Origin of the sequence: Cryobacterium sp. M15, assembly GCF_002929675.1 — a bacterium.
Taxonomy (GTDB): domain Bacteria; phylum Actinomycetota; class Actinomycetes; order Actinomycetales; family Microbacteriaceae; genus Cryobacterium; species Cryobacterium lyxosi.
Genome location: NZ_PJJW01000037.1, coordinates 57,672 through 240,627 on the forward strand (window position 1 = coordinate 57,672; position 182,956 = coordinate 240,627).

General features: G+C 63.5%; 181 protein-coding genes, 1 tRNA gene and 2 pseudogenes. 65 read left to right on the forward strand and 119 right to left on the reverse strand.

Annotated elements, in window-relative coordinates; translation table 11 throughout:
* The first annotated feature begins 132 nt into the window (after positions 1–132).
* Positions 133–564, forward strand: coding sequence for an OsmC family peroxiredoxin (locus CXY83_RS08810; RefSeq protein ID WP_104196995.1), 432 nt, complete (start codon positions 133–135; stop codon positions 562–564).
* 9 nt (positions 565–573) lie between these two features.
* Positions 574–1,464 carry a TIGR01777 family oxidoreductase gene (locus tag CXY83_RS08815; RefSeq protein WP_104196996.1) on the forward strand — a complete coding sequence of 297 codons (891 nt, stop codon included), beginning with the start codon at positions 574–576 and terminating at the stop codon, positions 1,462–1,464.
* A 7-nt stretch (positions 1,465–1,471) separates the two neighbouring features.
* Here CXY83_RS08815 and CXY83_RS08820 read toward each other — a convergent pair whose 3' ends face one another.
* The gene (locus tag CXY83_RS08820; protein ID WP_104196997.1) at positions 1,472–1,915 is read right to left on the reverse strand and encodes a hypothetical protein; all 444 of its coding nucleotides are present in this window, start codon (positions 1,913–1,915) and stop codon (positions 1,472–1,474) included.
* Positions 1,912–2,676: a 4-hydroxy-tetrahydrodipicolinate reductase gene (gene dapB / locus CXY83_RS08825; RefSeq protein ID WP_104196998.1), complete on the reverse strand. Its 765-nt coding sequence runs from the start codon at positions 2,674–2,676 to the stop codon at positions 1,912–1,914. The genes CXY83_RS08820 and dapB overlap by 4 nt, the downstream gene beginning before the upstream one ends.
* A gap of 56 nt (positions 2,677–2,732) precedes the next feature.
* Between dapB and CXY83_RS08830 the strand changes: the two genes are divergently transcribed.
* Positions 2,733–3,236 carry a GNAT family N-acetyltransferase gene (locus CXY83_RS08830; RefSeq protein ID WP_104196999.1) on the forward strand — a complete coding sequence of 168 codons (504 nt, stop codon included), beginning with the start codon at positions 2,733–2,735 and terminating at the stop codon, positions 3,234–3,236.
* Between the two features lie 68 nt (positions 3,237–3,304).
* Here CXY83_RS08830 and CXY83_RS08835 read toward each other — a convergent pair whose 3' ends face one another.
* The gene (locus tag CXY83_RS08835; RefSeq protein WP_104197151.1) at positions 3,305–3,907 is read right to left on the reverse strand and encodes a histidine phosphatase family protein; all 603 of its coding nucleotides are present in this window, start codon (positions 3,905–3,907) and stop codon (positions 3,305–3,307) included.
* Between the two features lie 67 nt (positions 3,908–3,974).
* Positions 3,975–5,318, reverse strand: a complete 1,344-nt coding sequence (locus CXY83_RS08840) for a pitrilysin family protein (protein ID WP_104197000.1) — start codon at positions 5,316–5,318, stop codon at positions 3,975–3,977.
* 210 nt (positions 5,319–5,528) lie between these two features.
* On the opposite strand from CXY83_RS08840, the gene CXY83_RS08845 reads away from it, so the two are divergent.
* Positions 5,529–6,119: a TetR/AcrR family transcriptional regulator gene (locus CXY83_RS08845; protein ID WP_104197001.1), complete on the forward strand. Its 591-nt coding sequence runs from the start codon at positions 5,529–5,531 to the stop codon at positions 6,117–6,119.
* Positions 6,120–6,126: 7 nt separating this feature from the next.
* Here the strand turns inward: CXY83_RS08845 and CXY83_RS08850 are convergent, their stop codons facing one another.
* Positions 6,127–7,146 carry an aldo/keto reductase gene (locus CXY83_RS08850; protein WP_233200724.1) on the reverse strand — a complete coding sequence of 340 codons (1,020 nt, stop codon included), beginning with the start codon at positions 7,144–7,146 and terminating at the stop codon, positions 6,127–6,129.
* Positions 7,147–7,474: 328 nt separating this feature from the next.
* Between CXY83_RS08850 and CXY83_RS08855 the strand changes: the two genes are divergently transcribed.
* Complete coding sequence (locus CXY83_RS08855; RefSeq protein ID WP_104197003.1) at positions 7,475–9,088, forward strand: peptide chain release factor 3; 1,614 nt, start codon at positions 7,475–7,477, stop codon at positions 9,086–9,088.
* Between the two features lie 69 nt (positions 9,089–9,157).
* Here the strand turns inward: CXY83_RS08855 and CXY83_RS08860 are convergent, their stop codons facing one another.
* Both CXY83_RS08860 and CXY83_RS08865 read right to left on the reverse strand, forming a co-directional pair.
* Positions 9,158–10,843, reverse strand: a complete 1,686-nt coding sequence (locus CXY83_RS08860; RefSeq protein ID WP_104197152.1) for a ribonuclease J — start codon at positions 10,841–10,843, stop codon at positions 9,158–9,160.
* Between the two features lie 278 nt (positions 10,844–11,121).
* Entirely contained in the window at positions 11,122–11,340 is a 219-nt protein-coding gene (locus CXY83_RS08865; RefSeq protein ID WP_104197004.1) for a hypothetical protein, read from the reverse strand.
* A 300-nt stretch (positions 11,341–11,640) separates the two neighbouring features.
* Here CXY83_RS08865 and CXY83_RS08870 point away from each other — a divergent pair, with 300 nt between their 5' ends.
* Positions 11,641–12,144 carry a glutathione peroxidase gene (locus CXY83_RS08870; RefSeq protein WP_104197005.1) on the forward strand — a complete coding sequence of 168 codons (504 nt, stop codon included), beginning with the start codon at positions 11,641–11,643 and terminating at the stop codon, positions 12,142–12,144.
* Between the two features lie 28 nt (positions 12,145–12,172).
* Here CXY83_RS08870 and CXY83_RS08875 read toward each other — a convergent pair whose 3' ends face one another.
* The 7 genes from CXY83_RS08875 to CXY83_RS08900 form a co-directional block, all read right to left on the reverse strand.
* Positions 12,173–12,502 (reverse strand): SIS domain-containing protein, encoded by a 330-nt coding sequence (locus CXY83_RS08875; RefSeq protein WP_233200726.1) that lies wholly within the window; start codon positions 12,500–12,502, stop codon positions 12,173–12,175.
* Positions 12,499–12,657 carry a hypothetical protein gene (locus tag CXY83_RS18100; protein ID WP_233200728.1) on the reverse strand — a complete coding sequence of 53 codons (159 nt, stop codon included), beginning with the start codon at positions 12,655–12,657 and terminating at the stop codon, positions 12,499–12,501. The genes CXY83_RS08875 and CXY83_RS18100 overlap by 4 nt, the downstream gene beginning before the upstream one ends.
* Positions 12,658–12,746: 89 nt before the next feature.
* Positions 12,747–13,670 (reverse strand): CoA ester lyase, encoded by a 924-nt coding sequence (locus tag CXY83_RS08880; RefSeq protein ID WP_104197006.1) that lies wholly within the window; start codon positions 13,668–13,670, stop codon positions 12,747–12,749.
* Positions 13,667–14,164, reverse strand: coding sequence for a MaoC family dehydratase (locus CXY83_RS08885; protein WP_104197007.1), 498 nt, complete (start codon positions 14,162–14,164; stop codon positions 13,667–13,669). The genes CXY83_RS08880 and CXY83_RS08885 overlap by 4 nt, the downstream gene beginning before the upstream one ends.
* A gap of 20 nt (positions 14,165–14,184) precedes the next feature.
* The gene (locus CXY83_RS08890; protein ID WP_104197008.1) at positions 14,185–15,351 is read right to left on the reverse strand and encodes an acyl-CoA dehydrogenase family protein; all 1,167 of its coding nucleotides are present in this window, start codon (positions 15,349–15,351) and stop codon (positions 14,185–14,187) included.
* A complete protein-coding gene (locus CXY83_RS08895) occupies positions 15,348–17,393 on the reverse strand; it encodes a biotin carboxylase N-terminal domain-containing protein (protein ID WP_104197009.1) in 2,046 nt (681 codons plus the stop codon). Before CXY83_RS08895 ends, CXY83_RS08890 begins: the two co-directional genes overlap by 4 nt.
* A 14-nt stretch (positions 17,394–17,407) precedes the next feature.
* Positions 17,408–19,015 carry a carboxyl transferase domain-containing protein gene (locus CXY83_RS08900; RefSeq protein ID WP_104197010.1) on the reverse strand — a complete coding sequence of 536 codons (1,608 nt, stop codon included), beginning with the start codon at positions 19,013–19,015 and terminating at the stop codon, positions 17,408–17,410.
* Between the two features lie 112 nt (positions 19,016–19,127).
* Between CXY83_RS08900 and CXY83_RS08905 the strand changes: the two genes are divergently transcribed.
* Complete coding sequence (locus CXY83_RS08905) at positions 19,128–19,727, forward strand: TetR/AcrR family transcriptional regulator (protein ID WP_104197011.1); 600 nt, start codon at positions 19,128–19,130, stop codon at positions 19,725–19,727.
* Positions 19,728–19,744: 17 nt separating this feature from the next.
* Here the strand turns inward: CXY83_RS08905 and CXY83_RS08910 are convergent, their stop codons facing one another.
* The 4 genes from CXY83_RS08910 to pdhA form a co-directional block, all read right to left on the reverse strand.
* Positions 19,745–20,407, reverse strand: a complete 663-nt coding sequence (locus tag CXY83_RS08910) for a VOC family protein (RefSeq protein WP_104197012.1) — start codon at positions 20,405–20,407, stop codon at positions 19,745–19,747.
* 209 nt (positions 20,408–20,616) lie between these two features.
* Positions 20,617–22,095: a dihydrolipoamide acetyltransferase family protein gene (locus CXY83_RS08915; RefSeq protein ID WP_104197013.1), complete on the reverse strand. Its 1,479-nt coding sequence runs from the start codon at positions 22,093–22,095 to the stop codon at positions 20,617–20,619.
* A complete protein-coding gene (locus tag CXY83_RS08920; protein WP_233200753.1) occupies positions 22,092–23,051 on the reverse strand; it encodes an alpha-ketoacid dehydrogenase subunit beta in 960 nt (319 codons plus the stop codon). The genes CXY83_RS08915 and CXY83_RS08920 overlap by 4 nt, the downstream gene beginning before the upstream one ends.
* Before the next feature lie 98 nt (positions 23,052–23,149).
* Positions 23,150–24,262: a pyruvate dehydrogenase (acetyl-transferring) E1 component subunit alpha gene (pdhA, locus tag CXY83_RS08925; RefSeq protein ID WP_104197014.1), complete on the reverse strand. Its 1,113-nt coding sequence runs from the start codon at positions 24,260–24,262 to the stop codon at positions 23,150–23,152.
* A 131-nt stretch (positions 24,263–24,393) separates the two neighbouring features.
* Here pdhA and CXY83_RS08930 point away from each other — a divergent pair, with 131 nt between their 5' ends.
* From CXY83_RS08930 to CXY83_RS08960, 7 genes are all read left to right on the forward strand, one after another.
* Positions 24,394–24,858 carry an Lrp/AsnC family transcriptional regulator gene (locus CXY83_RS08930; protein WP_104197015.1) on the forward strand — a complete coding sequence of 155 codons (465 nt, stop codon included), beginning with the start codon at positions 24,394–24,396 and terminating at the stop codon, positions 24,856–24,858.
* Positions 24,859–25,055: 197 nt separating this feature from the next.
* Positions 25,056–25,541, forward strand: a complete 486-nt coding sequence (locus CXY83_RS08935) for an NADH-quinone oxidoreductase subunit B family protein (RefSeq protein ID WP_104197016.1) — start codon at positions 25,056–25,058, stop codon at positions 25,539–25,541.
* Complete coding sequence (locus CXY83_RS08940) at positions 25,538–27,550, forward strand: proton-conducting transporter membrane subunit (protein WP_104197017.1); 2,013 nt, start codon at positions 25,538–25,540, stop codon at positions 27,548–27,550. Before CXY83_RS08935 ends, CXY83_RS08940 begins: the two co-directional genes overlap by 4 nt.
* Positions 27,547–28,488, forward strand: a complete 942-nt coding sequence (locus CXY83_RS08945) for a respiratory chain complex I subunit 1 family protein (protein ID WP_104197018.1) — start codon at positions 27,547–27,549, stop codon at positions 28,486–28,488. Before CXY83_RS08940 ends, CXY83_RS08945 begins: the two co-directional genes overlap by 4 nt.
* A gap of 9 nt (positions 28,489–28,497) precedes the next feature.
* A complete protein-coding gene (locus CXY83_RS08950; RefSeq protein WP_104197019.1) occupies positions 28,498–29,157 on the forward strand; it encodes a hypothetical protein in 660 nt (219 codons plus the stop codon).
* On the forward strand, positions 29,157–30,605 hold the full coding sequence (locus CXY83_RS08955) for a proton-conducting transporter membrane subunit (protein WP_104197020.1): 1,449 nt from the start codon (positions 29,157–29,159) through the stop codon (positions 30,603–30,605). Before CXY83_RS08950 ends, CXY83_RS08955 begins: the two co-directional genes overlap by 1 nt.
* A complete protein-coding gene (locus CXY83_RS08960; RefSeq protein ID WP_104197021.1) occupies positions 30,605–32,134 on the forward strand; it encodes an NADH-quinone oxidoreductase subunit C in 1,530 nt (509 codons plus the stop codon). The genes CXY83_RS08955 and CXY83_RS08960 overlap by 1 nt, the downstream gene beginning before the upstream one ends.
* Before the next feature lie 53 nt (positions 32,135–32,187).
* Here CXY83_RS08960 and CXY83_RS08965 read toward each other — a convergent pair whose 3' ends face one another.
* Both CXY83_RS08965 and CXY83_RS08970 read right to left on the reverse strand, forming a co-directional pair.
* Complete coding sequence (locus tag CXY83_RS08965; RefSeq protein ID WP_233193289.1) at positions 32,188–32,523, reverse strand: metalloregulator ArsR/SmtB family transcription factor; 336 nt, start codon at positions 32,521–32,523, stop codon at positions 32,188–32,190.
* 513 nt (positions 32,524–33,036) lie between these two features.
* Positions 33,037–35,325 (reverse strand): polyribonucleotide nucleotidyltransferase, encoded by a 2,289-nt coding sequence (locus CXY83_RS08970; protein WP_104197022.1) that lies wholly within the window; start codon positions 35,323–35,325, stop codon positions 33,037–33,039.
* Positions 35,326–35,507: 182 nt separating this feature from the next.
* On the opposite strand from CXY83_RS08970, the gene CXY83_RS08975 reads away from it, so the two are divergent.
* Positions 35,508–37,241, forward strand: a complete 1,734-nt coding sequence (locus CXY83_RS08975) for a glycoside hydrolase family 88 protein (protein ID WP_104197023.1) — start codon at positions 35,508–35,510, stop codon at positions 37,239–37,241.
* A gap of 228 nt (positions 37,242–37,469) precedes the next feature.
* Here the strand turns inward: CXY83_RS08975 and CXY83_RS08980 are convergent, their stop codons facing one another.
* Together CXY83_RS08980 and rpsO are read right to left on the reverse strand one after the other, a co-directional pair.
* Entirely contained in the window at positions 37,470–38,996 is a 1,527-nt protein-coding gene (locus CXY83_RS08980; protein ID WP_104197024.1) for an amino acid permease, read from the reverse strand.
* Between the two features lie 171 nt (positions 38,997–39,167).
* A complete protein-coding gene (gene rpsO, locus CXY83_RS08985) occupies positions 39,168–39,437 on the reverse strand; it encodes a 30S ribosomal protein S15 (RefSeq protein ID WP_092112143.1) in 270 nt (89 codons plus the stop codon).
* 205 nt (positions 39,438–39,642) lie between these two features.
* Between rpsO and CXY83_RS08990 the strand changes: the two genes are divergently transcribed.
* Positions 39,643–39,975, forward strand: a complete 333-nt coding sequence (locus CXY83_RS08990) for an ATP-dependent DNA ligase (protein WP_233200729.1) — start codon at positions 39,643–39,645, stop codon at positions 39,973–39,975.
* A gap of 1 nt (position 39,976) precedes the next feature.
* Here the strand turns inward: CXY83_RS08990 and CXY83_RS17390 are convergent, their stop codons facing one another.
* The 4 genes from CXY83_RS17390 to CXY83_RS09005 all read right to left on the reverse strand — a co-directional run bounded on the left by CXY83_RS17390 (position 39,977) and on the right by CXY83_RS09005 (position 42,539).
* Entirely contained in the window at positions 39,977–40,150 is a 174-nt protein-coding gene (locus CXY83_RS17390; protein WP_158251867.1) for a hypothetical protein, read from the reverse strand.
* Positions 40,119–40,796 carry a hypothetical protein gene (locus CXY83_RS08995; protein ID WP_104197025.1) on the reverse strand — a complete coding sequence of 226 codons (678 nt, stop codon included), beginning with the start codon at positions 40,794–40,796 and terminating at the stop codon, positions 40,119–40,121. Before CXY83_RS08995 ends, CXY83_RS17390 begins: the two co-directional genes overlap by 32 nt.
* Before the next feature lie 70 nt (positions 40,797–40,866).
* Positions 40,867–41,988, reverse strand: coding sequence for an AI-2E family transporter (locus CXY83_RS09000; protein WP_104197026.1), 1,122 nt, complete (start codon positions 41,986–41,988; stop codon positions 40,867–40,869).
* A gap of 59 nt (positions 41,989–42,047) precedes the next feature.
* The gene (locus CXY83_RS09005) at positions 42,048–42,539 is read right to left on the reverse strand and encodes an LLM class flavin-dependent oxidoreductase (RefSeq protein ID WP_104197027.1); all 492 of its coding nucleotides are present in this window, start codon (positions 42,537–42,539) and stop codon (positions 42,048–42,050) included.
* Positions 42,540–42,608: 69 nt separating this feature from the next.
* On the opposite strand from CXY83_RS09005, the gene CXY83_RS09010 reads away from it, so the two are divergent.
* Both CXY83_RS09010 and CXY83_RS09015 read left to right on the forward strand, forming a co-directional pair.
* Positions 42,609–43,763 carry a M4 family metallopeptidase gene (locus CXY83_RS09010; protein WP_104197028.1) on the forward strand — a complete coding sequence of 385 codons (1,155 nt, stop codon included), beginning with the start codon at positions 42,609–42,611 and terminating at the stop codon, positions 43,761–43,763.
* Positions 43,764–43,772: 9 nt separating this feature from the next.
* On the forward strand, positions 43,773–44,039 hold the full coding sequence (locus CXY83_RS09015; protein ID WP_104127290.1) for a protealysin inhibitor emfourin: 267 nt from the start codon (positions 43,773–43,775) through the stop codon (positions 44,037–44,039).
* A gap of 22 nt (positions 44,040–44,061) precedes the next feature.
* On the opposite strand, the gene CXY83_RS09020 is transcribed toward CXY83_RS09015, so the two are convergent.
* Positions 44,062–45,813 carry a BCCT family transporter gene (locus CXY83_RS09020; RefSeq protein WP_104197029.1) on the reverse strand — a complete coding sequence of 584 codons (1,752 nt, stop codon included), beginning with the start codon at positions 45,811–45,813 and terminating at the stop codon, positions 44,062–44,064.
* Between the two features lie 220 nt (positions 45,814–46,033).
* On the opposite strand from CXY83_RS09020, the gene CXY83_RS09025 reads away from it, so the two are divergent.
* A complete protein-coding gene (locus tag CXY83_RS09025; RefSeq protein WP_104197030.1) occupies positions 46,034–46,477 on the forward strand; it encodes a pyridoxamine 5'-phosphate oxidase family protein in 444 nt (147 codons plus the stop codon).
* A gap of 87 nt (positions 46,478–46,564) precedes the next feature.
* On the opposite strand, the gene CXY83_RS09030 is transcribed toward CXY83_RS09025, so the two are convergent.
* The 3 genes from CXY83_RS09030 to CXY83_RS09040 form a co-directional block, all read right to left on the reverse strand.
* Positions 46,565–46,936: an FKBP-type peptidyl-prolyl cis-trans isomerase gene (locus tag CXY83_RS09030; RefSeq protein WP_104197031.1), complete on the reverse strand. Its 372-nt coding sequence runs from the start codon at positions 46,934–46,936 to the stop codon at positions 46,565–46,567.
* A gap of 182 nt (positions 46,937–47,118) precedes the next feature.
* The gene (locus CXY83_RS09035; protein WP_104197032.1) at positions 47,119–48,366 is read right to left on the reverse strand and encodes a PrsW family intramembrane metalloprotease; all 1,248 of its coding nucleotides are present in this window, start codon (positions 48,364–48,366) and stop codon (positions 47,119–47,121) included.
* Positions 48,367–48,397: 31 nt separating this feature from the next.
* Entirely contained in the window at positions 48,398–49,783 is a 1,386-nt protein-coding gene (locus CXY83_RS09040) for an FAD-binding oxidoreductase (protein ID WP_104197033.1), read from the reverse strand.
* Between the two features lie 316 nt (positions 49,784–50,099).
* Here CXY83_RS09040 and CXY83_RS09045 point away from each other — a divergent pair, with 316 nt between their 5' ends.
* Positions 50,100–50,975, forward strand: a complete 876-nt coding sequence (locus CXY83_RS09045; RefSeq protein ID WP_104197034.1) for a fumarylacetoacetate hydrolase family protein — start codon at positions 50,100–50,102, stop codon at positions 50,973–50,975.
* Positions 50,976–51,089: 114 nt separating this feature from the next.
* Here CXY83_RS09045 and CXY83_RS09050 read toward each other — a convergent pair whose 3' ends face one another.
* Both CXY83_RS09050 and CXY83_RS09055 read right to left on the reverse strand, forming a co-directional pair.
* Positions 51,090–52,559 carry an NCS2 family permease gene (locus CXY83_RS09050; protein ID WP_104197035.1) on the reverse strand — a complete coding sequence of 490 codons (1,470 nt, stop codon included), beginning with the start codon at positions 52,557–52,559 and terminating at the stop codon, positions 51,090–51,092.
* Positions 52,560–52,625: 66 nt separating this feature from the next.
* Entirely contained in the window at positions 52,626–54,191 is a 1,566-nt protein-coding gene (locus CXY83_RS09055) for a carboxylesterase/lipase family protein (RefSeq protein ID WP_104197036.1), read from the reverse strand.
* Positions 54,192–54,272: 81 nt separating this feature from the next.
* On the opposite strand from CXY83_RS09055, the gene CXY83_RS09060 reads away from it, so the two are divergent.
* Positions 54,273–55,550: a uracil-xanthine permease family protein gene (locus CXY83_RS09060; protein ID WP_104197037.1), complete on the forward strand. Its 1,278-nt coding sequence runs from the start codon at positions 54,273–54,275 to the stop codon at positions 55,548–55,550.
* A 172-nt stretch (positions 55,551–55,722) separates the two neighbouring features.
* On the opposite strand, the gene CXY83_RS09065 is transcribed toward CXY83_RS09060, so the two are convergent.
* Entirely contained in the window at positions 55,723–56,196 is a 474-nt protein-coding gene (locus CXY83_RS09065) for an 8-oxo-dGTP diphosphatase (RefSeq protein ID WP_104197038.1), read from the reverse strand.
* A 73-nt stretch (positions 56,197–56,269) separates the two neighbouring features.
* Here CXY83_RS09065 and CXY83_RS09070 point away from each other — a divergent pair, with 73 nt between their 5' ends.
* Entirely contained in the window at positions 56,270–56,524 is a 255-nt protein-coding gene (locus tag CXY83_RS09070; protein ID WP_104197039.1) for a mycoredoxin, read from the forward strand.
* 108 nt (positions 56,525–56,632) lie between these two features.
* Here CXY83_RS09070 and CXY83_RS09075 read toward each other — a convergent pair whose 3' ends face one another.
* The 9 genes from CXY83_RS09075 to CXY83_RS09115 all read right to left on the reverse strand — a co-directional run bounded on the left by CXY83_RS09075 (position 56,633) and on the right by CXY83_RS09115 (position 67,343).
* Complete coding sequence (locus CXY83_RS09075; RefSeq protein WP_104197040.1) at positions 56,633–57,661, reverse strand: 6-phosphofructokinase; 1,029 nt, start codon at positions 57,659–57,661, stop codon at positions 56,633–56,635.
* Between the two features lie 5 nt (positions 57,662–57,666).
* The gene (locus CXY83_RS09080; protein WP_104197041.1) at positions 57,667–59,853 is read right to left on the reverse strand and encodes a DEAD/DEAH box helicase; all 2,187 of its coding nucleotides are present in this window, start codon (positions 59,851–59,853) and stop codon (positions 57,667–57,669) included.
* A gap of 319 nt (positions 59,854–60,172) precedes the next feature.
* A complete protein-coding gene (locus CXY83_RS09085) occupies positions 60,173–60,673 on the reverse strand; it encodes a DUF6804 family protein (protein ID WP_233200732.1) in 501 nt (166 codons plus the stop codon).
* 59 nt (positions 60,674–60,732) lie between these two features.
* Positions 60,733–61,293: a GDSL-type esterase/lipase family protein gene (locus tag CXY83_RS09090; protein WP_104197042.1), complete on the reverse strand. Its 561-nt coding sequence runs from the start codon at positions 61,291–61,293 to the stop codon at positions 60,733–60,735.
* 86 nt (positions 61,294–61,379) lie between these two features.
* Entirely contained in the window at positions 61,380–62,900 is a 1,521-nt protein-coding gene (locus CXY83_RS09095) for an SDR family oxidoreductase (protein WP_104197043.1), read from the reverse strand.
* Positions 62,901–62,959: 59 nt separating this feature from the next.
* Positions 62,960–63,823 (reverse strand): aldehyde dehydrogenase, encoded by an 864-nt coding sequence (locus tag CXY83_RS09100; RefSeq protein WP_104197044.1) that lies wholly within the window; start codon positions 63,821–63,823, stop codon positions 62,960–62,962.
* Positions 63,820–65,367 (reverse strand): aldehyde dehydrogenase family protein, encoded by a 1,548-nt coding sequence (locus CXY83_RS09105; RefSeq protein WP_104197045.1) that lies wholly within the window; start codon positions 65,365–65,367, stop codon positions 63,820–63,822. The genes CXY83_RS09100 and CXY83_RS09105 overlap by 4 nt, the downstream gene beginning before the upstream one ends.
* A gap of 9 nt (positions 65,368–65,376) precedes the next feature.
* Positions 65,377–66,390 carry a deoxyribose-phosphate aldolase gene (gene deoC / locus CXY83_RS09110; RefSeq protein ID WP_104197046.1) on the reverse strand — a complete coding sequence of 338 codons (1,014 nt, stop codon included), beginning with the start codon at positions 66,388–66,390 and terminating at the stop codon, positions 65,377–65,379.
* Positions 66,387–67,343: a sugar-binding transcriptional regulator gene (locus CXY83_RS09115; protein WP_104197157.1), complete on the reverse strand. Its 957-nt coding sequence runs from the start codon at positions 67,341–67,343 to the stop codon at positions 66,387–66,389. The genes deoC and CXY83_RS09115 overlap by 4 nt, the downstream gene beginning before the upstream one ends.
* 126 nt (positions 67,344–67,469) lie before the next feature.
* Here CXY83_RS09115 and CXY83_RS09120 point away from each other — a divergent pair, with 126 nt between their 5' ends.
* Positions 67,470–68,414 (forward strand): ROK family protein, encoded by a 945-nt coding sequence (locus tag CXY83_RS09120; RefSeq protein WP_104197047.1) that lies wholly within the window; start codon positions 67,470–67,472, stop codon positions 68,412–68,414.
* A gap of 6 nt (positions 68,415–68,420) precedes the next feature.
* Here CXY83_RS09120 and CXY83_RS09125 read toward each other — a convergent pair whose 3' ends face one another.
* From CXY83_RS09125 to truB, 6 genes are all read right to left on the reverse strand, one after another.
* Positions 68,421–69,641 (reverse strand): MFS transporter, encoded by a 1,221-nt coding sequence (locus CXY83_RS09125; RefSeq protein ID WP_104197048.1) that lies wholly within the window; start codon positions 69,639–69,641, stop codon positions 68,421–68,423.
* A 9-nt stretch (positions 69,642–69,650) separates the two neighbouring features.
* The gene (locus CXY83_RS09130) at positions 69,651–70,304 is read right to left on the reverse strand and encodes a ScbR family autoregulator-binding transcription factor (RefSeq protein ID WP_104197049.1); all 654 of its coding nucleotides are present in this window, start codon (positions 70,302–70,304) and stop codon (positions 69,651–69,653) included.
* A gap of 94 nt (positions 70,305–70,398) precedes the next feature.
* Complete coding sequence (locus CXY83_RS09135; RefSeq protein ID WP_104197050.1) at positions 70,399–71,346, reverse strand: bifunctional riboflavin kinase/FAD synthetase; 948 nt, start codon at positions 71,344–71,346, stop codon at positions 70,399–70,401.
* Positions 71,343–71,798 (reverse strand): hypothetical protein, encoded by a 456-nt coding sequence (locus CXY83_RS09140; protein ID WP_104197051.1) that lies wholly within the window; start codon positions 71,796–71,798, stop codon positions 71,343–71,345. The genes CXY83_RS09135 and CXY83_RS09140 overlap by 4 nt, the downstream gene beginning before the upstream one ends.
* A 60-nt stretch (positions 71,799–71,858) precedes the next feature.
* Positions 71,859–72,227: a hypothetical protein gene (locus CXY83_RS09145; RefSeq protein WP_104197052.1), complete on the reverse strand. Its 369-nt coding sequence runs from the start codon at positions 72,225–72,227 to the stop codon at positions 71,859–71,861.
* Positions 72,224–73,153 (reverse strand): tRNA pseudouridine(55) synthase TruB, encoded by a 930-nt coding sequence (gene truB / locus CXY83_RS09150; protein WP_104197053.1) that lies wholly within the window; start codon positions 73,151–73,153, stop codon positions 72,224–72,226. Before truB ends, CXY83_RS09145 begins: the two co-directional genes overlap by 4 nt.
* Before the next feature lie 75 nt (positions 73,154–73,228).
* Here truB and CXY83_RS09155 point away from each other — a divergent pair, with 75 nt between their 5' ends.
* Positions 73,229–74,221, forward strand: coding sequence for a ketopantoate reductase family protein (locus CXY83_RS09155; protein ID WP_104197054.1), 993 nt, complete (start codon positions 73,229–73,231; stop codon positions 74,219–74,221).
* 18 nt (positions 74,222–74,239) lie between these two features.
* On the opposite strand, the gene CXY83_RS09160 is transcribed toward CXY83_RS09155, so the two are convergent.
* Complete coding sequence (locus CXY83_RS09160; RefSeq protein WP_104197055.1) at positions 74,240–74,842, reverse strand: hypothetical protein; 603 nt, start codon at positions 74,840–74,842, stop codon at positions 74,240–74,242.
* A 23-nt stretch (positions 74,843–74,865) separates the two neighbouring features.
* Here CXY83_RS09160 and CXY83_RS09165 point away from each other — a divergent pair, with 23 nt between their 5' ends.
* From CXY83_RS09165 to CXY83_RS09175, 3 genes are read left to right on the forward strand one after another with little or no spacing between them, the layout of a single operon-like run.
* Positions 74,866–75,762 carry an A/G-specific adenine glycosylase gene (locus CXY83_RS09165; RefSeq protein WP_104197056.1) on the forward strand — a complete coding sequence of 299 codons (897 nt, stop codon included), beginning with the start codon at positions 74,866–74,868 and terminating at the stop codon, positions 75,760–75,762.
* A 31-nt stretch (positions 75,763–75,793) separates the two neighbouring features.
* Complete coding sequence (locus CXY83_RS09170) at positions 75,794–76,615, forward strand: thymidylate synthase (protein WP_104197057.1); 822 nt, start codon at positions 75,794–75,796, stop codon at positions 76,613–76,615.
* Complete coding sequence (locus CXY83_RS09175) at positions 76,612–77,115, forward strand: dihydrofolate reductase (RefSeq protein WP_104197058.1); 504 nt, start codon at positions 76,612–76,614, stop codon at positions 77,113–77,115. Before CXY83_RS09170 ends, CXY83_RS09175 begins: the two co-directional genes overlap by 4 nt.
* Before the next feature lie 133 nt (positions 77,116–77,248).
* On the opposite strand, the gene rbfA is transcribed toward CXY83_RS09175, so the two are convergent.
* From rbfA to ispG, 6 genes are all read right to left on the reverse strand, one after another.
* On the reverse strand, positions 77,249–77,725 hold the full coding sequence (rbfA, locus tag CXY83_RS09180; RefSeq protein ID WP_104197059.1) for a 30S ribosome-binding factor RbfA: 477 nt from the start codon (positions 77,723–77,725) through the stop codon (positions 77,249–77,251).
* A 224-nt stretch (positions 77,726–77,949) separates the two neighbouring features.
* Positions 77,950–80,814 carry a translation initiation factor IF-2 gene (gene infB, locus CXY83_RS09185; RefSeq protein ID WP_104197060.1) on the reverse strand — a complete coding sequence of 955 codons (2,865 nt, stop codon included), beginning with the start codon at positions 80,812–80,814 and terminating at the stop codon, positions 77,950–77,952.
* A gap of 76 nt (positions 80,815–80,890) precedes the next feature.
* Positions 80,891–81,148, reverse strand: coding sequence for a YlxR family protein (locus CXY83_RS09190; protein WP_104127324.1), 258 nt, complete (start codon positions 81,146–81,148; stop codon positions 80,891–80,893).
* Between the two features lie 8 nt (positions 81,149–81,156).
* Positions 81,157–82,194, reverse strand: coding sequence for a transcription termination factor NusA (nusA, locus tag CXY83_RS09195; RefSeq protein ID WP_104197061.1), 1,038 nt, complete (start codon positions 82,192–82,194; stop codon positions 81,157–81,159).
* 183 nt (positions 82,195–82,377) lie between these two features.
* On the reverse strand, positions 82,378–84,153 hold the full coding sequence (locus CXY83_RS09200; protein ID WP_104197062.1) for a proline--tRNA ligase: 1,776 nt from the start codon (positions 84,151–84,153) through the stop codon (positions 82,378–82,380).
* A gap of 120 nt (positions 84,154–84,273) precedes the next feature.
* Entirely contained in the window at positions 84,274–85,428 is a 1,155-nt protein-coding gene (gene ispG / locus CXY83_RS09205) for a flavodoxin-dependent (E)-4-hydroxy-3-methylbut-2-enyl-diphosphate synthase (protein ID WP_174775246.1), read from the reverse strand.
* Between the two features lie 306 nt (positions 85,429–85,734).
* On the opposite strand from ispG, the gene CXY83_RS09210 reads away from it, so the two are divergent.
* Positions 85,735–86,919 (forward strand): acetyl-CoA C-acetyltransferase, encoded by a 1,185-nt coding sequence (locus CXY83_RS09210; RefSeq protein ID WP_104197064.1) that lies wholly within the window; start codon positions 85,735–85,737, stop codon positions 86,917–86,919.
* 150 nt (positions 86,920–87,069) lie between these two features.
* Here the strand turns inward: CXY83_RS09210 and CXY83_RS09215 are convergent, their stop codons facing one another.
* Positions 87,070–88,449: an RIP metalloprotease gene (locus tag CXY83_RS09215; protein WP_104197065.1), complete on the reverse strand. Its 1,380-nt coding sequence runs from the start codon at positions 88,447–88,449 to the stop codon at positions 87,070–87,072.
* A 108-nt stretch (positions 88,450–88,557) separates the two neighbouring features.
* Here CXY83_RS09215 and CXY83_RS09220 point away from each other — a divergent pair, with 108 nt between their 5' ends.
* Both CXY83_RS09220 and CXY83_RS09225 read left to right on the forward strand, forming a co-directional pair.
* Positions 88,558–89,853, forward strand: coding sequence for a serine/threonine-protein kinase (locus tag CXY83_RS09220; RefSeq protein WP_233200733.1), 1,296 nt, complete (start codon positions 88,558–88,560; stop codon positions 89,851–89,853).
* Positions 89,850–90,371 (forward strand): mucin-associated surface protein, encoded by a 522-nt coding sequence (locus CXY83_RS09225; protein ID WP_104197066.1) that lies wholly within the window; start codon positions 89,850–89,852, stop codon positions 90,369–90,371. The genes CXY83_RS09220 and CXY83_RS09225 overlap by 4 nt, the downstream gene beginning before the upstream one ends.
* A 12-nt stretch (positions 90,372–90,383) precedes the next feature.
* Here CXY83_RS09225 and dxr read toward each other — a convergent pair whose 3' ends face one another.
* Positions 90,384–91,466: a 1-deoxy-D-xylulose-5-phosphate reductoisomerase gene (dxr, locus tag CXY83_RS09230; protein ID WP_104197067.1), complete on the reverse strand. Its 1,083-nt coding sequence runs from the start codon at positions 91,464–91,466 to the stop codon at positions 90,384–90,386.
* Between the two features lie 44 nt (positions 91,467–91,510).
* Between dxr and CXY83_RS09235 the strand changes: the two genes are divergently transcribed.
* Both CXY83_RS09235 and CXY83_RS09240 read left to right on the forward strand, forming a co-directional pair.
* Entirely contained in the window at positions 91,511–92,350 is an 840-nt protein-coding gene (locus tag CXY83_RS09235) for a lysophospholipid acyltransferase family protein (protein ID WP_369831142.1), read from the forward strand.
* 52 nt (positions 92,351–92,402) lie between these two features.
* Complete coding sequence (locus tag CXY83_RS09240) at positions 92,403–93,749, forward strand: aminotransferase class III-fold pyridoxal phosphate-dependent enzyme (protein ID WP_104197068.1); 1,347 nt, start codon at positions 92,403–92,405, stop codon at positions 93,747–93,749.
* Between the two features lie 125 nt (positions 93,750–93,874).
* Here the strand turns inward: CXY83_RS09240 and CXY83_RS09245 are convergent, their stop codons facing one another.
* Positions 93,875–95,029 carry a hypothetical protein gene (locus CXY83_RS09245; RefSeq protein WP_104197069.1) on the reverse strand — a complete coding sequence of 385 codons (1,155 nt, stop codon included), beginning with the start codon at positions 95,027–95,029 and terminating at the stop codon, positions 93,875–93,877.
* Positions 95,026–95,385, reverse strand: a complete 360-nt coding sequence (locus tag CXY83_RS09250) for a PadR family transcriptional regulator (RefSeq protein ID WP_104197070.1) — start codon at positions 95,383–95,385, stop codon at positions 95,026–95,028. The genes CXY83_RS09245 and CXY83_RS09250 overlap by 4 nt, the downstream gene beginning before the upstream one ends.
* A 512-nt stretch (positions 95,386–95,897) precedes the next feature.
* Between CXY83_RS09250 and CXY83_RS09260 the strand changes: the two genes are divergently transcribed.
* Positions 95,898–96,398, forward strand: a complete 501-nt coding sequence (locus tag CXY83_RS09260; protein ID WP_104197072.1) for a hypothetical protein — start codon at positions 95,898–95,900, stop codon at positions 96,396–96,398.
* A gap of 81 nt (positions 96,399–96,479) precedes the next feature.
* Here the strand turns inward: CXY83_RS09260 and CXY83_RS09265 are convergent, their stop codons facing one another.
* Positions 96,480–96,962, reverse strand: coding sequence for an OsmC family protein (locus tag CXY83_RS09265; protein WP_104197073.1), 483 nt, complete (start codon positions 96,960–96,962; stop codon positions 96,480–96,482).
* Positions 96,963–97,039: 77 nt separating this feature from the next.
* Here CXY83_RS09265 and gabT point away from each other — a divergent pair, with 77 nt between their 5' ends.
* Entirely contained in the window at positions 97,040–98,440 is a 1,401-nt protein-coding gene (gene gabT / locus CXY83_RS09270; protein ID WP_104197074.1) for a 4-aminobutyrate--2-oxoglutarate transaminase, read from the forward strand.
* Positions 98,441–98,444: 4 nt separating this feature from the next.
* A complete protein-coding gene (locus CXY83_RS09275) occupies positions 98,445–99,437 on the forward strand; it encodes an asparaginase (protein ID WP_104197075.1) in 993 nt (330 codons plus the stop codon).
* 185 nt (positions 99,438–99,622) lie between these two features.
* Here the strand turns inward: CXY83_RS09275 and CXY83_RS09280 are convergent, their stop codons facing one another.
* The 7 genes from CXY83_RS09280 to CXY83_RS09305 form a co-directional block, all read right to left on the reverse strand.
* A complete protein-coding gene (locus tag CXY83_RS09280; RefSeq protein WP_104197076.1) occupies positions 99,623–102,571 on the reverse strand; it encodes an FtsK/SpoIIIE domain-containing protein in 2,949 nt (982 codons plus the stop codon).
* Between the two features lie 91 nt (positions 102,572–102,662).
* Positions 102,663–103,187, reverse strand: a complete 525-nt coding sequence (locus tag CXY83_RS09285; RefSeq protein ID WP_233200734.1) for an FHA domain-containing protein — start codon at positions 103,185–103,187, stop codon at positions 102,663–102,665.
* Positions 103,188–103,280: 93 nt separating this feature from the next.
* A complete protein-coding gene (locus CXY83_RS09290) occupies positions 103,281–103,625 on the reverse strand; it encodes a zinc ribbon domain-containing protein YjdM (protein ID WP_104197078.1) in 345 nt (114 codons plus the stop codon).
* A gap of 36 nt (positions 103,626–103,661) precedes the next feature.
* Entirely contained in the window at positions 103,662–104,195 is a 534-nt protein-coding gene (locus tag CXY83_RS09295; RefSeq protein ID WP_104197079.1) for a hypothetical protein, read from the reverse strand.
* Between the two features lie 162 nt (positions 104,196–104,357).
* Positions 104,358–105,161: a protein phosphatase 2C domain-containing protein gene (locus CXY83_RS09300; RefSeq protein WP_338144902.1), complete on the reverse strand. Its 804-nt coding sequence runs from the start codon at positions 105,159–105,161 to the stop codon at positions 104,358–104,360.
* A 143-nt stretch (positions 105,162–105,304) separates the two neighbouring features.
* The gene (locus tag CXY83_RS18580; RefSeq protein ID WP_369831143.1) at positions 105,305–105,469 is read right to left on the reverse strand and encodes an aldehyde dehydrogenase family protein; all 165 of its coding nucleotides are present in this window, start codon (positions 105,467–105,469) and stop codon (positions 105,305–105,307) included.
* Entirely contained in the window at positions 105,420–106,013 is a 594-nt protein-coding gene (locus CXY83_RS09305; protein WP_369831144.1) for an aldehyde dehydrogenase family protein, read from the reverse strand. The genes CXY83_RS18580 and CXY83_RS09305 overlap by 50 nt, the downstream gene beginning before the upstream one ends.
* Before the next feature lie 185 nt (positions 106,014–106,198).
* Between CXY83_RS09305 and CXY83_RS09310 the strand changes: the two genes are divergently transcribed.
* Complete coding sequence (locus tag CXY83_RS09310; RefSeq protein WP_104197080.1) at positions 106,199–106,681, forward strand: Lrp/AsnC family transcriptional regulator; 483 nt, start codon at positions 106,199–106,201, stop codon at positions 106,679–106,681.
* A gap of 64 nt (positions 106,682–106,745) precedes the next feature.
* Positions 106,746–107,113 (forward strand): annotated as a pseudogene (locus CXY83_RS09315) (aminotransferase class III-fold pyridoxal phosphate-dependent enzyme); the annotation flags it as partial.
* A gap of 42 nt (positions 107,114–107,155) precedes the next feature.
* Here CXY83_RS09315 and CXY83_RS09320 read toward each other — a convergent pair.
* The 4 genes from CXY83_RS09320 to CXY83_RS09335 form a co-directional block, all read right to left on the reverse strand.
* On the reverse strand, positions 107,156–108,448 hold the full coding sequence (locus CXY83_RS09320) for a DUF4192 domain-containing protein (RefSeq protein ID WP_104197081.1): 1,293 nt from the start codon (positions 108,446–108,448) through the stop codon (positions 107,156–107,158).
* A gap of 95 nt (positions 108,449–108,543) precedes the next feature.
* Positions 108,544–110,508 carry an ABC transporter ATP-binding protein gene (locus CXY83_RS09325; RefSeq protein WP_104197082.1) on the reverse strand — a complete coding sequence of 655 codons (1,965 nt, stop codon included), beginning with the start codon at positions 110,506–110,508 and terminating at the stop codon, positions 108,544–108,546.
* Positions 110,505–112,238: an ABC transporter ATP-binding protein gene (locus CXY83_RS09330; RefSeq protein WP_104197083.1), complete on the reverse strand. Its 1,734-nt coding sequence runs from the start codon at positions 112,236–112,238 to the stop codon at positions 110,505–110,507. Before CXY83_RS09330 ends, CXY83_RS09325 begins: the two co-directional genes overlap by 4 nt.
* A gap of 20 nt (positions 112,239–112,258) precedes the next feature.
* Entirely contained in the window at positions 112,259–113,221 is a 963-nt protein-coding gene (locus tag CXY83_RS09335) for an aldo/keto reductase (RefSeq protein ID WP_104197161.1), read from the reverse strand.
* A 113-nt stretch (positions 113,222–113,334) separates the two neighbouring features.
* Between CXY83_RS09335 and CXY83_RS09340 the strand changes: the two genes are divergently transcribed.
* Positions 113,335–113,862, forward strand: coding sequence for a methylated-DNA--[protein]-cysteine S-methyltransferase (locus CXY83_RS09340; RefSeq protein ID WP_104197084.1), 528 nt, complete (start codon positions 113,335–113,337; stop codon positions 113,860–113,862).
* Between the two features lie 22 nt (positions 113,863–113,884).
* Here CXY83_RS09340 and CXY83_RS09345 read toward each other — a convergent pair whose 3' ends face one another.
* The 14 genes from CXY83_RS09345 to prmC form a co-directional block, all read right to left on the reverse strand.
* A complete protein-coding gene (locus CXY83_RS09345; RefSeq protein WP_104197162.1) occupies positions 113,885–114,883 on the reverse strand; it encodes a malate dehydrogenase in 999 nt (332 codons plus the stop codon).
* 41 nt (positions 114,884–114,924) lie between these two features.
* Positions 114,925–115,752, reverse strand: coding sequence for a YaaA family protein (locus tag CXY83_RS09350; protein ID WP_104197085.1), 828 nt, complete (start codon positions 115,750–115,752; stop codon positions 114,925–114,927).
* A 16-nt stretch (positions 115,753–115,768) separates the two neighbouring features.
* Entirely contained in the window at positions 115,769–116,041 is a 273-nt protein-coding gene (locus CXY83_RS09355; RefSeq protein WP_104126471.1) for a F0F1 ATP synthase subunit epsilon, read from the reverse strand.
* 2 nt (positions 116,042–116,043) lie between these two features.
* Entirely contained in the window at positions 116,044–117,507 is a 1,464-nt protein-coding gene (atpD, locus tag CXY83_RS09360) for a F0F1 ATP synthase subunit beta (protein WP_104197086.1), read from the reverse strand.
* Positions 117,508–117,540: 33 nt separating this feature from the next.
* Positions 117,541–118,443, reverse strand: coding sequence for a F0F1 ATP synthase subunit gamma (locus tag CXY83_RS09365; protein WP_104197087.1), 903 nt, complete (start codon positions 118,441–118,443; stop codon positions 117,541–117,543).
* 82 nt (positions 118,444–118,525) lie between these two features.
* Entirely contained in the window at positions 118,526–120,163 is a 1,638-nt protein-coding gene (atpA, locus tag CXY83_RS09370; RefSeq protein ID WP_104197163.1) for a F0F1 ATP synthase subunit alpha, read from the reverse strand.
* A gap of 102 nt (positions 120,164–120,265) precedes the next feature.
* Positions 120,266–121,081: a F0F1 ATP synthase subunit delta gene (locus CXY83_RS09375; protein WP_104197088.1), complete on the reverse strand. Its 816-nt coding sequence runs from the start codon at positions 121,079–121,081 to the stop codon at positions 120,266–120,268.
* Between the two features lie 3 nt (positions 121,082–121,084).
* Complete coding sequence (locus CXY83_RS09380) at positions 121,085–121,663, reverse strand: F0F1 ATP synthase subunit B (RefSeq protein ID WP_104197164.1); 579 nt, start codon at positions 121,661–121,663, stop codon at positions 121,085–121,087.
* A gap of 29 nt (positions 121,664–121,692) precedes the next feature.
* Positions 121,693–121,932 (reverse strand): ATP synthase F0 subunit C, encoded by a 240-nt coding sequence (atpE, locus tag CXY83_RS09385; protein ID WP_104197089.1) that lies wholly within the window; start codon positions 121,930–121,932, stop codon positions 121,693–121,695.
* A 53-nt stretch (positions 121,933–121,985) separates the two neighbouring features.
* A complete protein-coding gene (atpB, locus tag CXY83_RS09390) occupies positions 121,986–122,774 on the reverse strand; it encodes a F0F1 ATP synthase subunit A (RefSeq protein ID WP_233200757.1) in 789 nt (262 codons plus the stop codon).
* A gap of 195 nt (positions 122,775–122,969) precedes the next feature.
* Positions 122,970–123,446 (reverse strand): hypothetical protein, encoded by a 477-nt coding sequence (locus CXY83_RS09395; RefSeq protein WP_104197091.1) that lies wholly within the window; start codon positions 123,444–123,446, stop codon positions 122,970–122,972.
* Entirely contained in the window at positions 123,443–124,717 is a 1,275-nt protein-coding gene (locus CXY83_RS09400) for an MraY family glycosyltransferase (RefSeq protein WP_104197092.1), read from the reverse strand. The genes CXY83_RS09395 and CXY83_RS09400 overlap by 4 nt, the downstream gene beginning before the upstream one ends.
* A 3-nt stretch (positions 124,718–124,720) precedes the next feature.
* Entirely contained in the window at positions 124,721–125,557 is an 837-nt protein-coding gene (locus tag CXY83_RS09405; RefSeq protein WP_104197093.1) for an L-threonylcarbamoyladenylate synthase, read from the reverse strand.
* An 80-nt stretch (positions 125,558–125,637) separates the two neighbouring features.
* Positions 125,638–126,522, reverse strand: a complete 885-nt coding sequence (gene prmC, locus CXY83_RS09410) for a peptide chain release factor N(5)-glutamine methyltransferase (protein ID WP_104197094.1) — start codon at positions 126,520–126,522, stop codon at positions 125,638–125,640.
* A gap of 105 nt (positions 126,523–126,627) precedes the next feature.
* Between prmC and cysK the strand changes: the two genes are divergently transcribed.
* Positions 126,628–127,563: a cysteine synthase A gene (cysK, locus tag CXY83_RS09415; protein ID WP_104197165.1), complete on the forward strand. Its 936-nt coding sequence runs from the start codon at positions 126,628–126,630 to the stop codon at positions 127,561–127,563.
* 21 nt (positions 127,564–127,584) lie between these two features.
* Entirely contained in the window at positions 127,585–128,172 is a 588-nt protein-coding gene (gene epsC, locus CXY83_RS09420; RefSeq protein ID WP_104197095.1) for a serine O-acetyltransferase EpsC, read from the forward strand.
* 105 nt (positions 128,173–128,277) lie between these two features.
* Here epsC and prfA read toward each other — a convergent pair whose 3' ends face one another.
* The 8 genes from prfA to argS all read right to left on the reverse strand — a co-directional run bounded on the left by prfA (position 128,278) and on the right by argS (position 139,892).
* The gene (prfA, locus tag CXY83_RS09425; RefSeq protein ID WP_104197096.1) at positions 128,278–129,357 is read right to left on the reverse strand and encodes a peptide chain release factor 1; all 1,080 of its coding nucleotides are present in this window, start codon (positions 129,355–129,357) and stop codon (positions 128,278–128,280) included.
* Positions 129,357–132,212, reverse strand: a complete 2,856-nt coding sequence (rho, locus tag CXY83_RS09430) for a transcription termination factor Rho (RefSeq protein ID WP_255408752.1) — start codon at positions 132,210–132,212, stop codon at positions 129,357–129,359. The genes prfA and rho overlap by 1 nt, the downstream gene beginning before the upstream one ends.
* 284 nt (positions 132,213–132,496) lie before the next feature.
* The gene (thrB, locus tag CXY83_RS09435; protein WP_104197098.1) at positions 132,497–133,444 is read right to left on the reverse strand and encodes a homoserine kinase; all 948 of its coding nucleotides are present in this window, start codon (positions 133,442–133,444) and stop codon (positions 132,497–132,499) included.
* Positions 133,441–134,568 carry a threonine synthase gene (gene thrC, locus CXY83_RS09440; protein ID WP_104197099.1) on the reverse strand — a complete coding sequence of 376 codons (1,128 nt, stop codon included), beginning with the start codon at positions 134,566–134,568 and terminating at the stop codon, positions 133,441–133,443. Before thrC ends, thrB begins: the two co-directional genes overlap by 4 nt.
* Positions 134,568–135,905, reverse strand: coding sequence for a homoserine dehydrogenase (locus tag CXY83_RS09445; RefSeq protein WP_233200736.1), 1,338 nt, complete (start codon positions 135,903–135,905; stop codon positions 134,568–134,570). The genes thrC and CXY83_RS09445 overlap by 1 nt, the downstream gene beginning before the upstream one ends.
* On the reverse strand, positions 135,902–137,314 hold the full coding sequence (lysA, locus tag CXY83_RS09450; protein ID WP_104197100.1) for a diaminopimelate decarboxylase: 1,413 nt from the start codon (positions 137,312–137,314) through the stop codon (positions 135,902–135,904). Before lysA ends, CXY83_RS09445 begins: the two co-directional genes overlap by 4 nt.
* Positions 137,315–137,451: 137 nt before the next feature.
* Positions 137,452–138,213: a DUF2993 domain-containing protein gene (locus CXY83_RS09455; RefSeq protein WP_104197101.1), complete on the reverse strand. Its 762-nt coding sequence runs from the start codon at positions 138,211–138,213 to the stop codon at positions 137,452–137,454.
* Between the two features lie 2 nt (positions 138,214–138,215).
* Positions 138,216–139,892 (reverse strand): arginine--tRNA ligase, encoded by a 1,677-nt coding sequence (gene argS, locus CXY83_RS09460; protein WP_104197102.1) that lies wholly within the window; start codon positions 139,890–139,892, stop codon positions 138,216–138,218.
* 41 nt (positions 139,893–139,933) lie between these two features.
* Between argS and CXY83_RS09465 the strand changes: the two genes are divergently transcribed.
* Positions 139,934–140,608 (forward strand): iron ABC transporter ATP-binding protein, encoded by a 675-nt coding sequence (locus CXY83_RS09465; protein ID WP_134573330.1) that lies wholly within the window; start codon positions 139,934–139,936, stop codon positions 140,606–140,608.
* Between the two features lie 69 nt (positions 140,609–140,677).
* Positions 140,678–140,749 (forward strand) — tRNA-Arg (locus CXY83_RS09470).
* Positions 140,750–141,392: 643 nt separating this feature from the next.
* Here CXY83_RS09470 and CXY83_RS18110 read toward each other — a convergent pair.
* Together CXY83_RS18110 and CXY83_RS18115 are read right to left on the reverse strand one after the other, a co-directional pair.
* A complete protein-coding gene (locus CXY83_RS18110) occupies positions 141,393–142,058 on the reverse strand; it encodes an RNA polymerase sigma factor (RefSeq protein WP_233200738.1) in 666 nt (221 codons plus the stop codon).
* Entirely contained in the window at positions 142,055–142,696 is a 642-nt protein-coding gene (locus tag CXY83_RS18115; protein ID WP_233200739.1) for a hypothetical protein, read from the reverse strand. Before CXY83_RS18115 ends, CXY83_RS18110 begins: the two co-directional genes overlap by 4 nt.
* A gap of 254 nt (positions 142,697–142,950) precedes the next feature.
* On the opposite strand from CXY83_RS18115, the gene lepB reads away from it, so the two are divergent.
* Positions 142,951–143,682: a signal peptidase I gene (lepB, locus tag CXY83_RS09485; RefSeq protein ID WP_104197106.1), complete on the forward strand. Its 732-nt coding sequence runs from the start codon at positions 142,951–142,953 to the stop codon at positions 143,680–143,682.
* A 231-nt stretch (positions 143,683–143,913) separates the two neighbouring features.
* Here the strand turns inward: lepB and CXY83_RS09490 are convergent, their stop codons facing one another.
* Genes CXY83_RS09490 through CXY83_RS09500 form a run of 3 tightly spaced genes read right to left on the reverse strand, consistent with a single transcriptional unit; the run spans position 143,914 to position 146,902 of the window.
* The gene (locus CXY83_RS09490; RefSeq protein WP_104197167.1) at positions 143,914–144,588 is read right to left on the reverse strand and encodes an ATP-binding cassette domain-containing protein; all 675 of its coding nucleotides are present in this window, start codon (positions 144,586–144,588) and stop codon (positions 143,914–143,916) included.
* A gap of 11 nt (positions 144,589–144,599) precedes the next feature.
* A complete protein-coding gene (locus tag CXY83_RS09495) occupies positions 144,600–146,066 on the reverse strand; it encodes a hypothetical protein (RefSeq protein WP_104197107.1) in 1,467 nt (488 codons plus the stop codon).
* The gene (locus tag CXY83_RS09500; RefSeq protein ID WP_104197108.1) at positions 146,063–146,902 is read right to left on the reverse strand and encodes a hypothetical protein; all 840 of its coding nucleotides are present in this window, start codon (positions 146,900–146,902) and stop codon (positions 146,063–146,065) included. Before CXY83_RS09500 ends, CXY83_RS09495 begins: the two co-directional genes overlap by 4 nt.
* 352 nt (positions 146,903–147,254) lie before the next feature.
* On the opposite strand from CXY83_RS09500, the gene CXY83_RS09505 reads away from it, so the two are divergent.
* Positions 147,255–147,902: a ScbR family autoregulator-binding transcription factor gene (locus tag CXY83_RS09505; RefSeq protein ID WP_104197109.1), complete on the forward strand. Its 648-nt coding sequence runs from the start codon at positions 147,255–147,257 to the stop codon at positions 147,900–147,902.
* 141 nt (positions 147,903–148,043) lie between these two features.
* Here the strand turns inward: CXY83_RS09505 and CXY83_RS09510 are convergent, their stop codons facing one another.
* The gene (locus CXY83_RS09510) at positions 148,044–148,517 is read right to left on the reverse strand and encodes an RES family NAD+ phosphorylase (RefSeq protein ID WP_104197110.1); all 474 of its coding nucleotides are present in this window, start codon (positions 148,515–148,517) and stop codon (positions 148,044–148,046) included.
* A gap of 317 nt (positions 148,518–148,834) precedes the next feature.
* Here CXY83_RS09510 and CXY83_RS09515 point away from each other — a divergent pair, with 317 nt between their 5' ends.
* Positions 148,835–149,431: a hypothetical protein gene (locus tag CXY83_RS09515; protein ID WP_233200741.1), complete on the forward strand. Its 597-nt coding sequence runs from the start codon at positions 148,835–148,837 to the stop codon at positions 149,429–149,431.
* A 616-nt stretch (positions 149,432–150,047) separates the two neighbouring features.
* Positions 150,048–150,443 (forward strand): hypothetical protein, encoded by a 396-nt coding sequence (locus CXY83_RS09520; RefSeq protein WP_146069891.1) that lies wholly within the window; start codon positions 150,048–150,050, stop codon positions 150,441–150,443.
* Between the two features lie 370 nt (positions 150,444–150,813).
* On the opposite strand, the gene CXY83_RS09525 is transcribed toward CXY83_RS09520, so the two are convergent.
* From CXY83_RS09525 to CXY83_RS09540, 4 genes are all read right to left on the reverse strand, one after another.
* On the reverse strand, positions 150,814–151,281 hold the full coding sequence (locus tag CXY83_RS09525; RefSeq protein WP_146069892.1) for a hypothetical protein: 468 nt from the start codon (positions 151,279–151,281) through the stop codon (positions 150,814–150,816).
* Positions 151,281–153,788 carry a PxKF domain-containing protein gene (locus CXY83_RS09530; protein WP_146069893.1) on the reverse strand — a complete coding sequence of 836 codons (2,508 nt, stop codon included), beginning with the start codon at positions 153,786–153,788 and terminating at the stop codon, positions 151,281–151,283. The genes CXY83_RS09525 and CXY83_RS09530 overlap by 1 nt, the downstream gene beginning before the upstream one ends.
* Before the next feature lie 712 nt (positions 153,789–154,500).
* On the reverse strand, positions 154,501–155,640 hold the full coding sequence (locus tag CXY83_RS09535; protein ID WP_104197115.1) for a CU044_5270 family protein: 1,140 nt from the start codon (positions 155,638–155,640) through the stop codon (positions 154,501–154,503).
* Positions 155,606–156,202, reverse strand: coding sequence for an RNA polymerase sigma factor (locus tag CXY83_RS09540; RefSeq protein ID WP_104197116.1), 597 nt, complete (start codon positions 156,200–156,202; stop codon positions 155,606–155,608). Before CXY83_RS09540 ends, CXY83_RS09535 begins: the two co-directional genes overlap by 35 nt.
* 199 nt (positions 156,203–156,401) lie before the next feature.
* Between CXY83_RS09540 and CXY83_RS09545 the strand changes: the two genes are divergently transcribed.
* Positions 156,402–156,809 (forward strand): RidA family protein, encoded by a 408-nt coding sequence (locus tag CXY83_RS09545; protein WP_104197117.1) that lies wholly within the window; start codon positions 156,402–156,404, stop codon positions 156,807–156,809.
* Positions 156,810–156,932: 123 nt separating this feature from the next.
* Here the strand turns inward: CXY83_RS09545 and CXY83_RS09550 are convergent, their stop codons facing one another.
* From CXY83_RS09550 to CXY83_RS09570, 5 genes are all read right to left on the reverse strand, one after another.
* Entirely contained in the window at positions 156,933–157,853 is a 921-nt protein-coding gene (locus tag CXY83_RS09550; RefSeq protein WP_104197118.1) for an NAD-dependent epimerase/dehydratase family protein, read from the reverse strand.
* Positions 157,854–158,171: 318 nt separating this feature from the next.
* A complete protein-coding gene (locus CXY83_RS09555) occupies positions 158,172–158,633 on the reverse strand; it encodes a hypothetical protein (protein ID WP_104197119.1) in 462 nt (153 codons plus the stop codon).
* Positions 158,630–159,019, reverse strand: a complete 390-nt coding sequence (locus tag CXY83_RS09560) for a hypothetical protein (protein ID WP_146069894.1) — start codon at positions 159,017–159,019, stop codon at positions 158,630–158,632. The genes CXY83_RS09555 and CXY83_RS09560 overlap by 4 nt, the downstream gene beginning before the upstream one ends.
* 86 nt (positions 159,020–159,105) lie before the next feature.
* On the reverse strand, positions 159,106–159,621 hold the full coding sequence (locus CXY83_RS09565) for an RNA polymerase sigma factor (RefSeq protein WP_369831145.1): 516 nt from the start codon (positions 159,619–159,621) through the stop codon (positions 159,106–159,108).
* A complete protein-coding gene (locus CXY83_RS09570; protein ID WP_104197121.1) occupies positions 159,600–160,211 on the reverse strand; it encodes a hypothetical protein in 612 nt (203 codons plus the stop codon). Before CXY83_RS09570 ends, CXY83_RS09565 begins: the two co-directional genes overlap by 22 nt.
* 331 nt (positions 160,212–160,542) lie before the next feature.
* Between CXY83_RS09570 and CXY83_RS09575 the strand changes: the two genes are divergently transcribed.
* The gene (locus CXY83_RS09575) at positions 160,543–161,097 is read left to right on the forward strand and encodes a GNAT family N-acetyltransferase (RefSeq protein ID WP_104197122.1); all 555 of its coding nucleotides are present in this window, start codon (positions 160,543–160,545) and stop codon (positions 161,095–161,097) included.
* Between the two features lie 114 nt (positions 161,098–161,211).
* Complete coding sequence (locus CXY83_RS09580; protein ID WP_104197123.1) at positions 161,212–161,952, forward strand: class I SAM-dependent methyltransferase; 741 nt, start codon at positions 161,212–161,214, stop codon at positions 161,950–161,952.
* A 145-nt stretch (positions 161,953–162,097) separates the two neighbouring features.
* On the opposite strand, the gene CXY83_RS09585 is transcribed toward CXY83_RS09580, so the two are convergent.
* Positions 162,098–162,691, reverse strand: coding sequence for a GNAT family N-acetyltransferase (locus CXY83_RS09585; protein ID WP_104197124.1), 594 nt, complete (start codon positions 162,689–162,691; stop codon positions 162,098–162,100).
* Positions 162,692–162,884: 193 nt separating this feature from the next.
* Between CXY83_RS09585 and CXY83_RS18120 the strand changes: the two genes are divergently transcribed.
* Positions 162,885–163,661 (forward strand): GNAT family N-acetyltransferase, encoded by a 777-nt coding sequence (locus tag CXY83_RS18120; RefSeq protein WP_233200746.1) that lies wholly within the window; start codon positions 162,885–162,887, stop codon positions 163,659–163,661.
* Positions 163,662–163,864: 203 nt separating this feature from the next.
* On the opposite strand, the gene CXY83_RS09595 is transcribed toward CXY83_RS18120, so the two are convergent.
* Positions 163,865–164,482, reverse strand: a complete 618-nt coding sequence (locus CXY83_RS09595) for an AbiV family abortive infection protein (protein WP_104197125.1) — start codon at positions 164,480–164,482, stop codon at positions 163,865–163,867.
* A gap of 260 nt (positions 164,483–164,742) precedes the next feature.
* Here CXY83_RS09595 and CXY83_RS09600 point away from each other — a divergent pair, with 260 nt between their 5' ends.
* The 3 genes from CXY83_RS09600 (at position 164,743) to CXY83_RS09610 (ending at position 166,648) form a co-directional block, all read left to right on the forward strand.
* Positions 164,743–165,222 carry a hypothetical protein gene (locus CXY83_RS09600; protein WP_104197126.1) on the forward strand — a complete coding sequence of 160 codons (480 nt, stop codon included), beginning with the start codon at positions 164,743–164,745 and terminating at the stop codon, positions 165,220–165,222.
* Between the two features lie 228 nt (positions 165,223–165,450).
* Complete coding sequence (locus CXY83_RS09605) at positions 165,451–166,221, forward strand: alpha/beta hydrolase (protein ID WP_199184936.1); 771 nt, start codon at positions 165,451–165,453, stop codon at positions 166,219–166,221.
* A gap of 196 nt (positions 166,222–166,417) precedes the next feature.
* Entirely contained in the window at positions 166,418–166,648 is a 231-nt protein-coding gene (locus CXY83_RS09610; protein WP_233200749.1) for a hypothetical protein, read from the forward strand.
* Between the two features lie 280 nt (positions 166,649–166,928).
* On the opposite strand, the gene CXY83_RS09615 is transcribed toward CXY83_RS09610, so the two are convergent.
* On the reverse strand, positions 166,929–167,393 hold the full coding sequence (locus CXY83_RS09615; RefSeq protein WP_104197128.1) for a GNAT family N-acetyltransferase: 465 nt from the start codon (positions 167,391–167,393) through the stop codon (positions 166,929–166,931).
* Positions 167,394–167,715: 322 nt separating this feature from the next.
* Positions 167,716–167,922 carry a hypothetical protein gene (locus CXY83_RS09620; protein ID WP_104197129.1) on the reverse strand — a complete coding sequence of 69 codons (207 nt, stop codon included), beginning with the start codon at positions 167,920–167,922 and terminating at the stop codon, positions 167,716–167,718.
* Between the two features lie 43 nt (positions 167,923–167,965).
* Between CXY83_RS09620 and CXY83_RS09625 the strand changes: the two genes are divergently transcribed.
* Complete coding sequence (locus CXY83_RS09625) at positions 167,966–168,202, forward strand: hypothetical protein (RefSeq protein WP_104197130.1); 237 nt, start codon at positions 167,966–167,968, stop codon at positions 168,200–168,202.
* A 142-nt stretch (positions 168,203–168,344) separates the two neighbouring features.
* Here CXY83_RS09625 and CXY83_RS09630 read toward each other — a convergent pair whose 3' ends face one another.
* Together CXY83_RS09630 and CXY83_RS09635 are read right to left on the reverse strand one after the other, a co-directional pair.
* Entirely contained in the window at positions 168,345–168,959 is a 615-nt protein-coding gene (locus tag CXY83_RS09630) for a hypothetical protein (protein ID WP_104197131.1), read from the reverse strand.
* Positions 168,956–169,294 carry a PadR family transcriptional regulator gene (locus CXY83_RS09635; RefSeq protein ID WP_104197132.1) on the reverse strand — a complete coding sequence of 113 codons (339 nt, stop codon included), beginning with the start codon at positions 169,292–169,294 and terminating at the stop codon, positions 168,956–168,958. Before CXY83_RS09635 ends, CXY83_RS09630 begins: the two co-directional genes overlap by 4 nt.
* Before the next feature lie 345 nt (positions 169,295–169,639).
* On the opposite strand from CXY83_RS09635, the gene CXY83_RS09640 reads away from it, so the two are divergent.
* The 3 genes from CXY83_RS09640 (at position 169,640) to CXY83_RS09650 (ending at position 172,539) form a co-directional block, all read left to right on the forward strand.
* Positions 169,640–170,248, forward strand: coding sequence for a phosphotransferase (locus CXY83_RS09640; protein ID WP_233200751.1), 609 nt, complete (start codon positions 169,640–169,642; stop codon positions 170,246–170,248).
* Positions 170,249–170,336: 88 nt separating this feature from the next.
* Positions 170,337–170,942: a hypothetical protein gene (locus tag CXY83_RS09645; protein WP_146069896.1), complete on the forward strand. Its 606-nt coding sequence runs from the start codon at positions 170,337–170,339 to the stop codon at positions 170,940–170,942.
* A 199-nt stretch (positions 170,943–171,141) separates the two neighbouring features.
* A complete protein-coding gene (locus tag CXY83_RS09650) occupies positions 171,142–172,539 on the forward strand; it encodes a S8 family peptidase (RefSeq protein ID WP_199184937.1) in 1,398 nt (465 codons plus the stop codon).
* A gap of 93 nt (positions 172,540–172,632) precedes the next feature.
* Here the strand turns inward: CXY83_RS09650 and CXY83_RS09655 are convergent, their stop codons facing one another.
* A complete protein-coding gene (locus CXY83_RS09655) occupies positions 172,633–172,965 on the reverse strand; it encodes a GNAT family N-acetyltransferase (protein ID WP_104197134.1) in 333 nt (110 codons plus the stop codon).
* A 245-nt stretch (positions 172,966–173,210) separates the two neighbouring features.
* Between CXY83_RS09655 and CXY83_RS09660 the strand changes: the two genes are divergently transcribed.
* From CXY83_RS09660 to CXY83_RS09670, 3 genes are all read left to right on the forward strand, one after another.
* Positions 173,211–173,936 (forward strand): carbon-nitrogen hydrolase family protein, encoded by a 726-nt coding sequence (locus CXY83_RS09660; RefSeq protein ID WP_166786171.1) that lies wholly within the window; start codon positions 173,211–173,213, stop codon positions 173,934–173,936.
* Between the two features lie 166 nt (positions 173,937–174,102).
* Positions 174,103–174,627 carry a GNAT family N-acetyltransferase gene (locus CXY83_RS09665; protein WP_104197171.1) on the forward strand — a complete coding sequence of 175 codons (525 nt, stop codon included), beginning with the start codon at positions 174,103–174,105 and terminating at the stop codon, positions 174,625–174,627.
* Between the two features lie 171 nt (positions 174,628–174,798).
* Positions 174,799–175,773, forward strand: a complete 975-nt coding sequence (locus CXY83_RS09670) for an NAD-dependent epimerase/dehydratase family protein (protein ID WP_104197136.1) — start codon at positions 174,799–174,801, stop codon at positions 175,771–175,773.
* Between the two features lie 116 nt (positions 175,774–175,889).
* Here CXY83_RS09670 and CXY83_RS09675 read toward each other — a convergent pair whose 3' ends face one another.
* Together CXY83_RS09675 and CXY83_RS09680 are read right to left on the reverse strand one after the other, a co-directional pair.
* A complete protein-coding gene (locus CXY83_RS09675) occupies positions 175,890–176,291 on the reverse strand; it encodes a hypothetical protein (RefSeq protein ID WP_104197137.1) in 402 nt (133 codons plus the stop codon).
* Positions 176,288–176,902, reverse strand: coding sequence for a nucleotidyltransferase domain-containing protein (locus CXY83_RS09680; RefSeq protein ID WP_104197138.1), 615 nt, complete (start codon positions 176,900–176,902; stop codon positions 176,288–176,290). Before CXY83_RS09680 ends, CXY83_RS09675 begins: the two co-directional genes overlap by 4 nt.
* Before the next feature lie 253 nt (positions 176,903–177,155).
* Here CXY83_RS09680 and CXY83_RS09685 point away from each other — a divergent pair, with 253 nt between their 5' ends.
* The 4 genes and pseudogenes from CXY83_RS09685 (at position 177,156) to CXY83_RS17395 (ending at position 179,899) form a co-directional block, all read left to right on the forward strand.
* Entirely contained in the window at positions 177,156–177,635 is a 480-nt protein-coding gene (locus CXY83_RS09685) for a hypothetical protein (protein WP_146069897.1), read from the forward strand.
* Positions 177,636–177,862: 227 nt separating this feature from the next.
* Complete coding sequence (locus CXY83_RS18585) at positions 177,863–178,213, forward strand: alpha/beta hydrolase fold domain-containing protein (protein ID WP_199184938.1); 351 nt, start codon at positions 177,863–177,865, stop codon at positions 178,211–178,213.
* A gap of 477 nt (positions 178,214–178,690) precedes the next feature.
* Positions 178,691–179,020, forward strand: a pseudogene (locus CXY83_RS09695) (recombinase family protein); the annotation flags it as partial.
* A 252-nt stretch (positions 179,021–179,272) separates the two neighbouring features.
* Positions 179,273–179,899, forward strand: coding sequence for a trypsin-like peptidase domain-containing protein (locus tag CXY83_RS17395; RefSeq protein WP_146069898.1), 627 nt, complete (start codon positions 179,273–179,275; stop codon positions 179,897–179,899).
* Here CXY83_RS17395 and CXY83_RS09700 read toward each other — a convergent pair.
* Positions 179,880–180,146, reverse strand: coding sequence for a hypothetical protein (locus CXY83_RS09700; RefSeq protein WP_134572501.1), 267 nt, complete (start codon positions 180,144–180,146; stop codon positions 179,880–179,882). The genes CXY83_RS17395 and CXY83_RS09700 overlap by 20 nt on opposite strands.
* 21 nt (positions 180,147–180,167) lie before the next feature.
* On the reverse strand, positions 180,168–180,683 hold the full coding sequence (locus tag CXY83_RS09705) for a hypothetical protein (RefSeq protein WP_104197142.1): 516 nt from the start codon (positions 180,681–180,683) through the stop codon (positions 180,168–180,170).
* Positions 180,684–181,650: 967 nt separating this feature from the next.
* Between CXY83_RS09705 and CXY83_RS09715 the strand changes: the two genes are divergently transcribed.
* Entirely contained in the window at positions 181,651–182,457 is an 807-nt protein-coding gene (locus CXY83_RS09715) for an alpha/beta fold hydrolase (RefSeq protein ID WP_104197144.1), read from the forward strand.
* Positions 182,458–182,956: the final 499 nt, after the last annotated feature.

A 182,956-nucleotide genomic window follows, 5' to 3' on the forward strand; every position in this document is an offset into this window, starting at 1 on the left:
GGACACACCCGGTAGATCGGATCTCAGGCTGCCCTAACGTGTCGGCTGGCTCTCAGGTAATTCCCAGACGGCAGGCGTTCGCGGTGCAGGTCGGACGGTTAGGGTGGTATTCAATCACCTGGAGGTAACAACATGCCCACGACGCTCACGAGTGAAGCAACCTCAGTCTGGACCGGCGATCTTCCCACCGGGACCGGCACCGTCACCCTCGACTCCTCGCACGCCGCCGTGTTCTCGGTGAATTGGAAGGCCCGCGCTGAGGGTGTGTCGAACACGACCAACCCGGAGGAACTGCTTGGCGCCGCCCACGCCGCCTGCTTCTCGATGGCCCTCGCCAACGCTCTCGGTTCGGCCGGCCACACTCCGGAGAGCATCCAGGCCACCGCCGCCGTGACTTTTGCGGCCGGCACCGGCGTTATCGGAAGCCACCTGCTGGTCAGTGCCAAGATTCCCGGTCTGACCGAAGCCGAGTTCGAGGCGTTCGCCCAGGATGCCAAGGAGAACTGCCCGGTTTCTAAAGCGCTCGCGGGCATCCCGATCACCATCGAAGCAGAGCTCGCTTAGGGGACCGGCGTGCGCGTTCTGATCGCCGGCGCGTCCGGCCTCATCGGCCGGGAACTCAGCCGGCAGTTGGTCGGGGCCGGGCACACTCCCGTGCGCCTGGTCCGGCGTGAAGCCCTCGGCAAGAACGAGATTCGGTGGGACCCGTCCGCCCATGCCCTGGACGCTCACGTTCTGGACGACATCGACGCTGTCGTCAACCTCTCGGGCGCGTCACTGGCGCGGCTGCCGTGGACGCCTGGTTATCGCAAGGAAATCCTGAATTCGCGTTTGTCCGCCACCCGCACGATCACCGACGCGCTCGGACACGCCACCACTCCCCCTACGGTTCTGCTCAACGGTTCCGCAGTGGGCGTGTACGGCAATCGGCCCGGGGAAATCCTGAGCGAGACATCCACGGTCGGAACCGATTTTCTGGCCGATGTCGTCACTCAATGGGAGGCAGCGGCCCAGCTCGCTCCGGAACCGACCCGGGTTGTCACGTTACGCACCGGCCTCGTACTCGCCAAGGGCGGCGCGCTGAAACCGCTCCTGCCCCTGGCCAAACTGGGTCTCGCCGGACCACTCGGCGGCGGGAATCAGCACTGGGCCTGGGTGAGTTTGCACGACGAGGCTGCGGCCATCCTGCATCTGCTCACCTCGACGCTCTCCGGCCCGGTAAATCTCGTCGGGCCATCCGCAGCTACAGCGAACGACATCATCAAAGCGCTCGCCACTGCGCTGCACCGACCGTTTTTCCTACCGGTGCCCCAGCAGGTCTTGACGCTGCTGTTGCAGGACGCCGCCCGCCAACTACTGCTCGCAGACCAGCAGGTCAGCGCCCAGAAACTTTTGGACGACGGGTTCGAGTTTGCTCAGCGAACACCAGCGACAGCGGTCGCCTGGATGCTCCGGCAGCCGTAGCCTGCGGCTACTTCGGGGTGCGTTCGAGGCTGATCGCGGTGCGGATCGCCCCGCGAGCGCGCTTGCGATCGCCGGCGGCGTCGTAGGCGAGGCCGAGGCGCAGCCAAGCGTGCCAGTTCTCCGGCTCGGCTTCGACCCCCGCCTGCGCGGCCGGAAACTGCTCGTCGGCAGCATCCCGGTAGGGACGTCCGCTCGGTCGAACCGCCAAATCGGCGGCAGGAAGGCCGCCCAACCTTTCGAGCTCGCGCATCAGGCGCTCCGAGCGCACACCGAACACCACTTCGCGCGCCAAAGCCCAGAAACCAATCAGCGGCAGGATGAGAAGGGCAAGGCCGATGGCGATGCCCACCGGCTCCCCGCTCTGGATGAACAGCACCGCGCGTACGCCGACCGACACCAGGTAGAAGACGAGCAGAACCGCCATGACGACGACAGCGATCTTGCCCTTCACTTCGAGGCTCCTTCGCTGGCGGCCGTAGTGAATCCCAGGTCGACGATCTGGTCGAGGCCGACCGATACACCTCGAGCGGTTCGCGCGGCGTCGAGGGCGAGCAGGATGCCACTTTCATAAGCGCTCGGTGACAGGGTGTTGTGGCTGATCGTGAGGGTTTCGCCGGTGCCGCCGAGAAGGACGTCTTGCCGGGCCAGGAGTCCGGACAGGCGCAGGCTGTGTACGGGCACGCTCGCGACCTGCTGGCCGCGGGCACGCTGATCGGTGTGCGGCGCCGAAACCGGGCCGAGTTCAGCGCGCGCCCGGCCGATCAGTTCGGCGGTTCGCACCGCCGTGCCCGACGGCGAATCAACCTTCGACGGCTGGTGAGCCTCGACAATTTCGATGGAGTCGTAGAACCGGGCGGCCAGGGCCGCGAAGGCCGTTGCGAGCACCGATCCGATCGAGAAGTTCGGAATAATGATGACGCCGGTATCTTCCCGGCCGGCGAGACGCCGGGCGAGAGAATCGATACCTTCCTGGGTCCAGCCCGAAGTGCCTACGAGAACCTGCAGACCGTGCTCGGTCGCAAAATCGACGACGTTACGGCTTACGTCGGGCCGGGTCAGGTCAACGGCGATCTGAGCGCGGAGCATCTCGCTCAGCTCGCTGTGGGAATCGAGGCGGGCGACGACCTCGAAGCCCTCGGTTCGGGCGATCAGGTCGGAAACCAAGCGGCCCATCTTGCCTGTCGCTCCAATGATGGCCACCGTTGTTGTCATGACACCAATCTACCAATTGATCACGTCACGACCGGCCCGCGCAATAGCCTGAGCAGATGCCCCAGTTTCTCGCTGTGTCGGTCGCGGACGCCGCAGCCCTCGCCCTGCTCAACGAATACTTTCGCAGCCCCGAACTGTCGTTTCGACAATCCCACGGCAGCTACCACCCGACCTATCCGGTCGCGGAGCAGTTCGTGCCACCTCAGGGCCTGTTCCTCGTGGTGCTCGATGGCCAGGCAGCGAACGACGCTGGCGGCGCGTATGTCGGGTGCGGAGGCATCCGCCGGCTGCAAACCACCACGAATGAACCGGTCTGCTTCGAGGTTAAACATTTGTGGATGCAGCCACGTGCCCGCGGGCGCGGCTGGGGGCGGATGCTGCTGGCTGCACTCGAGAGCCGGGCGAGCGACCTGGGCGCCGCCGAAATGGTGCTCGACACGAATGTGAGCCTGTCCACCGCGGGGGCGCTCTATCACAGCACCGGGTATGAGAGCATCCCTGCATACAACGACAACCCCAATGCAACACACTGGTATCGCAAACGGCTCAGCGCAAGCTAACGTCCGCGCGAACTAACGTCAGCGCAAGCTGATTTCAGCGCAAATCAGCTTCAGCCACTGGTTCGCCCCTAGAACATCAGCGGTTCCGGCAGCCCGGTACGCAGCTCGACCGGCAAATGGCCCAGATCATTGTGCGTGACGAGCGTCCAGGGTCGGCCCGGTTTTTGCTGCAGCACGGTGAGCCCACAATTGGCTTGGTTGATTCCAACCCAGCGCCAGTCGGGAGCCCCGAGCACCTCCCGAACAAACCATGCGATCACGAAATTATGGGTAATCAGCAGGTCGTGCCGCTGGCTGCGGCGCGGTTGCAGAAATTCGGCGACGGCGTCTTCCATCTGTGCGCGTCCCGCCGCGATCTCGTCTTCGGTTACCGCGCCGAAAAACGGGTCGTAGGCCGATGGTGTCTCGGCCGCCCGGCCAGAGGGAATGCAGTCGAACAGCAGTGCCGACGGCTCGCTCTGCAGGGCTGGAAGCCGTTCCGCCATGATGGTGGCGGTTTCGGCGGCCCGTTGCAGCGGCGAGTGCCAGGCGCCTGTGAACGGAACCCCACTCAGACGATCGGCGATGAGCAGCGCCTGGCGTTTGCCGCGGGGCGATAACGGACCGTCGTGCAGGCCATGTTCGGCATCCTGTTGCTCGCCGTGGCGTACCAGGTAAATGTACTGGGGCATCATTGTCCATTTCAGAGTGCGGAAACCCGGCCGGGCCGGAAGGTACCAGAGACTAAGTCGCGGCCGGTCAGCTGGGAATGATGGCCGCGAACGCGTCGTCATCGAGGGCACCGACGGCGGAGATTGATACGGCGCCACTGACGAGTTCGGCAGCGAGCCCCTGCACGTCGGCCGCCGTGACCAGCGCAAGGCGGCGCAGCACTTCGTCGAGATCTGCGAACTCGCCGAGGGTTATCTCAGAGCGACCCAGCCGAGACATTCGGGTGTCTGAGTCTTCCAATGCGAGGGCCGACGCTCCACTCAACTGGCCAGACGCCCGCCTCATCTCGTCGTTGGTGACACCGCCATCGGCGAGGCGATGTAGCTCGCTGAGCATGAGTTCGGCGACCTGGCCGGCCTTGGCCGGCGTGCATCCGGCATACATACCGAACAGGCCAGCATCCGAGTAACCGGGCGCGAATGAGTAGACCGAATAGGCCAGGCCGCGCTTCTCCCGCACTTCTTGAAAAAGCCGGCTCGACATTCCCCCGCCGAATATCGAAGTGAGCACGCTCATCGTGACGCGTCGGTCGTCGGTCGCCAGCAGGCCGGACATTCCGAGCAGCAGGTTCGCCTGTTCCAGCGGACGTTTGATGATGGTCAGAGCCTGGCCCTGGTGAATCTCGGCGGGCACGCCGTCTCGACGGCTGACCGGGGCCTGGGCAATACTGAGGTCCCAGCCGGATCGTTCGAGGGCGCGGGTGACGGCGGCGACCAGCTGGTCGTGGTCGACGGCGCCGGCGACCGTGACGACGAGGTCTTGCGGGCGATAGTTGGCCTGGTAGTGCTCCCACACCGCCGTGCGGGTGACACCACGAATGTCGTCGGCACTGCCGCCGATAGGACGGCCGAGCGGATGCTTCCCCAGCACCGCTTCGAAGAATCGCTCATTGGCGACGTCGGCTGGGTCGTCGTCAGCCATGGCGAGTTCCTCGAGAATAACGCCGCGCTCGGTTTCAAATTCGCCGGCATCCAGTTGTGAGGAGGTCAGCATGTCGGTGAGAACATCAATGGCCATACCGAGGTCGCGGTCTTGCACCTTGGCGTAGTAGCAGGTGTATTCCTTTGCGGTCATGGCGTTGTGTTCGCCGCCAACCGCATCAAAAGAGATGGCAATGTCGAGAGCGGACCGCGTTGGCGTGCCTTTGAACAACAGGTGCTCGAGAAAGTGAGTGGAGCCGAAGTGACCCGGTTGTTCGTCACGGGAACCGACGGCGATCCAGTAACCGACGGTGACACTTCGGGCACCCGGCACCTGCTCACTCAGGATGCGCACGCCACTTGGCAGAACGGTCCGACGCACCAGGGCATCACCGGCGGCCCGAAACGAGAGTTCGGCCTGGTCTAGAGGAAAATCGACTGCACCGTTCATATCATCCCCACCTTACAAGACGCGATCGGCGCTGCTGGCGCCCGTGCGCGAACTCGCGAGGCTACCCCCAGTTTGACCGCAACGGTCCGGACGGTCGATTACGACAGACTGGTCTGTCTATGGTGTGTTACAGTCTGGGAGCCAACCGGGAAAACACCGGATTTGCGCTCATGCGGGCTCGCTCGCTTGCCCTCAATCAAGGAGTGACGCATGACCACGCTCACAGCTGACACCGTTCGGCCCCCGACTCACGCCAAGCTGCGTATCCTCGCCACTGCCGACCGCTTGTTCTACACCGAGGGCGTACACACCGTAGGTGTGGACCGCATCATCGGTGAGTCGAAGGTCACCAAAGCGACCTTCTACAAGTACTACCGCTCGAAGGACGCCCTCATCGTCGTGTACCTCGAGGGCCGGGACCGTCTGGCGCGCGATTTTCTGGCTAGCCTCGACACGAATTGTGACACCCCGGAACAGCGGCTGCGTGGCGTCGTCAATGAGATCTCGGCTCAGGTCATTCGCGGAGGTTTCCACGGCTGCCCGTTTATCAACGCGGCCGCACAGTTCACCGACCCGGCCCACCCCGTGCGCCAGGCCGTTTCTGCACATCGTGACTGGTACGGTCGGTCGATCGAGGACATGTTCCGCGGGATGGGCCATGCCCGGCCCGGAGATGCCGCCGACGATTTTTTCCTCGCCCGCGATGGCGCCTTTGCCGGTGCCAACCTTGGCGACCCGATCGGTGCCCACACCGCCCTACTGCGCGCTATCCAGCGTGTGCTCGACGAATCCGTCGCCTGACTTTCTCCTAGTCGGCCGACACCCGGTCGAGATCGAGCAGGTCACTGCGGCCGAGACGGATGCCCGCCGCGGCGACCAGGGACTGCACCTGATCGACCTCCCCGGCTCCGGCGACCGGCGCCACTACGTCAGGTCGGGCGAGCAACCAGGCCAGGGCAATCGACGCCGGTGCCACACCCTGAGCTGCGGCGATACGGTCAACCACGGCCAGTACGCGCAGCGAGCGACGATTGAGGTACACCTTGGCGAGTTGTCCGCGGGCGGTACCGGCGACATCCGCTTTGGTGCGAAAAGCGCCGGCCAGAAAACCGTGAGCCAGGGCAAAGCCGGGCATCAGCGCAAGATGCTGGGCGCGAGCGACGACCGCGACGTCTTTTTCGAGTTCGGTGCGATGCACGAGGTTGTACGGCGTTTCGGCGGCGACGAACTTGGGCAAGCCGAGGGCGGACAACACCCGGGCTTCCATGAGTCGTTCCGCCGAGAAGTTGCTCGCACCGAGGTAGCGCACCTTGCCGGCGCGCATGAGGACGTCCACGGCAACGAGGCTCTCTTCGAGGGCGACGGTTTTGTCGTCGAAGTGAAAGTAGAGCAGGTCGAGGTAGTCGGTGCCGAGCCGCACGAGGCTGGCTTCGACGGCGGCGACGATGCTGCGCTGAGTCAGTCCGGGATTGTCGAGATTTCGACCGATTTTGGTGGCCAGAACGGTTTCGGCCCGAGCACCCCGAGAGCGCAGCCACGAACCGATAATCACTTCGCTTCGCCCAGCAGCGAAGCTGTCGGCGGTGTCAAGAAAGTTACCGCCGAAGTCGCGGTGCGCGTCGAGGATGGCCTTGGATGCTTCACCCGTCGCCGTCCAGCCGAAAGCGTTGCAGCCGAGGGCGAGTGGATGCACGCGCAGATCGGTTCCCGCAATCTGCCGGCGAACCGGGCCAGCACCGACCGTGGTCTGTGCCTGCCCGGTGTCGGCCGACCGCGAATGGCCAACGGACAGGGCGTCGAGCGAAGACGAGACCACCTGTCGGGGCATTGCGTTCTCCTCCAGGGGTGCACGCCCGACCATTCGTTTTCGCCGGGTTTTCTCTTTGTGAATTACTCTTGGCCCGACTTTAGGCGAGGCCACCGACATTTTTCGACGGCACGCTAAACCGTTACCAGATTGTACGTCGGTGGCGGCCGAATAGGGGGCACCAGCTGTCGGTTGCCAGTTGACACGTTCACGATTTGTTAGACTGGCAGTTGCGCGAAAAATGGGCTGCCTGTGCAGGTGTACATCAGCCCTGGGCCGCCTGCCATCGAAAAGATCAATCGGTTGGTCGGCGAGGTACCTTGCCCGAATCAGCCGCAGGAAAGCAGCCATGACCACCGTCGCCGACGTACCCAACCCCCAGGTTCCCCGTGAGGCTCTGCGTCGCCGCACCTTCGCCGTGATCTCCCACCCCGACGCCGGCAAGTCCACCCTGACCGAAGCCCTCCTGCTGCACGCCCGCGCGATCACCTCGGCCGGCGCCACGCACGGCAAGGCCGGTCGCAGCGGCACTGTCTCGGACTGGATGGAGATGGAGAAGGCCCGTGGCATTTCAGTGACGAGCGCCGCGATCCAGTTCGAATACCACGATGCTGTGATCAACCTGGTTGACACCCCCGGCCACGCCGACTTCTCCGAGGACACGTTTCGGGTACTGTCTGCAGTGGATGCCGCGGTCATGCTCGTCGACGCCGCCAAGGGTCTCGAGCCCCAGACCATGAAGCTGTTCGCCGTCTGCAAACAACGTGGGCTTCCGGTGATTACCGTCATCAACAAGTGGGACCGCCCGGGTGACACTCCCCTGGCTCTGATGGACGAGATCCAGACGCGCACCGGCCTGTTGCCGACCCCGCTGAACTGGCCGGTTGGCGAGGCCGGCGACCTGCGCGGCGTACTCGATCGCCGGTCCGGTGATTTTCTGCGCTACACCCGCACCGCTGGCGGCGCGACCGTAGCCGAGTCGGTGCGTCTGGATGCGGTCGACGCGGCGATCGAGGAAGGCAGCGCCTGGACATCCGCTGTCGAAGAATCGGAACTGCTCGACGCAGAATCCCAAAATCACGACTCCGAACTGTTCCTCGACGGGCAGACGACCCCGGTGCTGTTCTGCGCGGCAGTGGCGAACTTCGGGGTGCAGCAGCTGCTCGACACCCTGGTCGAATTTGCGCCACCCGCCGAAGCCCGCATCGATATCGACGGCAATCCGCGTAAGGTCACGTCGCCGTTCTCCGGGTTCGTGTTCAAGGTACAATCCGGCATGAACTCGGCGCACCGCGACCACGTGGCTTTCGTGCGCGTGTGTTCTGGCGAATTTCGACGTGGAATGGTCGTCACCCACGCGGCAACCGGTCGCCCCTTTGCGACCAAGTACGCGCAGCAGCTGTTCGGCAAAGAACGCACCGTCACCGATCAGGCCTGGCCGGGCGACATCGTCGGGCTCGTCAACGCGTCGGCGCTGCGGGTGGGCGACTCGATCTTCGAAGACGAACGGGTAGAATTTCCGCCGCTGCCGTTGTTCTCTCCCGAACATTTTCGGGCGATACGCCCGGTCGATAGCAGCAAGCACAAGCAGTTTCGTCGCGGTATCGACCAACTCGACCACGAGGGCATCATCCAGGTGATGCGCTCCGAGGTGCGCGGCGAGCAGGCCCCCGTGCTCGGTGCGGTCGGACCAATGCAGTTCGAGGTCGTTGAAGACCGCATGGTGCACGATTTTCATGCCGACATTCGCATGGAAGCACTGCCGTACCAGGTGGCCCGCAAAACCGACAAGGAGAGCGCGCTCGTACTCGCCGGCACCCGCCAGGTTGAAGTCTTCACCCGCTCCGACGGCACGCTGCTCGCCCTGTTCAGTACCCCGTGGCGTCTACAGGCGATTATCAAGGAGAACCCGAAGCTGGTTCTGATCGACATCGCGAACGCCACGGCCGACGACTTCATGTAACTGGCTTGATGACAAAGAAAGGCCGCATCCTCGTAGAGGATGCGGCCTTTCTCGTTCTGTCTCTGCCGGTTACGCGTCGACGACCACGGAGGTGATCACGGGGCTGCGACGGTACTTGCGGTTCATCCAGCGGCTCACCGACTGCGTGAACAGGTCCTCAAGCTCGGCGCCGTCGACGATCTTGATGCGGTTCGCGGCCTTCATGGCCTCATCGATGACCTTGGTCGCGCCCTTGACCCACTCGTCGTCGTGCACGAATCCGCGGGCCAGGAACTCCACGGGCTCCGAGAGCGTGCCGGTCTTGGCGTTGAGAATGCCGAGGATCGTGATGGTGCCGTCTTCGGCCAGCTTGCGACGGTCTTCCATCGCGGCAGTGGATGCCCCGCCCACGGTCATACCGTCGACGAAGATGTAGTCGGCGACGACCCGGCCGGTGACCTTGGCGTGGCCGTCGATGAGGTCCACCACGACGCCGTCTTCGACGACGATGACGTTTTCTTCGGGGACACCGGTCGCGATGGCGAGGTCGGCGTTGGCCGTGAGGTGACGCCATTCACCGTGGATCGGCATGACGTTGACGGGCTTGACGATGTTGTAGCAGTAGACGAGCTCGCCGGCACTCGCGTGGCCGGAGACGTGCACCTTGGCGTTGCCTTTGTGCACGACGTTGGCGCCCCAACGGATCAGGCCGTTGATGACGCGATAGATGGAGTTCTCATTGCCGGGGATCAGCGAGCTCGCCAGCAGCACGGTGTCGCCCTCGCCGATCTTGATGACGTGCTCACGGTTGGCCATACGCGAGAGCGCGGCCATCGGCTCGCCCTGCGAACCGGTGCAGATGAGAACGACCTTGTCGTCCTTCATGCGCTCGAGCGCCTTCATGTCCACGAGGAGGCCCTTGGGAATGTTGAGGTAGCCGAGCTCACTCGCGATTCCCATGTTGCGCACCATCGAACGGCCGACGAAGGCCACCTTGCGGTTGTGCTTGACGGCAGCATCGATGACCTGCTGGATGCGGTGCACGTGGCTCGCGAAACTCGACACGATGATGCGGCGCGGGGAAGTGCGGAACACGGTGTCGATCGCCGGTCCAATGTCCTTCTCGGCGGTGGTGAAGCCGGGAACCTCGGCATTGGTCGAGTCCGTCATGAACAGGTCGACGCCCTCTTCGGCCAGGCGTGCGAAGGCGCCGAGGTCGGTGAGGCGCTTGTCGAGCGGGAACTGGTCCATCTTGAAGTCACCGGTAGCAAGCACGAGGCCGGCTTCGGTACGGATCGCGATGGCCAGGCCGTCGGGGATGGAGTGGTTGACGGCGATGAATTCGAGGTCGAACTGGCCGACGGTGCGGCGCTCGCCCTCTTTCACTTCGATGAAGTTCTGGCTGAGGCGGTGTTCCTGCAGCTTGGCGGCGAGGAAGGCCAGGGTGAGCTTGGAGCCGATGACGGGAATGTCGCCGCGTTCCTTGAGCAGGTAGGGGACGGCGCCAATATGGTCTTCGTGGCCGTGCGTGAGCACGATGGCCTCGATGTCCTGGAGGCGGTCGCGGATGGCCGTGAAGTCGGGCAGGATCACGTTGATGCCGGGCTGGTTGTCTTCGGGGAAGAGAACGCCGCAGTCGATGATGAGCAGCTTTCCCTTGTGCTCGAAGACGGTCATGTTGCGGCCGATCTCGCCGAGGCCTCCGAGCGGGATGATACGCATGCCGCGAGCCGGTAGCGCCGGCGGAGTGCTCAAATCGAGGTAGTGGTTATTCATGAATCCCATTTCGTTGTCTGCGGTACTGCATGTCGAGGTGTGTGGGGACCGAGCTCGGGCATGCGGAAAGCCGGAATTGAGGGGCTCTTGCGCATACGCATACCTCGTGTCGTGCCCAGCGGGCGAGTAAAATACCGGCCAGGCACGTCTGTAGTCTACCGGCGCGTCGACGATCGGCATTTCGATGCCACCACTGCGGTTGTCGAATACGACAAAAGAGGGACTCCGCATTGCGGAGTCCCTCTTGTCGATTTCAGCGGCAACTGAACCGCAGCGCGTTACGCCGCTGTGGCCAGGTGCTTGCTGTCAGCCATCTGCGGCTGTACGGCGCGGACCGGTGAGGTGACCGTGGGGTGCGAGATGTACTCGCCGGCGTCACGGTGCTGCGCGGTTCCGCTGACGTACCCGCTCCCCAAGACCACTCGACTCATGGTCTGAGAAATGTACCCGTTGGGACGGATGGTGCTTTCGCTGGTGTGCGATACGTAAGAATTCATGATGCTCCTGGTGCGATCTCTTGATGACGGGTGCCGACTGGGATCCAGAGCAATGACTAATCACAGATATCCTTCGAATTTGTTCTGAAGGAACTGGTTCGAGTGAAGCTGGGGTGTTGGCCCGTTCGGCGGGAAGAATGCGCTACGCCGCGCGAGCTGAGAAGTCCGGGTCCGATAGTGGACCGCCATGGCTTCTCAGGTGTTCCTAGAATACGTGACGGTGTCCTTCTTTGGGGGAAACGCACGATCTACACAGGGACTGTGCAGGCAGCTATGATTCGGCCTCGCTATCATTTTTTAATGACTTCTTCTGCGTTGTACGACATACCCCTCACGCTCATCGATGGAACGCCCACCACCTTCGGCGCGTTCAGAGGTAAAACGGTTCTCGTCGTCAACGTCGCGTCAAAGTGCGGCTTCACCCCGCAGTACGCCGGTTTGGAAGCCCTATACCAGCGTTACGCGGACGATGGGCTGGTCGTGCTGGGATTACCGAGCAATCAGTTCATGGGCCAGGAACCCGGCACTGAAACAGACATCGCCCAGTTCTGCGGCATGACCTACGGGGTAACTTTTCCGATGACGGCCAAGGTCGATGTGCGGGGCAAGCAGCAGCATCCGCTCTATGCTGAGCTGACCAAATTCAAGCGGGGCCTGCTGCCCGGCCTGATCAAGTGGAACTTCGAGAAGTTTCTGGTGACACCCACCGGCAAGATCGTGGATCGCTTTGCGTCGGCGGTGGAGCCGGAGTCGACCGAAATCGTGCAGGCGATCGAAAAGGTTCTGGCTGAAAAAGCCGCCTAGCCCCGATTCCCTGGGCCTGGCAGTACAGCTATTCGTCGCTGAGGTTGTCACTCAGGATGCCGAGCACGGTTGATCGCGCTGACCGCGAGGCCTCCCCCAATCGCCCGGACACGATTTCAACGAGCGACTCGATCAAGATTGCTTGTGGAACCCGGGACGTGTATTCCAGTTCGTGACGGAAGGATCCGTGTGCCGGCGCGACTACGAGCGCGATGTCGGCCAGCGAAACCAACGGGGAACTCGCAAACGACGTCACCACGACCAGCACGGCATTCGCAGCGCGCGCCGACCGGGCAGCCTTGATGCTCGACTCATTGGCACCGCTGCCGCTGATGACGACGCAGGCATCTGCAGTCACAACTGGCGTGCTGAAATCTGCTGGCCGATCGGATCGGAGACGAATTCCGTGGGGCGTCCGATGGCGGTCAATCGCATCGCCAGGTCAGACGCCAAGGGCGCCGACAGCCCGTTGGCGAGCGCCAGCACCCGGTTTGCCGACGTGATGCGCTGCACGGACTCTTCGACCGCGCTTTCAATAAAAAGGATGGCCGCTGTTCTGGGTTTGAACCCGCCCTACTTTCTTCCTGGACGGTAGGCGCCGCTCAGCGGGCGGCCCGGCGCAGTACGGCCTCCGCGTGGCGCAGCACGGGGCCGTCGATCATGCGGCCCCCGTGCTGAAAAACACCGCGCGCACTCGCGGCGGCTTCGAGCAGCCCGAGGGCATAGTCCACCTCGGCGGCGGTCGGCTGATAGGCGGCCCGAATGACCTCCACTTGGCTGGGGTGGATGCAGGCCGTCGCGGTGAAGCCGCTCGCGACGGCATCCGCTGCCTCGTTTTCGAGGCCGGCCGTGTCGGTGATGTCGAGATGTACGGCGTCGATCGCGGCCTTGTCGTGGGCCCGAGCGGCCAGTAATACCTGGGAGCGTGCATAGCGGGCGACGTCGCGGTAGCTACCGTTGGCGAACCGGCTCGAGGTACCACCGAGCGAGGCGAGGAGATCTTCGGCACCCCACATGAGCGCGACGACGTTACGTGCTGCGGCAATCTCCGTCGCTGAGATGACGCCGGCGGCGGTTTCGCACAGGGCGATCACGCGGTACTCGGCCAGGCCTTCGACCTGGCCGGCGCTGACAGTTTTGGCGAGCATGACGTCGCGGTATTCTGTGCGCTCGAGCGCGGCCAGGTCGAGCGCAAAATCGGTCGTGTCGGCCGGATTGATGCGCACGATCGTGCGGGCAGGCTCGAGCGGATGCTCGATCAGCGCGCGCCGCGCAGCGGCCCGGTCCTCGGGCGCGACGGCGTCCTCCAGGTCGAGAATGACGGCGTCGGCACGCTCGGCCGCCTTCGCATAGCGCTCGGGCCGGTCGGCCGGGCAGAACAGCAGAGCCGGGCCCAGCGTGAACGGTGCCGGGGTGAAGGGGCTGAGCCCGGCAGGACTGTCATCGAAGGGATCGGGGCCGGCCGGGTCGAAGTCCGGATCGTACTCTTCCCCACCGAACAGGTCGCCGTCGAACGCGCCGCTCATTGCGCGGCGTCCTCGCACCAGACCAACACGGTGCGCACGGCCGTGCCCACTACAACGTTGTCCTGGTTGCGCCCAGTGTGTTCGAGCGTGACAATGCCCTGTCCCTGGCGGCTCGCGGAGAGGCGTTTGTCGGTGACGATGCTCTCCGAGTAAAGGGTGTCGCCGTGATGCAGCGGATGGGGAAACGTCACAGCCGAAAATCCCAGGTTCGCCACGATCGTACCCTGGGTCAATTGCGCCACCGAGCTCCCGACCATGGTCGAGAGGGTGAACATGGAATTGACCAGACGTTCGCCGAACGGCTGGGTGGCCGACCAGGCGGCATCGAGATGCAACGCCTGCGTGTTCATGGTCATCGTCGTGAACAGCACGTTGTCGGCCTCGGTCACGGTGCGGCCGGGGCGATGCTGATACAGCGCATCGAGGTCGAACTCCTCGAAGTAGAGACCGCGCTGGCGCACCGGGTGGCGCTCGGGCGTATCGGGGTCGGACATCTGCTTCTCCTTAATCTGGGTCAGCTGGCGAATCCCAGGGCCCGCGAGATGACCATGAGCTGCACCTCGGTCGTGCCCTCGCCCAACTCGAGCACCTTGGAATCACGATAGTGCCGCGCGACCGGATTCTCATTCAGAAAGCCGTATCCGCCAAAGATCTGCGTAGCATCGCGGGCGTTGTCCATAGCCGCCTCACTGCCGACCATCTTGGCGATCGAAGCCTCCATCTTGAAGGATTTGCCGTTGATCATTTTCAGCGCAGCGTCGTAGTAGGCGAGGCGCGCGGTGTGAACGCGCGCCTGCATCCGTGCAATCTTGAACGCGATGTGCTGATTGGAGCCGATCGAGCGGCCGAAAACATTACGGCTGTTCGCATAGCGGATCGACTCTTCGAGGCAGCCCTGCGCCGCGCCGGTGCACAGCGCGGCGAAGGCGACGCGGCCCTCGTCGAGGGTCTGCACGAAGTTGGCGAAGCCGCGGCCACGCTCGCCGAGCAGGTTGGCCTCCGGCACGCGCACGTTGTCGAACACAAGCGGGTGGGTGTCTGAAGTGTGCCAGCCGACCTTGTCGTAGGGCGGGAGCGCCGTGAAACCGGGGGTCGGTGTCGGCACCAGGATGGCGGTCAGTTCTTTCTTGGTGGAACCGTCGGCGCGAGTGGCTTCCCCCGTGACCGCGGTCACCGTCACCAAGCGGGTGATGTCCGACCCGGAGTTGGTGATGAACTGCTTCGTGCCGTTGATCACCCATTCGCCGCCTCTGAGCTCGGCGGTGGTCTTGGTTCCCGCGGCGTCTGAGCCGGCATCCGCTTCGGTGAGACCGAACGCGGCGAGCGCTGAGCCACTCGCGAGGCGCGGAACCCACTCGTGCTTCTGCGCCTCAGTGCCACTGCGGAACACCGGCATGATGCCCAGGCCCACTCCGGCCTCGAGGGTGACGGCGATGCTCTGGTCGACGCGGGCGAGCTGCTCCACGGCGAGGCAGAGCGCGAAGTAGTCATTGCCCTGGCCGCCGTACTCCACGGGGAACGGCAGTCCGAACAAGCCCATCTGCCCCATTTCGGCGATGATGCCGTAGGGCAGGCGGCGCAGGGTGTCGTACTCGTAGGCGGCCGGCGCGACAACGGTATCGGCGAAGTCTCGAACCGTGTCGCTCAGGGCTTGGTATTCGGGGGTGAGTTCGTAGGTCATTCTGCGTCTTCCTTGTCTGCGATGGTTTCGGGGGTGCTGATCGTCGCGACGATCTGGTCCAGTGTCACCAGGTCACCCGTCTTGAGGTTCACCGTGACCTGGCCGAACGTGGCGGCCACGAGTTTGTGCTCCATCTTCATCGCCTCGACCACGAGGATGGTTTGGCCCACCTGCACGGTGTCACCAGTGGCGGCGTGCACGGCTATGACGGTGCCGGGCATCGGCGAGCGCACGTCTGGACTTTCCTCCCCTGGCACGCGGTCGCGGCCCGCGAGATGTTCCGCGAGCTGCTCGGCCCGTGATCGGTGTCGCAGGTCAACCGAGAATCCGTCGGCACCGATCCACAGCCGCGCTCCGGACTGCTCGATGGCGAATACGCGGGTCTCGCCGTCGTAATCGATGCGAAATCTGCCCGGGCGACCTTCGATCAGCGTGAGTCCGGCTTCCACGGCCGGTCCGTCACCGATCGAAACGGATGCCGCCCCCGGCGCCCCGACAACCCGCACCTCCACGGCGTCGGTCGCGCTAACTCCCAGCGAGTACCGCACCGGACGCGGCGAGCCCACCCGCCACCCGCTCGGCCGCGTCCACACAGCGTTCGCGCCGGTCAGATCGGACACAGCCGACGCCCGCCCGTGCAGGAACAGCGCCGCGGCGGCGAGGACGTGCCCGTCGGCTGTGCGAAAGGTGAGATCGGGAAGCTTGCGTTCGATCAAACCGGTGTCGAGGCGGCCGGCGCGCACGTCGGCATCCGCTAGCAGCAGCCGAAGGTATTCAGTGTTGGTGTGCACGCCGAGCACGACGGTATCGGCAAGCGCCCGGTCGAGACGGTTCAACGCCTCAAGCCGGGTGGGAGCCCAGGCGATCACCTTGGCGAGCATCGGGTCGTAGTGCGAGGCGATCGACAGGCCCGGAGTCAGCGAGCTGTCAACGCGCACGCCCTCGCCCCTGGCCTCGTGCAGCTGCAGCACGGTGCCGGTGGTCGGCAAGAAGCCGCGCTCGGGGTTCTCCGCATAGACCCGCGCCTCGATCGCATGCCCCGTGAGGCATATATCGGACTGGGTGACCGTGAGTGGCTCTCCTGCTGCAATGCGCAACTGCCAGTCCACCAGGTCGAGGCCGGTGACCAGCTCGGTGACCGGGTGTTCAACCTGCAGGCGGGTGTTCATCTCCATGAAGAAGAATTCGTTGGGAGCTGCCGCCGACACCAAGAATTCCACGGTTCCCGCGCCGCTGTAGCCGACGCTGCGGGCAGCGGTACAGGCGGCCTCGCCGATGCGCGCTCGTATCGCCTCGTCGAGCAGGGGGGAGGGCGCCTCCTCGATGACTTTCTGGTGCCGGCGCTGCAGTGAGCATTCGCGCTCGCCCAGGTGAATGACGGCGCCGTGGTTGTCCGCGAGCACCTGCACCTCAATGTGCCGCGGGGTGGCAACGAGCCGTTCGAGCAGCAGGGTGTCGTCGCCAAAGGCGCTCTGCGCCACGCGCCGTGCGGTCTCGAGGGTGGAGGGCAGGTCTTCAGCCCGTTCCACCACGTGCATGCCCTTGCCGCCGCCACCGGCGGAGGGCTTGATCAGCATCGGATACCCCACGTCGACGGCCGCCGCGATGAGCTGCTCGTTGCTGAGGCCCGGCTGAGCCACCCCGGGAATGATCGGCACCCCGTAACCGGCCACGTGGTTCTTCGAGCGGATCTTGTCGCCCATCGTATTGAGCGCGTGCACGCTGGGCCCGATGAACACGATTCCGGCGTCGGCGCAGGCCTGTGCGAACACCTGGTTCTCGCTGAGAAATCCGTAGCCGGGGTGAATCGCCTGGGCCCTGGTTCGGGCAGCAGCGGCCAGAACGGCCACTATGTTCAGGTAGCTGTCAGCCGGCGCTGCGCCACCGAGGCGCACCGCGGTATCCGCTAGCGACACGTGCCGAGCGTCACGGTCTGCGTCGCTGTACACGGCGACAGAGCGGATGCCCCGCTCGCGCAGCGTGCGGATGATCCGGCAGGCGATTTCGCCGCGATTGGCGACCAGAACGGTGTCAAATGTCATGGAAATCGTCTCCCTCACATTCGGAACAGGCCGAAGGCGGACTCGCCAAGCGGCGCGGCGGCACACACAGCGAGGGCGAGGCCGAGCACCGTGCGGGTGTCGGCCGGGTCGATGACGCCGTCGTCCCACAGCCGGGCGGTCGAATAGTAGGGGCTGCCCTGCTGCTCGTACTTTTCGAGGATCGGGTCGGTGAAGGCGGTCTCGGCCTCGGCTGACCAGGTATCTCCGCCGCGCTCGATCTGCTCGCGCTTGACGGTGGCGAGCACGGAGGACGCCTGCGCGCCGCCCATCACCGAGATCCGGCTTCCCGGCCACATCCACAGGAAGCGGGGCGAGTAGGCGCGGCCGCACATGGAGTAGTTGCCGGCGCCGAAGGAGCCGCCGATCACCACCGTGAGTTTGGGCACGCGGGCGGTCGCGACGGCGGTGACCATTTTGGCACCGTGCTTGGCGATGCCGCCGGCCTCAGCCGCCTGGCCCACCATGAAACCGGAGATGTTCTGCAGAAAGACGAGCGGGATTCCGCGCTGGTCACAGAGTTCGATGAAGTGGGCGCCTTTCTGAGCAGATTCGGCGAACAGGATGCCGTTGTTGGCGACGATTCCCACCGGGTGGCCGTGGATGTGCGCGAACCCGGTCACGAGGGTGGTCGCGTATTCGCGCTTGAATTCGTGGAATTCACTGCCGTCGACGATGCGCGCGATCACTTCGTGCACGTCGTACTGGTCCAGCACATCGACGGGGACGGCTCCGTAGAGTTCGCTTTCGTCGGCGACCGGGTCGACAGTAGCGATCACACTCCACGCCGGAGCCTTGGCCCGAGGAAGGGTCGAGACGATGTCGCGCACGATCTGCAGGGCGTGCTCATCGTTTTCGGCGAGGTGGTCGGTGACGCCGGAGACGCGGGCGTGCAGGTCACCGCCGCCGAGCTCTTCGGCGGTGACGATTTCGCCGATCGCGGCCTTCACCAGGGGCGGTCCGCCGAGGAAGATGGTGCCCTGGCCCCGCACGATCACGGTCTCGTCGCTCATGGCGGGAACGTAGGCACCGCCGGCGGTGCACGATCCCATCACCGCTGCGATCTGTGGGATCTTGGCCGCGGACATCCGGGCCTGGTTGTAAAAGATGCGGCCGAAGTGGTCACGGTCGGGAAAAACCTCGTCCTGTAGGGGCAGGAAGGCGCCCCCGGAATCAACGAGGTACACGCAGGGCAGGCGGTTCTCGAAGGCGATCTCCTGGGCCCGCAAATGCTTTTTCACCGTCATCGGGTAATAGGTGCCGCCCTTGACGGTGGCGTCGTTGGAGATCACGAGCACATAGCGCCCGTGCACGAGGCCGATCCCGGCGATGACGCCGGCTCCCGGGCTGTCGTCATTGTAGAGACCGGTCGCGGCCAACGCCGCGATCTCGAGGAACGGACTGCCGTCGTCGAGTAATTGGTCGATGCGCTCGCGGGGCAGCAGCTTGCCGCGGGCGAGGTGGCGCTGCCGGGACTTCTCCGGCCCGCCGAGGGCGGCCGTGGCGAGGCGTTGCTTCAGGTCGGCGACGAGCTGTCGCTGGGCAGCGTCATTGCTGCGAAACGTCTCGGCAGAAGAGTTGAGCTGACTCGCGAGCGTCTCCATCGACATCTTCCCTGTGGCGATGCCGGGCGACCCGGTATCAAGTACAGTTAATGTTCACTAACTGAAGTTCAGGTTAGTCATGATTAACTGAAATGTCCAGTGGGAGGCTTGCATGAACGCACCGATCGAAACCACGTCGCGGAGCCGGGCCAAGGCTGACCGACGCTCGGCCCTGCTCAGCGCCGCAGCCACGCTCTTCGCCCAGTCCGGATTCAACGGGGTCTCGATCGAAGACCTCGGCGCGGCGGTCGGGGTGAGCGGGCCGGCCGTCTACCGACATTTCAGCGGAAAGCAGGCCGTACTGGCCGCGCTGCTCATCGATGTGAGCGAGGATCTCGTGGCCGGTGGTCGAACCGTTGTGACCGAGACAACGGATGCTGCTGCCGCCCTGGGTGACCTCGTGCGCTTTCACGTTGACTTCGCGTTGTCGAACCCCGAGGTGATCCGGGTGCAAGACCGCGACCTCGACAGCCTCGTGGAGGCGGACCGGCATCGGGTGCGGCTGCTGCAGCGCGAGTACGTGGAACTGTGGGTTGAGGTTTTGCACCGGGTGCACCCTGCGGTCGACGAGGCGCTGCTGCGCATTCGGGCCCACGCGACATTCGGGCTGCTCAACTCAACACCGCACAGCGCCCGCGTATCCTCACGGGCCGCCGAGCATGCCCTGCTCGCGGAGATGGCCCTCGCCGCCCTCGGCCTGCCGGGCGCGTAACAGACCAGACGAACCGGTCAGAACGCAGCGGTACAGACGCAGAGCTCGTTGCCCTCGACGTCGACGAGCACCCACCAGTCGGGGGCGTGCTCGTCGCTGAGTAGCGCGCCGCCCACTTCGAGCACGGCCGCGACTCGGTCTTCGGCGTCATCGCTCGGCACGTAGACGTCCACGTGAATGCGGTTGCGCTCGGTGCGGGCGATTTCCATGTGCTGGAACCACACCTTGGGGGCGAGGCCGCGCGGATCGACCAGTTCTACACCATCGTCACCGGTGACCTCGGTGTAGCCGAGGCCGACCCGCCAGAATGGACGCACGGCATCCGCGTCGGTGCAGTCGATCGCAATGTCGTAGCGCGTCGGGTGCGCCGGACGCGCCTCGGCCCCGAGAGCGTCGGCGATCTGCTGCACCCGGGCCGCGAGCTCGACATCGCGCGCGGTGACTCCCCCGGCATCGTGCGAGGTCAGCACAAGCGACACCGCCCCATAGCCGAGACGCACGTCGGGGTGGTGATTCAGCGCCTCGGCGGCCTCGCCGATGCGATTGACCAGTTCGAGGGCGGATGCGAAGTCCTTGGTGCTAAACGTGGCGTGCAGGCATCCGTCGAGATGCACGAAAGCGGTGCCCACGAGTTGTTTCTTCGTCACAAAGGGGGCGAGGAGTGCAGCTTCTGCGTTCATACCTCCACTCTGCTACGCCCCCGCACCCCGGTCAACCGCCCCTCTGGTGCACAACTCCTGCAATCTGCAGCGTCGAAACCTGGCTGCTCCGTCATTCCGCGGAACTTTTTTGTCGGTCGTACAGATTGCAGGAGTTATGCGCCAGCGAGGGGCTGAAGCGACTGGTGCTGGCCTGGTGGCGGGCCGTAATGGTGAGGAGAGTGGAAGGGTTAGACCATGGTCAGTACCCGGGCCGGGTCGGCGAGGATGGCGCCGATGTCGGCCAGAAAACGCGAACCCTGCTCGCCGTCGACCAGTCGGTGGTCGAACGACACGCTGAGGGTGAGCACCTGGCGCAGGGCGACCTGGCCGCGATGCTCCCACGGCCGCGAGCGGATGGCGCCTATCGCGAGGATCGCCGCCTCCCCCGGGTTGAGGATCGGGGTGCCGGCGTCGATACCGAACACTCCGATATTGGTGATGGTGATCGTGCCGCCGGCAAGCGCTGCCGGGGTGGTGGTGCCGGCCCGGGCTGACATCGTGAGCTCGGCGAGCGCCGCAGCGAGGCCGCGCAGGTCGAGCCGTTCAGCGTCGACGATGTTCGGCACGAGGAGTCCGCGCGGGGTTGCGGCAGCGACGCCGAGGTTCACGTGGTGGAACTGCACGATCTCGCCGGCAGGCTCATCCCACCGGGTGTTCACCGACGGCGTGCGGCCCACGGCCAGGCAGAGCGCCTTGGCCACCACGGCGAGAATACCGATGCCCGCATCGGCGAACTGCCGGTCGGCACGCAGCGAAGCCAGCAGTTCGACAGTCGGGGTGACGTCGATGGTGAGAAACTCGGTTACGTGTGGCGCGGTGAACGCGCTCTGCACCGTAGCGGCGGCCGTGAGTTTGCGCAGGCTTCTGATCGGCGAACGGGTCTCGCCCAGGTGGTCACCGCTCGTGGCCGGCCGGGCAGCCGCAGCACCGGGTGACACGGACCCGTGCAGGTCGGGGATCGGCGCTGACTCGGTGATACGGGCGCGAACGTCATCACGCGTGATCAGGCCGTCTTTTCCGGTGCCGGTGACCATAGTGAGGTCAATACCGAGGTCACGAGCCAGGGCGCGCACCGGCGGCGTCGAGCGCGGTCTTTCCTCAGCGGACGACGCGGCGGACGGTTCGACGGGTGCCGCGGTGGGTGCTGCGCTAGCTACTGCGGTCGCTGCTGCCGTGGGTGCCGCGGTGGGCGGTTCGGCGAGTGCTGCGGGTGCTGCGGGTACCGACGCACCGGCTCCCGTGCGGGCGCGACGCTGGGGGTGTCCGCCGCGCTCGATGGCGGGGCCGTAGCCGACCAGATTGGCCTCGCGTTGCTCGGCCGGAGATGCAGACGCAGCCGCAGCCGCAGACGGATCCGCAACCGCAGACGCAGACGGATCCGCAACCGCAGCATCCGTTGTTGGCGACGAATCTGTGGGCTCATCGGCGGCACCGATCTGGAAGGAGACGATCGGTTCGCCGACGTGTACGACTACCCCGGCCGGTTGGTGCAGCTCGCGCACGACTCCGGCGAACGGGCTGGGCAGTTCGACCACGGCTTTGGCCGTTTCAACGTCGGCGATGTGCTGGTTGAGCGCAACCTCATCGCCCGGCGCCACGAGCCAGGCAACGATCTCTGATTCGGTGAGACCTTCACCGAGGTCGGGCAGCTTGAAGACCTTGATCATCGTCGCCCCATGACCCGGTCGACACCGTCGAGAATGCGGTCGAGATCGGGCAGATGGTGGCTTTCCAGCTTGGCCGGCGGGTATGGCACGTCGAAGCCGGTGACCCGCACCGGCGCGGATTCCAAATAGCTGAAGCAGCGTTCGGTGATGGTCGCAATGATCTCGCCGCCGAGTCCGCCCGATCGGGCCGCCTCGTGCGTCACGACGAGCCGCCCGGTTTTACGAACGGATGCCTCCACCACCGCATAATCCACGGGTGACAGTGAGCGCAGGTCGATGACCTCGATCGACACGCCCTCGTCGGCGGCGGCGAGCGCCGCGTCCCGTGCGGTCGCCACGAGCGCCCCGTAGGTGAGGAGTGTGACATCCGTTCCGGGGCGCACGATGACGGCCCGCTCCATCGGAAGCCCGAGCTCTGGCACGACCTCGCCCTTCACGTGGTAGCGACGCTTGGGCTCGAAGTAGAGCACCGGGTCGTCGCTCGCGATGGCCTGCCGAATAAGACTGTAGGCATCCTGAGCGTTGGAAACGGCAATCACTCGCAGGCCAGAGGTGTGGGTGAAGTACGCCTCCGGCGATTCGGAGTGGTGTTCGGCCGCTCCGATTCCGCCGCCGAACGGCACCCGGATTGTGATCGGCATGCGCACGGCGCCCTGGGTGCGGTAGTGGAATTTGGCCACCTGGCTGACGATCTGGTCGAAGCCGGGAAAGATGAAGCCGTCGAACTGAATCTCACAGACGGGCCGGTAGCCGCGATAGGCCAGGCCAACGGCGGTGCCGATGATCGCGGATTCGGCGAGTGGGGTGTCGATGACCCGGCGAGCCCCGAACTGGGCGAGCAGGTCGCTGGTCACCCGAAAGACTCCGCCGAGGGCTCCGATATCCTCGCCGAGCAGCACTACCTTGGGGTCATCGAGCATGGCTTGGCGCAGGCCCTCGTTGATGGCCTTGCCCATGGTGAGGGTCTTGGTCTCGCTGAGCGGGGTGGGTTGCGGCGCATTGAGGCCGGGAACCGTTGACACGATTGCCGGGGTCATCAGGGTGGTCATGGTCGTCAGGCCTTTCGGTTCTGTTCGGCACTATCGTGTTCCGTTGCAAAGCTTCTGAGGTAGCCGGCGTAGTCGGTGCGCTGGCGCTCGAGGGTGGCATTGGAGGTGGCGTAGACGTGATCGAACACGCTCAGCGGTTCGGGGTCGGGCATGCCGATGCAGCCCGCACGAAGTTCGGCGGCTGCGGCATCGGCCAGCGCCGCAGTGGCCGCCTCAACCTCGGGCGTGATTTGACCGAGGCTGTTCAGCAGCCGGTGCAGACGCAGAATGGGGTCGCGCGTCTTCCACTCGGCCAATTCCGCCGGGTCTCGGTAGCGGGTGGGGTCATCCGCTGTGGTGTGTGGTCCCATGCGGTAGGTGACCGCTTCGATGAAGGTGGGGCCGCCGCCGGTGCGGGCCCGGTCGAGGGCCATGCGGGTTGCTGCCATGACTGCGATCACGTCGTTTCCATCGATACGCAGGCTGGGGATGCCGAAACCCGGCGCACGATCGGCGATATTGCGGTGCGCCTGCACCCCGACCGGCTCGGAAATAGCCCACTGGTTGTTCTGGCAGAAGAAGACCACCGGGGCCTGGAAGCTCGCCGCGAAGACCATGGCCTCGTTCACGTCGCCCTGGCTCGTGGCACCATCGCCGAAGTAGGTGATGGCGACGGAATCGACGTCGTCGCGCTGGGCACCGAGCGCCCAGCCGGTGGCGTGTAAGGTCTGCGCGCCGATAATGATGGCTGGTGTAGCCATGTTGACCGCGTACGGGTCCCAGCCGGACTGGGCGTTGCCGCGCCAGACCTTGACGATGTCGGTGAGGTTCACGCCACGGCAGTAGGCGACAGCGTTCTCTCGGTAGCTGGGAAAGATGAAGTCGTCGCTGCGCAGGGCGCGGGCCGAGCCCACCTGGGCGGCTTCCTGGCCGAGCAGCGGAGGCCACAGGCCGAGTTCGCCCTGGCGTTGAAGGGCGGTTGCCTCGGTGTCGATGCGGCGCACCACGACCATGTCCCGGTACAGCGCCAGAAGGGCCGTTCCATCGAGGTCTGCGACCCACGGGTCGAAGTCACCGCGGGGTTTTCGCTCGCCGTCAATCGCGAGAAGCTGCACGAGCTGGGGTGAGGAATCAATCATGGGGCGCTCCGAGCGTCATTGCTAAAGTTGACGTGAGCCTATGTCGACCCGACAGAGAGCACAACCACTGTCAAAAATAGTGTGCAGAGTGCCCTATTCAGGCTCGCCAGACCGTGTTAATGTTTTGCACTATGTACAGCCTTGACAAGACCGACACCAAGCTCCTCCAAGCACTCTCCGCCGACCCGCGCAGTACCTTCGTTGCGCTCGCCGACACGCTCGGGCTCTCCCGCAATACCGTGCAGGCACGCATGAAGCGCTTGGAAGACTCTGGCGCCTTTCTCGGCTTCGATCGCCGCATCAATCCTGCCGCCCTCGGCTACCCGCTGACCGCGTTCATCGAGGTGCACGTGCAGCAGAAACGGCTTGCGCAGATCGTGACCGACCTTGCGCTGATCCCTGAAATCGTGCAGGCTCACGGCATGAGCGGACCGGCCGACCTCCTCGTGCGGGTGGTCTGCACGGATGCCGCCGACCTATTTCGTATCGACGGAACGATCCTCGCCTGCGACGGCGTGGAGCGCACGGAGACATCGCTCGCGATGGGGGAGGTTATCTCGTATCGCCTGACACCGTTACTCGACCGCCGGGGGTAGCCAGTGCTCACCCGCCGCAATCTATTTGCTAAATTCTCCATATAGTTATATAAAGAAGTAATGAAGTCAACTGCGTTGGTAGTCTTGCACACAACCAGACGCACCGTAGAATCCGTCGCCTGCCCTTCACCCTTCGACTTCGCGTTCCCCAGAGAAGGCACCAGTTTCGTGAACATGCATGCACATCGGAGACTCGGATGAGTTTCCTGCGATTGGCCACTCTCATTCGGCACGGCGCACGCATTGCCGAACCGGCACCGCCTACCCCGCCGCTGTTTGCCGGGGCTGAAGCCTTTGGTGGCAGCGTGCAGGTGCGTTTCATCAATGCCGGTGGCTGCAACGATTGTGCGCTCGAGGTGGCCGCCGCGTTCGGCCCCGTCTACGACGTGGAACGCTACGGCGTGCGCCTGGTTCCCTCACCGCGGCACGCCGACGTGCTGCTCATCGTCGGCAGCGTGACTCGAAATATGGCCCAGCCCCTGCTGCGCACCATCGAGGCCACCCCCACGCCCCGGTTCGTGATCGCAGTCGGTGACTGTGCCCTGCACGGCGGCGCCTTCCGCGACGGATACGGCATCATCGGGCCCGTTTCCGATTTCGTGCATGTGGATATCGAGGTGCCGGGTAGCCCGCCGGAGCCGACCGATATTGTGCGAGCCTTGCGACGAATGACCGGCCGATGAGCGGCATCGGTGCAGGATTGCTCCTGCAACTCGGCTTGGGCGCGCTGGCCGTGCTGACCGCCCTGACGGCAGCACCGTCTCTGCGGTCGCGGGCGGTCGGCGTGCTCTGCACCCTCATCGCGGTGACCGGCTTCCTGACCGGCCTCGGGGCCATGCTCGGCGCCACCGGCGGCCTGCGCATTACGATTGCCCTGCCCATAGACCCGCTGTTACTAGCCCCCGATCGTCTCGGCGGCCTGTTCATGCTCATCGTCTCGGGTGTGGGCATCCTCGTATCGCTCTACGCGATGAGTTCCACCCATGGACCCGACGCGAGCCGCACAGCGTGGGTCGCCATGCCGATGTTCCTCGTGGGCATGCAGCTGGTGCCCGCCGCGACGGATTCGGTCTCGTTTCTGCTGGCCTTGGAGATCATGACCCTCGGCTCCACAGTGCTATTGCTGGCCGACCATGCCAGCCGGGCAACGGTCGCTTCGGCCGGTATCTGGTATTCGGCGATGTCGCAGCTGAGCTTCTTCTTCATCCTCGCCGGCTTCGCCGTGCTCGCCGCCGCGTCGGGCGGAACGAGCTTCACCAATCTGCAGGCGATCGAACCCGTGCCCGCGAACGTAGCCTTCGTGCTGCTTCTGCTCGGCTTCGGCGGCAAGGCCGAACTGGTGCCGCTGCACGTGTGGGTACCCCGGGTGCTCCCCGAAGCGCCCAGTCACGTTTCGGCCGCGATGAGCGGTGCCATGGTCAAGATCGGCGTTTACGGCGGTCTGCTGGTCTCTGTGAGACTCCTGCCCGATGGCCCCGCCTGGTGGGGCATCGCGATCATGGTGGTCGGCGGCGCATCCGCTCTTTACGGCATTTTGCAGGCCTCCGTGTCAAGCGATCTCAAAGTACTGCTGGCCTACTCGACAACGGAAAACATGGGTCTGGTCTTTCTCGCACTCGGCGCGAGCATGCTGCTGCGCGGTTACGACGCGCAAGCGGCAGCGGATGCCGCGCTTGTGGCCGCCCTGCTCCTCGCCGTCAGCCACGCCGCGTTCAAATCGACGTTGTTCCTCGGCGCCGGCGCCATCATCCATGCCACCGGCGAACGCAACCTCGACCGGCTCGGCGGGCTTGGCGCCCGCATGCCCGTCACTGCCGCCGCGTTCGGCATCGCCAGCCTCGGCGCTGCCGCGATCCCAATCACGAGCGGCTTCGTCGCCGAGTGGATGCTGCTGCAGTCGCTCATTCACGGCGGTCGCCTTGACGGAGCGGTCGTCTCGGTCGCGGCATCCGTTGCCATGCCCCTCGCTGTCGCTGTGATTGCCCTCACCGCCGGCCTCGCCCTGCTCACCTTCGTCAAGGCCTACGGCATCGCCTTCCTCGCCCGACCGCGCAGCGCTGAAGCAGCGGATGCCCGCGAGGTGCCGCCGCTCATGCAACTCTCCCTCGTCCTTGGCGCCCTCTTCGTGCTTGCCCTGGGGCTTCTCCCCGGCCCGATTGCCGCGCTCGTAGCGCACACCGTCAGTGCGAACCCGAGCGCCGCCGTGCAGTCCGTCGGTCTCGGCGGCGTCTCGCTGCCGGGCATCGGGGCGGTGCTCGACCCGATCATGCTCGTCGTGCTCTCGGTCCTGGTGGCCATTCCGGTGATCATCTCGATCATCGTGTCGGCCCGTCGGTATCCACATCGCACGGTCGAGCTGCCCTGGGGCGGCGGCGGCTCCCGGGCGAGGCCGCGCATGCAGTACACCGCGACCTCCTACGCCGAGCCGCTCGTGCGAGTCTTCGACGACGTGCTCAAACCGTCGCGCGACGTGCAGGTCACGCACGTGGCCGAGTCTCGATATTTGGTGGAACGGGTACGGGTGGAACAACGAGTATCGGATGTCTTTGAAACCCGGCTGTATCGACCGGTACTCAACCTGTTTCAGCGCTACGGAATCGTCGTGCGCCACATCGCCAACGGCAGCATCCACCGCTACCTGTCCTATTCTTTCGTTGCTCTTCTGATCGTGCTGATCGTGGTCTCGCTATGAACGCCATCATCATCGCCTTCGTGCAGGTCGTCCTGTTCATCTTCCTCGCCCCGGTACTGATCGGGGTGATCCGCCAGGTGCGGGCCACGATCGAAGGCCGAGCCGGCGCCGGAATCTGGCAGCCGTGGCGCGACGTGCGCAAGCTGCTGGCAAAGAACCCGGTACGAGCCACCGACAGCAGCTGGATGCTGAGGGCAGGCCCGGTCGCCCTGGTCGTGTCCAGCCTGCTGCTCTGCGTACTGCTGCCGCTGGTGGGCACCATTCCCTTCGCTCTGGTTCCCAGCGATCTGTTCGTCATCGTTTCCGTCATGCTGATCGGCGTCGTGGCCCTCGCGCTCGTCGGCCTGGACGGTGGAACAGCCTTCGGCGGCATGGGCTCCAGCCGGCATATGACAGTCGCGGCGCTCGTTGAGCCAACTTTGCTGCTCTCCATCTACGCATTTTCGATCCCGGCCGGAACCAGTACCCTGTCGGTCATCGTTGAAACCCGGCTGCTCTCCCCCGAGGTGATCATCTCGCCGGTCAGCGTGCTGGCCCTCGTCGCCCTGTCGATCGCCATCATGGCCGAGACCGCCCGACTTCCCATTGACAATCCGGGCACCCACCTCGAGGTGACCATGCTGCACGAGGCGATGATCCTGGAAGCGAGCGGGCGCGACCTGGCCTGGCTCGAAGTCGGCTCCTGGCTGAAGCTGGCCGCCCTGCTCGGCCTGGTCAGCAACCTGGCCGTGCCGTGGGGCGTCCTGACCGATTTCAGCGCTCTCGGCTTGGCTGTCGGTGTCGTGAGCATCACCGTGAAGGTACTCGTACTCGGTGTAGTGCTGAGTGTCGGCGAGATCTTCCTGGCCAAGGTGCGTCTGTTCCAGGTGCCGGAGCTGCTCGCCGGCTCGTTCGCCCTCGCTTTCCTCGCCGTCACCGCCTCCTACCTGGTCGCCTGAGGAGCATCCGTGTTTGAGAACATCTACCCCCAACTGATCGGCCTGTGCGCCGGGGCACTGCTGCTGACGAGCGCGCTCATGGTCTGGCGACACTCCTTGCTCGCATCGATTCGACTACTCGCCCTGCAAGGCATCGCTCTCGCCGCTCTCGTGGCGGTCATCGGGATCGCCGAGGGCGAGCCTGAGCTGGTGCTCGTGTCGCTCCTCATCCTCTCGGTCAAGGGCATCGGCCTTCCCTGGGTGCTCGCCTACCAATCCAAGGCATCAATAAAGCAAATTCAGGAATCGCCCCGGCTCAACCCGACCGCTGCCCTCTTGACGGTCACCCTGTTGACCATCCTCAGCTATGTCGTCGTCAGTCGTGTCTTCGGTCTCGGCAGCAGCAGCACCGGTCATGCCGCCCCGATCGGCCTCGCCATGGTGCTCATCGGATTTCTGCTGCTGATCAGCCGGCGACGTGCCCGATCGCAGCTCATCGGTTTTCTGCTGCTCGACAACGGCATCGCCACGATTACGTTTCTCACCAGCGGCGGGGTGCCGATTCTGCTCGAATTCGCGTTCTCGCTCGATGTTTTGCTGGTGGTGCTTATTTTGCATGTATTCGCGGGCCGCATGCGCACCAAGTTCGGCGGCACGGCCGTCGATCAGCTCAGGGAGTTGCACGATTGATGTCCTTAATACTGTGGATTCCCCTGGTCGGCCCGCTCGCCCTTGCCGGGCTCAGCCTGCTGCCGGGCACCTCCGCGCTCCGCCGTTTCGTCGGCGTCGCCGCGTCGAGCGCTGTCCTGATCGCCGGCCTGGTGCTGGTTAGCGCCGTGCTGAACGGTGCCGTGCCCGAAACCGGCGGCGGCATGCTGCGCGCCGACGCTCTCTCGGCCTACATGATCAGCGTCGTCGGAGCCGTTGGCCTCATTGCAACCTGGGGCGGGCTCAGCAGCGCCGCATCGAGCCGCACGAAAGTTGCTGCCAGCTACGAGGCCCTCATCGCCCTGTTCCTGGCGGCTATGTCCCTCGCCGTTCTCGCCGACAGCATCGGCCTGATGTGGGCCGCCGTCGAGGCGACCACCATCGCCACCGCCTTCCTCGTGGGTCACCACCGAACCGGTCGCTCCCTCGAGGCGGCCTGGAAGTACGTCATCCTCGGTTCGGTCGGCGTGGCCATCGCGCTGTTGGGCATCGGCTTCATCTACGCCGCGTCCGTCGGCACCGACACCCCCACGCTGTCCTGGCTGCTGCTCAGCCAGTCAAACCTCGGCCTCGACCCGGCGCTCATCACCGCCGGCGGCGCTCTCGCGGTGCTGGGTTTCGCGACCAAGGCCGGCCTCGCTCCGATGCACAGTTGGCTGCCGGATGCCCACAGCCAGGCGCCGGCGCCGGTCTCCGGCCTCATGTCCGGCGTGCTGCTCTCGGTCGCTCTCTACGCCATCCTGCGCATCCAGTCCATCACCAATCTCGTGATCGGCCCGGAGTTTCTGCGCATCATGCTCAGCATCGGCGGCCTGCTCTCTCTCCTCGTAGCCGCGTCGCTGCTCATCCGTCAACGCGATTATAAGCGGATGCTCGCCTATTCCAGCATCGAACACATGGGCCTCATGGCCATCGGGGTCGCTATCGGTCCAGCCGCGCTCCCCTCGGTGCTGTTGTACGTTCTGGGCCACGGCCTGATCAAGGCGACTCTGTTCGTGATCTCCGGGCGCATCCTCAAAGTCGAGGGCACCCCGGTGATCGCAGACGTGCGCGCCCTGTTGGTGCGACGGCCCGGCCTCGCCGTGCCGTGGCTTATCGCCATGGCAGCCATCGTCGGTTTTCCGCCGTTCAGCATCTTCTTCTCCGAGGTCGGCATCATCATGGCTGGCTGGTCGGTAGGCCTCGGCGGCGTCATCGGAGCGGCCCTGGTGCTGCTACTCGTGATCTTCGCCGCGTTTACCCGTTTGACCGTTCAGATGACTCTTGGCCCTCCCGCGGAGGGCGTTGGATTCACCCCCGACTACTCGGCCCACGGTCCACGCCTGCCGATCATTTTGGCCCTGGCGACGACGGCGACGGTCGCGTTCGTCGCCGAACCGGTCGGCACTCTTCTGCTGCAGGCCACAGCCGTTCTGGGAGGTAGCAACTGATGCGTGATGAGCGAACGCCGCAAGACCTGGCCGCCGATAACCTGGCTGCTGGTGGAACTGAACTGCGATACCTGAGCCGTTCCCAACTGCCGAGCGCTGCCAGCGCGCTGCTGGATGCTGGTAGCCGGCTGGCCCTCGTCGCCTGCCACGAGGACGACGACGACTTTCGCATCGTGTATTCCTTCGTCGGAATCACGCCGTCGCTGCGCGCAGACCTCTCGGTCAGTGTGCCGAAAAACGACGCCTGGATTCCCAGCCTCGCCGAAATATCCCTCTCAGCAGGCAACTTCGAACGCGAAATACGCGACCTGTACGGTATCGTTCCCCGCAACCACCCGCAGCCACACCGTCTGGTGCGCCATGGCCACTGGCCGCGCGGCTGGTACCCGATGCTGCGCGCCAATGCCGTCGTGCCGGAGTTCGAGCCCGACGTTGAGTCGTTTCCATTCGTGCCGGTGGAAGGCCCCGGCGTCTACGAAATCGCGGTCGGCCCGATCCACGCCGGCATCATCGAGCCCGGTCACTTTCGGTTCTCCGTCGTGGGTGAGACCATCGTGCGCATGGAAGCCCGCCAGTGGTACCTGCATCGCGGTGTCGAGAAAGTGTTCGAGGGCAAGACCGCGGCCGAGGGCGTGCTTTTGGCCGAACAGATCAGCGGTGACACTGCCATCGGCCACTCCCTCGCTTTTGTCATGGCCGTCGAGCAGGCAGGCGGTATCGAGGTCTCCGAGCCGGACCGGCTCCTGCGTGCCCTGCTACTGGAGCTCGAACGCCTCTACAACCATGTGACCGACCTCGGCTCGCTCGCCAACGACGTGGGCTTCGGCATCATCGACGCGCACGCGCAGGGCCTGCGTGAGCAACTGATGCGCATCAACAAGTCGGTCACGGGGCATCGCCTGCTGCGCGGTGCTCTCAGCGTCGGCGGTACGCGCGTGACCGCTCTCCCCGCTGCCGCCGAGCTCGCCCGAGTGAGCGCGGCCGTGGCCGAACTGGTCGGCATCACTCTTGGCCATGCCATCGTGCGTGGTCGCTTCACCGGAACAGCCCGGTTGTCCCGGGCACAGGCCCTCACGATTGGAACGCTCGGCTACGTCGCTCGCGCGTCGGGCATCGCTTCGGATGCGCGCTTGGAGCATCCGTTCGTCAACCTCGGCGAAGTCTTTCACGTCGTCACCGAAGAAGGCGGCGACGTACTGGCCCGGTACACCGTGCGCGCGCGCGAACTCGAGGTCTCGACCGCCGTCGTGCTCGACCTGCTGCTGCGTCTGCGGGGTCACACCGGTACCGCGTTCAGCGTGAACCCCACCTCGACCGGCACGGGCCTGGCCCTCGTCGAAGCCTGGCGGGGTACGACGACGCACCGAGTCGAACTCGCCGCCGACGGCACACTCAGCCGGGTGAAGATCGTCGACCCGTCGTTTCTGAACTGGCCCGCCGTGCCGCAGGCCCTGTCGGAGACGATCGTTCCCGATTTTCCGCTCGCGAACAAGAGTTTCAACCTCTCTTACGCCGGAAACGACCTGTAGACACGCTGACGGCACCCGACCAGCCGTGGTCGAGCACTATTCTGTTTCGAGGACTATTCCGTTTCGAGGTGGCGGAGCAGGGCGTGCGAGTCCGCCAGGTTGGCCAGCACCATGCGCTTGGCCGCGGCCAGCAACTCAATCGCACTCGCATCTTTCAGGGCATAGAAGATGGAGTTTCCCTCGCGGCGTGTTGCGACCACGCCGGCACGACGCAGCACGCCAAGCTGCTGCGACAGGTTGGATAGCTCGCAACCGAGCGTCTCGGCTAGGCTACCCACCGAGCGTTCACCGGCAACGAGCTGTTCCAGAACCTGCACGCGCAACGGATGTCCCAACGACTTGAACAAGTCGGACTTTAATTGGGCGACGGTTAGACCAGAACTCAGCACGATCTGAGTATATCGCTACCTTATGATTCTTTCAACTAGATGCCCGGCGGGTCCTGCGACGCATCAACAAAGCGGAGACGCGGGGTGTCCATCGCCTCGACGGAGCTCTTGATAACGCGGTTGAGCGCGTCCTGGCGACATTTTGCACATTGCACAGCGTGGACAATTCCGGTTTGAACTGCCGCGGATCGCTCAACGCCGCGATCTTCGCCGGCGGCTCTGCCGCCGCCACAAGCCCGCACGTTCTCACCATCCTGGAAATCAGAACGCGCAGCTGAGTCAGGCCAGTGGTAAGTGCGCCGGAACAGGCGTTGTTCGACACAGAACTACAGGAGCTGAAATAACCGTCTATGTGTCAGGCCGCGAACGTAGTCCGGAGATCAGGCACGACAAGTCAAGCACACGCTGCCACTCGGGCAACGGACGCGAAAAGGCCCGCACTGCAAGCAGTGCGGGCCTTCCGTCAACCCGACCGACCTGGCGAGAGGTGATCGGGAGATCTATTGGGGCAGCTTAGACCTCGGTCGACGCGTCTGCGCTGTCGGAAGCCGCAGCGCGACCTTCGGTGTCAGCAGCCTCGTCGAGCACCGGGGCGAGCGACAGCTTGCCACGGTCATCGATCTTCGTGATTTCCACGAGAACCTTCTGGCCGACGCCGAGCACGTCTTCGACGTTCTCGACACGCTTGCCACCTGCAAGCTTACGCACCTCAGAGATGTGCAGCAGACCATCCTTGCCCGGAAGCAGCGAGACGAAGGCACCGAACGCGGCGATCTTGACGACGGTTCCCAGGAACTGCTCGCCAACCTCGGGGTTGGTCGGGTTCGCGATGGCGTTGACCTGGGCCCGAGCGGCCTCCGCCGACGGCCCGTCGACGGCGCCGATGTACACGGTGCCGTCTTCCTCGATCGAGATGTCGGCACCGGTGGTGTCCTGGATCGAGTTGATGGTCTTGCCCTTCGGGCCGATCAGCTCGCCGATCTTGTCGACGGGGATCTGCACGCTGATGACGCGGGGCGCGGTGGGCGCCATCTCGTCGGGAGCGTCGATCGCCGCGTTGAGCACGGAGAGGATCGTGGTGCGGGCGTCTTTCGCCTGGGTCAGCGCGCCAGCCAGGACCGAGGCGGGGATACCGTCGAGCTTGGTGTCGAGCTGGATCGCGGTGATGAATTCGCTCGTGCCGGCCACCTTGAAGTCCATGTCACCGAGGGCGTCTTCGGCGCCGAGGATGTCGGTGAGAGCCGCGTAGCGAGTCTGGCCGTCGACGGTGTCGCTGATCAGGCCCATCGCGATGCCGGCAACCGGGGCGCGCAGCGGCACGCCGGCGTTCAGCAGCGACAGGGTGGAGGCGCAAACGGAACCCATCGAGGTGGATCCATTGGAGCTGAGCGCCTCGGAGACCTGACGAATGGCGTACGGGAACTCCTCACGCGTTGGCAACACGGGAACCAGGGCGCGCTCAGCAAGCGCTCCGTGGCCGATTTCGCGGCGCTTCGGCGTTCCGACGCGACCGGTTTCACCGGTCGAGTAGGGCGGGAAGTTGTAATTGTGCATGTAGCGCTTTTTGGTGACCGGGTTCAGCGAGTCGATCGACTGCTCGAGCTTGAGCATGTTCAGGGTGGTGACGCCCAGAATCTGGGTTTCACCGCGCTGGAAGATGGCCGAGCCGTGCACGCGCGGGATGACCGCAACCTCGGCGTCGAGCGGACGGATGTCGGCCAGTCCACGACCGTCGATACGGATGCCCTCGTTGAGCACGCGGGAGCGCACGACGAGCTTGGTGACCGACTTGTATGCCGCGTTGACCTGGTTGTTGGCACTCGCGTCGAGCTCGCCGGCTTCGACCTTGGCCGCGATGGCGGTCTTGACGGATGCCTTGAGCGCGTCGTCCGCGTTCTGACGTTCGACCTTGTCGGCGATCGTGTAGACCGTCTTGAGCTGGTCGTAGGACAGGGCGGCGACAGCATCGTACGTGGCCGGCTGGTACGGCGGGAAGAGCGCGAAGTCGGCAGTCGGCTTGGCCGCAGCGTCGGCTACCTGCTGCTGCGCGAAAACGAGCTGCTTGATGAAGGGCTTCGAGGCCTCGATGCCCTGGGCAACGACGGCTTCGTTGGGCGCGATGGCGCCACCCTTGATCAGGTTCCAGGCGGCATCGGTGGCTTCGGCCTCGATCATCATGATCGCGACGTCCTGCGTGCCGGCGGCATCCGTGACAACGCGGCCGGCGACGACCATGCTGAACACGGCGTCATCCAGCTGCGAGTGCTTCGGGAAGGCAACCCACTGGCCGCCACCGTTCTCGTCAGGAATGAGGGCGACGCGAACGCCACCGATCGGTCCGGAGAACGGAAGCCCGGCAAGCTGGGTCGACATCGAGGCCGCGTTGATGGCGAGCACGTCGTAGAGTTCGTCGGGCTCGATGGCGAGGACGGTGATGACGACCTGGATCTCGTTGCGGAGACCGTCGACGAACGACGGGCGCAGCGGCCGGTCGATCAGGCGGCAGGTGAGGATCGCGTCGGTCGACGGGCGGCCTTCGCGACGGAAGAAGCTGCCGGGAATGCGGCCGGCAGCGTACATGCGCTCTTCGACGTCAATGGTCAGCGGGAAGAAGTCGAAGTTGTCCTTCGGCTGCTTGCTGACGCTCGTGGCGGAGAGCAGCATCGTCTCTTCGTCGATGTACGCGGCGGCGGAGCCCTGCGCCTGCTGGGCGAGACGCCCGGTTTCAAAACGGATGGTGCGCTTGCCGTACTTGCCGTTATCGATAACGGTTTCGGCGAACGTGATTTCTGGACCCTCCATGTGGGGGTTTTCTCCTTTAAGTTTGCTTCTCGCCATTCTGGCGACGAAGGCTCGCGTGCCCGTATGACAGGCGAGTTGGACGAGTCGATTCCATAGAATCGGCCCCGTTCAGCGTAACAGACCCACTCGAAGCCACCGGCGTCAGCATTGCCAGAACGACGGCCCGCGAGTATTTTGACACCATGAAAACCGTCCTTGCCTTGCTCATGACTGTTATCGTCGTTGTTCTGCCGACCGCGCAGACCTCGCAGGCCGCGCAGGCCGCTACCGCGGCACTGCCATCCCGTTCATCGATCGTGCAGGCCGCGCGGTCCGCAACCGACTATTTCTATGCGCACAATGGCGGAGCGAGCTCCGACGCCGGCTGGAAATGGGCCCCCTATTTCATGGGGGTAGAGGCCCTCGTTCAGGAAACCAACGATCCGACCTACCGGCAGTGGCTGCAATCCTGGGGCACACGAAACAACTGGAACGCCGACGCACCGTCAAGCCCCACGTCGAACCCCGACAGCCGTGCGGCCATCCAGGTCTGGCAGGACTCCGCCAATGTCGGGGTGAATGCAAACCTTGCGCCATCCGACGGGTTCATGGCCGAGGACCTCAGCCTCGCACCCAATCGCTATTGGTGGATCGACTCGATGTTCATGGGCCTACCCCTGTGGCCGCGCTGGGCTACCCGAACCGGCAAGTCCACTTATCAAGCGAAGCATTCGCAGTTCTACAATTTTCTCAAGAACGACGGCACGACGCCGGTGCGGCCCGGCTGCACCGCCGACGGGCTGTTCGATGTTAGCGAACAGCTGTGGTGGCGGGATTGCAAGTACGTCGGACAGCGAGATTCGCTCGGCCACAAGGTCATGTGGGCGCGCGGTAACGGCTGGGTGATCGGGGCGATGGCGCGCACGCTGATGGTATTGCCGCCGGCAGACCCGCAGTACACCGAGTACAAAACCATGCTCCAGACGATGGCCGCCCGGCTGGCCCAGCTCCAGGGATCTGACGGGATGTGGCGCAGCAGCCTGCTCAGCCCGTCACTCTTTCCAGCGCCCGAAACCAGCGCTACGGCGCTCTTCGTCTACGCGATGGCGTACGGCATCCGCACCGGACTGCTCGACTCGGCGACCTACCTTCCGGTCATCACGCGCGCTTGGGCCGGACTCAGCACGATTTCGCTGAAAAGTTCGGGCTTCCTGTCAAACTGCCAAGGCGTTGGGGAGGCCCCGGCCAAACCCAGCACGACAACGTCCATTGCCTACTGCGTTGGTGCGTTCACGTTGGCCGCGTCCGAGGTCGCCCGACTTAGCGGCGTCCTGGCCTCCGACACCTTCGGTCGCACCGTCACCGGCGCCCTGGGATCAGCCGAGCTGGGAGGTTCGTGGACCGCAGCCACGGGCTTCTCCGTGGCACGCGGAGTCGCGCAGCTGACCACGACGCCGGGAAGCACCCGGGGTACTTACCTGAATGGAGTGTCCAGTCAGGACACCGAGGTGCGCACGAGCCTCAACCTCGTGCGACCGACTACCGGGTCTGCCTACATCGCGGTCATCGGTCGGCGTATCGGCAGCGCGTCCTACGGAGCCAGGATCGTCGTGGCGCCGAGCGGCAGCGTCAAGCTGCAGATTCGGCGCACGAATACGACCGTGGTGGATCTGATCGTTCCAGGGCTCACCTACACACCCGGAAATCGACTGCAACTTCGATTGCAGGTCACTGGGGTCTCGCCCACGGCGATTCGAGCCAAGGTATGGAAAGTTGGCACGGCCGAACCCAGCACCTGGCAGGTCAGCAAGAGCGACTCGACGGCCGGCCTGCAATCGGTGGGTTCCATCGGTCTGGTGCTGTACTCCGGCAGCAACGCCGTTCCCTCGCCCCTCGTCGTGTCGGTCGAGGAGCTCTGGGCCGGCTCCACCCGATAACCGAGGTTCCAGTGATCGCCCGGATCGCTCCGGCACCGTTGCCCCGATCTGCTCGGTCAATACCGATCTGCTCGGTCAATACCGCTTTGCTCGGTCACTACCGCTCTGCCGGGTCAATGCCGCTCTGCCGGGTCAATGCCGCTCTGCCGGGTCAATGCCGCTCTGCCGGGTCAATGCCCCTCTGCTCGCCAGCTCGCGCTCGAGCGGAGAACTTGCACACAATGATCGTCAGTCGACGCGTGTCGCCTCGCCCGCAGTGACCCTGGCTGCTTCGGCGGCAGCGGCACGCTGCTTGATGCCCAGTACGGAGTGTCGGCGTCCATAGGCAAAGTAGACGATGAAGCCCACGACCAGCCAGACCGCGAAGCGCACCCAGGTGAGGGTCGTGAGGTTCAGCATCAGCCAGATGCAGAGCACAGCCGAGAGAATCGGCAGTACCGGGGAGAACGGCACCTTGAAAGCGCGCGGCAGGTCGGGGCGTTTCTTACGCAGCACGACCACGGCGATGCTGACGAGTACGAACGCCGACAGGGTGCCGATGTTGATCATTTCTTCGAGCACCCCGACGTCGGTGAGGCCGGCAAGCAATGCGACGGCGGCACCGGAGATGATCTGGATCCGGGCCGGAGTGCGGCGCTTCTCGGTCGTGACGCTCAGCCAGCGCGGCAGCAGGCCGTCGCGACTCATCGCGAACAGTACGCGGGAGAGGCCGAGCAGCAGCACCATAATGACCGTCGTGAGACCGACCAGGATTCCGATTGAAATGATCTGGGCAGCCCAGCCGGCTCCGACAGCGACGAAAGCGGTGGCGAGTGACGCATTCGGATCGTCGGCAAGCACCGTATACGGCACCATCCCGGTCAATACCAGGCTCACTCCGAGGTAGAGCACCGTGACGATGGCCAGTCCGGCGAAGATGCCTCTCGGCAGGGTCTTCTGCGGATTCTTGACCTCTTCGGCGCTCGTAGCGACGACATCGAAACCAATGAACGCGAAGAACACCAGGGATGCGCCGGCGAGCAGACCGAACAGGCCGTACTGTGCGGGGGCCGCACCGGTCATGAAGGAGAACAGCGACTGCATCCAGACGTCACCGTCGCCGCCCTCTGTGGGCACCTCGGCGGGGATGAACGGGGTGTAGTTCTTCGGGGTGATGAAGAAGGCTCCGACGATGATGACGAAGACGACGATGGCGACCTTGATGATCGTGAAGACGCTGGCCACGCGGGCGGAGAGCTGAGTGCCGAGCACGAGCAGGGCAGTGAAGATGGCGACGATGACGAAGGCACCCCAGCTCACGTCCAGGCCAAGCACCTTGATGGTGGCGGGAACGTTCCAGCCGGCCAGGTCGAAGACTGTGCTGAGGTAGATGCCCCAGTATTTGGCGATCACGGCGGCAGCGGTCAGCATCTCGAGGATGAGGTCCCAGCCGATGATCCAGGCCAACAGCTCGCCGAGGGTGGCGTAGGTGAAGGTGTAGGCGGAGCCGGCGACCGGCACAGCGGAGGCGAACTCGGCATAACACATGATGGCGAGGGCGCAGGTGACGGCAGCCAGCAGAAAAGCAAGCGTGACCGACGGTCCGGCATAACTGCCGGCGGCCTTGGCCCCTACCGAGAAGATCCCCGCACCCACAGCCACAGCGACACCCATGATCATGAGGTCCCAGGTACCGAGGGTGCGTTTAAGGCTGTGGCCCTTCTCCAGCGAGTCTGCTATCGAATCTTCAATACTCTTGGTGCGCCAGAGACTCATGCGTAGTGGTTTCCGTTCGTTATTGCCAACCCCTTATGCTAGCAACCCCGTTCTCACCTCTTCGGTACCCGTCTCGAGATGACGCGGTACGCACAACGGGCCGCCACCAAAGAGGTGACGGCCCGTTGTGAAGAAGTTCGCGTTATCAACGCTGCCTTCGCTACGAATAAATTAGCGACGCAGGCCGAGGCTGCCGATCAGTGTGCGGTATCGAGTGATGTCGATGTCCGACAGGTAACCGAGCAGACGGCGACGCTGACCAACCATGAGAAGCAGGCCACGACGTGAGTGGTGGTCATGCTTGTGCTCTTTCAGGTGCTCCGTGAGGTCAAGGATGCGCTGCGTGAGCATTGCAATCTGAACTTCCGGGGACCCGGTGTCGCCTGGGTGGGTAGCGTACTTTTCGATGATCGCCTTCTTAGCATCTGGTTCGAGTGCCATAAAGTGGGATCCCCTTTCTCTCACTGCGCGGTGCCCTTGGCCAAATGCCTGAGCTCTCTTTATCCGCGGCCGTTGAACGGCAACCTTCATACTTTAGCAGAGTGGACGACGAACGCGCTCACCCGGCGGGAATTGGCGGCAATGAACCGGTCTGTCCTCACCCCGGCTACCGCTACAGTGGTGGAACAATCGAGGAGGTGCACGTTTGGGTACATTGCTTTACGGCAATCCGGGCAACGTGATCACCTTCGATGATCGCGCCCTGATGCACTTGCAGATCGTGATCAGCACCAAGCTGCGTCGACGCGAAAGTTTCGTCTTCACCTGGACCGATTCTGTCGGTGAGGGCAGCGGCCGCAGTGCCATCTGGCTCGACCCGACGAGCACGCTCTACTACCGGTATTTCGGCAACCGAACCCCGTCTATCAATCGTGACTGGATCGAGGCGCTCATGCTTTCGGCCAATAGCGCCGGCGGCCTGGTCTTCATCGCCGAACCCGAGCCGAGCGCGCTCCCCTCCACGAAGACGCGTCGCTAACTCACTCGGTGAGCTCGCCGAGCACCTCGTCGAGAGCGTTCAGAAAATGGTCGGCGCTGGTGGGGTTGTCGGCGACCGAGGAGGAGTCGGCATCCGCTCCGATCGACCAGCCGTGGCAGGCCTCCCGCACGGACAGGATGGTCTCATGGCCGGTGTAGCTGAACGCACGGCGCACGGCGAGGCATTCGGTGAACCGCACGAGCTCTTCGTCGTGAAAACAAGAATTGGTGTACCGCAGCGACTATTGGGTGCGTGCGGCCTCGGCAATGCGCGGATGTCCGTGTTCGACGGTGGTGACGTTGTTGACCATATCGACGTAGCTCTGCCCGTAGGTATCGATCCAGTGGTGTTTCCAGTCGGCTGATCTGTACGGTCAGACGTGCAGTGGCCAAACCAAGGATGGTTCCGGCCCGCATGAAGCGGCCGTCGACGGCAGCCAGGTGAACCCCGGTCAGCCACAGGTCGAAGTGGTCCCCCTCGAGCCGCACCGCATCGGCATTGATCACCATGACGGCTCCATCCATCGGCGCCGAGAGCACGGTTCCGGTGGGCAGGTACAGCTCCATGCCAAGGGCAAGGGTGAGCGATTCCTCGGCCGTATCGATTTCGGTCTGCGACAGACGGCACTCGCCGTCACGGGTGACGGCATGGTCGAGGAGGGCTGCTGGGTCGGGCGGGCCGGCCAGAGGGTGCTCGGTGGAGACGATGGGCGTCTTCTCACCGGTTGCGGCGAAGCGGATCAGTGCTTCGAATTCGGCACCGTCCTGGCCTGCCGCCGTGTCGAAGGTGAGCCATTCGCGGTCGAGTTGCCACGGCCACATTTCCGAGCACTCGAATCTGTTCGACCGACAGGCGCGCGGCGCCGGCCAGCGGTGGCACGAGCAGAACGGTTCAGCGTTTGCGAACGCGACGCTTCGACGGGCTCCCTGCGGCAGTCGGACGCGGCGCATCCGGTGTGTTCCAGGCTTTGGCGATGGCCCAGGCGACGGCCGCGATCGGTACCGAGAGTACGGCACCGACGATACCGCCAAGGATGGTTCCGGCGGTCAGCCCGACCAGGATGACGAGCGGATGCAGCTTCAGCGACTGCGCCATGACGACGGGCTGCAGAAAGTTGCCCTCGAGTTGGTTGACCGCGATCACGATGATGATGACGATGAGGGCGACGCCCGGCCCACTCGCGACGAGGGCGACCAAGGCTGCGAGCACGCCGGCCGCGGTCGCGCCGATCAACGGAATGAACGCACCGAGGAAAACGATGACCGAGAGTGGGAGAGCGAGCGGCACCTGCAAGATTGCAAGGCCTATGCCGATCGCAGTGGCGTCGACAGCGGCGACGATCGCCGTGCCGCGCACGTAACCGCCGAGTACCCGCAGTGAGGTGTGGCCGATGCGGCGTCCGCGGGCGAGGCGCTCGCCTTTGAACGGCGTCAGGAAGAAGTTCCAGATCTGGCCGCCGTCTTTGAGAAAGAAGAACAATATGACTATGAGCAGCACGGCTCCGGTGATCAGTTCGAAGACAGCGGATGCCCCGGCAAGTGCTCCGGTGCCGAACTGGCTGCTGGTGAGAAAATCGACGATTGCCGTGCGGGCGTCGGCGATCTGCTTTTCGTCGACCTGGATCGGCCCGTCGATGAGGAACTGCTGAAGGCGGTCGATACCCTCGGAGGCCGAGGAGAACAGCTCGTTCCACTGGTCGCGCACGGCGAGGACGATGAGCGTGATGATGCCGCCGAACACGACGATGCCGCCGAGCAGGGTGATCCAGGTGGCCAGGATGGCGGCGACGCCCCGCTTCCGCAGGCCGTTGATCACCGGGCTCAACGCTGAGGCGAGGATGATCGCTATCAGCACCGGGATGACGACGAGCTTGAGTTGCACCAGGCCGAAGATGATCACGGAGGCCAGCAGGATGACGAGCAAAATCTGGCCGCTGCGCAATCCGAGCCAGCCGAGCCGATCGGTCAGCGGGGTGCGAGGAACCAGGGGGGTGAGGTCGTCGTGTGCGCGCATGCACCCAGCCTAGACATCCGCCGGTCAGAAACCCCGATCAACCGGTCTCTCTGGCTGATTCACGTGAAAACGGCCGCGACCGTGCCGAGTATCGACTCATCGCCCGAGTAGATTCCATTCTCGCGCGGCCAATGACTGATCACGTCGGTGAAGCCGAGCTCGGCGGCCCGGCCGACGGCATCCTCAAACGCATCCATGCTCTGCAGGGAATATGTTCCACCGCTGTCGAGCGAGAGATAACGGTCGATCGTAACGGGGTCGCGACCGTCGCCGCTGACAACGTCGTCGACCGTCGCGACATCTTTGGCGAACGGCACCGGATGCCGAAAGTTCGGTGACGAGACACAGGTGCCCAGAATGATGCGCTCGGTCACGGCCGCAGCAGCGGTCAAGGTGGGGATGGTCGCGTTCCACGGTTCATCGGCGAGCGAGCGCCAGGACAGGTGGTCGTAGGTGAAGGCGTGGTCGAAGCCGTACTGCTCTGCTTCGAGCCATTTTCTGCGGGCAACCGACCACGGGTCCTGTGGAAGGATGACGATTCCAAAGCGCATGCGACGAGTTTATTCAGTCGCGCGAAAACGCGTAGTTGCAATGTCGGCGGCCAGTGCCAGACTCTGCTCATGGACAATTCCGCGCTCCACACCGTGTGCACGATCGTTCCGCCCTATCTGTTGGTCAGGCTGGCGAAACTTGACGAACCCCGATTCGCGCAGGCCGCAGCGGCCGCACGGGCGTCATTGCTGCGGGACTCGCAGATTCGGCAATTGCGCGACGGGGTGCATCCGTTTGCTTATTCCGGAGCTCGCACCCTGCCGGCGCGTACCCCGGGCGAGTCAGACCGCACTATTTCAGATGCCGGCGGCCAGGAACGACTGCCCGGTCGGCAAGTGCGCGCCGAGGGGCAGCCTGGCGGCGGCGACCCGGCCGTGAATGAGGCCTACGACGGTCTCGGCGTCACGCAGATGCTGTATTGGACGCAGTTCGGGCGGGACAGCATCGACGGTAACGGACTTCCCATGGACGCGACCGTGCACTACGGCAAACAATACGACAACGCCTTTTGGGACGGCGAGCGCATGGTGTTCGGCGACGGTGACGGGCAGATCTTCAACCGCTTCACTATCTCGCCCAGTGTGATCGGCCACGAGCTCACGCACGGGGTCACCCAATTCACGGCCAATCTTGAGTACCGTGGCCAGTCGGGGGCCCTCAACGAGTCCATCTCCGACGTGTTCGGCGCCCTGGTCGAGCAGCACGCCACAAATCAATCGACGGCAGACGCGAGTTGGCTGATCGGCGAAGGCCTGTTCACGGACCAGGTCGAGGGCGTTGCCCTGCGCTCGATGAAAGCGCCCGGCACCGCGTACAACGATGATGTGCTGGGTAAAGATCCGCAGCCCGGCGATATGACCGGGTACATCGAAACCGACGATGACAACGGCGGAGTGCATCTCAATTCCGGTATTCCCAACCGCGCGTTCTACCTGGTTGCCGACACTCTCGGCGGGAACGCCTGGGAGACCCCGGGCCACATTTGGTATGACACGCTGACCGGCACCGCGCTGAACCGTCAGAGCGACTTTGCTGCTTTCGCTGCGGCGACGGCCGACACCGCGGCGCGACTGTACGGCAGCGGTGGTGCCGCCCATAACGCGGTGCTACAGGCATGGGCCACGGTGGGCGTTGTGGCGGCGATTCCCGCTCCTCTTCCCCCCGCCCGGCCGACACCACCCCCATCATCGACCGCGCCCACTGCACCGCTGCCACCGGAGTAACATCTCGATATGAAAGTCATCGTCTCCCGCAGCGGCGGGATGGCGGGAATCCGCCTGACCTGGGAAGTTCGGGTCGAAGAACAGCCCGACCCGAGCACGTGGACAGAGTTCTTGAATTCTCTGCCCTGGGATGACGTCACCGACAGCGAGGCCACCCCTGACCGATTCGCCTACCGGATTCGGTGCGCTCCGCACGAGGTAGTGCTCGCCGAACCCCAGGTGAACGGGCCGTGGCGCGATCTGGTCAACCGGGTCAGAGCCGCCAACGGCATGTAGCGACCCTGGCCCGGTTCAGGTGTTATGCCTTCGGACGACGGCCCCAGCGCGGGCGCCGCGTCGGATCATCGGTCAATGCCGCCTCGATGTGTCCGTCGACCTGATCACCGAAGTGGTCGTCGAAGTTCTCTTCGAGGTGCGCGGTGACGGACTTGCCGATGCGGCGGGCCATCTCCTCACGACGCTGGCGGCGTTCGGCAGCCACCAAGACCTCGTGTTCGATGCGGAACGCCTTGTAGATGGCAATGCACATGCCGATCATCACGATGCTCACCGGAATGGCGGTCAAGATCGCGCCGGTCTGCAGAGCCGCTAATCCGCCAGCCAGCAGCAGCGCGATGGCGACGAGCCCGCCGAGGCCGGCCCACATGATGCGGCTCCACTTGGGCGGATTGGTGTCACCGCCGGAAGCGAGCATGTCAATTACGAGCGAACCCGAATCGGCTGAGGTGATGAAGAAGATCGCAATGATGATGACCGCGAGCACCGAGAGGATCACACCGAACGGAAGGGTGCCGAGAAAATTGAACAGCACATTCTCGGGGATGATGCCGACGTTCGGGTCGAAGAGCCCGCCGCCATCACCCTCCCAGGCCTGACGGATGGCACTGCCGCCCATGACAGCGAACCAGACGAACGTGACCAGGGTCGGAACGAGCAACACGCCGGCAATGAACTGTCGAACCGTACGTCCGCGTGAAATGCGCGCGATGAACACGCCAACGAACGGGGCCCACGAGATCCACCAGCCCCAGTAGAAGATCGTCCAGGCACCCTGAAAGTCCAGGCCGGCCTCGCCAGTGAACGCTCCGGTGTCAAAGGTGAGTCCGACCACGTTTTCGAAGTAGCCGCCGACCGACTGCACGAGCATACGCAGCAGATACATCGTCGGGCCGAGAAGCAGCACGGCCACGAGCAGGAGGCCGGCCATGCCGAGGTTGATGTTGGAGAGCCATTTGATGCCCTTGCCGACGCCGCTGACGACCGAAGCCGTCGCGATGATGGTGATAACGATGATCAAAATGATGAGGAGGGTATTCGTGACCTCGCCGACCACTCCGAGGTAGCTCAGTCCGGCGGCAATCTGCTTGACACCGAGTCCGAGGGAGGTCGCGACACCGAATAGGGTACCGACGATGGCGATCACGTCGATCGCGTCACCGAGGCGGCCCTTGACCCGGCGGGTGCCGAGGAGCGGTTCGAGGGCCCAGCGGATGGAGACCGGCCGACCCTTCCGGTGGATCGAGTAGGCGAGGGCCAGGCCGACAACGGCGTAGATGGCCCAGGCGTGGAACCCCCAGTGCAGGAAGGTCTGCGTCATCGCTGCGGCGGCGAGATCCGCGGAATCACCGGTCACGCCCGGCTTTGGAGTCGTGAAGAAGGTAAGGGGTTCAGAGGCCCCCCAGAAGACCAGGCCGATGCCCATGCCGGCAGCGAAGAGCATCGAGAACCAGCTCATCAGACCGAATTCGGGTTCGTCGTCGTCTTTACCCAGCTTGATGTCGCCGAAACGACTCAGACCCATCCAAATGGCGAACACGACGAAAGCCGCGACGATAACCACGTAGTACGGGCCAAGGCCGGCTACCACCCAGCCCTGCAACAAGGCGAGAACGCTGCCCGTGCGCACGGGAAAGGCGATGGCGACGATGACGACGGCCAGAATGATGCCGAGTGCCGGGTAGAACACTCGAGGCGCTGCAACGACAAAGAGACGGGTTTTGGAAGGACTTCTGTGTGGCGTTTTCGCCGGTACTTCGGGTAGTGCACTCACTGTGGAACCCTCTCAGGAATAGATTGCGACGCGCGATAAAACCCCTCAGGATTAAATCGCTTGTGCACCGCCAGGTGCCTGCCCCGCTGGGCAAAGTTCCAGCTTACAGGCATAACACCCTACATAGGGGATAAAACGTTCTCGGCGCCAGTTTGCCTGCTGCGGTACGAAACACGCTGGCCCGGCTCGCCCTGTGGCTCGGGGCGTGTGACGATGGAGTATGACTTTCAACGACGTGAACGCGGCCGCATCGGGCGTGCAGAATCTCAGCGAAGAGGAATGCTGGAACGCCTTGCTCTCGGCCAGCCTCGGCCGCCTGGCCGTGGCCGTCGGCGGGCTCCCCGATATTTTTCCGGTCAATTTTGTCGCCGCCGACCGGCGTCTGCTGTTTCGTACTTCTCCGGGCACCAAACTGATCGAGCTCACGGTCAACAACCACGTCGCGTTCGAAACGGATGGCGTGGGCCGCGAAGAAGCATGGAGTGTCGTCGTGCATGGAACGGCCCGCGCGCTCGACACCCAACGGGACATCGACGACGCCGCAGCGTTGCCGTTGCACCCGCTGATTCCCACGGTCAAGCCGGTTTTTGTCGAGATCGTACCGGATTCGATCACCGGGCGGCGGTTTGGGCTCGGCCCGGAGCCGACGGCGGCGCTGACCTGATCGTTGCTGATCAGGTCAGCGCGCAGACAAAACGGGATACAGCTACAGCAGCCGTATCCCGTTCCGTGTGGTTCTTGGCGCCGTGGGTTAGCTCACGCCGAGCAGGTCGATCACAAAAATCAGGGTCTGGCCGGAGAGACGGTGGCCAGAGCCGGCCGGCCCGTAAGCGAGGTGCGGCGGCACAACGAGCTTGCGGCGTCCGCCGACCTTCATGCCGGGGATGCCTTCCTGCCAGCCGGCGATGAGTGAGCGCAGCGGAAAGTTGATCGACTGGCCGCGGTTCCACGACGAGTCGAATTCGTCGCCGGACGCGAACTCGACGCCCAGGTAGTGCACGTCGACGGTGGCTCCGGCCGTAGCTTCAGCGCCATCACCGACGACGACATCGGTGATCTCGAGTTGTTCGGGCGCAGCGCCCTCTGGGAAATCAATTTCGGGCTTGGAATTCAAATCAGTCATACCCCTATCCAAGCGGATTCCGCCCCGGATTGCATACCAGGGGTGTTGCGAAAATAATGCTTGCGCCTGGCGGGTTCCGGGTGCACTCTTAATACACACCAACTCGTCGCATCGGGAGAGTCGTCGGCACCGCCACACCACCGAAGCGGCGAGTTTCTGTTGTCCCGCGTGACTCCACCTGATCACGGTGCCGCTGGCGCCGAACCCGGCCGGATCTGACCGAGCACGTCGGCCCGATGATTCACCAGCAGTCCGAGCAGGTGCGCCTCATGGGCGTGCAGGGCCGCGGTGTTCTGGCCGCGAACAAGACGGTCGCGCACACAGGCAAGCCGCGTCGCATCCGCTATGAAACGGCGCATCGCGACTTTCTTCGGTCGTTGTTGGCGTCTGCCCCAGGCGAGCGCCTGCCGTCGACCGGAACCGGTGCCCAGCATCGAGACTTCGGCTGCGGTGAACCATCCGGCCTGCGAATATTCGTGTAGACGGCGCAGGGTGGTGCGAGCCTCTTGCCGGCGCAAAAAGGCAACTACGAGAATGGCGGCGATGAACAGAGGCACTTGCACGACCGCGTAATAGGCGAGCACGGAGGCGTCGCCGTCGAATACAAAGGTGCTGCCATTCCATAGTGCGTGCAGAATGATCGCGGGTAGCAGCCCGATCAGAAAATAACCGACCGCCCCGCCCCGGCTGGCGCTGCGCCTCGCGGCCAGGCCGAGGGCAAGCCCGGTGCAGATCGTGAAAGTGACATGCGCGAACGGCGAAAAGACCCCGCGCAGCAAAAACGTCATGCCGAGTCTTTGCGCGTCGCCCTCGGTCAAAGCCAGACCGAAGTACTGAATATTCTCCGAGAAGGCAAAGCCGGCCGCAATCGTCGCGGCGTAGACGACACCGTCGACTGGCCCGTCAAAGTGCCTTCGCACCGCCCAGAACAGCGCAAGCACACCGAAACCCTTGGCGACTTCTTCCACAATTGGGGCCTGGACGACAGCGGATGCGAAATCACTCCCGGTCAGGGCCCCTGCGCTGGCCGCAATCGTGACCTGCACGCCAAGATCGAAGACCAAGGCGGTGACGACGGAGATTCCCGCGCCCCACAGCAGGGCGAAGATGAGGGCGGGTCGCGGCTCCGGATCCCAGCGGTCGATCCAGCGCACCGCCAGCAGCACCACCGTAAGCGGCAGTAGCGCCAGGATCAGCCCGACAAGCAGGGCGTCGGCGCCGAGGAATGTGGTCAGGTACCAAAACACGGCAAGCAGGGCCATCCCCGCGAACACGATGCCGATCACGGCCAGTACGATCGGGCCGGCGCGAGACGGGAGCACCGGCTGGTTCCAGACCGGTTGCACCGAAGCCTGACTCGCCTGCACGGGCAGGTGTTGGCTCGACCGCTGTTCGGTGGGATGCTGGCCTGGCGGCTGATCGAGGCTCATTACTCGACAATACCGGCTGCGAATCAGCAGTTCAGGCGTCGAACATAGTGCCGGGGTTCAGCAGGCCCAGCGGGTCGAAGACCGCTTTGAGCTGGCGTTGCAAAACGAGGCTCGTGTCACCGATCTCATCACGCAGCCAGCGACGCTTCAGCACGCCGACACCGTGTTCGCCGGTGAGCGTGCCGCCCAAGGCCAGCGCAGCCTGGAACATCTCGTCGGCGGCGGCCCAGATCTCATCGGGCACCACCGCATCGTCTGCACCGCCGCGCGGAATGACGAAGTTCGGGTGCAGGTTACCGTCGCCGGCGTGGGCGACGGTGGGAATGGGGATACCGGTTCGTGCGCTGATCTCGGCGATGACGGCGAACATCTCGGCCATGCGCGAACGCGGCACCGACACGTCTTCGATGAGTACCCGACCAAATTGTTCGAGGGCCGGGTGCATGGCGCGACGAATGGCCAGCAGACGGTCGCCGGAAACAGCATCCGTTGACAAACTGGCTTGGCCACCAGCTCTCCGCAGCACCACCACGGCCGCCTCGGCTTCGGCGAGTGCCGCCGGTCCGTCGGTCTGCACGAGCAGAAATGCACCCTGGCCGAGTGGCAGGCCGGCCGAGCCGTCGGGCCCGAGGTACGCGGCCACCATGCCGAGCGCTACCGGGTCGATCAGTTCCATCACTGCGGGACGAATCCGTGCGGCAGTGATCAAAGCGCTGGCTGCGGCCGCCGCAATCACCGTGTCAAAAACCGCACCGATGGTCGCGACGGTGCCAGCGGTCAGCGCGCGCACCCGCACCGTCGCGTCGACGATGACGCCGAGGGTACCCTCGGATCCGGTGAGCAGCGCCGTGAGATCGTAACCGGTGACGCCCTTGACCGTGCGATGCCCGGTGCGCAGCAGACTGCCGTCGGCGAGCACGACGGTCAGACCGAGCACAGCTTCCCGGGTGACCCCATACTTCGCGCAAAGCAGCCCGCCGGCATTCGTGGCGATGTTACCGCCGACGGTAGAGATGCCCTTGCTGGCCGGGTCCGGGGCAAACCAGAGATCCTGTTTCGCCAGGACGTCGTTGAAGTGCTGATTGATCACGCCGGCCTCGACGACAGCAAGTTCGTCGTCGGGGTTGATTTCGATGATGCGGGTCAGTCCGGCCACGCTCAGCACGATGGATCCGTCGGTACCGCAGGCTCCGCCCGACAGGCCGGTTCCGGCGCCACGTGTGACTACCGGTACCCGAAATTCGGTTGCAATGCGCAGCGCCGCTTGAACGTGATCGACCGTCGTAGCGCGCACGATGGCAAGCGGCGTACCGTCGGCCACCCAGCCGGATTTGTCGGCGCGGTTGGCTGCAAGGTCGAGGGGATCGACGCTGACGATTGCGCCGAGCTCGGACTGGAGCCGCAGCAGTGCGTTCATCGCCACAGTCTATCGAGCCGCTCCGTGTTTGAGTCTGCGCTACCGCCTTCCGGCCAGGCGTGACAGGCTCATTGGTAGCCCCGACACACCGTTGGCGAGCGACCTGACCCTGGGAGGGAGCTGGCCGCCTCGGGCTCATCGTTGCCCCGAATGCACTCGTCGCCCGCGGGGCCCACCGGGCCTGGTGGCGCACTTACGCCGAAGTGCACCTGCGCCGGGGCCACAGCAGCCCTTCGCCCCTTTCCTCCAAGCAGACAAGCCGAGGGTTGGAGCCCCCCACAAGCCAACCCGGGTTCGCGCCCGTTAGCCTAAGAGAGTGAAATTTGCGCATTTGAGAGTTGACGGCTCCTCCATTCCCCGATTGGCCGTGATCTTTGACGATGCGGCACTGTTCCTGGACGACGTCATTGACGACGCTCCGCGTGACCTGCAAGACCTGCTCGAACAGGGCGACGCCGAGTACGAACGCATCCGCGCGATCAGCCTCGACGCCGCCTCCAACGGCGCTGCACTCACCCCGGTCGATGAACTGCGACACTCTTCCGCGGTGCTCAGACCGCCGCAGATCATCGCAATCGGCGCCAATTACGCCGCTCACTCGTCCGAGCTGAGCCTGCGCCTCGAAACGGCGGCGACCGTGTTCTCGCTCTGGCCCAACTCGCTCACCGGGCACGGCTCGACCATCACCTGGCCGCGCGACCTCACCACCCAGGTCGACTACGAAGCCGAATTGGGTGTCATCATCGGCCGCCCAGCCCGCAACGTGTCAGTCGCCGACGCCCTGGACTATGTCTTTGGGTACACGGTCGTGAACGACATAACCGCTCGCGACCTGCAGTTCTCAGAGGCACAGTGGTCTCGCTGCAAATCCTTTGATGGTTTCACCCCGACCGGTCCGCTCGTCGTCACCGCCGATGAGATTGGTGACCCGCAGAACCTGTGGCTGACCACCCACGTTGACGGCCGTATTCTGCAGGACGCTTCGAGCGGTGACATGGTGCGCACCGTCGCGGAGATCATCTCCTACTTGTCCACAACCTCCACTCTTCTGCCGGGAACCCTGATCTCCACCGGCAGTCCAGGCGGCGCCGGCTACAGCCGTAAACCTTCGATTTTTTTACGCGACGGGTCGACCGTGACCATTTCGATCGACAAGATCGGCATGCTCACGACGCACTGTCGCGAGATCTAGTCGCGAGATCTAGTCGCGCTGCGACGCGGTATCCGTTCGCGGCTGCTGTGGGTCGATCGACGGCCAATCGTCGTCGTGCACCTGCGTTCCCGCCCCGACGATGCCTTCGATCACTCAGCCGATCAGAGCCTCGACCGGACCACGTACGAAGAAGAGTATGAAACCGACGGCGACGACCCACAACAGCGGACTGATCTCACGTGCCTTGCCGGAGAGGCTGCGCACGAGCACCCAGCTGATGAACCCGGCACCGATACCGTTGGCGATTGAGTAGGTCAGCGGCATCACGATGATCGTCAGAAAGATCGGCAGTGTGCTGGAGAATTCGGTGAAGTCGAGGTGGCGAATCTGCGACACCATGAGTGCTCCGACGATGACGAGCGCCGCGGCAGCCACTTCCAGCGGCACGATCTGGGTGAGCGGGGTGAAGAACATGGCGGCCAGAAAAAGGATGCCGGTGACTACGTTGGCAACGCCCGTGCGGGCTCCCTCTCCGATGCCGGCGCCCGATTCGATGAACACGGTGTTCGACGAGGCACTCGTCGCCCCACCGGCGACAGCTCCGATCCCCTCGACGATGAGCGCGGATTTCAGCCGCGGGAACTTTCCGTCCTTGTCAGCCAGTCCGGCCTCACTGGCCAGGCCGGTCATGGTTCCCATGGCGTCGAAGAAGTTCGTGAAGACGAGGGTGAAGACGAGCATCACGGCGGCGAGCATGCCGATGCGCTCGAACGCGCCGAAGGACACCTGGCCGATCAGTGCAAAGTCGGGCAGGGCGACCACACTCGTCGGCAGCACGGGCGCGTTCAGGTTCCAACCGGCCGGGTTGGTACCGAACGAGGGTCCCACCCTGAAGATTGCCTCGAGGATGACGGCAATGATGGTCGTGACGACGATGCCGATCAGCAGGGCAGCCTTCACCCTACGAGCCACAAGGACCCCCATGATGATGAGCCCGATCACGAAAATCGCCGTCGGCAACGTTGCGATCGAGCCAGCGTCGCCGAGCTGCACCGGCGGCGAGTTCGCACCACTGGCCCGCACGAAACCGGAGTCGACCAGGCCGATGAACGCGATAAACAGGCCGATTCCGACCGTGATGGCGATTTTCAGAGGCCGGGGAATGGCGTTGAAGATCAGTTCGCGCAGGCCGGTCGAGGCGAGCAGCACGATGATGAGCCCATTGATGACCACAAGGCCCATCGCTTCGGCCCAGGTGACCTGGCCGACGACGCTCACGGCGAGGAACGAGTTGATGCCGAGCCCGGCTGCGAAACCGTAGGGCAGTCGGGCGATGACGCCGAACAGGATAGTCATGACTCCGGCAGTCAGCGCCGTGACGGCGGCTACCTGCTCGTTGGGAAGCCAGCCACCCTCGACGTCGACGGCGGCCTGGTCGGCGCTGAACCCGCCTAGAATGAGCGGGTTCAAGATAACGATGTAGGCCATCGTCACGAAGGTGACGACTCCGCCACGGAATTCTCTTGACCAGGTGGAGCCACGGCTGGAGATCTCGAAGTACGCGTCGACGCGGGCTTTCAGGCCACGCGAAGCCGCAGTAGTGGGTGTTTCAGTGCTCGAAATGGTGTACTCCCGGTGCCGTGGCTCTTAATGCAAGGTCTTAGTCTATGACCAGGCCAGGCACACTCCTTAAACGTGTGGCACGAACCGTCCCCAGGCCAGGCGCCGTTCCCGGTGCGGGTCCGACTCGACCTGGTCGTCCCGATCAATGATGAGCGTCGCGCGCGTGGTTTCGTCGTAGAGCGGCCACTCGGCCGATGGCACCCCGCCGTGCACGAAGCACAGCCACCAGCCCTGCATCCGTGTTGCGATGTCCTGAAAGGTGCGACGCCCGCCGAGCGCCGTCATACCGCGGCCGAACCAGCCGTCGAGTCGATCGAACAACGGAAAGAGTTCGAGACCGTGCGTGGCATCAAGGCCCATCAGCCGCAGCAGCCGTGGGGCGGCATCGAAACGGTAGAAGTACACCGGTGCGTACCGGGAGTGTCGTTCCCCGACCTTCACGCTCGGATACCAGAATGAGTAATCGCCGCCGAAATCCAGCGCGGCCCGCAGCGCCGGAATGCCTGGATACTGCGCTTTGAGTGCCTTCTTAGCCTTCTTCTTGGTCTTTTTGAAGATTGCGCGGATGCGCGCGGGCGTTGTGGCGAGAATATCGATGCGGCCGCTGAACAGCGAGCCCTCACGCGCGTTCGTGCCGATGATGAGCGGGATGCGCGCTGCACGGCCATCCCGAAAAGCGTCGAGCGGCCGCTCCGGTAGAAAATCACCGTCGATGACCGGGCAGAGCGGAATCGTACCCGGGTCCTGATCGGGGGTACGCAGGGTCAGCGCGGTCGTGGCGGCGGCGAGCAGTGCCGGGTCGGCGGCCAGCAACAGGCGGGCCGCGTCGGCGGTGCTGTAGGGGCCCGGGGCTTCGCTGAGGCTGTCCACGAACTCGCCAGCCCAGCGCGAAGTGATGTCACTCGGGTAGACCGCGTTCGGCGGCGCACTCTGCGCGATCGCCCGCTGGAACAGGCCCGACGCGCTCGGCACGGTCATCAGTGTGGTGACCGCGTTGCCGCCGGCCGACTCGCCGAACAGGGTGACCGCATTCGGATCACCGCCGAAGGCGTGAATGTTGTTTCGCACCCACTGCAGGGCCGCGACCTGGTCTCGCAGGCCGAGGTTGCTCTCAAACGGATGCTCTGGCGAACCAAATCGAGAAAAGTCCAGGTACCCGAGGGCGCCCAGCCGGTAGTTCAGGCTGACGTAGACGATATCGCCGCGCCGCACGAGCCCCTCCCCCTGCCGCGGAACCTCGCGGCTGGAACCGACACTGTAGGCGCCACCGTGGATGAACACCATCACCGGCCGGAGGGCGTCTTCTATCTGCGCACCGGGGCGAACCCGTTCGTCGGGTGCGATCACGTTGAGGTTGAGGCAGTCCTCCCCCTGCGGGATGCGTGGGTGGGCGCCGCGAAACTGGCCCTTGTGGCTCTGCGGGGCAATCAAGCCCCACACGCTCGCGTCACGCACACCGTGCCAGGTCGCGGCTGGCTGCGGGGCACGAAACCGCAGATCGCCCACCGGAGCGGCCGCGTAGGGGATGCCGCGCCAGGCCACCACGCCGCGTTCACGAACTCCGCGGAGCAAACCGCCCGATACCCGCACTTCGAGACCCTGCTGGGTGGTCGGATCAGCGAGCTGGCTCATGGAATCGAGTCTATTCCGCGGTGCTGACCGGCTGCGACTACGCTCGACACAGATACCGCACCAGACGAAACGAGAACACAAATGGCACTGCCCTGGACACTGCACGGTGACGGAAAAACCGTCGAGGCGCAGTCGGTCGTCGGCCCTGGCGAACGACTGAGCTGGCCATTGACCATCGGTATCGGCTCGCAGCATGTCGTCGCCATGTTCGGCGCTACCTTTCTGGTGCCCCTGCTCACCGGATTCCCGCCGAGCACGACCCTGCTGTTCTCCGGCATAGGTACCCTGTTGTTTCTCCTGATCACCGGCAATAAACTGCCCAGCTACCTCGGGTCGTCGTTTGCGTTCATCGCGCCGATCACCGCGGCAACGGCGTCGGCCGGCATGGGGAGCGCCCTGTTCGGCATCATGGCCGTCGGGGTACTGCTCGCCCTGGTCGGCGTCATCGTGCAGCTCACCGGCACCGGCTGGATCGACCGGCTGATGCCGCCGATTGTGTCGGGCGCGATCGTGGCCCTCATCGGCTTCAATCTGGCCCCGGTGGCCAAGGCCAATTTCGACAAGGCACCGCTCACCGCGCTCATCACGCTCGTCGCGGTGATTCTGTGCACCGTGCTGTTTCGCGGCATCCTCGGCAGGCTCTCAATCTTTCTCGGCGTGCTCGTGGGCTACGTCGCTGCGATCTTCCTCGGTGAGGTGGACTTCAGCCGCGTGGCGGACGCGACCTGGATCGGCCTGCCTCCGTTCACCGCGCCGGCCAACCCCTTCGAGAACCCGGCGGCCGTGTTCGGGGTGCTGCCCGCTTTTCTTCCCGTCGTGCTCGTGCTCATCGCCGAGAACGTCGGCCACATCAAAGGTGTGGCCCAGATGACGGATGCCAAGGTGAACCGACTCACCGGACGGGCCCTGCTCGCTGACGGTCTGGCCACCATGCTCGCCGGTGTTGGCGGCGGCAGCGGAACCACCACTTACGGCGAAAACATCGGTGTCATGGCGGCGACCCGCATTTACTCCACGGCGGCCTACTGGGTCGCCGGAATCGTCGCTATTCTGCTCGGCCTCTCCCCCAAGGTCGGTGCGATCATCTTCACGATCCCCGATGGCGTGCTCGGCGGTGTCACCACCGCGCTCTACGGGCTGATCGGCGTCATCGGCGTCAAGATCTGGTTCGACAATAAGGTCGACTTCTCCAAGCCGGTGAACCAGTTCACCGCCGCGACCGCGCTCATTATCGGTATCGCCGACTTCACACTCAACGCCGGAACACTCAGCTTCAACGGCATCGCGCTCGGAACGGTAGCGGCCATCGTTATCTACCACCTGATGACCTGGCTCGGCCGAGTGCGCAAAACCGCCTGACCCGCCCCGCGCGACGAGCGGATGAACGTGCCGGTCTGGCCTGTGGGCGCGGACGCCGATGATCGTGGCGCCAATCAGTCCACCGAACAGCGCATGGCTCGGGCTCGACGGCAGGCCCATCAATCAGGTGATCAGGTGATCAGGTGATCAGGTGATCTGGTTCCAGCTGAATTCAGGCACGAGACACGACGGTTTCCAGGTCACGGCCGAAGGTGAACGTGGCACGCACCGGGATTCCGGCGAGGACTCCCGGCAGCCAATGCCGGGCATCATCCCACATCTCATCGACGGGCAGGCTCGCAATGTCGAACCATACCGGGTTCAGCTCGTTCGATTCCCGCGGAGTTCCCGACCACTCGTCGCAGACGAACACGGTCGACTCCTGGCTCCACTCTTCGCGGTGCGGGAACAGATACGTGAGAAACCCGAGTTCGGTCAGAGCGGATGCCGCCACCACGAGTCCGGATTCCTCCTCGATTTCGCGAACGGCCGCATCCACTGCGCTCTCACCGATTTCGAGTTTGCCGCCGACGCCGACTATGTTGCCCACGCCGAGGCCTTTCTTCTTGCGCCCCAGCAGTACCTGCCGATCACCTTCGGGAGATAATCGAGTGAGGTAGCACACGCACACCTGGGGCAAAGTCATTGATTTATCTTAATGCTCGTTCAAAGCCGTGCGCACGGAGTGGACTCTAAGGCAGTGCGGATAGGCTGCGTATATGAACTTTGTACCCGCTACCGGAACCATCACCATGTTCACGACCGATTGGTGCGGTTACTGCAAACGATTGAAGAAGCAACTCGACAGCGCCGGGATCGGCTACACCGAGGTCAACATTGAGCGGGTTGACGGTACGCCGGAGCTGGTGATGAGCCTCAACAACGGCAACCAGACGGTACCGACCATTCTCTACCCCGACGGATCGGCTGCGACCAATCCCTCGCTGGCCCAGGTGCAGGCCAAACTGGCCTGACCTGACCGCCCCGCTCGACCCGGCCCTGCCGAACAGTACGCCGGCCTAGCCGAACAGTACGCCGGCCCAGCCGAACAGTACGCCGGCCCAGCCGAACAGTACGCCGGCCTAGCCGAACAGTACAGACGCCTCGTCGTAGCGGGCCGGTGGGACCCGCTTGAGGCCGATGGTGGCCGAGGCGATGCTCACGACATCGATCTCGGTGCCGCGCAGGGACACCATGGAACCACACTGCTCGTTGTGGATCGCGTCGACCGCTGCCATTCCGAGCCGCGTGGCGAGCACTCGGTCGTAGGCCGACGGTGCCCCGCCACGCTGGGTGTGGCCCAGCACCGTTGCCCGGCTTTCGATGCCGGTATGTTCCTCGATGAGCGGGGCGATAATCTCGCTGATTCCGCCGAGACGGGGACGGTGAAAAGCGTCGAGCCCCTTGGTCGAGTGCGCCTCCTCCATGCCGGCGAGCAAAAAGCCCTCCGAAACAACGATGACCGGGGCGCGGCCACGGTCACGCACACGCTCCACCCACTCGCAGATCTGTGCGATCGACTTGGGCTGCTCGGGAATGAGAATGGCGTGGGCGCCACCGGCCATCCCGGAGTGCAGCGCGATCCAGCCGACGTGGCGTCCCATGACTTCAACAACCATGCAGCGGCCGTGGGACTCGGCGGTGGTGCGCAAACGGTCGATCGCCTCGGTGGCGATTTCGACAGCGGTGTTGAAACCGAAAGAATAATCGGTGGCCTCGAGGTCGTTGTCGATGGTTTTCGGAACCCCGACAATGTTGAGGCCGGCCTCGGTGAGGCGGTGCGCGGCGGTCAGCGTCCCCTCCCCGCCGATGGCGATCACAGCATCGATACCCTTTGCGTCGAGAGTGCGCTGGATATTCTCCGGACCGCCATTCTCACCCTCAAACGGGTTGGTGCGGGAACTGCCGAGGATGGTTCCACCCTGACGGGACAGGCCGCGCACACTGTGGCGGTCGAGGGGCATGAACTCGTTCTGCACGAGTCCGCGCCAACCATTGCGAATTCCGACGAACTCAAAGTCGTGCGTGCGCACACCCTTGAGCACTGCGCCGCGAATAACCGCGTTGAGTCCGGGGCAATCGCCGCCGCTGGTGAGAATACCGATCTTCATGCGATCTACAGCTTTCCGTCGAGGGCTTGGGTGAGCAGGTAGATAAGAGCACTCGCCTGAACCGATTCGGTGGTCGAGTACTCCGCTTGGGAACCATCGAGGGCGCGAGCTGCAAGACCCTCTTTACTGCCGATCAGGTCGGCAATGCGTGCGTCGATGGTGTGCGCTGCGATGATGCGCCAGGCGGTGACCGGTTCATCCTGACCGATGCGGTGCACCCGGTCGATAGCCTGGGTCTGCTCGGCGGCGGTCCAGCTCAGTTCGGCCAGCACCACGTGCGATGCGGCCTGCAGGTTGACGCCGACCCCGGCCGCGGTCAGCGAGCACACCGCGATGGCGACATCGGGATCGTTGTTGAAGGAGTCGATCGCAGCCTGGCGGGCCACTGCACTCTGATCCCCGCGCAACGACACCGTTTTCAGGTCGCGCTTGGCGAAGATCTCCTCTGCCGTGTCCATGACATCGATGTGCTTGGCGAAGAACACCACCTTGCCCACCGAGCGCGCCAGTTGCGCGGCGTAATCCGCCGCCAACCCGGCCTTGGCCTGGCCGATCTTGCGCACCATCGTGAACACGTTTTCCCCGGTGGTCTGGCCTTTGGAATCTTCGAGTTCGGCGTGGGCGATGGCGCGAACGTACGCATCCCGCTGGTCTTCGTCGGGAACGGCCGGGCCGCCCGAGCCGGCATGCCTGGCAGCCACGAGCGCGTGGTACCGGGTGACCAATCGGGCACCCAGTTCGCGTTCGGCCTGGCGGATCGATCGACCGAGGTCGTCATCGAGTTCCACCGGCAGGTCGGCGATGCGCTTGGCCGGCAGATCGGCGGCTACGTCGACCTTACGGCGACGCACGATGCCCATGTCGATGACGGCAGCACGGGCTTCCTTGTAGAAGCCCATGTCGGCCGGGGTCAGGCCGGTCTCTTCCAGGCGTTTCAGCAGCGCAGGGGCCGGTTTGTCGCCGTCGATCCAACCGAGGAACTGCCAGATGGCACGAAAATCATCGACGTCGTTGATGAGTGGGGTTCCGGTGAGTGCCATCAGCAGCGGGTTACCGCCCGGGGTTCGGCGGCGAATCTGGTCCGCGAGCGAGAGCACGTGCTTGGACCGCTGGGACGACAGATTCTTGATGAAGTGCGCCTCGTCGACAACCATTCCCTTGAACCCGAGCGTACCGAGCCAGGCCAGGTGCCGGTCGAGAACGTCGTAGTTCACCACCACCACATCGGCGAAAGCGTCGAGGCTGTCGCCGTCGCCGTGAATGACCGTTGCCCGCCGGTTCGGCGTCCACAGCTCCACTTCACGCGCCCAGTTCATCTTCACCACGTTGGGCACAATGGCCAGAAGCGGGTAGGCGTTGGCAACGGATGCCGCCAGCAGGCTCTGCGCGGTCTTGCCGAGGCCCGGCTCGTCGGCGAGCAGGTAACTGCGGTGCCCGAGCCGTGCGCTCTCGATGAAGCGGGCTTGATGCCGCATGAGTTCCATGCCGCCCGGCGAGAGCCGGTCACGGCCAGGTGCCTCCGGCATGTCCATGCTGGCCGCCTGGCCGCCTGAACCGTACTCGAATGATTTGAACAGCGGGCCGAGCAGCTCCCAGTTGGCGAGCCGACGCGGGTGCACGATCGGCTGTGCTGCGGCGCTGAAGTCGGGGGCGAGGAACGGGTTGGCGAGCTGCCTGGCTTTCACCGACTGGGGGATGACCTGGTTCTGCAGCACGACCGGTGCCGCCTCGGGCTCGCGGGTGATGATGAGTTCGTCGGGGCTGAGCTCGGCACCGGATTCGAGCAGCCAATCACGCCGAAACCGCTGGGCGACGGTGGAGACGCCGGCATCGGGTTCGAGCAGCGTGATCAGGCTTGTGTCCCTGGCGGCAGTCTTGGCCAGAATTTGCGCGATCCCGTCGAGGCGTTTGAGCAACTCTGCTCGGTTCGCGTCGGAGAGTTCCTTGTCGCCTTTGACCCTGGCCCGTTCTTCACGCATCAACAGGGCGATGACCTGGTATTTCGTGCGATTGGTCGGGCCGAGCTTGGTACCGGACTGCGCCTTGGCCTCGACCTCGCGCACCTTGCGAGCGAGAATCGGAATAATCGGGGCGTCATCGTCGCGGGAGCGCGGATGAGCCCGATTGCGGGTGAGTCCGTTACGACCGGGATTGTTCCGGCTGCCCGAGGCATCGGTGCGGGTATAAGCCATTGTTCTCCACTTCGCAGCAGCACGGTACGGGTACCGGCTGTATCTGTCCGAGCGTGCCGGTCACGGTCATTCTGGTATTACCGGAACGCTGCATGTGCGCAAAATCGTTTTATCGTGTTCGGAAACATGCGATTCACGAAACGCGGTACGGGTCGCGATCTGACGCCAGACCCAAGGCCAGGCGAATGCTATCGCAACGCCGGTGCCGTCAAATCAACGATGTCAAAACATTGAGTGTACGGAAACTTCCACCGGCTACCAGTGCACAGCAGAGACCAGACCGGGTTCTCTCAACGCGGTAGTAGTCTACGCCCGACGTTCAGTCCTTCTGTACCGGAACTTTGGTGCGCAAACCGACCGCGATGAAAATGATCGCGCCGATGAATTGCGCCGAAACCCACCCCTGACCGCTGAGGTCAAAAAGCACGACCGGGTTCCATAGGACGGCCATCGGAACGAGACCGACCAGCCAGTACCAGGAACGCGCCTGAATCACGAAGACGCAGAGAATGAGGGCGAGAATACTGACCGCGTAACGGATGATGATGAAACTCTCACTGTCCAAAAGCGCGAGTCCCGCGAGCAGAACGATGGCTCCCAAAAGACCCGGCGCGAGAGCCGAGCGGGTGAATGTCGGTGCGGCTGGAGTGCCCATCAGACGCTGGCGCAGCCGCGAGAGAAACCGTGGACGGAACTCGAGGAGGTCGTCACGCGTGATGCGGTCGTGGTCGTGGCCGTGGCCGTGGCCGTGGCCGTGGCCGTGGCCGTGGAGGATGCACCAGGACCGAGAGTCAGGATACGTGCGGGGTGGATGGAGCAAGGCATGACTGTATTCTACCGAGCGAAAAGGCTACTCCCCAGCCCCGGCACGCTTCGCCCTCAGGCGTGCTGGATGGGAATCGACGTCGTTGACGGCGGGCGCTCGAACAACATCTCCAAGCCCGGCTTCAACTCGGCCAGCCAGGCCGCGTAACCGGCTGGGTTCAGGTGCAGGCGGTCGATGCCCAGAGCGGGATCGAGTTCGCCGTCAGGCAGCGCGAGGGCTGGCCAGAGGTCGAGGTATTGCACGTGCTGGGTGGGCGCGTACTGCCAGATATGCCGATTGATGGAGCGGATTGTCGCGGCAAATGCTTGTTCACGGGGTAAAACCGACTGCACCATGATGCGGGTTTCCGGCAGCGCGCGCCGCAGCGTGTACAGGATGGTTTCCAGGTTGCGTACTACATATTCGTCGGACCTGCGCCAGCCCAGATCATTGGTCCCGACCCCGATCACGATGGCGTCGGGTCGCATTTCAATTACCTGGGCAAGTTGCAAGATCACCTCGTCGGTAGAGTTGCCACTCACGGCCAGATTGTGCACGTCGTTCCCGGGTAACCATTCATCCCACTGACCGCCCGCTACGAGGCCGTCACCCAGGAAGGCGAGAGAAACTGACATAGTGACCTCCTACTTGTAATCCATCATGCCCCGAACCGGGTCGAGTGGCCAGAATTCTCAGAGTATACGCACGTTCTACCCCCGAATCAGAAGTTGTCAGAGCGCGACACCGCCCCGAGCGAATGTTCCCCCTCGACTTGGCGTTCCGCCGCAGCCGTCGCCGTGATGCGGGTGGCCATTCCCTCGAAGATGATCCCGTGGAACGGCAGGATCGCCGTCCAATACAGCCGGCCGCCGAGGCCGCGGGGAAAGAACACCGCGCGCTGCCGGTAGACAGAGCCACCGGCATCCGTCGGGGTGACGCTCATTTCAAGCCAGGCCCGCCCGGGAACCCGCATCTCGGCGCGCAACCGCAGGAAGCTACCGTGGTCGATCTGCTCGACTCGCCAGAAATCGAGTACCTCACCCGTGTGCAGGTGGTCGGGGTTGCGGCGACCTCGGCGCAGTCCTACACCACCCACCGCCTTGTCCATCAGGCCGCGCACTGCCCAGGCGAGCGGAAAGGAGTACCAGCCGTTTTCGCCGCCAATGCTCTCAATGACCCGCCAGAGCGCGGCCGGAGCAGCGGGTGTGGACTTCTCACGCAGGTCGGTGTAGAAAGCGTGGCCGGACCAGTCCGGGTCACTTGGCAGCGGGTTGCTCGACGCGCCCTCGATCGAGGAGTTACGCCAGCTGGTCTCGACGTCACCGTTACGCATACGGCCAAGCGCGAGGCGCACCGCACGTCGATAGCCGGTGAGCCCGACGTCCGGCTTGGGGATGTACTCGTCGATGTCGCTCTCGTGCACGACGCAGTCGTATTGCAGCGAGGCGATAATGGGAATGGCGAGATTGCGCGGAATCGGCGTGACCAGGTTCACCCACTGCGAGGCCAGCCACGGGGTCAGCACGGGCAGCGCGGCGATCGCCCGTTGTTTGAGGCCAGCCTCGAGGGCGTAGCCGTTCATCATCTGGCCGTAGCGCAGCACGTCGGGGCCGCCGATGTCGAAGGTGCGGTTCACGTCGGGCGCCAGGTCGGCCGCGGCCTGCAGGTAGTAGAGCACGTCGCGCACGGCGATCGGCTGGATCTTGTTGCGTACCCACTTGGGCGCGGGCATGTACGGCAGCACATCGGTGAGGTGGCGGATCATCTCGAACGAGGTCGAGCCGGAACCGATGACGACGCCGGCCTGGAACGCGATGGTCGGTACCCCGCTATCGAGCAGGATGCGACCAACCTCCCTGCGGGAGTGCAGGTGGGCCGAGAGCGTGTCGGTGTCGGGGTGCAGACCGCCGAGGTAGACGATGCGCTGAACGTTGGCTTCGGCAGCAGCATGGGCAACGTTTTCGGCGGCCAGTTGCTCGGTTTTCTCAAAGTCACCGGCCGCGCCCATCGAGTGCACGAGGTAGTAGAGCACGTCGATGTCGGCGCAGGCGCGTTGCACCGAGTTCAGGTCACCCAGGTCACCCCGCACGACCTCCACCTGGTCGACCCAGGGCACATCCCGCAGTTTGGACGGGGTGCGTACGAGTACGCGCACCGTGAAGCCGGCTTCCAGGAGTTTTGGTACGAGACGGCCGCCGATGTAGCCCGTGGCGCCGGTGACAAGTGCTCTGCGTAGAGTCATGCGGCGGAGCTTATCCCGTTCTCTTGGCCCTCGGCTGAGTGTCCTCCCACGCTGTCGATTCAGAGAATAGCCTTGGTGTGCCAGACCGTTTTCAGTTCGGTGAAGGCGAGGATGCGATTCAGCGCCGGTGTGGCGGCATCCGCTCCCGCCTCGGGCGGGAGCACCCGCTTGAGCGTGTCGGCGGCGCTGATCTGCAGCTCCACCCAGTCCAGGTTGCCAGCACCGACGAGGTCGAGGGCGTTGACGTCGGCGTGGGTGGCCAGCCAGGGCGCGATCTCGGCCGGCGAACCGGTCACGATGTTGACGACACCGCCGGGCACGTCGCTCGTGGCGAGCACTTCGCCCAGGCTGATCGCCGACAGCGGAGCGTGCTCGTTGGCGACGACGACGACGGTGTTGCCGGCGACGAGGGCTGGCGCGATCGCGCTGACCAGGCCGAGCAGCGATTCGGTGCCCTGCGGCGCGATGATCGCGACGACACCCGTCGGTTCTGGTACGGAAATGTTGAAGAACGGGCCGGATACCGGGTTGGCGTTGCCGGCCACCTGCACGTATTTGTCGGCCCAGCCGGCGTACCAGACCCAGCGATCGATAGCCTCGTCGACCTGAGCGCTGGCGACGGCGGCGTTGACGCCCTCGCAGTTCACGATCTCGTCGATGAACTGGTTCCGGCGGCCCTCGAGCAGTTCGGCGATGCGATACAGCACCTGGCCGCGGTTGTAGGCCGTGGCGCCGGCCCACCCACCGAGGGCGCTCCTGGCGGCGACGACCGCATCACGGGCATCCTTGCGGCTGCCCTTGGCCGCATTGGCGAGAAAGTCGCCTGTGTGTGAGAGCACCTCATAGACGCGGCCGGATTCGCTGCGCGGAAACTTGCCGCCGATGTAGAGCTTGTATGTTTTAGGAATGGCGAGGCGGTTCACTTGGCGGCCTTCTCTGCGGATGCGGACTTCTTGCCGGCGGATGCGGACTTCTTGGAAACGGACGGTGTTTGCTGGTTGGAGGCGGCGATCGACCGCGAGCCGCTGCGCACGGCGGGTTTCAGATAAGCAGCGAGGCCGTGGCGGCCGCCTTCGCGGCCATAGCCGCTTTCCTTGTAGCCGCCGAAGGGGCTCGACGGGTCGAACTGGTTGAAGGTGTTCGCCCAAACCACGCCGGCACGCAGCTTGTCGGCGACGGCGAGGATGCGGCTGCCCTTGTCGCTCCAGATTCCGGCGGAAAGACCGTAGGGGGTGTTATTGGCCTTTGCGACGGCCTCGGCCGGGGTACGGAAGGTGAGCACGGAGAGCACCGGTCCGAAGATCTCGTCGCGGGCGATGCGGTGGCTGGTAGACACGTTGGTGAAGATGGTTGGCGAAAACCAGAAACCGTTCGTCGGAATTTCGCAGTCGGCGCTCCAACGTTCGGCGCCCTCCTGCTCGCCCAGATCGGACAGTTCCCGAATGCGCGCGAGCTGTTCGGCGCTGTTGATGGCGCCGATGTCGGTGTTCTTATCGAGCGGGTCACCCAACCGCAGCGTCTGCATGCGGCGCTTGAGCCGGTCGATGACGTCGTCGTGGATGCTTTCCTGCACGAGCAGGCGACTGCCGGCGCAGCAGACGTGACCCTGGTTGAAGAAGATGCCGCGCACGATTCCCTCAACGGCCTGATCGATCGGGGCGTCATCGAAAACAATGTTGGCGCCTTTGCCGCCGAGTTCGAGACTGAGCTTTTTGTCGGTTCCAGCGATCGAACGGGCAATCGCCCGACCGACCGAGGTCGAACCGGTGAACGCGACCTTGTTGACGCCTGGGTGGTTGACGAGAGTCGCTCCCGTGCTTCCGTCGCCGGTGATGATGTTCACGACACCGGCCGGCAGGTCGGCCTGCTGCAGGATCTCGGCGAACAGCAGCGCGGTGAGGGAGGTCGTTTCGGCGGGCTTGAGCACGACGGTGTTGCCAGCGGCAAGCGCCGGGGCGATCTTCCAGGCCAGCATCATGAGCGGGAAATTCCACGGGATGACCTGAGCGGCGACACCGAGAGACGCCGGGTTGGGTCCCACTCCGGCGTGGTCGAGCTTGTCTGCCCAGCCGGCGTAGTAGAAGAACCAGGCGGCGACGAGGGGAATGTCGACGTCGCGGGTTTCCTTGATCGGCTTGCCGTTGTCGAGTGTTTCCGCGACGGCCAGTTCGCGGGCGCGTTCCTGCACGAGTCGAGCGATGCGAAACAGGTACTTACCCCGGTCGCTGCCGGAGAGGCGGGACCAGACGCCGTCGTAGGCGTGGCGGGCGGCCGAAACGGCATCGTCGACATCCGTTTCGTTGGCGGTGGCGATCATCGCGATCTGCTGTTCGGTGGCCGGGTTGATTGTGTGAAACGGGGTTCCGCGACCGGCGGTGAACGCGCCGTTGATGAACAGGCCGTAGTCGCTTTTGAGGCCCAGCAGTGCCGTCGATTCGGGGGCGGGGGCGTAGTCGAGAAATTTCATGGTCGTTCCCTAATCAATCGTCACGTAGTCGGGGCCGGAGTAGTGCCCGGTCGTCATCTTCTGGCGCTGCAGCAGCACGTCGTTCAGCAGGCTGGAGGCGCCGAACCGGAACAGGCGCGGACTGAGCCACTCCTCCCCCACCGTCTCGGCGACCGTCACGAGGTATTTGATGGCGTCTTTGGAGGTGCGAATACCGCCGGCCGGCTTCACGCCGATACGCACACCGGTAAGGCGGTGCCAGTCCCGCACGACCTCGAGCATCGACAACGTCACGGGCAGAGTCGCGGCTGGGGCGACCTTGCCGGTGGAAGTCTTGATGAAGTCTCCGCCGGCCAGAATAGCCAGCCAGGAGGCTCGACGCACGTTGTCGTAGGTGTTCAGTTCGCCGGTTTCGAGAATCACCTTGAGGTGAGCCACCGACCCGTCGGCGCGGCGGCAGGCCTCTTTCACGGCAACGATCTCGTCGTAGACCTGACCGAACCGGCCGGCCAGAAACGCTCCGCGGTCAATGACCATGTCGATCTCGTCAGCGCCGGCCGCGACCGCGTCGCGCACATCGGTGAGCTTGATCGCGAGGGATGCGCGGCCGCTCGGAAACGCGGTGGCGACGGCGGCGACGTTGACACCGTCGGTTCCTCCGGCCGCATGGGCTGAGCCAAGCGCCGTGACGGCTGAACCGACCATGTCACCGTAGACGCAGACCGCTGCGACACGGGGTGTGCCCGGGTCGCCCGGGTCGGGCACGAGGGCCTTGGCCACGAGCGAGCGCACCTTGCCGGGGGTGTCGGCGCCCTCGAGGGTGGTGAGGTCGATCAGGCCGATGATGGTATCGATCGCCCAGCGTTTGGAACTGGTCTTGATTGAACGGGTGCCGAGGTCGGCGGCGCGGGCTTCGAGGCCGACGGCGTCGATTCCCGGGATACCGTGCAGGTACCGGCGCAGGTTGGCGTCGGTGGCCTCCCCGCCGATCAACGCGAGGGCACGCTGGTCAGGCTGATAGGTAGCCAGAGGGCTGTTGGTCAAAGGGTGTCCTTTTCCTGGAGCAGAGCGTTCGCGGTGTCTTCGTCGGTGACCAGCACGGTACACAACCCGTTGCGCACGACGGCGCGGGCAATGGCATGCTTATCGTTTCCGGAGATGACCGCGATGGTGAGCGGGGCACGGCGCAACTGATCGATTTGAATACCGACCGTTCGTTCATTGAGTTCAGGGTCCACGATGCGGCCGTTCGCATCGATATAGCGGCCGACGACGTCGCCGACGGCACCGCGCGAGACGAGGTCATCGATCTGTTCCACGGTCAGGAAACCGCTGTCGACGAGAGCGGAATTCGCATCTGCTTGGCCGGCGCTGAAGAGATAGGCCTGCGCGTTGCGGGCCAGGGCGAGTACCCCGGCGACGGCGCGGTCGGCTTCCATCGCCTGCTTGGTTTCAAGACGTTCGAAGACGGCGGGGCTCGGCAGCAGGGTGGCCGAGCCGTCGGCCTTGTGAGCGATGGTCACGGCAGTGGATGCCGCGGTGCCGGTGCGTTGGTGCAGGCTGACGCCACCGTTGATCTGAACCACGTTCACGCCTGGCGCCCAGCCCTGCTTCAGGTGCAGGGACACATCGTGCAGGGTGCGACCCCAGCTGATACCGAGAGTGCGCGGGATCGGGCGCAGGCTCGTGAGAAAGTCTGCGGCGGCCTGCGCGGTACGCGACTGCAGTTCGGCTTCGCTCGACACACCCGCGGAGGAAACGACGATCGCATCGGTGAGGCCGGTCGATTCGCGGAGGCGCCGCTCGATCGGCAGGCGGCGGGCGCGCGGGTGCACGATCTCGATGCGGATGAACCCGTTTGCCTTCGCGCTTGCCAGCAACCGGCCGACCTTCCAGCGGGTCAGGCGCAAAATCACACCGATCTCGTCCTGGGTCTGGTTCTCTTCGTAGTAAAGCTCGGCGGCACGAATGGAGAGGAGTTCGTCGGTATCGCTCATGTCGGTGTCGCGGTCCAATCGTTTGACTCCAGCCTACGTCGACCCAACGCGTGAATCAACGGTCGTGGGAATTGTTGCTCATATGAGCAAATACCGGGCCGGGATCGCGACCAGTACGATCAACGCATGAGCACCAGTGCAGCGCCCCAGTTTGTTCTCGCCGTCGATGTCGGGGGTACCAAGGTTGAATCCGCCCTCGTTGACGACCACGGCCGGGTGCTCACATCCAGCCGGCACCGCGCAGCGACCGGGTCGAGCGCTTCGAGCGAACAACTCGCCGTCGCTGTCACGAATGCAGTAACTCAGACCCGATTGAGCCTGCCCACCGGTGCGGCCCTGGTTGGAGTTGGCATGGGCTGTGCCGGGCCGATTCACCTGCAGCAGGGGGCGGTGTCACCGTTGAACCTGCCGGTCTGGCGCGAGTATCCCCTGAAAGATCAAGTCGCCGCCCTCGTTCCCGATCTGCCGGTGCGCCTGCGCATGGACGGGCTCTGCATCACACTTGCCGAACACTGGGTGGGAGCGGGAAAGGGCGTCGACAACCTGATGGGCATGATCGTTTCGACCGGCATCGGTGGCGGCCTGATTCTCGGTGGCGTCACCGTGTCTGGACCAACCGGGAATGCCGGCCACATCGGCCACATCGAAGTCGGCGGTTTTGACGATCCCTGCGCCTGCGGTGGAATCGGCTGCATCGAGGCGATCGCCTCGGGGCCGAAGACCGTCGCCTGGGCACGGACGCAGGGATTCAACGGCGAGTCGGGAGAAGATCTCGCGGCGGCCTACTCGACCGCCGATCCGATTGCGATCGCCGCCGTAACGCGCAGCGGCCGGGCACTCGGTCATGCCATTGCGTCCGCAGCGACGCTGCTCGATCTCGACGTGGTCACTATCGGTGGCGGCTTCGCCAACGTCACTCCCGACCTGCTCGATTTCGCACGGGAAACGATCGCGCGGCGGGTGCAGTTCGCCTACGCGACCCGCGTGCGAGTGGTACCGTCGGCGCTGTCCGGCGATGGCCCGCTGATCGGCGCCGCGGCGCTCATCCACCGTGCCCATCTCGTGCCGTGATGGCAATCAGCGAGTGAGCGTCAAGTCGTCCTCCAGCATGTGCGGACGCCCGATCACCGCGCCAGCGATGACGATGGCCAGCGCGGCCGTCAACAAGAAGATGAGCGGCCAGGTCCACCCGCCGCTGAGTTCATGCAGCAGACCGAAGACCAGCGGCCCGAGCGCTCCCAGGGTGTAGCCGATGCTCTGCACGAAGCTGCTGAGGGCCACTGCGCCGGCGTGAGTGCGGGTGCGCAGGTTGATCAGGACGAGTGCGAGGGGAAAGAATAATGGTCCGAGCCCGGCGAGACTGACCCAGAGCCAGGTCAGGGTTTCCGGTGCGAATAAGAGCCCGAGGTCACCGGCGACGAACGCGAACACACCGACGTAGACGAGCGGCCCGACGTTGGTCATGCGGGCGGTGAGGACCGGAATGATCAGTGCGCACGGAATGCCCATGCTGGCATAGAGCGCCAGAAGAGTTCCGGCCTGGGCGGGACTCACGCCGGCGGTGTCGACGAGTAGCTGCGGCAGCCAGGCGAACATGGCGTAGGCATTGAGCGACGAGACCGCGAACACGCCCGCGAGGGCCCAGGCAATCGACGACTTCCAGAGGCGCCCGAGAATGGTGGCGTCGGCCTCCTCGATGATCGCGTCCGGCGTTCGTGCACGGTGCCGCACCAGCATGGTGATCCAGGGCACCAGGGCGAGCAGGGCGAGGAGCATCCACATGCCGAGCGAGATGCGCCAGCCGGCGGTATCCGCTACCGGGACTGCAATCAGTGGCGGTACCAGGGTGCTCAGTGATACCACGGTGACATAGAGGCTCGTCATGAGCCCAACCCGGTCGGGAAAGTACTTCTTGACCAGCGGGGGCAGCAGCACGTTTCCGATGCCGAGCCCGGCGAAAGCGATGACGCTGCCGATGATGAGCATGGTGATCGAGCCGGACAGGCCGCGGGTGACATGACCGAGCAGAATCGCCACGAGGGCGAGTACGAGTGGTATTTCGAGGCCGTGGCGGCGGGTGATCATGGGGGTGAAGATGCCGAACAGGGCGAAGCACACCGGCGGGAGCATGCCGAGCACCCCGAGCGACACCGCGCCGAGGGGAATGTCGACGTTGATTTCGGCCACGATCGGCGAGAGGGCGGCGACGGCGGTGCGCAGGTTTGCCGCGACCAGGATGATGCCCAGGAGAGCGAGGCTGCGTCCGGGCCACAGTCGGCGGGACACGGCGGTTTTCACTTGGTTAGTCTACGGCCGATCCGCGGCGCGCTGCCGCTGCACGTCGGCAGCCAGATTCTTCAGGTCGTCCCAGCGCCCGGGGGCAACGAGTCCGGGCAATATCAACGCCCACATCTCGGTTAGTCGCTGGTCGATGTCCCCACGCCGGGTCAGCACGTCCGAGACAACCTGCACCCCCGTGAAACCGGCGGTGCAAAACCGTGCCGCGGCCGGTACATCGATCGTTGACGCTACATCTCCGTCGGCGATCCCCCGACGCAAAAATTCCTCGCAGGCGACCATCCAGTCCCGGTAGGGCGCGGACACCGGAGTCGAGAAGTTCACGGCCTCGATGGTCAGGCGCACACCGGCGCTGACGACCTGGTCATCGCGCAGTTGGCGAGCCAGCTCGTAGGACATGGAAACGAGCGCACGCAGGCCGGGCGTGTTGTTCTCGAGCAGCTGACGACCGGCATCGACCGATTTCTCGTGCTGAGCCGTGATTATGGCGACCGCAAGGGCTTCCTTGGAATCGAAGTGAAAGTACAGTGCTCCCTTGGTCACGCCCGCGGCAGCACTCACCTGCGCGAGCGACGTGCTCCCGTACCCGCGCTGCTCGAAGGCTTCCGCGGCGCCACGAATTATCGCCGCCCGCGTTTCTATCGCTCGTGCTTGTTGCCGCATGGAACCCCCAGGAAAATATTGGTCTGCCCAGCGTACCCGGGCAAACCGGCCTCGATGGGTTGACCCCCGAAACCGGTGCCGCCTGCGGTGGCGATTAACTCAGGCTTTCGCGGCCCAGAATTACCCGAACCCGCACAACGTCATCGCGGATCTGCGCGATCAGCGGATCGATGCCCGAGTACGCGACCATGCCGCGAATCCGCTCCACGAACGATACCTCCACGACGTGGTCATAGAGGTCTAGATCGACCTCGTCCAGCACGTACGCTTCGACCTGCTTCTGGGCCACTCCGTCGAAGGTGGGATTATTGCCGACCGAAATTGCTGCCGGGTAGCGCGATCCGGCATCCGTCAGCCACCCGGCATAGACGCCATCGGCAGGGATCAGGCCGTCGGAGTCGGCCGACAGGTTGGCGGTGGGAAAGCCCAGCTCGCGGCCGCGCGCGGCACCGTGCACGACGACTCCGCGCACGGATGGCAGGTGGCCGAGCAACCGGCCGGCTTCGGTCACCGCGCCGCTGCCGAGCAGCTCGCGGATCCAGGTCGATGACACTCGGCGTTGCCCGTCGGGCTTCACATCGTCGATCAGAGCCACCTCGTAGCCGAACTCGGTGCCGAGGTCACGGAGCATGGCGATATCGCCAGCACCGCCCGTACCGAAGCGAAAGTCACGACCGACCAGCACAACCCGGGCGTGCAGCGCGGTGACCAGAATGCGTTCGATGAATTCACGCGGGGGAAGGCGGGAGAGAGCATGGTTGAACTCGAGCAGCAACGTCGCATCGACCCCGGTCTCGGCGATCAAGTCGAGTTTCTGCTGGGCGCTGACCAGCGCGCTCGGGCAGGTGGCTGGAGAGAGCAGGGCGAGCGGATGCCGGTCAAAGGTGACCACGACAGTCGCGAGTTGTTCCCGGTCGGCGATAGCCTTGAGCTCAGCGATCACGGCCCGGTGCCCGGCGTGCACGCCGTCGAACTTTCCGATACTGACGGCCGAGGCGGGCCAGTCGTTCGGTACCGAATCGATACCGTACAGGGTTTTCATGCGCGACTCTCGGTGACTGCCGGGTCGGCGGCCACCGACACCGGGTGGCGTCTGAGCCACCACATGCCCAGAAGTGGCAGCACGAGGGGAACAAAACCGTAGCCCTGACCGAAGACCGACCACACTGTTTTATGTTGGAACAGCGCGGGGTCGACCAGGCTCAACGTTCCGACGACGAGCACGCCGAGCAGTTCGAAGCTGATGGTGATCCAGGCGATGCGATACCAGCGGCGGCTGCGCTTGATCAGTGCAACCGTTGCGGCGACGTAGACGACAGCGGCGAGGGCCGACAGCGAGTATGCGAGCGGGGCGTCTTCAAACTCGGAGGCTATCTGCACGAATGAACGCCCCGTGGCGGCGAGGGCCAACACCCCGTAGACAGCAATGAGGAGTCGCCCAATGCCGCTCACCCGGTGGGAGGGGGAGGGCTCTTCGGTGTCGGATAGTGTCATTGCTCGGCATTCATCTGGTTCGACAATTATTGCAGCATCCGCAGCGAACCTGAAACCGCGTCAGCTGCCCTGCACGTTCCAGATCTGGTTCATGCGGTAGACCATGACGGCGACCGACAGACATGTCACCCCGAGAATGACCGTGCTCCAGCGGCTACGTTCCACCAACGCCCAGAATCCGGCCACGACCGGCAGTAGCATGGCGCTGACCAGGTAGGTGTAGAACTCGAGCAGGTTGCCGGTGGCATCGTTGCCGGCCAGCGGCGCCGCGATTGCGGCCGCGAGCTGCACGATCAACAACAACTCGACGAGTGCGGTCGCGCCCATGGTGAGGTCGGTGGGTTTGCGCCCGGCGAGGCCGAGGACGACGCAGAGCAGTCCGCCGGGCACGGCGATGGCCAGTTGCAGCCACGTGAACCATTCGATCATGGGGTCGGTGTCGATTCGCTGGCGTCTGATGTGCCGGGTTTATCCGGCGCGAAGTTCAGCAGCACCTTGGCCTGGTCACCACGGTATTCGATCAGTCCGACCAGTCGGCCGTCGGGAGCGATCGCGGCGACCGGTCCGGTGCGGGTGGGGTCTCTCTCGATGGTGATGCGCTTGCCGTGGCCGAGGTCGATGGCCTCTTCTGTCGACAGGTCGAGGCGTGGGAGCAGACGGGTGGCGGCATCCGCTGGCGAAATGAGCTGCGCGACGACATCGATCCGCTCGAGGGTGGCGGCGTTTTCGATTCGGAACGGGCCGATGCGGGTGCGGCGGAGCGCGGTGAGGTGTCCGCCGACGCCGAGCGCGGTGCCCAGGTCACGTGCCAGGGCGCGAATGTAGGTGCCAGAGGCGCACACGACGCGAACCTCGAGGTCGAGAAAACCATCTCCGTGCGTGCTGGAACGCAGTTCGAACTCGCTCACGGTCACCGGCCGAGACGGTAATTGCACGTCTTCGCCCGCGCGCACTCGGGCATAGGCGCGTTTGCCGTCGACCTTGATGGCGCTGACCGCGCTCGGCTGCTGGCTGATCTCACCGGTGAGGTCCGCGATTCCGGCCGCGACGGCCGCCGCACTGATAGCGGCGACCTGCTCGTCGGTCGCGCGGGAAAGTTCGTCGCCCTCTGCATCATCCGTTGTGGTGGACTGGCCGAGGCGGATGGTCGCGAGGTATTCCTTGTCGAGGCCGACGACATAGGTGAGCAGCCGGGTCGAACTGTCGACGCCGAGTACCAGCAGCCCGGTGGCCATGGGGTCGAGAGTGCCGGCGTGGCCGACCTTGCGTGTGCCGGCGAGACGCCGGGTCCTGGCGACAGCGTCATGGCTGGTCCAGCCCTGCGCCTTGTCAATGAGTAAAAGGCCGCTGGTCACTAGTGGAGGTTATCAGCGTCGGACTGGGGGCATGGTGCGAATCACCTGCCAGCCCCGGCCCGTAGTATGTGAGCCGTGAGAATCGCGGTGATCGGTGCTGGTGCCCTGGGCAGCACATTCGCCTGTCTGCTTGCTGAGCAGGGGCACGATCTGGTGGTGACCATGCGCGGGGCCTCGCTGCCAGCGGTGCTGGCCGACGGCATCCATGTGACGGGCGGCTACGGTGATCGGTTCGCCCGACCGCTGGCCGTTGAGCGCTTGGTCGAACCGTGTGACCTGGCGCTGATCTGCACCAAGGCGCAGGATGCTGCGGCGGCGATTGCCGAGAATGCCGCAGCGCTGGACGGAACCCCGGTGCTCGTCGTACAGAACGGACTGGACGGGGTCAGCACCGCCGAAAGGCTGCTGCCGCGGTCAGAATGTTTCGGACTGATCACGATCATTGCTGCCCACTATGAAGGGCCGGGCCGGGTTCGGGTGACGACGGCGGCGCCGAGCTATCTCGGACGAGGCGACGGCCCGGTCGATGCGGCGACCCGGCGCTGGCAGGCGGTTCTTGACGCCGCTGTACCCACCCTCGCCCTCGATAACTTCGTCGGCGCCCAGTGGACCAAGCTCGTCGTTAATATGCTCAACGCCCTGCCTGCCATCACCGGGCTCAGCGTGCAGGAGGTGATCGGGCAGGCGGACCTTCGCCGGTTGATGACCCGGAGCATGCGCGAAACCGTGCGGGTAGGCCTCGCCAGCGGGGTTCGGTTTCACACGCTGCAGGGGCTGTCGCACCGGCGGCTGCGTGCCTTTGCGGTTGCGCCGCTTTGGGCCGGCCAAGTGTTGCCACTGTCGATGCGCGCACGTATGGGCAAGGTGGCAAACCAGGGTTCGACCCTGCAGAGCCTCGCGCGCGGCCGACGCACCGAGATCGATTTTCTGAACGGAGCGGTGGTGCAGGCCGCAACCGAAGCGGGCGTGGCCGCGCCGGTGAACGCGCTGCTGACCAAACTCGTGCACGAGGTCGAGCGCAGCGGTCGGTTTTTGACCCCGGCCGAGGTTCGGTCCCGGCACTGGTAAGCGCTCAGCCGCAACCGGTCAGCACCGATCCGTCAGCACGCGCCGCGGAGCCTCCGGGTCGGTCGTGTCGACCACAGCCGACACGACGTCCCGCGGATGCACTTCGGCGTGGTACTGCAGGTCAGAAGCGTTTACCGCTGCGCCTTCCAGCAGCACGCTGTACAGCCAGAGTCCGTGTAGTTCGGGCCGGTTGATGTAGTCACCGTCGATGATCAGGATGGCGTCGGCGGGAGCGGTCTGCCAGGTCGGTTGAATCCAGGTGTCCCGATCGGGGTCGAACTCTTCGGTGACGAAGCCGGTGCTGCCACCCATGCGAAAGGGCTCGACGAGTACTCGGCGAAGCGCTGAGTAGTCGTAGCCGACTCGGTAGCGATGGTCCGGTGTATCGGGCGCTAATCGCTGCTGTTCGGCACGGGAATGCTGGAAGTAGCGCAGGCTGGCCCGGAATACGTGCAGTTCATCTTCCCGGAACACCGCGGCCAGGTCATCGCCGAAGGCGGTGCGACCACCGGCATCCGGTCCGTCGATGGCAATGATGGTGCGGCCGCGGCCGTAGTTGTGCAGGATCTCGGCGGCGAGGGTGCGCAGAAATTCTGTGCGCGGTGTGGAAACCAGCTTCATGAATCGAGCCTAGGTTAGAACGGATGAACGTCACACCTTTGATTCCCGCCACAGACGGCGTCAGCACCGCGCTCAATGCGTGGTTCGTCGCGAACGCCCGCGACTTGCCATGGCGGCGCGACGGCTTCGGGGCCTGGGGCATTCTGGTGAGTGAGTTCATGTTGCAGCAGACTCCGGTGAACCGAGTCATTCCGCGGCTCGAGGAGTGGCTGGCGCGCTGGCCCACGCCGGCTGCACTGGCCGCGGTGCCGCCGAGCGAGGCGGTGCGCGCCTGGTCCAGCCTCGGCTACCCGAGGCGCGCGCTCTGGTTGCATGCCGCAGCGGTGCAGATCACCGAACTGCACGGGGGTATTGTGCCCTCCGACATTGACAAACTGCTGGCCCTGACCGGCATCGGAGATTACACCGCGCGCGCGGTGGCCGCGTTTGCATATGGCCATCGGCATCCGGTGGTCGACACGAACACACGACGGGTGATCGCCCGTGCAATCGCCGGAGCGGGCGAGCCTTCGCCGCCCAATCGTGGCCGCGACCTTGATGCGATGAGCCTGTTACTGCCGCAGAGCGTGCAGGAAGCGGCGCTGTTCAACGCCGCAATCATGGAACTCGGCGCGGTGGTCTGCACCAGCCGCAGCCCCCACTGCGACGTATGTCCAATTCGGAATGCATGTGCCTGGCGAGCCGCCGACTACCCGGAGTACACCGGTGCCCGCAAAACGGTGCAGAAGAAGTTCGCTGGCAGCGACCGGCAGGTGCGCGGCCTGATCATGGCCGAGCTGCGCTCCACTCACCGGTCGGTGACGGATGCCGAGATCAACACACTGTGGCCGGATCCGGCCCAGCTGCAACGCGCGCTGGCCAGTCTCGTGGCCGACGGTCTGGCTATACCGGTGCGCGATGGCTACACCCTGCCGGACTAGTCATCCCGGCTTCGCCGCGTACGATTGAGCGGTGACCGTACCCACTTCTTTTGCTGCCGATGCCCAGTATTCAGCGCTTCTTCGCGATACCCTCCAGAATGGCGCTCGAAAGGCCGACCGCACCGGAACCGGAACCCGCAGCGTGTTCGGCCGCCAGCTGCGCTTCGATCTGGCCGACGGTTTTCCGCTCGTGACCACCAAACGAGTGCATTTCGCGTCGATTGCCTACGAACTTCTCTGGTTTCTGCGCGGCGACTCCAACGTCACCTGGCTGCAGGAAAAGGGCGTGCGCATCTGGAACGAATGGGCCGACGAAAACGGCGAACTCGGCCCGGTCTACGGGGTGCAGTGGCGATCTTGGCCCGCCCCCGACGGAGCGACCATCGACCAGATCAGCGACGTGCTCAATACCCTGCGCACCGATCCGGACTCGCGGCGCATGATCGTCTCGAGTTGGAATGTAGCCGACCTTTCGAAAATGGCGCTCGCTCCCTGCCACGCCCTGTTCCAGTTCTACGTCGCCGACGGCAAGCTTTCCTGCCAGCTGTACCAGCGCAGCGCCGATCTTTTTCTCGGGGTACCGTTCAATATCGCCAGCTACGCCCTGCTCACCCAACTCGTTGCCGAACAGGCCGGCCTCGAGCTCGGCGAGTTCGTCTGGACCGGTGGGGACTGCCACATCTACGACAATCACGTCGACCAGGTCAACGAACAGCTTTCCCGCACGCCGTTTCCCTCCCCCCGGCTGCGCATCAAGCCGGGTCGCGCCAGCTTGTTCGACTACGAGTTCGACGACCTCGTCCTCGAGAATTACCAGCATCATCCCGCTATCAAGGGCGCGGTCGCGGTATGAAACTGGGCCTGATCTGGGCGCAGACGGTGGGTGGCGTCATCGGGGCTGACGGAGCTCTGCCCTGGCACCTTCCCGAAGACCTCGCCCATTTTCGTACCGTAACCCGGGGAGGCGCCGTCATTATGGGACGACGCACCTGGGATTCGCTCCCGGAGCGTTTTCGTCCCCTGCCGGGCCGGCAGAACGTCGTGATCACCCGGCAGCGGGGCTGGGACGCGGCGGGAGCATCCATTGCGCACAGTTTTGACGACGCCCTCGCCCACACCGAGGGGCCGGTCTGGGTGATCGGTGGCGCCGAAATCTTTCGGCTGGCCCTGCCCCAGGCCGACACCCTCGAGGTGACTGAGATCGACGCCTCGATCGCCGGTGACACTCTCGCGCCTAGCCTCGACGCCGCCTGGAGCCTGGTCAAGACAGATCCCGCGAACGGATGGCTCAGCTCCAGTACGGCGCTCCCCTACCGTTTCACCCGCTACGAGCGGTCCCCCGGCATCCGCTAGCCGGCCGCAGTGTGCAGCGGCGCCTCAGTCGGACGGGGCCCGGGCCCGGAACGCGGGCCCAGTTTATAACCTGGGCCCGGGGACGGGGCCCGGGCCCCGTCCGGAGTGAAGTGGTGAGGTGGCGTGAAGGGCGCTAGTGCTTCGCGGCGCTCTCGGCGCCAGGCTCGTCGTCGTCTTCTTCGAGGTCGTATTCGCGCGGCTTCTTGTACGGATCGGCTTCGCCGGCGTACGTAGCCGTGCCCTTGCCGTCTTCGGTCGCGGTATCGCGGTCATGCGCTTCGCGCAACAGGTCGTCGATCAAAGCCGCGTTCTCGGGAATGCCATCAGCGATGAATTCGATAGACGGCGTGAGCCTGGCGGTGATGTTCTTGCCGACTTCGCTGCGCATGAGGCCGGTTGCGGCCTTCAGGGCGGCTGCGCTGTCGGTGCGCTCCTCGATCGAACCGTACACGGTGTAGAACACCGAGGCGTGTTGGAGATCCCCGGTGACTTTCACGTCGGTGATAGTCACGAACCCGAGCCTCGGATCGCGCAGGCCACGTTCCAGCCGCTTGGCGATGATGACCTTAATGCGGTCCGCCATCTTTCTGGCGCGTTCCGGATCTGCCATGATTCACTCCTTATTAGCGGGCGCCGATGCGCCCGGTCGTCCTTAACTTTTTTCTCCGCCGCAGGATGACGGACATCCGCCTAGCAATTGAGGGTGCAAGCAAAATTTCCCACTAAATGGGAATCGGGGTACGGGTCCCGCTCTTTCCTTTGAGTAGGAAATTACGAAGACTCGACCCCAAAGGGGTCGGACTCAGATACCAAGTCCGACCCCCAAAACCAACGCTAGACGCGCGGCTTCTCCTTCATTTCGATGGTCTCGATCTCATCGCCAATTCGGATGTCGTTGAACTTGCCCAGTCCGATACCACACTCGAAGTCCGTGCGGACCTCGGTGACATCGTCCTTGAAGCGACGCAGCGACTCGATGCCCAGGTTGTCCCCCACCACGATGCCCTCGCGAATAACGCGAGCCTTGGCATTTCGGGTGATGGTACCGGAGCGCACGATGACACCGGCGACGTTTCCGAACTTCGACGAGCTGAAGACCTCGCGAATTTCGGCGATACCACTCTGGATCTCTTCGTACTCGGGCTTGAGCATTCCCTTGAGGGAATTCTCGATGTCCTCGAGGGCGGAGTAGATGACGGAGTAGAACCGTACGTCGACGCCTTCGCGAGCGGCACGCTCGCGGGCCTTCGTGTCGGGGCGAACGTTGAACCCGATGATGATGGCGTTGTCGACGGTGGCGAGGTTGACGTCGCTCTCCGTGACCGCACCGACACCACGGTGGATGATGCGCAGCTGAACCGAATCGTCGACCTCGATCTTGAGCAGCGACTCTTCCAGGGCCTCAACGGCACCGGAAACGTCACCCTTGATGATGAGGTTGAGCGACTCGACCTTGCCCTCTTCGAGGGCACGGGTGAAGTCTTCGAGGCTGATGCGCTTGCGGGCCTTGGCCAGCAGGGCGTTGCGCTCGGCGGCTTCACGCTTCTCGGCGATCTGACGGGCGGTGCGGTCTTCCTCGATGACAAGGAAGGTGTCGCCGGCGCGCGGGACGCTCGAGAGACCCTGCACCTGGACCGCGCGGGACGGCGTGGCGGCGAGAACGGCGACACCGTTTTCGTCGGCCATCGCACGAACGCGGCCGTAAGCCGTTCCGGCGACGATGGAGTCTCCCACGTGCAGCGTTCCGGACTGGATGAGCACGGTTGCCACCGCGCCGCGGCCCTTGTCGAGGCGAGCCTCGATGGCGACACCACGGGCATCCTTGTTCGGGTTGGAGCGCATGTCGAGTCCGGCATCGGCGACCAGGAGCACAGCATCAAGAATTTCCTGGATACCGGTCTTGTTCTTGGCCGACACGTCGACGAACATGACGTCTCCGCCGTACTCTTCCGCGACGAGGCCGAATTCGGTGAGCTGCTGACGCACCTTCTGCGGGTTCGCGCCGGGCTTGTCGATCTTGTTCACAGCCACCACGATCGGAACGTTGGCGGCCTGGGCGTGGTTGAGCGCCTCAATGGTCTGGGGCATGATGCCGTCATCGGCAGCGACCACGAGAATGGCGATGTCGGTGACCTGCGCGCCACGGGCACGCATGGCGGTGAACGCCTCGTGGCCTGGTGTGTCAATGAAGGTCAGCGCACGGTCGATACCCTCGTGCTCGGTGATGATCTGGTACGCACCAATGTGCTGCGTGATGCCACCGGCTTCACCCTCAGCGACCTTGGCGTTACGGATCGCGTCCAGAAGCGCGGTCTTACCGTGATCGACGTGACCCATGACGGTGACGACGGGAGGACGAATCTCGAGGTCTTCGTCGGTTTCATCTTCGAGTTCCTGGTCGATGTCGATGTCGAACGCGAGCAGCAGCTCACGGTCTTCGTCATCGGGAGAGACCATCTGAATCTTGTAACCGAGCTCGCTGCCCAGCACATCGAACGTCGCCTCGTCGAGGGACTCTGTTGCCGTGGCCATTTCACCGAGGTGGAACAGTACGGTAACGAGGTTTCCGGGGCTCGCGTCGATCTTGTCGGCGAAGTCCGTGATGGATGCTCCGCGACGAAGACGAACAACAGTTCCACCGTCGCCGCGGGGTACGGATACTCCACCCAGCGACGGGGCCTCGCGCAGTTCGAACTCTGCTCTCTTCGTGCGCTTGGACTTGCGCGCCTTGTTCTTGCCACCACCGCGGCCGAAGGCACCAGCAGTGCCACCGCCGGGGCCGCGACCGCGACCGGCTCCACCGCCACCGCCGGCAGGACGAGGCGGGCCGAAGCCGGGGGCTCCGGCAGGAGCACCGGGACGAGTGAATCCGGGGCGTGCCGCGCCGGCTCCGCCCGGGGCGCCACCAGGACGCTGGAAAGCGCCGGGCCGCTGGCCGAAGCCGGTCGGGCGAGCGGCCTGACCGGGTCCGCCGGGGCGCGGAGCGCCGGGGCGCGGTGCCGGCGGGCGCGGAATGTTGCTTGGGGTTGGTGTCGCGGGACGCTGGCCCATGCCCTGCGCACTCGCGAACGGGTTGTTACCCGGACGCGGCGGCTGGGTTGGACGCTGGCCCATGCCCTGGTTGCTGGCGAACGGGTTGTTACCCGGACGTGCTGCTCCGGGGCGAGGCATGCCGGGCTTGACCGGCGTAGCCGATCCTTCCGTAGTTTTCGCTTTGGGGGTCTCGGTGCTGGGCTTGTCGGCAGCGTCAGCGGCGGCGGCCTGGTCAGCGGCAGCAACTTTCTGGGCAGCTTCAGCTTTCTGGGCGGCCTGCGCCTGGCGCTCGGCCACGGTCAGCGGCGCGACCGGAAGGGGCGCGGCATCCGCTGCCGGGACAGACTCGACAACGACCGGGGATACCGGTTCAGCAACGGGCTTGGGGCCGGGACGAGCACCCGGCTTGGCGCCGTGGCTCGGTCGAGCAGGCGTTGCCGTAGTGGCAGCGCCAACAACGGCGCCAGCGACCTGCACGGGTGTTGCAGCCTTAGCAGCGGCGCTTTCCGACTCGAGAGCGGCGCGAAGGCGACGTGCCACCGGCGGTTCAACACTGGAAGACGGTCCCTTGACGAACTCGCCCATTTCTTTCAATTTAGCAAGGGCTACCTTGCTGTCTACTCCGAGCTCGGTAGCGATCTCGTGTACGCGTGGTTTCGCAGCCACAATTCTCCTGTTCCGGGCCTGCACCCGGAAAGGGGCAGGCCGTTAGTAACGGACGGGTCTCATTTCGAGCCGCTCATTAGTTATCCATAAGCCAATTCAGCCTGTTCTCTAGTTGTTTCGCGTCCAGTGACCTGGTCACGCGAAAGGCACGCCCGAAAGCGTGTCGCCTTACGGCATCCTGAAAGCACGAGTGGCGGGCATGCAGCCACGCACCTCTACCGGGGATTGTGGCGGTTTCATCCACCACAATTTCTGATTTCCCAGCAACGATCCGCAAAAGTGAGGATCGAGGGGCGCGCGAACGGCAGCCAATACACGTTCTAACGGGTTCCATCGTACCCCCTATTCGGCATCCTCCAGAATGCTGTCCGGCTGGATGTCGATTTTCGCACCGGTCAACTTGGCCGCGAGGCGGGCATTCTGGCCTTCCTTGCCGATCGCAAGGGACAGCTGGTAGTCGGGCACGAGGGCACGCACAGCCTTGATCGACTCGTCGATCACGTAGGCACTGGTCACCTTGGCCGGCGACAGGGCACTCGCGACGAAGGTCGCGAGGTCGGGCGAGAAGTCGACGATGTCGATCTTCTCGTTGTTGAGCTCAACGGTCACGGCGCGCACACGCTGGCCGAGCTCACCGATGCAGGCACCCTTGGCGTTGACGCCAGGCTCCGTGGCGCGCACGGCGATCTTGGTGCGATGTCCGGCTTCACGAGCAAGCGAGACGATCTCGACGACTCCGCTCGCGATCTCGGGCACCTCGAGAGCGAACAGTTTGCGCACGAGCGAGGGATGGGTGCGTGACACGGTGATCTGCGGGCCCTTGAGTCCGCGACCGACGGCCGTGACGAACACGCGAATGCGCGCGCCGTGCACGTAGCTCTCGGTAGGAACCTGCTCCTCGGGGGGCATGATCGCTTCGATCGTGCCGAGATCGACGTGAATCATGCGGGGGTTCGGTCCCTGCTGAATGATTCCGGCGATGATGTCACCCTCGCGACCCTTGAATTCACCGAGCACAGCGTCGTCCGCCAGGTCGCGCAGACGCTGGTTGATGACCTGCTTGGCGGCGAAGGCTGCGATACGCCCGAAATCGGTCGGGTTGTCGACGGCTTCGCCGACGACGTTGCCCTCGTCATCGTGCTCGGGAACGTAGATGTCGACGTGCCCGGTCTTGCGGTCGAGAACGACGCGCGCTTCGGGCACTTCCTGACCGGAGTGATTGGCATCAGCAATCTTCGAAGCTTCAAGCTTCGTCACATCTTGCTGGATGTGCTTGCCATAGGCAATCAGAATCGCCTGTTCAATGATGTGCACGAGTTCCTCAAAGGGAATCTCTTTTTCGCGCTCCAGTAGCCGCAAAACACTGAGGTCGATGTCCATGGCCGGCCTCCTCTATTCAGATCTTGCCGCCGCGAAACCGCGCAGCGGGCTGAAGACAACGGTACCCGAATCTGCGGCGTCCCGTCACCCACTCCCCCCGCGCCCGGCCGGTTGGGCGGGTTCGCTACAGAGCGGATGCTGCCGGCTCAGCCAGCCGGCAGCATCCGCTCGCGATGCGGTCGATCAGGCGAAGTGCTGGGCGAAGTGCAGTGCGACGTCGGCGACGTCGACCTGCTCGCGGTCGCCGGTACGGCGGTTCCACAGTTCGACGATGCCGTCAGCTGCGCCGCGGCCGACGATGACGATCCACGGCACGCCGATGAGTTCGGCGTCACCGAATTTGACGCCGGGTGAGACCTTACGGCGGTCGTCGTAGAGCACGTCGCGGCCGGTGGCCTCGATCGCAGCGACGACGGCCTCCGCGGTGTCGAAGACGATCTCGTCCCGGCCGGTGGCGATCACGTGTACGTCGAACGGGGTGACCGATTCGGGCCAGATCAGGCCCTTGGCGTCGTTGTTGAGTTCGGCGATGACCGCGAGGATGCGGGTGACGCCGATGCCGTATGAACCCATCGTGACCGTGACCAGCTTGCCGTTCTCGTCGAGAACCTTGAGGCCGAGTACCTCGGCGTACTTGCGGCCGAGCTGGAACACGTGCCCGATTTCCATACCGCGAATGAGTTCGACCGGGCCGGAGCCGTCGGGGGCCGGGTCGCCGGCGCGCACATCGGAGGCTTCGACCACATCGTCGATGGCGAAGTCGCGGCCGGCGACAAGACCGAACACGTGGCGGCCTGCTTCGTTGGCGCCGGTGATCCACTCGGTGCCAGAGACCACGCGCGGGTCGACCAGAAAACGGATGCCGGTGGTCGACGCCGTGCCGAGCACGACGCCCTGCGCACCCCACGGGCCGATGTAACCCTTGACCAGGCCGGGGTTCTTAGCGAAGTCGCCCTCGTTGGCGGCCTCAACCTCGGCCGGCGCGAACGCCACCTCGACGCGTTTGAGGTCGACCTCGCGGTTGCCGGGAACGCCGATCGCGATCAGTTCACGGGTGCCGTCCAGGCTGGTCAGCGCGAGCACGACGTTCTTGAGCGTGTCGGCTGCCGTCCACTCCCGACCATCAAGACGGGGATGTTCGGCGTTGGCCTTGTCGACCAGCGTCTGGATAGTCGGGGTGTTCGGGGTGTCGAAGACCTGCGCGGCGGGCAGCGCGGTGAAATCCTTGTCGGCCGGCACGAGGGTACGAAACGCCTCGATGTTGGCCGCGTAACCGCTGGCGCTGCGCACGAAGGTGTCTTCGCCGACGGGGGTGGGGTGCAGAAACTCTTCGCTCTTGGAGCCACCCATCGCGCCGGCATCCGCTTGCACGATCTCGTAATCAAGGCCGAAACGGGTGAAGATGCGCTCATAGGCATCGCGCTGCAGCTGGTAGCTGACGTCGAGTCCGGCGTCGGTGTAGTCGAACGAGTATGCGTCTTTCATGGTGAACTCGCGGCCGCGCAGCAGTCCGCCCCGCGAGCGGGCCTCATCGCGGTACTTGTCCTGAATCTGGTAAATCGCCAGCGGCAGGTCTTTATAGCTGCCATACAGGTCTTTCACCAGCAGCGCGAAGACCTCTTCGTGGGTCGGCGCGAGCAGCATGTCCGAGCCCTTGCGGTCTTTCAGGCGAAAAATCCCCTCGCCGTATTCGTCCCAGCGGCCGGTCACCTCGTACGGCTCGCGCGGCAGCAGGGCCGGAAAGTGCACCTCGTGCGCGCCAGCGGCGGTCATCTCCTCGCGGATGATGCGCTCCACTTTGGCCTTCACCCGCAGTCCGAGCGGCAGCCAGGCAAAAATACCCGGGGCCTGACGACGGATGTAGCCGGCCCGCACGAGCAGGCGGTGGCTGGTCACCTCGGCGTCGGAGGGGTCTTCGCGGAGAGTACGGAGGAAGTAGTTGGAGAGACGTGTAGGCACCCGTCTACCTTACGCGGGCGCCGCCATCCGCTCCGTCCGTTCGCTGCGTACGTTCGCTCTCCTCCGCTAGACGTCTTCGTGGCATTACCGTCGAATACGCTCGCCTCGAGATTAGACCTGCTACTTCGCGCCGACAGACACCGTGGGGCTGCCGAGCTCGGCGGCGGGCATCTCTGCAGCGAGACGGTTGGCCTCTTCGATGAGCGTGGCCACGATCTCGGACTCGGGCACGGTCTTGATGACCTCGCCGCGCACGAAGATCTGACCCTTGCCGTTGCCGCTGGCGACGCCAAGGTCGGCCTCGCGGGCCTCCCCCGGTCCATTGACGACGCAACCCATGACCGCGACACGCAGCGGCACAGTCATGCCCTCGAGCCCATCGGTGACGTCATTGGCGAGCTTGTAAACATCCACCTGCGCCCGGCCGCAGCTCGGGCAGGAGACGATCTCGAGCTTGCGTTCGCGCAGGTTGAGCGACTGCAGAATCTGCAGGCCCACCTTGATCTCCTCGACCGGAGGGGCACTCAGGGACACACGGATAGTGTCGCCAATGCCCTCGCCGAGCAGGATGCCGAATGCTGTTGCGCTCTTGATCGTGCCCTGGAAGCTCGGGCCAGCCTCGGTGACGCCGAGGTGCAAGGGCCAGTCGCCTCGTTCAGCGAGCAAACGGTAGGCCTTGACCATGATCACCGGGTCGTTGTGCTTGACCGAGATTTTGAAGTCGTGAAAGTCGTGTTCCTCGAAGAGGCTCGCCTCCCAGACGGCGCTCTCGACGAGCGCCTCAGGGGTAGCTTTGCCGTATTTTTGCATGAGGCTCGGCTCGAGCGATCCGGCGTTGACTCCGATGCGCAGGCTCACGCCCGCCGCCTTCGCGGCAGCAGCGATCTTGCCGACCTGGTCGTCGAACTTGCGGATGTTGCCGGGGTTGACCCGCACGGCAGCGCAGCCAGCGTCGATCGCGGCGAAGACATAGTTCGGCTGGAAGTGGATATCCGCGATCACCGGAATCTGGCTCTTCTTCGCGATGATCGGCAGCGCCTCGGCATCATCGCGCGTCGGAACCGCCACGCGCACGATGTCGCAGCCGGTCGCCGTGAGTTCGGCGATCTGCTGGAGCGTTGCATTGATGTTTGTCGTCGGAGTCGTCGTCATTGATTGCACGCTCACTTGAGCATTGCCACCGACCAGGACCTTTCCGACCTTGATCTGACGGGATTTACGTCTGGGAGCGAGTACCTCAGGTACTTTGGGCATCCCCAAGTTGATTGCAGCCACGGTCCTAGCTTAGTTGTCGCAGTCTGCGCCAAGCTGAATGCCGCCCCCTCATCCTCGCCCTGCTGCTGTGCACGCCACTGAACAGAGAACAGGTCTCCGCCGACACCGGGGCTGGAAGCGGCCGGTACTCGTGACTCGTCGTGTTCACACGTCGGACACAGCGCGCACTGCCGCCGTGCGGGTTGGCCGATTTCAGCAATCCAGGGTTTTGAGATGGCACAGTCCAGAGTTCTCTGAAGATATCTGGGGCGCACCCTAATATGCTGGGAAGGTGGTATGTAGCATCTCATAGACGAAGGAGTCTCCATGACCGAAACAGACGTCGTAATCCTGGCCGGATCACGCACCCCGCAGGGTCGCGTGAACGGGCAGCTCTCATCCCTCACCGCCGTTGACCTCGGCGCCGCCGCCATTGAAGGGGCCCTCGCCCGGGCCGGAGTAGCTCCGGAGCAGGTCGACTTCGTGCTCATGGGGCAGGTACTACAAGCCGGCTGCGGGCAGAATCCGGCGCGGCAGTCCAGCGTGGCTGCGGGCATCCCCTGGAACGTGCCGGCCATGACGCTCAACAAGGTGTGCCTGTCCGGCCTGGCCGCCGTGATCGACGCCGCCCGGCTGGTGCGGCTCGGCGAAGCGGATGTCGTCGTGGCCGGTGGCCAGGAATCCATGTCGCGCGCTCCCCACCTGCTGCCCGGCGCACGCCAAGGTTGGGCTTACGGAACCGTATCGGCCCTCGATCACGCCGCCCACGACGGGCTCACCGACGCGTTCGACGGACTCTCGATGGGACTCTCGACGGAGCGCGCCAACGTTGAACTCGGCCAAACCCGGCTCGAGCAGGACGAAATCGCCGCCGCCTCGCACCAGCGGGCCGCCGCGGCCGCAGCCCATGACGTCTTTCACGACGAGATCACGCCCATCAGCGTGCCGCAGCGTAAGGGCGAGCCGCTCCTGATCAGCACCGACGAAGGAGTGCGTGCCGAGAGCACGACCGAGACGCTCGGCCGATTGCGCCCGGCATTCGACCCGGCGGGAAGCATCACCGCCGGCAACGCGGCGCCACTGAGCGACGGCGCGAGCGCGATCGTCGTGACCAGCCGCGCCTGGGCGGAGAAGCACGGTCTGCCCTGGCTGGCCGTGATTGAGGCCAACGGCCAGGTCGCTGGCCCCGACAACTCCCTGCACTCCCAGCCGGCCAACGCGATCACGCATGCACTCGCCCGCCAGGGCTGGACCGTGGCGGACCTCGACGTGATCGAGATCAACGAGGCCTTCGCCTCGGTCGTGGCGCAGTCGTCGAAGGTGCTCGGGGTGAGCGCCGACGAGGTGAACATTCACGGCGGTGGCATCGCGATCGGTCACCCCATCGGGTCGAGCGGCGGGCGCATTGCCCTGCATGCCGCGCTTGAACTGGCGCGTCGCGGCACCGGCAAGGCCGCCGTGGCCCTATGCGGCGGCGGCGGCCAGGGCGAAGCGCTGCTGTTGTCGCGGTAGCTTTTTCTCGCGGAAGGTTTTTTCTGGGTCGGAACGGCGGGGCCTGGACGTGCCGCGAGCGTAACCAGATCATCGTCCCGCCGTGCGGTCAACAGGATCAGTTCAACAGTAGAGTCATACCCGCTGGTGAGAATCGGGTAGCGCAGTGCGCTACCCGAAGAAGTTGATCGGCTTGACAATGTCGGCGTAGATGAGCAACAGGCTCATCCCGCCGAGTAGAACAACGACCGCCAGCGTAAGCGGCATGAGCTTGGCCATGTCGACCGGCCCCGGATCTGGCCGTTTGAACAGTTTCGCGAAGAATCGGCGGATACCTTCCCACAGAGCCCCGGCAACGTGGCCGCCGTCGAGCGGCAGCAGCGGCACGAGGTTGAAGACGAACAGGGCGATATTCAGCGATCCGAGCAAGCCGAGCATGCTCGCGACCTTGGTCGCGACCGGGATCGTGTCCAGGCTCGCGAGTTCGCCGGCCACCCGGCCGACACCGACCACGCTGATCGGTCCGTTCAGGTCGCGCTCCCCCGGGCCGAACGCAGCATTGGCCACGGCCACGAGCCGGTCGGGCAGGTTGAGGATCACGTGCGCGACTCCGGCGATGTTGTCGCCGACTGCGGGTAGCACGGCGGTCGCTGGCTGCGGTACGAGTTCGCTGGCCGCTCCGATTCCGACGAAGCCGACCTCCTCGGTAATCGCAGCGCCGGAAGCATCCGTTTTGACTTTGTTATCGGCGGTGTAAACGTAACGTTCGGTGAGTTTGGGGGTGAGCGAGAGATCGACGTCGGCACCGGCCCGTTCCACGACGACGGCGAGGGTGCGACCGGGTGCCGAGCGGATGATCTCGGTCGACTGCTCCCAGCTCGCGATGGCGGTGCCGCCGATACTGACCAGTCGGTCTCCGGGCAGTAGACCGGCAGCGGCGCCGGGTGATGCTTCATCAGTGGCCGCGCAGGTCTGTCGGTCGTTTGATGCGGCCAGCACACACTCGCTCACGCTGCCAACGCTGGTGCTGATCTGCGCGCTGCCGAATCCCATGAGCAAAATTGCGAACATCACGATCGCGATGAGCAGGTTCATGGTCGGCCCGCCGAGCATGATGATCACGCGTTTGTAGACCGGCAGTTGGTAGAACGCGCGGTGATCTTCACCCTCGCCGATGGTCTCCGCGCTGGCCTGGCGGGCATCGTCGACCAGGGTGGACAGGGCACTGGTTTTCTTCTCCGGTGCGCCCTCCTGCACCATCTGGTCGAAGAAGCCGGTGGTGGTGCTGCGGGGGGCTCCGCCCTTCTTGGAAGGCGGAAACATGCCGATCATGGCGATATAGCCACCCAGAGGCAGCGCTTTGACGCCGTATTCCGTCTCGCCCTTGGTGCGCGACCAAATCGTGGGTCCGAAGCCGATCATGTATTGGGTGACCTTGACGCCGAAGAGCTTCGCGGGCACGAGGTGGCCGATCTCATGCAGGCCGATGGACACGGCGAGCCCGACGACGACGATCGCGACGCCCAGTATGAATAGCAGTACGGTTTCCACTGTCGTAGAGTAACTGCATCAAGCTGCAAAGCGGCTGGCTGTGAACGTCGTCCACCCGTTACAGGGGTGCATGTGCTTTGCTAGAGCGCGGATGCATCAGGAGGTCCCGTGTCTTACGAACCTGTTCCCACGCAGAAGCTGCCCGTTCCCGCCACACTTGGCCCGGTCGGCAGCTTGCTGGCCGACCGTTTTTCAATCGAGAGCCTGGTCGGCGCAGGCGGGATGGCATCCGTTTATCGAGCGACCGATACCGCGCTCGGCCGAACCGTAGCCGTCAAATTGTTTCGAGCCGATGGAGGTGCCTCCGAGCCCGAACGCCAGAGCGGCGAAATCGCCTTGCTGGCAAGCCTGAACCATTTTGCTCTGGTCACCCTGTTCGACGCCGGTACTGCAGTCGTCGACGGCGCCTCGCGCACCTTCATCGTGATGGAATTCGTCGACGGCCCCGACCTGCGCACCCGCATCGAGAGCGGCCCGCTGCCGAGCCTCAATGTGGCCATAATGGGCGCCGACCTGGCCGAAGCGCTGCACTACGTGCACGAGCAGGGCATCATTCACCGAGACGTCAAACCGGCCAACGTCTTGCTGGCGCCGTCGGGTTTTCCCGGGCGCGGCATGCACGCCAAGCTCGCCGATTTCGGTATTGCCCGGCTCCTCGACGAGACCCGCCTGACGGCGACCGGGTCGTTGCTCGGTACCGCCAGCTATCTCAGTCCCGAGCAAGCGCTCGGTGGAGTTATCGCCGCGCCAACGGATGTCTATTCGCTCGGCCTGGTGCTGCTGGAATGTCTCACGGGAGTGCGCGCCTACCCCGGAACCGCCGTGGAATCGGCGATGGCGCGGCTGCAGCGTCAGCCGGAGATTCCCAGCCAACTCGGCCGCCGGTGGACCGACGTTCTCCGCGCCATGACCGCCCGCGATTTCGCCGACCGGCCCACTGCCGCCGACGCCGCCGGGTTGTTGCGTGCGCTCGCCACCGGCGCCGGCAGCAATGCCGATGCGCCCACCGTACTGTTGCCCGCGGCGGCGCCCACTGCCACCCTGTTGCTGCCGGCTGCTGCGCCCGACCCTACTTTGTTGCTTCCCGCCGCCGCGCCCGACCCCACGTTGCTGCTGCCCGCTAACGCTGACGCCCAGACCGAGATTCTGAAAACCGACGCTCCCGCCAGCATCCCCGCGTCCAGCATCCCCGCGTCCAGCATCCCCGCCAAGCCGCGCCGCCCCGTGCGCCGCCAGGTACTCCTCATGGTCGCGAGTGGGCTCACCGTGATCGGCCTCGCTGTCGCCGCCCTGCTCCTGCTCAACCCGGCCGAAGCGCCAGTCGCGGTACCACCGAGCTATCCGGCCGTGGACGGCACGCTGGGCACCCACCTTCAAATTCTTCAGGAAAGCGTGAACCCATGAATCGACGCTATCGACTGACCCTGTCCGTGGCCGCCCTGCTCCTCCTGCCGCTGACCGGTTGCACGGCCACCCCCGTCGACCTGCCTGCTGCCACCGCCGAGCAACTGCAAGGCGAGATTCTGGCGATCAGTGAAGCTTCCGCCGCCGGAGACTTCGCCAACGCTCAATCGTTGCTCACCGCCATGCAAGAGAATCTGCGCACGGCAGCCGCTTCCGGCGAGGTCGGCTCCGAACGATCGGCATCGATACAATCCGCGATCAATCTGGTACGAGACGATTTGACCGCTGAGATCGATGCCGCCGTCGTGGCCGCGGAGGCCGCGGCTCAGGCCGCTGCGGAAGCCGCAGCGGCGGCTGCGCAGCAGAACGACGAAGACGCCAAGAACCGCGCCGAACAGGATCAGAAAAACGCAGAGAACGCTCGGGAAGACGCCAAAGACGCCGCGGAAGAGGCCAAAGAAGCCCGGGAGGACTGCCTCAACGATAAGGACAAGGTCGAGGCCGGCGAGTGCAACTAGCGCACTAGTGCGTCAGCGCTTTGCTATCAGCTTGTCGGCGGCGTCACGCGCCCACCGTTCGGCCTCAGCCAGCGACTCCCGGGTAAGATTTGGTCCCTGTTCGTGGGATTCGACCACGCGCAGCACCGTGTCGACGATATCCAGGAAGCCGATGCGCCCAGCGTGAAAGGCAGCAACGGCCTGCTCGTTGGCCGCGTTGAATACCGCGGGATAGGTGCCACCCATGCGGCCGACCTTTTTGGCCAGTTCGACCGCTGGAAAAGCCGCGTTGTCGAGGGGTTCAAAAGTCCAGCTGTGCGGCACGGTCCAGTCGATCGGAGTGCCAACCGCGGCGACCCGGTTCGGCCAGTCCAGCCCGAGCGAGATCGGCAGCCGCATGTCCGGGGGGCTTGCCTGCGCGATCGTCGACCCATCGACGAATTCGACCATCGAATGCACCACTGATTGCGGGTGGACGACAGCGTCGATGCGGTCATATTCCACGTCGAACAACAGGTGCGCCTCGATGATCTCCAGGCCCTTGTTCACGAGGGTGGCCGAGTTGGTGGTCACCACGAGGCCCATGTTCCAGGTCGGGTGGGCGAGGGCCTCCGCGGGAGTGACCCGGGCAAGCTGCTCCCGGGTGAAACCTCGAAACGGCCCACCGGATGCCGTCAGCACGAGTCGACGCACCTCCGGCGGGGTTCCGGCAAGCAATGCCTGTGCGATGGCGGAGTGTTCGGAATCGACCGGCACGATCTGCCCGGGTGCCGCCAGCGACTTCACCAGATCACCGCCGACAATGAGCGACTCCTTATTGGCCAGGGCCAGGATGCGACCAGCCTTCAATGCGGCGAGCGTCGGTCCGAGACCGACCGAACCGGTGATGCCGTTCAGCACGACGTCGGCGTCGATGTCCCGCACAAGCTGCTCGGCAGCATCCGCTCCCAGGGCGGTGTGCTCGACCTGGAAGTCGAGGGCTTGCACCGCGAGCAGGTCGCGGTTACTGCCGGCCGCGAGGCCAACCACCTCGAATCGGTCAGGGTGGGAACGGATGACGTCGAGGGCCTGGGTTCCGATCGAGCCCGTGGACCCAAGGATAATTACTCTCTGCACCCCTCCATGCTAGGTGCACGCCGTCGGAGAGGTAGTGTCAACGGGTGACTGGTGCCAAAGCAGAACCCGATAACACTGATGCAACCGACACGAGCGACAGCACTCCCGCAGCCGTCACGCCAGACCCGACTGCTGACCAGCCCGACGAACCCGAACGCGTGAAACGACCAGGTTTCGTCTATTTTCTCGGCTACGGCATCATGGCCCCCGTCGCCCGCGTCGTGTTTCGCCCACGAATCTTGGGCCGCGAGAACATCCCTGCCACCGGACGCGTCATTCTGGCCAGTAATCATCTCTCCTTCATCGACAGCATCGTCATACCGCTGGTCGCTACCCGACGGGTGCAATTTCTAGCCAAATCGACCTACTTCACCGGAACCGGTTTTCGGGGCTGGGTCTCCCGAACCTTCTTCACCGCGATCGGGGCCATTGGCGTGGAACGCGGCGCCGGTCAGGCAGCGCAGGTTGCTCTCGATGAGGGCCGCGCGGTACTCGACGCCGAGGGCGCGTTCGCGATCTACCCGGAGGGCACGCGTTCACTCGACGGCCGCCTCTATAAGGGACGCACCGGCGTTGCCTGGCTGGCCCTCACCACGGGCGCTGTCGTGGTTCCGGTTGGACTGATCGGCACACAGGAGATTCAGCCGGTGGGAACCACCCTGCCGCGCATCCGCAAGATCACGGTCGCTTTCGGCAAGCCGCTCGACCTCAGCCATCACGGCCAGGCCACATCGGGGAAGGCCCGCCGCCAGGCAACGGATGAGATCATGGCGGCCATTCACGGCCTGTCCGGCCAGGAATTGGCTCATGCCTACAACGAATCGCCACCGGTCGGCACGCTGAATCGCCTCGCTCGCCGCGTCTTTCCGCGCGAACGCCTGTAGCCGTAAACCTCAGACGGTCGGCCACAAGCGCCGACAGTCATAGGCTGGACTAATGACTGCAACGTATTCGGTGCCCCAGCAACGCAAACTCGTCACGGCTCTTCCCGGGCCCAAGTCGGTCGAACTTCAGGCCAGGCGGGAGAAGTCGGTCGCCCGCGGCGCCGGCACCCTCGCCAACATCTACATGGATCACGGCGCAGGAGCGATCCTGGTCGACGTCGACGGCAACCAGATCATCGACCTCGGCAGTGGTATCGGGGTGACCACCATCGGTCATGCGCATCCGGATGTCGCGGCGGCGGCATCCGCCCAGGCAGCGAAGCTGACCCACACCCTATTCACGGTAACTCCCTACGAAAACTATGTGGCGGTAGCCGAGAAGCTCGCCGAGATCACCCCCGGCGACTTTGAAAAGCACTCGATTCTGGTCAACACCGGCGCTGAGGCCGTTGAGAACGCGGTCAAGATTGCCCGCAAGTTCACCGGCCGCCGTGCCATCGTGGCCCTCGACCACGCTTTCCACGGACGCACCAACCTGACCATGACAATGACCTATCGCCCCTGGCCGGAACGTGCCGGCATGGGTCCGTTCCCCGGTGAGATTTACAGTGTGCCCACCAGCTACCCGTTCCGCGACGGGCTCAGCGGGCTCGAAGCGGCCGAGAAGACCATCGACTACATCACGACTCACATCGGAGCGACCGAGATCGCGGCGTTCTTCGTCGAGCCGATCCAGGGCGACGGCGGCATCATCATTCCTGCGCCCGGCTATTTCAAGCGCATTCGCGAATTCTGCACCGAGAACGGTATCGTCTTCGTCGCCGATGAGATTCAGGCCGGCATCGCCCGCACCGGCGTCTGGTATTCGATCGAGCACCACGACGTCGTGCCCGACCTCGTCACCACGGCCAAGGGAATCGCCGGCGGCTTTCCCCTCGCCGCCGTCACCGGCCGCGCCGACATCATGGATTCCGTGCAGCCTGGGGGTATCGGCGGCACCTTCGGCGGCAACCCGGTCTCAACCGCAGCCGCCCTCGCGGTGTTCAACCTCATCGAGCGGGACAACCTGCTGGGCGAGGCGAAGCGCGTCGAGGCCGCACTCTGGGCACGGATTGGTGACTGGGCGCAGAAGTTCTCCATCGTCGGCGAGGTTCGCGGCAAGGGCGCCATGTTCGGTGTCGAGCTCGTGCACCCCGGCACCAGAAAGCCCTACCCCGAAGCGCTCACCGCGGTGATCAAGCACGCGACGACAAACGGGGTCATCGCGCTGGATGCCGGCAGCTGGGATTCCGTGCTGCGCATCATGCCGAGTGTTGTGATCTCCGACGAACTGATCGACGACGCTGCGACCGTGCTCGAAGAAGCACTGACCGCCCTGGTGGCCGCCTACCCCGCGTAGTCCCCTCCGTCGTCGCTCCCCGTCACCGAGCCGTGAGTTCAAGGCCCGTCCAGCGCTGAAGTGGTCTCAGGCCCGCAGTTCGGCGGGTCAAAGTCACGGCGTGGGTGGCTGAAGCGGTGGGCTCGTCATTGTTCAGCCACTGGCGCAGCGGATGCTGCCGGTTCCGGCGATAGCATGGGCGCTAGTGTCGTTGCCGGCGAAGGTATCGGCGAAGGTGCCAGCGAGGGTGCTGGCGAAGGCTCTCCCGCAGCGGGCAGGTCGACCAGCGGCCGTACCTGGGCGAACGGGAACGGCGCGGGCGTGGCATCCGCCTGGGAGGCCTGGCCGAGATAATCGTAGGTGTAGTCGATGTCGGCCGAGGTCACCAGCCGCAGCGGGTACACGTTCCAGCCGCTGCCGCCCGGTACCAGCAGGCTCGGCACGACCATGTCCTGCTCGCCGGCCGCATCAAGCTGCGGCAGGTACTTGGTATTGGCCGGGTCAACGACTACGTTGAGCGCGCGACCGTCCTGGTCGAACAACTGCACGTCGGTGAGCGGCTGGCCATTAGCGTCGTAGGCGAACAGGTTGGTCACCGCCCGGCCGTTCTGCACGAGTCCCGGCGAGCTGCTCGGGGTGGAATCCACATATGCGCTGGCCTCTACATTCACTGCCTGATGCGCCGTGAGCACCAGCACCAGGGGTAAGACAAGGAGCGCGCACACGCTGACCACGGTGCGAAAGCCAGGAAGCCAACGCCAGGGCAGCCAACGGCCGCGACCCCACTGCACGCTCAAAATTACGAAGGACCCGAGAACCAGCCAACGCACCGGGTCGGTCGGCACGGTACTGATCGCACCTCCCAAGAATATTTCCGCGACCGCATAGACGACCCAGCCGCGCAGCACCCACCACAGCGGGCGCAACACGAGCAGAAAGTCGAGTACGGCCGCACCGGCCGCAGTCGAGCGGATGCGCCGGGCCGCGCCCGCCCGCACGGCACCGGCCCGGGCGCGCAGCCGGCGCAGCGCCGACACCTGAACCGCCGGCGTAGCTCCCCGCACGGGAAGCCCGGCCGCGCCGCGCAACTCGTCGGCGTAGGCGACCGGATCGCCGAGCTCGAGGTCTGGCGCAGCGACACCAGTATCGGCACCAGCGAAGTCAGCGGCCTGCTCGGTCAGGTCGGCCTCGAGGCCGTCAGTGAGGTCGTCGATATCGTCGGCCGGCAAATCGCTCAGGGCGGCCCGCACGGCCAGGGCGAAGTCGCGAATGGGCTGGGTCGTGGTGGCAGTGTCGCTCATGAGTTGTCGCCGATCGTGAGTAGGGGAACTGCGGGCTGGGGCTGTTCGAGCAGCCGGGTGAGGGTATCGGCGAAGTGAGTCCAGTTCGCACGGTGTTCGGCGAGCATGGCCCGGCCGTTCGCGTTCATGCCGTAGTACTTACGGTGCGGCCCCCCGTCGGAGGGCACGACGTAGCTGGACAGCGCCCCCGCGCTGTACAGTCGCCGGAGGGTGCCGTAGACCGACGCGTCGCCGACCTCATCGAGCCCGGCGGCGCGCAACCGACGCACGATGTCGTAGCCATAGCCGTCGTCATCGACGATCACGGCCAAAACGGCCATATCGAGCACCCCCTTGAGCAACTGGGTGGTATCCATCGGTATCCCTTCCGATTAGCACTGGTCTTCAACGCATCCCACGCTACTACGCAAACCGCGCTACTGCGCCATCCACAATCAGAGCCGATCTCGCCGCGCCGTGAGTTTCGGCTCGTTCCAGCAGCGAAAAGCGCTCAAATTCACGGCTCGACGACGCCTAGCACGCTCCAACCGTCGCGACCGGCTCCGGACCGGCCGGACTACACTTGCGCGTGGAAGCGGATTCCGTGCAGTGAACGAGCGGGGGCTCAATGAATTTCCGTAATGCCGGTGGCAATATTTCCCGCAGTGGTCAGCCCACACGCGCAATGGAGACATCGAGGCGCAGGCAGGCTACGGTGATCGCCCGCACAGCGATAGTTATGCTGTCGGCACTCGTGCTTTCCGGATGCGCCTCACCCGCGCCAGCTACCCCGGAAACGAGCGTGTCACCAACGCAAGCCCACACAACGCCAGCGGCCCCGCACAAGGTTGACAGAGAGGGGACGGCCGCGAGCGTTTCGACCATCACGATGAGCGGTTCGCAGTTGATGAGCGAGACGGCTATCGAGCAGCCGCGCTCCAGCGTTGACTTTGCGGAGGGGACGGACGCCGCCGTGGTCTTCCTCAGCGACGCACTGGCGACTGCGCCAGAGCTATCGACGAGCGAGATCGAGGCGTGCAGCAACGTGACGGCCCGCTATTCCTGGGGCGGCACCGCGCTCGTGCTCGATGTCTGGGAACCAGCAGGTTTTGTTGTCACCTTCAACGAGCCCAGTTTCAATGGTGTCGCCCTGAAAAGCAGCGGCAACTTCGCGGTCGGCGACAATGCCCAAGCTTTCTTCGATGCACTTCCCCGCGAGCAGGCTGTCGACGAGTACAACGACGGCTCTGGGCCCTTCGTCTATGACAAAGTAGCGGATGCGTCCCCGTGGGGCGAAAGCAACGCCTACGGAGGCGTGGCCCGCCTTGTGACCGGCGGAGAAGTCGTCAGCATCGTGGCGCCCGATACGACACGCGCCTTCTACTGCTAAACCTGCTCGTCGAGACGCGAGTTTCGGCTCGTATCAGCGCCGGAAAGCACTCAAGCTCACAGCTCGGCAGCGCACCAGCGCTCAGGCGGTGGTCACCGGCTCGTGACCGACCGGAAAATTCACCGAGGCCGCGATAAAGCATTCCCGGGCAGCCTCGGCGTGCAACGACTGCGCGAACTCGACCTGCTCGGGGTCGGTGATCGTCACCCGTGGCCGCAGCGTGACCGTCGTGAAGTGGCCACCGCCCCCGTGAAGCTGTTCCATCGTGCCGACCGGGGCATCCGTGTAGGCCGTCACGGTCACCCCGTTTCGGGCGGCTACGTGCAGGTACGACAAAAGATGGCACTGGCTGAGCGCCGCGAGCAGAAGCTCCTCCGGGTTCCAGCGATCATTGTCGCCGTGAAAGGTCGGATCGGACGAACCGCTGATTGCGGCCTTGTCAGGGGATGCCCGGCCGGCCGGCGAAATCAGATGGTCGCGTCCGTATGCCTTGTAGTGACTCGTTCCGGTGCCGCGATTGCCGGTCCACTCGACCCGCACCGCATATTCATGCACTCCGTTCATGCTTCTCCCTTGGCTCTATACGATTCTTGCAGCCGGTTCAGGTTCACGACGCTCACGGTCGGTAAAGTGGTCTCATCATGACTGACACCCTTATCGACCCTGCTACCGTTTCCGCACCGACATACTCGGTTACGCAAGAACGAAAGATCGTGACCGCCATTCCCGGTCCGATCTCAGCGGCGTTGCATGAGCGGCGCCGAGCGGTCGTCTCCGACGGCGTCAGCTCCATGCTCCCCGTCTACATCAAGAAGGCCAACGGAGCGATCGTCGTCGACGTTGACGGAAACCAGTTCATCGACCTCGGTGCCGGAATCGGCGTGACCACGATCGGCCACACCGAAACCAGCGTTGTCGCGGCGGCCGTCGAACAGTCCCAGGACTTCATCCACACCCTGTTCACCATCACGCCGTACGAAGAATACGTGCGCGTCGCCGAGCTGCTGGCCGAGCACACCCCGGGCGATTTTCCCAAGAAGAGTGTGCTCATCAACTCCGGCGCCGAAGCCGTCGAGAACGGCGTGAAGATCGCCCGCAAGTACACCGGCCGTCGTGCCGTCGCCGTGCTCGACCACGCCTACCACGGTCGCACCGTGCTGACCATGGCCATGAACTACAAGGCCATGCCATACGCCACCGGCTTCGGCCCGCTCGCCAGCGACGTCTACCATGCACCGAGTTCCTACCCCTATCACGATGGTCTGACCGGTGCCGAGGCGGCCGTCCGTACCATCACGTACCTCGACAAGGTGATCGGGGCATCCGACCTGGCCTGCCTTGTCGTCGAACCCATCCAGGGTGAGGGAGGTTTCATGGTGCCAGCGGATGGCTACCTGCCGGCCCTGCAGAAATGGTGCACCGCCAACGGTGTCGTCATGATCGCCGATGAGATTCAAAGCGGCATGGCCCGCTCGGGCAAGTACTTCGCGAGCGAGCACTTCGGGTGGATCCCCGACCTCGTCCTCACCGCCAAGGGCATTGCCGGCGGCTTCCCGCTTGCCGCTGTTACCGGCCGCGTCGAGATCATGGATGCCTCGCAGCCCGGCGGCCTCGGCGGCACCTTCGGTGGCAATCCGGTCGCGTGCGCCGCCGCCATCGCCGTATTCGACGCGATCGAGGCCAACAACCTGCTCGGCGAGGCAATGCGCATCGAAAAGTCCCTCACCGCGGGGCTGACCGTGCTGAAGAACAAGTACGACATCATCGGCGAGATTCGGGGCCACGGCGCCATGATGGCAATCGAGCTCGTGCAGCCAGGCACCGGCGACACCACGAAAACGCCGAACGCCGCCGCGGTGAGCGCCATCTCCACCTACGCCGGCCAGCACGGGGTTCTGCTGCTGACGGCCGGCACTTACGGCAACGTGCTGCGCTTCCTGCCCAGCCTGGCACTGTCCGATGCGCTCATCGTCGACGCCCTCTCGGTGATCGACGACGCCATCGCTGCACACGCCGCAGCACTCACCGAGTCGTCACTCTAACGCCGTGACTGAAACTTTCACGGTCGACGATTCCGTCGAGCTCGCCATCGTCGAGCGCAGCGGCTTCGTCGAATCCCGTCACGCCGGTTCGGCAATCGTGCTCGGCACCAACGGTGAGGTGTTGCGTGCGCTCGGCGACGTAACCAGTCCGATCTTTCCCCGTTCGGCGATGAAACCTTTCCAGGCCGTCGCGGTCATGGCGAGTGGCGCCGCCCTGCGGGGAGCGGATGCTGCCATCGCCACGGCCAGTCACAGCGGCACCGCCGCCCACATCGATCTCGTTCGCGGGCTCCTCTCCCGCGCGCAAGTGCCCGAGACTGCGCTCGCCTGCCCGGCGGCCTGGCCGATCGATTCCGCCGCCCGCGACACCCTCGTACGCCTCGGTGCCAGCACGGCGCCGATCTATATGGAGTGTTCCGGTAAGCACGCGGCAATGCTCGTGGCATGCCAGCAGAACGGTTGGGCGCTGGAAGGGTATCTGGACCCTTCGCATCCGTTGCAAAAGCGTATTCTCGACGTGCTGGAACGCTTCACCGGCGAGCGGCCGGTCGCCTCGGGCGTCGATGGCTGCGGCGCCCCGGTGCACGCGATCTCCCTCACCGGGCTGGCCCGTGGCATCGCCCGCATCAGTACGAGCAAGTCGAACTCACCGTTTGCGATTTACCGCGAGGCCGGTTTTCTGGCCGAAGCAGTGCGCGCCAATGGCTGGGTTGTGGCCGGACCCGGCCACTCCGACAGCATCGTGATCGACCGACTCGGCCTGTTTATGAAGGGCGGCGCCGAGGGCATCATGGTCGCTGCTGCCGAGAACGGCACCACCGTGGCGTTGAAAATCCTCGACGGCAACCTGCGCGCCGCTGCGGCGGTGGCACTGAGCCTGCTGGCCGATGCCGGCGCAATCGCCCGAACGGATGTCGCTGAGCTGCTGCCCGAGCTCGGTCTCACCGTGACCGGCGGCGGCTTACCGGTCGGCGAGATTCGCGCCAGCTACGTGTAAAGAAGCTATTCCAGCTTCGCCAGCCGCCGCGCTTTCGCTGCACCGGAGATATGCACCATCACGACTACGACCACAATCAGGACGACGATGAACACGGCGGAGGCGAGTACGTTGAGGTCACGGACGTCGCTGAAGAGCGCCCAGTTGAACGAGCGGATGGTCTTGTCGGTGGCCGAGATTCTGACCTAGCCCGGCAACATCGCCCGGGTGACCTCTCCGTCGGAGTGCAAGACCCAGACCCGTCCACGTCCGGGTGCCAGCGGAGGCGGCAGCTCCCGGCGGTGGCTGAGGAGCCGAAAGTCCGACAGGCTGCAGCGGTCGAACACCAGGCTGGCCGCTTGCTCGCTCGAAGTCGAACCACGAAGCCGTGCCAGCAAAGTCCAGTGCGCCTGCCAGGTTTCGGCGTCACCGACGACAATCAGTCGAACAGCAGCATCCGCTTGGCCTACGGCGCCGGGGACCAGCAGAGCGGATGCCTCTGGTCCACTGGTTCCGGCAAGTTCCAGCACCGGAACACCCATGACATTACGCAGGCGGGTCGCCGTGCTCGTCGGCGATGATGACACGATCAGAAGCGGACCTTCAGCCGGTAGCGAATTGGGCACGACGACAGCAGGAACGATCAGGCCCGGAGTCGGCGCCAATAGCTGCACACGCAAGGAGCGCCACACTCCCCCGCCCGGCGGCAGCGACGCGATGTAACCGGCCGATTGTCCCCCGGCCGCGAGGTGGTCCTGCACGCTCGGCAGTTTCAGTAGCAGGGTGCTCTGGCACAGAGCGGCCAGCCCGGGAACCACGCTCGTGTGCCGTTGTACGGCGACCACGACATGCACGCCAGCGGCCGGTCCGTCCCGCAGCAGGCCGACGACCAGATCAACGGCTGCCAGCCGGTGGTCGGGCTGCCAGTGGGCGCAGACGGAATCAAAATCGTCGAACAGTACCAACCGGGGTGAAGCCGAAGTCTGCTGCCCGGTTTCCACACGAGCACTCAGACTCGCAAGCGCATCCCAAACGGACTCGATATCAGCTGTGAATAGGTGGGTCGCGACCCGATGTTCGGCCACCCGGGCGAGCGTGTGCAGCAGGGTGGATTTGCCCGAACCGGCCCCGCCGACCACCAACAAGTGCCCATCACTGTCGGGGTCGTAGGTGAACACGCAGTAGCGCTGGCGCTCGGGTTCATCCAGCAACCCGACCGGATACCCCGTCACCGGCGCCTTCTCCACTGTCGCCGCGTCCAGATCGAACTCGGTCACAATCGGCGGGAGCGCATCGAGCCATGGACGTCTTGGAACGTATCCGCACGACGCTGACAGTGGCGCCGCTACGATGCTCGCAATGTCGAGTTCGCCCGTTGTCGCGACTTGGCAGAGTACCGGTTCTCCGGCTTCCGTGGCGACCAAACACCGCCCGGGCTGATTCGGTGCCAGCCCGGCCGCGGCATCCGTGCCGATCACGGCCTGGCTGTCGGCCCGGTTGTTCACCCGCAGCGACAAACGCAGGCTGCAATTAGCCAGCAGCGCGTCGCGCACGATCCCGGCCGGCCGTTGGGTACACAGAATCAGGTGCACGCCGAGCGACCGTCCCCTGGCGGCAATGTCCACAAAGAGGGCGTGCAGCTCGGGAAACAGCCCGAGCATGGTCGCGAATTCATCGACGACGATGATCAGCCGGGGAAGCGGATGCTCCAGGCGTACGTCGGTCACGTCACGCGCCCCGGCCGCGCTCAGCGTGCGCTCCCGGTACCGTAATTCGGCACCGAGACTCGCGAGAGCCCGAGTGGCTGCGTTCGAGTCGAGGTCGGTAATGAGTCCGACGCAGTGCGGCAGTCGGGCAAGCGGTTGAAAGGCTGCGCCGCCCTTGAAATCAACCAGGAGAAAGTTCACCTGCCGCGGCGAGTAAGTCGCGGCCAGCGCGGCAACCCAGGTGGTCAGGAGCTCGCTCTTGCCGCTGCCGGTCGTTCCCCCGACCACAGCATGAGGTCCGGACTGCACCAGGTCAAGGTACGCCGGGCCGTCTCGGCCCACTCCGATCGGGCAGGCGAGGGTCGGTGGCGCCACCGACCGGTCGAACGATGCAGCATCGGTGACGTGCTCGAGCAGTTGCATGACCGGGACCATGTCCGGGATCACTCCCGTCGTGCTCACGAGGCCTGCTGACTTGGCCTGCCCAGCGAGTGACACCGCGAAATCGACAGCTTCGGCCCTGGCGAGAAGTTCCGGACAGAAATCCAGAGGCCGCGCACGATTCGGCGAGCGGATAATCTGCGCCCGTGCCGGGCCAAGCACGCGCACGACCGTTCCGCAGCCCGGCGGCAGGTCTTCGAGCCTCATCGCCAAGGCGAGCAGCAGCCGCCCGCGTTCTGGTTCACCACGGCGTGGATCGGTGGTGCTGGTCGTGGTGGCGCTGGTCGTGGTGGTGGTGCGCAGTAGGAGTGTGAACCGGCGCGGCGATGGCGCCACGTGCGGCAGCTGAACCACCCAGTCCCAATCGGTGGACATGGCATCGCTCGGGCCGGCGACCCCCAAATCGGTCGGCGGCACCGCGAAACAGACCTGCACACACACGGCGCGACCGAGCGCTGCTGCGAGCGGCATCGGCCCGACGATGCCGAGCCCCTGGGCCAGGTCGACGACGATGGGGGCACCGGTGACTGTTGCGGCCCACTCCCGCAGCTGCCGGTTATCGTTCGGTGCGCTCGCTCCGCCGAGTCGGATACCGCTCGGGGCCGAGCCGACGCCCAGCGAGACGAGCGTGCCATCCGTTTGTCGCCAACGCGCGGCCGCCGCACGCCCGAGCACAATATTTCTCGCCGAAGGCGTGTGCCGCCAGGCTTCGTCGCGCCAGCGGGTGTGACGTTCGGTGATCATCGAACAGAGCACCGTCACAGCCTCGCTGTGCGAGGCCGTCTCAGCCCGGCGGCGTTTGCGGCCCGAACGTTTCGAGTCGAACATGCTGGCTACCGCGATAATCGGGCTGAGAACGGCGAAAATCAATGCGAAGGCCGAGCCAGTGATCATCCAGATCAGTCCGGCGGCGACCAGCGGCGCCACTGTGGCGAGTAGGGGAAACCCCGCCGGCGGCAGAGCGGCCGGCGCGGGTGGCAGGGCGAGGGTTTCATCGACAGTTGACACCCTGCCAGCAGACCAGATTATCGGTCGAGAAACACTCGTGACGTGACTATCGGTGCACAATCAGCGTTCCAGTCAGCGGTGGAGGACGTCCTCACGCGACACTGAACGAGTGGTCGGCGATTTCGACCCGGCTACCGCGCGGCAGAACGTACCGTCGGCCCGGTTCGAGTGCCTCGGCCGTTTCGCCCGGGCGGCGAATCACGGTGCCGTTAGCCGAGACCCGGTCGCTGACCCAAAACTCGTCGTCATGCTGGCCGAACTCGAGGTGAGTCTTCGAGACCGAGCGGTCGGTATCCGCTACTTGAATGAGGTCATCAAAAATCTCGTCGGGTTGGGCCAGGGGTTTGCGCCCGATCAGGCCGGAGCCCCGCACGGAGACCACCTGACCGGTACTGAAGGTCAGTACGAAGGTCGCCCGGGTCGGCAGCACGGCGGCGGGGAGTGCGGGCGGTACTGCCGCTGGCGCGGTTGTCGGGGCGGTCACGACCGTGACGGCCCCCACTGGCGCCGGCACTTCTGCGGGAATCGGGACCGAGATGACGACGGTGGTGCGCGGCAGGCGAGCAATGATCGTCGTGTCGTTGGGGCGAGGGTCCGGACGCTTGCGCGACTCCACGGTAGCGGTGCGAGAGCTGCCGCATTCGCCACAGAACATGGCTCCGACCGGCAACCAGGCCCCGCAAATCTGACACGTCACCATCGGCCGGGCCTAGACCTTTTTGACCACGCTGGACTTGAGCTGGATGAATCCGAAACCATCGACCTTGCAGTCGATGTCATGGCCGTCGACCGGATCGACGACGCGAATATTGCGAACCTTGGTGCCGACCTTGATCGACAACGCCTGGCCCTTGACCTTGAGGTCCTTGATGATCGAAACGGTGTCCCCGTCGGTTAAAACGGTTCCGAAGGCGTCTTTGACCTGGACTTCCTGCTCTGCTTCGACCGGTTCGTTCGACCATTCGTGGGCGCAGAGCGGGCACACCAGTAAGGAACCCATCTCGTAGGCCAGGTCACTGGAACATTCAGGGCACGGGGGCAGGGTCTCGTTCATTCCTCCCATAATACGCGACCGCACTGCGCCGCCGGGCTACCGGCGGCGGGCCAGCACGCGCCAGAGTCGGCCCGCAATGACGGCCGCGGTGACCATAATGATCAGCGGAATGTAGGCGAGTAAAGAGGATGCTTCCCAGCCGATCCCGATTCCGCCGTCACGATTGAAAGCCGATACCGACAGTCCGAGAAAGTATGACTCGGCCGACTCTGTTCCGCTGTCCATTAGGGCTGACAGCATGCCGGCGGTGAAGGTGAAGGCCAGGGTCCACCAGAGCAGCAGCAGGCCCGTGAACCAGTAGATTGCCCGCACCCAGGACGGCCGGTTGCCGCGGCCATCCTCGGCGAAACTTCGGGCCAGGGCGCGCGGTGAGCCGAGCGAGTCGAGGGCGGCGTCGATGCCGCGGGCGGCGGCATCCACATCGATATTGTCACGGATCTCCCGCAGGATCGATCGGCGTTCGCGCGTCGTGACCAACTCTTCGAGGGCGAGGTCGAACCGAAACAGATAGGATTCGCGGCGACGCCAGACTGCAAACGTTGATCTGGCCTCGGTTGTTTGGGTGTTCATTTCTGTTCCTCTCCCGCTGGTTCTCGCTCGTCTGGTTCATCCGTGGGAATGGCGCCGAGACCCGTGTGCACGATCGCGATCAGGGACTGCCATCGCGCCGTAGTCGGTAATGCCTCATAGCTGTGAGTATTAGCCACTAGGTGCCAGCTACAAGGTGCCAGGTCAGGTGTTGGACGCCTCGTAGGGTTCGACGGCGAGCACGTCGATCACGATTGCGGTGACGTTGTCGCGACCACCGTTTTCCAGGGCGGCTGTGACCATCGCTGCGACGGCATCCGCTGCCAGCTTCTGTTCAAGCAGAAAATGACGAATTCCGTAGGAGGTGAGTTCTTTCGTGAGTCCGTCGGAACAGACCAGGATGCGCATGCCGGCCTGGATCGGCAGGATGCGATAGTCGGGAATGGGCGGTTCGTGAAAACCGACGGCGCGAGTGATGATGTTGCCGTGCGGGTGGACATCCGCCTCTTCGCGGGTGATGCGACCGGCATCGACGAGTTCCTGCACGACCGAATGGTCATTGGTGATTTGCTCGAGGACACCGCCGGTCAGCCGGTAGACCCGGGAATCGCCGATGTTATAGACGATCCAGCTAACGGCGTCCGAGACGAGTGCCAGCGCCACGCCGGTCACGGTCGTTCCGGTGCCCTGGTCGGTGACGCCGACACCCTGCGCCATGTCCTCCACGGCGAGAGCGAGCGCCCGATCGATCGAACCGGCCTCCGCCACGAGTGTTCCGGAAAGCTCGGCAAGCCTGGTCACTACGGCGGTACTTGCGACATCGCCGGCTGAATGGCCGCCCATGCCGTCGGCGACGGCGAACAGGGGCGGCGCGGCGAGGAGACTGTCCTCGTTGACCTCGCGGCGATGGCCGACATCGGTCAGGGCTGCCCACGCCAGCGTCAGCGTCGTGGCAACGCTGGGCAGTTCGACACGAAATTCGGTCGAACCTTGACCAATCTGGGTCACGGGTGGTGCCTTCCGAGTGTGGGTACGAATTCGTCCCCGCCGTTCCAACGTACGCCGAAGGACTTGGACCATAATAACGTCACCGCTCACGGCCATTGCACCGGCCAGTGCCCGATATAGCTCATCACGCGCTTGATCCGGGTTTAATCCTCGAACCCATACATCGACAGATCCTTGCCATACCCGGAGTGCTTGAAACCATCGTGCGGCATCTCGGCAATGATGGAAATATGCGAACTGATCCAGACGCAACCAAAGTCAAGGTGCTTGGCGAACCGCATCGCGCGGCCGTGGTCGCGGGTCCACATTATCGGTCTGCAAAAGCCCGCTTACGATGGTCGTTTCGTGAAAATAACAGGTACGGCCAATGCGACATCCGCCGAGTTCGAGCACGACGTGGTCGGGCAGCCGGTGTGCGAGGCCGGTTATCCGAGCAAGCTGGTGCGCGTTATTGACCGGTCCAAACAGAATGTCCGCCTCGCGAGGAGTCCCCGTGCGGGCGTTGTCCCGGGCATACGCGGCGAGCGCGGCGACGGCCATTCCCGCCCGCACCGAACCGGTGATCGACACCAGCTGCGGAGTTGTGTGATCGCCCATGGCGGCACCGGTCGGCTCGCGCCGGATGAATACGGTGTGGTCGGTCAAATTCTCGCCGGCCGCGCGACCCTCGAGGTTGCGGGCGGCACCGGCAAAGACCCGAATCTGGTCGACCGAGAGCAAAATCTTATCGTCAACCAGTGTGGAGCGAGGCTTGCCGGTGTCGAGCGACTCGGCGTCAGCGAATTCCTCGGCGCGCGCCTCGATCGCATCCGCGATGTGAAACAGCGCTAGCTGCCGCACGGCCGGCGTCATCTCGCCCTAAATTTCGCAAGCGGATGCTGCAGCTCGGTAGGCCGAGTCAGCACCGGCTGCATTCGATACCGGGCCACTGCCGTAGACCCTTTCGGTCGCGGGATCGACAAATGAAATCCGCAGTAGTTTGCTCCAGACACGACGGATTCGCTTGCCGAGAGTATTTAGACTGACAGAATCGATGCATGAATGAACAAAAGCGCGGTCAGCCACCCAAGCCGGCCCAGCTCGACGATGTGTCGAAAAAGATCATCGAACAGCTTCAAGCCGACGGTCGTCGGTCGTACGCGGAGATCGGCAAAGCCGTCGGCCTCAGCGAAGCGGCCGTGCGCCAACGGGTACAGAAACTCACCGACTCCGGTGTCATACAGGTGGTAGCCGTCACAGACCCGAAGCAGTTGGGTTTCTTCCGTCAGGCCATGATCGGCGTTCGCGCCTCGTCCGACACCCGCGTACTCGCCGAGCAGCTCGCCAAGATCGATGCCGTGGACTCCGTCGTGCTCACGGCTGGCACCTTTGACATTCTCGCCGAGGTCGTCTGCGAAGACGACGACCAACTGCTCGAACTACTCAACTCCAAGATCCGCAATCTCGAGGGAGTGCTCTCCACCGAGACGTTCGTGTATCTCAAAATCCATAAACAGTTATATAACTGGAGCACACGATAGAAACAATGGCTCCCACGACGCCCACAACGCCGAGCTGCAGCAGAAGGCCAAGGAGCACCTCTGCATGCACTTCTCGCGTCAGTCAGCAATGGAATCCGGCGCTGGAGTGCCCATCATCGTCAAGGGCCATGGACATCACATCTGGGATTCCCCGGGTAAGCAGTACATTGACGGCCTCAGTGGTCTGTTCACGTCAACGCGGACCATTGACGTAAGCGCCTGGCCGAAGTAGCTGCCAAGCAGGCCGAGGAACTCGGCATTCTTCCCGGTCTGGTCATTCGCTCACCCGAACGCGATCGAACTCACCGATCGGCTCGCCTCCTATGCTCCCGGCGATCTAGCCGCGTGTTCTCCCCCACCGGAGGCGGTAGAGCGGTCGAGACCGCGTTCAAGCGCGCCAAATATTACTGGAAACTGATGGGCAGCCTGACCAATGGAGGCGCCGAAGTACATGGAGCTGACGGCGAACAGGGTTCAGCGCCCGGCTGCACGCTCGTCGAAGTCTTCACCCCAGTTTTGATCAAAGTCATCGTCGAGTTCGTAGCTCTCGCTCTTTTCATCCTCGTCGTCATTATCGTTGTCATCGTCTTGCGGGACCGCGAACGCCCACTCCGGCAGGTGCCCCGAATCGAGCAGCAGTTTCAGCAGGATCGCCATGCTGTACTGCGACTCGATGGCAAGAGCTTGGTCCACGAAAAATCCGGCTACGGACCCGCGGCCCAGTGCCCACGACAGCCAAGCCAGCATGCAGAGCGGCGCCGGTCTGGCCGATCGAGGCGCCATGGCAACGACGACGCGGAGCAGGGTGATGGCGACACGGATCCGGTCGATGTCGGGCCGTTCACATTGCAGGCCGAGCATGATGTCGCCGGTGTGCTCGGCGGTCGGGTCACCGATGTCGATCTCCTCGGCTACGAGGTCGTCGAGGCTTCGCCCGGTCTCGTGCTGGAGCCGAGCGTACCGCCCGTTGATAGCGTGGGCGCGCACCCCTTCGTCGCGCCCAAAGGCGAACTGCACCATGATCTGATCGCGGTTGGGCGGGGACTGCACGAGCACAAGAAGCGCGGCGACGTTTTCCTCGGTGGGCGGATTCGGCCAGGTGAGTGCTTCCTCGGCGATCGCTACCGGGTCGAGTGCAACGCCGAGGGCGTCGAACAGTGGTGGAGAGTTCTCGGCGCGCGCAAGCAGGTGGCGGTACCGCCGGTAGATCCGGGCTAGGCGTTCCTGGGTCGCCGGGTGGACACCAACCGGATCCGCGCCGTTCTGTAGGGTGCCGAGCGGGCGTACGGTCTTGGTCCCCGCCCCCTCGTTCGCCGTCGTGTTCACCGGTGACTCGGCAATATCGTTCAGTGGATGCCCGCCAGCGGGGCATTTGGGATCGAGGTAACTTCCCCACGCATCCGCTGCCACGCACAGGGAATCACGCAGCAGAAAACCGCTCCATTCGAGTCGCCGGTTTAAAATCTCGGCAAACTGTTCGCGCGGGATACCAACGGCAGTGATAAAGGAATCATCGGTGTAGATGACCGGAACGACGGCGTCCACTCCGGGAATCTTGCACAGCATCCCGGCGAGGGTCGTCGCGATGCGCTTGTACACCTTGAGGGATGCGCCGTCGTCCGGCAGGTTGAAACGTAGCGCGCCGCAGGTGCGGTTGCCACGAAACGCGACGAGCACGGCGCTGGTCTCGGGAGCAAAACCGAGCAGCTGGGGAACGAGTGCCAGAAAGTCCTGGGCCTTCTGGGCTTTGACAATGGTGGGATGCATGCCGCCACTGTGCCAGCGCCGCCGGGCTCCGGATCAGCGCTAAAGGCGAATCTGGGTTTGATTCGCGCAGACGACCCGTTGGGGAGGAGGCGGCTTTAGACCTCGTCGGCAATAGGCGCCGCGAATTGTGCGGCATACAGCGCCTGATAGGCACCGTTTGCGGCGAGCAGCTGCATGTGGCTGCCCTGCTCCACGATCCGCCCCGATTCCATGACCAGAATCAGGTCGGCGTCGCGAATCGTCGACAGGCGATGGGCGATGACGAAGCTCGTGCGTTCGGCGCGCAGGGCACTCATCGCCTTTTGTACGAGAACTTCGGTGCGGGTGTCTACCGAGCTGGTCGCCTCATCGAGGATGAGCACGCTCGGCTGCGCCAGGAACGCGCGGGCGATAGTGAGCAACTGCATTTCGCCGGCGCTCACGTTACTGCCCTGGTCGTCCAGCACGGTGTTGTAACCGTCGGGCAGCGAGTGCACGAACCGGTCGACATAGGTCGCGGTGGCAGCCGCGAGAATATCCTGCTCCGTCGCATCCGGTCGACCATAGGCGATGTTGTCACGAATCGTACCGCCGAACAGCCAGGTGTCCTGCAGCACCATGCCCATGCGGCTGCGCAGGTCATGCCGGGTCATGGTGGCAACATCGACGCCGTCAAGCAGTATGCGTCCCGAGTGGATCTCATAGAACCGCATCATGAGGTTGACCAGCGTGGTCTTGCCTGCTCCGGTAGGACCGACGATCGCGATGGTCTGCCCGGGTTCGGCGACGAGGCTGAGTTCCTCGATCAGCGGCTTGTCCTCGGTGTACCGGAACGACACGTTTTCAAAGACCAGACGCCCGCGCACCTCGGTGGGTGCGTCGGCAGGGTCGGGGTCTTCGCTCTGCTCTGCGGCGTCGAGCAGGTCGAACACGCGTTCAGCGGATGCCACGCCCGACTGCAGCAGGTTCGCCATCGACCCGAGCTGCGCGAGCGGCTGAGTGAACTGGCGGGAGTATTGGATGAACGCCTGCACGTCGCCCAGTTGCATGGCACCGGAAGCGACCCGCAATCCGCCGACAACCGCGATAGCAACGTAGACGAGGTTGCCGATGAACGTCATGGCCGGCATGATCATGCCGCTGATGAACTGGGCGCCGAAGCTAGCCTCATAGAGTTCGTCATTCTTGGCCGTGAACCGGGCGTCGACCTCTTTCTGCCGGCCGAACACCTTGACCAGCGCATGGCCGGTGAACGTCTCCTCGATCTGACCGTTGAGTTCGCCGGTGTTCGTCCATTGAGCTACGAACAGTTTTTGGGAGCGCTTCGCGATGAACGCCGTGATCACGAGGGTGAGCGGCACCGTGACGAGTGCGATCAGAGCAAGCAGCGGCGAGAGGAGGAGCATCATCACTATCACGCCGATGACAGTGAGCAGACTGGTCACCACCTGACTCAGCGACTGTTGCAGGCTCTGCGAGATGTTGTCGACGTCGTTTGTCACTCGGCTGAGCAGCTCACCGCGCGGCTTCTTGTCGAAGTAGCTCAGCGGCAGACGGTTGATCTTCGCTTCGATCTCTTCACGCAACCGGTACACCGTGCGCTGCACCACGCCGTTGAGCACGTACGCCTGCATCCAGCTGAACACGCTCGACAGCACATACAGTGCGAGCGCCCAGAACAGCACGGTGGAGAGCATGGCAAAGTTGATTCCGCGCCCGGGAGTGAGCGTCATGCCGCTGAGCATGTCGGCTTGGGCGGTGTTGCCGGCTGCTCGCAGTCCCGCGATCACCTCGGCCTGGCTGCTGCCGCTCGGCAGATTCTTGGACACGACGCCGGAGAAGATCAGGTTGGTACCTTCGCCGAGCAGACGCGGGCCGAGCACGGCGAACGAGACACTGATAACGGCGAGCACGAGCACGATAAAGAGCCAGAGCCGCTCGGGACTCAGCTTGCCGAGTAGGCGTTTGCCCGACGCGGTGAAGTTCAACGATTTCTCGGCCGGCAGGCTCATGCCGCCAAACGGACCGCCGCCGCGCTGCGGACGCGGGGCCGGTTTGTCATCGGCGTGAGCCTCGCTCATGCTGCCTCCTCCGCGGTGAGCTGAGACGACACAATTTCCTGATACGTGGTGTTTGTGTCGAGGAGCTGCTCGTGAGTTCCCCGACCGACGATGCGGCCGTCTTCGAGCACCAGAATCTGGTCTGCATCGATGATGCTCGACACCCGCTGGGCGACGATGATCATGGTGGCGCCCGTGGTGCTCTGCTTGAGGGCGAGCCGGAGTCGGGCGTCGGTGGCGAGGTCGAGGGCCGAGAATGAGTCGTCGAAAATGTACAGCGCCGGCCGCTTTACGAGGGCGCGAGCGATTGCGAGGCGTTGGCGCTGACCACCCGACACGTTGGTGCCTCCCTGTGAAATCATGGCGTCGAGCCCGCCGTCCATTTCGGTGACGAAGTCGCGAGCCTGGGCGGTCGTGAGAGCCTGCCAGAGTTCCTCTTCGGTCGCATCCGGTTTGCCGTAGAGCAGGTTGCTGCGCACCGTTCCGGAGAACAGGTAGGGCTTTTGCGGCACGAGGCCGATCTGCCCCCAGAGCAGGTCGGGATTGAGCTCGCGTACGTTGATGCCGTCGACGAGTACAGAGCCGCTCGTGGCGTCGAACAAGCGCGGCAGCAGGTTGACCAGGGTGGTTTTGCCGCTGCCGGTGCTGCCGATGATCGCGGTGGTTTGGCCGTGGCGGGCGATGAAGCTGACGTTTTGCAGCACCGGCTGTTCGGCGCCCGGATAGGCAAATCCAACATCAAGCAGTTCGAGTTCGCCCTGACCGACCGTGGCATATACCGGCTCAGCCGGCGGAACAACGCTCGACTCGGTCGCGAGCACTTCACCGATGCGGTCCGCCGAGACGGCAGCGCGCGGAATCATGACGGCCATGAACGTGGCCATCATGACGGCCATGAGAATCTGCATGAGATAGCTGAGGAACGCGATCAACGTCCCCACCTGCATCGATCCGTCTTCGATGCGAAACGCGCCGAACCAAATCACGGCGACGCTGGAGACGTTGAGCACGAGCATGACGATGGGGAACATGAGCGCCATCAGCCGACCCGAACTCAGGGCGACGTCGGTCACGTCTTGGTTGGCCGTAGCGAACCGGGCGATCTCGACGTCTTCGCGTACGAACGCCCGCACCACCCGGATGCCGGTCAGTTGTTCCCTGAGTACCCGATTGACGGTGTCGATGCGTGTCTGCATCTTGCGAAACAGCGGCACCATCTTGACCACGATGAATCCGACGGCGATGAGCAGCATCGGCACGCTCACCGCGATGAGCCAGGACAGCTGCACGTCTTGACGGATCGCCATGATCACACCGCCGATGCTGAGGATGGGCGCCGAAACCAGCAGGGTGCAGGTAGTGAGAACGAGCATCTGCACCTGTTGCACGTCGTTGGTGGAGCGGGTGATGAGCGATGGGGCACCGAACCGGGTGACCTCCTGCTCGGAGAACTCGCCCACCCTGCTGAAGACATCCCCGCGCAGGTCGCGCCCGACCTTCATCGCCACTTTCGCACCAAAGTAGACTGCCACGATCGCGCACAGGATCTGCGCGAGGGTGATGAGCAACATCAGTGCACCAACACGCAGAATGTAGCCGGTGTCACCGGTTGCGACACCCTCATCGATGATGTCGGCGTTGAGGGTGGGCAGAAAGAGGGAGGCGATCGATTGGGCCAGTTGAAAGACGATCACCCCGAGCAGCGGCTGCCAGTACGGGCGCAGGTAACGCACGAGCAAGGACCGCAGCACGAATTTCTCCTAGGGTGAGGTCAGGCGAAAAGGTTGGAAATGTAGGCAACCTCGTCAGCCGACGGCTGCCAGGACGTCGCGGCATTCGCGTTTTGAACGATTTGCTCAGGCCTGGTAGCGCCGGCGATGACGCTGGTCAGTCCCGGCTGCGCCAGTAGCCACGCGAACGTCGCCGTCAGCATACTCACCCCGCGCTCATCACACCATTTCTGATACTGCTCGATCGTGTCCCACGGGGCATCGTCGGCGAGATGGCGTCTGATCATCATGATGCGGCTGTCGGCTGGCCCTCCCGTGCGCGAGAACTTGCCGGTGAACAGGCCGTTGTAGAGCGGGAAGAAGGGCAGAAACCCGAGACCGTAGGCGTTCACAGCCGGCAGAACCTCGTCTTCGACATCACGCACGAGCAGGCTGTATTCGTTCTGGCTCGAGATGAAGGCGGGGTGACCGTTCATCCGGGCGGTGAACTCGGCTTCGGCGATCTGCCATCCCGCTAGGTTGGAGTGACCGATATAACGAATCTTGCCCTCGGTAATGAGGTCGTGCAGGGTTGAAAGGGTCTCTTCGATCGGTGTTGACGGGTCGGGAACGTGCAGCTGGTAGAGGTCGATCCAGTCGGTCTGCAGTCGGCGGAGGGACGCCTCGACGGCCAAGCGGATGTACCGGCGTGAGCCCCGCGCGCCCCAGTCCGGACCGTTCGACCCACCCATGTCCATGCCGAATTTCGAGGCCAGCACGATTTGGTCGCGCTTGCCGCTCAGCGAGTGTCCCATGAGCGTTTCGCTCAATCCTCGCTCCGCACCGTAAATATCGGCGGTGTCGAAGAGCGTCACGCCTGCTTCGAAAGCGGCGTCGATCACCGCCGTCGTGCCTTCCTGACTCTTGGATGCGGTCCCGGCGCGACCGAAATTGTTGCACCCGAGCCCGATCGTCGAGACGGTCAGCCCGGAGGAGCCAAGTCTGCGATATTCAATTTGAGCCATCATTACAGAATAGGGGCGCAGCCATCTCCTGCACAGGTGCGCGTGCCGGGCACTTGTGCACCCCGGTCTGAACCTCGCATGGTTTCCGCCGAAGCGAGGGCTACAGTCGAATCATGGACAGCATCCCGGCGCACGTCGCCCAGCGCCCCACAACGGCAAACGCGCTCCTGCGCATCCCCAGCCCCGTCGGTCGGCTGGAACTCACCGCCGACGATGAAGGTATCCTCTCTCTTTCCATCGAAACCGACGGTCAACTACCGCTCGACGCGACCGCGGAGACGCCTTCTCCCGTGCTGCGACGGGCGGCCGAACAGCTCGACGAGTACTTCGCCGGAACGCGGCGGTCGTTCGATCTTCCCGTACACCTCACGCGCGGAACCGAATTTCAGCGCAGCGTATGGGCTCGGCTGACCAGCCTCAACTACGGCGATGTCATCTCCTACGGGGCGCTCGGCAGTGCCGTCGGCCGGCCGGGTTCGGCCCGCGCCATCGGCGGGGCTGTCGGCGCCAATCCGGTGCCGATCATCATCGGCTGTCACCGCGTACTCGCGACGAGCGGGCAGATCACCGGCTACAGCGCCGGGCAGGGCATCCCCACCAAAGCTTGGCTGCTCAACCACGAGGGCATCGCGCACCGGTAGCTGGCCAGCATGACCGTGAAACTCAGCGACGCCCCAATGGCAGCAGGCCGAGTGCCCGCACTGCATCTCGTTCCTCCACGAGTTCTGCAACAGATGCCGCGATTCGACTGCGCGAGAATTCGTTGAGCTGCAACCCGTTCACGATGCGCCAATTCCCGTCAACCGATCGCACCGGGAACGAGCACACCAAGCCAGGCGGAACATCGTAGGAGCCATCGGAAACGACCCCGGCACTGGTCCAGTCGACGCCGTGGCCGGTGACCCAGTCGCCCACATGATCGATGGCTGCATTGGCGGCGGAAGCCACCGAGGAGCCTCCCCGTACGGCAATAATCTCAGACCCACGCTGGGCGACTCGCGGGATGAAGGTCTGCGCCAGCCACTGCTCGTCGACGAGATCGCGAACCGCTCGGCCCTCTGCTGTGGCGTGGAAGATATCCGGGTATTGACTGGCCGAGTGGTTTCCCCACACGGTCAGCCCATGAATCGCCCCCACTGAGACGTCCAGGTGGCTGGCCAATTGCCCGACGGCCCGGTTGTGGTCAAGCCGGGTCATGGCAGTGAAGCGGTCACTCGGCACATCCGGCGCGTGAGCGGCGGCGATGAGGGCATTTGTATTGGCTGGATTGCCGACCACCAGCACGCGCACGTCATCGGCTGCGCCCGCGTTGATCGCTGCCCCCTGCGGTGCGAAAATGCGGCCGTTGGCCCCCAGAAGATCAGCACGTTCCATCCCCGGCCCACGCGGGCGAGATCCAACGAGCAGTGCGATATTCACCCCGTCGAATGCGACTGTGGGGTCATCGGTGACCGTCACACCGCGCAGCAGGCCGAAGGCACAGTCCTCGAGCTCGAGCGCAGTGCCCTCAGCTGCTTTCAACCCCTGGGGAATCTCCAGCAGGGTGAGACGGATCGGCGTCATCGGCCCCAGCAAAGCGCCAGCGGCAATGCGAAAGAGCAACGCATAACCGATCTGCCCGCCTGCCCCGGTGACGGTCACATTGACCGGTTGCCGCAGGATGGGAACATTGACCGCTGGGGGGAAGGTGCTGGCGTCTGTACTCACGCCCCCAGCCTAGCCCCGGTAAAGATCGTCGATGAGGCTGCGCGTCCCGGCGCAGCAAGCTGCTGCTCAACGACGAGCTCGAGTTCGCCGGGAGCTCCATGGCCGAGTCGGATTCCGACCGATTGCGCCCAGCGGATAAGTTCCTGCGCGCTCGTGAAATTGTGTTCGTGTTCGAGCAGAGCCCGGGTGAACTCGCCCTTCGACTTCTTATTGAAGTGGTTCAGGGCACGCTTCTGACCGTCTGCGCCATCGGCGACCACCCGCAGGTACAGTGAGTCCGCCCGCACGGGTCGGGCACCGAGGCCAACATAAGCCTGGGACCTCAGGTCGAGCAGAAGTCCTTCGGTCCGGCCGAGGAGGCGCTGAATATCGCTGCTCCAGTGCTGTTTGAGAGTGTGGTTGGCCAGAGTGACGCCCGGAACGCGCGAATCGTGGGACAGCCGGTAAGCCGGTATTGCATCAAGTGCAGCGAGCGGCCCGAGCAGCGCAGAGTGTACGACCAGGTGAGCGTGCGCGAACTCGCGCTGCGAGCCTGAGAGGGTGGCAGCATCCAGACCGTCGAAGAGCACCCCGGTATAGCGATCTATTACCGCCAGGGTCGGAGACGCAAGCAACTCACGGTTGCGGTCGATCTCGAACAGCTGTGTGCGGCCCAGTTTGAGGGCGGCGCTGGCAGCTTCGGGATACCGAGACAGCGCTACAAGCGCCTGCGCCAGCGCACGACGTTTCACGTTCAGGCTCGGGTAGGCCAGTTTTTCCCAGTCCAAGGGTACAGCTTCGCCGCCGGAGCGTTTCGTCTCCGACGGCGGAAGCAGTATCAGCACTGGTGTGTCAGACGGGCTATTTGGAACCCACGAGTTCAGCCTTGCGGGCCACGATGGTGATCGTGTCGTTGTCGACCGACAGGAATCCATCCTCAGCCTGGGCCAGAACCTTGGAGCCGTCTGGCAGAGTGAGACGCACGTCACCCGCGGCCAGGATCGCCAGCATCGGTTCGTGACCGGCCAGGATGCCTATTTCGCCCTCGACGGTCTTGGCGACAACCATGGTCACCTCGCCGGCCCACACCTGCTGGTCGGCCGAAACGACGCTGACGGACAGCGACTTCGCCATGCTTAGTCGTTCTCCTTCTGAATCTGAGCCCACTTCTCTTCGACGTCGTTGATGCCACCGACGTTGAAGAAAGCCTGCTCGGCCACGTGGTCGAAGTCACCGTTGGCAATTGCCGTGAACGACTCGATGGTGTCCTTGAGCGGAACCGTTGAGCCCTCTACACCGGTGAACTTCTTCGCCATGTAGGTGTTCTGCGACAGGAACTGCTCGATGCGGCGGGCACGGGAAACCGTGACCTTGTCTTCCTCGGAGAGTTCGTCGACACCGAGGATCGCGATGATTTCCTGGAGTTCTTTGTTCTTCTGCAGGATGGCCTTGACGCGAACGGCCGTGTTGTAGTGATCGGCACCCAAATAGCGGGGGTCGAGGATACGGCTGGTCGAGGTGAGCGGGTCAACGGCCGGGTACAGGCCCTTCGACGCGATCGCTCGGGACAGTTCGGTCGTGGCATCCAGGTGGGCGAAGGTGGTCGCCGGTGCCGGGTCGGTGTAGTCGTCGGCGGGAACGTAGATCGCCTGGAGGGAGGTGATCGAGTGGCCACGGGTCGACGTGATGCGCTCCTGCAGGATTCCCATCTCGTCAGCCAGGTTGGGCTGGTAGCCCACGGCCGAGGGCATACGGCCCAGCAGGGTCGACACCTCCGAACCAGCCTGCGTGAAACGGAAGATGTTGTCGATGAAGAGCAAGACGTCTTGCTTCTCCACGTCGCGGAAGTACTCAGCCATGGTGAGGGCGGAGAGGGCGACGCGCAGACGCGTTCCCGGCGGCTCGTCCATCTGGCCGAAGACTAGGGCGGTCTTGTCGAAGACGCCGGCTTCTTCCATCTCGGCGATGAGGTCGTTGCCCTCACGGGTACGCTCGCCAACTCCGGCGAACACCGATACTCCACCGTGGTCCTGCGCAACACGCTGGATCATTTCCTGGATGAGCACGGTCTTGCCGACTCCGGCACCACCGAACAGGCCGATCTTTCCACCGAGAACGTACGGCGTCAGAAGGTCAATGACCTTGATTCCGGTTTCGAACAGCTGAGTCTTGGACTCGAGCTGGTCGAAAGCCGGCGGCTTGCGGTGGATGGGCCAGCGCTCGGTGATTTCGATCTTCTCGCCGGGCTTGGCGTTGAGGACATCGCCGATAACGTTGAAGACCTTGCCCTTGGTGACGTTTCCAACCGGAACCGTGATGGGGCTGCCGGTGTCGCGTACTTCCTGCCCGCGGACGAGTCCGTCGGTCGGGTTGAGCGCGATAGCACGAACGAGGTCGTCACCGAGGTGCAGAGCGACCTCGAGCGTGATCTCGTTCGAGTCGTCACCGATGGTGATCGTGGTCTTCAGGGCGTTGTAGATGCCGGGGATCGAGTCATGCGGAAACTCGATGTCGACAACGGGGCCCGTGACGCGCGCGATGCGGCCAACCGAGCCGGCCGTGTCCTCCGCCCGGACTGGCGCGATTGCGGTGTCAGTCATTGCTCTCTCTTCTCTGCCCATGGGACATGTGAACTACTTCTTAGCGGATGAGAGCGCGTCGGCTCCACCCACGATCTCGGAAATCTGTTGGGTAATCTCGGACTGACGCGCATTGTTCGACAGGCGTGTGTAGTCCGTGATCAGCTTGTCGGCATTGTCGCTGGCCGACTTCATCGCCTTCTGGCGACTCGCGTGCTCCGACGCCGCCGACTGCAACATGGCGTTGAACAGACGACTCTCGATGTATACCGGGAGGAGGCCGTCTAGAACGGTTTCCACGTCAGGTTCGAACTCGTAAAGCGGAAGGACCTTGTTGTCGCCGGGCTCTTCCACCCCCTCAACGACCTCGAGGGGAAGCAGCCGAACGACCTCGGGCACCTGGGTGACCATGCTGACAAAACGGTTGTACACGATGTGAATCTCGTCGACGCCACCATCGGAATAGTCCGTAAGGAACGTTTCCAGAAGGGCTTCGCCGATTTCCTTGGCCGTTTCGAACTGCGGCTGGTCAGTTCCGCCCGTCCAGATTCGCTCCGAGGCGCGGTTTCGAAAGTTGAAATACGCGATGGCCTTTCGGCCCACCAGGAAATAGACAATTTCCTTACCCTGGCCGCGGAGCAGTTCACTCAACGATTCCGCTTCCCGCAGTACCTGCGAGCTGAAGGCACCGGCCAAGCCGCGGTCGGACGCAAAAATGACGACCGCTGCGCGCTGGATCTTCTCGGGCTCCGTTGTGAGTACGTGCTCGACGTTCGAGTACGTGGCCACTGCCGAAACGGCACGCGTCACCGCGCGCGAATACGGGGTTGACGCAGCTACTCGCGCCTGCGCTTTCTGGATGCGCGAGGCGGAGATCAGCTCCATGGCCCGAGTGATCTTCTTGGTCGTCTGGGCAGACTTGATCTTCTGCCGGTAGACCCGAAGTTGCGCTCCCATGTGTCTGCTTCCTTGTCTTTCAGTTTGTCGTCGTCAGTGTTACAGCATCGTCAGTGTTACTGCCTCGTCGAAATCGACGAAATTAGCGGCGGTGCTTGACGATCTTTTCCTGGTTGACGTCTTCAACGGCAATAGCCTCAAACTTTTCCTTGCCAACCGAGGCGAGCGGCTTGCCCTCACCGGTCTGGAATTCGAGTTTGAACTTGTCGACGCCGGCGGTGAGGGCGGTAACGGTCTCATCGGAGAGAACGTTGGTCTCGCGCAGGGTCTTCAGGATGTCCGTGCTGCGCCCGAGGAAGTCGAGCAGCTCGCGCTCGAAGCGCAACACGTCGGCAACGGGGACTTCATCGAGCTTGCCGTTGATGCCGGCCCAGATAGAGACGACCTGGTCTTCGACGGGGTACGGCGAGTACTGCGGCTGACGAAGCAGTTCGGTCAGGCGAGCTCCGCGGGCGAGCTGACGACGGCTGGCCGCGTCGAGGTCGGAGGCGAACATGGCGAACGCCTCGAGCGAACGGTACTGGGCCAGCTCAAGCTTGAGCGTGCCGGAAACCTTCTTGATCGACTTGACCTGCGCGTCGCCACCGACACGGGAGACCGAGATACCAACGTCGACAGCGGGCCGCTGGTTGGCGTTGAACAGGTCGGACTGCAGGAAGATCTGACCGTCCGTGATCGAAATCACGTTGGTCGGAATGTAAGCCGCAACGTCGTTGGCCTTGGTTTCAATGATCGGAAGACCGGTCATCGATCCGGCACCGAGCTCGTCGGAGAGCTTGGCACAACGCTCGAGCAGGCGGGAGTGCAGGTAAAACACGTCACCGGGGTACGCCTCGCGTCCCGGCGGGCGACGCAGCAGGAGCGATACGGCGCGGTACGCCTCGGCCTGCTTGGACAAGTCATCGAAGACGATGAGAACGTGCTTGCCGGCGTACATCCAGTGCTGGCCGATAGCCGAGCCGGTGTACGGGGCGAGGTACTTGAAGCCAGCCGGGTCAGACGCCGGAGCAGCGACGATGGTGGTGTACTCCATCGCTCCGGCATCCTCGAGGGCACCCTTCACCGAAGCGATGGTGGAGCCCTTCTGGCCGATGGCGACATAGATGCAACGAACCTGCTTGTTCGTGTCGCCGGATTCCCAGTTGGCTTTCTGGTTGATGATGGTGTCGATCGCGATCGCGGTCTTGCCGGTCTGGCGGTCACCGATGATCAGCTGACGCTGGCCGCGGCCGATCGGGATCATGGCGTCGATGGCCTTGATACCGGTCTGCATCGGCTCGTGAACCGACTTGCGGCTCATGACGCCGGGGGCCTGCAGTTCAAGGGCGCGACGGCCCTCAGTTGCAATGTCGCCGAGTCCGTCAATAGGCGCGCCAAGCGGGTCCACAACGCGGCCGAGGTAGCCGTCGCCAACGGGAACGGAGAGTACCTCACCAGTGCGGTGCACTTCCATGCCCTCAACGATGCCACCGAACTCGCCGAGTACGACGACGCCGATCTCATCCTCGTCGAGGTTCTGGGCCAGGCCCAGGGTGCCATCGGCGAATTTGATGAGCTCGTTCGCCATCACGCCAGGCAAGCCCTCAACGTGCGCGATGCCGTCGCCGGCCGTGGTGACGTAGCCAACCTCGGTCGTTGATGTCTTGTTGGGCTCGTAGGACTTGACGAAGTCCTGGAGAGCACCACGGATCTCATCGGGGCTGATCGTTAGTTCTGCCATCATCTTCCCTTTTCTGTACGGCTGTACAGGTTCTGTCTGTTCGAGGACGCTGCCGCCCTGAGTCATCTGGTACTGCTGGGTTTATGGTGTCACGGAAGTGACTCAGCGAGCGAGCTGGAGTCTCAAATCCGCCAAGCGGGTTGCAATGCTGCCGTCGATGACCAAATCACCGATTTGTACGCGCACTCCACCGACCAGTTCCGGGTCAACGACCTGGTTGGTGGTGAGTGCCCGTCCGTGACGCAACTGGAGGTTCTTCTGCAAGCGGGCGAGCTGGTCGGCTGTGAGAACACTGGCCGACGTGATCGTGGCGATCGACGTGCCAGACTCGTCCGCGACGACGGCTGCTGCATGTCTCAGCAGTTCGCCGATGCGGCGGCCGCGAGGCTGCTGCACCAGGTGACGAACAATGGCGAGCGTCTGACCAGAGACTTTGCCGGCCAGAAGTTTTTCAACCAGGGCCGCTTTGGCGTCGATCTTGCCCAGCTTGCTGGCCAGGGCCAACTCGAGCTCAGCGTCGGAGGACACCGTCTTACCGAAGGCGAATAGCTCCCCTTCGATCGACGTTTCGGCGGATGACGCTCCACCTGCCGAAACAGACAGTGCCAGTGCCCGCAAGCCCAGTTCTTCGATCCCGGCGAGCAAGTCGTCGTGGTTGGACCATCGTTCGGACACAGCGGCGGCGAGCAGGTCCAGCGCCCGAGGTGTCACGCTCGCGCCGAAAACGGCGCGCACGAGGGTGACCTTGGCCGCAGCATCCGCTGACGCATCGCCGAGTGCTGACAACAGCTGGGACGACGAACCGATTACGCGACCGGCACCGAACAGGCTTTCGCCCGTCGCCAGATCAGTCGTGCCGCCGGGAACGGACAGTGCCGCCCTCGACGTTGCGAGTGCTTCTCTGGTGGCGCTTCCCATGTGCTAAATCTTTCCAACTGTAGGAGCTGTTGCCTGAGACGGTACTTCGCTGGCTTCGAGTTCGGCCAGGAAGCGATCGACGATGGCACTGGCCTTCGCGTCGTCGGACAGGCTTTCGCCGATGACGCCCGAGGCGAGGTCAATGGCGAGGGTGCCGACCTCGCTGCGAAGGGACACGACGGCAGCCTGACGTTCGGCTTCGATCTGCGTCTTGGCACTGGCCGCGATGCGACCGGCTTCGGCAGCTGCCTGATCCTTGTGCTCAGCGACAATGCGCTGGCCGTCGGTACGGGCCTGGTCACGAATGGCACCGGCTTCAGCGCGAGCGTCAGCGAGCTGGGCCGTGTACTGCACGAGTGCAGCTTCGGCCTTGCGCTGGGCGTCGTCGGCCTTGGCGATGTTGCCCTCGATGGCTTCAGCACGATCGTCGAGAAGCTTTTGCATTTTGGGCAGCACAAGCTTCCAAAAGAAAAAGAAAATCACGACAAAGCAAACCGCCGACCAAATAATGTCGTACCACTCTGGGATGAGCGGGTTCTTAGCCACTTCTTCCGTAGCGGCTGCAATAACTGTGTGAAGCATCATGCCTCCTAATTAAGTAGTGAAGAGGATTAGACGCCGGTGAAGATGAAGTAAGTGGCGATGCCGATGAAGGCGAGCGCCTCGGTGAAGGCGATACCGATGTACATCAGCACCTGCAGGCGGCCGGCCAGTTCAGGCTGGCGAGCGACACCTTCGATGGTCTTGCCAACGACGATACCGATACCAATTGCCGGGCCGATGGCTGCGAGGCCATAACCGACGGTCGCGATGTTTCCGTTGATTTCCGCGAGAACGGTTGTTGCGTCCACGTATGTTTCCTTCCGTGATGGTGAATGCGGCGAGTGCCGGATTCCTAAAGTGTCTAGTGTTCCTCAGCCAGCGCGAGCTGGATGTAGACGGCGGTGAGTAGGGCAAAAATGTAAGCCTGAAGGAGCGCAATCAGCACTTCGAAGAGCGTGAACGCGAAGCCGAAGACGAGGGTGCCAGCGCCGAAGAGCTTGAACCCGCCATCGGCAGTGAAGAAGAAAAACTGGGTAGCGCTGAAGAACAGCACAAGCAGCAGGTGCCCGACGATCATGTTCATCATCAGTCGGAGCGTGAGGGTGAATGGCCGCACCAGGAACGTCGAGATGAATTCGATCGGCGTCACGATGATATAGAGCCCCACCGGCACTCCGGGCGGAAAGAGCGAGTTGCGGAAGAACTTCGCGGGGTTTTTCTTGACGCCGGCGTAGATGAACGTGGCGTAAGCGATGAGACCCAGAAGCAGCGGGACCCCGATCACCGAGGTGCCGGCGATGTTGAGGAATGGAATGATTCCCGTGAGGTTCATGAACAACACCATGAAGAAAATGGTGGTTAGAAGCGGCAGAAAACGTTTGCCGTCTTTCTTGCCCAGCAGGTCTTCGGCGATGTTAACACGAACGAAGTCGAGACCCATTTCGGCCAGGCTCTGGCCGCGGGTCGGGATGATCTTCATGCGACGAGTGCCGAGCCAGAAGACCAACATCAGTACTGCGACCGCAAGAAAGCGAATCAGGATGATGCGGTTGATCTCGAATGGAGTATCGGCGAAAAATATTACGTCGGGGAAGAACTCATTGATGGAGGGACCGTGGAATTCACCGTCGCCGGTAGCAGACGGGACCATCAGGTTTACGGCGATTTCTAGCAGCGCTTTCTCCTGTTTCGGGGCGGTGAGCTCTGCTCGCGCAACGACGAATGTGGGCAGGTTTACGACGCTAGAAAGCATGCGTAAGCCGGGGTGGGATCGGTATGTACTCTAGCAAAGATCAGGCGCGGAGCCGAATCGAGAGCAGGATCCGTGGGTGAATGGGTCGAAGGGCTAGTCGTCGACCGGGGCGGGGGGCAGGGTGACGTCGCCGACGTAGGGCATCCGGCTCTTCAACACCACGACAGCGTCGACGACGAGGGAACCCACGACGCCGGCGATGATGCAGAAGAACAGCACCATCGGTTGAATCCACTCGCGATCCTGCAACACCACGAGCAACACCAGGAACACCACAAACTTCAGCAACCAGCCGCCCATGATGATGCCGAAAAAGGCACCAATGGCTGATTCGTTTCCAGCGACGCGGTTGGCCAGCAGAATGCTGCCGGCCGTGACGCCCATGAAGACAACTGACATGAGCGTTCCGACCAGGGCGCTGATCACACCGGTGCCGCCATCGATGAGGTAGCCAATGACCGAACCCACCACGGCGATGGCGAGGGCGACATATCCCCCGTAGATCAGGATACGACGCAGCACGGGGATCGAGGTGGGCTGGGTAGCAACGGGTGGGGTGGCGCTGGTCATACGTTCTCCTCGGCAGGCGCCGCCGCGGAGGCGGTCGCTCGTGTCGTTGTTGGGACTGGTAGTGCTGTCGTGGGCGCAGCGGCCTCGTCAAGCGGGTCGAATTGGTGCAGTACTGCCATCTGCGCCGGTGCTGACTGACTGACCCATTCACCGGTCTTGCGGCGGCCGAGCGGGGCGAGCGTGACGATGGTGCAGATCAGCAGCGACGTAATCAGGAAGATGGTCGCGTACCAGGTCGGTAGGGCAAAATACACGGGAAGAATGTAATAAAGCAGGCACCCGATAGATGCTGCTGCTGTCCACCCGTAGAAGATCAATACGGCGTGCAGGTGGGAGTGTCCCATATCGAGCAGGCGGTGGTGCAAGTGTTTTCGATCAGCACTGAAGGGCGATTTACCGGCCCGCACCCTCCGGAACACGGCCAGTCCGAAGTCGAGCAGCGGAATGATCATGATCGCCACCGGCAACAGGAGGGGGATGAACGCCGGGAAGAGTTCTGAGCGGTTGATGGCGGTGGGGTCGATCTGGCCGGTGATCGCGATTGCGCTCGTGGCCATGAGCAGCCCGACCAGGAGTGCACCGGCATCGCCCATGAACATCTTGGCCGGATGCCAGTTCAATGGCAGGAACCCCACACAGGCGCCCACCAGGATGGCGGCGATGAGGGAGGCAAGGTTGAAGTAGTTGGTCGGTGACGTATCCCGAACGAGGAGATAGCTATAGAGAAAGAAAACACCGTTGGCGATCAGGGCCACGCCGGTGACGAGGCCGTCGAGGCCGTCGATGAAGTTGATCATGTTCATGACGACGACGATGGCGACGATCGTGACGACGATCGATATCCAGCCGCTCCACACCGTCAGTCCGCCGATCGGCAGGGAATAGATCTGTACGCCTTGCCAGGCAACGAGTCCGGCGGCAATGAATTGCCCAGCGAGCTTTGTCATCCAGTCGAGATCCCAGATGTCGTCGGCAACGCCGACGAGAACAATCAGAAGGGCAGCGCCGAGGATGGCCAGAATCTGCTGTGGGTCGGCAAAAACCATGCGCAGCGGGGCAAAGGGAGCCGAGATGAGATAGGCGACGCCGAAAGCCACGAGAATTCCGAGGAACATGGCGATGCCCCCGAGGCGCGGAGTGGGCCGGGTGTGTACGTCGCGTTCGCGAATTTTCGGGTACAGGTGGTACTTGTGGCTGAGCTTGTAAACCACGATCGACAGCACAAAGGTCACGATCGCTGAAACGAGCGCGAGGAGAAGAAAAAGGGTCATGGGCTACCGGCTGGCCTCCGTTCCGTCGTGCGCGTCTTCCGTGCTGTCATTCTGGGACGGGGCAGCGACGGATGGCGCAGCATCCGTTTCAGTCACTTCCGCCGGTGTACCGGGAATAGGAGGAACGGCCGCGAGCACGTCTCCCACGACGGCCGCGATTGCCTCGCGGGAAATGACGCCGCTGCGCACGATGTGCAGAAAACCACCGTTGACCTCGAAACTGGCGGCGTCCACTATCGTCGACGACCCGTCGCTGGTCTGGCTGAACACGTTTTCATAGGTGCTGCCGGCGGTTCCACCGTCGAGGTACACGTCGACGCTCTCGCCGAGCGCGGCTGCGGCGGACTGTGCATCAACGGTGGCAGCCATGCCGCTGAGGTTTGCGCTGGATACGGCGAGCGGGCCGGTCTGCGCGAGCAGGTCGAGCGCGACCTGGTTGCTTGGCATGCGAAGCGCCACGGTACCGCGGGTTTCGCCGAGATCCCAGACCAGCGACGGCTGGGCATTGACGATGACGGTGAGTCCGCCGGGCCAGAACGCTGCGACCAGGTCGCGCACCGGCTGCGGCACGTCCACGGCGAGGGCGTCGAGGGCGGCGATGCCGGGGATGAGCACCGGCGGCGGCGACTGCCGGCTTCGGCCCTTCGCGTCGAGGAGCAGCTGAACTGCTTCGGGGTTGAATGCGTCAGCAGCAACGCCATAGACCGTGTCGGTGGGGATGACGACGAGCGCCCCGCGTCCGATGGCCGTGCGAGCCAGCGCGATGTGCGCCTGGTAGTTTTCGCTCGTGTTTGTCTCGCTCGCGTGCGAGTCACTCGTGCAATCGTATATGCGTGTCATTTCCGGCAATCCTAACCCAGTGTGGTTGTGAAGAACGGATGCGCAGGCCATACATCTCAACGGTGCATGGCGCGTATTGATTAGGGTCGAAGTGCTGTCGTGGCCCGGTCTCGACTGGTGTAGTCGCGGTGGGTGGCCGGGGCACGCCAGCCACCGATCGCCAGCAACTCCCTAATTGCTGCACCCTGCAGCTCGCCGTGCTCGATCACGAGCACCCCACCGGGGCGCAGAAGCCGAAGACCTGTTGCCGACACGCTGCGGACCACGTCGAGGCCGTCTGGGCCTCCAAACAGGGCGTGGGCGGGGTCGAACAGACGCACCTCGGGATCGCGGGGAATTGCATCGGCTGGAATATACGGCGGATTGGAGATGACGACGGCAACCGTACCGTCGAGTTCCGCGAACGCGTCCGCGAGGTCACCGAAGGTGAGGAAGGCGTTTTCGGCGGCCACCTCTTCGAAATTTCGAGTGGTCCAGGGAAAGGCCTCCGGCGAGTTCTCAATCGCGAAAATGCGTGCGTGGGGCACCTCGGTGGCCAGGGCCAACGCGATCGCGCCGCTCCCGGTGCCCAGGTCAATGCCGATCGGCTGTGGATCGGGCATGGACCGAAGGGCATCGATGGCGAACTGAGCGACCTGTTCGGTTTCAGGCCGTGGCACGAAGACGCCGGGACCCACGTTCAACGACAGCGACCGGAACGGGGCCCGCCCCGTGATGTGCTGCAGTGGTTCGCGCGTGCTGCGACGGGCCAGCAGGGTCTCAATGGTGGCGGCATCCACTGGGCTGATCGGTCGATTCAGGATGCTGCCAGCCTGAACTTCGCCACGGCTCTGGCCGAGCACGTGACCGATCAGTAGATCGGCGTCAACCTCGGCGTCGGTGACCCCGGCCGCGGCAAGCAGGTTGATCGCTCGGTTTCGCAGGGAAGTCACGGTGGCTGGCAGGGCAGAATCTGAAGAAGGCACGTAGTGAAATGTAACGCACCAGGAGGTTTTCGGTCGAGAGACCTAGGCTGGAGTTGGCCCTCACACCGAATTTCACCGAATGAAAACCGAATGAAAGTTGCCCTCGTGCCCAAGATCTACTCCGACATCACCGAAGCCGTTGGCCGGACTCCCCTTGTCAAACTGAACCGTTTGACCGCCGGCCTCGGTGCAACAGTGCTTGCGAAGCTCGAGTTTTACAACCCGTCCAGCAGCGTGAAGGACCGCATCGGCGTTGCAATCATCAACGCAGCGGAGAAGGACGGTTCGCTCAAGCCGGGTGGGACCATCGTAGAAGCGACCAGTGGCAATACGGGTATCGCCCTCGCCATGGTCGGCGCGGCCCGCGGTTACTCCGTCATTCTGGCCATGCCCGAAACGATGAGCAAGGAACGCCGTGTCATGATGCGGGCGTACGGCGCCGAGATCGTACTGACCTCCGGTGCCGATGGCATGCGCGGAGCAGTCGAAAAGGCCGCCGAGATCGTCGCAAACACGCCGGGCGCCGTACTGGCCAGCCAGTTCACGAACCCGGCCAACCCGGCCATTCACCGAGCGACCACCGGGGTCGAGATCTGGGACGACACCGAGGGCACGGTCGACATCCTCGTCGCTGGCATCGGTACCGGCGGGACCCTCTCGGGCACTGGCGGCTACCTCAAGGAGCGGAAGCCGGATCTCAAGGTCGTCGGTGTCGAGCCGATCGACTCCCCCATCCTCACGGGCGGCAAGCCTGGCCCGCACAAGATTCAGGGCCTCGGCGCCAACTTCGTGCCGGAAACCCTCAACCGCAGCATCTACGATTCGATCACCGACGTGACCCTGGCCGACTCGCTCTCCACGGCCCGCATACTCGGCACAGACGAGGGCATCCTTGGCGGAATCTCCGGCGGCGCCGCCGTCTGGGCAGCGCTCGAGCAGGCCAAGTTGCCCGAGAACGCCGGCAAGACGATCGTCGTCATCATTCCCGGCTTTGGCGAACGGTACATCTCGACCGTGCTGTACGAAGACCTGCTGGACTAAGCGGACGTCGTCTGCCCCTCAATGAATCCTTTCCTGCGCCTGCGCGAAGACATCCAGGCAGCGCGCACCCACGACCCCGCCGCGCGCAGCAACACCGAGGTATTCCTTGCCTACAGTGGGTTGCACGCGGTCTGGTCGTATCGGGTTGCGAACCGCTTGTGGCGTGCCGGGTTGCATCTTCCCGCCCGTTTACTGTCCCAGGTGAGCCGGTCTCTGACCGGGATTGAGATTCACCCCGGCGCGACGATCGGGCGCCGACTGTTCATCGACCACGGTATGGGAGTCGTGATCGGGGAGACGGCGGTGCTCGGCGATGACGTGATGCTGTACCACGGGGTGACGCTGGGCGGCAAGAGCCGTCACGGGCATGCGCGGGGGGTGCGGCGGCATCCGTTTCTCGATGACGGCGTGACTGTAGGGGCCGGCGCCAAGGTGCTCGGCCCGATCACCATCGGGGCCTGGAGCACGATCGGGTCCAACGCCGTCGTGACCAAGGATTCTCCGCCGCGGTCGCTCTTAGTGGGCGTACCGGCGACGATTCGCCCGCAAACGCCAGCAACGGTCGAATCAGCCCGCGGAGGCAACCTCGAGCCCGAGTACTACCTCTAGTCCGCGCCAGTCCCCGCAGCACACCGGGCCCAGGCCCAAAACGTCGGCCCAGTTTGCAGACTGGGCCGACGTTTTGGGCCTGGGCCCGGTTCGTAGAGTGGGGTACTACTCGGGGTCTCCGAGCTCGGCCAGACGGGTCTCTTCGTCGGCGTGGATGCAGGAGTCGATGACGGCGCCGAGGGCGCCGTTCATGACGGCGTCGAGGTTGTATGCCTTGTAGCCGGTGCGGTGGTCCGCGATGCGATTCTCCGGAAAGTTGTATGTGCGGATGCGCTCGGAACGATCCATGGTGCGAATCTGACCCTTGCGCACGAGGCTCGCCGCCGCATCGATCTCTTCCTGCTGGCGCGCCAGGACCCGGGCCCGCAGAACGCGCATGCCGGCTTCCTTGTTTTGCAGCTGCGACTTCTCGTTCTGCATCGCGACGACGATTCCGGTCGGGAGGTGGGTGATCCGCACGGCCGAGTCGGTCGTGTTGACCGACTGTCCACCAGGGCCACTCGAGCGGTACACGTCGATCTTGAGATCGTTCGGGTGCAGCTCGACCTCTTCGGGTTCGTCGACCTCGGGAAAGACGAGGACGCCGGCCGCAGAGGTGTGGATGCGTCCCTGCGACTCCGTCGCCGGCACCCGCTGCACGCGGTGCACGCCGCCCTCATACTTCAGGTGCGCCCACACGCCCTCGGCCGGGTCACTCGAATTGCCCTTGATCGCGAGCTGAATATCTTTGATGCCGCCGAGGTCGCTCGAGGTCTGCTCGATAATCTCGGTCTTCCAGCGATTTGACTCGGCGTAGTGCAGGTACATGCGCAGCAGATCGGCGGCGAACAGAGCCGATTCGGCACCGCCCTCCCCCATCTTGATCTCCATGATCACGTCGCGGGCGTCGAGTTCGTCGCGCGGAATCAGCAGGCGTCGCAGCTTTTCAGCAGTGACGTCAAGCTGTTCCACCAGATCCGGAATTTCTTCGGCGAAGGCAGCATCTTCATCGGCGAGCTCACGAGCGGCTTCAAGGTTATCGTCAACCTCTTTCCACTCGTGATACGCCGCGATGATGCGGCTCAACTCGGCATAGCGCCGGTTGACCTTCTTCGAACGGGCCGGATTCGCGTGCAGCTCCGGATCCGCCAACTGCGACTGCAGGTCGTCGTGCTCGGCCAGCAGCGTGAGGACGGATTCGAACATTACTTGTCCTTGTCTGACCCGTTCAGGGTCGGCATCGACTTCTGAACCTGCATGAGGAATTCAACGTTCGACGACGTCTCCTTGAGACGGCCGAGGATGAGCTCGAGAGCTTGCTGCTGCTCGAGCCCGGCGAGGGCGCGACGTAGCTTCCAAGTGACCTTCACTTCATCGGGGCTCATCAGCATCTCTTCGCGACGGGTGCCCGATGCGTTCACATCCACGGCGGGGAAAATACGCTTGTCGGCCAGCTGGCGCGACAGACGCAGTTCCATGTTGCCGGTGCCCTTGAATTCCTCGAAGATGACCTCGTCCATTTTGGAGCCGGTCTCCACGAGCGCGGAGGCGAGAATGGTGAGCGAGCCACCGTTTTCAATGTTGCGCGCCGCACCGAAGAATCGCTTCGGCGGATACAGAGCGGATGCGTCGACGCCGCCGGACAGGATTCGACCCGAGGCCGGGGCCACGAGGTTGTAGGCGCGGCCGAGGCGGGTGATCGAGTCAAGCAGCACGACGACATCGTGGCCCAGCTCGACCAGACGCTTGGCACGCTCGATGGCGAGCTCAGCGACGGTGGTGTGGTCTTCGGCAGGACGGTCGAAGGTGGAGGCGATGACCTCACCCTTCACCGTGCGCTGCATGTCGGTGACCTCTTCGGGCCGCTCATCGACCAGAACGACCATGAGGTGAACCTCGGGGTTGTTGGTGGCGATGGCGTTGGCGATCTGCTGCATGACGATGGTCTTGCCGGCCTTGGGCGGTGCGACGATCAGGCCGCGCTGGCCCTTGCCGATCGGAGCGACGAGGTCGATGATGCGCTGCGTGAGTTTGCCCGGCTCGGTCTCAAGGCGCAGGCGCTCCGTCGGGTACAGCGGGGTGAGCTTGTGGAAGTCAACGCGGGTGGCAGCCTCCTCAACGGTTTGACCGTTGATCGAGTCGACCTTGACGATGGCGTTGTACTTCTGACGACCGGACTGGTCACCCTCGTGCGGCTGGCGAATGGAGCCGACAACGGCGTCACCCTTGCGCAGGTTGTACTTCTTGACCTGACCGAGCGACACGTAGACGTCGCTCGCACCGGGCAGATAGCCCGAGGTGCGCACGAACGCGTAGTTGTCGAGCACGTCCAGAATTCCGGCAACGGGAATGAGTACGTCATCATCGTTGACCTCGGGTTCGAAGTCGTCACCCTGGTTCGGGCCGCGACGCTTGCGGTCACGATACCGGTTGCGGTTGCCGCGGCCATTCAGGTCGTCGTCGAGCCGATCGGGTCCCTGGTTGCGATCCTGGCCACGATCGTTCTGTCCCTGGTTGCGATCCTGGCCACGATCGTTCTGTCCCTGGTTGCGATCCTGGCCACGATCGTTCTGTCCCTGGTTGCGATCCTGGCCACGATCGTTCTGTCCCTGGTTGCGATCCTGGCCACGATCGTTCTGTCCCTGGTTGCGATCCTGGCCACGATCGTTCTGTCCCTGGTTGCGATCCTGGCCACGATCGTTCTGTCCCTGGTTGCGATCCTGGCCACGATCGTTCTGTCCCTGGTTGCGATCCTGGCCACGATCGTTCTGTCCCTGGTTGCGATCCTGGCCACGATCGTTCTGTCCCTGGTTGCGATCCTGGCCACGATCGTTCTGTCCCTGGTTGCGATCCTGGCCACGATCGTTCTGTCCCTGGTTGCGATCCTGGCCACGATCGTTCTGTCCCTGGTTGCGATCCTGGCCACGATCGTTCTGTCCCTGGTTGCGATCCTGGCCACGATCGTTCTGTCCCTGGTTGCGGTCGGCTTGCGCCTGGGCGCGCTCCTGGTTACGTTCTTGATTGCGCTCGTTGCGGGCCTGACGCTGGCTCTGCGCCCGGGTCATACCCTCGTCGTTCGTGCCGTTCTGGTTGCGGTCGCTCTGGTTGCGGTCGCTCTGGCCGCGGTCATTCTGGGTCTGGGTGTTCTGGCTCTGGTCAGCCTGGTTACGATCAGCACCCTGCGCACGGTCAGCACCGCGGCTCCGGCTGCGGCTTCGCCCCTGACGGGGTGCTGCGGAATCGTTTGCCTGATCGTTTGCCTCGTCGGCTGAATCGGTGAAATCGCCAGCTTCGGGAGCTTCGACGACGACATCGGTTGGCTCGGCGGGCGACTCAGCGGGCAACTCGGCAGCTGCGCGCTGCGACGAAGCACGCCGGGATGGACGTCGAGCGGGTGGCGTGTTCTCGACGGATGCCTCAACCGGCGCATCAGCCGGCGCATCGGAGGAGTCAACGACGACAGCGCCCGCGTCATCGCGGTGAACGGGTGAGACCTGCACGCGCTTGCGTGCCTGCCGAACCGGCTTGTCGGTGTCCGGTGTGGCGGTTGCAGCTTCGTCAACGGTGGGAGCGAGGGCGTTGGATGCCACCGCGCCACGGGCATTGCGTGCGATCCGCGAGCCGGCTGCCGGAGCATCGGGCAGGATGATACCGAATCCGGTGCTGGCGTCGGCATTGACGTGGGACTTGGCGGGAGCGGCGGTGGAGGTGCTGGCACGACGGGGCGCACGCTTGCGCGGAACCGTCTCGAGTGCCTCAGCGAGACTCGCGATCGGTGCGCTCTCGAGAGCAGCCTCGACCGGAGCAGGCTCAACTACCGGAGCAGGGTCGACCGGAGCAGGCTCAACCGGTGCAGGCTCGACTACCGAAGCAGACTCAACCGGAGCAGCGCCGCTCGTGCCGGCCTGGGCCGTTTCGATTGCAACGACGAGTTCGCCTTTACGAAGTTTGGAAGCGCCGGGGATTTTCAGTTCGAGGGCCAGAGCCTGAAGCTCAGACACGCGAAGGGTGCTCAGGCGGGGAAGATCCGAGCCGGTGGCGCGGAGGTTGACATCAGTCACGAAGGGGGTTCCTTTCCCCTGCCGAACAAAAATTCAGGCCAGGAGAGATGTATGCAGCGACGAACGCGCTGCGGGTGATCCAATCCGACAGTGGAGGGGATTGGTGTAAACACACACAGCTACGCACGAAATCGCAATAGCAGTGAGGTACAGGGAATGCACCGGAGAAGATGTCGCCATGGGCGGTTTCTATCGGGTGCGCTACAACCATAGCACTTCTGCACCAGTCGAACCGCCAGTCGGGCCGACGTGCACGCGGCAGGTCGGCCCGATCAGAATGCCCGTTACGCGGCGTTCTCCGCGGTGAGCGGATGCACGGTTGCACCCTGAACGTCGACGGCCAGCATCAGGGAACGCCACGGGGTATCGGATTTGCTCGCAACGAGTTCGGCCGCCACCAAACGCTGGCCCGGGTCGCTCGCCAGCACGAGAATGGATGGCCCGGCACCGGACACGACGGCGGCGAAGCCGGCGGCGCGCAGCAGGGTGATGAGTTTGTTCGTCTCCGGCATGGCGGCTGCGCGGTAGCTCTGGTGCAGCTTGTCCTCGGTCGCAGCGAGCAACAATTCCGGACTCTGGATCAACGCAGCGATGAGCAGAGCGGAACGCGACAGGTTGAAGACGGCATCCTCGTGCGGCACCGAGGCCGGCTGCAGGCTACGCGCAAGGGCGGTGGACATCTCCTGCTCGGGCACGAAAACCAGCGGCTTCACGCCGCGATGCACCATGAGCTTCTTGTGACGCGGTCCCTCCGGGGTGGTCCAGGCAATGGTCAGGCCGCCGAACAGCGCCGGAGCGACGTTGTCGGGGTGACCTTCCATCTCGGTGGCGAGCACGAGCAACATTTCGGCATCGATGTCGACGATACCCTCGAGCAGGCCTTTCGCCGCCATGATGCCCGACACGATCGCGGCGCCCGATGAACCCAAGCCACGCCCGTGCGGGATGACGTTGTGCGCGACTATGTTGAGCCCGGGCATGGGCTGGCCGACGGCGGCAAAGGCGTGGGCGATGGCGCGCACGACGAGGTTGCTCTCGTCGGTGGGAACCACACCGGCGCCGACACCGTGCACCTCGACGGACACGCCGGGAACGCTTCGCACGGTCACCTCGAGCTGGTCATATTTCGCCAGCGCCAAGCCGAGAGTGTCGAAGCCGGGGCCGAGGTTGGCCGTTGTAGCCGGAACCTGCACCGAGACTGCGCGGCCGATCAACGAGACCGGGCTGCTCATGCCTTAGCCAGGCCGAGCACGCTGGCGATTTCGGCGGTGTCGACCGGAACAATGGTCGGTGCAACGTCGGAGCCGTCGGCGGTACGCAGCGCCCACTGCGGGTCCTTCAAACCGTGGCCGGTCACGGTGATGACCACGGTCGAACCCCGGGGAATAAATCCGGCTTCGGCACGCTCCAGCAGGCCGGCGACACCGATAGCGGATGCCGGTTCCACGAAAATTCCGACCTCGGCCGAGAGGATGCGGTGGGCTTCGAGAATTTTCGCGTCGGTTATGGCACCGAAGTAGCCGTCGCTCTGCTCACGTGCGCTCAGCGCGAGGTCCCAGGACGCCGGGTTGCCGATGCGGATGGCGCTCGCAATGGTGTCGGGGTGATCGACGCGGTGGCCGAGCACAATCGGGGCGCTGCCAGAAGCCTGGAAGCCGAACATGCGCGGCAGCTTCGTGGTGGCGCCGCGAGCAACCTCTTCGCTGTAACCACGAAAATAGGCCGTGTAATTGCCGGCGTTGCCGACCGGAACGAATTGAAAGTCGGGAGCGTCACCGAGCACCTCGACGACCTCGAACGCGGCCGTCTTCTGGCCCTCGATGCGATCGGGGTTGACCGAGTTGACCAGGTGTACCGGGTAGTTTGTGGCGAGGTCGCGGGCGATATCGAGGCAGTCGTCGAAGTTGCCCTGCACTTGCAGCAGCTGCGCGTTGTGCGCGACGGCCTGGCTGAGCTTGCCCATGGCGATCTTGCCCTCCGGCACGAGCACTGCGGCGGTGATGCCAGCGTGGGCGGCATAGGCCGCAGCAGAGGCGCTGGTGTTGCCGGTCGAGGCGCAGATGACCGCTTTCGCGCCGTCTTCCATGGCCTTGGAGATGGCCATGGTCATGCCGCGGTCTTTAAACGAACCGGTCGGGTTCATACCCTCGAACTTGATCCAGACCTTGGCGCCGGTGCGGGCAGAGAGTGCTGCGGCTGGAATCAGCGGTGTTCCGCCCTCACCCATAGTGATGATCGGGGTCGCGGCCGAGATATTCAGCCGGTCGGAGTATTCATTCAGCACCCCGCGCCATTGGCGGCTGACAATCGCGCCGGGCTTGGTCAGGTTGGCACTGGTCTCGCTTGGGCTAAACATCAGACTCCTTCAACTCTCAAAACGGATGCGACTTCGCTGACGACACTATTGGTGGCCAGATCATGCACGGTGGCGGCGAGTGCGGCCTCCGTTGCGTCATGGGTCCCAATGACTAGGGTAGCCGTGGCTGAGCGGGCTGCGCGACTCTTCGTCGCCACCACGGCCGGTGTCATGGATTGTTCCACGAGCGCCAACGAGACCTTGCGTTTGCTGAACACGCTCGCGATGGTCGCGAGCACGCCGGGTTCGTCGGTGACCTCGAGGGTGACCGCGTAGCGTGTGGTGACCCGGCCGATGTCGAACACGGGCAGCGCAGCGTAGCTCGATGCGGCGACTCCCGGCCCTCCGGCGACATGACGCCTGGCAATGGAGACGACGTCGCCGAGCACGGCCGACGCCGTCTCCACTCCCCCGGCTCCAGCTCCGTAGAACATGAGACTGCCGGCGGATTCCGCTTCGACGAAGACGGCATTGTTCGCGCCGTGTACCGCGGCGAGCGGATGGCTGCGCGGCACCATCGCCGGGTAGACCCGTGCCGACACCCCGTCCACGCCATTCTCGTCTGTGACGCGTTCGCAGATGGCCAGCAGCTTCACGACGTAGCCGGCCTTGCGCGCCGACTCGATCTGCGCGGAGGTGACCGAGGTGATGCCCTCGCGATAGACGGATGCCAGCGGAACCGTCGTATGAAACGCCAGACTCGCCAGAATGGCCGCTTTCTGCGCCGCGTCGTAGCCCCCGATGTCGGCGGTCGGATCGGCCTCTGCGTAACCGAGCGCGGTCGCCTCGGCCAGCGCGTCTTCGAGACTGGACCCTTCGGTGTCCATCCGGTCGAGAATGAAGTTGGTGGTGCCGTTGACGATGCCAAGGATTCGCTTGATCTGGTCTCCAGCGAGGCTTTCCCGCAGCGGGCGCACGATGGGAATGGCCCCGGCGACCGCGGCCTCGTAGTTGATCTGGGCGCCGACCTGGTTCGCGGCCGCGAACAGTTCGGATCCGTGGAGGGCGAGGAGCGCCTTGTTGGCGGTGACAACATCCGCTCCACTGCTGATCGCGAGCAGAATGTGGCTGCGGGCCGGCTCGATGCCGCCCATCAGTTCGATAACGATGTCGGCGCTGAGGATGAGTTCCTCAGCGTTGGTCGTGAACAGTTCGCGGGGCAGGTCGACAGAGCGCTCCGCGTTGACATCGCGCACCGCGATACCGACCAGTTCGAGCGTGGCCCCGACGCGGTTGGCCAGCTCGGGACCCTGTTCCAGCAGCAGTCGGGCGACCTGGGCGCCGACGGATCCACCGCCGAGGAGGGCTACGCGCAGATTGCGGTATTCGATCTTCACGATTGTCCTCCGTTGGAGGGCTGCTGCGCCCCGGTGTCCCGCGCGAGCAGGTCGGCAATCGTCTCGCCGCGCACGAGCACGCGGGCTGTGCCGCCGAGTACGGCGATGACGGGCGCACGACCCTGAAAGTTGTAGTTGTTGGAGAGCGCCCAGCAGTACGCGCCGGTGGCAGGTACAGCGAGCAGGTCGCCGGGGGTCACATCACCGGGTAGATAGTCGGCATCGACCACGATGTCGCCGCTCTCGCAGTGTTTGCCGGCGATGCGCACGAGCACCGGCTGAGCGGTCGACGCACGATCGGCCAGGCGTACAGCATAATCGGCGCCATAGAGGGCGGGGCGCACGTTATCGCTCATTCCACCGTCGACGCTCACGTAGAGCCGCGAGGTGCCGGAGATATCGACGGTCTTGGTCGTGCCGACGCGGTAGAGGCTCATGCCGGCGCGACCGATGATGACGCGCCCGGGTTCGAACGCGACGACCGGCAGCGGAATGTTCAGCCGCGCGCACTCGGTGGCGACGATGTCGGCCAGGGCGACGGCCAGCTCGCGAATCGGGGTGGGTTCGTCAGCACTCGTGTAGGCAATGCCGAAGCCGCCGCCAAGGTTGAGCTCGGGTATCGGGCCGTCGGCGAGCAGAGCGGCGTGCACATCGAGCAGCCGTGCAGCCGACTCGGCGAATCCGTCAGCACCGAAGATCTGCGAGCCGATGTGGCAGTGCAGGCCGACGAAATTGAGGGCTGGCTCGGCGCGAATACGTGCGACGAGCTTCGGAGCGTCGGTGAGTACGATGCCGAATTTCTGGTCTTCGTGCGAGGTAGCCAAAAAATTGTGGGTGTGGGCGTGCACACCACTGTTCACGCGCAGGCGCACGTTCTGCACCCGGCCGTTGCGGGTGGCGGCTTCGGCAACGCGACCGATTTCAACCTCGCTGTCGATCACGATCGTGCCGACTCCGACCCTCGTGGCTTGGTCGAGCTCGGCCAGTGACTTGTTATTGCCGTGAAAGCCGAGCCGGGCCGGATCGGCGCCGCCGGCCAGTGCGACGGCGAGTTCTCCGCCACTGCACACATCGATGTTGAGGCCGGCAGCGATCATCCAGCGCACCACCTCGGTCGAGAGAAAAGCCTTCCCCGCGTAATACACCTTGGCGCTCGTGCCGATACGGGCGAACTCGGCCTGGAACACGGCGAGCAACTCGGCGGCGCTCGTGCGGGCATCTTCTTCGTCGATGACATAGAGGGGCGTGCCGAATTCGGCGGCAAGGGCCGTGGCACTGACCCCGCCGACGACGAGTTCGCCGGTGCTGGTGCGGGTAGCGGACGTGGGCCAGAGACCGGGCGCGAGCGCATTGGCGTCGGCGGGAACGCGCAACCAGTCGGGCGCCAGCGGATTCGGTGCAGATGTCACGGGAGGTACCTCACGAGAGTCGAAGGGGAGTCTCAGCGAGCGAACCCGGATTGGTCCCTGAAGCCGGAAAATGTGCCAGCCCGGGTGAACGAGCGTGCCTGGCTACGATTCTACCGTCGCGAGTGGCGAGGTTCGAATTAGCCGGCGCAGCTGCCGAGGGTGGTCAGCGACTGCGCGGTGAGCATGAGAGTGCTCGACTCCAGCGTAACGCGTGCCCGCTCGGGCGAAATATCGACGCCACTCACTTCGACTCCTTCGGGCAGGTAACTCGCAACGCAGACCGCGATCGGTGCCTGCTGCAGGATCAGGTTCACGAGGGGTGTCGCGTCGATGTCGCCGACACCGCTCGTCACGGTGGCTTCGGTGGGAGTGAAGTTCAGGGTGTCGCCGGCGGCGCTGGCCGTGGCCGTGGCGCTGTAGCCGACGTTGAACTCGAACAACTTCACCGTGCCGGTGTACGCCACCGTGCCGTCGCCGAGGGTCATCACAGCGTCGGCGGGCGCGGTGCCGGAAGCCCGCACCAGTTGATTGACCGCGTCCTGATCGAGGTCGAGCGTAGCGGTGAGCGAGCCAATGGCCTTGGCGGTGTTCGTCGACACATCGTGGGCGATCACGTGAACGGATGCCGGCACTCCGTCGACCGCCAGGTTCGGCGCGGTCAGCTCAATCTCATCGAAGTTGCCGGCGATGAACTGCGCAATGACGGAGGTACCGCCGATGGTGACGGTGATGTCGCCGGTCACGGAAGCGGGCATCCGGTTGCTGATTTCGACTTCGGCGCGGTCCTGCGCGAACGCACGCACGCCGCTGTCGATGAGGAAATAGGCGACGACCAGCAGAATCGCGAGTACGCCGACGATGATCAGCGGAACGAGGCCGCGACGCTTGGTTTTTGCCATGATTACATGCGCTCCGGGGCGCTGACGCCGAGCAGGCCCAGGCCGTTGCGGATCACTTGGCCGGTCGCGTCGTTCAGCCACAAACGGGTGCGGTGCAGGTCGGTGACCGGTTCTTCACCGAGCGGAATGACGCGGCAGTTGTCGTACCAGCGGTGGTAGTAGCCGGCGACCTCCTCGATGTAGCGGGCGACGCGGTGCGGCTCCCGCAGTTGCGCGGCCTGCGCGACGACGCGCGGGAATTCCTGCAGCACGCCCAGCAGCGCGGATTCGCTGTCGTGCACGAGCAGTTCCGGGGCGAAGACGGAGCGTTCGACACCGCTGGCGGCAGCATTGCTGGCGACCGAGCAGGTGCGGGCGTGGGCGTACTGCACATAGAAGACGGGGTTGTCGTTGGTGCGTTTGCCCAGCAGGTCGAGGTCGATGTCGAGCTGCGAGTCGCTGTTCGAGCGCACCAGGGCGTAGCGGCCGGCGTCGACACCGACGGCGTCGACGAGGTCGTCGAGGGTGACGATGGTGCCGGCCCGCTTACTCATGCGCACCGGTTCGCCGTCTTTGAGCAAATTGACCATCTGACCGATCAGAATCTGCAGGTTCACGCCGGGCTCGTCGCCGAAGGCGGAGACCATGGCCATCATGCGGCCGACGTAGCCGTGGTGGTCGGCGCCGAGCATGATCAGGCACTGGTCGAATCCGCGTTCGCGCTTGTCGAGGTAGTAGCCGAGGTCGCCTGAGATGTAGGCGGGCTCGCCATTGGAGCGGATGATCACCCGGTCTCGATCATCACCGAAGGTGGTCGTGCGCAGCCAGATCGCGCCGTCCGCTTCGAAGATGTGGCCCTGTTCGCGCAGGCGATCGATGGCGCGGTCGACGGCGCCGGATTCGTGCAGCGAATCCTCGTGAAAGTACACGTCGAAGTCGACGCCGAAGCCGTGCAGTTTGTCTTTGATCTCGGTGAACATCAGGTCGACGCCGATCGAGCGAAACACTTCCTGCTGTTCATCGCGGGGAAGGGCTGCGACGTCACCGTCGTACTTAGCGAGTACGTTGGCCGCAATATCGCCGATGTACGCTCCGCCGTAACCGTCCTCCGGGGTGGGTTCGCCGAGGTAGCTGGCGAGCACACTGCGGGCGAAGCGGTCAATCTGCGAACCGTGGTCGTTGAAGTAGTACTCACGGGTCACGTCGGCGCCCTCGGCTGCCAGCACGCGGGCCAGGCTGTCGCCGACCGCGGCCCAGCGCACGCCGCCCATGTGAATGGGGCCGGTGGGGTTGGCCGAAACGAATTCGAGGTTGATTTTGAGACCGTCATACAGGTGGCCGGTGCCGTAGACCGAGCCCTGGTCGACGATGGTTTTGGCGAGCGCACCGGCCGCCGCCGCTTCGAGACGAATGTTGATGAAGCCAGGGCCGGCAATTTCGACGGATGAGACATCCGCCAGCTGTTCGAGACCGGCAGCTAATTCGGCCGCGATTTCACGCGGGTTGGTGCCGAGAGGTTTGGCGATCTTCAGCGCGATGCTCGAGGCCCAATCGCCGTGGTCGCGGTTGCGTGGTCGTTCGACAGCCACGTCGGCGAGGGTGAGTCCAAGGTCTACCCCTGCCGTGTCAGCCTCGCGTCGGCGTTCGCTGACGCCCTGGATGAGGTTGAAAAGGGACTGGGAGAGTTCGGCGGGAGTCACTACATAATCGTACCGGCCCGTCCTGTTGGTAAGGTCAACGCGTGACTGATACACGCGTCTACCCCTCTTTTGCTCGTACCGCTGCACGCACCGGCGGAGCGTCCACACGCCGCCGTGCCGGGCTGATGCTTACCGGCGGAGCACTGTTCGCCCTCCTTTTGGCTGGCTGCAGCGCAGGAGGCGAACCGACGCCGACGAATTCTGCGGTCGCGACGAGCGGTGCATCCGCTGACCCGACGACGAGCGCTGAGCCGGCGTCGTCTCCGACCCCGACACCGGAAGCGACCGGCGCTCCGATCACGCAGATCTGTGGTGACCTTCTCACCCTGCAGGATGTCTACGATTTCAACCCGAATTACGGCTCCGCCCCGGATTATTCGCCGACCGCTGACGGTCTGGCCGCGACTGCAGCAACCTACAACGGACTGACCTGCGGCTGGTCGAACCAGACCAGCGGCGAGCTCATCGAGGTCTCGGTCGTGGCCCCCAACGATGTGTTGATGGCCGCGCTCAAGCAGCAAGCGGATGCCGACAGCCAGGCCGTGCCGACCTACGGCACCCCGCCCACCGTGGACGGCTTCTTCACCTACTCCGGCGGCAGCGGCCAGGCGCAGGTGTTCACCGGAACCTACTGGATCACCCTGAGCACCCCCGCATTCGGTGAGCCCGGAGACGCTGAGGGTCTCCTCTCGGTGATTCTCGCGCACCTCGGGTAGCGGATGCTGGCAGCCCGGCCCGGATGGCTCATCGCAACCGGCCCATGATGCTAACCTTGAATCACCCTGGCCCCCATAGCTCAGGGGATAGAGCACTGCCCTCCGGAGGCAGGGGCGGCAGTTCGAATCTGCCTGGGGGCACAGTTGTCACGTGCCACGCTAATTCGGACTTCTGCCACGCAGCTCGGACAAGCCGCAGCTTTAGTCTTCTGATATGAGCAGCTGGCCATATTCTTGTCCTCTGACGCGACGCCTAGACTCCGTTGTCAGGCCGGGGAGTTGTGCGTCGGCAAGCCCGCGCGCGAGCGGATCGAACTAGGAAATTTGCAAGGTTGCGTTGATTCTGTGCGCACGTTCTGCCATCGCTAGCTGGCGCCGTCGCCCGTCTCGACACCGGATCGGTCTGGCGTTAGCCCTAGGAAGCGTGCCCGGCCCTAGAAGGCGGCGCGGGATATTCCGAAAGCGCGCGCGACCTACGCCGTTGTCTCGACACCTTCGGTGAGCCGCTGGGCATAACGCATATGTCTGTTGGCTAGCGCGTTCTTTTGTCCGGTGAGGTCTTGTCCATTAGTGCAGACGCGGTCGTGGCCTATGAGCATTGCGGTCATGGTTTAGGCTGTAGCGTTTAGCACCCGTTGACCGGGCATTTTCTCGGGCGGGTCTTACGGGAATCGGCGCTCCAATACCCGTCTCGAATTCGCAAATTTCCCAAGTCATCTGCACCCGCCCCGGTCGGCGTCCGGCTTATGGGACGCCCGAAGTTGGTTCCATCACCGGCCGACGGTTAGACGGGGTAGGCAGAGATGTCGATCCGTTGCGATGACGGCAGGATTGTATCCACGGGACGGATTGTCCTGTGTGACGTTGTTGCCGCTGTCGCGCTAAGGTCGCCCGCTAGCGGTCTCGCGACAGGTATGGGCAGGTGGCCCGTGACCTCTGGTGCCGGTGCTTGTTCGCTGAGCGCGGTCTTTAGGTCGGTTCGTGCTCGCTGGTAGCGGGTTCTGGCCGTTGACGGGCTGATGTTGAGGATCTGGGCGGCTTCAGTGATGGCGAATCCGTCCCAGTGGATGAGGCGGACGAGTTCGGCCTGGGCCGGGGACAGCCGGCCGATCGCATCCCGCACGTCGGCCCCGTCGTCTGCGGGTCGCCCCTCGGTGGGCGAGGTTCGCAGGACCTGCCGGAATCGTTCGGTGAGGTTCCACCGTCGGTGTTCGCTCCGTGCGGCGTTCGTCACGACGTGGCGGGCGATCCCGAACAGCCACATCCGGGATTGCTCCGCCCCGGGGGGTGTTGAGTCGACCCGTCGCCAGGCTGCGAGCATCAGCTCCGCCAGTCCGTCGGCGGCATCGTCGATCGGCAGTCGACGTTGGAAGTAGCGCAGCAGATCGGGTGATGCGGCAGTCAGCGCCTCAGTGAGACGTTCAGTGGAGTTGCGGTTACGTGCCCTCACCAGCTGGCTCCAGGGCAGAAGGACTGGCTCTCGGAGCTGAGATTGGAGTCGGCACCGTCGATGCCCCGGTTGGTGAGCTCGGTGCTGACCGCAGCGGTCACGATCATCGACACTGCACGCTGGTACTCCTCGTCGGCGTTGTAGTGCACGGTCCCGTAGCCGGCCGGTTCGGTCGACCCATCGGCGTTGACAGCAATGTTCGAGTCCTGCCGGATCCACTCGATCGTGCTTGCGATCTTCTCCGTAGTCAGCAGGGATCCGATATCGGTCGTTCGGTAGAAGTCCTCGACTACCTCGACGGCGGCGGGGTCCTGCCCGAGGACGTTCCCGATGCGCTCCTCGCACTCCGCCCCGCTGGGCAGCGTGTAGGTCATCGATGCCACCGGAGTTTGTGCCCAGGGAACCCAGCTGTTGGTGACCGCGGCGGTCGCCGTCACGGCACCACCCAGAAGCAGCACGGACGCGAGCCCCGCGAACACGGGCCGCCTCCATGGCCGCCGCACTGTCACGCTCGCGGTCTCGACACTGGTCGCGACTCGAAGCCGGGTCAGCTCATCGGCGACACTTTCCGTCACCACCGTCGTGGGCGGGGCGGATCGGTTCAGCAGGCCGTCCAAATCGTCGGATGTGGGGCTCATGATGTTCTCCTCGAAAGTTGGTTACATCAGAGACATGTCCGGAATGATGCCAGACGTCTGCGGACGCCACGGAAACTTTTCCCGTCAGTTCGGCTCGCCCGTCTGGTCCTTCGATGATGCCGGAAAGATTGCGCGCCAGATAACGGACCTGGACAACGTTCCCCCTGTGGTGACGGGGGAAGCTGAGTGATTTGCGATGGCTCGATCGGCTGGGCGGTCAATAGTCGTTTGACTGACTGCCCTAGGCTCAGGGCATGATGACAGCCGAAGCAGCCACGAGGTCCGCACAACGGCGGGCTGGGGCCGGGTCTCCTGCATTGAAGTTCGTGCGGGACCTTGTCGTCATCGTGGTCGTCGCGGTGTTGATCTCTGCCCTTCTGAAGACTTTTGTTGTGCGTTCGTTCTACATTCCGTCTCCGTCGATGGAGAACACGCTCCTGGTCAATGATCGGATCATTGTGAATGAACTCGTTCCCAATTTGATCCCGATTGAGCACGGCGACGTCGTTGTCTTCACCGACCCGGGAAACTGGCTGCCACCGCAGCAACCCGTGCCGCAGAATCTTTTCAGCGCGCTGGATGCTGCACTCACTGTTGTGGGGCTGAGCGCTGGCGACAGCAATAATCACCTCGTCAAACGAGTCATTGGCCTTCCCGGGGACACCGTGGTCTGTTGCACCGTCGCCGGGCAGTTGGCCATCAACGATGCGGCCATCGACGAGCCATACATTCAGATTCCTGACGGTCAATCCCAGGCGACCAAGAGTCCGTTTACGGTCACCGTGCCTGACGAAAAGCTCTGGGTCATGGGCGACAATCGATACAACTCGGCCGATTCGGCCTTCCACTTCCTCAACGGCTCGCCGGGAGGCGGCTTCGTCCCGATCAGCAGCGTCGTTGGCCGCGCAGTCGTGGTGAGCTGGCCTGCCAAACACTGGGGATGGCTCGGCAACTACCCAGATACCAGCGCGTCGTCAGCCGGCTGACTAAGGCCAAGACCCCCAAAACGGGATGGTTGTTTCATCGGCTGAAATTGTCCCGTTGAAGGTTCCCCTGTGACACAACGTCGGTGCACTCGGCCGCCAGGTGGTTTGGCCCCAGATCTGTCGCGCTCGACGTCCCCCTAACGGCCGCAGAGGAAATGGGCGATCGCGGCACGTATTTTAGGGACTACTTCTAATCGACTCATACTGCACTGACCGGTGCGGGGAGAAAAGTTATCGAGCGATCAGTCGTTGGTCGTTGTCGCGCGGCAGGATTTGTTGTCCGTCTATTTCGAGGATGACGTCGGCCAGCGCGGCGATATCGTCTTTGTTGTGGCTGGTGAAGATGATCGTCTTTCCGGTGTTCTGGAAGTCGCGCAGCAGCTGGAGAAGGCTGGCTGAGCTGGAAGCATCCAGTCCGTTGAAGGGTTCATCGAGGATGAGCACTTGTGGGTCTTCCATGAAGGCCTGAGCCAGTGACAATTTCTGTTTCATGCCCAGTGAAAAAGTGCGAACCTTTTTCGGCGACCCCACCGGGAGTCCGACCTGGTCGAGAGCAGACCGAACCTCGGCTTTGCCGATTCGGTTCTGGATTTTGGCTAGGGTCAGTAGGTTTTTTTCCGCGGTTTCTCCGCCGAGATAGGCCGGACCGTCGATGGTGACGCCGAATCGGTCGGGGAAGGTTCTGTTGGCCGGTAGGAATTCCGGATCGATCCAGACCTCGCCGGAGTCGGGCATCACGAATCCGCAGATGATTTTCATGAGAACCGATTTTCCGGAGCCGTTGGCGCCGACGAGTCCATAGGTCTTGCCACGTTCCAGGGTGATCGTGACATCGTGAAAGAGCACATTGCCTTTGTAGGCTTTGCCCACGTTCCGTAGTTCGATGACGGTCTCGGTCTGAGTCATGTTCTCTCCGTTCATAGGACAACCAACCTTCTGCGGATCACTAGAGCCAGTAGTGCGTTGATCGCGAGGGACCAGGCCAGCAGGGACGCTGTCGAGGCGAGCACGGTGGCCCATCCTCCCGCTGTCAGATACATGTCCGCGGACTGCACCGGCAGCCACGGTCCCAGTTGAATTTGGGGAACGCTGAGCGCTGTGATCATTCCCACTGCCATAAGGCCGGCGAGACGATGGCCGGACAGCAGCACGGCCGCAAACACCGCGGCGAGGTAGACGAGAAGCTGAAGTGTCCAATTCACCACGAAATGGAACAACCACAGCGGCGTGCTTCCCGCAGGGCCGCCGAAGTCTCTGCCACCGAGCAGGACGTAGCTCGCCGCGCTGCACGCGAGGATCGCAACGATGAAAAGCATCGCGGCGATGTACTCGTGCACTGCGACGTGACGCGCCCACCGCGACATGGAGCCGTGCCGGAGGAGGAGAAGGAGTGCCCATCCTGATCGGACTTCCGCCAGCTGGCCTGAGAACAGATAGACGTAACCGACGAGCAGGACTATTCCGCTGGCGTACTGGAGGAGGGTCCCGCCGTCGCCGGAGAAGGCATCTGTCATTACGGTCTGGAAACTGCGTGTCGTTGGTTGCGCTTGTGCGACGAGACCAAACACGATGGATGCGCTCAGAATGCCAAAGACGGCAGTTCCAGTGAGCCGGCGGCCTCGGTGTCGGGCCCGGGCGTCCAGGTAGAGCGCGGCGGTGACGACGGCGACGATCATCGCCCCTACGGCGGCTACGGCTCCGGCCGATCTGAACGAATCTGACGGCACAAATCGGAAAATCACGTATGTCTGTGCGCTGAGGTAGGACCCCTCCGGGAACCCGCCCAAGGTTGCCGATGCCGCCCACACCCACACGACTATGGCCGCCACTACTCGCATGCCAAAGGGCAGCCCCAGCATCGCAATCGCCATCATGACGGCGTGAAGCACCACGAAGACACCCGCAAGCTGCGCCACCTGCAGGATGAGTGCAACCCATGGGAGCACTCCGTCCGCGCTGTAGACGGCAGTCGCAGTGTCGGGCACGAGCAGGTGATGATCGCCTTGGGCAAGGGGAAGTCCCGTTGACGCGGTGAGGAGACCCGCGAGCACGGCCGCAGCGGAGACGGCCAGCGCTCGAGCTGAGGAGTGGATCGATGACGTGAGTGCGGCTCGATAGCTCCCGTGGCGCGTCATCCGGTCCGGAGCGAGCTCAGCGCGGGTCGACAGCACTGCACGTCCCAGCCAAGCGGGAAGCAGAATGAAGAGCACAAACTGGGGGCTGCAGAGCGTTTCCAGGACAACGTCTAGAACTTCAGGAGTGTGCAGAGGTGGCGCCTGCCGGGCGATGGCCGCACGACCATAGAGTCCGTACGCACAGGCGAGCGCAGCAAGACTGAGCAGCGTTCCAACTGCTAGTCGGGATGGCTGCGGAAAGGACTTCATTGAAGCGTTTCCAACCGCCGAACGTTCACGAATACATGCACCCACAAGGCCACCACTACAGCGGCGAGGATCGCGGTCGGCACGATCGCCTCCCACATTGATGACTGAATGAGTCCAAACGGGAAGGCGGCATACATCAGGCCATAGTGCGGTGTTCCCAACAAGGCCGCGCCAATATTCTGCACAAAGTAGACGAGAAACGGGATTGCCAGGGCAAATACCCGGCTGCTGACCAAGACAAGACACGCCGTACCGAAACCTGCATACAAAGCTGCGGAGATGCCAACCCACACTGAGTACACGACACCGTACGTCCAGGTGCCCTCGCTCAGCAGGGAAGAGAACGTCACCCGCGTCAGCGCATCCGTGGCGGCCTGAGCCGACGTCATGTCATAGAGGTCGGGCCGAACCGACGGATTCCCGATCGTCGGCCAGAAATAGAAAGCTACGACAAAGGCCAGGAACGTGGATAGTGCAAACGTCGCGAACGTGATCAGCAGCGCGATCAGGAGCTTGGATCCGAGATAGCGCCTGATGCTGACCCGGGCTCGGACATTGACGATGTACCGGTTGCCCATCTCTTGGTAAAGCCGACTTGCGGCGATGAAGACCACGAGCAGGGGGAAGATCAGGGCGATCGGGGAGGTCATCATCATGGAGAACAGGTCCAGCCAATCCCTGAGCGCCGCTCCAGCTGTGTCCTTGACGCCACTCAGAGTTGGCAGCACCAGAGCGACGAGAACAAGAAGGGCGGTCGGCCATTTCAGGGAGGTACGCCACGCCAGCCCGAAAAGTCGGAGCCGTCCTGTGAAAGTCCCACCCACCGGGTTGTTCACGGGACGTTCCCGCTCCACTCGTCGATTGCCACGTTGCACTCCGCTGGGAAAAGCGAGTCGGATGAGGGCGAATCCAGACGTGCCAAGACGCTAACGCCCGACGACCTTGCGCAAGCACTGTAAGGCGCCGTGCCGATGGCTTCAACGCTGCCGCTGGCATTCATGAAGCCCGCAGGCTTAGCTGACGCCAGCCCAGCCTTTCGTGGTCTCTCCATCTCTACCCCCTGAAGTCGATGCGCATCATGAACGACTCCGCTCTCTGATGATCCACGCAAAGTCTAATAAAAAGCAAGCCTGCCTGTTTTTTATGAATTCAGAGTACCGTGTTCATAGCAACCGATGGGACCTAGGAATGGCGCAACAAGAGCGAGCACGAGCCACGCGCGAGAAGATCGTGGATGGCGCCGCCCTCACGTTCTACCGCTTGGGATACGGACTGGCCACGACCGGGGACATTGCTCACGAGGCCGGCGTAACACGCGGCGCGATGTACTTTCACTTCCAATCGAAGGAAGACTTAGCCAGGGCTGTCATCGCGAAAGAACAATCGTTGGCACTGGCCGCGAGCAATCAAATTCACGCGATCAAGCGCAGCGCCCTGGAAACGATGATCATGCTCTGCGCTGACCTCGCCCGGCGGCTGTTGGCTGATCCAGTCGTCCGAGCGGGCGTGCGTTTGACGACGGAGGTGACGAACTTTGATCCCCCGCTTCGATCCCCGTTCGACGAGTGGATGCGCACCTTTTCACACCTCGCCGCGCAGGCCATCGCCGACGGCGATTTCGGAAGCGGCGTCGACCCGGAAACGTTCGCTCGATTCCTGATTCCCGCGTTCACGGGAATCCAACTCGTCTCCGACACCTACACTGGGCGGGAAGATTTGCTGCAGCGCGTGCGCGAAATGTGGGAATACATTCTTCCCTCTGTGGTGCCCGCCAACGCACTCGAAATCGCCCAGCGGCGGCTCGACGAAATTATCCCCGACACGACTAAGGAGTAGTCACCAACGGGGATGAGGACTCCTACTCGTACGTCCCAAAAAACTCATCAGGGTGCTGGGAGTTGATCGTGTCGGGTGGGGCCTGCGCTCGTCCCGTAGGGGGTTCCCTAACGCTCGGCGTCGAGGTGGAACTCGAGGAGGTCAGTCGAGAGCCACGCGTGGCGCATCAGCAGAATTCCACCTGAATAGCGTGAGATGCCAACAGCCAGGGCGCTTGCGAGAAGGATCGATGAGGCCAGTCGCTCCGAGACCCTCTAGCCGCCGGCGAACCTTCCACGACGCGGGCTCGCCGCCGTTTTTCACAATGTCCTGCCAAGGCGCGACTGCGTCTGCAAGGTTGACACCGGCGACAAGGAGTACGACCGGGTCTCGGAGATCGACAATGTTATGGGCTTCCACGTGAAATTTGAGCAAGACCAGCTCGTCGACATGACCCTGAGCATGGGCGATCATTGCAGCGTCGACTCCTTCAGGAGATGAGCTCAGGTACAGAGTCCGTTGGTTCGGTTCCGAGTACCTACCGGCCAGACGCGAACCAAGAAGCGCCGCGTCTTGATGGGCAGGGTTTACGACGCGATAGAACGATCCGGACACGCGGGACCAGACCTCACCCATCTGTTCAACCAAGGGTTCACCCGACACTAATCACTCCCCAGAACGTCCCGACCGGTCCCTTCCGACGCTACCCGACGCACCGATCGCCATGGACCGTCCCGTTGACCGTTCGTGATGGGGCGTGCAGACTCCCCGTATCCCCCCTGTGCGCGCTCTTCTGTTGCGCGTCGTCGGCGCATGCCCCGGCCGGGTAGGCCGGACCGTAGACTCACACTGTACGAGCTGGCGATTGGCAGAGTCGCCAAGCACAGCCGTGACCGAAGGAGGGGGTGCTCTTGCGTCGAACTGGTCGCTTCCCTAGGGCGTGGACATTAGCCGTGGCTGCATCTATGGCGTCCGTCTGCGTATCTCTCACTGGATGCGCATCGACGACGGGCGCGGATGCGGCGAGCCTGGATTCGATCGCCGAGCTCGCGAGAGCTGCTGGCATCACTCCTGAACTCGTGTACACGACTGAGGTGGACGGCTACGATCTCGCACCGCAGTCGGTCGGGCCGGGTGCTGCAGACGGGATGTCGGCTACCTGGTTCAACAGCAGCACGGGTGCGATGCTGACCATCCGTAGCGATTCTGGGGAACTCACGGAAGCGTCGTGTGCTGCGACACCCCTTTGGGATGCGCCCGGCGGAGCGGTGACGTGTGCCAATGAGGATGGCGTCTGGCATCGGTCGGCTGGAGGCATCCACGAGTACGTCGCGGTGCGAGACGGTGCGCTGATCTGGGTATCCGGAATGAACGACGCGTCGCCAGCGGATCTTCTGACAGCCGCGAAGAAAGTGCACGTGCCATCGGATGCCGAACTCGAACTGCTCTTCTCCGACGTTCCCAAGTCTCCAGGCGAACCAGTGGAGCGCGGAGACCTACCTGAGAATGGCGACGGTGCGCCGATCGATCCGACCGGGCCGGGTGGTTAGTTCCACTCCGCCGAATGCGGCCGCTTGCCGGGCCGCTCCTCATATCTCTAGCCCTAATCCTCGTGGCCGGCGAGGCGCAGCCTGAGCTCTAAGTTCTCACCCTGCGCCTTGGCCAGCGCGAGTTGGAGCTGGCTCAGTTCCCTCCGGTCGGCCTCGCGTTCGGATTTCAACCGGGCCGAAAGACCGCACGGCGGCGGACGTGCTGGGGCGCTCGTCCGCTCCCGGCGCGGTTACGCGGAGGAGGTGTTTGCTTCGAAGCTGTTCGATACCGGCGTCACCCCTGATGACACCCGACCAAACCAGCGCCGCCCTCGGCATTAAGCGGGCCGTTCACCGGACGGTAAACCGCGACAGTCGGCATCGCTTGTCGACGCTCCTTGAAAAGTACATCGTTGGCGTTATTGTCCTGCTTCTCGAATACTAAGTGACCAAATGGGCGCGGAGTGTCAGATGGGAACGGCTTTGGGCCGAGGTGACGTTCGCGTTCGGTTTCACGTCAGATCGTCCCGGTGGGGGTTCGTCAACTGACACTCGTTGGTCGGAGTAACTCGAAGGATAAGGGCACGATTGCCATGGCTTATTGCCCGGGGTCGGGCGCGTCCTGTAGCTTTCGGAGATGACGACTGACCGCACAAAACCGACTGGGAAGCGCCGCCTGCCCTCTTGGGCCGTTGCGATGATGGGCGCTTACCTGGCGGCAGTCGGCGGGCTCGTTGCGTCGGTGTGCGTGATGCGCGCCTTTGACGTGGGAGCGGGGACGGGCGCAGCCGAAGCGATTGTTTTACTCATCGTTGTGTTGACGCTGCCGCTATCAACTCCGTATTACGTTGCCGGTTCACTGGGTTCATCGCAAGGATCGGGGCCAGAACGATTGGCCGTCGGAGCACTGTCGCTGAGCGCGGCGTTGTACTACCTGGGATTCTTCCCTTTGGCCGCGGTCAATGCCGCCATCTTTCGATGGATAGTAATTAGCACTCGCCGCCGGCGGGCGGAGGCTCAGTCTGATTCCTGATGGTCAACGGGCGCGTTGGGGGAACGGAGCCAGCGCGAAGCAGCGGCCTGGCGAGGACCAGCCCGCAAACCAGGCCGACGCGGGGAGAATGGGCTGTGATACCCGACTTGGAGAATGTCGCATGGGCCGGTCTTGCTCATGACCGCGATGCAGGACACTGACCTGCTGGAGTTCTTCCCACCACCGAAGAGCGGCGGGGAAGCCCGGGCGTTGATTGTCCGGAACAGACCGCTAGATTAGGGCTGCGATGGAGTCCAGGCATCCCGTGACCGGGCCGTACTGGGCACCGCGTTGTGCACGGGTACGTATGCCTGCTGCCGCCCGCGCGATCGGAGTTCCGACCAGCCACGTGACCGGGGTGGCTGCATGGTTACGCCTCGTCGGACCTGGATGAGGCACGTTCAATCGTCACTGGGTTGCGGCGGATCGGCCGGGCAAGGATCAGAACGCTGATGAGGGCAGCAGCGGCAATGGGTACCGCCAGAAGGTAACTTAGCTCCGGAATTAGAGTGGCGCCAGCAAAAAGCGAGAGCCCCCCAACGAGAGCCGCCGGAACAGCGACCAGGATGCAAGCCCAAAGCGGCACGCGCATTAGCCGTGCCCAAACCGCGGCGATGAACAGACCGAGTGAGCCGACGAGGATCAACAGGTTTCCGGTCCGGGCTTCTGCGAGTGCCTCGCCGGTTGCTGCGAAGTACACGGTCATGTAAGCACCACGACCCAAGAGCACTGTGCATGAAACGACGAGGGCCGACCACAGGACGAGGATCCCTGCCCAGGCCAGAACCGCGCCCACGCCGAGAGCCGACTCCGCCTCTTTACCGCTCTGCGTCGTCATCATTTGAATTTGAATTTGGCGACGTCGGAGCTGCCGTCATCGAGCGTAAGTGTGAATGTTCGGCAGGTGCCTGCCCATGTGGACGCGGTCTTCCAAACGTACGTGTACGTTCCGCTCGCCGCATCGTATGACAGTGAACTGTTGCCTGCGGTTGTGGTCGTTTCTGCGTCGCTTATGGCTACGCCTGTTGCGCATTCGGTCGCTGTTGAAGACGGCGAACCTGCGCTCAGAATGTCCATCCCAAAGTCCCCGCCCAGCGCGAACTTCAATGGCACAGCCCTGCCGGCTTTCATCTGGTTGAAGGCCGGTGCGGCATCCACGGGTGAGCGGAAACCGCTGAATTCATATTCCGGGACCTCAACAAGCTGATCCGCCGAAACGAATGCTTCCCCGCCTTCGTCATCTCGAATTGCGAGCGTCACCAAGTATGTTCCGGCGGTGGTGTAAGTGTGGCTGACTTGACGTCCGGTAGCCGTGCTGCCATCGCCGAACTCCCAGAGATATTCGACGATGCTTCCGTCGGCGTCGGCGCTCGCGCCTGCATCGAGCGTGATCGAACGCCCTGCGGAGGCTAGAGACATGCTTGCCGTGGGATCCAGGTTGGCAGGTGGCGCCTGCCAGACGTCCAAACGAGTCTCCTCGCCCTGCGGCGCGACCTGCGCACCGAAGAGTGTCGCGGTCCATTGCCCCACCTCGGCGTTCGCAATGTGGTAGCTCTCGAAAGTAGGACCGACTTCGTGGCTCACATCGGTGGCGCTGGTTTCTCGCCCGATGACACGGCCTGATGGGGATGTCAGAGACAGCACCACATCGCTACCGTGCCACTGGGTGGATGCGTCAAGGTCGCCCCCTGAGGACTGGAAGGAGTAGTCGATGGTTTCACCAGGATGCACATTGAAGAGCGTCCCTGGAGAAGGTGCTCGCAGTGCCGCGGTGACGTCGCGAGCGATCAATTCGTGGCCGAATTCGTTCGGGTGGTACGACTCGACTTGATCGAACAATTTGATCCCGTTGAGGAAGAGGTCGGTGCTGGGACCGCACAACTCGTGGCCAGCAGGAGTGTCGTAGATGCCGACGTATTGGAGGCCGAGAGACCGCGCTGAATTGCTGATGGCACTGTTGAACTGTCTGATCTCACGGTTGATCCACCGCTGATCTGTCATGCGCATTCCGGCGCAATAGTCATCGTGGGCGGCGTTGTGCTGGCCGCCTTCGACGTAGAAGCGTGCGTATCCGAGTATCAGCACGCGAGCAAATGGAGCGCGGCGCCTGACTTCCTTGTAGATGGTTCCCCGCTTGTCCTTGTCAATCATGACTTCAAGTCTGTCATCGACGCTGTCGCCATACTCCGGTTCACACGCGGCATCAACGAACGGGTTCAGAGCGTCGCCGAGCTGCGCCGTTACGCAGCCTTTGAGCACATCCGCGAACCCCATGTCGTTGCCGCCGATGCCCAGGGTGACCAGTTTTGTGCTGCTACTGAGGCGATCGAGTTGCGCAATACCGTCGGTGTAAGGCGGGCGGTTGGGGTCGTAGCCGACTGAGAGATCGTCGATCACTGCGTTGCTGCAGGCTCCGAAGTCCAAATTCAGGTTGACCACGCCAGCGTCGACGAGTCGTTTCGGGTATGCGTAGGCCGAACGGTGGCAGCGGTTGCCGGGAATGTCGGTGTTGGGAAGGTACGCGCCCGCGCCTTCTCCGGATTGAAACGAGTCTCCGAGCGCGACGTATTGGGTCAGCGGTGCGCTGCCGCCGCGGACCCGAAATACGTGTCTTCCGGTGACGGAGCTATCGGTGCTGGTGTTAGCTAGCCCAGTGGGGCTCGTGTCGACGAAAGCCCCATTGACCGAGGAGCCGAAGAGCTCGTAGGAGGTGCCGTCACGGCCGCTGCCGTTCGAGAAACCTGCCACTGCTGAGGTTCCGCCGAGCCCTCCCGTCCCGCCGCTGGCGCTGCCTGTTTCCCATTGGACCTTGTCGTAGTTGAAGATGATATCGAAGGCGCCAGGGGAGGAAGCGTCTTCCCGGTTGACCAGGAGCAGTTGGAAACTGTTGAGCTTGTCGGTACTTGCACTGTAATAGCCGACGTCGACCCAGTTCACACAGAAGGCACGCTGGCCTTCATGGGTTGTGGTTCCCCAGCCATAGCGCACGGTTTCGGAACCAACACCGCGAGTGTCGACATCCGCGAAAAACGGAGCGATGATCTCGGCGCGCGTATCAGCTAGACCGAAAGGAGTGAAGGTGTTCAACGGCCCGTCGAATGTCACGTTGCCGTTGTTGTTCACCCACAAGCTCTCAAACGACGTGCCGTAGAAGTCCACGCCGAACGGCAGCTGCACCTGGCTGGAATAAGAATCATCGTTCGCTCTCAACTCGTTCTGCATGCAATCGGCCGAGTCGATGACCGCACCACCTATCGCCTGAGCTGGCTCCACTGCTAGGAAGCCACCAGCTAGCACAGCGAGCACCGCCATCGCTGCCGTGTTTCGAACCCATTTCAGCTGCACGGTTCCAGACGTGATTCAGACGTAATTCAGAAGCTAGCGAGATTCACATTGGTGCAGCAATACCCCGTTTGGGTGCCTGATCCGAGTCGCCGCGTTCCTCACAGAACGGGGATCCCCGAAGGTCGGGCGCGTCACCTCGGACAACGCATGTATGCAGCCGGTAAGGTCTGTCGCAGCTTCCCCGCAGCATGGCGGGGAAGCTTTGTCATACGGGAGCGCTCAGAATCGGATGAGGGCTGGGTTCGACAGACGGGACTACCCAGGAGGGGTGCTTGATGGATCCAGCGATTGTGCCTTTTGTGGTGCAAGAAGGGCATGGTGTTCCGTGGCCGCTGAAGTCAGCCAAGGCAACACGCTCTGACCGGCCCGGAAAGGGTTCCCCTTGCGGACGCTGCGTAGCGAGTGAGCTGGGCGTCTACTCGTCGTTTCATTCCCTCTCCTGCACCCGCCACGTTATCGGTGTCTCGGTGTGGTTGATGCTCACAGCGCTGAAGAGGGCTTGACCGCAGTGATGCGGTCAAGCTCCTGGCTTATGGGCGAGCGACGCCACCTCGTGGTTCTTTCTCGAGCAGATGGTAGTAGGGGCTTCCGGCGATTGCGGGAAGCCCCCACTTGTGTCTCTTTCTAACGGAATTCGTTCCGGAGCAGTGCGGTGATGTCGATGGATTGCGTCGGTGGGAGGTCGACAGCGGCCGGGTCGATTGATGTGGTGTTACTCATTCGGGACTCCTTCGGGCGGGCATTGGGACACGCCTGCTGCGGTCTGACACCCCATCTCGTCGAAGATGCCGTTCGCGGTGCCTCCTTCGGGTGCATCGTCGACGACCGTGGTCCTGATCGCAGTCCAAGAAATGCTGGTTCCGGCCGGGAAGCCACTCTGCTCGTCGCCGCCGGTGAGCACCTGTCGTTCTCCGATCAGCTGGCCGGTGGCCGGGTCAATGATGAGGTCCTGACGGATGCCGTTCACGTCCTCGAGGCGACCGATCGCGATCCCGGTCGCACCGTTGAGGTTTGCCTGCTCCTCGGTGATCTCGACACCGGGGATCATCGCGGCTGCCTTGTAGAGCGCCGCGCGAAGATCGGCCGGGACGGCGCCGAAGCGGAGGGTGTCGGCGATCCACACCAGCGCCTCACCATCCGGAGAGTTGCCCTGCCCGATGGTCGTCTTGTAAATCTGATTCAGCAACACGTAGGGGTTCCGTGGGAGCGCGGCCAGTTTGTCGGGTGAGTGGATGTTCTCATAGCTGTAGAACGCACCCTTCGGCGCCCGAAGGAGCTCTTTAGAGTCGGCACCGCGCTCGGAAACGACCGCTGCCCAACTCTCGTCGGCGACCCGCTTCGATTCGGGTCCGAACGTCTCATAGGGCTCCGCGAGGCCGCGTACCCACACCCAGTCCTCGGCGCGGTCGGCGGGAACGTACAACTCGTCATTCGTGATAGTCAGGTAGCTCACCATCTTGTCCGAGTCACCGATCTGCGTCGTCGCCCCGTAGACCGCCGCGGAATCGACGCGAAGGTACTGGCCGGCAGCGAGCACCGGGTCGGAGTTCTCGATCGAGGCCAGCGCTGCGCTGTGCAGGACGGCGGCTGCCGCCGGGTCCGCGCCTCCACGCCAGCCAGCCAGGCCGACCACATTGGTGACAACAAGGCCGGTCACGAGAGCTGCCGCGCCGATGACGCCAAGGCCCGCACCGGCCCAGCGGGCGCGGGCCTTCCGCTTGGGGCGTTTCACCACCGTCGAGCCGGATGCGTTGATGCGGCTGAACAGTGCCGCCCGTCCCTTATCGAGTACATCGTCGCTTGCTTCAGGTACGTCGCTACGCACCTTGCGCAGCAGAGTCAACTCGTTCATATTCCACCTCCGTTGTAGGGGCTTGGCCCCTGCTGATCGCTTCCCGCAATACACGTCGTGCGCGGTTAAGTCGCGAGCGGACAGTGCCCACCGGAACAGCCAACGCCAGCGCGATGTCCTCGTAGCTGAGGTCCGCCCACGCCTGCAGCAAGAGCGCGTCACGGTCGCGCTTCGCCATCCGGCGAAGTGCCAAACCGATTCGTTGGACGGAAGCCTCCGCATCGACCCGGGATTCAAGACCTTCGATGTCGTCCACGATGACCTCGGCCGCGCCTGCGGCAGTCATCCCCCTCCAGGATGCAGCCTCGAGGCGAGCGTGCTTCTTCATCAGCGTGGTCGCGATCCCGTATAGCCAAGGGAGTGCGGCACCGACCGTCGGATCGAACGCGGCACGGCGTTCGAATGCGACGAGGAATGTCTCCGACATCACGTCGTCGGCGACAGCCACCCCGATCCGACGTGCCGCGTACCGGTAGATCGTTCCTGCGTGCCGCTCGTAGAGCCCGGCGAACACGCCGGGGGTATCCCTCGACCGCTCGATGATCTCGCTATCACTGCTCATGATTGTTATTGCACCATCGGGGACTTTAAGTTCACGGCAATATCGTCAGATACGGTCAGCTTTCCAAGGATCCACATAAGTCATAGTCTTGCCGCAGTCATGGGTCTTGCGACGCCCGCCGTCAGGCACAATGTGGCGCAGACTGCTCTGGGGACTGAACCTGGCTAGCCGCGCACCAAGGTGCCCAATACGGCGAGGCATGTCCCAAACAGTTACCCTGATCCGCTCAGCTGACCTTTCCGACGTTGCGGAGTATGCCTCCGCCGCCACGGCTCCCGCTGAGGCGCGCCTCATCTTCCGCGCCGGCGTCTGCCCGTTGTACCTCGATGGCCGCACGGCTGGAGTTGGAGACTATGCAGCGCCGGCCAGCGAAGCGATGGAGGACCTCGTTACTGCTCTGAGAGCGGCAGGGGCCGAACTCAGTGATGTCCTGAGCACACGCGTTCTCGTCGCATCCTCCAAGCAGAGCGACCTCGTCGTCGCTTGGGCGGTCAACCGCGATGCCTTCCGTCCACACGACGTACCGAGCACGCTCATGGGTGTCACTATTCTCGGCTATACGGATCAGCTCGTCGAGATCGAAGCCGTCGCGGCAGCGATCGACTGACGAGACGAGTCCGCAGGACGTTCGGCTTTCGGCTTTCGGACATTTCGGCTGGCTAATGTGCGTACCTGCCCGGGGTCAGAAGCTCAATGGTGACTCTGACCGGCTGTGTGGGTGATGGGGCTGTCACTTCTCGTTGCGGTAGCTCTCAGCTGTGGCGACGAGTGCCTCGTCCCACGGCGTGGCGGTGATGTCAAGCTCTCGCTCGGTCTCGGTCGAATCACTAACGAACGGCACCACGAATTGATAGCTCGAGGCCCACACCTCGTGCGTCATCGGACTGATTACACCGAGTACGCGCAGCAGTAACTGCGGATAACCTGAGACCTTACCTCGGGTGCTGTAGTGCGCATTGAGTTGCCGGACGATTTCGGTGCGACTGACTGCGCTGCTTGGAACGTGCCAAATACGACCCCAGTCGCCCGTGTTATCGGCGGCGGCAATGAGCGTGGTGACGATGTCGGGTAAGTAACTCCAGCTGTGTGCGAGCTGCGGTTTACCCACCACATGCGCAGTTTTTGAGCGCAGGACCGCTGTGAAGAATGACTCGCCGAGGTGTGCGGGTCCAAGGACACCCGGCCCGAAGTAGTCGCTGGCTCGCACTTCGACGGCGCGGATAAGGCCGGTGTTATGTGCGGCGCGCATCTTCGCCCATCCTGCCTGGCGAATCAGCCCCTTGGATTCGGTGGTCGTCTCGGGTGAGCGCTCGGTCATTGCACCGGTCGGTGACCCGTAAGGGTAGAGGTTACCCATCACGACGATCCGAGCACCCGTGGCGGATGCTGCGGCAATCGCTGCCTCGTAGATCGGCGGCCACTGCGCGGCCCAGTCGGTGTATGGCGGATTCGTGCAGAGAAAGATGGTCGAAGCATCCGTTGCAGCGTGAGCAAAGGCGGCCGGATCACTCGCATCCAGCACCAGAGCGGTCGCGCCGACGACGGTCGAGCCTGAGCGGGTCGCGACGGTCACCGTGTCGCCGCGCGCCGCAAGGCGTTCAGCGAGCGGACGGCCGATCAGGCCGGCTCCAACAACGAGGTGCTTCTTCATCGGGTCCAGTCGTCTTTCATGGTGAAGTCGTGCACTTCACGCAAAGTCTGGCAGACGGACAGCGCAGGAATACCCACTCCAGCGCTCCTGCAGCGTAACTCGATCCACCGGGCACCGTTTCGACTAAAGTCGTCGATCACACCGGCGGCCAGCCGTTCGCGCACGTCGCCCGAGCGCTTGCGGGCCTCTGGCGGTAGATCAATCGTCCCGTAGGGGGTTCCCAAGTGACACAGCATCTTCCCGCAACGCCGGTGGGTGGATTGGTTGCAGACCTGTCGCACGGGAGGTCCCCCTTGCGGGCATAGGCGGGTGACCTCCCTACTTTCCAGCTATCGCGCTTTCGAGATCTGCGCGGATCGCCGTCCGTTCGTCCAAGAGGTCATCGAGCTCGCTGTGCTCGGCTTCGATGAAGGCCGATTCGTACCGCGCTTGCAGATCATAGAGTCGCTGCACGGCACCGGTGGTACGCGCGCATTCTGCCTCGATCACCGTGACGCGGATGACCTCGGCCGGCCCGTCGTCCTGGTAACTCGACGCGGGCCGTCCGTCACGTTCCTCCAAAACGACGCCAAGGTCAGTCATGCACGCTTCCCAATCGCGACGTGCGGCTTGGCCATCGTCGCTGGTGAGAACGAGTTCCGATGCCGTGCTTCTAATTCGTACGTCGAGCCCGTCGATTGCCTTCCCATCCAGCAGCGCTAGCGGTTCGCTCAATGACTGCCGGGCGATATCCGTGCAGGCACGATAATCGATCGCATAGTCGGGGTCGTAGGTGGTCAAGTCGATCTCTTTTGCCCTGCCTTCGGGGAAAGGTCCGTGCCGTACTTTGTGGCGTATTCCGTGCTCCAGAGCCCAAACAGGCGGTCTTCCTGCACGTAGGGGCGGTTGAGGTCATCGCTGTATACCGGGTGGCCTTTCGCCGTCACGCATTGATCAGCGCGAGCATGAATCGCGCGGAGCACCGTCCTGACGTACGGGGCGGAATCTGCCGAATACTGATCCATCGGCAGGGTAACGCCTGCATGTGCGTAGTCCAACGTTGCGGTCACATCCGCGTAACCGTCGATGGATATGGCCGGCAAGGTATGCACTTCGTCGGCAACCTCATGCGGGGACGGCGTTTCAGCCGGGGCATCTGCGGCGCATCCGGTCAAAGTTAGCGTCACAATGAGGACGATGTGGGCGCCGATCAGGACCGGAGCCCTCCGGCTATTCCGCCTGCCGTGCGGCGCTAGGACGCGCTGGTGGCGGTTCATGCGATCACACCGAGGGCGACCCGCAGTTCGTCCTTGGCACGTGCGTACCGTCCGCGGGCCGTCGGTGCGGGAATCCCGACGATCTGGGCGGCTTGAGCGAGGGTGAAGCCTTCCCAGTGGACGAGCTGAACGATTTCGCGAAGGTCGGGGTTGAGTTGGGAGAGAGCGTCCCGCACGTCGCTGCCCTCGTCGGCTGCTGGCGCGGTCCCGGCCGACATGACGTGGGTTCGAATCTTTTCGGTCAGGGCGAGGCGACGTCGTTCACCTCGGGCATGGTTTGAGAGGGTTCCCCGGGCGAGACCGAAAATCCACATCCGGGCACCTTCCGCGTCGTTTGGAAGGAAGTCGACCCGACGCCAAGCGACCATCATGGTGTCGCCGAGGAGGTCGGCGGCGTCCTCGAGCCCCACTCGGCGTTGCAAGTACCGCAACACGTCCCCAGCACAATGGTCGAGGACGGACGTCAGCTGTTTAGCCTTTTGGCGGCCGCTCACGGCGCGACGACCGCGCACTGAACCTGCAGGTCGGAGACGACCACACCTGTCGTCGCTGACAAACGTGTGATCGCCATTTTGAGGGCGACCGTGTTGGCTGCCGCGTACGTGCCGTCGTCCGTCTTGGGTACCGATCCCGGAGGTCTGTCTTCGATCGTCCCGTCATCAGTTACCACGACCAAGGAGTTTGAGCCACGGATGTCCGTTGCGATCTCTTCGATATCGATGGGATCGACCTGTAAAGCGCCCATCGAATCAACGAACGTATCCCAGTCTCCTGCGACAGCCTCCTTCTGCAAGGCGATTCGTCCCTCGCAGGCTCGGCCGCTTGGAAGCACGAACGCGTAGGCCATGTCGGGATGCTCAGCCCAGGGCAGCCACGCGAAGACACCGGTGGCGGTGGCAGCGCCGGCAGTACCCGTCAGCGCGAGGGCGAGGCCGAATCCGACGACCAGACGAGTGGTCCAGCGAGACGGAGTCCTGGCTGAAACTTCGCGTGCTGCTGCCCGGTTCATCACCTCGAGGTCGCGCTGCACTCCGGCCGTGATCGTCACCGTCTCTGGTGATGAGTGGCTGAGCATCACGTCGAGTGGGTCTGTTGCGTTCATGTGTGGCTCCAAGTCTGAAGGGTGCGTTACTACAGACATGTCCGGACGCACTCGAAACGATCACTCGGCGCGAGAATCCCCTGACTGGACCCAACAAACTTCTCGCGCCGGGCGAGAATGCTACCGCTGCTGCTCCCGACCGGGGAACCGCCCGACGCAACGTATCAGTACAGAAACTACGCCACGTCGCTCTTCCACGCGTAATTTCCAACACAGGTGACGCGGCTTGTCCCGTATCGGGTTCCCTTTTAGGCATGAGGTACTCGAGACCGCGCCGCGCGCTCGCACTGGCCGATCGACTCCCAGACGTTCCGGTCCGTACACTTGTTACATGGCAGCCAGCGTCCGCCTCGCCCAATCGCGAGACCTCGATGCCATCGAGAAGATTGAAAACGACGCTGATCAACTCTTGATCAACAAACTCCAGCTAGTTGACTGGGCTGCCGCACCCACGGGCGCTGCTCGTGCGTCGGAGCCCGGATTCATCCTCGTCGTCGAGCTCGACGACGGTCACGTAGCCGGCTTTGTCCATGTTCTCGAGGTCGACGGCATCTGCCACTTGGAGCAGCTGTCCGTAGCACCGGGAGATGCGCGAAAGGGCTGGGGCCGAGCGCTCGTGGAAGCCGCCAAAAGACACGCGCAGAAGCGCGGCTACCACCGTATTTCGCTTCGCACCTACGCGGACATCCCTTGGAACGCCCCGTTCTACGCGAGCGCCGGTTTTGTGGAGGAAAAACCAGCAACGCAATTTCATCGTTCCCTTGTCGGTATCGAGGGCGAACTTGGGCTTGACCGATATGGGCGCCGGGTGCAGATGGTTGTACACGTTCAGGCGCCAGGTCCGCAAGACGTGCCCCTTACGAGCACGACGATCAGCACCCGCTAAAGGTCAGCCGGTTCGAGCTACGTGCACTTGGCGACCGCTAAAGGTCAGCCGGTTCGAGCTACGTGCACTTGGCGACCGCTGAACGGTTACCTACCAAGCCAATATGGTGGGTGCATGGACGACTACGACGCGCGACTCGTTGAGCTCTATGACGACGACAACCCTGACGGCCCGGACCACGAGTTCTACCGGCAGGTCGCCGATGAGATCGACGCGCGAGCCATCCTCGATCTCGGCTGCGGCACGGGCATCCTGACGGCGACTTTCGCCCGGGCTGCTCGCATGGTGGTCGGAATCGATCCTTCTCCGAACATGCTCGCGTATGCCACCAACCGCGCAGATGGCCGATCTGTGCGCTGGATGCTCGGGGACAGTCGCGACATACCAGCCGAGCCGTTCGACTACGCCGTCATGACCGGGAACGTCGCGCAACACATTCCCGACAGTGAGTGGGAACGGACCCTGAGGGATATCAGCGAGGCACTCCGCGACGGCGGCGTGCTGGCATTCGAGAGTCGTAATCCGCAAGCCCGCGCCTGGGAGAAGTGGGCCGCTGCAGAGCCGACCCTGCGCGACACCGTCAGCGGGCCGCTTCGGGAATGGTGTGACGTCAACGAAACAGAGCCCGGCCAGATCGTCCTGACTGCGCACAACCGGTTAGAAGACACCGGCGAACAGATCACAGAACAGCTCACCCTCGCCTTCAGAGAACGCCAGCTCATCGAACAACAACTGCGCGAGGCCGGGTTTGTCGTCGACGGCGTATGGAGCGACTGGAACCGAACACCCTCTACCGACGGCTCGCCGATCATGGTCTTTGAAACACACCGAGCAGGGTCAACAACCGCAGCCTGACGGCCTCCCACTCTCTTCTCGCGGCCCCAGACCGCCACCGTGCCGGTCCCGCGTCTGAGCCATCCAGCACTCGAACCGTGTCCCGTAGAGGGTTCCCCTGCGGGTAATTGCAGGATCCTTTCGTCCTGTCTTGCGCCCGAGACTTCTAGTCGGGTGTGTCCGCGTGGTTCTCGGACCGGAGGATCGACATGGTGAGTGCGTCGATATAGTCGCCGTCGAATTTGTGGGCATCGCGACGCTTGCCCTCGAATGTGAAGCCGCTGCGTTCATACACGTGCTGCGCGCGGGGGTTGAAGGCGAAGACTTCGAGTTCGATACGGTGCAATGTCGTTGTTTGAAACGCATGCTGAGTGATGAGCCGTGTGGCCTCGGTGCCGAGACCGCGGTCGCGCCCTGTGGGGCCGATGAGAATTCGAAAGCTGCAGCTGTCATTGTCCGGGTTGAGTTCATTCAGGACTACTTCGCCCACGCAGGTGGACGACGCCTGATCGATGATCGCGAGATCAAGGCGGTCGGGTTGCTCCGCGCGCGTCTCGTACCAACGGCGCGTGGCCGAGTCGAGGACGGCTGTGCGACCATGCGCTTCTGCCGTAGTGTGAACGCTCCCCGTGAGTATGAGCACTTCCGGGTCCGCAAGAATCACTCCCATCGCGTCAATGTCACCTGCCCTAAACGATCGCAAGAACACGCGGCCGCCTGCGATGGTGGGCTTGTCTGCAAAGAATCCGGTGGTACCCATTCGTTTATCTTGCACGATCGCCGTCGCCCAGCCGGTATAAATGCCTATGGCATCGGTATACAGACGCTCCTAACCAGCCTGCACCGGGCTAGATTTGTTGGCTAAGTCCATTTCAAGCACCGCAAACCTTCCGGTTGCTGGGACCCCGTACGTGCCGCGAGGTCAGGACCAGTCGCGGTGAGATGCTAGTTCTGTGGAATTGAACAAGAGCACGAATACGCAAGCCGTTGTCATCCGCTCCTATAGTCACGCGGATGCCGCAGACACTTTGGCAATTTTCCTTGCTGCGGTGACCGAGACCGTTGCCGCCGACTACTCGCCGGAGCAGATTCAGGCGTGGGCTCGGCCAGAAACGCGAGATCTGCCCACCTGGCATGCGTCGATGCAGGAGCGAAACAGTTACGTGGCGACCGTGGATGGTGCACCAGCAGGCTTCTCCGACGTGAATTCTGCTGGGTATATCGACATGCTGTTCGTCGCGCCCCGATACCAGCGACAAGGGGTAGCACGACAACTGATCGCCCGCGTGGAGACCCACGCGCGCACGGCGCAGCTGACCGAACTGACAGCCGACGTCAGCATCACAGCCCGACCCTTCTTCGAGCGCCACGGATTCACCGTCGAGGTAGAACAGTACCCAGTGAGGGGCGGCGTGCCGCTGACCAATTACAAGATGAAAAAGACGCTCCGCGACAGCGCGGTACGCCTGAGCGGACAGCTTGTTTGCCACACCCAGGATCAGGCGGACACTGTTCGGGATCACCTTCCACTGCACCTTGCCCTGACCCGCGCCGAACCGGGATGCCGTTCGTTCAACGTAACCGCGACGAGCGATCCGCTGGTGTGGCAGGTCGAGGAGTGCTTCGAGCACGCAGTCGCTTTTGAAGCTCACCAGGAACGTGTCGCCAGCAGCGAGTGGGGTCAGGCTACCTCAGGCATCGAACGCTGTTACTCCGTGATCGGACTCTAGCCCCCGCCCGGCTCAGCACCTGATCCTGCACGGGGAACCGGACTCGTCCCGCTCAGCGTTCCCCTTTCGGGAACGGATGAAAGTCGCCGATCGGCCGTTTGCGTGTCCCACTCGCCGTCCGGCTTGCGGACGCCCGCTATAACGGGCGGCTGCATGTCACATGGGAATATGCGGTTATACCCATGTGACGTAGGTGGGCCGACCTAATCGTCCGAGCCGCGAGCCAAGACAGCTACGAGCAGTGCCTCAACGTCCTCGGTCGGGGAGGACTGCCTGCCCGTAAGGCTGGCTCGCATACGGTCTTCGACGAGGAACCACTGGATCATGTCCGCGGCCTCCCAGATCTGAAACCTCAGGAGTGGCCTGTCGATCTCATGCGGCACCGTGAACGAGCCGTCGGCTCGGAGATCGACGTAGAAGCCCCTCTTCTTCGCCTCGTTGTCCTCCTGGGCGAGGCCGTTCAGATAGGCGTCCAGCGCATTGGGGGCGTGGGCCCTCGCGATTTCGATGTCCACGGCCTGCGAAAATCCCGGGACTTCGACCATTGCGGTCAAGAAGTCGGTGGCTTCTATGAGCTTTGCGAGGTGATTCAGCCCCTTGTTGCGCAGTTCAGGCACCTCGCGCGGCGTATCGTCGCCGCCGTTCCAGGCGTTATGGAACGATTTGTAGACCCAGACCGCCTTGCCCACTTCCTCCTGTGCAAGTACAACCAGTGACTGCGCGCGCGGTGATGGGAACAGGGCGTCCGCATCAATGATGCTCCGCGCCGCATTGTCCAGGAGTGCCAGCCAGAATGCTCGGGCGGCCGTCGGCGTCAGCATCGTCACGTTGCCAGACTAGACGCCTCGACGACATGCGGGGACCGCCGGCGGGGCGGGCTCGCTGGGCCAACGCTGCGGTCGTTTGTAAGTCTCGTCACCGAGAAGACCTCGAACGGTTCCCCAGTGTGCGTCGTCGCTGGGTTACTTGGCGCCAGATCTGTCGCGGTGTCCGCCCCCCCCTACTGGCGTCCCGCGCCACGGCGGCCGAAGGGGAGAGAAGTGCCCGATAGCGTGGTGCGGTCTCGCGCTAAAGTGCAGGCATGGGGAATCGTATTTCATTGTGGGTGGGGCCGGTCATTGTGGGTGTGTATGCGGCGGTGATGGTGTTGACGATTGCCGTGTGGGATCCAGAAGCCGCCGTCCCGGGGCTCAGGTATCAGCAGATTGTTGCGGGACTTGGTGATGCGGGAGTGGACGTCGTTGGTTCCGTGATTGGCTTGATTGTGTGGGGTTCCGTTGGCCTCGTGCTGGCCCTGGTCCTGAGCATCCTCGGACTTGCTGCGCGCGTCGAACGCGTTCCCGTAATTATGGGGCATCTTTTGGTGATTGCCGGCGGGGCCCCGGCCTACTTCTTGGGCTCGTTTTCGCTTGGGATAGACGTCGCGGACACGTTCGCCGTGTCGGGTGGCGTCCACGTACCCACAGGCGCCACCCTTTACGCCGTGAGCGGGGTTGCTTTACTCGTCCTCGCCGTTGTCGGTATCCGCAGAGCAGCGAATCGCCAGCCGGCCCTGGTGTGAGTCGAGTCTGCACGGAGCTGGCAGCATCCCGAAGCTGCACCAGTGTTCTGCCGTCCCGTCCGCACTGGCGGAAGGGCGACGGAACACGCTCTCTGCAAATATCGGGCTCGACGCGGTGAGAACGTGAAGCCCCGCGACCAGAGGATGAAGCCTGTCAACTCGATCGACAGCGTGATCCAAGGGCCTCACGGCCCCATACCCGTTCGACGCTATTCGCCGCCCCTCGGCATGAGTCCAGCCAGTTCCGCGCCGATCGTATGGATTCACGGAGGCGGATTTTTCAAGGGGAGCCTCGACCAGCCCGAGTCTCATGATGTAGCGCGATCTCTGGCTTCGGCCGGATTCCAGGTCGTTACCGTTGATTATCGGCTCGCCAGTATTTCAAGATTTCGACGGTCTTCGAGTGGTTTTGGCAGGAGCCCGTCGGTCCACTTTCCGGTGCCGGTCGACGATGTCGTCGCAGTGGTGCGGGCGGTTCAGCGCGAGGCTCCCAACGGGGTGATTCTGGGCGGTGCAAGCGCCGGCGCGTGTCTATCGGCCGGCGCAGTGCTTCGCATGGCGGACGACGGGGCGGCACCTCTCGCGGGCGTCTTCTTCGCCTACGGCGTGTTCCACGCCGCCCTGCCGAAACGGGCGCGGACTCTGCGCCGCCGTCTTCGTGGCAAACGACGTTTTGTCCACACGCCGACCCTTCTCAACCTGACGAATCTCTACTACGCGGGCACGCGGAGCGCAATGTTGGAAGCGCACGCATTTCCAGGGGGCCACCCCCTGCACGACTTCCCTCCGACGCTCATGATCGACGCGGACCGCGACTCGATGCGCGCGTCCGGCGGTCAGTTCGCCCGAGAGCTTTCAGTTGCCGGGATCGCATCGAGCTACCACGTACTTCCCGAGACCTTCCACGCTTTCCTAAACCGTCCGAACGAGCCAGGCTTCGCGGACGGGTTAGGACTAATAATCGACTGGGCCCGCGACATTCAGTCGAAACACGCTTAAGGCGCAGTAACCGGATCCAAGCGGCCCTCGTCCCGTAAAGGGTTCCCTATCCGGGGCCACACAATCCAACGGATCTCCGACTCACACCAGTACGGTGATGGGCATGCGCCCAATGGAAACAGTTCATGCGGAACCACGGATTTCAGTTGAGTTTCCTACCTATCGCGTGAACTTCTGGCAACGACAGTCACCGAGGATGGCGTGGAACCTGGACGCCTATGTCCTCACTGACGTCGGAGACGTCGAGAAGGTGCTCCGATGGGTCGCAGAGCAATCGCGTGGGCGTCGTTTCGAACTGTTTGCTGAGATGGATGACGAACCGATGACCTCCTTCGAATCTCCGCGAACTACCGGGCTCATCCGCTTGCTCGGAAGTAACCCGAATGTCGGCGTGCCCGCCGAAATCGGACGGTTCGACCAGATCTAGCTCGTGGGACTTGACAGCATTCCTGGCTTGTAAATCCGGGGCAGTATCGATTCGCCGGCCACGGCCCACAAGGGTCCCGTAAAAGGTTCCCCTTTCGGGAATGAACATAAAGCCACCGATCACTGGTCCCAAGTCTCCCTGTGGAGTTGGTTTATAACGCGGGCCGTGTTGATTTAGGCCGTGCCATATCGTTTAAGGCGCGTCGGCGAAGCTGCGAGGTCTCCCAATCGCACTAGGGCATTCGTTTTACAGAGTCGAGGAGGACAGCGATGGCGCGCTGTCAGAGTGCCCCTGGCGCAAGATCATACGTAACCCACTTTGTAGGCGTGGCGGTCAAATCATAGAGGCGGCGGGCCCGAGTATTGTCTTCTGCCGTGATCCAGCGAACGACTGAGCGCCCTTCGCGTTCAGCCAGCGCGGAGAGTTCGCTCAGTAGCGCCCGCCCAACGCCGGCTCCCCGAGCTGTCGAGTCCGTGAACAGATCGTCGAGGTAGATACCCACGCTGCCCGTCGAGGGACGAGAAAATCGACGGTAGTGCGCGAGCCCCACGAGTCGATCCCCGGAGGTGGCGACGAAGGCATTGACTTCATTCGAGTCGTCATTGATCCAGGTCCAGACACGATCAACGATGCTGTCATCGGGAGACAGCTCGTAGAAGTCTCGATAGCCCCGATAGAGCTCAGCCCACTGGGACGAGTCTGAGGTTTGGACCGCGCGGATAGAGACGGAATTGTTTGTAATCACCGTCCCAGAGTATCTGCGCGCATTCCGTTCCCTCCTCTTCCGGCCACGCCTGCATCGGCGGCAGGCCCAGGGGTACGGGCGCCCGTAGGGGGTTCCGCTCGCGGTACGGGCGCAAGTCGGCTAGTCGCGTGGTCCAGTCCCCGTGAACTGAAAGGGATGTTGGGAGCACATCAACCGGAATGGCGACTACACCTGGAACAAACCCCGCGACCCCGTCGACGGAAAACATCAATGACTTCGCCGACCCTCGGCGTGTTACGTATTCTGTTTTGTAAGCCGGCCCCGTGTACGGGACGGAACGTGGCCACCGCGGTGGTCTTCTTTAGATGGCCTGCTTTTTTAGGTCTTCGTCATTTGTGTCCTCGAGTAGCAGATCCAACTGCAGATTCTTGGCCAGGGTATAAGCGCGGAGTGCTTGGGTTGCAACGAGTATCAATCGCCCAAGCAAAGCCAAAAGCACGAAGCAGAGGATATACGCTGCGACTATTCCGGCCATTGCGGCGACGCCGTAGAAATTGTATGAATACATAATTCAACGCTAGCTGGTAACTGCTTCCGAAATTTCGAGCCTGATGAGTACTATTTTTTTGCCCGGATTCGATATCGACGCTCTCTCAACAAAGGGGCGCTCTCTGCTCGATGCGACTCGCGCCGGCAGCAAGGTGCAACGGATTGCCAATGAGTTGGTCGCTATCGAGCCGGGGCGCGGCTCGGCTCGGCTCGGCGAGAATCTCTCGCCCGTCACCTACACGACGACCGGGAATCTCCCATCGCAAAGGACTGCGCTCAAGGGTGGCTTGGCGAGATGACCCGACCTGGACTGATCGCCCTACGAGTTCCCAATGAGGAAAGAGGGAAGACGTGCGACTTAGAAACCCTACGTACCGTAGAAAGTTCCCCTCGCGGGAATGGAGCCGGGCGTCCTGCAGGATGACGTTCGACGCCCGCAGACTACTGGCGGCGACCGATGAGTGGGATCACTGCCAATGCGAGCATCGGGATGTAAATGAAGACCATCGTCTGCGTCGGGATGAGGAGGAGCGTTACGGGGTACGCGAAGGCGCTCAATGTGAAACTTAAGATCAGTGCGGTGAGCAGAAATATCGTCAGTAAGACAGTGCAGATAGCTGATACCCGGTGCCGGTTTGGCCCCCTCGTGAGGAGCGGGATGAGCGTGAGTGCCAGCGGAGGAAAGAAGGACGGCAGGATCTTCACAGTCAGGTCCGGAGGTGACAGAAAGATCTCCATAAGGACCACGAGCAGGGCGAGGGCGAAGGCCCATATCTGCAGTCTTCGATTGCGGTGTGAGACCAGTGGAGGTCCGGCAAGATCCGACTCCTCGACCAGGTCTTGCATTGCCTGGGCTGCCACGATGGACGGCGTGCCGAGCTGGTGAAGGATCGTGCCTAGGTCCGAGTCCGCACGTTCGAGAGCGTCGTGGATGTGAGTTTGGATGCCGTCGAGGACGTCGGCACGATATTGCTTGGGCACACTCGTCAGTTCTGCGGCGAGCTGCGCCAGGTAGCGGGTCTCTTGTGTCGAAGGTGGGTTGGTGTTCAAGTTCATGGCTTTGTCTCCAAAATGGTGTCAACCGTGTGTCGAAACGGACCCCACACCGCCGAAAAGGCCCGCAAATTTTCGCGGCCGAGATCGGTGAGCGTGTAATACCGTCGAGGGCGACCGACGTCGGATTCGCTCCACTCCGTCGTGACCAAGCCCGATCGGCGCAGTCTGGATAAGAGCGGGTAGACGGTTCCTTCGCCGGCGAGGAGTCTTTGCTCACTGAGGCGCCGGGCGATGTCCAGGCCATACCATTCGCCGTCGCGCAGCAGCGCGAGCAGGCAGAATTCTAAGACACCCTTACGGAGGTTCGTGAGGACTTTATCTTCGGCTATACCCATGCATAGCAATATACCGGGCAATGCAAGGCATCAGCAAGCGGCGCCCGTACACTGCGAAATTTTTCGCCCGCCACCTCGGCGCTGAGTGGCGAGACTGACCGCACCGACGTGGCCAGTGGTGGCTGTGCCGGTTTGTGCAGTCGTGCCACGCCTAAATCGACCGGCGAGCATCAGCGTCCCGTAGTGGGTTCCGCTTAAAGCCTTTAGGTTGGAAGGATGGATGAAGAGGTGTAAGCCGGGGGAAACTCGAGCACGATCGTGCGGGTAGGCGACACGGTTCACCGCCCAGCAGGACTATGGACTCTCGCGGTGCATCAACTCCTGATTACACTCCGCGCGGCGGGAGTGACGGAAGTACCCGAGCCCTTCGGCCTAGACGAGCAGGGCCGCGAAGTGCTCTCCTACCTCCCTGGAATCGTCGGCAACTACCCAACCCCAAGCTGGATCTGGTCGCCGACGATCCTGCACGAGGCTGGATCTTTGCTCCGACGGGTACATGACGCCGACGCACCACTCGCACACCGGGCCGCCACGTGGCAGCTGCCGGCGCACGAGCCAATCGAGGTGGTGTGCCTGAACGCCGTCGCTCCCTACAACATGGTCTTCCAAGACGGGCACATCACGGGACTTATCGACGTCGACATGGCTTCTCCGGGGCCTCGGATTTGGGATCTCGCTTACCTCGCATATCGGCTCGTACCGCTCGGCGAGTACACAGACCATGACGTTCCAGGAGAGGATGCTCGCCCCGGTCGGCTCGATGCACTCATTCGTTCCTACGGATATGACTTCGACCAGGCCGCCGTCCTCCGTACGGCAGCGGATCGAATGGAGGATCTGGCCATTTTCACGGATCAACGTGCTGCCGACACAGGTCGCAATGACTTCATCGAACACGCCGCACTCTACCAACGCGATCGCGCCCGACTTCTCGAAATGAGCGCGAGCCTGTAGCTACGGGTTTTGAAGACCCTTTAGCCGTTTCTCCGCGGACCAGTTCGCGGGATGCCTCCGCGTCTACGATGCCGTCTAATCTTGGGCCATGGTTGATCAATCCGTTGTGACTCTGATCACGGGCGCCGAACACCGGCTGCTACTTCCTTCGGTGCGCCGACGCGGCTCAGAGGTAGATTCCTCACCCCAGGCTGCCGCTGTGTTCGGCGAAACAGCTCTGTCCGCTGGCGGTAGAAACGGGCAGCGCCTCCTACCCGGGCGGGAAGTGATGAGCCGGCTGGAAGGGGGAGACCAACGGAACCTCCGCGAGATGAACGCCGGCGAGCTACTGGAGGCGATTGACGCCCAGGGCGAGACGCTCAGCATCGGGTTGCCGTTCGAGGACCGCGTCCGGTTGGCGGTGGATGACGTCTACTCGTCGTTCACGGACTCCATGGTCGCGGGTCTGATCCGGCGGGCGGGGCTGCGTTACCCGAACGCTGACCTGCGCCGCATCGACTTGCTCGACGAGTGCGACCCTGAACCGGCAGCTCCTGGCCCTGCTCGGCACCTGCCCTTCGTGGGCCGGCAGCAGAACGTCGTCTTCCAAGGGTTCACCGGGTCGGGGAAGTCGTATCTGGGTGGCGCGCTGCCCAGGGCGGATAGGACGGCGAGGCTGGGCTCGGGCATCGCGTGGAGGCGCGGCAGGAAGTAGAGGGCGGTGCCACTGACCCCCAAGGCTGAACATTGGGCCATATCACAGCAGCCCGCGAAGCGCAGTCCCCTCATGAGCCGACGTGTGATCATCTGCGGCAAGTCATACCTTTCAATTGCACCTGTGTTGAACGCTCAATATGGGCAAAGTCATTGGTGACTACTTGGCAATCCACTACCCGCAAGGAAAAGGATTTTTCATGCTCAAAAGATTTTCGGAACAGATGCGTCTCAAGCTCTTCACCGCAGCGGCTGCCTCGTCGGCGATCTTGATCGGCATGACCGGACTGGCCCTTAGCACGCCCGCTTCGGCCGCTCCCGCCCCACAAGCCAACGGTACCGCTGCTGCCGCAGTCCCCGGCGAGCTCGTCGTCGGCTACGTGGCCGGCGCCTCCGCCGACCAGCGCGAGCGTGCCCGCGGGCAAGCCTCGGCCCACTTCGCCGAACGGATCGTCGCCGCGGCCGCCGACCGCACCGAGGTCGAGCTCGTCCGTCTGCCGCAGGGCAAGAACCTGAACCAGGCGATCGCGCAGCTGAAGAGTGACCCCGCCGTCGCCTACGCCGAGCCGAACTACGTCCTGACCCACCAGGCCACCGCCACCGACCCCATCTTCACCAGCACCAATACCTCCCAGGACCTCTGGGGCATGTACGGCGACGCCTCGACCCCCGCCAACGCCTACGGCAGCCAGGCTGCCGAGGCCTGGACCGCCGGCCACACGGGGTCGAAGAGCGTCTACGTCGGGATCATCGACGAGGGCATCCAGTACACCCACCCCGAGCTCTCCGGGCAGGTCTGGACCAACCCCTACGAGACCGCAGCGGACGGCGTGGACAACGACGGCAACGGCTACGTCGACGACGTCAACGGCTGGGACTTCGCCAACAGCGACAACACCATCTATGACGGTGGCTCCAGAGGCTCGCTCGACAACCACGGCACGCACGTGTCCGGGACCATCGGCGCCAAGGCCAACAACGGGCAAGGCGTAGCCGGCATGAACTGGGACGTGACCTTGATCAGCGGCAAGTTCCTCGGCCGCCAGGGCGGATCCCTGGCCGACGCGGTCAAGTCGGTCGACTACTTCACCGACCTCAAGACCCGCCACGGCCTGAACATCGTGGCGACCAACAACAGCTGGGGCGGCGGCGCCTTCTCCCAGACCCTGCTCGACGCCATCACGCGCGCCAACGCCGCGAACATCCTGTTCGTCGCGGCCGCCGGCAACAGCGGCACGAACAACGACACGACGGCGTCCTACCCGTCCAACTACGACGTCGCCAACGTTATCGCAGTCGCCGCCATCGACCGCAATGGGGCGCTGGCGTCCTTCAGCCAGTACGGCGCCAAGACCGTCGACCTCGGCGCCCCCGGAGTCGGTGTCTGGTCGACGACCGCCTTCAACACCTACTCGTCCTACAACGGCACCTCAATGGCCACGCCACACGTCACGGGCGCGGCCGCCCTTTACGCCGCCACGCACCCCGGTGCGACAGCGGCGCAGATCAAGAGCGCGATCCTGAGCTCGGTCGTCCCGACGGCCTCCCTCAGCGGCAAGACGGTCACCGGCGGACGGCTCAACGTCAGCGGCTTCTGACCTAGAAGACGGTCAGCGGGTATGGTCGGGTCGAGAGCCCGGACCACACCCGCTTCTCGTTGCCGAGCGCCGTCTCCAAGACTCACTGACAGTTCACGACGCCACGCTCAATCCTTGGCGCCAGAAATCCGGTAACAACCGATACCCCAGTTCTGCTTGTCCTCGCTCATCATCGTCCTCCAGCGTGAGGCGCCACCAACCGACGAAGTCTGCACCAACAAAACCCGCCCAGAAACCGAGACCGTTTCGCGCTTCGTCGATACGAACTTGATGGTGTTCCTCAACTTCCAATCGCTCCCGCGGCTCGCCAGTACCGAGGTAACGCATGACGTCGGGATGTGCGTCCAGGGTGACCTCGAATTCGAGGTGTTCCTCTCCCAGGAGAACAAGAGCCAACCGTTTGGTCTGAAGAGTGCGTTGGATCATCTCCTGACTATTGCAGCCAGGCATTTCCATAGCCAATCTGATCGCGGACGGCCAACGTGACCGCCCGCGATGGCCGCCAACTGCTCGTTCATTTTCGACAGCAGCGTCCCTTTGAGGGTTCGGCGGATTCAACTGGTCGTCGCAACGATGGGTTTTTCTGGCTCTGACAATAGTCGTTGCATGGCTTGAGTGGGGAGAAAGTCATGTAATGCTCAACGGTGAGCAAAATTTCAGCAGTGCCGCCCATGAATTCGCTCATCGTTGCCGCAGCGCAAATGAATTCCGCTGTTGGAATGATCGGGGAGAACATCTCGAAGACTCTGCGGGTAATCCATTCAGCGAGCGAGCGCAATGTTCGGCTGATCGTTTTTCCTGAGTTGTCGTTGACCGGTTACGACCTGCCTCAACTGGCTCACTCCGATCGATGGTTTTCTCCAGAGGATGACCGCCTGGATGCGCTGCAGGATATTTGTGCCCAACTGAACGTCACGGCGGTCGTCGGAGCACCGGTACTGATGGCAGGGAGACGCTATCTGGCATCCTTGGCAATCGGGCCAGACCGCGCCATCGGTGTTGCCCCCAAAACGCACTTGCACGGCGACGAAATTAACTACTTCGAATCTGGCACCGGGCCGACAATGATGAGCATCGACGCATGGCGTGTGGCGTTGGCTGTGTGTGTTGATACCGCATGGCCGTCGCACGCCATTACCGCGGCCGAGAACGGGGCCGACCTGTATGCGGCATCCGTTCTTTACACCGACGGTGAACAACGAAAACTGGATGTTCGGATGGCCGCTCGCGCTGTCGACCACAGAATGTATTCACTCGCGGCAAACACTGGAGGTCACCCTCTTGGTCAACGCTCCGCTGGCGGCTCCGCAGTGTGGGCACCCGATGGGACCTGCATTAGTCGGGCAACCACAACAGACGATGAACTAGTCATCGTGAATCTCGCACCGCGTCTATAGCGCGCGGTTCCAGGGCAAGGATGAGCTGAATCCGTCCCACTTGCGGTTCCTCTGTGACACAGCGTCGGCGAAATCGGCCGACGGGTGCTGTGGCCCTAAATCTGTGTCGTTCAACGTCCCCCTTGCGGACGCGGATGATTTGCCTCGCATGTGGGAGCATTCTCGAATGCCTGCTATTACTCGACTCATATCCGTCAACGATGTGGAGCGCCTTGTCGAGCTTCAGCTATCCAGCCGGCTTTTCTTAGCTCCATGGGATCCAGTCCGCGCGGACCCCTACTTCACGGTTGCAGGTCAGCAGGCGGAAGTTGATAACGCGCTCGCTCGGCACAGCCGAGGCGAGGCTGTGCCACACGTGATTCTCGACGAAGCTTCACAGGTTGTAGGTCGGATCACGTTCAGTGGGATCACATACGGAGCTTTTCAGTCCTGCAACCTGGGCTACTGGGTCGCTCAAGAAAGCAATGGACGTGGCTATGCCACCGACGCAGTTCGAGCAATGACCGCGGTGGCATTCAAAGAATTGGGTCTGCACAGGATTCAGGCCGAGACGCTGATCCCCAACGCGCGCTCCCAACGAATCCTCGAACGTGTGGGCTTCGTGCGCTACGGTACTGCACCCGAATACCTGAAGATTGCGGGCCGGTGGCAAGACCATTTCATGTATCAGCTGCTCACTGATTCCCATTGAACGGGCAACTTCACCTAGGCCGTTCCAAACCCAGTACCTCAAGACGTTCTCCATACGGGAGGCTGCAACATCGCAACATGTTTGCCACCTCGCGACGATATTGGTTTAGAGCTGCTGTGCTCAGAGCGAATCCGGCATCATTGTGTTTGGGTTGTGCGATTGACTGTGGTCATGACTCGCACGCTTATTCTCGGGGGAACTGCCTGGCTTGGTCGAGAGATAGCCGAGCAATTGGCGTGCCAAGGTCAGGACGTGACGTGCTTGGCTCGCGGTGAATCTGGATCCGCTCCCCGCGGGGTGACGTTCGTCCGCTCCGACAGGCGATCGCCTCACGCCTACGATCTTGTCGCGCGTGAATCTTGGGACGAGATCATTGAGCTCAGCTATGACGCGCACCTTGTTACTGGAGCGCTCGAAGCGTTGGCCGGCAGCACGGCGCATTGGACCCTGGTCTCCTCCGTTTCCGTGTATGCGACCAATACTGAACCAGGTGCTGATGAGGACGCCATTCTTGTCGAGCCAGTCGACCTCGATGATTACGCGCAGGCGAAAGTCGCCGCCGAACGCGCCTCAATAGCGGCGGTTGGCGATCGTCTTCTGATTGCGCGACCGGGCCTGATCGTGGGGCCAGGTGATATGAGTGACCGTTTCGGCTATTGGGTATCTAGGTTTGCCGCTGCACCGGAAGAACCCATTCTCGTGCCGAATGCTAAAGATCGGTACGTGCAGTTCATCGATGTCCGGGATCTTGCTGAGTGGCTCATTAGTGCGGGACAGCACGGCCTGGCCGGAATCTACAACGTCATTGGAAGCGAACGTGATCTGTCCATGGTTCTGCTGGCCGCCGCCGGGGTTGCAGGCCATACGGGCGAACTCATCATGGCCGAAGACGACTGGCTGACCGCGCACGGTATCAATTGCTGGGCTGGCCCGCGGTCCTTGCCGCTGTGGCTTCCCTGCAGCGACGCCGCCTTCGCTCGGCGCAGCCGCAGCCGGTTTGTCCAGGCAGGCGGAACCGAGCGTTCCCTGCTGAACACTCTCCAGGATGTGCTGAAGGATGAACGGGCTCGCGGACTCGATCGGGAACGCCGATCCGGCCTCACCCAGCAGGAGCAGCGCGTCCTCCTCACCGAGATCGGCGCGTAACAACCCCACCGAAACCTAGTCAATCCATCTCTATGACATCACGGGTCCGATTCCCATAACGGGTTCGGCTTCTGGCACTGACGTGAGGTGGGTCCGGACCTGCGGTCGAGCTGTGGTCAGGATGCGAGGACAGAGTCCATGTGATCAACCAGCCGAGTTGCGTACTTGAGGAGTTCGCTGGCCCTGGCTTCGGTGATGTGGCTCGCCCCGTACGATGTGAGGGTTTTCGCTTCGAGCAGTCTTCCCAGGTCTCGTGCTGCTGTCTTCTTCTCGGGGAGCGCCTGACTCAGGAGGCCAATGGCCTGCCTGTGGTCTTGCCCGCTTGAGCGGTACCCCAGTTTCGAGCCGCAGATAGCGTCGGCCGCTGCAATACCGGCGTTCACGGCATTGAGACCGGTCGTATTGTTCGACGCCATCGGCCCTCCCGGCTCGAATCGGGCCTGGGCGGTGAGGAGGGAGTCGCGGGCGTGTTCGGCGCGGATACGCACTTCCTGCGCCGTCATCTGTGTGATTCTCATGGCGCTCTCCTCATGCCCAAGCGGGTGTTCCCGAAGACGATGATCCCGTCACTGACCCAGCTGTCGACGATCGGATCGTTCTCGGTACTTTGTGTGGTCAATGCTGATTCAGTCAGATCGTAGATCTGAGCATCATTGCCGGTCCACAGCTGCACGCTGTCCCTGAGCCCGGTGACGAATTCGTCACGGTCGTCGAGGGGGACGGCATCAGGAAAGACGATGAGAAGGTCTATGTCGCTCTTACTGGTTGACTCTCCGCGTGCCACGGATCCGTAGAGGGCTACCGTGACACCGTCGGGCGCGTTCCTGTCGGCGAACGCCGCAATTCGCCTGGTCAGTTCCTGGCGTGCGTCCATCGCGATCTCCACGGCCGGCCAGAGGACGTGCAATCGGTTGGCCGAATACATAGTCGCGTGTGGCGCTGGAACCATGGTCACGAGCCCGATGTCCACTAGCCGAAGGAGAGACAACCGGATGTTGGCTGGTGTTCCCCTTCCGGCGAGACGGGCGATCTGTCGGCCGGAGAGTTGCGCGCCAGCCCTGGCGATGACGCGCAAGGTCACAGCGTCTAAGCCATGCATGAACGAGGCGAGCGGTGCGGATAAGTTCATCTCAGCCTCCGGCTTCCTGTGTTGCCCTACAGTACGTGTGTATTCCTAAACAATACACACGTATTGCACGGCAATCCAATGAGTGGGTGATCGTCTCGCCGGTGGCTACTGTTCCTCCCGCCTATGCCAGTGGAAGGCGCAACGTGTCGAAGCGTCCCGCATAGGGTTCCCCTTGCGGGCGCCCCGCGCCATGGCGGCAGACGGGGAAAGAAGCGCTCGGCAGTGTGGTTAGGTCTCGCGCTAGTGTGCAGGAATGGGGAATCGTATTTCATTGTGGGTGGGGCCGGTCATCGTGGGTGCGTATGCGGCGGTGATGGTGTTGACGATTGCCGTGTGGGATCCAGAAGCCGCCGTCCCCGGGCTCAGGTATCAGCAGATCGTTGCGGGACTTGGTGACGCGGGAGTGGACGTCGTTGGCTCCGTGATTGGCTTGATTGTGTGGGGTTCTGTTGGCCTCGTGCTGGCCCTGGTCCTGAGCGTCCTCGGACTTACTGGACGGGTCGGACGCGCTCCCGTAATCATGGGCCATCTCTTGGTGATTGTTGGTGGGGCACCTGCATACTTCGTGGGGTCGTTTTCGCTTGGGATGGATGTCGCGGATACGTTCGCCGTGTCGGGTGGCGTCCACGTACCCACAGGCGCAGTCCTTTACGCCGTGAGCGGGGTCGCTTTACTCGTCCTTGCCGTTGTTGGTATACGCAGGGCAGCGAATCGTCAGCCGGTGCTGACGTGAGTCGAGTCTGCACGAAGCTGGCAGCATCCCGTAGCTGCACCAGTGTTCTGTCGTCCCGTTTGCACTGGCGGCAAGGCGACGAAGCATGGTTTCGGCGCATGTCGGGCTCGACGCGGTGAGAACGTGAGCCGCGCGATCAAAGCATGAAGCCTGTCCACTGGATCGACAGCGTGATCCAGGGTTTCCACGGCCCTATACCCGTCCGACGCTATTCGTCGCCTATCGGCATGACTCCAGTCAGATCCGCGCCGATCGTGTGGATTCACGGAGGTGGATTCTTCAAAGGCAACCTTGACCAGCCAGAGTCTCATGACGTCGCTCGATCGCTGGCCGCAGCGGGATTCCAAGTCGTTACCGTTGACTATCGGCTCGCGACCATCTCAATGCTCCGACGGTCTTCGAGTGGTTTCAGAAGAAGCCCGGCGGTCCACTTTCCGGTGCCGGTCGACGATGTCGTTGCAGTGGTGCGGGCGGGTGTCCGGCGTGGCAGGGGCGGCGCGCCGCCGTCGATAAGTAGAACCACCGCCACGAGCTCGCAAGCTACCAAACGGATCGACACGGATCATTTGGAGGGTTGAATAACCAAACAAAGCCTCGCAGGCCGCGTTCCAACTACATCCGTAACTTCCTCAGCCTTTTGGCTACGCGGTATTCGAACAGATAGGCGGATTGTTCTAGAGGCGGTTTGCACAACGTGCGCACGTCGAGCTGAACCCTTTGTCGAGTTTTCCGTATCGTACTTTCGCAATTTCATTGTCGCTGTCGTGAGGCTGGATAGTCAGAAGCAATCGTGCCGCTACTAGTCGGGGTGTGCAAACGAGTAAGGCGACGGAGACAAGTTGACCGAAGCCAAAAGATGTCGCCTCCGCCACAGCGGAGCACTAGGGCTACGCGCGCGTCTCCACCGTAGACCAAAATCCTGACCACCAAATTGATGCCCTCACCCGCGCCGGCGTCGACCCGGCAGATATCTACCTGGATCGCGCCAGCGGGCCAATGCATCCCGCCCCGAACTCGACAAAGCCCTCGCTTCGGCCAACAGGCGTGGTGACCAACTCGTCATCACCCGCCTCGACCGCCTTGGCCGATCCGCGTTGCACCTGGTCACCCTCGGCGCTGCCCTCCAAGAACGCGGCGTCGGTCTGCGCGTGCTTGAGCAAAGCATCGACACCACCACAGCAGAAGGCAGAGCCATGTTCGGGATGCCCTCCGTCCTGGCAGAAGTGCAACGAGAACTCATCATCGCCAACACCCGCGACGGGCTTAACGCCGCGCGGGCCCGAGGGCGAAAAGGTGGCCGAAAGCCCAAACTCACACCCAAGCACGCCCTCCGCGCCCTCCGCGCCCAAGAACTTTACAACGCCGGCAACTACACCGTCCAATAGATCGCGTACCTACTCAAGACGCAACGATCAACCATCTACGGACACCTCAACAAAGAAAGCATCGGCAGAAAACCGCAGCCTGCGTAACGACTTCAAGCATAAGCGGACGTTTCTATCCATTACTACTCAAACCCCGATCATGTCGGCAGAAGCGGACCCCGTGGCAGGACAGCGTTGGAATCAATCAAACAGTAAGGAGTCCTTAGCCTAGTCTTGAGTGACAGAACTGATGCGTTTGGGAGGGATCTATTCATGTCATCGCGTAAAGCTATATTTCTTCTCGTACTTTCAGCTGGCCTACTGACCTCGAGTTGTTCGTCAGGGGATAATGCCAAACAACTCCAGTCATTGCTAATAGAAAATCCTGATGTCGGCTCTTGCACAGTCTCTGCAGAAATCATCTACAAAAACGAGCGTGCACTCATAACTGCACTGCACTGTATAGGTACAGAGGATTCTGTCGAAGCGCCTTCGCTCTCCGCTCCGTTGCCAGTGATTAAGCGGTTCGAAACTTACGACCTCGCTTTGTTGCGGGCCCCCGAGTCAATTCGACTCCCCCAATACGCAACATCTGACTTTCCAGAAGCAGGCAAAGAAGCTTGTAAAGCCGGAACCCAAGTTGCAGAAGATTGCGGGTTAGTTATTGGCCCTGGACAAGTCGATGGCACGGTGGTCATGATGATCGACATGTGCTCCGTTCCAGGCGATTCAGGATCGGCAATCACCTGGAACGGGAGCCTCATTGGCGTTGAAGGCGGGGACGTATCGTATGCCCCTGGATTCGACGACGATCTACCTTGCAATTTTCTCGAGCAGTCTCTTAAGAACCCGTTATACAGCTTGGGTCTGCCTGCGGACCTTATTCCTTCTGGCCCCTAGCGGATTTTCGTTCCGCGCGTTTGAAAAGGATGATCCCCACGATTGCGATGGCGATCGCAGCCGGCACCCAGCCAAATAGCAGGTATTCCGGGATTAAATCAAAGAATGATTCGTTGGAATATAGCGATTTTATCCAGTTTCCGATGAGAATTCCCACAAACCATGCGAGTTCCGTCCACGCAAACAATTTGAGGATCTCGTTGGGATCGTTTAGGCGTTCGAGTGGCGTCAGGCGTTTCTTAGTCATGGTCATATCCGATTCTTTCCGCTAGCCGCAGGACCGGCTAAAGTCTAGCGCTGCAGTAAAACCAGCCAGACCAACGGCGCAAGCAACGCCAGCGGGAGCGAATGCCAAACCGATGGGGAGACAAACGAGAAGCTCTCCTGACACCCCAACGATGAAACCGGCGAGCCAGCTCTCGAAGCAGGAGGCATGCTGGTTCAACGAAGTTTGACCGGCAGTCGCGTCAAGCGGAACTACTTGCAAGACGTTGTCGAGAACACTGAATTTGGCTGGCAATGTTTCGGTGCCGCCCCCACGCGTCAGCGAAGGAGCCTCTAGCGATAGGAGTATTTGGCCTTCGGCGTTGGACAGCGTCGCTGACTGCCCGCTGCCGTCAACGACAAACTGGTCGCCTTCTGCCAAATCGAATGCGAGTCCAGTGGCAACGTAACCGGATGCGCTCTGAATGCTTCTGTCACGGTTATCCTCCGCAATTAGCGCAACCTCGTCAGATAACATTGCTGCTTGTGCGCTTTCGGCGGCGACGGCGCTGTTATCCATTTCAGTTGCCGAAGCTGCTTGTGCGCCCGCGCTCAGGAGCGCGAATACGGCAATAGCAGATAGCAGATAGCAGATAGCAGATAGCAGATAGCAGATAGCAGATAGCAGTTTATATTTGATTTTAATTTTGGTATCCCCATAAAGTTGGGTCGCGTCCCGCCGGTTGACTGGAGACCAACACTCTTTAGTGTGGTCTATCTTGCGTCAAGATGAAACCGTGCTCCCGGTATCTTTCGTGAAAACGTCGCCTCACAGTTCGACGACGAGTTGTTAATGCTCAAGTTATAGACGGCTCGGACCGCCCGGCGAGTACAGGAATAGCCGACAATAGGGACAACGTTCACCATGAAAATGAAGGCTGCGAATGACTACGCAGGGACCTGAACAAAGAGAGAGGACCATCATCTCGGCGTTCCAATCCCCACGCTCTCCCGCTGGGTTCCAGCCCGCCAACAATGACGTTGATTTGCTGGATTCTCACAGTGATGGCGCGGATGCGCCGGCACGCATGCGAGTTCCAACAAACTTCATGCCGGTTGCCGTGTATCGCTGCAATGTGCTTCCCACTTTGGGTGAGACGACTGGGCCGACGGCGGATCGTCTCGACGGCGATCTCGATGCGCTCTTGAAGGTTTTGGCGACGCCTGATTCTGGTGTTTCGAATGGCGTCAGCGAGGGCGGTGAGGAGCTCTGCACGTTGACGAGGGAGTATTCGCCCGAGCTATGGCTGGTCGATGCCGATGGCCGAGCCATGCGTCCGCAGTGGCCGAGTAACGCGAGTGGGAAGACCCTCCTGGGCGGCGTCGACATTTTGAACGCTCTCGTCCCACGAAGGTTCCCGCTGCGGTGCGCCTGGACTTGGTTTTTGCCGGCAAGGGCTGGCGTGGTTTCGCCGCTGTGGCGCACGCGGAGGTGATCGCTCCTGTCCACGCGGATGGCTGATTTCTGCGGGAGGTACCGTGAATACATGATCGCGACAGGGGACTTCCCCGGCCGTTTCGGAGTGGATGTTGGCTCTGGCGTCCGAATCAATTGTTTCGACTCTGGAGGTAACGGACTGCCCGTCGTTATCCTGCATGGGTTGGCTGGCAGCTCGCGGGAGTTCGCCGCAACTGCGGAAGCCCTTCCCGAATTCCGGACCATCTTGATCGATCAGCGTGGACATGGCCAGAGCACCACGATCCCCGACGACCTGTCACGGGAAGCGTTCGTGAGCGACGTCGTGCAGGTGATCGAAGCGACGGCCGATACGCCCGTCACCGTGATCGGCCAGTCAATGGGTGGCCACACTGCCATGCTCCTCGCCGCAGCGCGACCGGATCTGGTCGCAAAGCTTGTCCTGCTCGAAGGTGGGGCTGGCGGCGGCAGCAGTGCCGAGAATGAACGGATTGGTGACTTCTTCCGGTCCTGGCCTGTTCCTTTTGCGAACACGTCAGCCGCTCGAGATTTCCTGGGCGACGGGCCTCTGGCTCGGGCGCGGGCGGCCGATCTGAAGGACGAAGCGGATGGACTCTGGCCGCGGTTCAACGCAGAAGTTATGGTCGCGACCCTGAACGGTCTCCTCCGACCCCGCTGGGATGAATGGGAGATCGTAACTGCACCGACTCTTGTCGTCTACGCGGAAGCGGGGATGTTCACCGCTCAAGAAGAGGCTGAGTTCATCGACCGCGGCCGAGACGTGAAACGAGTTGATCTCGCCGGGGCGTCCCACGACGGACACCTCGATTCATTCGACTCTTGGATTATCGCGCTTCGTTCATTCCTGCTGTCCTGACATCGTCTCGATCAAGGTTCGTCTAACGGGCATCTCAGCTCAGGCGTCGACTCGGTTGCCTTCACGCGATTCGGTGCCCGGTCGAGGTCCCCCTTACAGGAATGTGTCCTGCAGTTATTCAACGTCGACGGGCTTGAGGTCGTCGAGGTCGTTGCCGGCCTCGAGTGATGGAAAGCCTCGCGACATCTGACGTTGCTGCCGCCGCAGCTGGTCCACCGCGGACCGACTGCCGGAAGCGAGACTTATAGTCTTGACGCAGCGGCAGGCACCGGTCTCACCTCCCAACTTGGTTGTGGCTGAGCAACCGAGCGAGTTGGGGACCGTTCTAAAGAAGAGCCTCGTAAAAAATATATATATATGAAAGTGTTCGTGGCATCAGGAGCTGAGCACGGGGCGAAATGGAAGTCTTATGCGCCACGATTGTTAACGCCAACTGAAAATAGGGCCAGAATCGCCAACTGAAAATAGGGCCACCAACCACTATGGAAGGTGATCAAAT

Excerpts from the sequence above, each read along its gene's own strand:
- CXY83_RS08810 (WP_104196995.1), top strand. The coding sequence starts at position 133 with ATGCCCACGACGCTCACGAGTGAAGCAACCTCAGTCTGGACCGGCGAT.
- dapB (WP_104196998.1), bottom strand. The coding sequence starts at position 2,676 with ATGACAACAACGGTGGCCATCATTGGAGCGACAGGCAAGATGGGCCGC.
- CXY83_RS08830 (WP_104196999.1), top strand. The coding sequence starts at position 2,733 with ATGCCCCAGTTTCTCGCTGTGTCGGTCGCGGACGCCGCAGCCCTCGCC.
- CXY83_RS08835 (WP_104197151.1), bottom strand. The coding sequence starts at position 3,907 with ATGCCCCAGTACATTTACCTGGTACGCCACGGCGAGCAACAGGATGCC.
- CXY83_RS08840 (WP_104197000.1), bottom strand. The coding sequence starts at position 5,318 with ATGAACGGTGCAGTCGATTTTCCTCTAGACCAGGCCGAACTCTCGTTT.
- CXY83_RS08845 (WP_104197001.1), top strand. The coding sequence starts at position 5,529 with ATGACCACGCTCACAGCTGACACCGTTCGGCCCCCGACTCACGCCAAG.
- CXY83_RS08850 (WP_233200724.1), bottom strand. The coding sequence starts at position 7,146 with ATGCCCCGACAGGTGGTCTCGTCTTCGCTCGACGCCCTGTCCGTTGGC.
- CXY83_RS08855 (WP_104197003.1), top strand. The coding sequence starts at position 7,475 with ATGACCACCGTCGCCGACGTACCCAACCCCCAGGTTCCCCGTGAGGCT.
- CXY83_RS08860 (WP_104197152.1), bottom strand. The coding sequence starts at position 10,843 with ATGAATAACCACTACCTCGATTTGAGCACTCCGCCGGCGCTACCGGCT.
- CXY83_RS08865 (WP_104197004.1), bottom strand. The coding sequence starts at position 11,340 with ATGAATTCTTACGTATCGCACACCAGCGAAAGCACCATCCGTCCCAAC.
- CXY83_RS08870 (WP_104197005.1), top strand. The coding sequence starts at position 11,641 with ATGACTTCTTCTGCGTTGTACGACATACCCCTCACGCTCATCGATGGA.
- CXY83_RS08880 (WP_104197006.1), bottom strand. The coding sequence starts at position 13,670 with ATGAGCGGCGCGTTCGACGGCGACCTGTTCGGTGGGGAAGAGTACGAT.
- CXY83_RS08885 (WP_104197007.1), bottom strand. The coding sequence starts at position 14,164 with ATGTCCGACCCCGATACGCCCGAGCGCCACCCGGTGCGCCAGCGCGGT.
- CXY83_RS08890 (WP_104197008.1), bottom strand. The coding sequence starts at position 15,351 with ATGACCTACGAACTCACCCCCGAATACCAAGCCCTGAGCGACACGGTT.
- CXY83_RS08895 (WP_104197009.1), bottom strand. The coding sequence starts at position 17,393 with ATGACATTTGACACCGTTCTGGTCGCCAATCGCGGCGAAATCGCCTGC.
- CXY83_RS08900 (WP_104197010.1), bottom strand. The coding sequence starts at position 19,015 with ATGGAGACGCTCGCGAGTCAGCTCAACTCTTCTGCCGAGACGTTTCGC.
- CXY83_RS08905 (WP_104197011.1), top strand. The coding sequence starts at position 19,128 with ATGAACGCACCGATCGAAACCACGTCGCGGAGCCGGGCCAAGGCTGAC.
- CXY83_RS08910 (WP_104197012.1), bottom strand. The coding sequence starts at position 20,407 with ATGAACGCAGAAGCTGCACTCCTCGCCCCCTTTGTGACGAAGAAACAA.
- CXY83_RS08915 (WP_104197013.1), bottom strand. The coding sequence starts at position 22,095 with ATGATCAAGGTCTTCAAGCTGCCCGACCTCGGTGAAGGTCTCACCGAA.
- CXY83_RS08920 (WP_233200753.1), bottom strand. The coding sequence starts at position 23,051 with ATGGGCAAGGCCATCAACGAGGGCCTGCGCCAAGCCATGCTCGATGAC.
- pdhA (WP_104197014.1), bottom strand. The coding sequence starts at position 24,262 with ATGATTGATTCCTCACCCCAGCTCGTGCAGCTTCTCGCGATTGACGGC.
- CXY83_RS08930 (WP_104197015.1), top strand. The coding sequence starts at position 24,394 with ATGTACAGCCTTGACAAGACCGACACCAAGCTCCTCCAAGCACTCTCC.
- CXY83_RS08935 (WP_104197016.1), top strand. The coding sequence starts at position 25,056 with ATGAGTTTCCTGCGATTGGCCACTCTCATTCGGCACGGCGCACGCATT.
- CXY83_RS08940 (WP_104197017.1), top strand. The coding sequence starts at position 25,538 with ATGAGCGGCATCGGTGCAGGATTGCTCCTGCAACTCGGCTTGGGCGCG.
- CXY83_RS08945 (WP_104197018.1), top strand. The coding sequence starts at position 27,547 with ATGAACGCCATCATCATCGCCTTCGTGCAGGTCGTCCTGTTCATCTTC.
- CXY83_RS08955 (WP_104197020.1), top strand. The coding sequence starts at position 29,157 with ATGTCCTTAATACTGTGGATTCCCCTGGTCGGCCCGCTCGCCCTTGCC.
- CXY83_RS08960 (WP_104197021.1), top strand. The coding sequence starts at position 30,605 with ATGCGTGATGAGCGAACGCCGCAAGACCTGGCCGCCGATAACCTGGCT.
- CXY83_RS08970 (WP_104197022.1), bottom strand. The coding sequence starts at position 35,325 with ATGGAGGGTCCAGAAATCACGTTCGCCGAAACCGTTATCGATAACGGC.
- CXY83_RS08975 (WP_104197023.1), top strand. The coding sequence starts at position 35,508 with ATGAAAACCGTCCTTGCCTTGCTCATGACTGTTATCGTCGTTGTTCTG.
- CXY83_RS08980 (WP_104197024.1), bottom strand. The coding sequence starts at position 38,996 with ATGAGTCTCTGGCGCACCAAGAGTATTGAAGATTCGATAGCAGACTCG.
- rpsO (WP_092112143.1), bottom strand. The coding sequence starts at position 39,437 with ATGGCACTCGAACCAGATGCTAAGAAGGCGATCATCGAAAAGTACGCT.
- CXY83_RS08995 (WP_104197025.1), bottom strand. The coding sequence starts at position 40,796 with ATGTGGCCGTGGCAACTCGACCGCGAATGGCTCACCTTCGACACGGCG.
- CXY83_RS09000 (WP_104197026.1), bottom strand. The coding sequence starts at position 41,988 with ATGCGCGCACACGACGACCTCACCCCCCTGGTTCCTCGCACCCCGCTG.
- CXY83_RS09005 (WP_104197027.1), bottom strand. The coding sequence starts at position 42,539 with ATGCGCTTTGGAATCGTCATCCTTCCACAGGACCCGTGGTCGGTTGCC.
- CXY83_RS09010 (WP_104197028.1), top strand. The coding sequence starts at position 42,609 with ATGGACAATTCCGCGCTCCACACCGTGTGCACGATCGTTCCGCCCTAT.
- CXY83_RS09015 (WP_104127290.1), top strand. The coding sequence starts at position 43,773 with ATGAAAGTCATCGTCTCCCGCAGCGGCGGGATGGCGGGAATCCGCCTG.
- CXY83_RS09025 (WP_104197030.1), top strand. The coding sequence starts at position 46,034 with ATGACTTTCAACGACGTGAACGCGGCCGCATCGGGCGTGCAGAATCTC.
- CXY83_RS09030 (WP_104197031.1), bottom strand. The coding sequence starts at position 46,936 with ATGACTGATTTGAATTCCAAGCCCGAAATTGATTTCCCAGAGGGCGCT.
- CXY83_RS09035 (WP_104197032.1), bottom strand. The coding sequence starts at position 48,366 with ATGAGCCTCGATCAGCCGCCAGGCCAGCATCCCACCGAACAGCGGTCG.
- CXY83_RS09040 (WP_104197033.1), bottom strand. The coding sequence starts at position 49,783 with ATGAACGCACTGCTGCGGCTCCAGTCCGAGCTCGGCGCAATCGTCAGC.
- CXY83_RS09055 (WP_104197036.1), bottom strand. The coding sequence starts at position 54,191 with ATGAGCCAGCTCGCTGATCCGACCACCCAGCAGGGTCTCGAAGTGCGG.
- CXY83_RS09060 (WP_104197037.1), top strand. The coding sequence starts at position 54,273 with ATGGCACTGCCCTGGACACTGCACGGTGACGGAAAAACCGTCGAGGCG.
- CXY83_RS09065 (WP_104197038.1), bottom strand. The coding sequence starts at position 56,196 with ATGACTTTGCCCCAGGTGTGCGTGTGCTACCTCACTCGATTATCTCCC.
- CXY83_RS09070 (WP_104197039.1), top strand. The coding sequence starts at position 56,270 with ATGAACTTTGTACCCGCTACCGGAACCATCACCATGTTCACGACCGAT.
- CXY83_RS09075 (WP_104197040.1), bottom strand. The coding sequence starts at position 57,661 with ATGAAGATCGGTATTCTCACCAGCGGCGGCGATTGCCCCGGACTCAAC.
- CXY83_RS09080 (WP_104197041.1), bottom strand. The coding sequence starts at position 59,853 with ATGGCTTATACCCGCACCGATGCCTCGGGCAGCCGGAACAATCCCGGT.
- CXY83_RS09090 (WP_104197042.1), bottom strand. The coding sequence starts at position 61,293 with ATGTCAGTTTCTCTCGCCTTCCTGGGTGACGGCCTCGTAGCGGGCGGT.
- CXY83_RS09095 (WP_104197043.1), bottom strand. The coding sequence starts at position 62,900 with ATGACTCTACGCAGAGCACTTGTCACCGGCGCCACGGGCTACATCGGC.
- CXY83_RS09105 (WP_104197045.1), bottom strand. The coding sequence starts at position 65,367 with ATGAAATTTCTCGACTACGCCCCCGCCCCCGAATCGACGGCACTGCTG.
- CXY83_RS09115 (WP_104197157.1), bottom strand. The coding sequence starts at position 67,343 with ATGAGCGATACCGACGAACTCCTCTCCATTCGTGCCGCCGAGCTTTAC.
- CXY83_RS09120 (WP_104197047.1), top strand. The coding sequence starts at position 67,470 with ATGAGCACCAGTGCAGCGCCCCAGTTTGTTCTCGCCGTCGATGTCGGG.
- CXY83_RS09130 (WP_104197049.1), bottom strand. The coding sequence starts at position 70,304 with ATGCGGCAACAAGCACGAGCGATAGAAACGCGGGCGGCGATAATTCGT.
- CXY83_RS09135 (WP_104197050.1), bottom strand. The coding sequence starts at position 71,346 with ATGAAAACCCTGTACGGTATCGATTCGGTACCGAACGACTGGCCCGCC.
- CXY83_RS09140 (WP_104197051.1), bottom strand. The coding sequence starts at position 71,798 with ATGACACTATCCGACACCGAAGAGCCCTCCCCCTCCCACCGGGTGAGC.
- CXY83_RS09145 (WP_104197052.1), bottom strand. The coding sequence starts at position 72,227 with ATGATCGAATGGTTCACGTGGCTGCAACTGGCCATCGCCGTGCCCGGC.
- CXY83_RS09160 (WP_104197055.1), bottom strand. The coding sequence starts at position 74,842 with ATGAAGCTGGTTTCCACACCGCGCACAGAATTTCTGCGCACCCTCGCC.
- CXY83_RS09165 (WP_104197056.1), top strand. The coding sequence starts at position 74,866 with ATGAACGTCACACCTTTGATTCCCGCCACAGACGGCGTCAGCACCGCG.
- CXY83_RS09175 (WP_104197058.1), top strand. The coding sequence starts at position 76,612 with ATGAAACTGGGCCTGATCTGGGCGCAGACGGTGGGTGGCGTCATCGGG.
- rbfA (WP_104197059.1), bottom strand. The coding sequence starts at position 77,725 with ATGGCAGATCCGGAACGCGCCAGAAAGATGGCGGACCGCATTAAGGTC.
- CXY83_RS09190 (WP_104127324.1), bottom strand. The coding sequence starts at position 81,148 with ATGGAACCCGTTAGAACGTGTATTGGCTGCCGTTCGCGCGCCCCTCGA.
- nusA (WP_104197061.1), bottom strand. The coding sequence starts at position 82,194 with ATGGACATCGACCTCAGTGTTTTGCGGCTACTGGAGCGCGAAAAAGAG.
- CXY83_RS09210 (WP_104197064.1), top strand. The coding sequence starts at position 85,735 with ATGACCGAAACAGACGTCGTAATCCTGGCCGGATCACGCACCCCGCAG.
- CXY83_RS09225 (WP_104197066.1), top strand. The coding sequence starts at position 89,850 with ATGAATCGACGCTATCGACTGACCCTGTCCGTGGCCGCCCTGCTCCTC.
- CXY83_RS09240 (WP_104197068.1), top strand. The coding sequence starts at position 92,403 with ATGACTGCAACGTATTCGGTGCCCCAGCAACGCAAACTCGTCACGGCT.
- CXY83_RS09245 (WP_104197069.1), bottom strand. The coding sequence starts at position 95,029 with ATGAGCGACACTGCCACCACGACCCAGCCCATTCGCGACTTCGCCCTG.
- CXY83_RS09250 (WP_104197070.1), bottom strand. The coding sequence starts at position 95,385 with ATGGATACCACCCAGTTGCTCAAGGGGGTGCTCGATATGGCCGTTTTG.
- CXY83_RS09260 (WP_104197072.1), top strand. The coding sequence starts at position 95,898 with ATGAGCGGTTCGCAGTTGATGAGCGAGACGGCTATCGAGCAGCCGCGC.
- CXY83_RS09265 (WP_104197073.1), bottom strand. The coding sequence starts at position 96,962 with ATGAACGGAGTGCATGAATATGCGGTGCGGGTCGAGTGGACCGGCAAT.
- gabT (WP_104197074.1), top strand. The coding sequence starts at position 97,040 with ATGACTGACACCCTTATCGACCCTGCTACCGTTTCCGCACCGACATAC.
- CXY83_RS09290 (WP_104197078.1), bottom strand. The coding sequence starts at position 103,625 with ATGAACGAGACCCTGCCCCCGTGCCCTGAATGTTCCAGTGACCTGGCC.
- CXY83_RS09295 (WP_104197079.1), bottom strand. The coding sequence starts at position 104,195 with ATGAACACCCAAACAACCGAGGCCAGATCAACGTTTGCAGTCTGGCGT.
- CXY83_RS18580 (WP_369831143.1), bottom strand. The coding sequence starts at position 105,469 with ATGTGGACCCGCGACCACGGCCGCGCGATGCGGTTCGCCAAGCACCTT.
- CXY83_RS09305 (WP_369831144.1), bottom strand. The coding sequence starts at position 106,013 with ATGACGCCGGCCGTGCGGCAGCTAGCGCTGTTTCACATCGCGGATGCG.
- CXY83_RS09310 (WP_104197080.1), top strand. The coding sequence starts at position 106,199 with ATGAATGAACAAAAGCGCGGTCAGCCACCCAAGCCGGCCCAGCTCGAC.
- CXY83_RS09320 (WP_104197081.1), bottom strand. The coding sequence starts at position 108,448 with ATGCATCCCACCATTGTCAAAGCCCAGAAGGCCCAGGACTTTCTGGCA.
- CXY83_RS09325 (WP_104197082.1), bottom strand. The coding sequence starts at position 110,508 with ATGAGCGAGGCTCACGCCGATGACAAACCGGCCCCGCGTCCGCAGCGC.
- CXY83_RS09335 (WP_104197161.1), bottom strand. The coding sequence starts at position 113,221 with ATGGCTCAAATTGAATATCGCAGACTTGGCTCCTCCGGGCTGACCGTC.
- CXY83_RS09340 (WP_104197084.1), top strand. The coding sequence starts at position 113,335 with ATGGACAGCATCCCGGCGCACGTCGCCCAGCGCCCCACAACGGCAAAC.
- CXY83_RS09355 (WP_104126471.1), bottom strand. The coding sequence starts at position 116,041 with ATGGCGAAGTCGCTGTCCGTCAGCGTCGTTTCGGCCGACCAGCAGGTG.
- atpD (WP_104197086.1), bottom strand. The coding sequence starts at position 117,507 with ATGACTGACACCGCAATCGCGCCAGTCCGGGCGGAGGACACGGCCGGC.
- CXY83_RS09365 (WP_104197087.1), bottom strand. The coding sequence starts at position 118,443 with ATGGGAGCGCAACTTCGGGTCTACCGGCAGAAGATCAAGTCTGCCCAG.
- atpA (WP_104197163.1), bottom strand. The coding sequence starts at position 120,163 with ATGGCAGAACTAACGATCAGCCCCGATGAGATCCGTGGTGCTCTCCAG.
- CXY83_RS09375 (WP_104197088.1), bottom strand. The coding sequence starts at position 121,081 with ATGGGAAGCGCCACCAGAGAAGCACTCGCAACGTCGAGGGCGGCACTG.
- CXY83_RS09380 (WP_104197164.1), bottom strand. The coding sequence starts at position 121,663 with ATGCTTCACACAGTTATTGCAGCCGCTACGGAAGAAGTGGCTAAGAAC.
- atpB (WP_233200757.1), bottom strand. The coding sequence starts at position 122,774 with ATGGTCCCGTCTGCTACCGGCGACGGTGAATTCCACGGTCCCTCCATC.
- CXY83_RS09395 (WP_104197091.1), bottom strand. The coding sequence starts at position 123,446 with ATGACCAGCGCCACCCCACCCGTTGCTACCCAGCCCACCTCGATCCCC.
- CXY83_RS09400 (WP_104197092.1), bottom strand. The coding sequence starts at position 124,717 with ATGACCCTTTTTCTTCTCCTCGCGCTCGTTTCAGCGATCGTGACCTTT.
- CXY83_RS09405 (WP_104197093.1), bottom strand. The coding sequence starts at position 125,557 with ATGACACGCATATACGATTGCACGAGTGACTCGCACGCGAGCGAGACA.
- epsC (WP_104197095.1), top strand. The coding sequence starts at position 127,585 with ATGAATCCTTTCCTGCGCCTGCGCGAAGACATCCAGGCAGCGCGCACC.
- prfA (WP_104197096.1), bottom strand. The coding sequence starts at position 129,357 with ATGTTCGAATCCGTCCTCACGCTGCTGGCCGAGCACGACGACCTGCAG.
- thrB (WP_104197098.1), bottom strand. The coding sequence starts at position 133,444 with ATGAGCAGCCCGGTCTCGTTGATCGGCCGCGCAGTCTCGGTGCAGGTT.
- thrC (WP_104197099.1), bottom strand. The coding sequence starts at position 134,568 with ATGTTTAGCCCAAGCGAGACCAGTGCCAACCTGACCAAGCCCGGCGCG.
- CXY83_RS09455 (WP_104197101.1), bottom strand. The coding sequence starts at position 138,213 with ATGGCAAAAACCAAGCGTCGCGGCCTCGTTCCGCTGATCATCGTCGGC.
- CXY83_RS18115 (WP_233200739.1), bottom strand. The coding sequence starts at position 142,696 with ATGAGCCCCACATCCGACGATTTGGACGGCCTGCTGAACCGATCCGCC.
- lepB (WP_104197106.1), top strand. The coding sequence starts at position 142,951 with ATGATGACAGCCGAAGCAGCCACGAGGTCCGCACAACGGCGGGCTGGG.
- CXY83_RS09490 (WP_104197167.1), bottom strand. The coding sequence starts at position 144,588 with ATGACTCAGACCGAGACCGTCATCGAACTACGGAACGTGGGCAAAGCC.
- CXY83_RS09495 (WP_104197107.1), bottom strand. The coding sequence starts at position 146,066 with ATGAAGTCCTTTCCGCAGCCATCCCGACTAGCAGTTGGAACGCTGCTC.
- CXY83_RS09505 (WP_104197109.1), top strand. The coding sequence starts at position 147,255 with ATGGCGCAACAAGAGCGAGCACGAGCCACGCGCGAGAAGATCGTGGAT.
- CXY83_RS09510 (WP_104197110.1), bottom strand. The coding sequence starts at position 148,517 with ATGGGTGAGGTCTGGTCCCGCGTGTCCGGATCGTTCTATCGCGTCGTA.
- CXY83_RS09520 (WP_146069891.1), top strand. The coding sequence starts at position 150,048 with ATGACGACTGACCGCACAAAACCGACTGGGAAGCGCCGCCTGCCCTCT.
- CXY83_RS09525 (WP_146069892.1), bottom strand. The coding sequence starts at position 151,281 with ATGACGACGCAGAGCGGTAAAGAGGCGGAGTCGGCTCTCGGCGTGGGC.
- CXY83_RS09535 (WP_104197115.1), bottom strand. The coding sequence starts at position 155,640 with ATGAACGAGTTGACTCTGCTGCGCAAGGTGCGTAGCGACGTACCTGAA.
- CXY83_RS09540 (WP_104197116.1), bottom strand. The coding sequence starts at position 156,202 with ATGAGCAGTGATAGCGAGATCATCGAGCGGTCGAGGGATACCCCCGGC.
- CXY83_RS09545 (WP_104197117.1), top strand. The coding sequence starts at position 156,402 with ATGTCCCAAACAGTTACCCTGATCCGCTCAGCTGACCTTTCCGACGTT.
- CXY83_RS09550 (WP_104197118.1), bottom strand. The coding sequence starts at position 157,853 with ATGAAGAAGCACCTCGTTGTTGGAGCCGGCCTGATCGGCCGTCCGCTC.
- CXY83_RS09570 (WP_104197121.1), bottom strand. The coding sequence starts at position 160,211 with ATGAACGCAACAGACCCACTCGACGTGATGCTCAGCCACTCATCACCA.
- CXY83_RS09575 (WP_104197122.1), top strand. The coding sequence starts at position 160,543 with ATGGCAGCCAGCGTCCGCCTCGCCCAATCGCGAGACCTCGATGCCATC.
- CXY83_RS09580 (WP_104197123.1), top strand. The coding sequence starts at position 161,212 with ATGGACGACTACGACGCGCGACTCGTTGAGCTCTATGACGACGACAAC.
- CXY83_RS09585 (WP_104197124.1), bottom strand. The coding sequence starts at position 162,691 with ATGGGTACCACCGGATTCTTTGCAGACAAGCCCACCATCGCAGGCGGC.
- CXY83_RS09595 (WP_104197125.1), bottom strand. The coding sequence starts at position 164,482 with ATGCTGACGCCGACGGCCGCCCGAGCATTCTGGCTGGCACTCCTGGAC.
- CXY83_RS09600 (WP_104197126.1), top strand. The coding sequence starts at position 164,743 with ATGGGGAATCGTATTTCATTGTGGGTGGGGCCGGTCATTGTGGGTGTG.
- CXY83_RS09605 (WP_199184936.1), top strand. The coding sequence starts at position 165,451 with ATGAGTCCAGCCAGTTCCGCGCCGATCGTATGGATTCACGGAGGCGGA.
- CXY83_RS09610 (WP_233200749.1), top strand. The coding sequence starts at position 166,418 with ATGGCGTGGAACCTGGACGCCTATGTCCTCACTGACGTCGGAGACGTC.
- CXY83_RS09620 (WP_104197129.1), bottom strand. The coding sequence starts at position 167,922 with ATGTATTCATACAATTTCTACGGCGTCGCCGCAATGGCCGGAATAGTC.
- CXY83_RS09625 (WP_104197130.1), top strand. The coding sequence starts at position 167,966 with ATGAGTACTATTTTTTTGCCCGGATTCGATATCGACGCTCTCTCAACA.
- CXY83_RS09630 (WP_104197131.1), bottom strand. The coding sequence starts at position 168,959 with ATGAACTTGAACACCAACCCACCTTCGACACAAGAGACCCGCTACCTG.
- CXY83_RS09635 (WP_104197132.1), bottom strand. The coding sequence starts at position 169,294 with ATGGGTATAGCCGAAGATAAAGTCCTCACGAACCTCCGTAAGGGTGTC.
- CXY83_RS09645 (WP_146069896.1), top strand. The coding sequence starts at position 170,337 with ATGGTTGATCAATCCGTTGTGACTCTGATCACGGGCGCCGAACACCGG.
- CXY83_RS09650 (WP_199184937.1), top strand. The coding sequence starts at position 171,142 with ATGCTCAAAAGATTTTCGGAACAGATGCGTCTCAAGCTCTTCACCGCA.
- CXY83_RS09655 (WP_104197134.1), bottom strand. The coding sequence starts at position 172,965 with ATGATCCAACGCACTCTTCAGACCAAACGGTTGGCTCTTGTTCTCCTG.
- CXY83_RS09660 (WP_166786171.1), top strand. The coding sequence starts at position 173,211 with ATGAATTCGCTCATCGTTGCCGCAGCGCAAATGAATTCCGCTGTTGGA.
- CXY83_RS09665 (WP_104197171.1), top strand. The coding sequence starts at position 174,103 with ATGCCTGCTATTACTCGACTCATATCCGTCAACGATGTGGAGCGCCTT.
- CXY83_RS09670 (WP_104197136.1), top strand. The coding sequence starts at position 174,799 with ATGACTCGCACGCTTATTCTCGGGGGAACTGCCTGGCTTGGTCGAGAG.
- CXY83_RS09675 (WP_104197137.1), bottom strand. The coding sequence starts at position 176,291 with ATGAGAATCACACAGATGACGGCGCAGGAAGTGCGTATCCGCGCCGAA.
- CXY83_RS09680 (WP_104197138.1), bottom strand. The coding sequence starts at position 176,902 with ATGAACTTATCCGCACCGCTCGCCTCGTTCATGCATGGCTTAGACGCT.
- CXY83_RS09685 (WP_146069897.1), top strand. The coding sequence starts at position 177,156 with ATGGGGAATCGTATTTCATTGTGGGTGGGGCCGGTCATCGTGGGTGCG.
- CXY83_RS18585 (WP_199184938.1), top strand. The coding sequence starts at position 177,863 with ATGACTCCAGTCAGATCCGCGCCGATCGTGTGGATTCACGGAGGTGGA.
- CXY83_RS17395 (WP_146069898.1), top strand. The coding sequence starts at position 179,273 with ATGTCATCGCGTAAAGCTATATTTCTTCTCGTACTTTCAGCTGGCCTA.
- CXY83_RS09700 (WP_134572501.1), bottom strand. The coding sequence starts at position 180,146 with ATGACTAAGAAACGCCTGACGCCACTCGAACGCCTAAACGATCCCAAC.
- CXY83_RS09705 (WP_104197142.1), bottom strand. The coding sequence starts at position 180,683 with ATGGATAACAGCGCCGTCGCCGCCGAAAGCGCACAAGCAGCAATGTTA.
- CXY83_RS09715 (WP_104197144.1), top strand. The coding sequence starts at position 181,651 with ATGATCGCGACAGGGGACTTCCCCGGCCGTTTCGGAGTGGATGTTGGC.